This is a genomic window from Gordonia sp. NPDC058843 (assembly GCF_042743165.1).
Taxonomy (GTDB): domain Bacteria; phylum Actinomycetota; class Actinomycetes; order Mycobacteriales; family Mycobacteriaceae; genus Gordonia.
Genome location: NZ_JBHYNC010000002.1, coordinates 57077 through 273009 on the forward strand (window position 1 = coordinate 57077; position 215933 = coordinate 273009).

The window sequence follows — 215933 nt, forward strand, 5'->3', positions numbered from 1 at the left end:
AGCTGCTCGACGCGCTGCTCGCGGCCGGCCTGGACGCGCCCTACTCGTGTCGGGAGGGCGCCTGCAGCGCGTGTGTATGCGTCCTGAAATCGGGGGAGGTGACCATGGCGCACAACGAAATCCTGGCCGAAGAAGACGTGGCGGAGGGGTATGTCCTCGCGTGTCAGGCCGAGCCGGTCAGCGACGCCATCGAGATCGAATACTGAAACCGGCCGCCCGGGTTCTGAATCGGCTTCCCATTCGATGGGAGACGCACGTCACAAGTGGGCCTTCCGTTGCCAAGCTGAGCACACCGCGATGCAGCGACGGATGTCGCGAGAATCCGATCAGGAGGCCCAGTGAGTTCCACCACCGAAATCAACGACGAGGTAAGGGTCATCGATGTCGGAGCGCCGCCGGAGCGATTCGCGCGCGGCTGGCACTGCCTCGGGTTGGTGCGTGACTTCGCCGACGGCCAGCCTCACCAGGTCTCCGCGTTCGGTACCGAACTCGTCGTGTTCGCAGGCGAAGACGGCACGATCAATGTCCTCGATGCGTTCTGCCGGCATATGGGTGGAAACCTGGCGCAGGGCACCATCAAGGGCAACACCATCGCCTGCCCGTTCCACGACTGGCGGTGGCGCGGCGACGGCAAGTGTGCGGCCATCCCGTACGCCAAGCGAGTCCCGCCGATCGCCCGGACCCGGTCCTGGCACACCTCGGTGGTCAGCGGACAGCTGTTCGTCTGGCACGATCCACAGAACAGCAAGCCACCGGCCGAGCTCGCGATCCCCGAGATCCCGACCTTTGGCGATCCGGGGTGGACGGACTGGGTCTGGAACTCGATCGAGGTCACCGGGTCGCACTGTCGCGAGATCGTCGACAACGTCGTCGACATGGCGCACTTCTTCTACGTCCACTACGGAATGCCGACGTACTTCCGGAATGTGTTCGAGGGACACACGGCGACGCAGTCGATGCGGACACGGCCACGTCCGGATGCGGCGGGGGTCAGTCAGAGCACGAACTACAGCACCGAAAGCCAGTCGGACGCTACCTATTACGGGCCGTCCTACATGATCGACAAGCTGTGGAGCGGCGGCCGGGACCACGAGGATGGGCCGAACATCTACCTCATCAACTGTCACTACCCGATCTCGGCGACCTCGTTCCGGCTTCAGTACGGCGTCATCGTCGAGAAGCCCGCCGGACTCGCCGACGAGCAGGCGGAGCAGATCGCCCAGGCGGTGGCCAAGGGTGTCGCCATCGGCTTCGAGCAAGACGTGCACATCTGGAAGAACAAGTCGCGGATCGACAATCCGCTCCTCTGCGAGGAGGACGGTCCGGTCTACCAGCTCCGCCGCTGGTACGAGCAGTTCTATGTCGACGTCGACGACGTGGCCCCGGAGATGGTCAACCGCTTCGAGTACGAGATCGACACCGAGCGCGCGCTGCAGTCGTGGCAGGCAGAGGTGGACGACAATCTCGCAGCCGGGCGCAGCGCGTTCGCGCCGAACCTGACGTCCGCCTCCGCCGAGTCGACATCCTGACCGCCTGCGGTCGACAAGACACCCACCAGGAGAACACCATGAGCTACGAAGTCCTCGACAAGATCATCGACGGAGCTGACGAATTGCGTTCCGGCGCCGAGGAGTCGGAGAAACTCGGCCGCCTGTCCGACGATGTCGCCAAGGGTCTCAAGCGGTCCGGGATCATCCGGCTCCTGCAGCGCAAGAGATACGACGGGTACGAAGCCCATCCGAGAGAATTCGCCGAGACCGTGATGAAGACGGGAAGCATCTACGGCTCCGCCGGCTGGGTCGGCGGCATCGTCGGTGTGCACCCCTGGCAGCTGGCTTTCGCCGACCCGAAGGTCCAGGACGAGGTCCTCGGCGGCGATTCCGACACCTGGCAGGCGTCTCCGTACATGCCCGGTGGCGTCGCGATCCCGGTCGAGGGCGGGTACCGCATGACCGGCCGGTGGCAGTTCTCGTCGGGAACCGACCACTGTGACTGGATCTTCCTGGGCGCCATGGTTGGTGGTGACGACGGCAAGCCCCTGATGCCCCCGACCGGGTTGCACGTCATCCTGCCGCGGTCGGACTACGAGATCATCGACGACTCGTGGGACGTCGTCGGTCTGCGCGGCACCGGCAGCAAGGACATCGTGGTGACCGATGCCTTCATCCCGGACTACCGGGTGATGAAGTCGCAGGAAGTCATCGACGGCACCGCGGCCAAGGAATACGGCGTCACCGAGACCCTGTACAAGATGCCGTGGTCGACGATGTTCCCACTCGGTATCACCTCGGCGACCATCGGTATCTGCGAGGGCGTGCTCGCCGCCGGAGTCGACTACCAGCGCGAGCGAGTGAACGCAAACGGCACCAAGATCAAAGATGACCCCTACGTCCTGCACGCATTGGGTGAAGCCGCCGCGGAGATCGATGCGGCCCGGCAACAGCTGTTGAGCAACGTCGATCGGGTCTGGGACCTCGTCGATTCCGGGCGGAACGTCGACTTCGAGACCCGGGCAGCCGTGCGCCGCAACCAGGTTCGCTCGGCATGGCGTGCCGTGCGGGCCGCAGATGACGTGTTCGATCGTTCCGGCGGAAACGCTCTTCGGATGGACAATCCGCTACAGCGTTTCTGGCGCGACGCCCACGCTGGTCTGCACCATGCGATTCATGTGACGAGCACGACATATCACGCATCGGCGTTGTCGTCGCTCGGAGTCGAGGTCCCTGCCGGACCGCTTCGAGTTCTGATCTGAGCCGGACGAGTCGAGGACAGGACGTTATGACTGAGATCAAAGGCCTGGGGTACGTGCGGGTGTTGGCCACCGGTATCGATCGCTGGCGAGAATTGGGATACGACGTACTGGGTTTCGCGCCCGGCTCGGGTCCTGAGAAGGACGCGCTGCACTTCCGGATGGACGAGCGGCCGTCGCGGATCACCGTCGAGCACGCCGATGTCAACCGTGTCAGTGCGGTGGGTTGGGAGGTCCGTGACCATCTCTCCCTGCAGCGGTTGATGTCCACGCTCGACGCCGAGGGCATCGAGTACGCGCCGATGTCGCAGGACCTCTGTGACGCCCGCAAGATCGAAGCCGGCATCTCGTTGAAGGATCCGGGCGGCACGCCGCTGGAGATGTTCCACGGGCCTGCTCTCGATCACAGCCCGGTGATCACGAAATACGGTCAGAAATTTGTGACGGGCCAGCAGGGTCTGGGGCACGTGGTCATGCCGACCACGAACTTCGACGAGTCCTACCTCTTCTACACCGAGACGCTGGGTTTCCTTCCGCGCGGCGCTTTCCGGATGCCGTCGCCCCCCGGCGCCGGCCCGTTGCGCATTCGCTTCCTCGGCATCAATCAGCGCCATCACAGCCTGGCGATCATGCCGAGTCTCGAGGGCCGTGATCCCGGTCTGATCCACGTCATGGTGGAGGTGGACGAACTCGACGCCGTCGGGCGCGCGTACGACCAGGTGATGTCGCGCGACTTCCCGGTGTCCTCGACGCTCGGGCGGCACACCAACGACAAGATGGTGTCCTTCTACGTTCGCGTTCCGGGTGGTTGGGACATCGAGTACGGCACCGGCGGGAAGCTCGTCGACGAGAGTTACTACACCGCAGAAGAGATCACCGCAGACAGCTACTGGGGTCATGAGTGGATGTGGGCGCGCGAGGCGAAGACGGCGGCACGCAGAGCGGCCCAGGACGAGGAAGTGGCCCAAGAGGAGGAAGTGGCATCGTGACGATCAGGGACTTCGATCACGATGTGGTGGTCATCGGCGCGGGACTCTCCGGTCTCTACGCGGTGTACAAGCTCCGCGCACAGGGCCTGACCGTCCACGGGTTCGAGTCCGCCGAGGGCGTGGGCGGGACGTGGTATCACAATCGCTATCCGGGCGCGCGGTGTGACGTCGAGAGCATCGATTATTCGTACTCGTTCGACGACGATCTGCAGCAGGAGTGGACCTGGTCGGAACGATTCGCCACGCAGTCCGAGATCCTGGCGTACCTCGAACACGTCGCCGACCGGTTCGATCTGCGCAAGCACTACGACTTCCTCACCCGGGTCACCTCGACCGTGTACGACGAGGACTCCGCCCGGTGGACGATCTCCACCGACACCGGCCTGACCACGAGGGCGCGCTTCGTCGTCATGGCGACCGGGGTGCTCTCCGCGACCAACCGGCCCGACATCCCCGGACGAGACCTTTTCGAGGGCGAGAACTACCACACCGGCGAATGGCCGCACCACGAAGTCGTTTTCACCGGCAAACGTGTCGGTGTCATCGGCACCGGGTCGTCGGGTATCCAGTCGATCCCGGTGATCGCCGAGACGGCGAAGCGGGTGGTGGTCTTCCAGCGCAGCCCGAACTATTCGATCCCCGCCGGCAATCGGCCACTCACGGACGACATGATCGCCGACGTCAAGGCGAATTACGCCGAGCGCAGGCGGTTGTCCCGGGAGAGTGGCGGCGGCACCCCGAACGCCCCGTACCCGAAGGGCGCGATGGAGGTCGACGACGCCGAACGCAAACGCGTCTACGACGAGTGGTGGCATCGCGGCGGTTATCTGTTCGCCAAGGCGTTCCCGGACCAGACGATCAGCCGGGAGGCCAACGACACCGCCCGTGAGTACGTCGAGGCGAAGATCCGGGAGATCGTCAAGGACCCGGCGGTCGCCGACCTGCTCATCCCCACCGATCATCCCATCGGAACCAAACGGATCGTCACCGACAGCGGCTACTGCGAGACCTACAACCGCGACAACGTGACCCTGGTGAACCTGCGAGCCACCCCGATCGAGGAGATCACCTCCGGCGGGGTGCGTACGACCGAGCAGGAGTACCCGCTCGACATGCTCGTCTACGCCACCGGATTCGACGCGATGACCGGTTCTCTGTCCCGCATCGACATTCGCGGTCGGGCCGGTCGGACCATGGTCGAGGAGTGGTCGGCCGGACCGCGCACCTACCTCGGTCTCGCCGTCAACGGGTTCCCGAACATGTTCTTCGTGACCGGTGCCGGAAGCCCGAGCGTGCTGGCGAACATGGTGCTCGGCGCCGAGCAACACATCGACTGGATCGCAGCGTGTATCGCCCATGTCGACGGACACAACGCGGCGACGATCGAGGCGGAGAAGGAAGCCGTCGACAGTTGGGTCGCGGAGTGTAACGCCAAGGCTGCCGGGACGCTCTTCCCCACCGCGAACTCGTGGTACATGGGGGCGAACATCGAGGGCAAGCCGCGCGTGTTCATGCCCTACATCGGTGGATTCGGCAACTACGGGAAAATCTGCGCCGAAGTCGCGGAGGCCGGTTACAAGGGCTTCGCGATCTCGTGAATAGGAAGGGGCTGCAGCATGTCTGAACGCAGGACCGATCTACATCCCGATGTCGAGGCGATGCTGTCGGCGCTGGAGGCCGGGTTCCCGGACGTGACCGAACACGATCCCGCCGAACTGCGTGAGATCATCGTGTCCCGGCGGGCGCCGTTGTCACGACAACCCGACATGGCGATCGCCCGTGACGTCGCGATCGACGGACCCGATGGCGACCTTCTCGGAGTGCGAATCTACGTACCGCACGGTCGTTCCGACGATCGTCGAGATGATGCCCGGCCGGTCGTGGTGTTCGCGCATGGCGGTGGTTTCGTGTTCTGCGATCTCGACAGCCACGACGAGTTCTGCCGGGCTATGGCGGCCGAGGTCGACGCCGTCGTGGTGTCGGTCGATTACCGTCTGGCGCCGGAGAACCCGGCGCCGGCGGCGATGGAGGACATGTACCGGGCGATCTGCTGGACGGCCGAGAACATCGCCGGTTATGGAGGAGACCCTGCCCGGATCGCGGTCGCCGGCGACAGCGCCGGCGGCAACCTGGTCGCTACCGCGAGCATCGCTGCGCGCGACCGGGGCGGCCCGGCGATCGTCGCTCAGGTCCTGCTCTACCCGGTCATCGACGACGACCTCGACACCGAGTCGTATCGGCGCTACGGAGTCGGTTACTACAACAGCACGAAGGCGATGCGATGGTACTGGGATCAGTACGCGCCGAACGGGCGTGACAGCGCCCGGATCATTCCCACGCGCGCGGCGTCGCTCGCCGGGCTACCGGCGGCGGTGGTGGCGACGGCCGAACTCGATCCGCCGTGCTCGGCCGGAGAGGACTATGCGCACCGCCTGCGCGAGGCCGGTGTCCCGGTCATCGAGCACCGGTTCGACGGATTGTTCCACGGGTTCTTGACCTTTCCACAGTTGTCGCTGACACCTCCTGCGCGGGAGAAAGTCTGGCAGATGATGCGCGACGTCCTCGCGCAGACAGCGAACCAGCCCTCCCATTGAGTGGACCGGCACGGCCCGCCACCGCGGCGGACCGCCGAGCATAGGGCGAGATGTGAAGTCGAACACAGGAAGTGCGTAGAGGTGGTCATGACACAAGAAGTGGCGGGCCGGCGGTTGACGGGCAAGGTCGCTCTGGTCACCGGCAGCAGTCGCGGGATCGGCCGGGGGATCGCCCGCCGGTTGGCGTCGGAAGGTGCGACGGTGGTCGTCACAGCTCGGTCGTCCAAGCCGTCACCGTCGGTGCGCAACGGTGAGAACCACGTGCTCGCCGGGTCGCTGGCCGAGACCGTCCAGGCGATCGAGGAAGCGGGCGGCACCGCCATCGCGATCCCGGCCGACCTGGAGAACCCGGTGGACCGTGACGGCCTCGTCGATGCTGTGGCAGAGGCCGCCGGCGGCATCGACATCCTGGTGAACAATGCGGGGTTCGCCGACTACAGCAGCATCGAGAACATGAGCGAGGAGACCTTCGACCGCACCGTCGAGCACTATCTGAAGGTTCCTTTCCTGCTGTCACAGAAGGCGATACCGCACATGCGGAAGAGTGGCGCCGGCTGGATCGTCAACATCGGGTCGTCCACCGGCATGAGTCCGATCCGACCCTTCCGTGACTACAACAAGACCTCTGGCGACGTCATCTACGCGGCGACGAAGGCGGCGCAGCACCGGTTCACCCAGGGGCTCGCCGCAGAATTGCTCGACGACAACATCGCGGTCAATGCCGTCGGTCCGTCGACTGCCATCCGGACGCCCGGTGCGGCGGCACTGCTGCCCGACGGTTACGAGACCGAACCCGTCGAATACCTCGCGCAAACCGTGCTGGAGATGTGTACGGCACCCGCGGCGGAACGAACCGGACTGATCGCGTTCAGTCTCCACTACCCGTGGGCGACCGACACTGTTGTCCGCACCTTGGACGGGCGCGACGAGTTACCTCGCCGCGAGCCGCCGTCGTGGAGCAATCCCAACATCCGCCCCACCGGGCTCTAGGAGTGAGCACGACGATGGGTACTGCTGCACAACAACGTTTTTCGACCGGCACGGCGGTGGTCACCGGGGCGGCCGCGGGTATCGGCGAGGGACTCGCGCGCCGGCTGGCGTCGCTCGGGATGACGGTGGTCGTCGCCGACGTCGACGCCGATCGCGCTGCCGCGGTGGCCGCCGACATCTCCTCGGCCGGTGGGCGGGCCGAAGGGCGGGGCGTCGACGTCAGTCACCCCGACGAGGTCGAGGCGCTGGCCGAGTCGGTGTTCGACCGGCACGGCAGCGTCGAACTGCTCATCAACAACGCGGGGATCGAATCGGCCGGTCTGCTCTGGGAGATCGACGACGCACGCTGGCGCCGACTCATGCAGATCAACGTCGACGGGGTGTTCTACTGCCTCCGGTCCTTCGTCCCCCGGATGCTCGGGGCGGGATCGCCGGCGTGTATCGCCAACATGTCGTCGGTCGGTGGACTCAATGCGGTTGCGGTGCAGGGGCCCTACATCGTGAGCAAACACGCGGTGCTGGCGATGACCGAATGCCTGCACCAGGACCTGTCGATCGTGGGAGCCCCGATCCAAGTGAGCGCGATCATCCCGCACTCGGTCCGAAGTCAGATCTTCCTCGCGGCTCAGCGGGAGGCGCCGACCGACAACCCGACCGCCAACGCGGTCTTCGATGCCATGCAGCGCGACAACGTGGCCAAGGGCCTCGATCCGCTCGATGCCGCCGAGCACATGATCGAGCAGATCGCCGAGGGCGAGTTCTGGATTCACTCCGACGACGAGATGTGCGCGGCGGCGGCCCATCGTCGTGGCCGCCAGCTCCTGGACCTTCTCCCACCACCAGACCCACGAGACATGCTCACCCGCATGGGTGTGCCGCTCCCGGAAGGCAAATCATGACCGAGACCATCTCCGCAGGGGTTCAATCCGACGGAACATCCGACGGGGCCCGTGTCGATCCGGACGCTCTCCGCGAGATCCTCACCGAGTGCGACCCCGCGCCGCTGCTCATGTCACTCGTCCATCTCACCGGGGACACCGCACTTCTCGACGAGTTCGGAGCCAGGCTCGAATACTCCCGTCCCGGAACGCACTACGGCACCCCGACGCCGGGCGCCCTACCTGCCGGGCAGTATCCGCAGGACGTGGTCGACGACGTCCGGGCCCGGGCGCTGGAGATCCTCACCGGTTCCGATCTCGTTGCGCAGCTGGAAGTACCTGCGCCCGACCTCTTCAGCGCGATGGCCCGGGTGGCCACCTCGCAGGAGGTCGACGAGGAGTTCATCCCGCTGCTGCGCGAACAGGCCGGTTTCGTCACCGACGAGCGGTATGTGCCGGTGACCGCGACGCCGCCGACCGACTTCGAGGTGATCGTCGTCGGCGCCGGTATCACCGGTATCAACGCCGCGATCAAGTTGGGCCAGGCGGGCTTCTCGTACACGGTCTTCGAATCCAGAGACGAGATCGGCGGCACCTGGACCCGCAACACCTACCCGGGCGCGGCCGTCGACACGCCGAGCCACTACTACTCCTATTCGTTCGAACTGAACCCGAACTGGTCCCGGTACTACCCGACGGGCCCCGAATACCAGCAGTATCTGCTCGACGTGGTCGCCAAGCATGAGCTCCGCGAACATATTCGGCTGAAGACCTCGGTGCAGTCCATGACGTGGTCTGAGGAGGATCAGGTCTGGGAGGTCGTGACCCGCGACCGCGCCGGCGCCGTCGAGCATCACCGGGCCAAGGCCGTCATCTCGGCGCTGGGGATGCTGAACTCCGCCAACATCCCCGACGTGCCTGGCCTGGACACTTTCGACGGTCGCGTCGTCCACACCGCCGAGTGGGATGCCGACCTCGATGTCACCGGCAAGCGAGTCATCGTCCTGGGAACCGGTTGCACGTCGGTCCAGGTCGTGGCGAGCATCGTCGACAAGGTGTCGGCCCTCGACGTGATCGTCCGCACCCCGCACTGGATCGTTCCCGAGCGCACCGTCGTTCACGACGTTCCTGCCGGACAGCGCTGGGCGCTCGAACATCTCCCGTTCTACAACCAGTGGTTCCGCCTGCGTTCCTACTGGTTCGCCTCGGACAACCTCTACCGCTTGCCGCGTGTCGACCCCGAGTGGGCGGCCAGCCACTTCTCCGCGTCCGCCGAGAACGACATGGTCCTGAAGAACGCCCAGAAGTATTTGCGGGACAGCTTCCCGGACCGTCCCGACCTCATCGAGAAGTTGACGCCGGACTTCCGCCCCTACGCCAAGCGGATCGTCAAGGATCCCGGCTTCTATGCAGCACTGAAGCGGGACCATGTGTCGTTACACCGCGCCTCGTTCGAGCGGGTGACCCCCGAGGGTGTGCACACCACCACGGGCGAGTTCATCCCGGCCGATGTGATCATCTTGGCCACCGGTTTCACGCTCGACTTCACGACGAAGATCGACATCGTCGGACGGAACGGCGAGAAGCTCGCCGATGTCTGGAAGGGCGGCGAGGACCCGCGCGCGTACAAGGGCGTCCAGGTGTCCGGCTTCCCGAACCTCTTCGTGACCTCGGGTCCGAACTCGGCGCCCAATCACGGGGCCGGACACAACATCACGAGTGAGGAACAGGTCCACTACGTGGTGGAGTGCCTCCAGTATCTGCTGGAGCACGACTACGCATCGATGGATGTGCGGCAGGAAGTGCTCGAGGAGTACAACGCCGAGGTCGACAAGGCCCTCGACGAGACGGTCTGGGTGCACACCGGCGGGCCGGTCAACAGCTACTACCGCAACAGCAGCGGACGGGCCATCGTGCCGTGCCCGTGGCGCCTGGTCGACTACTGGACGATGATGCGTGAACCGGATGCCGAGGACATGACCTTCGTCTCCGGAACCGGCGCGCCCGCGGAGTCGGCCCGATGAGCGCACCCTCGACACACACCGTCGACCTCCTGGTCATCGGAGCCGGTACCGGTATGGCCGCCGCGCTTGCCGCGCACGAGCTGGGTCTGAGCACCCTGGTCGTCGAGAAGTCGGAGTACGTGGGTGGTTCGACCGCCCGCTCGGGCGGGGCGTTCTGGATCCCCGGCAACCCGGTGCTGACGAGCGCGCAGCCCGAGGACACGACCGAGGTGGCCGCGACCTATGTGGCCTCGGTCGTCGGAGACACCGCGCCACGCGAGCGCGGCACCGCCTTCCTCGATCACGGGTCGGCGGCGGTGGCCATGCTCTCGCGGACAACGCCCATGAAATTCATGTGGGCACCGGGTTATTCGGACTACCACCCGGAGTTGCCGGGTGGGTCGGCGGTCGGTCGGACCTGCGAATGCAAGCCGTTCGACGCGGCGCAGCTCGGGTCCGAACGACCGCGACTGCGTCCGGGTCTTATGGAAGCGCCGCTGCCCATGCCCGTCACCGGTGCCGACTACAAGTGGCTCAACCTGCTGACGAGGGTGCCGCGCAAGGCGGTGTGGCGGGTGGCCAAAGCGCTGTCGATCGGCGTCGGCGGACTCGCTCTGAGGAAGGAGTATGTGGCCGGCGGTCAAGCCCTGGCGGCGGGTCTGTTCGCCGGAGTCGTGCGTGCCGGGATTCCGGTGTGGACCGACTCGCCGATGGTCCGGCTGCTTTCCGACGGTGGCCGGGTGACGGGTGCGGTGGTGCGACGCAACGGTGTCGAGACCGTTGTGCGGGCCCGCAGAGGTGTTGTCCTCGCCGCCGGTGGATTCGACCACGACATGGAGATGCGCCACAAGTTCCAGTCCGAACAGCTGATCGACGGGGTCAGCTTAGGGGCCACGACGAACACCGGCGACGCCATCGAGATCGGCCAGGAGCTCGGAGCCGGCCTCGCGTCGATGGACCAGGCGTGGTGGTTTCCCGCGGTGGCGGCGGCCCCGGGTGGGTCGCCGTCGGTCCTGCTCGCCGAGAGGTCCCTGCCGGGTTCGTTCATCGTGGACGCCTCGGGCCGCCGGTTCATCAACGAAGCGGTGGACTACATGAGTTTCGGACAGCGCGTGCTCGAACGCGAGCGTGCCGGGGATCCGGTCGGCGAGATGTGGCTCGTGTTCGATCAGAAGTACCGGAACAGCTATGTCATGGCGGGCGGCTTGTTCCCCCGGCAACCGCTGCCCCAGAAGTGGTATGACGAGGGTATCGCGGTCGCCGCGGACGATCCGCGCGATCTGGCGGTGCGTATGGGGGTCGACGAGTCCCGCTTTGTGGACACGTTCGATTCGTTCAACACCGCCGCCCAGGTGGGTGTCGACCACGCGTTTGGCCGGGGTTCGAGTGCATACGATCGGTACTACGGCGACCCGACAGTCACACCGAACCCCAATTTGCGCGCCTTGCATCGTGATTCGCTCTACGCGGTCCGCGTCGTGTTGAGTGATCTGGGAACCTGTGGTGGGTTGCGTGCCGACGACCGCGCACGGGTTCTACGCGAGGACGGTTCGGTGATCGACGGTCTGTACGCGATCGGCAACTCGGCTGCCAACGCATTCGGCGCCACCTATCCCGGTGCGGGTGCGACGATCGGTCAGGGACTCGTCTACGGGTACATCGCCGCCCTCGCGGCCGCCGGGAGGCTGCCGGATCCGGCGAAAGCTGCTCACTGACAACTGAACACCGAGAAGGGCCCCGATGACCAGTCATCGGGGCCCGTCTCGTGTGCAGAGTGTCAGCGCGCGTTGAAGCCCGCGTCGACGGGGAAGGTTACACCGGTGATGTACTTGCCGGCGTCGCTGACCAGGAAGGCGATCGCGTTGGACACGTCGATCGGATCGATGAACGGTACCGGCATGATGTTGCGGACCGCGTCGAAGTCGGCGTTCGGATCGCTGTAGAACTGTTCGATGATCGGATTCTGGATCATCGGGGTGGCCACACCCGTGGGGTGGATGGTGTTGACCCGGATGTTCTGCGGGCCAAGCCAATTAGCGTAGTTGCGCATCAGGCCGACCACGCCGTGCTTGGCGGCGGTGTAGGCCGCGTTCACCCCACCCATGCCACCGGTGCCCTTGAGGCCCTGGCTGGAGCTGGTGATCACGATCGACCCGCCCTGGTTCTCGAGGAGGCTCGGCACAGCTGCCTCGACCGTGTTGTGGACGCCGTTGAGGTTGACGTCGATCACGTCGAGGAATGCCTCATGGGTGTTCACGTTGACGCCCAGCGGCATGATGCCCGCGTTCGCGAGCACGATGTCGACGCGCCGTCCGAGGGTCTCCTCGCCGCGTGCGAGTGCCGACGAGACCGCCTCCGGGTCACGGACGTCGCCTTGCGAGGCCACGATCTTGCCGCCGGCCGCCTCGACCTCCTTGATCGTGATGTCCAGATCGTCCGGTGTCGACATCGCGTACTCGACAGTGGAGATCTGCGAGCAGAGGTCGATCGCGATGATGTCGGCGCCCTCGCTCGCGAGTTTGATCGCGTGACTGCGGCCCTGTCCTCGTGCGGCGCCGGTGATGAAGGCTACTTTGCCATCGAGCGTTCCCATTGTTTCCTCTCGGTCCCGACCACGTGACTGCTCATTGTTGTTTCTGTTCCCCTGGCGGACAGGACTTTTGTCCCCGGGGACGGTCCTCCGCAGAGGAGGGCTCCGGGTAAAGCTACGAGGGCGCGAAGGTCGGGCCAAGACGGGTTCCTGACCAGTGGGACGGGCTTGAGAGTCGAGGGATCTCGGCGGCTCGCCTGTCCGTCCCGGCCAACGGGAATCAGGGCGCGGATGACGATCGCGGGAACTATGGTCGCCATCACAGCGGTGTCGACGAGGAGATGGATGTGATGGCATCAGTTCCGGATCAGGCGGTACGCACGAACACCGACGGCGGGGCGGGCCTGCCAGAGGTCGACGGGCAGCTCATGCGTCGGGTGCTCGGCCACTTCGCGACCGGTGTGGTCGCGGTGACCGGCGTGCACCCGGCAACCGGGGAGCCCACCGGTCTGGCCGCAAATTCGTTCACCTCCGTCTCGCTGCACCCGCCCCTGGTCGCGTTCTGCGTCGCGCAGACGAGCTCATCGTGGCCTCTCGTCCGAGCGTCGGGACGGTTCACCATCAACATCCTCGCGGAGTCGCAAGAGCACATCTGTCGTCAGTTGGCCGCGCGTGGAACCGAGAAGTTCCGCGGCCTGAGCTGGGACCCGTCACCCTCGGGCGCGCCGGTGCTGACCGGGACCCTGGCCTGGATCGAAGCGGAGATCGAGAACGAACACGAGGCGGGCGATCACACGATCGTGGTGGCCAGGGTTCGTCACCTGCACGCCTCCGACCAGGCGCCGCTGTTGTTCTTCCGGGGTCAGTACGGGCGCTTGTCCGCGGCACATGCGGGCTGAGGGAGAACAGGGGAACACCGTGACGATGACACCGTTGAACTGCAGGGGTTGCGACCGGGTCGTGCGCGTCGAGAAGTTCAGTGCGGCACACACATCGGTCGAATGGACCTTCGATTCCCGGGAGTGTCCCTTCATCGCTGCGCTGGCGGATTCCGACGTCTTCGGATCGCATTCGCGCCAGTGCGAGCAGCTGCGCCAGACGATAGATCAGGCTGTCGTCGACCACCGACTGACCGAGTCCGTGCTGGAACTGCCCACGGCAGAACAGCTTCCGCGGTTGCACTGAGGCCCGGCGTCGTCCTCGAATCGTCCGCGAGCGCTCCGCTCCCGGTGTGTGCCGGTGAACGGGAACCGTGTCGATCGTTTCGAGGTGACGGTGGCACGCTCGTGAGATGACGATCAACGGAGACACCCGCACCCCAGATACCCCGACCTCCGACGCCCAGAGCGCAGATTCCCGGGCCACACCCGAACTCCTCGAGCTGCCCACCGAGCACGGTATTCTGCGCTACCGCGAGGCCGGCGACGGCCCGCCTCTTGTCCTACTCCACGGATCGGGTCCCGGAGTCACCGGCTGGCGGAACTTCCGCGGGAACCTCCCCGCGCTCGCCGCGCAGTTCCGCACATTCGTGCTGGAGCTCCCGGGATTCGGGGTCAGCGACAGCTTCGGGACTCCCCATCCGATGATGTCCGCACAGACCGCGGTGACAGCCTTCCTCGACGGGCTAGGCCTCGACCGCGTGCGCATGATCGGCAACTCCATGGGCGGGTTCATCGCAACCGACTTCGCGTTGAATAATCCGGCTCGCGTCGAGCGACTGGTTACCGTCGGCGGTGCCGGGACGAATCTCTACGGCCCCCAACCGGGCGAAGGCATCATCCGGCTCAGCGAGTTCGTCGAGAACCCGACCCGCGAATCGTTGGTCTCCTGGCTCAATTCGATGGTCTACGACCGCTCGCTGATCACCGAGGAGATGATCGACGAGCGATGGGCGCAGGCGACGGACCCGGACACGCTGGCCAGTTCGCGCGCGATGTACGGCACGGCAGCCTTACAACGAATGTCCGATGCGATGCGGACCTCCGACGCGACACCCGGCTGGGCAAACCTGCGCAAGCTCCAGGTGCCGACCCTGATCACCTGGGGGCGCGACGATCGGGTCAGCCCCGTGGACATGTCGATCATCCCGATGCGGACCCTGCCCTTCGGCGAGGTTCACATCTTTCCCAACTGTGGCCACTGGGTCATGATCGAGCAGCAGAAGGCATGGGAGTCAGCGGTTCTCGCGTTCCTGACGCGCTGATGGCCTCCGGCACCGGACAGCGAGCGCCCCACGGGACCTCCCGTGGGGCGCTGCTCGTCTCGACGTTCTACCGCGCGGAATCCACCGAACCGGCCAGCTCAGCTGTTGGCACCACGGGTTCGTCGGCGGTGCAGAAACTGTGGCAGACACGTTCTCTCACGATGCATCGTGGGTTCTCGGGGTCGAAGAATGCATCCACCGACGCCCAGTGGATAGGGTGGTCCATGTATTCGCCGAGCAGCCCGTCGATGTCGGCGAACTCTTGCTCCCAGACGTGCGTCCACCGTGAGTCACCGCCCGCCTCTGCCACGTGGCTGAGCTGCCACGCCCGCATCGAGGTGACGAACCGCGGCATCCGCAGGAGCGTACGTTCGAACTCGTCGATCTCTTGGTCCGATGCCGTCTCGTCAACCCGCAGGAGCAGAGTGCGATAGACGATTCCGTCCTCGCTGTGCTGCCGCCGGCCCGAATCCCCGGCCAGGCGGGTGTTCGCACCGTGATATTCGACCGAGTTGACGCGAGCGACCGATGCTCCCGAAGTCGCCCACTCGACATCGGCGCGGCCCCGCCGCCACTCCTCCTCGGAATCGAACTGTAGGTGGACGACGAGGTCTCCGCCGTTGCGGACTCCGGCCAGCGTCGGCGACACAAGGGTCCTGCGCGCACCTGTCGCCGAGGCGGCCGCGGTCACACGGTCGACTATCGCGTCCAGTGCCCGTGGGTCGTCGGGGTCGGTCAGGTGGATCAGCCGGGTGATCTCATACATCGCAGAGTCCTTCCACGTCGCCTACATCGGCCGCCATGGAACGGGAGCGCTCGACGATCATCGGCGCCTTGTCGGTCCACCATTGTGCGGGAGCAGGGTCGTGCCGGGCGGCGACCATGGTCTGCCACCAATCGCGTGGTCCCTGTACCGACCAGGTCGCGGTCACGGTGTTGCTGGCGTCGTCGAGCCAGACCGGTGGGCTGACGACAATCCGATCCAAGGTCAATCCCCGGCGCGTGGCGGCAGGTGCGTATTCATCGAGGTAGGCGTCGACGAAGTCGCGTGCCGCACCGGGTTTGAGGACGACCTGATCGACAACGAAGATGGTTCGGTCGCTCATGGACGATCACGCTATCGGGCCGGTGACAACCTGCTGGTCTATTTCCCGGTAGCCGGGAGGTGAGCGGATCGGGCGAGCCGCGCTCCCGATGATCGGGAAAGCAAACGCCGTTTCACGGGCAGCCCGTTGATAGTCTCGGCTGGTGAGCGACGATCCCCATCCGAATCTGCCGGCGACGAGCTGGGCGGTGCTGGGCATGTTGTCGTTCGGCGAGGAATTGACCGGCAATGATCTCAAGAAGTGGGCGGACTGGAGTATCGGCTTCTTCTACTGGAGCCCGTCGGTGAGTCAGGTGTATGCCGAACTGAAGAAGCTCGAGGATCAGTCGCTGGTCGTGTCGCGCAAGGTGTCCGACGAAGGTGTCCGGGGACGGCGCGTCTACGGAATCACCAACACCGGTCTCGAGGCGCTGCGCAACTGGTCTCGTTCGGCCGACGTCGAGATCCCCGTGCTGAAACACGGGGTGATGTTACGTCTGTACATGGGTCATCTGCAGACGCCCGAGGAACTCAAACACGTTGTGCGTGCCCACATCGCCAATCTCCGCGAGACCGCGGACCGGGCTGCGCTGCACGCCGAACACTCCGAGGCCGAACCGGGCTGGGCCTTCTCCCAGATGAGCCTGCGGTGGGCGCAGCGTTATTATCAGTCCGAGATCGAGCTCGCGCAGGAGTTGTTGGCGGAGATCGATTCCGCCGCGGCGCGGTTCGACTCAGCCGCCGACCACGACGATCGGGGACTCCCGATCCCGAGGAATCCCGGCGCATGGCGCGACGTCCCGGCCGATTCGGGAACGAGCGACTCCGTACAACCCGGCTGACGGGTCGCGCCGCGGGGCGGCGGAGCGATCACCCCTCGGCGAGCACTCGTGCCGCGGTGGGCATCGACCGCATCAGGTTGCGGCGCTGCAGGGTAGGGGTGACCCGCGTTCCGTCGCACATGCTGCGCCAGATGGCGCCGGCGGTCAGGCGCACCGGGTTGATCATCGTCGAATCGAAGGTCAGATCGCGCAGGGGCCCACACACCGAGACTGCTGTGGTCGCCTCGCCGATCGGTCCGATCGGCGCGGCTATGCAACCGAAACCGCTGACGGATTCGTTGCGCTCGAAAGCGATTCCATGTTCGAGAATCAGATCGGCGCCGGGAATCCGGTGCCCGCTGTAGGCGAGCAAGGCTCGTCCCAGCGCGGAGCGGCGTGCGTCCCGGCGACCCCCGATCCGGGTGGGCACAAGGGGCGCCAACCGGCCGCCGATCTTGTCCAGGTAGACGACATCGTCACCGTCCAGGACGGCCAGGTGCACCACCATGCCGGTTGTCCGATACAGCTGCTGGAGGTGTTCGGTCGACGCGGCGTGCACACGGTCCTGGTGAACGGCCAACGATCCCAGTTCGACGAGCCGGATACCGAGGCTGTAGTTGCGGCCGTCTCGGCTCAGCCACCGCAGGGCGACGAGCCGCTCGAGCATCCGGTGCGCCGAGGATCGCGGCAGGCCGGTCCGGAGCACGATCTCGGCGAGGCTCAGTCGGTCCCGGCCGTCGAAGGCGTCGAGGACAAGCGACAACCGATCGAGAATTGCGCTCGGTGCTGACGGGGCGTCGTCGGCGATCTCGTTCGGAATGGACATGCCGTCGCTCCTGTTTCCGGGCTGCATCGCCCTGACGTGGCTATTTCTATTAGGAAGTGTGCCACAGAGCGCACCTAATGTGAAACGGCTCACGGAAATCGTGCGCAGATTCGGCCCCGGGTGCGGCCGGATTCACGCCCCGGCGACGACCACCAGCGGACATCTGGTGCCGGTGAAAATGCTCGCCGCGCACAGGTTGCAGTGGATGCACAGCGAGGTCGTGGTCAGATCCTCCTGGATGCGATTGATCAGGTCCGGCTCGCGCAACAGTGCGCGAGCCATGGCCACATACTCGAAGCCGTCGCGCATCGCGGTGGTCATGCCGCCGTGATCAGTGACCCCGCCGAGGAGCACGAGAGGCATGGTCAGCGCCTCGCGGAACTGCCGCGCGTGATCGCGGAAGTAGAGCGGTTCGTACGGGTACTGCTTGAAGACGAATCGGCCGAACATCTTCATTCCGAGTTTGACGATGCCCGACTGAGTCTCGGCCATTGCACGAACCGGCACGTCGCCACGGAAGAGATACATCGGGTCCAGCAGCGACGACCCGCCGGTCAATTCGATCGCGTCGAGATGTCCATCCGCCTCGAGCATCTGGGCGAACCGGAGTGATTCGTCGAGCCACAGCCCGCCCGGCACGCCGTCCGCCATGTTCATCTTGGCGATGACGGCGACCTCACCGGCGGCCGCCGCGCCGACCTCGGCGACGATCCGGCGGGCGAACCGGGCGCGATTGGACAGCGATCCACCCCAGGAATCCCTGCGACGGTTGATGTTCGGGCTGAGGAAGGAACTCGCGAGGTAGTTGTGGCCGAGATGGATCTCGATCGCGTCGAAGCCGACGTCCTTGGCCATGCGTGCGGCATCCCCGTGCGCTTTGATGACCCGGACGATGTCGTCCTCGGTGGCGGCACGGTCGAATCCCATTGCCAGCGGGTTCGGCCGGGCCGACGGGGCGATGGATGGCAGTCCGTTGGACCGCGAGTTGGCCACCGGTCCCGCGTGTCCGATCTGGGCCGACACCTTGGCGCCCGTCGCATGCACGGCGTCGGTGAGCCGTCGGAGGCCGGGGAGGGCGTCGGCCCGCCAGTAGATCTGATCGCGCTCGGTGCGCCCTTCCGGGGCGACGGCGAGGTAGGCGACGGTGGTCATCCCGACACCACCCTTGCCGACGGCCACATGGAAGTCGATGAGTTCCTCGGTCACCAACGCGTCGCGGGTGACGCCTTCAAAGGTTGCCGACTTGATGATGCGGTTGCGCATCGACACCGGACCCAGGCGGGCCGGGGCCAGTGGATTCGGCGTGGTCGTCGCGGGAACGGGGGATGCGATGTCGGGCATCGGGATCTCCTTGATTCGGTGGACTGGTCCTGAAAAGGCAGGGGGCTGTGCACACCTGGTGCAGGACCGGTTGTGTCGGGCGGTTCGGACCGTGTGATCTCGCGTGAGACCCGGCCTCAGGTGTCGGCGGGGATCTCCGGGATGCGGATGTCGATCCAGCCGAGCATCGCGTCGACCGCGTCCGCGGAGTCTCCGTCGGCACCGGAATCGGCCCATTCGGTGAGGGCGGCGAACGCGGCGGCCTGGTACGTCGACGCCAGTGCGCGGCAGATCGCGGGCGGCGCGTGCGGCACCCGCCGGCCGATGAAGGCGGCGAGTTCGTCGATCCAGGGGCGATAAGCGCGGGGTGCCATCGCGAAGAGCTCCGGCTCGTCGGCGATCAGCCGTAACCAGGCCGGATTGACGCGCTGCACGCGGGGATGATGCGACACCGAGCTGACGACGCCGGTGCGGATCGCATCGGCGAGCGAGTCGGCGGCCGAAGTCTTCTCGAGAGCGTCTCGCAGCCGGACGGTGGCCTGTGCGACGCCGGTCCAGGCGATGTCGGCCTTGGTAGGGAAGTGTCGCAGCAGCGTCCGCGCGCTCACTCCGGTGGCGTCGGCCAGGTCGGCCCAGCTCGTATCGGCGAAACCCTGGTCGCGCCACAACCGGAACGCGGCTTCCGCGACGGCTCCGGAATCGATCACCGACGGTCGACCGCGCCCGCGCCGGCCGACGGCGGGGGGCGGCGCGGGCGGATCGTCGAGAGGGGGCACGCACTGAGCAGACCATTTTTGTCCTAGTGTGTCAAATATAGGCGGTGCGCGGTGCCGTCGTCATCAAGACGGAGGAGCAAGCGATGGGAGAACGAGCGGTGAAGTGTTACGTGGTGACCGGCTCGGCGTCGGGAATGGGCCGTGCTGTCGCGAAAAAGCTTCGCGTACAGGGGCATAAGGTCATCGGCGTCGACCTCGTCGACGCTGAGGTCGTCGCGGACCTGTCCACCGCGGGCGGGCGGCGTACGGCGATTGCCGACGTCCTTGCGGCCGCAGGCGGACGGCTCGACGGTGCGGTTCTCGCCGCGGGTCTGGGGCCGACGCCGGGCGAGGAACGGCTCCGTCTGATTGCCGAGGTCAACTATCTCGGCGTCGTGGAACTGCTCGAAGGCTGGCGGTCCGCGCTGTCCGCCGCGGACGAGGCGAAGGTCGTCGTGTTCTCGAGCAATTCGACCACGACCGTCCCTGCGGTGCCCTCACGTACCCTCGCCGCGTTCGCCGAACGCGACATCGACAAGGTGTGTCGGTCGGTCCGGATCTTCGGCAGGCAACGAGCGCCCATCGTGTACGCGGGCTCCAAGCTGGCGGTCAGTCACTGGGTGCGTCGCGCGGCCGTGTCCCGGGAGTGGGCGGGTGCCGGCATCCGGTTGAATGCGCTGGCTCCCGGTGCGATCCTGACCCCTCTCCTCGAAAGGCAGCTGGGGACCCCGACCGAGGCCAAAGCCATCCGGAGCTTCCCGGTCCCGATCGGCGGATTCGGCGATGCCGACCATCTCGCTGACTGGGTCCTGTTCATGCTGTCCGACTCCGCCGAATTCCTCTGTGGGAGCGTGCTGTTCGTGGACGGCGGCTCGGACGCGTACTTCCGGGCCGAGGACTGGCCGCGATCGGTGCCGATCCGGCGCTTGATCGGTTACGTCCGGCGGTTCCGGGGATTCGTGCCGAACAGCTGACGCGGCGACCGTTCGGTCGCCTCACCAACCGCCCCGCTCCGTCCGGACCGGGGCGGTTCGGCGTGCAGACCAGCGTCGCGAGGCGCCGTGGTCCGAACTGCCCGACGAATGTCCCGGTCACCGGGAACCGCCGTCTCCGCACCCGTACGACCTGCGCTCATAATTCACTGCTTGCACCCGGAGGGTGACGCGAATCACGCGGGGGGAGCCGATGTGTGGGATGTCCTATCCGATGCGCGGGCCTCGCAGTTCTGTGAAGGAGTACCTGTTATGAAACTCGGTGGACTGACTCGCCATCGGCGAGCCGTGGCCGGCCTGAGCGCGCTCGCGGTCGTGAGCGTGGTCGGCCTGACGGCATGCGGCAGTGACGATTCCTCGAGCAGCAGCGCACCGTCGGCGGCGACGACGTCCCTGCCCGCCGACCCGGCCGACGGCACACCTGTCAAGATCGGCTTCATCTCCGCCGAAGGCGGTGCCGCTGTCTCACTGCCCGAGTATCGGCAGGGCGCGGAGGCGGCAGTCGAATACGTCAACGAGAACGGCGGCGGCCTGGCCGGGCACCCGGTCGAACTGATCGTCTGCAAGCAGCAGGAAGAGCCCACCTCGGCCACCAAGTGCGCCAACGAGCTGGTGGAGCAGGGTGTTTCAGCCGTACTCTCACCAGGAACGTCCATGGGCCAGGTGATCGTCCCGATCGTCACCGGAGCCAAGATCCCCTACGTGACGCTCAACGCCGTCTCCGCCGCCGAGCTCACCTCACCGGGTGTCTCGGCTCTCTCCGCCGGACTCCCCGGGACGCTCACCGCCACGGCGACGGGCGCGAAGAGTGAGAATCTGAAGAAGGTCACGATCTTCGCCAGCGACGGTGGCGGCATCGGCAACGTGATCCGCCAGATGGGTGATCCGATCTTTCAGGCGATGGGCATCGATCTGAACGTCGTGCCGATCCCGCTGGGCGTGCCGGACCCAACCCCGATGGTCTCGGCCGGACTGTCGGAGAAGCCCGACGGAATCAGCGTCGTGGCGGATGCGGCAACCTGCGCTGCCGTGCTCAAGTCGGTCCAGACCCAGAACCCCACGATCAAGAAGATCCTCAACCCGATCTGCCTGGACCCGAACGTCACCGATGTCGTCGGTGTCGACGCCGTGAAGGGCAACATCGGCATCACCGCGACCGACTACCTCTCCGACGATCCGGATTCGGTCCTCTACCGGAGCGTCTTCGAACAGTACGCACCCGATCTGTCGATCACCGGTGCCGGATCCTCGGGCTACCAGGTCGTTCTCGGCGTAGTCCGTGCTGCCGACGGTATCCAGGGCGAGGTGAACGCAGCCGCCATCGCGGATGCCCTGAAGGCGAGCAAGAACGTCGAGATGCCCGCGGGTGGCGGAGTCACCTTCACCTGCAACGGGTCCGCCTTCCCGCAGATGCCGACACTGTGCGCGAGCCAGACGCTCTACGGCACGATCAACGATCAGGGTGTCCCGGTCGACCTCAAGGCCGCCGGACAGAAGCCGGCCGCGTAAGCGTCTGGCGCAGAAGGAAACAACATGACTGACCATCTCTCCTATCTCGTTCTCGGCCTCGGCAACGGCGCGGTGTACGCGGCCATCGGGCTCGCACTCGTGATGACCTTCAAGAGCTCCGGCGTCGTGAACTTCGCGACCGGCGCGGTTGCCCTGTACACCGCGTACACCTACGTCCTGCTGAGGACGGGGGAGCTGATGGTCCCGATCCCGGGCCTCCCCAAGTCGATTCACCTCGGTGGACCACTTGGGGTGGTTCCGGCCATGGCGATCGCGCTCGTCATAGCCGCAGTTCTCGGGGTTCTCTGCTACGCCTTGATCTTCCGGCCGATGCGCAATGCCTCGGTGGTGGCCAAGGCGGTGGCCTCGATCGGTCTGATGATCGTCCTGCAGGCGGTCATCGCCCAGCGGGTCGGCACGCAGATCCCCCTGGTGGAACCGATTTTCCCGATGAAGACCATCCCCATCGGCGACAGCGTCGCGCCAACCGACCGTATGTGGCTCGCGGGTTGCGTCGTCGGTCTCGCGATCGTCACCACACTCGCCTTTCGGTACACCAGATTCGGTGTCGCGACCGAGGCGGCGGCCGAATCGGAGAAGGGTGCCTATCTGACCGGACTGTCGCCGGACAAGATCGCGTTCAGCAACTGGGCACTGTCCTCGGTGTTGGCCGGCCTCGGCGGCATCCTCATCGCCCCGCTGGTCTCGCTGAATCCAGTTGCATACACGATGTTCATCGTTCCCGCGCTCGCCGCGACGCTCGTCGGCAACTTCTCGTCCATCTGGCTCACCGTGATCGCCGGGATCGCGATCGGCGCCCTGCAGTCCGAGGCGACCAATCTGCAGAACACCTTCGACTGGCTTCCGAAAACCGGTCTCTCCGAGGCGATCCCGCTCATCCTAATCCTCGGCTTCCTGGTGGTGAAGGGGCGGCCGCTACCCGATCGCGGTGCGGTGGTGCGCCAGGCACTGGGCCGGGCGCCCCGTCCGGAGCGGATCGTCCTCCCCGCACTGGTGTCGATCGCGTTGGCCGTCATAGCCTTGATGCTGACCACCGGGAGCTATCGGGCGGCCGTGATCACCAGCATCATCTTCGCCGTCGTCGCGTTGTCCCAGGTGGTCGTGACCGGTTATGCCGGGCAGGTGTCGTTGGCCCAGCTGACCCTGGCCGGCGTGGGTGCCTACTCCCTGTCGGTTCTCAACACCCACCTCGGCATCCCGTTCCCGTTCGCGCCCATCATCGCGGCGGTCGTCGCCACCGTGCTCGGTGTCGTCGTCGGTCTGCCGGCCCTGCGCGTCCGCGGCCTACCGCTGACCGTCGTGACGCTCGCGCTCGCGGTGTTCCTGGAGGCGTTCTGGTTCCGGAACCCCTCGCTGAACGGCGGGGTCACCGGCGCGCCCATCGACACCCCGCGGTTCCTCGGGATCGACCTCGGGATCGGTGCCGGGGAGAACTACCCCCGCCTCGCGTTCGGCGTCCTGTGCCTGATCGTGCTCGTTCTCGTCGGGCTCGGTGTGGCCTGGCTGCGACGCAGCACGCTGGGGACCGACATGCTGGCCGTCCGCGCCAACGAGCGGTCGGCGGCGGCAACCGGTATCGATGTGTCGCGAACCAAGCTGGCCGCCTTCGGGATCGGCGCGTTCATCGCCGGCCTCGGCGGCTCCCTGCTCGGCTACCAGCAGACCCTCGCCACCGCCGAGTCGTTCACGGTGTTCCTGGGAATCAGTCTGTTCGCGGTCATGTACATCGCCGGCATCACCTCGATCACCGGCGGGATCCTGGCCGGCCTCATGGCACCGGGCGGTCTGCTGTACATCGTCCTCGACCGTGCGGCCGACATCGGCGAGTACTACACGCTGATCAGCGGAATCCTGCTGATCGTCTCGGTGATGGCCAACCCGGACGGTATCGCGAGCCGGCTGCCTCACATCCCCTGGCCGGCGCTGCCCGCGCTGCGGCGGCGGGCCGTCGACGAGGTGTCGGTTGCCGCCGGATCCGCGACCTCCGGAAGCTCGGCGCCGGCGATCGACCGCACCGATCCGGTTCTCGCCGTGGACGGTGTCGGCGTCCGCTATGGCGCGGTGGTCGCCGCCGAGGACGTGTCGTTCGAGGTCTATCCGGGAGAGATCGTCGGACTCATCGGACCGAACGGCGCCGGGAAGACCACGATCATCGATGCGGTGACCGGATTCGCGCCGTCCACCGGTGCGGTCACACTAGGGGGCCACGACATCAGCACGCTGCGCCCGCACGTCCGCAGCCGGCACGGGTTGGGTCGGAGTTTCCAGGACGTCGAGCTGTACGACGATCTCTCGGTGGCCGAGAACGTCACCGTCGGCGCGAGCCGGTCCCGTTCGGACGTGCCAGTGGAACGTCGGGTCACGCAGGTGTTGCAGATGGTCGGGCTCGACGAGATGGCCGACGCCGAGGTCGCCACCCTCTCCCAGGGCCGACGCCAGCTGGTCTCGGTGGCACGAGTTCTCGCGGCATCGCCGAAGGTAGCGCTGCTCGACGAACCGGCTGCCGGGCTGGACTCCTCGGAGAGCCAGTGGCTGGGCGAACGGCTGCGGATGGCCCGCGACGCCGGGACCTCGATCCTGATGGTCGACCACGACATGGACCTCGTCCTGTCGATCTGCGACCGCGTCGTGGTACTCGACCTCGGCAAGGTCATCGCCACCGGAACGCCCGAGCAGATCCGCACCGAGGATGCCGTCATCCGTGCCTATCTCGGGATGCCAGGTGGCGCGGTGGATGCCGAGCACGAAGCGATCCCGGAGTTGCACACCGCAACCCAGACCACAAGCACCCAGGAGGTCCTGTCGTGAGCGCGTTGCACTGCACGGGATTGACAACCGGATACACCAAGCAGCGTCCGTGTGTGCGGGACGTCGACCTGACGGTCGAGGCCGGCGAGATCCGGTGCCTGCTCGGTCCGAACGGCGCCGGAAAGACAACTCTGCTGCTGGCTCTGGCGGGAATGCTGCCGCGGTTCGGCGGTGACATCGAAGTCGACGGGACCTCTCTCGCCGGTGGACGTCCACGTGACGCGGTTCGTGCCGGGATGGTCCTCGTGCCGGACGACCGCGCGTTGTTCCGGCAGCTGTCGACCGTGCAGAACCTCCGACTCGCTGTGCGGGAGCGCAGTCGGCGAGCCGCGGCTGTGGACCAGGTCATCGAGTACTTTCCCTCGCTCGAGAAGCGGTTGAAGATCGACGCGGGGCGACTCTCTGGTGGCGAGCAGCAGATGCTCGCGATCGGCCGTGCCATCGTCCAGCGGCCGAAGGTCCTGCTCATCGACGAGCTCAGCATGGGGCTCGCGCCGGTGATCGTCGACGAGATCCTCGAGGTCCTCCGGCGCCTCGCCGCCGACACCGGGATGGCAGTCGTCCTCGTCGAGCAGCATGTGCACCTGGCTCTGAACGTCGCGGACACCGCGGCCGTGGTGGTGCACGGGAACGTGGTCATCGACGACTCGGCGTCGGCCCTGCAGGCCGAACCGGCGCGAATCGAGCGCGCATACATGGGAACCGAGGGCGCGGTGGCGGTCTGACAGTGGCGGCGACGGTCCCGCTGAATGGACTCACAGGCCTACTTCGCGCACAGACGTAGTGGAATCAGCATCGTCACGTCGACCCGGATCCGGTGCAACGGGATGTCGGAATATTAGAACGTGTTCTAGAATTGAGTGATGCGCTTGCGCGCCACTGCGGTGGTGAGCGTTCCCCAGGTGTACGAGAGTGAGGCGAAATGGCGGTTGACCAGGCGATTCGCGAGCAGATCGCTGCTGACCTGGCGCGGGCGGAGGCGTCGGCGACCGCGATCGACCGGCCCACCGACGCCCATCCCGACCTCGATGTGGTCGACGCGTATGAGATCCAGCTGATCAACATCCGCAAGCGACTCGACGCCGGGGCCAAGGTCGCCGGGCACAAGGTCGGCCTGGCCTCCGAGGCCATGCAGAAGATGATGGGCGTGGACGAACCGGACTACGGCCATCTGCTCGACGACATGCAGTACTTCGAACACACCCCGATCGACGCCAAGAAGCTCTGCTTTCCGCGCGTCGAAGTCGAGGTCGGCTTCATCCTGGGCGAGGACCTGCCGGGGGAGGGCTGCACCAATCAGGACGTCATCGACGCGGTGGCCTGGGTGGTGCCGTCGATCGAGCTGATCGACTCCCGGATCAAGGACTGGAAGATCACGCTCTGCGACACGATCGCCGACAATGCGTCGTCGTGCGGGTGGATCCTCGGACAGCAGCGCGTCCCGATCTCCGAGATCGACACCGGTGACATCGAGGCGACGCTGACGCGCAATGGAGAGATCGTCGCGAAGGGCAATTCGTCTGCGGTATTGGGCCATCCGCTGAACGCCGTGAGTTGGCTCGCGCGCAAGGTCGAGGCCTTCGGAGTGCGCCTGCGCAAGGGCGACGTGATCCTCCCGGGCACCGCGACGCGGGCCATCGACATCTCGTCGGGCGACCACTTCGTGGCGGAGTTCGCCGGCCTGGGCAGCGTCACGCTCGACTTCACCTAGACACGAAGTGTCGCTGAATCCCACCAGACACGAACAACTTTCATCGAGTAATAGGAGGAACCCGTGGCAGCCAAGCTGACCGCAGCGATCATCGGGTCGGGCAACATCGGCACCGACCTGATGTACAAGCTGGAGCGCTCCGAGGTGATCGAGCCGCGCTGGATGGTCGGCATCGATGCCGCCTCCGAGGGTATGAAGCGCGCGGCCGATCATGGCCTGATCACGATGAGCGGTGGCGCCGACGAGCTGCTGGCGTCGTCGGAGCGTCCGGATCTGATCTTCGAGGCGACCTCGGCCTATGTGCACCGCGAGTACGCGCCGAAGTACGAGGAGGCGGGCATCATCGCCGTCGACCTCACCCCGGCCGCTGTCGGCCCCGCCGTGGTGCCGCCGGCCAACCTCCGCGAGCACCTCGACGCCCCCAACACCAACATGATCACGTGCGGTGGGCAGGCGACCATCCCGATGGTGCACGCGGTGAGTTCGGTTGTGCCGGTGCCGTATGCCGAGATCGTGGCGTCGGTCGCCTCGGTGTCGGCCGGTCCTGGCACCCGCGCGAACATCGACGAGTTCACCGCGACGACCTCGGCGGGTGTCGAGACGATCGGGGGCGCGCAGCGCGGCAAGGCGATCATCATCCTGAATCCGGCCGACCCGCCGATGATCATGCGTGACACCATCTTCTGCGCCATCCCCGAGGATGCGGACATCGATGCGATCGCCGAGTCGATTCACCGACGGGAGAAAGAGATCCAGGCATACGTGCCGGGTTATCGACTGTTGCAGGACCCCCAGTTCGACCCGCCGAGCGTCCTCAACGGCGGTTTCGCGCGGGTCTCGATCTTCGTCGAGGTCGAAGGCGCGGGGGACTTCCTCCCGCCGTACGCCGGGAATCTGGACATCATGACCGCCGCCGCCACGAAGGTCGGCGAAGAGATCGCAAAGACGAAGTTGGGAGTCCCCGCATGAGCACCAATGTGGTTCTGACACCGCGCGACCCGAAGCTGATGGCGAACGCGCGCAAGTACTCCGACACCCTCGACATCCGCATCACGGACTCGTCGCTGCGCGACGGCAGCCACCACAAGCGCCACCAGTTCACCGAGGAGGAGGTGCGCGCGATCGTCGGCGCGCTCGACGACGCCGGCGTGCCGGTGATCGAGGTGACGCACGGTGATGGTCTCGGCGGGTCGTCGTTCAACTATGGCTTCTCGAAAACGCCTGAGCAGCAGTTGATCAAGGCCGCCGCGGAGACCGCGAAGCGAGCCAAGATCGCGTTCCTGATGTTGCCGGGGCTGGGCACCAAGGACGACATCCGCGCCGCGCAGGACAACGGCGGCCAGATCTGCCGCATCGCGACGCACTGCACCGAGGCCGATGTGTCGATCCAGCACTTCGGACTCGCGCGCGACCTCGGGCTCGAGACGGTCGGCTTCCTGATGATGAGCCACAGCCAGCCGCCGGAGGTCATCGCCAAGCAGGCCCGCATCATGGCCGACGCCGGGTGCCAGTGCGTGTACGTCGTCGACTCCGCAGGTGCTCTTGTCCTGGAGGACGTGACGGTGCGAGTGGAGGCCCTGGTGGCCGAGCTCGGCAACGACGCGCAGGTCGGGTTCCACGGTCACGAGAACCTTGACATCGCGGTTGCCAACTCGGTCAACGCGATTCGTGCCGGTGCACAGCAGATCGACGGGTCGATCCGTCGATTCGGTGCCGGCGCCGGGAACACGCCCACCGAGGCATTCGTCGGCGTGTGCGACAAGCTCGGCATCACCACCGGCGTCGACTTCATGAAGATCGCCGACGCTGCACAGGATGTCGTCCGTCCGGCGATGCCGTCGGAGTGCCTGGTCGACCGGTCGGCGATGATGATGGGCTACGCCGGTTGCTACAGCTCGTTCCTCAAGCACGCCGAGGGTCATGCCGAACGATACGGCGTCTCGGCCGCGGAGATCCTGCTCGAGGCGGGTAGTCGCAAACTGGTCGGCGGCCAGGAGGACCAGCTCATCGACATTGCGCTCGAGCTCAAGAAGAAGCAGGACGCGAATGCCGGGGTCTGAGCTCGCGCCGGCTCATTGTGATCGAGTGAAAGATATTCGGCCAGAACGACACTGACAGCCTCCCACTGTTCGGGATCCCAGCAGCAGATGTGGACCGTTCGATGAGTGAATAACGACCAACTCATCGAGGAGGTTCACATGACAGATCCCACACTCCGGCCGGTCTCGGCGTCTCACGTCGAGTGGTCGCTGGAAGCCGATGTCGTAGTCGCCGGACTCGGCGTCGCCGGCGCCACAGCAGCGATCGAGGCTGCTCGCGCCGGCGCCGAGGTCGTGGCGCTCGAACGACTCGGTGGTGGAGGGGGCGCCGCCGCCATGTCCGGAGGTTTCATATACCTCGGCGGCGGTACTGGCCTGCAGAAGTCGCTGGGATTCGAGGACTCGGTCGAGAACATGAAGGCGTTCATGAAAGCCGCACTCGGACCTGGCGTCGACGAGGCCAAAGTCGATGTCTACTGCGAGGAAAGTGTCGAGCACTACAACTGGCTCGTGGACGCGGGTGTGGTGTTCGACGAATCGTTCTGGGGTGAGCCCGGTTGGGAACCGCCCCACGGCGAGGGGTTGATGTACTCCGGCGGAGAGAACGCCGCGCCGTTCAACGCCACGATTCCGCCCGCACCCCGTGGCCATCTCCCACGACGTGCGGCAACTGCGGACAGCGAGCAGGCCGGCGGGTACATGTTGATGAAACCGCTTCTCGCGCTGGTCGAAGAACTCGGCGTGCAAACGCTCTACGACAATCGCGTCCAGTCGCTCGTGGTCGACGACGACGATCGCGTCGTCGGAGTGATCGCCAGGAACTACGGTGTGGATCAGGCGATCAAAGCCCGGCGGGGAGTGGTTCTCGCGACCGGGAGTTTCGCCTACGACAACACGATGCTGCGCGACCACGCGCCACATATCGAAGGTCGTCCCGCGGCCTCGATCGAGAGTCACGACGGTCGTGCAATCCTGTTGGGTCAAGCACTCGGCGCGGCGACCGCGCACATGGACGCGACCGAGGTGGCCATCTTCTGCGACCCGCAGCTGATGGCCCGCGGGATCCTCGTCAACGGGCAGGGTCAGCGTTTCGTCACCGAGGACACCTACCCCGGCCGGATCGGGCAGGCGACGCTGTTGAACCAAGGAGGCGAGGCCTTCGTGATCATCGACGAGGCGTCGTTCGAGGAGGCGCTGACCACGGATTCGACGAGTGCGATGATGCGCGCCACCCCGAAATGGGTGTGCGAAAGTGTCGGCGAACTCGAGTCCGAGATCGGCCTGCCGTCTGGGTCCTTGTCCGCGACGATAGATCTGTACAACACGCACGCCGCGAACGGAACCGATCCGTTGTTCGGCAAGAAGTTGCAGTGGTTGAAGCCCATCGGGACACCTGTTGCCGCATACGATCTACGCGGAATGATGGGCGGATTCACGCTCGGCGGGTTGAAGACATCGACCGACTCCGAGGTACTCCACGTGTCGGGGGCGCCGATACCGGGGTTGTACGCAGCCGGGCGTTGCACGGCTGGCGTGTGTGCCGGTGGTTACGCGAGTGGTGCCAGTCTCGGGGATGGGAGCTTCTTCGGACGGCGCGCCGGGGTGAGTGCAGCAGCGGGGTGAGGGTTGAGACTGGGTCGACATACGGATTAGCTGTCTCTCCCATTCACCTGGACGCTCCTCTCGGAGCGTCGGCGGCACAGCTAACGTGACACACATCACCAACGTGTATTCGCTGTAAGGATGAATTTTGAACCGATTCCCGCTGGCGTTCTTCTCGTTCGTCCACCTTGCGGACAACACCCCCGAGAACCATCGGAATTACAACCGGTGGCATTTGATGGACCACCGGCCGGAGAACCTTGCTCTCCCCGGGGTGGCTTGGGGAGAACGGTGGTCTCACAACCCTGATATCGACTGTATGGACGGTGCGACAGCGGCATTCGGCTCGGTTGACTACGTTGCCATGTACTGGTTCAACGATCCTGTCGAAGAGTCTGTCGCGGAATGGAACCGGCTCGGCGCCGATTCATTCGAATGGGGTCGCGGGCCGTTGATTCCAGGTGTTCAGCGGCCACTCCTGGGATTCTTTCGGCCGGTCAAGGGTTACGCGGCTGCATCGGCGCTTGTTTCGGCCGAGGTATTGCCGCTTCGACCGAATCGCGGTGTTCACCTCACCCTCACCCGATTCGACGATGCGCGAGGTGCTCCCGCACATGAACATCATGCTGCCGAGGATCGCGAACTGATACCTGAACTACTCGATCTCGCCGGGGTGGCAGGTGCCTGGACGTTCACCTTCAGCCACCATCAGAACGTAACCATGCGTCCTCGGATCAATTCCGATGACCCGGAGGGTTCGATGCGGATTCGACTTGTATACATCGATGGTGATCTCAGCTCGACAACCGAGCGAATACGTCAGTCGCACGACGATTTCAATGCCTCGAGGGGATTCGACCGAGGAGATTCGTGTGTGCAGACCCTGGCGTGTATGTCGCTGGGCTCCATTGTGCCCTTCGCCGATTGGTGACAAGACGGGTGGCGGTCCGACGCCCTGGCGGTCCGGGCCAGCGGCGCTGACGGACGAACGACTGTAGGTAAGTGGATAAGGAGAACGATGAACATCACGACAACCGACGGGTCGAATGCGGTGGATCCGACACGGTACGGACCATGGGCGGTCATCGCGGGTGGGTCTGAAGGAGTGGGCGCCTCGTTCGCTCATCAACTCGCCGACGCCGGGATCAATCTCGTGCTGATCGCACGCAAGCCCGGTCCGCTGGAGGAGACCGCCGCGGCGGTCCGGACGCGCGGAGTCGAGGTCCGAACTCTGTCTCTCGATCTGACCGATTCCGGAGCAATCGGTCAGATCTTCGCTGCGACCGAGGATCTGGACGTCGGACTGCTCATCTACAACGCCGGTGCGAACAGTTATGGAAGCGATTTCGTCGAAGGCGACCTCGGTCGTTTTCAAGACGTGATCGACCTCAACATCACCGCGCAGCTGACACTGGTCCACTTCTTCGGTGCAAAGATGCGTGCGCGGGGTAGTGGCGGTCTGTTGCTGGTCGGCTCGATGAGCGGCTACCTGGGCGGGAAGCATCTGTCGATCTACGGCGCCGTCAAGGCCTTCGGCCGGGTCTTCGCCGAGTCGCTCTGGTTGGAATTGCGAGACCACGACGTCGATGTGCTCGAACTCGTGCTCGGCGTCACCCGAACGCCTGCGATGGAGCGCGCCGGGATGAATCTCGGTGGAGCAATGAAAGTCAGCGAGCCCGACGACGTTGCGCGCGAAGGACTCGCTCACCTCGCGGACGGCCCGGTGTGGGTCGCCGGCGGGAACGCATCCCGTGCCGAGGAGATCAACGGTCCCGACCGTCGAGGGCTGATCCTCAAACAGCACGAGCGGATGCTGAAACTGTTCCCGCAGAGGTCGAAGAGCGATGCCGAATCCGTTCAGACCCAGGGCTGAGCGGTGCGAATCGGGATCACCAGCCCGATCGTCACCCGGGTGCCCGGAGTCGCCGGGGAATGGGAGGCGTCAGCGGGAATCGTCGAGCTCGCAGACATCGCCTCGGCGGCCGACCAGCTCGGGTTCGAGTATCTGACCTGCAGCGAGCATGTGGCTGTGCCGACCGAGGTGGCGGCCACCCGCGGCGGGACATATTGGGATCCGTTGGCCACCTTCGGTTTCATCGCTGCACGGACTCGTCGTATCAGGTTGTTGACGCAGGTGCTGGTGCTCGGCTATCACCATCCGCTCGAGATCGCGAAGCGGTACGGAACCCTCGATGCCGTCAGCGGTGGCAGGCTCACGCTCGGCGCCGGCGTGGGTTCTCTGCGTGAAGAGTTCGAGCTACTCGGAGCCGACTTCAACGGTCGCGGCGAAATCGCCGACGATGCGCTTCGTGCGCTTCGGGTCGCGATGTCCCAATCCGAACCGCGGTATGAAGGAACTCACTTCCGTTTCGGCGGAATGCTCGTCGAGCCCCATGCGGTACAGAGTGACGTTCCGATCTGGATCGGCGGCCGCACGATGAGGTCGTTACGTCGCGCGGTGGAGTTGGGCGACGGGTGGGTGCCGTTCGGTCTGAGTCGTGCGCGGCTGCGAGAGATGCTCGACTCGGTCGCGTTGCCGACGAATTTCGAGGTGGTCCTCTCGGCAGGCACGGTGGATCCGTCTGCCAGTCCGGACCAGGCTCGAGCCGAGGTGGCTGCGGCATCGGCCGCCGGTGCCACCGTTGTCGGAGTGACCGTCGCGGCCTCCTCGGCCGATCACTACATCGAGCAGTTGGCCGCACTGGCCGACTTGCATGATCTGCCCGGTCGTGGCGGGATCTCGACAACGAGGGAAGGAGATTCGCATGACGTCGCCTGAGGATCGAATGTCAGCGATGGAGGCCAGGCTGCGCCTCGTGGAGGACGAACGGGAGGTCGCTCGACTGGTGGCCTCGTACGGCCCGCTCGTCGACAGCGGCGATGCAGATGCCGTCGCCGCGCTGTGGACGCCCGACGGGGTCTACGACGTCGACGGGTTGTACATGCAGGGACGTGACGACATCGTCGCGATGGTGCGGTCCCGCACGCACCAGGGTTTCATCGCGGGTGGGTGCGCTCATTTCCAAGGGCCGGTCCACGTGACCGTGAACGCCGACGAGGCGACGGCGGCCGGTTATTCGCTGCTGATCCTCTCGCAGGACAGTGGTTTCCGAGTTCACCGTGCGACCGCACACCACTGGCGGTTCGTCCGTACCGGTGAGGGATGGAAGGCGAGTCGGCGGACAAGCCGTGCGCTCGACGGCAATTCAGTCGCCCACGACCTTCTCAACGCCGCGGTGCGCGGCGCCGACATCTGACACCGCCACGCGGCTTACCTCAGCTTCGGCTGATGTGTGCGAGGAAGTCGCGCGCGGCGCCGGCCCCTGGCTGCGGACCCGCCAGCCAGACCGCGCGCAGGGGCCGGGCGAGGTCGAGGTCGGCGATCGGGACGTGAGTCAGTCGGTGTCCGAGATCGTCGGCTACCGAGAGATCGCTGAGCACTGCCGGGCCGGCCCCGGCGATCACTGCTGCGCGCACTGACGCCGTCGTGGACATCTCCAAGACGGGTGGGGCGGTCTCACGTCCCGGTCCGAGGGCCCGGGTCAGGGCACGTTCGAGGAATTCCCGCGTCCCAGAGCCTTCTTCGCGTGTCACCAGTGAGGTCCCGGCGAGGTCGGTAGCAGTGACGGGTCGCCGGAGCCGCGCCCACGGATGACCCGGCGGCACGACGAGGACGAGTTCGTCGCGCGCCACGGTCCGGCTGCGGAGACCGGTCGACACGCGGGAACCCTCGACGAAACCGAGTTCGACCTCACCGGCGCGGACCATCTCGTAGACGTGGTCGGAGTTGGTGGCGGTGAACGCCACCTTGGGTGCGGGTTCGTGTTGGGCGGCGAACGAGACGAGCCATCGGGGCAGCAGATGTTCGGCAACGGTGAGACTGGCCGCCAGGCGCAGCTGATCACGTCGTTCGAGGCGTAACGCGGCCAACCCGGCGTCGAACTCGCCGGCCAGTGTCAACAGCCGATCGGCCCACTCGGCGACGAGTCGCCCGGACTGGGTGGGCACCGAACCGCGCGGAGTGCGCGTGAGCAGTGCGACGCCGAGCTGGGTCTCCATCGCTCGAATGCGCGCCGACACCGCCTGCTGCGTGACACCGAGCCGGGTCGCGGCGGCGTTGAGACTGCCGCTCCCGACCACCGCTTGCAGGGTCTCCAGCGACGCGAGGTCGGGCATCCGCGGACTCAGCACCATCGCTCGAGGGTACAAGCGCGAGTGGTAACCGGGCTACAAACACAGCTTGTACCCTCCCAACGATTCGGGTCCTACCGGCGTCGATGCTTTCGCGGGAACGTGGTGGACATGACCACGATGACCGCGACAGCCGGGTTCGCCACGACAGATCGCGGAACTGCTGCACCTGTCAAGAACGCGCAGCGTCGGAACTCCTATGTGCCGCCGAACTGGTTCGCCGCGGTGATGGGCACGGGGATCGTCGCGATCGCCGCGCACAGCCTGCCCTGGCAGCCGGTTGGTCTGGTGGTCGTGGCAACGGTCTTCTGGCTGTTGGCGTGTGCGGTGTTCGCCGTCGTGCTGGTCGCCACCGTGCGGCACTGGGTGCGCGACCCCGAGGTCGCACGCGGTCACCACGATCATCGGGTGGTCGCCCACTTCTACGGTGCGGTACCGATGGCGGTGATGACGGTCGGGACCAGCACGATGGTCGTCGGCGCGACGGTGATCGGCCGGGATCTGGCGCTGGGAATCGATGTCGTGTGCTGGATCGTCGGCACGGTCGGCGGGGTGATCACCGCGGTGGTCATCCCCTACCGGCACCTGATCATCGGCCGTCCGACTGTCGGTGACGCCTTCGGCGGTTGGCTGATGCCGGTCGTACCGCCGATGGTGTCGGCGTCGGCCGCGGCGGTGCTCACCTCACAGATGTCCGCGAGCTGGGCGTCGCACGTCGTGATGGGGATCGGTTGCGCGATGTTCGTCGTGGCCGCACTCGCCTCGCTGCCCATCCTGGCGGTGCTCGCGGCGCGGTTGCGGACCGGCGACGTCGGCGCCGCGCAGATGGTTCCCACCTGGTGGATCGTTCTCGGGCCGCTCGGGCAGTCGGTCACCGCCGCGTGCCTTCTCGCCCACGTCGCACCGCGTGTGGTCGCCGTGCCCATGGCGGGGACGCTTCATTCGTTCGCCGTCGGCTACGGGCTCACCGCCTGGGTGGCGGCCACTCTCTGGATCGTCGTGGCTGCTCGGCTCACCGCACGGACCCTGCGGTCGGGGATGCCGTTCGCGATGACCTGGTGGTCGTTCACCTTCCCGCTCGGCACCTACGTCACGGGTTCGAGTGCGCTGGCCCTCACCGTCGGCGGGACGGTCTTCGAGGTCGTGGCCGTCGCCGGATTCACGGTCCTCGTCGTGGCATGGAGCGTGGTGGCGGTACGGACGGTGCGCGGGGTCGTGTCAGGAGAACTCCTCCTGGCCCCCGGAGCGCCGGTGCGGTGAGTGGCCCCACCCGCAAACCCACCCCTTTTCCGTGAACCCACCGCATTCGAACCGGGTGGGAATACGGAAAGGGGGTGGGTTTGTCGGAAGGGTGGGGCTACGAAATCCCGGCGGGGTCGGGCTGCGGAGCCCTCGTGGCTCCGGTCGGTGCCGGCGCATCATCGTGCATCCGGTCCACGTCCTCGAGGCTCAGTCCGGTGGTCTCGACTCGGAAGGTCCATGTGACGAACGCGCCAAGCATCGACGTTCCGGCGAGAAGTAGCACGATGATCGCGGTTCCCCAGGCGTCCAGCAGGATGGGGAACAGGAAGGCGGTGAGGACTGCGCCGACCTTGGCGACCGAGGCGGCGAGGCCCGCGCCGGTCCCGCGCAGCGAGGTGGGGAAGACCTCGCCGGCCAGCAGGTAGGTCATGGAGTTCGGACCCAGGTTGGTCATGAGGTTGAACGACATGAAGCCGACGAACACGAGGATGACCTGCAGGGTGCCGTCGAGGAGAGTGGAGGCGGCGGCGATTCCCAATCCGGCTGCGCACCCGAGGAAACCGAAGATCTGCAGCCGGATTCGGCCGAACCTGTTGACCAGGAGGATGGCCAGGACGATGCCGATGAGCAGAAAGGCATCGATGAGAACTGCACCTTCAGCGCCCTGCAGGTCGTCGGCGACCACGCCGCTGACGGTCGAGTCGTTCGCAGCGGCGGTTCCGATCGTTGCGGCGATGATCGTCGGGGTGAAGATGCCGATCCCGTACGTTCCGAGGTCCTGCAGGAACCATGGGATAGAGGCCAGGATCGTCGAGCGTCGCCAGGGTCGGCGGAACAGGGCCCCGATGCCGGTGCTTGTGGCGGCATCAGAGGCAGATCCGTCGGGGTGTGTGAGGGTGACGGTGGTCGGATACTGCGGTTGACGAGCCAACAGACGTTTCAGCTCGTGCTCGGCCTCGTCGACTCGGCCCGCTCCGAGTAGCCAATGTGGGCTCTGCACTATGAAGAGCCGACCGACGGTCACCAGGACGGCCGGGACGACGGCCACCCCGAACATCCAGCGCCAGTCCGACAATTCGTCGCGGTTGCCGAGGACGATGACGCCTACCAGTGTTCCGACGAGAGCGCCGACGGCCTGAAAACCGAACGCCGCGAGTACGCCCCGACCGCGGAGACCGGTGGGCATGGTCTCGGAGATCATGGTGTGCGCGGTGGGATAGTCGCACCCCAGCGCGAGCCCCATGCCGACGAGACACACCACGAGCATGACGAAGTCCGGGCTGACGGTGACTCCTACCAGGAAGACGGTGAACAGGACCATCTCGGCGAGGAACATCTGCCGCCTGCCCCACCGATCGGACAGCCCGCCGAGGGCCGATGCGCCGATCATGATGCCGAGCAGTGGCGCGGCCGTCACGATGCCGGCTTCGGTGGAGCTGAGCCCGAACTCGTCGGTGATCAGTGGCAAGGCCACGCCCACCATGAAGACGATCATGCCCTCGAGGAATTTCCCGGCGGACGCGAGCAACCAGATCCGTTTCTGCATCGAGGTCATCGCACCTGCGGTGGCGGGCGTGCCGTCCCGCCAGGTGGGGACCTCGTCCAGGTAACTCTGGACGGTTCCGGGGAGCGCGGTCGGCTCGGTGGCGGACATTCGGTTCCTGTTCTGCGCCGACGATTTTCACTCGACACGACTGCGAATCGTGTCGGTGGAAGTCGGACGATACAGGGTGTCGCCGGCCGTCTCGTTGCGGTCGGGTGAACGTTTGTCGCCGTCGCTGATACGGACGGTAGGACTCATGCGACCGGGCACACGAGTCCTACCGTCTCGCACCTCACATGCCGGCGGGCGGATGTCCCAGGCAGATCAGGGCGCCCATCGGATCCTTGATCGCGGCGAGCGTTCCGTAGGGGGTGTCCTCACCGGCCATGAGGATCTCCGCACCGAGCGACTCGGCCTGCTGGACCGTGGCCGCGACATCGTCGACGGTGATGTAGATCTGCCAGAACGACGGGACTTCGGCGGGAAAGATCTTGACCGCGTCCATGATTCCCGCGTACGACTGGTCGCCGTAGAAGATCTGGCCGTAGTTGTCGGGTCCCACGGCGTCCGGGTCGCCACCGGTGCCGACCTGCTCGATGCGCGCGCCGAGCACGGTCCGGTAGAAGTCGAGGGACTTGGTGTAGTCCTTGCTCTGGCACTCGAACCAGTAGGGCGTGCCGTGCTCGCCGAACTCGGTGTACCCCTGATGAGTGTTCGGCTGCCAGAACCCGATGGCCGCGCCCGCGGTGTCGACGGCGACCATCATCGTGCCCTCGTCGCCGATCGCCATCGGCGGCACCATGATCGAGCCGCCCGCCGCCTCGACAGCCTTCGCCGTGGCGTCGGCGTCCTCGGTGTGGAGGTACACCGACCAGATGTTGGGGGGCCCGGCCTCTTCCATCGCGGGGCTGAGGCCGGCAACCCGTTTGCCGTTCTTGACGAAGTTGCGATAGCCCGCGAACTCTGCGTCGGGGGCCTCGGCCTCCCAACCGAAGATCGCGCCGTAGAACTCCTCGGCCCTCGCGGTGTCACTGCTCATCAGGTCGAACCAGATCGGTGCCCCGGAGGGGGCTGCATACTCTGCCATTGCTGGGTCCTCTTTCTTGCTCTGCGCGAACGTGAACTACTGCACGACTGTCATCGACACACTTCTGACTGAGAGGGTCGCGCAAACTCATCGGTCGCGGACCGCGTTGTCGGCGAGTCGACTCATATCCACCGGTATCCGGGCGTGGCACGCTGGTCGGATGACGACGCAACCGGTGACCGTCGAACGACTCCGCGGCCTCGCATGGCCGGCGCTGCTGGCGGGTGGTCTGCTGTTGGTGCTGTTCGCGCAAGTGCAGTGGGGCAGCACCGACGAGGGCGTGGAACCCTCGATCACCGGGTTGGGACGCGTCAAGATCCTGGGCGCCAGCGATGACGACGTCGCGTTCTTCTTCGAGGACAACACCGGCAGCCCCGGTCTGAGCGTGGTGGTGCTCGGTGCGGTGATCGCGCTCGTCGCCGCGATCGCCTGGTGGCGCCCGCGCCTCCGGCCATCCGCGATCGGCCTGATCGGTCTCGCATCGGTCGTCGTGTTGGTCGTGGGCGTCCGGACACTGAGCGACCCGGCCGCGCATCTGTTCTCCGACCGGGTATCCGAGGCGCTCGACGCAGAGCTGCCCGATATGCAGGCCGGCTACGGAGTGATCGGGACCGTCGTGGTCGCGATCCTCCTACTGGCCGTCGTCGGCTTCTGGGTGGTCAGCACGATGTGGCCGCGTGGCGGGGCAGGCCGAACCGAGCTCAACCGAACCGAGCTCAACCAAAACGACGAATCGTCTTGACGTATCCCATGTTCTTCAGCTTGGTGAAGCCGATCGGGACACCGTTGGGGCCGTAGGCGTTGAACACCCGACCGGCCCCCGCGTAGATGCCGACATGCCCGGCGTCGCGACCGAAGATGATGATGTCGCCCGGGGCGAGCGCTCGGAACGGAATCGCGTGTCCCACCTTCGCTTGCTGCTGGCTGGTCCGGGGAAGGTGGACTCCGGTCGTGTAGAAGGCCCACCGCACCAGACCGGAGCAGTCCCACGAGTGCGGGCCGACGCCGGCCCACCTGTACGGCTTACCGATCTGGGTCATCGCCGCGCCGAGTGCGTTGAGACCGACAGTGGTCGGCACCGGGAGATATATGGGCGCCGAGCCCGAAGAGTCCGACGATCCCGCGGCGGCGGCGCGGCCGGTGTCGATCAGCGGGGAGCCGGCGAGCGGAACGCCGACCGCCAGTGCGGCAGTGAGGGCGATGGTGCAGGTCACGCGGGTGGCACGCGTTGGTGATCCGGACATGACGACAGCTTGGCCGAGGTGGATCGGCGTGTCGCCGGTCGTTCTTGAGGTGTGACGAAGGTGTGACCGCTGTGAAGCCTGAGGCTTGTATTAACTAATGTGTTTTCGGTGGTGGTTAATCGCCGGCGCCTGCGTCACCAATAACCGTCAGGATCGGAGGCGGGGGATTCGGCGGGAATGATGCCCTCGATGACCCCGTGGTCGATACTCGCCGACAGCCGGGCGCAGGTCGGCATCATCGCCCCGGGGAGCAGGGGGCCGTTTCCCGTATCGCCGTTCCCGTCCTCGCCGCCGGCACGCATCTGCTCGAGGCCGAGGCAGCGGTCGCGCGCGTCGGCATTCCACTGCACGCTGGTGTGGAACGAGCTCGTCTTCTTCACGAGCACGCAGGCGTGGCAGGCCCGGCATTCGATCTCGCGCATCCCGCCCTGCAGATAGTGCTCGCGGTCGCGGCGGGTGGCCTCGTGCACCCGGGCGAGCCGGTCCGGGTCGTCGTGGAAGTCGGGCGCCTTCGCCCAACGGTCGGAACCCACCCGAACTCCTTCCACTCGAACCCCTGCCGCCCGGGTCACCGTCAGACCTCGGCCTTCTCCGAGGAGGCCGACGCCGTGGACTCCGTCGCCTTCTCGGCCTCCTGCCGGCGCAGGTTCTCCTGGATCTCCTCGTTCCAGCTCTCGAGGGCCTTGGAGGTGTCGATCTCGTACTCGAAGCGCCCGGTCATCTCGTCGGTGACCTCCGCCTTGTCGACGTAGAACTGGTCGTACCAGCGTCGGAGCTGGTAGACGGGGCCGTCTTCCTCGACGAGCAACGGATTGTCGATGCGGGTCTTGTTCTTCCAGATCTCGACGTCCTGGAGGAAGCCCACCTCGACGCCGGCACTGATCTTGGCGGCCATCTTCGACGCCTGCTCGGCGGTCAGGCCGTCGGGGACCTTCGCCATCACGCCGTACATCAAGACGAACGAGTTCTCGTCGATGGGGTAGTGACAGTTGGTGAGGATCGTCTCGACGGCGTAGTCGCCGTAGTACTGGATCATCGGATTCAGCATGTACGACGGCCCGTAATACGCCGCGATCGATTCGAGGCGGCTGTCGCCGTAGTTGGTGCCGAGGGTGACGTCGGGCCGGCCGTGCGAGTTCATGTACTGCGCGGCGATCTCACCCTCGAAGACGTTCTTGAAATAGTCCGGCAGGGCGAAATGGACGTAATAGAAGTGCGCCATGTCGACGACGTTGTCGATGATCTCCCGGCAGTTCGAGCCTTCGATCACGATGCGGTTCCAGGTCCAGGCGGTCCACTCCTCGGACCCGAACTCGTCGAGTTCGGGGATGATGCACTCGTCCGGGGGTGGGTTGCCCTCGGGGTCGTTGTAGACGAAGACCTGGCCGTTGCGGACCATCGACGGCCAGGAGCGGGTCTTGGCCAGCTTCGGGTTGCGCTTGGCGTACGGGACGCCGGCGCAGCGTCCGCTGCCCTTCCACAACCAGCCGTGGAACGGACACGCCACGTTGTCGCCGGACAGTTTGCCCTGCGAGAGGTCGCCCCCCATGTGCCGGCAGAAGGCGTCGAGAACGTTGACCTCGCCCTTGGTGTCGATCCAGGCCACCAGCTTGGTGCCGAAGATCGTGATGGAGTGGGGCTTGCCGTCGGAGAACTCCTCGAGCAGTCCGAGGCAGTGCCAGCCGCGCGCGAAGCGGGTGGGTGGCGCACCCGTGTCGATCTCCCGGATGCCCACGTCCGCTCCGTCGGAGGCGGCGGCTGCGCTCGGCGTGCCGGGGCTGCTCGGGGTCATCGTCTCGGGTCCTGAAGACATGTGCCCTCTCCTGTCTGTGGCTCGTGTCGCGTCGAAGAACTGCACTCAATACTAGAACACGTTTCAGATTTGTCAGCCCGATCGCCTTCTCCGAGGACGATCGGGCCTGTACATGGGCATAAAGTCCCGGTGCTCGACAGAAATGAGAACGTGTTCTAATCTCGAACTCGATGGTTACAGCGGCCGGCGTGTCCGGTCGAGGAGAGACGAGTAGGAGCAGGCGAGATGCCAGCACAACGGAGCGAAGCCGCCGAGCAGGTCCTGGAAAAGATCAACGTCCTGCTCCCGGAACTCGAGCAGCGTGCGCAGTCGACCGAGGATCTGCGCCGCATTCCCGAAGAGACCGTGTCCAGCCTCGAGACCGCCGGCTTCTTCAGGCTGTTGCAGCCCGAACAGTGGGGTGGCTACGAAGTCGACCCGGTCACCTTCTACGAAGCGGTACGCCGCATCGCGTCGGCATGTGGCTCGACCGGGTGGGTGTCCGGCATCATCGGCGTGCACAACTGGCACCTGGCCCTTTTCGACCAGCAGGCCCAGGAAGACGTGTGGGGTTCGGACACCAACGTCCGCATCTCGTCGTCGTACGCCCCGATGGGCATGGGTGAGGTCGTCGACGGTGGCTACAAGGTCAACGGTTCGTGGGCGTGGTCGTCGGGTTGCGAGACTGCTGACTGGGTCTTTGTCGGGGGTCCGGTCATCAAGAACGGCAAGCCGGTCGACTTCGTCAGCTTCCTGATCCCGCGGGAGGACTACACGATCAAGGACGTGTGGAACGTGGTCGGTCTGCGCGGCACCGGGTCCAACACCATCGAGGTCAAGGATGTGTTCGTGCCCCGCCACCGCATGCTCAGCATGCGCACGATGTCGATGGGCCAGAGCCCGGGCCTCGAGCGGAACACGGCGCCGGTCTACAAGATGCCCTGGGGCACCATCCATCCCAGCACCATCGCGACGCCGATCGTCGGCATGGCCTACGGCGCCTACCGCGCCCACGTCGAGCACCAGGGCAAGCGTGTGCGGGCCGCCTACGCGGGAGAGAAGGCCAAGGAGGATCCGTTCGCCAAGGTCCGGATCGCCGAGGCTGCCAGCGACATCGACGCCGCATGGCGTCAGCTGTCGGGCAACCTGCAGGCCGAGTACGACCTCATCCTCGCCGGCGAGGAGATCCCGATGGAATTGCGCCTGTCCGCCCGACGCGACCAGGTGCGCGCGAGTGGACGTGCGATCGCCGCGATCGACCGACTCTTCGAGAACTCGGGCGCACACGCCCTGGAGAACGGCACGCCGATTCAGCGCTTCTGGCGCGACGCACACGCCGGCCGGGTGCACGCCGCGAACGACCCCGAACGCGCCTACGTCGCATTCGGCAACGGTGAGTTCGGGATTCCCATCGGCGACACGATGGTGTGAGCAGGCCCTTCGAGACGCTCGCAAGCTCGCTCCTCAGGGGGCGGGGATGAGGCTCGCAAGCTCGCTCCTCAGGGGGCGGGGATGAGGCTCGCAAGCTCGCTTCTCAGGGGGCGGGGATGAGCGTCCTCTGCTCCCTGAGGAGCCCGGAGCTTGCGGAGGGCGTCACGAAGGGTCTGGCCAGCACCGCCGGCAAGAGCACACAAGAGGAGTCAGCAGATGAGTGACAGTCCGATCCGCTCGTTGGGATACATGAGGATCGAGGCCACCGACATCGACGCGTGGCGTACCTACGGCCTCAAGGTCCTCGGCATGATCGAGGGCTCCGGTCTCACCGAGGGCGCCCTGTATCTCCGGATGGACGACTTCCCGGCCCGGCTGGTCATCGTGCCGTCCGAGCACGACCGGCTTGCCTGTGCGGGGTGGGAGGTCGCTAACGCCGCTGAGCTCCAGGATGTTCGGGATCGCCTGTCTCGCGCGGGGGTGGTGTTCCGCGAGGGCAAGGACGAGGAGATCGCTGACCGCCGCGTCGCCGAGATGATCGTCTTCGACGACCCGGCGGACAACACCCTCGAGGTGTTCCACGGGGCCGCGTTGGAGCACCGGCGCGTGGTCAGCCCGTATGGGCACCGCTTCGTCACCGAGGAGCAGGGTCTGGGACACGTCGTGCTCACCTGCTCCGACGACAAGGCGGCGCTCGAATTCTATCGGGACGTACTCGGTTTCAAGCTCCGTGACTCGATGCGTCTGCCCCCGCAGGTGGTGGGCCGTGAAGAGGGCGACGAGGTGCCGTGGCTGCGGTTCCTCGGCTGCAACCCGCGCCACCACTCGCTGGCATTCCTGCCGATCCCCAACAGCACCGGGATCGTCCACCTGATGGTCGAGGTCGAGAGCGCCGATGACGTGGGACTGTGCCTGGATCGCGCGCTGCGTAAGAAGGTGCCGATGTCGGCGACGCTCGGTCGCCACGTCAACGACCTGATGCTCTCCTTCTACATGAAGACGCCCGGCGGATTCGACATCGAATTCGGTTGTGAGGGAAGAACGGTCTCCGACGACGAGTGGATCGCCCGGGAGAGCACGGCCGTGAGCCTCTGGGGGCATGACTTCAGCGTCGGGTTCAAGGGCTGAGATGGGCTCGGACGCCACGGCCCAGCAGTCCCACACGCGGTCGCCCTACGGGTCCGCGGATTTCGACTCCCGCCAGTTCCGGACCGCGATGGGCCAGTTCTGCACCGGCGTCACGGTCATCACGACGCTCGACGACGCGGGCAAACCGGTCGGCTTCGCATGCCAGTCGTTCGCGGCTCTGTCGCTCGACCCGCCACTGGTGTTGTTCTGCCCGATGAAGACTTCCCGGAGCTGGAAGGTCATCGAGAACGCGGGCAAGTTCTGCGTGAACGTGCTGTCGAACCGTCAGCAGGATGTCAGCGCGGCCTTCGGTGCGCCCGGCGACGACAAGTTCGCGAACATCACCTGGGACCCGTCGCCGGCCGGCCTTCCGGTGATCCGGCACGGTCTGACCTGGGTGGAATGTGACGTGGACAGCGTCACCGACGGCGGCGATCATCACATCGTCATCGGGCGTGCATTGACTCTCGGAGAAGTGCTGCAGGACAAGCCGTTGCTGTTCTACCGTGGCGGCTACCTGTCGACCGAGCACCCGCGGGTCACGCCCGCACAGGCCGAGCTGGACAATTTCCTGACATGGACGGGCGGGGACACCTGGCTATGAGCGTCGACAACAGCGCTTCGATCGCCGAGGCATCGAGCACCGGGCGAACACTCGTGACACAGCCTCTTCTCGACGCCATCGCGGAGTCCGAGAAGCTGGTCGCGTCAGCCGATTTCGTCGAGACTGAACAGGACCTGGCCGAAGGCTACGACTACCTGGCGGGCAGCATTGCCGCGATCGTCCAGCTGGTGCGCGCCCGGTCCATCTCGCACCCGAACTTCGTGACGTCCACCGGACCGTCGACGAAGATGGGCCTCGACAACCCGGACACGCTCTACTACCACGCCGACGTTGAGCCCTCCGGGACGTATCTGGTGCGCGGACGCCGCGGCACCACAGCGGATCTGAGCTTCCAGGTGCTGCGCGGGGACTACACGGCGTCGTCGGTGCCGGGGGGCGAGGACGCCTTCGACGATCGTCGACTGACGATCGCCGAGGACGGCTCGTACGAGCTGACCTTCGGCCCGCCCGTCCCGGACGCGCCGGACAACTACTTCCCGCTCGGCGAGGGCGCGTCGATGCTCGCGGTGCGCGAGGTCTACTCCGACTGGTCCGAACGCAAGGGGTCGATCACCATCGAACGGGTCGACACCGTCGGGACCGCCCCCGCCGAACCCGACCTGGCACGCGTGTCCCGCCGATATGCGACCGCGGGCAAGATGCTGACGGCCCGCATCAACACCTGGTTCAACTTCCCGAAGTGGTTCTATCTCGACGAACCGGTCAACACGTTCACCGGACCGCGGCAGACCCCAGGCGGGCTCAGTACGCAGTTCTCCTCCGTCGGTCATTTCCGGCTGGGTCCGGACGAGGCGATGGTCATCACCATCCCGCGGTCCGACGCCCCGTATCAGGGATTCCAGCTCGGCAGCATGTGGTACATCTCGCTCGACTACGTCAACCATCAGACCAGCCTGAACTCCGCTCAGGCGCAGGTGGATCCGGACGGCATGATCCGGATGGTGGTCTCGCATCGTGATCCGGGCGTCGCCAACTGGATCGAGACGACGGGCCGGTCGAAAGGCATCCTGCAATTCCGCTGGCAGCGCAGCGATTCGCCGATCGGCCCGGACCTGGGCCCGACCGCGCAGGTTGTCGCGTTCGACGACGTGCCTGCCCATCTACCGCACCACGACCACAACCGGATCGATGCCGACGGCTGGGCGGAACGGATCGCGACACGCCAGCGTGGCTTCGCCGAGAGGATGCTGGGATGAGTGCGCGCAGCGGTCTGCTGGCCGACAAGGTGGTCGTCGTCTCAGGCGTCGGCCCGGGACTGGGGCGCTCGATCTGTCTGCGCGCGGCCGCGGAGGGCGCGCGGGTCGTCCTCGCCGCCCGCACCGAGTCGCGTCTGAAAGAGGTCGCCGCCGAGATCGACGCGGCCGGCGGGACCAGTCTCGTCGTCCCGGCTGACATCACCGACGACGCGGCCGTCGACAACCTGGTGGCGACCACCGTCGCCGAGTTCGGGCGAGCCGATGTGCTGGTCAACAACGCCTTCGCGCTCCCGTCGATGAAGCCGCTGTCGCGCACCGACTTCGACCAGATCGCGAGCAGCATCGACGTCACCGTGCTGGGCACGCTGCGGGTCATCCGCTCGTTCACCGAGGCGCTGGCCGAGGCCGACGGGTCGATCGTGAACATCAACTCGATGGTCATCCGACACTCCGAACCGCGCTACGGCAGCTACAAGATCGCGAAGTCAGCGCTGCTGGCGATGTCGCAGTCACTGGCCTCCGAACTCGGTGACAAGGGAATTCGCGTCAACTCGGTTGCGCCGGGCTATATCTGGGATGACCAGCTGAAGTGGTACTTCGGGGAGGTCGCCAAGAAGTACGGGATCGCACCCGAGGACGTCTACGAGCAGACGGCGTCGAAGTCCGACCTCAAGCGCTTGCCGGAGCCGGACGAGATCGCCGACGCCGTCGTGTTCCTCGCGTCGCCGATGGCGCGGGCCATCACCGGGCACACCCTGGACGTGAATTGCGGTGAATACCATGACTAGCGCGGCACGCACCGACGTCGGCACGATCGAGGACCTGCATTCCTCGGCCACTCGCGCCACGGGTCTCGACGACTTCGGGGACACCGACTATCTGGAACCCCTGGGCATTCTGCTGGAGTCCTACCGTTCCGAGGCCGGGCTGACCGAGGTGGGCAGCAAGATGTTCCGCTTCTTCCTGAAGGGCGCGCTGATCGCCCGGCTGCTCAGCGAGGCGTCGTGGAAGGCGAACCCCGGGTACGCCGAGGTCGAGGTGACCCGCCCGGTCTTCGTGACCGGGCTGCCGCGTACGGGAACGACTGCGCTGCACCGGTTGCTGGCCGCCGATCCCGAGCATCAGGGCGTCGAGATGTGGCTCGCGGAGTTCCCTCAACCCCGGCCGCCGCGCGACACCTGGTCCGACAACCCGGTCTATCAGCAGATCCAGGCCGGCTTCGAGCAGCACCACGTCGAGAACCCCGAGTTCATGGGCTTGCACTACATGGACGCGGGTGAGGTCGAGGAATGCTGGCAGCTGCTGAGACAGAGCGTCATGTCGATCTCGTATGAGTCTCTGGCGCACGTCCCCACCTATTCGCAGTGGCTCGCCCGTCAGGATTGGACACCCGCGTATCTCCGGCACCGCAAGAACCTGCAGCTGATCGGCCTCAACGATCCAGGCAAGCGGTGGGTGCTCAAGAACCCCAGCCACCTGTTCGCACTCGACGCACTCATGGCGGCGTATCCGGATGCCCTGGTGATCCAGACGCACCGGCCGCCCAGCACTCTCATCGCTTCGATGTGCAGTCTGGCCGAGCACGCCACCCCGGGTTGGTCGACGACGTTCACCGGCGCGCAGGTCGGCCAGGACCAGCTCGAGCTGTGGTCGCGCGGTCTGCGGGAGTTCTCGGCGGCGCGGAAGCGCTACGACCCGGCCCAGTTCCTCGACATCGAGTTCACCGACCTCCGGTCCGACCCGATGGGCACCGTCGAACGCGTCTACGCCGCGCTCGACACCCCGATGTCGGAGGCGGCGCGGGCCGCGGTCACCGCGCTCGACGAGGAGAGCCAGTCGGGGGCGCGTAAACCCCAACACCGTTATCAGCTCGCGGATTACGGGCTCGACGAGGCGACGGTCGAGGCAGCCTTCGCCATCTGAGGTCCTCGGGATTTCCTGACAAGAATGCGACAATGACGCGCATTGTTGCTACCGATCGCCGGTCGGGGGCTCTACAGTGCATCGCATGGCAGAACCGGAGGACCGGCAGTCGACGGAGGGTCTGAACCGGCTTGTCGCGTTCGCGGACGCAGTGGTGGCGATCGCGCTGACACTGCTCGTGCTCCCGCTCGTCGACATCGCCAACGACCTGCGTGAGGACTCCTCGGTCGGGGATGTGCTGTCGGACAGGTCGGTCGAGCTCGTCAGCTTCTTCGTCAGTTTCGCCGTCATCTGGATTCTGTGGCGCCAGCACCATCAGACGATGGAGTACTTCCGCGCCTACGACCGCACGCTCGTCAACCTCCACTTCCTGTGGCTGCTGACGATCGTGGCGCTTCCGTTCGCGACGGCCCTCGTCGACGGCGCGCACGTGGAGCAGGCGAACATCCTCTACATCGGCGTGCTGGCGGTGTCCGTCGGTTCGCTCATCGCCATCGCATCGTGGGGCCGTCGGCACCGGGAACTGCTCACCGACGACGACGCCACCGACCGATGGGCCGCCTCGGCGAGTGGTCTGGGCACACTCGTGGTCCTCGCGCTCGCGCTGGCCGTCGCGATCGTGTTCCCGCGCAGCGGAAATCTTCCGCTGGTGCTGCTGGTGCTCACCGATCCGATCGAGCGGATGATCGCGCGACGCCGGGGTCGGCGCGGCTGATCGACGTCAGCGCAGGGAGCGGGCGAGTTCGGTCACCGCGGTGTGCGTCGCACCGAACATCTGCGAGGTGCCCTGGGCCCGCTTGAAGTACAGCTGGATGTCGTGTTCCCACGTGATGCCGATGCCGCCGTGCAGCTGGATCGCCTCGCCCGCGACGCGACGATAGACCTCGGAGCAGTACACGTGGGCTGCCAGTGCCAGGTCTGCGGCGTCGGGATCGTCTGCGGCGAAGGCAGCCACCGCAGCCCGGGCGATCGACCGTGCCGTCTCGACCGACACGTACATATCGGCCATCCGGTGTTTGAGTGCCTGAAACGACCCGATGATGCGCCCGAACTGCTTGCGCGACTTGGTGTACTCGACCGTGAGATCGAGGGCGCGCTGTGCGCCCCCGACCTGCTCGGCGGACAGCAGGGCCCAGCCGAGCGCACGCAGTCGGGGCGCGAGATCGTCCGGCGCCGGGATCGCTGTCGATGCGGCCTCGTCGAATCGCACCGACGCCAGCGCGCGGGTGGGGTCCAGCACGGGCATGGGCGACACCGACACACCGTCCGCATCGGCGGCCACCTCGTGCAGGGTGACGTGCGTGCCGGGGCCGGCGGCGAGCACCAGGAACGTGTCGGCCGACTCGCCGTCGACGACGTAGTGGGCGGTCCCGGAGAGAAGTCCGGCGTCGGCGCGCACGCCGGGAGTCTGCCAACCGCGTTCACCGGCCCAGCACACCGCCGCGGTCCGCTCGCCGGCGGCCAGTGCGGGCAACAGTCGCGACGACGCGTCGTCGTCGGCTGCGAGGAGAATGGTTCCGGTGGCCAGCGCGGAGCCGAGCGCCGGGACGGGACTCAGAGCGGCGCCGAGTTCTTCGAGCACCGCGGCCGATTCGACCCAGGATGCACCGGCGCCGCCGAAGTGTTCGGGGATCGGCAATGCGGCCACGCCGATCTCGGTGCACAGCGTCTGCCACAGACTCGAGTCGATCCGGCCGGTGGCGGACATCGCGGCGCGGATCGTCGTCGAATCCCCCCGGCGGCGGAGCAGGTCTCGCACGGCCTCGACGAGGGCCTCCCGTTCGTCGGCGCCGATCGCCGGGCTTTCGGTGCCGGTACTGACGGTCACAGCGTCTCCAGGATGCGTTGGCGGTGAACGGCGGGCGAGCCCCAGGCGTTGAGCAGGGCCCGGGTCTTGGTGATGTACAACGAGATGTCGTGCTCGGCGGTGTACCCGATCGCCCCCATCACCTGCAGCGAGCGTCGCGCCGACAGGTCGGCGGCCTCGGCGGCCGCGACCTTGGCCGCGGACACGTCGCGGGAGACGTCGGTGTCCTCCGGCACCTGGCCGTCGATCCCCAGGGCGGCCGCGTGGACCAGGGGGCGCGCCATCTCGAGGGCGATCGCCACGTCGGCCAGGTGATGTTTGACGGCCTGGAAGGACCCGATCGGCCGGCCGAACTGCTTGCGCGACTGCGCGTATTCCGAGGCGATGGACAGCATGGCCTGGCCCAGACCGAGTAACTGCGCGGCCGTGGCCAGCGCACCCGCGTCGGCGGCGTCGGCGGCGTCGACCCCGGTGGCCAGCACCTCACCCGCGGCGATCCGGGACAGTGTGCGGGTGCCGTCGACCGATGCCTCGGTCGTCTGCACGGTGGCGCGGGACAGCACCCCGTCGGAGACGAGATACACGTCGGCGGAGGCGGTGTCGGCGGCCAGGGGCTGAAGCGGCGCGATCGCGCACGTCGCCAGGCGCCCTTCGGCGAGGTCACTGAGGGGGCCCGACACGTCGGCGTCGTGCAGCAGGACCGGCAGCACGGCGACACTCTCGACGATCGGCCCCGGGGCGCAGTGGCGACCGAGCTGTTCGACGGCGACGACCATCTCCACGGCCCCGGCGCTGCTGCCGCCGTGTGATTCATCGATCAGGAGTCCGCTGATGCCGGCATCGGCGAGCTGTGAGTAGACCTTGGCGACGGCCGCGCGGTCGCCGGACGCCCAGGCGCGCGTGGCGGCCGGCATGTCGGCCTTGCCCAGCATCGCATCCACCGTCGAGGCGAGGTCGGTGTGAATGTCGGAGAGTCGAAAGTCCATGAGTATCACCGATCTCCACGGGGAAGGCCGAGCAGGCGTTCGGCGATGACGTTGCGCTGGATCTCGTTGGTGCCCGCGTAGATGGGTCCCGACAGCGAGAACAGGTAGCCGCCCGTCCACGCATCGTCGAGTTCGGCGGCCGGGCCCTGCAGGTCGAGTGCGGTCTCGTGGGCGGCGATGTCCCACTGCGACCAGAAGACCTTGTTGATCGACGACTCCATGCCGAGCGAGCCGCCGGCCGCGAGGCGACTCACGGTCTGGTAGGTCGACAGTTCGTAGGCGCGGGACCCGATCCACGCATCCGCCACGCGCGCATCGGTGTTCGCCGTCGACGGGACCGCGTCCCGATTCGAACGCCAGAGCTCGACGAGGCGGTCCGTGGTGGCCAGGAACCGGCCGGGTGCCCGCAGCGACAGCCCGCGCTCGTTGGCAGCGGTGCTCATCGCGACCCGCCACCCGTTGTCGACCTCGCCGATGACACCCGACTCGCCGGGGTTCGACGGGTCGTCGGGGACGAAGACGTTCTCGCAGAACAATTCCGCGAACCCGGCCTCGCCGTCCAGCTGCGCGATCGGCCGGACGGTCACACCCTCGCTGCGCAGGTCGAACATGAAGTAGGTCAGACCCTTGTGGCGCTGTGCCTCTTTGTCCGTGCGGAACAGGCCGAAGGCCCGGTCGGCGAAACTCGACCGTGAACTCCAGGTCTTCTGGCCGTTGAGGAGCCAGCCGCCATCGGTGCGGACGGCGGTCGACCGCAACGAGGCGAGGTCGCTGCCGGCCTCCGGTTCGCTCCAGGCCTGACCCCAGATGTCGTCTGCGTTGGCCATCCGCGGCAGGATACGTTGCAGCTGATCGGAATTCGCGTGCTCGAACAGTGTGGGTGCGAGCAAGAAGATGCCGTTCTGGCTCACGCGCCCGGGCGCGCCCGAACGGTAGTACTCCTCCTCGAAGATGACCCAGTGCAGCAGCGGGGCGTCGCGGCCGCCGTACTCCTCCGGCCAGCTGACGACCGACATCCGGTCGGCGGCCATCGTCTGCTCCCACTCGCGATGCGCCTCGAATCCCTCGGCGGTGTCCATCGACGGAAGCGGTTCGCGCGGAACGTGGTCGGCCAGCCACCCGCGCACCTCGGCGCGAAAGGCGTCGGCGGCGTCGTCGAAGAGCAGGTCCATGTCAGCTCCCCGATCCCGCGGCGGTGCCGGTGGAGGCCGACGCCTTCATCGACTTCGCGTCCATGCCGCCGAGCGAGTCGCCGCCCGCCTCGGAGTTGGCCGCGTGGGCGAAGTGGTGCCAGCCGAACACCGAGTCCATCGAGGTGCGTAGTCCCATCTGGTCCTCGCAGATGTTGACGGCCTTCTTGCTGAGGAACAGTCCCTGCATCGGCATGGCGACGGCCTTCTCGGCGATCTCGTTCACCTTGGCCTCGAGGCCGTCGCGGGGGACGACGTGGTTGACCATGCCCCAGTCGGCCGCCTGCGTTGCGGTGAAACGTTCGCCGGTGAAGAGGATCTCCTTCGCGCGGCGCGGTCCGAGCACGAAGGCGTGGGCGAAGTACTCGACGCCGGGAATCCCCATCCGGGCGACCGGGTCCGAGAAGAACGCATCGTCGGAGGCGACGATGAAATCGCAGATCCAGGCGAGCATGAGACCGCCGGCGATGCACGCGCCATGGACCTGTGCGATGAGAGGTTTGGGGATGTCGCGCCACCGGCGGCACATCCCCATGTAGACCTCCATCTCACGGGCGAGGCGCTGGTCGGCGCCGGTCTTGTCGGTGTGGTCCCAGTGCAGGACCGCCGCGTTCTCGTAGTAGGTGTCGAAATCGCGTTCCGGCGTCCCGATGTCGTGGCCTGCGGAGAAATGCTTGCCGTTCGCACGCAGCACGATCACCTTCACCGCGGCGTCGTCGACAGCCTTGCGGAACGCCGCGTCGAGGGAATAGGTCATCACCGAGTTCTGCGCGTTGCGGTAGTCCGGCCGATTCAGCGTCACGTAGGCCACCGCGCCCTCGGGTCCGCCGGTCTCGTAGGCGACCGGTGAGGTGTCCGGCCCCAGATCGTCGGGTCCGAGCGGAGGTGGGATGACAGCGTCACTCATGTTCCCGAGACTAACCTAGCAAGTGCTTGGTTGGTAGTCGGTGTGGCAGGGGTTGTGTTCCCCGGCTCAGGGGACGACGATGCTGCCGCTGCAACTCGTGGACGGGATGCTCCAGAGTGCGTTGCGGTTGACCGCCCCGAAGGTGACGTTGACGCGGCCCTTGCCGATCTGGTTGACGGGGATCACGAAGTAGTGAACACCCTGGTAGGGCGGGTTCACACGGACGTTGCTGACCTTCGAACCCCGCTTGCCGGTGGTGAGGTTGTGCCAGTCCAGACGTGCCGAGGACTGGTAACCGCCGGGGAAGTAGCTGGTGAAGTCGGTGGCGATGTAGGCGTTGCCGGCGTAGGTGCTCACGATGGTGCGTCTCGCCAGGAACGGGACGTCGACGACGTTGGGGCTCAGGCCCACGCAGTTCGACAGCGGGTATTCGCGCGTCACCGCGCTCGCGTCGCCGGTGGCGGCGACGCCGAGGCCTGCGGCCGAGGTCAGTGCGATGGCGGCGGCGGCCAACCGGGTGATCGTCTTCGTGCCGGGCATGTGTCGACTCCCTGGTTGGTGACGGTGATCGTGTGACGCGGTCATCGGCCAGTTTCTCGCAGAAAGCCCGTTTCGTGTGGGTTTCGGCGCGGCGCGTTCATTCGCTCGGCCGACACGCCGGTCACCGGAGGTGGCTGGAGATTTCGTCGGCGGCCTGTCGCGTGGCCTCGCCGAGCCGACGGAGTTCGTCCACCCCGAGGGTCCTGTTCGGGCAGACGACGATCGCCGCGACCACGCGCTGGGCGGCGTCGAAGACGGGTGCGCCGATGGTGACCACGGGGACACCTGTGCCGTCGGTCGCGCAGGCGTCGATCTCCTCGGGCAGGTAGTCGATGACGGACAGTTCGGTGAGCAGGTCGCCGACCCTCGCGCGCAGGGTGTCCGACATGGTGTCGAGGGAGCTGAGGGCCTCGATCATCGCCACGTGGTCGTCGGTCATCCGCTCGATCGAATAGCCGCGTTCGGCGACGACGTCGAGCACCATGCGGAGGCGGGTCCGGGTGGATTCGGCGGCCTGCGCGATCCAGGTCGATCGGGTCTCGTCCGGGTCGAACGCGATGAACTCCCGGCAGATCGGCGGACGCAACCGGATACGGCTGCCGTTGCGCAACCAGGGATGTTGCGCGGTCTCCGGAGCGAGGTGGGCCGGGAAGGCGTGCGACGCGAGGGTCACCGCGTCCGCGGAGGTCCGCCGGGCGACGAAGCACGGGAGATCGAACCGATCACACAGCTCGCGCGCCGCCGACGCGGCCCAGCGGACGAGGTGGTCCGCGCCGTCGGCGTTCCGGACGAGACCGACCAGGGCCGGACCGACGGCGAAGGTGCCCGCGGACGGGTCTCGGATCAGCCATCCGCAGTCGACGAGTTCGGAGACCACGGCGTGCGCGGTGGCGCGCGACATCGAGGTCTGGCGAACGATCTCGGCCAACGTCAGGGACGGCTGCCCGGCGCCCGCGAGGAGTTCGACGATGCGCACGACCCGTGCCGTCGGCGGCGATGCCGCGCGAACCGGTTGACGCGCGTCGGAGAGGTCACCTACGGTTTGTGTCACATTGTCAACATCTAGTGTCGAATATTCGACATGTCAAGGGGGTTGCTCGGGTGACCGTCACCATCGACGCCGGCGACGGCCGTCGCCACAATGAGGCCGGCGACGATCGTCGCCACAATCGCGGCTACGAGCTGTCGCACCTTGCGGCGCTCGAAGCCGAATCGGTGCACATCTTCCGTGAGGTTGCCGCGACCTTCGAGCGGCCGGGCCTGCTGTTCTCCGGCGGCAAGGACTCGGTGGTGATGTTCCACCTGGCCCGTAAGGCCTTCTGGCCGGCGCCGATTCCGTTCCCGCTCATGCACGTCGACACCGGGCACAACTTCGACGAGGTGATCGAGTATCGCGACCGAGTGGTCGCCGACACCGGGGTCCGTCTGATCGTGAGTTCGGTGCAGGACGACATCGATGCCGGGCGGGTCGTGGAGCAGACCGGACCGGGTGCCAGCCGCAACCGGCTGCAGACGACTGCGCTGTTGCGCGGTATCACCGAGAACCGTTTCGACGCCGTGTTCGGCGGGGCCCGTCGCGACGAGGAGAAGGCGCGCGCGAAGGAACGGGTGTTCAGCTTCCGCGACGAGTTCGGTGCGTGGAACCCGCGCGAGCAACGACCCGAACTGTGGCGGCTCTACAACGGCCGCCACGCCAAGGGCGAACACATCCGGGTCTTCCCGCTGTCGAACTGGACCGAACTCGACATCTGGCAGTACATCGCTGCCGAGGACATCGACCTGCCGCCGATCTACTATGCGCATCAGCGCGAGGTGATCCCGCGCGACGGCATGCTGCTTGCGAAAACCCGTTTCCTGCAGGAGCTTCCGGGTGAAGAGGTACGGACTGAGACCGTCCGGTTCCGGACCGTCGGCGACGCCACCTGTACCGGATGCGTGCTGTCGGGGGCGGACGACGTGCAGAAGGTGATCGAGGAGATCGAGGTGACCCGGGTGACCGAGCGCGGCGCCACGCGTGCCGACGACCGGATCTCCGAGTCGGGCATGGAAGACCGCAAGAAGGAAGGCTACTTCTGATGGGGGACCTCAACGTCGCCGGCGGTGCGACCGAGATGCTGCGTCTGGCGACCGCGGGCTCGGTCGACGACGGCAAGTCGACACTCATCGGCCGGCTCCTCTACGACTCGAAGGCGATCTTCACCGATCAGCTCGAGTCGATCGAGCGCACCAGCGCCGAACGCGGTGACGAGTACGCGAACCTCGCGTTGCTGACCGACGGGCTGCGCGCCGAACGTGAGCAGGGCATCACCATCGACGTCGCCTACCGGTATTTCGCCACGCCCAGGCGGAAGTTCATCATCGCCGACACGCCGGGTCACGTGCAGTACACGCGCAACATGGTGACCGGCGCATCGACGGCCGATCTGGCGATGATCCTCATCGACGCGCGCAAGGGGGTGCTGGAGCAGACGCGGCGGCACGCGTTCCTGTCATCGCTGCTCGGCATCCCGCATCTGACGGTCTGTGTGAACAAGATGGACCTCGTCGACTGGTCGCAGGAACGATTCGACGAGATCTGCGCCGACTTCGTCGATTTCGCGACCAAGCTCAACGTCGTCGACCTGACCTTCATCCCGGTGTCGGCACTGCGGGGCGACAACGTCGTCGAACAGTCCGCGGCGATGCCGTGGTACGAGGGGCGTCCGCTCCTGAATCATCTCGAGCACGTCTACATCGCATCCGACCGCAACCTGATCGACACCCGCCTGCCCGTGCAGTACGTGATCCGGCCGCAGCGCAGCGACGGCGCCGATCACCGCGCCTATGCCGGCACGGTCGCGGGCGGTGTGTTGACGCGCGGTGACGAGATCGTGGTCCTGCCCAGCGGTTTCAGTACCACCATCACCGAGATCTGGGCGCCGGGAGGGCAGCGGGTCGACGAGGCGTTCGCCTCGATGGCCGTGTCCGTCGAACTCGCCGATGAGATCGACATCGTGCGCGGTGACATGCTGGCACGACCCAACAACCGCCCGTATGTGGGCCGCGAACTGGACGCGATGGTGTGCTGGTTCGCCGACGACGCCGAACTTCGACCGGGGAACAGGTATCAGCTGCTCTGTGGCACCCGGTTGACCCGAGCGCAGGTGAACGGACTCAACTACCGGCTCGACGTCAACTCGCTGCACCGCGACGAGAAGGCGGAGGGGCTGGCGCTCAACGAGATCGGACGTGTCGCCCTGCACACCCAGGAGCCGGTGACCTTCGACTCCTACCGCCGCAACCGCGACACGGGCAGCTTCATCCTGATCGACGAGGCCACCAATCGCACCGTCGGCGCGGGGATGATCACCGCGCCGGTGAGCCACGACAGTCACGTCGTGTGGCAGGCCACGAAGGTCACCCGTGAGCACCGTCCGCATCGGGGTGCCACGATCTGGCTGACGGGTCTGTCGGGCTCGGGCAAGTCGTCGCTGGCGGTCGAGCTCGAGCGGCGCTTCGTCGCAGAGGGCCGCCCGGCGTACCTGATGGACGGTGACAACCTGCGGCACGGGCTGAACTCGGATCTGGGGTTCTCCGACGACGACCGGCGCGAGAACATCCGGCGGACCAGTGAGGTGGCGGCACTGTTCGCCGATTCGGGGTCGGTGGCGATCGTGTCGCTCATCAGTCCCTTCGCCGAGGAACGGCAGCGGGCCCGGGAGATCCACGCCGAGCGCGGACTGCCGTTCTTCGAGATCTTCGTCGACACCCCACTCGCGGAGTGCGAGCGACGCGATCCGAAGGGGTTGTACGACCGCGCACGCCGGGGCGAGATCAGTCAGTTCACCGGTATCGACTCGCCGTATGAGCGGCCGTCGAGTCCGGATCTGCTCATCACCCCCGACGACGGTCCGCCGTCCGAGGTCGCCGACCTGGTGCTGCGTAACCTGGGACTGTGAGCGTGCGGAGCGCCGTCTCCGCGCCATGCGGTACCCGACCGAGAGGAAACACCGTGACCGACGATCGTGTTCTGGCCGGCGAACTGGCCACCGCCGCAGGCGAACTCCTGCTCGACATCCGGCGTACCAGCGGATTGACCGGCAAAGAGCTCGGTCAGGAGGGGGACCGTCGGTCCGACGAGTTCATCCTCGGGCGTCTCGCAAAGGAGCGGCCGGACGATGCCGTGCTGTCGGAGGAGTCGGCCGACGACAGGTCGCGGCTGTCGGCGTCGCGCGTGTGGATCATCGATCCCGTCGACGGCACCCGCGAGTACGGGACGTACGAACCCGGTGGCGGCCGCACGGACTGGGCCGTGCACGTTGCGCTCTGGTCGGCCGACGAGGGGTTGATCGCGGGCGCCGTGGCGCTGCCTGCGCTCGGGGTGACTTACCTCGACGACGGTTCGGTCGTCGAACCTGTCGAGGGGCTGGCGTCCCGGCCGCGGACCGGTGTCCCGCGCGTCGTGGTGAGCAGTTCGCGACCACCGGCCTTTGCCGACGAGGTGGCGGCCGCGATGGCCGGTGAGGTGTTGCCGATGGGGTCTGCGGGTGCCAAGGCGATGGCGGTCGTGCGCGGCGAGGCCGACGCCTATGTCCACGCGGGCGGTCAGTACGAGTGGGATTCGGCCGCACCCGTGGCCGTCGCGACGGCGAAGGGCCTGTGGTGCGGGCGGATCGACGGGTCACCGCTCGTCTACAACAACGAGGACACCTACCTGCCCGACCTCGTCATCTGCCGGCCCGAGTTCACCGAGGTGATCCTCACGGTCACCACCGAGGGCGCCGGCGGCTGAGCCCTGCGCCCCACGAGCCGTCAGTTGTGGATGATCTCGTCCTTCATCGATCCGATGACCGACTGGACGGTGCTCTCGGGCTCCGCGTTGCACAGGAGGAGTACGAGCGTCGCCACCAGGACGGGATTCTTCGTCACGCCGTTGGCCTTGACGATCGCGGTCTGGGTCGGCTTGTCGCGGGTCGCGTACTCCCGGCAGGTGATGGTCGCGGAATCCGGGGGTGGCGGCACCTCGACGGTGGGAGTCGTCGTGCGCGGCGGCCGGGAGTAGGTCGTCGTCGAAGGATCGAGTGGGCCGTAGTCGCCGTCGGGTGCCGTGCTCGACGCGGTCGTCGGTGTCGTCGGTGTCGAGCTGAGGTCCGAGAGTGCCGCGACCGGGCGCCCATCGGTGCTGCAGCCGGCCAGTGCCACGGCGATGAGCATCGCCGTGGCTGCTGCACGGATACCCGGTCTTGTTGAGTGCGGCGTGATCACGAAATCCCCCGAATGGTCGTCCACATCGTCGGAGCGCATCGTATCCGAGAGCTGTCGGTGACAGCGGCCAGCTGTCCACAGGGCTCGGCCCCGCCCGCTCAGTGCGTGACGACGATCTTGATCACGACGATCGCGGTCGCCACCAGCGTGACCGCACCGGCGCTGAGGAGCGTTGTCCGGCTGGGTCGTTCGTTGTTGAGTCGATCGATGACGAAGACCGTGCCACCGATACGCAGCAGGATCACGATCTCCGCCACGAGCTGGGCGGTACGCGGTTCGATCCAACCGATCAGGCCGATCAGCAGGATCGCGCAGGGCAGGAGCGCCGAGGTCAGGATAGGCACCGAGTCGCGCAGATGACCGAGCACCGTCGATCTCGTGGGCTGCGTCGTTCCGTCGGAGACCCGGCGGGCGACGCCCTCGGCGAAGACGTGCGCGATGAACGTCGACGCCGCGGTGCCGGCGAGGATCGCGATACCGACGAAGTCGTCATGGACGTGCAGCGGGATGAGGACGGCAAGGATCAGGATGTTGCCGTAGATGTACGCGCTGATCCGCTGAGCGGCGTGCTTGCGGTCGAGCGGGTTGTCCCGGCTGAACAGCGGCCCGTGCAGCAGGGTCCACGGACGGTTGCTCATGGGTGCCGAAACTATCAGCGCGGGACCAGCTCGGCGACAACTGCGGCGATGGTGTCGTCCGGCCGGCTCAGACAGACGGTCGCGGCCACCGTCGCCACCTGCTTCGCGTTCGCGGTCACGTCCAGGTCGGTCAGCACCGCCGACCGCTCGGCGTCGTCGAGCTCGCGGAACTGCGCGCAGGTCATCGTCGACGCGGTGCCGGTGCCGGAACCGGAACCGCGCGACGGTGACGCCGCAGTCCGTGAGGTGGCCGGCGAGGTGGCGGTGGTCTCGGTACCCGTGGTCTCGGAGCCGGTCGCCTCGGTGGATATCTCGGTGCTGCTCGCCGACGTGGCGGACTCGGGTGCGGGTTCGGCGTCGCCGGAGGAGCACGCCCCTGCCGTGAGCACCACCAGCGCGGTCATCGCCAGGCCGGCGGCGAGCCGGGTCGGACGGGAACTGCGGGCGGGTATGGACATGCAGGGCTCCTCGTGGACTGTGTTGTGGGGGTGGCTCGATGGGCGGTCGGGGTGGTTCGTGGCTTCGACTCGGCTCCTCGCTTCGCTCGGTGCCGGCTCAACCAGCGGATGGGGTCGAGACCCGGCCGGGATGGGTGGGCGCTCAGCGCATGAGACCGGAAAGGACGCCCGAGATGGCCGCCCGGACATCCGCGGTCTCGATGCGCATGAGGTCGTCCTGGCTGAGTGCGTCGAAATCGCCTGTGGTGCTGAGTCGGAACTCGCGCTCCTCTTCCGCCGCCTCGATGATGTTGCGGATGAACCGGCCGTTGCCGGCGAGGTCGGTGGCGCGTCGTGTGGTGCCCCGGTGCTCGCGGACGTCGTGGTAGAGCGGGGCACACGCCTGCTCGATCTCGACCATCGCCTCGCTGGTCAACGACGAATCACGCTTGCGTGCAATGAATTCCGCGATACGCGCAAGCTCGTCGGGCGTGTAGGAGTCGAAGCGTACGCGTCGGGCGAAGCGTGACGCCAGGCCGTCGTTGGACGCGAGGAACCGGTCGATCTCGGAGTCGTAACCGGCGATGATGACGACCAGCCGGTCACGGTCGTCCTCCATCCGCGCCAGCAGGGTGTCGACGGCTTCACGGCCGAATGCGTCGCCACCGGACAACCCCTGCTGGATCAGGGTGTAGGCCTCGTCGATGAACAGGACGCCGTCCATGGCGGAGTCGATCAGTGCCGAGGTCTTGATCGCCGTGCTGCCGAGGTGTTCGCCGACCATGTCGCGACGAGTCGCCTCCACCACCTTGTCGGACTTGATGAACCCGAGGCCGCAGTAGATCTTGGCGACGATGCGCGCGACCGTGGTCTTGCCGGTGCCGGGCGGGCCGGTGAAGGCGAGATGCAGGCTGCGCGCCGACGTCGACAACCCGCGGTCGGCCCGGACCTTCGCCAGGGTCGCGGTGGACTGGAGCTTGGCCACCTGCTGCTTGACCGATTCGAGTCCGATCTGCTCGGTCAGCTCGCGCTGCGCCTCCGTCACCAGGGAACTCTGCTCGCCGGGGTCCCCGGACCCGGCCACCAGTGTCTCGGCCCGGTCGGGCACCGACTTCGGGTCCCAGCGGTCGGTGCGTTCGGCGATCTGCTCGGGCGTCGTGGCGGTCACGCGCAAGGAGGGCGACCGGATGGCCTCCGCGGCGGCCGCCAGCGACGGGTCACGCGCGTAGGCCTGCTCGAACATCGACTTGGCCTTCTCCTCGTGGCCCTGCTCGCGCAGCGCGAGGCCGTAGACGAACATCGCCTGCGTCGAACACGCCGCGATCGGGCCGTCGACCGCGTTCTGCAGGCGCCGCATGCCCTCGCCGAGCATGCCGAGATGCACGCACGACGTCCCGGCCATGAAGTCGGCGACGGCTTGCATGTAGGGATCGTTCCACCGGTCGGACCTGGTGAGCGAGGTCAGGACGTCGGGCCAGCGTTGGGTGGCGAAGTGCAGGAAAGCGCGCACGAAGTCCACGATCGGGACGCGGTGGGCCGGGGGCACCTCGTCGAGGACCTCTTCGGCGCCGGCGAAGTCCGCACCGCGGACCAGGCTGGCCGCGTAGGCCGCGGTCGCCTCGACGGCGTTCGACGCCGGGAAGTCGATCATCATGCCCGTGTACCAGCGCCCCGCGATCGTGCCGGGAGGGAGTCCGAGCCGGCGCTGCTCCGCCCCGATCGATCCGCGTGCGCGGTAGAGGCCCAGCAGGACCTCGTTGCTGTTGTCGCCGCAGGCGAGCCTGCCGATCCAGGCGTCGCCCAGGGACGGGTCCCATTCGGTCGCACGGGTGAAGGCCTTGGCGGCCTGGGCGGGATTGTCGACGGGTTCCTGGCCTTCGACGGGGATGTTCAGGGACAGGACACCGAGTTCGAAGAGCGCCCTCGCCTTGCGGACATCGGCCATCGCTTCCCCCTGTGTCGTCCCACCCCGGCACGGAGTCCCCGGTGATGATCTCCGTGGGTGCATCCCGTGCGGTCGCCGGAGACAGACTATCGCTAGACCGGTCGGAGATCGGGCGCAGATCTCCCAGGGTCCGGACCCGACGGTCAGGCCGTCGGTCCGCACGCTCACCGCCCCGGCGGCCGGAACCGCCCGCGCCCGCCTAGACTTGTCCGGGTGAGTGCCCAGGTGGATACCGTCTCAGCCGCTGCCCAGACCCCGGACCATCCGCAACCGTTCCGCGAACTCGGTCTCAAGGACGACGAGTACGCGCGTATCCGCGAGATACTGGGCCGCCGGCCCACCGACGCGGAACTCGCCATGTACTCGGTGATGTGGTCCGAGCACTGCAGCTACAAGTCGTCCAAGGTGCACCTGCGCTACTTCGGTGAGACCACCACCGACGAGATGCGCGCGAGCATGCTCGCCGGTATCGGCGAGAACGCCGGTGTCGTCGACATCGGTGACGGCTGGGCGGTGACCTTCAAGGTCGAGTCGCACAACCACCCCAGCTATGTCGAGCCCTACCAGGGCGCCGCCACCGGAGTCGGCGGGATCGTGCGGGACATCATGGCGATGGGTGCACGCCCGATCGCGGTGATGGACCAGCTGCGTTTCGGCCCGGCCGACGCCCCGGACACCCGACGTGTCGTCGACGGCGTGGTGCGCGGCGTGGGCGGCTACGGCAACTCCCTCGGCCTGCCGAACGTCGGCGGCGAGACCGTCTTCGACGCCAGCTACGCCGGCAACCCGCTCGTCAACGCGCTGTGCGCGGGCGTGCTGCGCACCGAGGACCTGCACCTGGCCTTCGCCTCGGGCGCGGGCAACAAGATCATCCTGTTCGGCGCGCGTACCGGCCTCGACGGCATCGGTGGCGTGTCGGTGCTGGCGTCGGAGACCTTCGACGATTCCGACGGTTCCGGCCCCAACCGGAAGAAGCTGCCGAGCGTGCAGGTGGGCGACCCGTTCACCGAGAAGGTGCTCATCGAGTGCTGTCTCGAGCTCTACCACGCGGGACTCGTCGTGGGCATCCAGGATCTCGGCGGAGCCGGTTTGTCGTGCGCAACCAGCGAACTCGCCGCGGCGGGCGACGGCGGCATGCACATCGACCTGGAGAAGGTGCCGATGCGCGCCGAGGGCATGACCCCGGCGGAGGTCCTCTCCAGCGAGTCACAGGAACGCATGTGCGCGGTCGTGACGCCGGAGAACGTCGAGAAGTTCCTCGAGGTCTGTCGCAAGTGGGACGTCCTCGCGACCGTCATCGGCGAGGTCACCGACGGCGATCAGCTGGTCATCACCTGGCACGGGGAGACCGTCGTCGACGTGCCGCCGCGCACCGTGGCCCACGACGGCCCGGTCTACGAGCGCCCGGTGGCGCGACCGGACTGGCAGGACACCGTCATCGCGTCGACCACCGAGCCGCTGCAGCGGCCGAGCACGCCCGACCAGCTGCGCGAGACGCTGCTGGCCATGCTCGCCTCGCCGGCGCTGTGCAGCCGCAAGTTCATCACCGACCAGTACGACCGGTACGTGCGCGGCAACACCGTCCTCGCCGAGCACGCGGACTCGGGGATGATCCGCATCGACGAGGAGTCCGGACGCGGAATCGCGCTGGCGACCGACGCGTCGGGCCGCTACACCTTCCTCGATCCCTACCGCGGCGCGCAGCTCGCGCTGGCCGAGGCCTACCGCAACGTCGCCGTCTCCGGTGCGACGCCCAAGGCCGTCACCAACTGCCTCAACTTCGGCTCCCCCGAAGACCCGGCGGTCATGTGGCAGTTCCAGCAGGCGGTCCGCGGACTCGCCGACGGCTGTGCGCAGCTCGGCATCCCGGTCACCGGCGGCAATGTGAGCTTCTACAACCAGACGGGGGCGACGCCGATCCTGCCGACCCCGGTGATCGGCGTCCTCGGTGTCATCGACGACGTGCATCGCCGTATCCCGACCGGCATCGGGACCGAGCCCGGCGAGACGCTCATCCTGCTGGGGGAGACCCTCGACGAGTTCGACGGGTCGATCTGGGCGCAGGTCAGCCACGATCATCTCGGTGGTGTTCCGCCGCAGGTCGATCTCGAGCGCGAACGCCTGCTCGCCGACATCCTGGCCGCATCGTCGCGCGACGGATTGATCTCTGCGGCACACGATCTCAGCGAGGGTGGACTCATCCAGACCGTCGTCGAGGCCGCCCTGGCCGGTGAGACCGGATGCCGGATCCTGCTGCCCGAGGACGCCGACCCGTTCGTCTGGCTGTTCTCCGAGTCCGCGGGCCGCGTACTGGTCGCCGTGCCGCGCACGGAGGAGTCACGGTTCACCGCGATGCTCGACGCCCGCACGATGCCGTGGACGCGGATCGGTGTGGTCGACCAGGGCAGCGATGCGGTCGAGGTCCAGGACTACTTCTCCGTGCCCCTCGCCGAACTCCGCGAGGTACACGAGGGCACGCTCCCGGCGCTGTTCGGCGACGCCGTCTAGTTGCACCCCGCAACGTTCGCGCCTGCGAGGATTCCTTTGTACGTCAATGGAATCAATATCGTTTGCAGACGTGTCGTGCCCGGTGACGGTCGGTTACGCTCCTTGAGTTCTCTGACAGAGTCGAAAGGGCGCAGATGAGCTACCCCCATGATCCGAACCAGCCGCCGAACTACGGCGCGGGTGGTTACGGACAGCAGCCGTACGGTGGATTCCCGGGCGGGAACCCGGCCGGCCCGGAGCCGGACAACAACCTCGTGTGGGCGATCCTGTCGACGGTGCTGTGCTGTCTGCCGCTCGGGATCGTGTCGATCGTGAAGTCGACGTCGGTCAGCAAGCTGTGGGCGGCCGGCGATTACGCCGGTGCGCAGAAGGCTGCCGACGAAGCCAAGAAGTGGGCGATGTGGAGTGCGATCTCGTCGGTCGTCATCTGGGTCTTGATTGTCATCGTCTATGTCATCTTCTTCGTCATCCTCCTCGGCGCCTCCGCGTCCACGTCCACGTACTGAGCGCTTCGAGAGAGCCGTCCTCGGACGGGTGTCGGCTCTCTCGTCGCATCGGTACATCGGGCCGGCGACCGTCGTCGCCGGTACCGGGTTGGTTTGTGCGGCAGTGTGGTTCGGCGACCCCACGACACCGGGCGGCGCCCTGCCGGTGTGTCCGACCAAGCTGATCTTCGGGGTGACGTGTCCGGGATGTGGGTCGCTGCGGGCGATCTACTCGCTCCTGCACGGTGATGTCCCGGCCGCCCTGCACTACAACGCCGTCGGGGTGCTCGCGATGGGGTTGCTGCTCTTCGCCTTCGGCGCCTACTGCGTGCGTTTGTGGACCGGTCGCCGGGTTCGCAGCTGGCAGCACCTCAGGCACTCGGGTGTCGTCGTGCTCGTGGTCGTCCTGGCCTGGTTCGTGGTCCGGAACATCCCGGTCGAACCGTTCTGGTCACTCCACGTCTGAGCGCCCGGTGGCGCCGCGGATCCAGCGGATCAGGCGCGAGCCGGAATCGCGCACGGGACCGTCGAGATCGAGCGTCGCCAGGGCCTCGGGATCATCGGTCGTGATCTGATCGACCCTCAACTCCAGCAGCCTTCTGATGTCCGGGACGACGCGTGGTCCGACCCGCGTCACCGTGTACCCGTCGACGAGACGACCGCGTTCGTGGAACGCGCCGATGAGATCGTGACCGCGACGATCGGCAGCCAGGATCAATCGATTCTCCAGGTACACCATCTCGGCATCCGGCGACGCCGCCACCGCTCGGTCGACGAAACCGTCGAAGTCCCCGGACCGGATCGCCGCCTCGGCGGCACCGTGATGGCAAGGGTCGTAACCGATCCGGATACCCGGCGCGGCAGAGGTCAGCGTCTCGACCGCAGCGGCGTCGCCGCACGACAGGATGTAGTGCCGTGCGTGGGGCGCAACGCTGCGGGCGAACATCGCCACGGCCGCGGGATCGAGGGCGGCATCGTCCTCTTTGAAGTCGAGCTGGAGCGAGGCGGTGGGCGCGATGTCGACGCCGTCGAAGAGCTCGGTCAGATCCTCGAGCAGGAGAACGCGGTCGTCGATGGGGTGGCCGCTGTTGTCCCGCAGGTACAGGCCGCGCAGATACGACGCCGGGAGTGCCGACACCGCACCGGTACCGGTGGTGGCGTCCTCGACCGTGCGGTCGTGCAGTACGGCGAAACCCCGGTCGGCGTGGATCACCAGGTCGATCTCGATGCTCGCGCCCAGACGCATGCCCTCGACGATGCGAGTCGAGGTGAACGCCGGGTCGTCGGCGCGACGCCGGCCGCGGTGCCATTTGAGCATCGTCCGATGCCCGCCGCGGTCGATGTGGATCGGGGCGGCAGCGGGGTTCTGGGGCGACGTGGCAGTCACCCTGCTGACCTTAGCGGTGCGCATCTCGTGGAATCGGCACGCCGAAGTTGGAACGTGTTCTAGTTTGGTTCGCATGACATTGCGCGTGGTCGAGTGGTCGACCGGAACCGTCGGACGACATGCCATCGCCGGGATCGATGCCCGGCCCGACCTCGAACTCGTGGGGGTGTGGGTGTCCGACCCGGCGAAGGTCGGCAAGGACGCCGGTGAGCTGGCCGGCCTGGATCGCGAGCTGGGTGTCGCCGCAACGAACGACCGCGATGCCCTGATCGCCCTGCGGCCGGACTGCATCGTGCACACGGCCATGACCGATGATCGCGTCATGGAGTCGATCGAGGACCTGATCTTCTTCGTGGAGAACGGGATCAACGTGGTGTCGAGCGGGCCGGTGGTCCTGCAGTTCCCGAAGGGCATCCTGCCCGACTCGCTACTGGAACGGATCTCCGAAGCCGGTAAGGCGGGCAACGCGAGTCTGCACGTCAACGGCATCGACCCGGGCTTCGCCAACGACGTGCTGCCGCTGGCCATGACGAGCCTGTCGCAGCGGATCGACGAGGTGCGCTGTCAGGAGATCGCCGACTACTCGACCTACTACCAGCCGGTCGTCATGCGGGACCTGTTCGGCTTCGGGCAACCCCTGGACACCACGCCGCTGATCTTCGCGCCGGGCATCCTGTCCATGGGGTGGGGGAGCGTCGTGCGACAGATCGCTGCCGGACTCGACCTCGTGCTCGACGAGCCGCTCGTCGAACGCGTCGAGCGGGTGGAGGCCGATCGCGACTACTCCACGGTGTCCGTCGAGATCCCGAAGGGGACGATGGCCGCGGTGCGGTTCGAGGTCGTGGGCCAGGTCGATGGCGTGGATCGCGTTGTGCTGGAGCACTACACCCGTACCCATCCCGATCAGTGCCCCGACTGGCCGTCCCCGAACCAGGGTGACGGCTGCTACCGCATCGCGATCTCCGGCGAACCCGAGATGTCCGTCGAGTTCGGGCATCACGGCGAGAACGGCGATCACAACGTGTCCGGCATGATCGTCACCGCGATGCGACTGGTCAATTCCGTTGCCGCAGTGGTCGATGCGAGGCCCGGACTTGTCACTGCACTCGATCTGCCGCTTGTGACGGGCCGGGGGCTCTTCGCGCAGAAGTAGCCCCTGCGGCCGATGGTGGTCAGTTCTCGGCGCTGCGGGTCAGTGGGTGGCGAGGAGCGTCGTGAGGTGTGCTTCGACGAGGGAGGGCCGGGGTTGGGATGGTCCGGGTCGTGGTGGTCGGATGTCGATGACGTGGCTGATGTTCAGCCATGAGTGGCGCGCGTCTTGGGGGTGTGGCGTCTCGGGGCGTTGCTGATCGTCGGACCGGGTTGGTGGTCCGTGGATCTCGTCGCGCACGGTGTTCAGATGTTCTGCGAATCGCTGGGGTATGTCGGGTCGGCGGTTGATCTGTTCGGGGTTGGGTGGCGCGCCGGGTTCGGCGTTGAGCTGCCAAGCGCAGCGGCCTTCGTCGGGTCCTGACTGTTCGATGTGGGTGGTGTACTGGCCGGGCTGGTCACTGACCATCCGGTTGTGGCGCGGGCAGGCGGGGGCGAGCTGGTCGATGTCGGTGAGACCACCTTTGGCCCAATCCTTGTGGGCGTGATGGATCTCGACGTGGGTGGCGGGTTGGTCGCAGCCGGGCGCGGAGCAGACCTCGCCGTCGGGGCGGGCGAAGGAGACGAGGCGTTGTGCGCGGGTGGCGAGACGTTTGCCGCGCCCGAAGTACAGCGGCACGGCCGTGTGGTTCTTGAAGATCGCCAACCACGGTTGAACATCGGCGGCCGTCGCGGCGAGGTCGATGAGGTCGGGGATGGGCATCAGGGTGCCGGTGGCGGTGGTCGCGAGCCCGGCTTCACGGACGAGGTCGCTCAGGTCGGCTTTGATGATCAGCTGCACGGGTAGCCCGCGGTGCGATCTCCCGAGCAGCCCGTCCTCGAAGACAGCCTTCAGTAGCGCGTTGAGCGCGTCGTGGTTGATCTGGGCGGGGGTGCGGTCGTCGCGTTCGGCCGCGGCGGCGAGAACGTCGGGGTCGGCGTCGTCGACTGAGCCGGTCGGCGAGTGCGGGTCGCCTGGGTTGTTCATGCCGGGCTTGGCCCAGACGGCGAGCAACATCGTGACGCGGGCGGCGAGTTCGGGCGTCAATGTGGCTGTCATCTTCGCGGTGCCGTCGGCGCGTTGCCGGTTGACCCACAGGTTGCGGCGCCTCTTCCGTTCGGAATCGTCGGTGAGGGTGCCGTCGGGATCGAGGTGGGCAAGCAACCGTGCGCCGAGTTGGGTGATGTCGGCAGGTGTGTGGTCGACGGCGATCTCGGCCATCTGCCGTTCCGCAGCGACTTTCACATCGTGGTCGACAGCGTTCGGGATGTGGTCGAGGACATCGATGACGGCCTGGACGTGTGCGGTGCCGACAGTCCCAGCGGCGAATGCTTCGGCCAGGGTGGGGTGTTCGGGTTCCAGACGGTCGCCGTTGAGGCAGGTGAGGGTGGCGGTGGCATTGAGGTGTTTGCGCCGCCGCGTCGGGTTGGTGATGCGGAGGCGGTGGTTCATGAACTGGGTGAGGGTGCGGTACCCGGTCTTGCGAGGAAGGTCGCGAGCCTCAGCTTCGGCGACTTGCCGGTCGCCGGCGAAAGTGGTTCGAGCGACGGCGCGCTCGGTTGCGGCGGCGACCTCGATCAATTCTTCGTCGGTGCACTGGGACAGATCGACGGTCTGCAGTTCGTCAAGGATCGCGTGCAGCTCGGCCATCAACTCGACGGCACGCGGTTGCGGCGCCACCGACTCGTCGTCGACATGTGTCGTGTCGGCCATGACGGTCACCCCCGAGAACCGTTGCTGCGAATGTACGTTCGAGTGTACACGAGTTCGGCTCGAGTGGCTGCGAGAATCCTTGTCCGACAATCTGTATGGTCCCTCTGGTGTAGAAGGGGAGCTTGTCGGTGGCAGCCGATATGATCTCACGCAACAACGAACATCGTCGTTGCAGTCAAGCGGGCGTCGTCACCACGACGGCAGCCCTCGTGCCTCGAGCTGCGCACGCAGTCGCTCCCGGCCGTGCAGCTACTCGGCGTCCGCGAGGCGGGTGAGAACCCTTGTGCTCCAGTCGCCATCGAGACCATGGCGACGGTAGTAACCGGACAGGACCTCGTCGTAGGCCTCCACGTGGGAGTCCGCGGACTCGGCGTCGTAGGTCTCGTGGTGGAGAACCGCCGCTTGGGGCAAGCGGGGTTTGACCCCTGCGGGTTCGGTCGGGTCGGGACGTCCGATCGCCAGCCCGAAGGTCGCGACCGCATGGTCGGGCAGGCCGAGTTCGTCGGCCACCTCCGAGGGATGATTGCGGACCGACCCGACGAACACCTTTCCGAAACCCAGTGATTCGGCGGCGACGACTGCGTTCTGGGCGGCGAGCGCGGTCTCGACGAACCCGACGATCGTGGACTCGAGGTAGTTGGCTGCGTCGAGGGCTACTGCTCGGCGCGCGGCGATCCGTCGTGCACGGCCGAGGTCGGCGACCCAGACGGGGAACAGTGGTGCGTCGACGATGCACCGCTGGTCGTTGGTCAGCGCCGACAGCCGGCGTTTGCGATCTGGGTCCCCGACCGCGATCACACTCCACGCCTGCAGGTTCGACGAAATTGGTGCCGACTGCGCCGCGGCGACGATGGCGTGCAACCGGCGGTCGTCGACGGGATCACCCGGCAGGAATCGGCGGACCGAACGGTGTGCCAGCTGGACGCCGAGGACGTCGCTGACGACGTCGAGAGTGGCTTCGGGGTCGGCGTAGCGTTCGGTGATCGTCCTGCCGAGGATGCTGATGTGAGGCGCATGGCGTGGCAACCCTCTCGCGCGGACTGGGCCGAAGTCGCCAGGGGACTCGCGGGGCCGGTCCGACAACGCCGCGACGGCGATCAGCCCTGGCGCGCCTTGAATCTGGGGTTGCCCTTGTTGATCACGTAGATGCGCCCCTTGCGCTTGACCACCTGCGAGCCGGGTTGGTTCTTCAACGAACGGATGGATGCACGAACCTTCAACGAAGCCTCCTTAATGGAAATTGTTTCCATTAAAGCAGGCTCGTCGCCGCGGGTCGACGGTCGGGTGTCAGACCTGCCAGGTGTGTACCGGCTCGCCCTCGTGCATCTGGGTCACGTAGTCGCGCAGCATGCCCTGCAACGCCTGCGGCCGGCTCTCGCCCGCGCGCTCTCGGGCCGCGACCGCCTGGCGCTGCCAGACCGACCCGGTCTGACGCGAGATGCAGCGGCCCTCGATCACCGACAGGTAGCGCTTGCGGGCCTTGTCGGAGACCCCGAACCTGCGCAGTCCGTCCTCGGCGAGCACGAGAAGCCGGCGGAGGACCAGTTCATCGGGTCGTACCCAGCCGACGTCGGGCCAGTACAGCTGCGACTCCATCCCGGTACGGGCGCCGGATTGCAGGTTCTCGGCGGCGGCGTTGAACGACATCCGCGACCACAGTGGCCGGTCGGATTCGACGAGGCCGCGGACGACCCCGTAGTAGAAGGCGGCGTTGGCCATCGTGTCGACGACGGTCGGGCCGGCGGGCAGCACGCGATTCTCCACGCGCAGGTGGGCCTGGCCCTCGTGGATGTCGTAGACCGGCCGATTCCAGCGATAGACGGTCCCGTTGTGGAGACGCAACTCGTCGAGTGTCGGGATGCGCCCGGCGTCGAGTTCGGCGAGCGGGTCGGTCTCGGTCGACACCGGAAGCAGGGCGGGGAAGTAGCGGGTGTTCTCTTCGAAGAGGTCGAAGATCGTGTTGATCCATCGCTCTCCGAACCACACTCGCGGTCGGACGCCCTGATTCTTCAATTCCAGCGGTCGGGTGTCGGTGGCCTGCTCGAAGACCGGGATTCGGCTCTCGTGCCACAAGGCGGTCTCGGCGAGGAACGGTGAGTTCCCGGCCAGGGCGACCTGCACCCCGGCGATGGCCTGCGCCGCGTTCCAGTGCGAGGCAAAGTCTTCCGGAGCCACTCGCAGGTGCAGCTGCAACGACGTGCAGGCGGCCTCGGGCAGGATCGAGTCGGTCGACGTCCGCAGGTGCTCGGTGTGGTGGGTGTCGGTCAGCGGAATCCCGGTGATGTCTATCTCGAGGTCCTCGCCCCGGGCGGCGAAGATCTGCTCGTTGAGCAGGTCGTACCGTGGGTTCGCCGAGATCCAGTGATGCGCAAAGTGTTCGGACTTCAGTGTCGGCAGCATGCCGATCATCACCAGGTGGCTCGACGTCTGCGCGGCCTTCTGTTCGGCCCGGTTGAGCGAGGTGCGCAGCGCCTGTTCGAGTGAAATCGTGTCGTCGATCGTGAACGGCCGCGGCGAGACGTTGATCTCGATGTTGAACTGTCCGAGTTCGGTCTGGTAGTCGGGATCGGCGATCGCCTCGAGTACGGCGGCGTTCGCCATCGCCGGGCGCATGTCCTCGTCGACGAGATTGAGTTCGACCTCCATGCCGAGGAGCGGCTTCGGCGGACGGCCCTGGTCGGTGAACAAACCGTCGGCGAGCATCCGGGCGATCGCCTCCGTCCCGCGACCCACCTGACGCCGGAAACGAACCCGGTCCTCCCCGGTGAACTGCTGCTTGGACACCTCGGCTCCCATGCGGTCAATACTGCCCGATCCATGCCGTTTCGAACCCTGTTGGAAGAATGGTCGGGTGCCACCACGCAGGAGAGTCGACCCAGCAGAGGTCCGAGCCGCGGTGCTGGCCGTCTCGGACTGGCTTCTCGACCCCACGGCGTCGCCTCCGGGGCGCGCCGCCCTCGCCGCCGCTGTCCGTCACTCGGCCCGGACGCTGGAACAGCTCGCCCCCGGCAACTCGGTCGAGGTCCGGGTGCCCCCGTTCGTTGCGGTCCAGTGCATCGAAGGACCCCGGCACACCCGCGGAACGCCGCCGAACGTCGTCGAGATGTCGCCACGGACCTGGCTGCTACTGGTCGCTGGGGTGCTCACCTACGGCAACGCGCTCGCCGCGGGCGACATCGACGCGTCCGGACACCGGGCGGGTCTGATCGCAGAACTGCTGCCGCTCGTCCCCATCACGTCACTGGGCGACCGGGAAACCGGAGTGTGATCCATCACTCGATGGGGTGTCGCGGAATTACCCGTCCGTCCACACCGCTGCAAGATTCGCATCGGGAGCCGAACGACCCGTAAACTCTCGAATGTCTCCCAGCCCACTCGACTGACCGATACGCAGCCCCAGGGGAGCTAGTCGATGCCTGATCATTCGATCGCCAACATGAACCTGCTCGCTCCCACGACGCCGGCGGGCGGATGCTCCGCACGCGGTGCGAGTGCGGTCAACCCGGCCCCGCTGGACGAACCCGAGAACGAACCGCGCGAGGAATGCGGTGTCTTCGGGGTCTGGGCGCCCGGTGAGGACGTCGCCAAACTGAGCTATTACGGGCTCTTCGCCCTCCAGCACCGCGGTCAGGAAGCCGCCGGAATAGCGGTGGGCGACGGCAGTCAGGTGGTCGTGTTCAAGGATCTCGGGCTGGTGAGCCAGGTCTTCGACGAGCAGACGCTCGGCGCGATGACCGGTCACGTGGCGATCGGCCACTGCCGGTACTCCACCACCGGTTCGACGACCTGGGAGAACTCGCAACCGATCTTCCGGACGACCGACGCCGGGACGGGCGTCGCACTCGGCCACAACGGCAATCTGGTGAACACCGCGGACCTCTCGGCCCGTGCCCGTGAGCAGGGGATCAAGAGCTCGGCGGCCACCTCGGACTCCGACGTGGTGGGCGCGCTGCTGGCCCATGGAGCGGCCGACAGCTCTATCGAGCAGGCTGCGATGGAGCTGCTACCGACCCTCAAGGGTGCGTTCTGTCTGACCTTCATGGACGAGCACACGCTCTACGCCGCACGTGACCCGCACGGCGTGCGCCCGCTGTCGCTCGGCCGCCTTGACCGCGGCTGGGTGGTCGCGTCGGAGACCGCCGCGCTCGACATCGTCGGTGCGTCGTTCGTCCGCGACATCGAACCGGGCGAACTTCTGGCCATCGACGCCGACGGGGTGCGCAGCTCACGTTTCGCCGAGCCGACCCCCAGCGGTTGCGTCTTCGAGTATGTCTATCTCGCCCGGCCCGATTCGGTGATCCATGGCCGTTCGGTCCACTCGACCCGCGTCGAGATCGGTCGCCGCCTCGCCAAGGAACATCCCGCCGAGGGTGACCTGGTGATCCCGGTGCCGGAGTCCGGCGTGCCGGCCGCCGTCGGTTTCGCCCAGGAATCGGGTATCGCCTACGGCCAGGGCCTGATGAAGAACGCCTACGTCGGCCGCACCTTCATCCAGCCGTCGCAGACGATCCGCCAGCTCGGCATCCGCCTGAAACTCAATCCGCTGCGGGAGGTCATCCGCGGCAAGCGGCTCGTCGTCGTCGACGACTCGATCGTGCGCGGCAACACCCAGCGCGCGCTGATCCGGATGCTGCGCGAGGCCGGAGCCGCCGAGGTGCACGTCCGCATCGCCTCGAGCCCGGTCCGATGGCCGTGCTTCTACGGCATCGACTTCGCCTCGCCTGCCGAACTCATCGCCAACGGCATGGAATCCGAGGCCGGCATGGTCGAGGGTGTCCGGCAGGCCATCGGCGCCGACTCCCTCGGATACATCAGCATCGACGAGATGATCAACTCGACCGGCCAGGCCGCCTCGGCCCTGTGCGCGGCATGCTTCGACGGGAACTATCCGATCGAATTGCCCAAGGAGACCTCGATGGGCAAGGCGGTTCTCGAACAGATGCTGGCCAGCGCTGCCGGTGACCGGTCGGTGGACCCGCTGACCAAGCCGAATGACAACGTCAGCGCGGTCATGCGGCCCTGATTCCGCGTCGTCGGCCCTCCGGTACCGTATGACCCGTCGGCGAACACGCCGGAAACAACGTTCGACCGAAGATCTTTTGGAACGGGAGTGCTGCGGTGATGACGGAGCGGGATGCTGCTGCCGACGAGACGGCCGGGAGCGCGACTCCGGCCTCGTATGCGGCGGCCGGGGTCGACATCGACGCCGGTGAGCGGGCTGTGGAACTCATTGCGCCCCATGCCAAGCGTGCGTCGCGTCCGGAAGTCCTCGGCGGGATCGGTGGCTTCTCCGGCCTGTTCGCGCTCAAGGGCAACTACCGGGAGCCGGTCCTCGCCGCCGCCAGCGACGGCGTCGGCACCAAACTCGCCGTGGCGCAGGCCATCGACAAGCACGACACGGTCGGCCGCGACCTCGTCGCCATGTGCGTCGACGACCTGGTCGTCTGCGGCGCCGAGCCCCTGTTCCTGCAGGACTACATCGCGGTGGGCAAGGTGATCCCCGAGACAGTGGCCCAGATCGTCGCAGGCATCGCCGACGGGTGCGTCGAAGCGGGTTGCGCGCTGCTCGGCGGCGAGACAGCCGAGCACCCCGGCCTGATGCAGGACAACCACTACGACCTGTCCGCCACCGCGGTGGGCGTCGTCGAGGCCGACAACGTGCTCACCCCGGATCGGGTCCGCGCCGGTGACGTCGTCATCGGGATGGGGTCGTCGGGACTGCACTCCAACGGCTACTCGCTGGCACGCAAGGTGCTGCTCGAGTGGGGCCACATGGACCTGTTCGGCCACGTCGAGGAGTTCGGGCGCACCCTGGGCGAAGAATTGCTGGAGCCGACCCGGATCTACGCCCGGGACTGCCTGGCTCTGATCGCCGAAGCCGATGTCCGCACCTTCGCGCACATCACCGGCGGCGGTCTCGCCGAGAACCTTGCTCGCGTGATCCCCAACGGACTCGTGGCCGAGCTCGAACGCAATACGTGGACGCCTGCGCCGATCTTCGCGCTGATCGGCCAGCGTGGCCGGGTCGAGCAGCTCGAGATGGAACGCACCTTCAACATGGGCGTCGGCATGGTCGCGGTCGTGGCGCCCGAGGACACCGATCGGGCGCAGGCCGTCCTCACCGCACGGCACGTCGACAACTGGGTCCTCGGCACGGTCAAGCGTGCGAGCGACCGGTCCGACACCGATTCGCGTGTCAGCCTGCTCGGCGAGCACCCGCGCTTTTAGTGCCGTGTCCCACCACTGACGCCGAGCTGCGGAGAACCTCCAAAACCCTCACTGTCGCAACGACAATCGTGCGTACCGCACATTCATGAGCAAGAACACCGACGCTCGCCGAAGGGGATCCCCTCGGCGAGCGTCGGTGTCTGATGACTCGGCGATCACCCCGTGACGAACACATGAGCACGCACCACCCATCGAGAAAATGGGTGGTGCGTACAGATCATGAGCCCGCGTCGCCGCGGGTCCGCTCACGCGGAGAATGTGTGGGGTGATCCCGGGCGTTGAGAATCAACGCCCGAGGAGTGTGCGCGTCAAGCGCGTCGCCACTCCTCTTCGTCCACCCAGTCGTCCACCGGATCAGGTCGATCTACAACCGGATCGCCCTGCCCGGAAAGCTCACGCTGCAAGCTTTCCAAATCGGTGTTCGGAGTGGAGTACTTCAGCTGACGTGCAACCTTCGTCTGCTTTGCCTTTGCCCGGCCGCGGCCCATATGGGACCCCCTCGCACAATGACGGGGCGGCCAAACACTTGGCGGCCCCGTTCTCTTGAAGTAATTCTGTCGTGCTGACCAGTCTAGCGCGCCTCTAACGTTTGTGTTGTCCACCCCGGGTTGCCGCGCCGACGCGTCTTTCCGACTTGTTCACCATCTTGGTCGCCTCGCGCCTGACCTTGGCGGGCAAATCGTCCCGGGCGAGCAGCGATCGGATCGCCTCGACGTCGCCGCCGGCGAGCAGATCGCGCGACCGCACCCCGTGATCAGGGCGGTGGACGACCGTGACCGAATCGCCCTCGGTCACGCTGCCGTTCTGGACAACACGCAGGTAGGTACCGAAATCCGCCTGGTCCAGAAAGCGCTTCATCCATCGCGGCTCACCCGCCCAGACCGCGAAGGTCTTGCAGGGGACGCGCGGGATCGTGACCTCGAGGACCAGCCCGTCGGTGCCCACTTCCCATCGTTCCCCGACGAACGCGTCGGTGACGGCCATCCCGTCGATCCGTAGGTTCTCGCCGAACCATCCGTAAGGAAGCTCACGTCCGAGTTCATCGGCCCATCGGCGCGCCTCGGCATCGGCATAGGCGTACACGGCCTGATCGACGCCGCCGTGGTGGCGCTTGTTGCCCACGTGGTCGTCGGCGAGGCCCAGTTCGCCGACGTCGAGGCGCCCGCTGCGGGCTCGCTTGTCGATGGCGGAGCGACCGATGCCCTCGAGGATCACGTCATCGCCGGCCGCGCACACGGCCAGCACCACACCCGTGCTCAACCGTCGCGTCCCGGAGCCACCGGACCGCTGCGGAGGCGTTCCACGGCCGCGCGTCCCGCCTGGACCCGGTCGTCGTCGCGGATCGAGTCCGGGTCGATCCGGGCACTCACGGCGGCTTCTCCCACGGACAACTCGACGTCGGCGCCGACGTTGCGTTTGACCAGAGCGAGTGCGATCGGCCCCCACTCGTGGTGGTCGACGACGGTGCCGAGCCGACCGACGGTGCGGCCGCCGGCCGTCACCGGGTCGCCGGGAACGGGGCGCTCGTCGACGCTGCCGTCCAGATGCAGCAGCACCAGGCGGCGTGGGGACTTGCCGAGGTTGTGTACGCGGGCGACGGTCTCCTGTCCGCGGTAACAACCCTTGTCGAGGTGGACCGCACCGAGCTCGTCCGGGCCGCCGATCCAATCGACCTCGTGCGGGATCGTGCGCTCGTCGGTGTCGGCACCCAGGCGGGGGCGACGGGCGGCCACCCGGAGGGCCTCGAAGGCCCAGCTGCCGGCCATCCGCGCGCCGGCGTCGGTCAGCGCGTCCCACCATCGGGTCAGCACGTATTCGGGCACGATCACGTCCACGACCGGCAGGTCCCGGTCCTCGCCGAGCGGGGGCATGCGGCGCCAGAAGCCGAGCGGTTCGTCCTCGTGATGTGACTCGGGGAGCCCGCCGGCCTGGTAGACGACGGTGTCGGGACCGATCTCCAGGAGATCGGCGATCGGTCCGTCGAGCGCTCCCGGCCCGATCAGCGTCACGACCTTCATGTCCGGCCGTGCGGCCGGTTCGGCCTTGGCCCAGAACACCATCCGGGAGAGGAAGGTGAGCAGCGGTTCGCCGCGGGTTCCTTCGGTGTCGATCCACGTGACACCGTCGATGTCGGTGAGGACGAAATGCTCCTCGACGCGACCGTTGGCGTCGAGAGAGAGGTTCTCCGCGCTCGACCGGTCGGGGAGGGTGGCGATGTGCTGGCTGGTGATCGTGTGCAGCCAGGTCAGGCGCTCGGCGCCGGCGATCTCGATCACCGAGCGGTCGGATCGGTCGACGATGATCACGCCGCTCTGGGCGGCTCGTTGTTCACCGAGGGGGTCGCCGTAGTGCCACGCGGTGTCGGCGGGGTGGAGGTCTCCGGGACCGGGTACCGCCCCGCCCTCGGAATGCCTGGTCAGGATGGGTGAACGGCTCACGCGTCGATTCTACGGGTCGATTCGGCACATGGCCGGGACGCATGGCAGCCTTCTATCCATGGCGGATTCGATTCTTGTCTCGCTCGACGGCGCACAGCACGATGCCGACGCTCCCTTCCTCCACGCCGACGACCTGGCGGCCGTCCGCGGCGACGGCATCTTCGAGACCCTGCTGGTCCGCTCCGGCCGGGCGCGGTGCGTACAGCTGCATCTCGAACGGCTGGCGCGTAGCGCGGCGGCGATGGACCTCGACGCACCCGATCTCGACGAGTGGCGTGCGGTGATCGAGGCCGCGACACAGGCGTGGACGAAGAAGCACGGTTCGGCCGGCGAGGCGCTGCTGCGGCTCGTCTACACACGCGGTCGTGAGCATGGTTCGACACCGAGCGCCTACGTCACCGTCGATGCGGTGCCCGACCGGGTGGCGGCGGCGCGCGCAGACGGGGTGCGGGTGGTCACGCTGGCGCGGGGTTTCTCGATCGACCTCGCGGCGTCGGCGCCCTGGCAGCTACTCGGCGCCAAGACCCTCAGCTACGCGACGAACATGGCTGCGCTGCGCCACGCGGCCGCCGAGGGCTACGACGACGTGATCTTCGTCAGCAGCGAGGGCGCCGTCCTCGAGGGGCCCCGGGCCACGGTCGTCGCCGTGTACGGCGACACCCTGGTGACCCCGCCCACCGAGATCGGGATTCTCGAATCGACAACCGTGCGTGCGGTGTTCGATGTCGCGGCGCGGGAGGGGTGGACCACCAAGACCGACGTCCTGCGCCCCGAGGACCTGGTGGCGGCCGATTCGGTGTGGCTGGTCAGCAGCGTGACGCTCGCGGCCCGGGTCACCCATCTCAACCGGTATGTGATGCCGGTTCCCGCCGACGCCGTGAAATTCACCGATCTGATCGATCGGGCCATCTCCGTGGACGACAATTGATCCCGGTCACTCGTACCTGATCTCACCGGTTGGGACACACGCCCCGAGCAGGTGAGTCCGAAGACACCGCTCCAAGCTGGTCGGCGGGACCTTTGGCGCTTGATCGGCCTGGTGACCAGGCGTAACGTCGCGCCTACGATCTACTACTACCGCTAGTAGTAGATCCCCGGCAGGTTTCGTCCGGCTCCCGCAGCCCGGGGGCAGGCAAGTCGATTCGAGGCGATATGGACGCTCTGGACGTCTCCAGATGGCAATTCGGGATCACGACCGTCTACCACTTCATCCTGGTGCCGCTGACCATCGGCCTCGCGCCGATGATCGCGGTGATGCAGACGGTGTGGCACGTCACCGGCAACGAGCAGTGGCTGCGGGCCACCAAGTTCTTCGGGAAACTCTTCCTGATCAACTTCGCGCTCGGCGTCGCGACCGGGATCGTCCAGGAGTTCCAGTTCGGCATGAACTGGAGCGAGTACAGCCGCTTCGTCGCCGATGTCTTCGGGGCGCCGCTGGCGCTGGAGGGACTCGTCGCCTTCTTCCTGGAGTCGACGTTCATCGGGCTCTGGATCTTCGGCTGGGACCGGTTGCCGCGACGGGTGCACCTGGCGTGTATCTGGTTGGCCGCCATCGGCGTCAACGCCTCGGCATACTTCATCATCGCCGCGAACTCGTGGATGCAGCACCCGGTCGGCGTCGCGTGGGACGAGGAACGTGGCCGGCCGGCGATGAACGACTTCGTCGCGGTGCTCACCAACAACACCACCCTTGCGGCCTTCCCGCACGTCATCGCCGGGGCCTTCCTCACCGCGGGCACCTTTGTCGCGGCCATCGGCATCTGGTGGATGGCCCGGAACTCCTGGCGCGCGAAGAAGATCCGCGAGGCCACCGAGACCGGCGACGTCGGCGTGATCCCGGACAGCACGTCACCGAGTCACGTCGACGCGAAGCCGGAGGATCTGGAGCGAGATGCCCGGGACCTGTGGCGCCCGGTCACCAGACTCGCGCTGTGGGTGACCATCGTCTCCGGTGTCGCCCTGTTCATCACCGGGGACATCCAGGCGCAGATCATGTTCAAGCAGCAGCCGATGAAGATGGCGTCTGCCGAGTCCCTCTGCGAGACCGAGACCGGCCCGGGATTCTCCGTCCTGTCGATCGGCCGCCAGAACAACTGCGAGAACATCGAACACGTCATCGAGATCCCGAAGATGTTGTCGTTTCTCGCGAACCACGACTTCGACTCGACCCTGCAGGGTGTCGAGGAACTGCAGGAGCAGTACACACAGGCCTTCGCGGGCCAGCCGAATGTGCCGGCGAATCAGAACTTCGCACCCAACCTCTTCGTGACCTATTGGGGCTTCCGGGCGATGATCACCTGGGCGCTCGGTTCGGTCGTCGTGGCCCTGGGTGGACTCTGGTTCACGCGGCGCAAGCGGGTGGTCGAATCCAGACGATTCGGTTTCATCGCCCTGCTGATGATCCCGACCCCGTTCCTGGCCAACAGTTCCGGCTGGATCTTCACCGAGATGGGACGCCAGCCGTGGATCGTCGCCCCCAACTGGGAGGACGATCTCGATCCGCTCCGGATCAGCATGCTGGTGCAGAACGGCGTCTCCAACCATTCCGCGAGCACCGTGCTGGTCACCCTCATCGGGTTCACCCTGCTCTACGGCGCCCTGGGGGTCGTGTGGTTCATGCTGCAGCGCCGCTATGTCATCGAGGGGCCGGCCGCACACGATTCGCGACCACCAGGCCACCTCGACGACGACGATTCCGAATCCGATGAGCCCAAACAGCTCTCGTTCGCGTACTAGAGGAGCGTGATCATGAGTCTCGAAGAAGTCTGGTTCCTGGTCATCGCGTTCCTGTTCGTCGGGTACTTCGTACTGGAGGGCTTCGATTTCGGTGTCGGCATGCTGATGCCGTTCCTCGGCGCCAGCCACACCGGCGGCGACGACAAGGTCGCCGCCGACGATCCCGAGGCCGACCCCGACAAGCGGCGCCGGGCGCTCCTCAACACCATCGGCCCGGTCTGGGACGGCAACGAGGTATGGCTCATCACCGCGGGTGCCGCGCTGTTCGCGGCGTTCGGCGGTTGGTACGCCACCATGTTCAGTGCGTTCTACCTACCGCTCTTCCTCATCCTCATCGGGCTCATCGTGCGGGTGTGCGCGATCGAGTGGCGGGGCAAGATCAACAATCCCCGTTGGCGCATGTGGTGCGACATCGGAATCGGGCTGGGGTCCTGGATCCCGGCGATCCTGTGGGGGGTGGCGTTTGCGAATGTCGTGCGCGGGTTGCCGATCGACGCCGACGCCCAGTACACCGGTGGATTCTTCAACCTCCTCAACCCGTACGCCCTGCTCGGCGGCGCCACCACTCTGCTTGCCTTCCTCACCCACGGCGCGGTGTTCCTGTCGCTGAAGACCTCTGGTGTGCTGCAGGAGGACTCGGCTCGCTATGCCGCCCGGCTCGCCTGGCCGACCATGTTCGTGGCTGCCGTGTTGCTGCTGTGGACCCAATTCGCCTTCGGCAATTCGTGGACGTGGATCCCGGTGCTGATCGCGGCCGTCGCCGCGGTGGGCATGGTCATCACCGCGCAGATGCGGCGTGAGGGTTATGCATTCATGTTCACGTTCATCGCGATCGCCGGCACGGTCGCCACCCTGTTCGCCGTGTTGTTCCCGAATGCGATTCCGTCCACCCTGAATCCGGAGTGGAACCTCACCATCGAGAACACGTCGTCGAGCGACTACACCCTCACGATCATGACGTGGGCGGCCGTGCTCATCACCCCGGTGGTGATGGGTTACCAGGCCTGGACCTACTGGGTGTTCCGCAAGCGACTGTCGGTCGCCCACATCCCGGACCCGGCCGGCCTTCCGTCGCTGCGCGTCCAGAGCAAGTGAGACGCGCGGCACGGCCTCCGCTGGACCCGCGATTGCTGCGGTACTCGCCGACGACCCGCCGCTACGTCGGGGTCACCGCGGCGTTCGCGGTGGCGGAGGTGGTCGCGATCATCGTGGTGGCGGCGATGGTGGCGTCGATCGTGTCCGAACTGATCGTGTCGCCGGCCGCGCGGTCGTTCGCCGCGCAGGGGGTCCACCTGACGGTGCTGGCCGCGGCCCTGGCGGCCCGGGCGGCGATGGCCTACGGGCACGACCGGTACGCACACCGTGCCGCCGAGCGGGCGATCGCCGAGTTGCGTGCCGAAGCCCTCGATGTCCTCACCGATCCCGCCCGCACCTCGCCGCGGTCGCTGACCGCGATCCGCGAACATGCGAGCACCGTGCTGCTCCGCGGGCTGGACGCGCTGGGTCCGTACCTGTCGGGTTATCTGCCGGCGCTGGTGGCCGCGGTGATCCTGACCCCGACCGTCACGGTTGTCATCGCATTCGCCGACTGGCCGTCGGCGCTGATCATCCTCGTCACCCTGCCGCTCATCCCGCTCTTCATGGTGCTCGTCGGACTGATGACGCGCGACCGCACCACGCGCAAGCTGGCGACGATGAGCCGGCTGAGTGCCCAGCTGCTCGACCTCATCGCCGGGTTGCCGACGCTGCGGGCCCTGAACCGGGCCGGCGCCCCGGCGACGCGCGTCGGCGAACTCGGCGAGGCGCATCGGCGCAGCACGATGAGTTCGCTGCGTGTCGCGTTCCTGTCGGGGGCCGTGCTGGAACTGCTCGCGACGCTCTGCGTCGCGCTGGTGGCCGTGAGCATCGGCCTGCGTCTGGTCTACGGCGAGATGTCGCTGTACGCAGGGGTTTTCGCGCTGATCCTGGCGCCGGAGGCGTACCTGCCGCTGCGCCGCGTCGGGATGCAGTTCCACAATTCGACCGACGGCCTGACCGCGGCCGAGCAGGTCTTCGGGCTCATCGGGCCGGGGTCTGGGGTATCGGGGCCTGACGCAACCGCCGCGGGACAGAGGGGCGTCACCGTTGCCGGGCAGCCGATCACGGTGCTCGACCTCGGGATCCACGGGCGCGACGGGTGGGCGCCGGAATGCCTTCGCGCGACGGTCGAGCCGGGTTCGCTGACCGTGTTCTCCGGTCCGAACGGGTCGGGTAAATCGACGGTGGTGGCGGCGATCATGGGCTTGCTCGCTCCCGACGAGGGGTCGGTGCTGATCGGGTCCACCCCGGTCACACAGGCCGACCCGGCGGCATTGCACGAACAGATCGCCTGGTTGCCGCAGCAGCCGGTCATCGTGCCGGGCACGGTCGCGGAGAACCTGGAGCTCTTCGGTGCCCTGGACCGTGACGCTGTCGAAGTCGCCTCCATGGCAAGCGGTTTCGCGGGCATCGTGGCCGAGTTGCCCGAACGGCTCGGCACGGTGTTGGGATCGGGCGGGGTCGGGCTCTCCGCCGGAGAGCGGCAACGCCTCGCGCTGACCCGCGTTCTCGCCTCGCCCGCACCGCTCCTGCTCCTCGACGAACCGACGGCCCATCTCGACGAAGCGTCCGAACGTGACGTGCTCACCGCGCTGCGCGATCGCGCCCGCGCCGGGGACACGGTCGTGGTGGTGGCGCACCGGGGCGTCGCACGCGACTTCGCCGATCAGCTGGTCGAGTTCCCGGCGGCCACCAACACGGCCGCGGAGGTCGACCATGCGCGATGACCCATTGATCCGGGCGCTCGGCTTCCTCGGGCTGCGGGGGCGTCCGACGATCGCCGCGCTCGCGCTCGGCGTCGGTGGATCGCTGTCGGCCCTCTTCCTCGCGGCGCTGTCGGCCTGGCTCATCACCCGCGCCTGGCAGATGCCGCCGGTGCTGTACCTGTCGGTCGCGATCACCGCGGTACGGGCACTGGGTATCTCGCGCGGTGTGTTCCGCTACCTCGAACGGTTGGCGACCCACGATCTGGCGCTGCAGTCCATGGCCACCGCCCGGCAGCGGGTGTACACGGCACTGGCGTCGGGCTCACCGGGATACTCGGTCACGCTGCGCCGGGGTGAACTGCTCAACCGAACCGGCGACGATGTCGACGAGATCGGCAACGCGCTCATCCGGGGTCTGATCCCGATCGGCATCGGTGCCACGACATCGGTGGCGGCGGTGGTGGTGATGGCTCTGGTGTCGGTGCCCGCAGCCGTGGTGCTCGCCCTCGCACTGGTCGTCAGCGGTGGTGTGGCGCCATGGCTGGCTGCTCGCGGCGGTGCCCGCGCGATCCGCGACGGCGCCCAGGCCGCGTCCGAGGCGACCGAGGCCGCCACGACAACCCTGTGGCACGCATCAGAACTCGTCGTCGCGCGTCGGCGCCACCGTGCACTCGCCGCGGCGGCCGAGGCCGACAGCCGGCACCTCGACGCCACCGACCGGGGTATCCGATGGCAGGCGTCGGCGGCTTCGGCAACTCCACTCGCGCTCGGCGCATCGTTGATCGCGGCGTGCGTGACAGCCATCGAATTGGCCTCGTCGACAACGGGTTCGCTCGCCGGAGTCAGTTCGGGAGAGGGGCTCACACCGATGATCCTCGGTGTGCTCGTCCTGCTCCCGCTGTCGGCGTTCGAGTCCACCGCACCGCTCACGGAGGCGGGGCTGCAGATCGAGCGCAGCCGCCAGAGCGCCGCCCGGGTGATGGCGCTCGTCGATGGTGCGAATCCCGACGGGGCGAATCCCGACGGGGCGCATTCCGACGTGACCGACGCCGAGATCCACCGATCCCCGGTTCACCTGACCGCCACGGATCTGCGCTGGGGGCATCCGGGCCGGGAGATCCTCGGTCCGGAAACGGGTGTGGATCTCGACCTGCGCCCGGGGTCGCGACTGATCGTCACCGGCCCGAGCGGTACGGGCAAGTCGACCCTGCTCCTCACGCTCGCGGGACTGCTGCCGCCGGTCGCCGGTGAGGTCGCCGGTACCGATGCGGGCGATGGTTCGGAGGTCGAGTTGCGTTCGGCGGCCTGTTACTTCGCGGAGGAGGCACACATCTTCTCGACGACGGTCCGGGAGAACCTGCGCGTCGCCCGCGGGGATGTCACCGACGCGGAGTTGGGAACCGCGCTCGCGGCCGTCGGGCTGGAGCGCTGGGCCGCAACACTTCCCGACGGCCTCGACACCGTCCTCGCCGGTGGTGCCGACGCGATCAGCGGCGGTCAACGACGGCGGTTGTTGCTCGCTCGTGCGTTGCTCCACCCGGCGCCGGTCGTCCTGCTCGACGAACCGACGGAGCATCTGGATGAAGCGGACGCCGACCAACTGCTGCGTCGTCTTCTAGGGGTCGAGCGGGATCTGTTCGGGCCCGATCGAACCGTCGTCGTCGTGACCCACCAGCCACCGGCCGACACCGGCGCTGCGCAGGTGCTCGAGTTGGCGGGCCGGCAGAGCAGCTCCGGGCGAGCGTAGGGACATCAATTGGTGCGCGGGTGGCGACTGCTCCCTGAGGTGCGAGCGACAGCGTGCCCCTGCTCCCTGAGGTGCGAGCGAAGCGAGCCACGAAGGGCTCAGAAACCTGTGTCACCAGGCCCTTCGTGGCTCGTCGCTAGCGCTCCTCGCACCTCAGGGAGCAGGTCGATGGTCGCTAGCGCTCCTCGCACCTCAGGGAGCAGGGGTGGGTCGCCTTCTTTCGGATCAGGGAGCAGAAGGGCGGGCGCGAAACAAGAACCGGGGCCGGACGCGCAACGTCGTCCGGCCCCGGCTCCCCCCTGTGAGAGGCTGGGAGGTCTAACCCGTGGACACCTCGTACCCAATCGGCAGCATCGTCGACTTGTGTTCGAGGAAGGACTCGAGGCCCTCGCGGCCGTTCTCGCGACCGATGCCGGAGTTCTTGTATCCACCGAACGGCGACTCGGGATCGATGGCGTACCAGTTGATCCCGAAGGTGCCGGTGCGGATCTTGGTGGAGATCTCGATACCGCGCTCGACATCGTTGGTCCACACCGTGCCGGCGAGTCCGTAGCTCGAGTCGTTGGCGATGGCGATGGCCTCGTCGACGTCGTCGTAGGCGATGACCGACAGCACGGGGCCGAAGATCTCCTCCTGTGCGATGGCCATGTCGTTGGTGACGCCGGTGAAGATGGTGGGGGTGAGGAAGTAACCGGAGTCGAGTCCGGCCGGTCGCTCGCTCTCGAGAACCGCGGTGGCACCGGCCTTCTTGCCGAGTTCGACGTACTCCTCGACCTTGTTCCGCTGGTTCTCGGTGATCAGCGGTCCGAGCTGGGCCTCCGGATCGGAGGGTAGCCCGACCTTCATCGCCTTGGCGGCCTCGACCATCGCGGCGACGATCTCGTCCTGCCGGCTGCGCGGCACCAGGATTCGGGTCTGGGCGACGCACGCCTGCCCGGTGTTGAACAGGCCGAGGAAGGTGAGCATGAAGGCGTTGGCGGCGAGGTCGACGTCGTCGAGGACGATGGCGGCCGACTTGCCGCCCAGTTCCAGCGAGCACCGCTTGAGGGTTTGCGCGCAGGCGGCGCCGATCGCCTTGCCGGCGGCGGTCGAGCCGGTGAAGGTGATCTTGTCCACGTCGGGGTGGGCGACGAGCGCCTGTCCGGTCTCGGTGCCGCCGGTGACCACCGAGATCGCTTCGGCGGGAACGCCGGCCTCGATGAACAGCTGGGCGATGTAGTTGCCGGTCATCGGGGTCTCGGGTGCGGGTTTGAGCACCACCGAGCAGCCTGCGGCGAGCGCGGCGCCCATCTTGTTGCAGGTGATGAACAGCGGGACGTTCCAGGCGCAGATGGCGCCGACGACGCCCACCGGTTCGCGGGTGATCCGGGTGGTGCCGAAGAGGCCGGTCCGGTACTCCTCCCACTGGTAGTCGCGGGCGGCGTTGGCGTAGGCGCGCAGCACGCCGGTGCCGGGGAGTTGCTGGAGGGTGCTGATCGCGCTCGGCGGTGCACCCATCTCGGCCGACACGAGCGCGGTGATCTCGTCACCGCGCTCGTCGATCAGATCGGCGACCTTCGCGATGATGTCGGCGCGCTGCGCGGGCGGTGTCGAACTCCAGACCCCGGAGTCGAAGGCGGCGCGCGCGGCGCGGACGGCGGTGTCCACGTCGGACGCATCGGCGAGCGGTACGGAACCGACACGTTCGCCCGTGGCGGGGGAGTGGACCTCGAGGGTCTCGGTGGAATGGGGATCGACCCACCGGCCGCCGATGAGCAACTGGGGTTGATCGCCCCCGCCGGCGAGGGCGGCGGGTTGGGACTCCACGGTCTCGGTCATTACGCGTGTGCTCCTCAGAGGACGGGGCCCTGCCCGGGCGTGAGCGGCGACAGCCGCCGACGGACAGGTGTGAACTACGGCACACGCAATACTAGAACACGTTCTAACTCTGATGCCAGGGTGGCCGTCAGAAACGGCCGAAGACCGCCCGCGCCTCCAGTCCCTGCATCACGTCGTCGAGGATCTCGATCTGGTCGGACGGCCGCTCCGACCCGAGAATCCGCTGCTGGTCATGGGGCTGGGCCACCGCCCGTGCCGCCCAGCGATGGATGGGTGAGAGGTCGGCGACCCGCGGGTCGGCGTCGATGATGGCGAGGGCGGCGATGATCGGCTCCGGGTCCTCGCCCGCGGCGGTGAGTCGCTGCCGCGTCAGGGTGTTCAGGCGTTCGTCGAGAGTGGCGAGACGCGCGAGGTCGGCGCGGCTCGGCTCCTGCTCGGAAAGGACGGTGATCCGAGCCTGGGGATACGGGTCGTCGGGCAGCCACTCCACGACCCGGAACCGGCGTCGGCCGATTGCCGACAGCGAAGCGCGGCCGTCCGGCCGCCGGCCGGTGATCTCGGCGTGGGCCATCGTGCCCACCTCGCTGCGCGTCTCGCCGCCACCGACCTCCGAGCCCCGCTCGATCAGCACCACCCCGAACCGGACCGTGGGCGGATCGGTGGACTCGTCGACATGGTCGTCCAGCATCTGGCGATAGCGCGGCTCGAAGATGCGCAGCGGCAGTTCCGCGCCCGGCACCAGTGCGGTGCCGAGCGGGAACATCGGCGCGACGAGTGTCTCGCCGGCCGTCGGTTCGGAAGTCAGGACCGGCTCATCTCAGGCCTTGGGCCTCGCGTCGAGCACGACCTCGAACTCGAGCAGGTCGGCACCCGAGGCGACCGGCTTGGCGCGCTCGCCGGAGTGCGCCTCCCGGGCCGGGCCCGACGTCCACGCCTGGAAATCCTCCTCGGACTCCCACTCGGTGACGACGAAGTAGCGGTCGTCACCCTTGACCGGGCGGAGCAGCTGGAATCCGAGGAATCCCTTGGACCCGTCCACCGAGTGGGCGCGATTGGCGAATCGCTTCTCCAGTTCGGGGCCTGCGCCCTCGGGGACGGAGATGGCATTGATCTTCACAACAGACATGCATCCACCATAGGCGCTGCGCACGGGCGTTCGTGGGGAACACCGACACGGGAGCGGACCCCGTGCCCGTCGTCGGCCTGACTGCGGTTCTGCGACTACAGTTCTGGCATGTTCGACGGTGAGGCTCCGCAGGAGACCGGTCTTCGCGACCACGGCGGCCCCGACGTCGCGGACGACGCGAACGGTCCGTCGACTCCGTCGGATCGCACGGCGCCGCCCATCGTGCTGCTGCACGGCCTGATGGGGCGCGGCCGCACCTGGCGGCGCCAGGTCCCGTGGCTGCGGCGATACGGCCGGGTGTTCACCTACGACGCCGCTTTTCACACCGGCGCCGACGCCGAAGATCCCTGCGGCGACGACGAACTCGCGACCGAACGGTTCGTCGCCGACCTCGCCGAGATCCTCACCTGGATCGACCGCGGACCCGCGATCCTCGTCGGGCACTCGATGGGGGCCCTGCACGCCTGGTGTGCGGCGGCGGACTACCCGGAACTGGTCGCGGCGCTGGTCGTGGAGGACATGGCCCCGGATTTCCGTGGTCGGACCACGACGAGCTGGACCCCGTGGTTCGAGTCCTGGCCGGACCGGTTCGCATCGGAGAACGAAGCCGTCGAGATGTTCGGCCCGGTCGCCGGACGCTACTTCTTCGAGGCCTTCGACGACGGGCTGTTACATGGACGGATTCCGTTGTGGGCCGCGATCGCCGAGGAATGGGGCCGACGCGACTTCTGGTCCCAGTGGCGTTCGGTCGGCGTGCCGGCGCTGTTGATCGAGGCCGAGCACGGGGTGACACCGCCCGGGCAGATGCGGACGATGTGCTCGGTCAACGACCATGCGCGGTATCTCCGCGTGCCCGGGACCGGCCACCTGGTCCACGACGACGCGCCGCACGTGTATCGCGGTGCAGTGGAGGCCTTTCTGTCCGGGCTCGACCTCTGAAGCTGCGGCACAACTGAATCGGGGCGCACACGACGGATCGTGTGCGCCCCGGGTGGAGTCGGGTGGATCAGGACGGATCGGCGGGCGCGATGGGCGCGCCGTTGAGCCGACGCCAGCAGTGCACCAGGAACAGCTGCGCGACCGGGGCCGCGACGATCAGGCCGACGTAGCAGACGAGAGCGCCGACCAGGTGGATCGCGTAGGTGACCAGCAGGGTCAGGATCGAGTCGCCGACCTTGGATTTGGTCAATTCGAACGAGGCCTTCATCGCGTCGACCGGCGACAATCCCTTGTCGATGGTCGCGACCACCGCGAACATCAGGAAGAACATTGCGATGATGCCCGGAATCACGCACAGCGCGGTGCCCACGCCGACGATGATGCCGACCAGGATTGCCGTTCCGATGACCGGTCCGAAGCGAATCGGGGTGAGGAACGACTTCGCCGTCACCGGCTCACCGTTGGCTACCCGGACTGCACCGGAGATGATGCTGGCCTGGATGTAGATGAGGCCGATGTAGAGCAACACGTACAGCAGGATCATCAGGATGAGCCCACCGGTGCCGAGAGTCGTCGTCTCGTAGGTGTAGCCACCGCCGAGATCGGTGGTCTCGGTCGAGCTGAAGAGTGCCGTGCCGAAGATCGCGAGAGCGAGGAACACCGCCAGCAACAGGAACACCGCGAGGCCCGGCAGGATCATCGCGCCGACGTTGTTCTTGAACTTGCCGAAGGCCCACGAGAACGCGGTGCCCACGTCGACCTTGCCCGAGTCGTAGGGCGCCCCCTGCGGATCCGGGGCTCCGGGGTAGGTCCCGGCATCGCCGTACTGCGGCCCACCCGGCGGCGGCGGAGGTGCCTGGCCGTACTGGGGTTGCGGTGGCGGTTGCTGGCCGTACGGCGGCTGCTGGGGAGGCTGCTGCCCGTACTGGGGCGGCGGCGGTGGCTGCTGCCCGTACTGCGGCGGCTGCTGGCCGGGGAAGCCGCCGGGTTGCTGCGGGTCCGGTGGCGGGACAGGGGGATACGGCGGCTGACTCATGGATCGGGACATTAGCAACGATCCGGCCGCAGCGGGAGACTATCTCTGAACGATCAAACGACTGGTCAATGATCGTGGCACGAATTATGGGTTCGCGGTGGCGGGTTCACGGACCCGGACCTGGACAGTCGTCTCAGGATCGTCGATTGCGCGCCGCCGAGACCGGGTTCATGCCTCGCCCGTCAGGCAGTACCGACCGCTCGGGGTGATCTCGACGAGTCCGTCGACGAGCAGGGAGTCCAGGGCGCGGTCGCGCTGGGCGGTGTCGGAGGTCCACACGACGTCGAGGGCGGCGCGGTCGACCGAATCGTTTGTGTTGCGAAGGACATCCAGGAGCAGCCCGCGTACCTGGCGGTCGGTACCGGCGAACTTCTGCACCCTGCGCGGTGGCCCGGCGTGCGCCGGCCGGCCGAGCCCGACCCAGGTGCAGTCGACGAGAGGGCAGTTGTCGCACTTGGGGTTTCGGGCCGTACAGACCAGCGCGCCGAGTTCCATCAGTGCCGCCGAGAAGCGCGGGGCCGATGCGGCGTAGGTGCCGTCGGCGGCGCGCGGGAGCAGCGCCTCGGCGTCGGCGAGATCCCGCCGAGACGGGTTCGCCGGCTGCTCGCGGCCGTGGACCGCGCGGACGATGACCCGCCGGACGTTGGTGTCGACGACCGGCACGGTCTGGCCGTAGGCGAAGCAGGCGACCGCGCGCGCGGTGTAGTCGCCGATCCCGGGCAGGGTCAGCATGGTCTCGACGTCGTCGGGGACGCGATCGCCGTGGTCGGCGGCCAGCACCTTGGCGCATTCGTGGAGTCGCAGAGCGCGTCGTGGGTACCCGAGCTTGCCCCAGGCCCGCAGGACCTCGCCCGCCGGTTCGGCCGCCATCGCCGACGGAACCGGCCAGCGCCGGACCCACTCCCGCCAGGGTTCGATCACCCGGGACACCGGCGTCTGCTGCAACATGATCTCGCTGATGAGGATCTGCCAGCCGGTGCAGGACGGATCACGCCACGGGAGATCTCGTTCATGGGTATCGAACCAACCGAGCAGGCGGCCCGGTGGCACACTAGTGGGCATGACCGCTAAGACACCACGTGAGGCGTGGCGCATCCTGCGCGACGGCAACAATCGATTTGTGACAGGCGAATCTCAGCATCCCAGCCAGGGTATCGAGGACCGTGCACGACTCGTCGGAGGTCAGCATCCACATGTGGTGCTCTTCGGTTGTGCCGACTCGCGACTCTCCGCCGAGATCATCTTCGACCAGGGACTCGGTGACATGTTCGTCGTCCGGACCGCCGGTCACGTGATCGATTCGGCGGTCCTGGGCTCGCTCGAGTACGCCGTCGAGGTGCTGCAGGTCCCGCTCATCGTGATCCTCGGACACGACAGCTGTGGTGCGGTGAAGGCGACGCTCGACGCACTCGACGACAACCAGATTCCCGGTGGCTACATCCGCGACGTCGTGGAGCGGGTGACCCCCAGCATCCTCGCCGGTCGCAGCGAGGGGCTGACGCGGGTCGACGAGTTCGAGGCCCGCCACGTGGTGGAGACCGGCCAGCTTCTCATGCAGCGCAGCCGCACCATCGCCGATCGGATCAGCACCGGCCGGCTGGCCATCGTCGGCCTGACCTATCAGCTCAACGAAGGCCAGGTCAACGTCCAGGGTGTGTACGGCGACATCGGTGAACGTCCGTCGCCCACTGCCGTGGCCGCTGAAATCGCCTGACTGCCGAATCTGGACGACCGCCGACCCTTCGAGACGGCCCAGCCGCGCGCTCCGGGGCCTCATCAGGGAGCGGTGGTGACGGCTAGGACCTGAAGGCGAACTCTAGACTTTGCCTGCTGGGGGCGGTTTTCGGGCTGCGACACGCCGCACGTGATCAGCCGGAAGTCAAGACCCGGCCGTTAGCGTGGTGGGCGTGATCGAACCCCAGGGCCCGCTGCCACCCGAGATCTACTGGCGACGCCGCGCCGTCGCCGTGGGTGGTGCTCTGGTCGTGGTCGGTCTGGTCGTCGCCCTGATCGTGTGGATGACGTCGGGGAGCGGGGATCCGCAGAACACCGCTGCCTCGGAGAGTGTGCCGGTGAGTTCGTCGGCGTCGTCGACCACGTCGGCGCCACCCGCCTCGGAACCGCAGGCCGGTGGCGCCTCGGGCGAACCCGATGCAGGTGGCGGAGCTGGTGGCGGCGGCGGTTCGGGTGCGCCCGGCGGGCCGCCCGCGGGTGCGTCCAGTCCTGTCGAATCGGCAAGTCCCGCAGGCGTTCCGGGCGGCGCCGGCGGACCGGCGCTGTGTCCGGATCAGGCGATCTCGGTCGTCCTGTACACCGACAAGCCCACCTACACGATCGGCCAGAATCCGGTGTTCACCATCGTGACCACCAACGCCGGGCTGTCCGAGTGCACCCGCGATGTGGGCAAGGCCGTGCAGAACGTCATCGTGCGCACGCTCGACGGCACGCGCACTCTGTGGTCGGCGCGTGACTGCTCGCCGCTGAACACCGTCAACAACGTGGTCCTCAAGCCCGCCCAGCAGGTCAAGGACACGATCACCTGGTCGGGTACCACGAGCAGCCCCGGCTGCGAGCGTCCGCGGACCCAGGTGCCCGCCGGTTCGTACTCGGCGATCGGCAAGATCGGTGAACGCGAGTCGTTCCCGATCACGTTCAACATGGTCGCCCCGGCTCAGCAACCCTGAGCGGCATCGCCCTAGAGCGGGTGACCGCGACTAGTCGTAGCGTTCGATGCTGGTCTCGGCCAGCCGCGACAGTCCCTCCCGGATGTGGCGGGCCCAGATGCTGCCGATGCCCTCGACCGCCTGCAGGTCGGCCGACGAACTCGCGAGCAGCGCCTGCAGGGTGCCGAAGCTGCGGACGAGCCGGTCGACGTGTGCGAATTGCAGCCGTGAGATCCGGGCGAGCAGACGATAACCGCGGGGGCTCATCGCGGTGTCCTGCGCCTCGATCGTCGTCGGGTACCCGAAGGCCCCGGCCAGCAGTGTCAGATCGAGAAGGTCTGCGTCGCTGAGGTTCTCGACGACCTCGAGCGCCTGGCGGACATCTTCGGCGGTTGCCGGCTCGGGGCTGGCGTAGTAGTCGCGGACGAGCAGCTCACGCATGGTGTCGTTGTCGCTGATCAATTCCTCGAGCTGCAGGCTGACCTGGCGGCCGTTGACGCCGAGTTCGAGGACGTACTCTTCGATCTCGACCGACACGCGGCGGACCATCTCCATCCGCTGGGCGGTCGACATGGCGTCGCGCAGCAGCACGTAATCCTCGATCTCCGCACGCGACAGCGCCGAGATCACCTCGTCGAGCCGGGCCTTGTACCGCTCGAGTGTGGCCAGCGCGACGTTCGCGCGGGACAGGATCGGGTCCGGGCTCTCGACGACCCGACGAGCTCCGTCGACGTAGACGCTGACGATGGACATCGACGCACTCACCGAGATCACCGGATGGCCGGTCTGGATGGCGGTCCGCTCGGCCGCACGGTGGCGGGTGCCCGACTCCTCGGTGGGAATCGAGGGATCGGGGACCAGCTGCACATTGGCGCGCACGATGCGCTTGCCGTCGGTGGAGAGCACCACGGCGCCGTCCATCTTGGCCAGCTCACGCAGTCTCGTGGGCGCGAACTCGACGTCGAGGTGGAATCCGCCGTCGCAGATCTTCTCCACGTCGGAGTCATGCCCCAGCACGATCAGCGCGCCGGTGCCGCCGCGCAGGATGCGCTCGAGGCCGTCGCGGAGCGGCGTGCCGGGTGCGACGCGCGCCACCGTCTCGCGCGTCAGCTCGGATCTCACCACTTCGGCGACCATGTCTCCCCTTCTCGGCGACCCGTCTGCCCCGGTGCGGATCGCAGCCACCGCCCCGGGTCAGACGCCCCGCGACATCGGTCATTGCATTGTGACTAGGGTACCGGGGTGTGAAGAGCAGCAGTTTTGTGGTGCCCGACGAGCTGGACGAGGTGGAACGCCACCCGAAGGCGGCGAAGGCGGGTGAACCGGTTCGGATGCACAACCCGACGTGCTTCGGCTGCGGCCCGGAGTCGCCACAGGGACTGCACCTGGTGGTCCACGCCGGCGAGGGATTCACCGTCGATGCGTCGATGGAGGTCGAGACTCGGATGGAGGGCGGCCCCGGCGTCATCCACGGCGGAATCCTGAGCACTGCATTCGACGAGGTGATGGGGACCATCCCCTTGCTGATCGGACCGTCCGGCGTGACGGTGCATCTCGAGATCGACTACATCAGACCGATTCCGGTCGGCGCGACACTGCGGTTCCACGGCAACCTGCTGGGTCGGCAGCGGCGGAAGATCTTCACCGAGGCGGTCGCCCACATCGGAGACCCGGAGAAGCCGGTGGCAAGCGCACACGCGATCTTCGTGACGATCGATGTGCGCAAGCATTTCGCCGAGCACGTCGAGAAGAGCGCGCGCGCCGAGGAATACAAGCGCCGGATGTATCCGTAGGGGAGCGGCCGGTCAGAAGGGTGCATCCACCGGGTCCGCAGCACGGAGTCCGACGGCGTCCCCGATGTTCCCGACACGCAGGACCCGAATGCCCTTCGGGAGTTCCTCGTCGGTGGCGGCGGGGATGATGGCCTCCCGGAACCCGAGTCGCTTCGCCTCGGCGAGCCGGCGCGCGACCGCCGAGACGCGGCGGACCTCGCCGCCGAGTCCGACCTCGCCGATGACGACCGTGGACTGCGGGATCGGTTGGTCCTTCACGGTCGAGTACACCGCCAGTGCGATGGCGAGATCGGCGGCGGGCTCGGTGACTCGCATGCCGCCCACGGTCGACAGGTAGACCTCGCTCTTCGCGATCTGTTTCAGCCCCCCGCGCGCCTGCAGGACCGCGAGGACCATCGAGACCCGGTTCATGTCCAGGCCGGACACCGCCCGGCGCGGGATGTTCATCTCGGTGCCGTTCGCCAGCGCCTGGACCTCGCCGACGAGCGCACGCTTGCCGTCCATCGTCACGAGGGTTGCGCTACCGCTCACATCCGAATCGCGTTGATGCAGAAAGATTCCCGATGGGTCCGGAACCTGGTGGATGCCGTCGTCGCGCTGTTCGAAGCAGCCGACCTCGTCGGCGGCGCCGAAGCGGTTCTTGACGCCGCGGACCATGCGCAGCGTCGAGTGGCGATCACCCTCGAAGGCCAGTACGACGTCGACGAGGTGCTCGAGTGACCGCGGCCCGGCGACTGCGCCCTCCTTGGTGACGTGACCGACCAGGATGACCGCGACCCCACGGTTCTTGGCCAGCGAGACCAGAGCTGTGGTGACGGCGCGGATCTGGGTCACGCCGCCGGTCACGCCATCGGCCCCGGACGCTACGAGGGTCTGCACGGAGTCGACGATCATGAGCGAGGGAGCAACCGAGTCGACGTGACCGAGGATGGTCGCGAGGTCGGTTTCCGCGGCGAGATAGACGTTCGGATGTACCGCGCCGGTGCGCTCGGCCCGCATGCGGACCTGTCCGGCCGACTCCTCGCCGGTGATGTAGAGCGCGGTGCGGTCTTGTGCCGCCCAGTGTTTGACGGCCTCGAGCAGCAGCGTGGACTTGCCGACGCCGGGTTCGCCCGCCAGCAGGATCACCGAACCGGGCACGACACCGCGGCCGAGGACCCGGTCGAGCTCGCCGATCCCGGTCGGTATCGCGGCCGACGACTCGGCGTCGACCTCGGTGATGCGCAGCGCGGGGCTCGACGGTGCCACCGCGGCGGTCGAGCGTGACGTCGGAGCTATTCCGGCGACCTCGCCGATCGTCCCCCACTCGCCGCACTCGGGGCAGCGGCCCACCCACTTGGGGACCTGATGGCCGCACCCGGTGCAGCGGAAGGACGACTTGGTTTTGGCCACCCGGTCAGCCTAGGTGGACAGACCGACAAGACGAGCGAGGCCCGGCGTTACGCCGGGCCTCGCTCGTCAGGAATTCGTGTGGGCGTCAGTGGCCGCCTTCGCCGTGGCCCTCGCCCTCGGCGCCGTGCTCACCGGAGCTCTCGCCGTGGTCGCCACCGTGGCCCTCTTCGCCGTGGTGCTGGTTGTAGAACGTCGGCTCGGCGTTGCGTGCCACGTCCTGCCGCTCGAGTTCCGCGCCGCCGTCGACCGGGGTGTCGACGGTGGTCTGGCCGGCATCGACCCAGCGGCCGTCGGCTTCGCGCTTCTCGAAGGCGAAGGTCAGCTCGGTGGTGAGGCCGGTCGCGACCGTGTCGCCGGTGTTGTCCAGTTCCACGCTCAGGCGCTTCTCGAACTCGGGGTTGGCACCGACCGGGGTGCCGCCGCGCAGTGCCCCGTTGGGCGGGATGATGCGGTCGTCGGCCTCGGCGCCCTCGATGAAGGTCACCTTGCCCTCTTCCGGCGTGATCTCCTTGAGGCGGTAGTAGACCAGGGGATCGGAGTTGGAGATCACGAACGCGAGCTCGAACGGTCCGCCGTCACCGAAGACCGTCGATGCGTCGTCTTCGGGATACAGGACCTGCACATCGCGGAGCTCGAGCTCGTCGAGGTTGACGTTCGCGCCGTTCACCGCCGGCAGCTGATTGGCGGTCTGCGAGATCTGACCCGCGCCGCACCCGGTGGTGCCCAGGGCGACGGCGAAGCCGATCGCGGCAACCGCGGTCACCATGCGAGATGGCCGAACCGCCGACCGCCGCGCGGAAAGTGAAAGCACTGACACCCGATCCTCCCAGGTCAAACGAAGCCGACATGCAGCGCGCGAAACCCTGCACTACGCAGCGTAGTGGGCGCGGTGCGGAAAAGTCCGCCCGGGTACCCGATTGGTTCCCCGGTCGTGACGCCGCGAGGCGCCGCCGGCTGCTCCACGACACGGCGTCCGGGGGCCGCCGGAGGGTCGCGGAGCGCGTGTCGCAGGGGGTGACGAAGCGTCCCCCGCGTCACGCCGATGACGACCTCCAGTGGGGTAGCCCACCCTCACCTCGTACCCCTCGCGACCTCGAAAGAGCCTGCCCTGAAACCTGTTCACCGCGTTGACCTGCACCGTTGGGTGGGTGCCTCGGAACGCCCGTGCTAGACTGGCTCTACTCGAAAGGGGCAAGGAACATTGAATTTCAAAGTTGGCGACACCGTCGTTTACCCCCATCACGGTGCAGCCCGGGTCGAAGACATCGTGACCCGGACCATCAAGGGTGAGCAGATCGAATACCTTGTTCTCAAGGTTGCCGACGGTGACATGACCGTTCAGATTCCCTCGACGAAGCTCGAGTACGTGGGCGTTCGAGATGTGGTCGGACGCGAAGGCCTTGACGAGGTATTCCAGGTTCTGCGGGCCCCGCACACCGAGGAGCCGACCAACTGGGCACGCCGGTTCAAGGCCAACCAGGAGAAGCTGATCTCGGGCGACATCATCAAGGTCGCCGAGATCGTCCGTGACCTCTGGCGTCGCGAGCAGGACCGTGGGTTGTCGGCAGGCGAGAAGCGCATGCTGACCCGAGCGCGTCGGGTGCTCGTCGACGAGCTGTCGCTCGCGCAGAACACCGACGACGCCAAGGCGGCGATCATGCTCGACGAGGTTCTCGCCACCGCTTCCTGACCACGACGACATTCCGCGTCAGGAATTCCTTGTGAACAGTGCGCTGGGTGACTCCGGCGCGGACGTCTGTGTCATCATCCCGGCCGCCGGGTCGGGAACCCGACTCGGCGAGCCGGTACCCAAGGCCTTCGTGGACCTGGGCGGCCGGACGATCATCGAGCGATGCGTCGACCACATCCCCGCTTCGCTGGGAGCGTCGGTAGTCGTCGTGGTGCCCGCCGATCTCATCGGCCGGGCACGTACGTTGCTGCCCGGCGTCACCGTCGTCGCCGGTGGCGCGCATCGCTCCGAATCGGTTCGTGCCGGAATCGCCGCGTCCGGCGACGCCGGCATACTGCTCGTGCATGACGCGGCGCGACCCCTCACACCGGCGCGAGTCTTCGGCGACGTGATCGACGCCGTTCGCTCCGGGCATCCGGCCGTCGTGCCCGCGATCCCCGTTGTCGACACCCTCAAGCAGGTGGAGGCCGTCGCGGGCGGCCTCGAGCGCGTCACGCGGACCGTCGACCGCGAGGAACTGCGCGCCGTGCAGACTCCCCAGGGCTTCACCCGCGACGCGCTCCTGCGTGCGCACGCCGACGACACCGGTCTCGCGACCGACGATGCCGGTCTCGCGGAGAGATGCGGAATCGATGTCCACCTCGTACCCGGAGACCCGCTTGCCATGAAGATCACCACGCCCTGGGACCTACGTATCGTGCGCGACGTGGTGGGCCGGTCATGAGGGTCGGGATCGGGACCGACGCGCATCGTGTCGACGCGTCCGCCCAGTGCTGGATGGTCGGCCTGCATTTCCCGGACGAACCCGGGTGCGAAGGACACTCCGACGGCGACGTCGGCGCCCATGCGCTGTGCGATGCGGTCCTGTCGGCGGCCGGTCTCGGCGACGTGGGCTCGGTGTTCGGCACCGGTCGTCCGGAGTGGGAGGGTGTCTCGGGCGTACAGATGCTCACGCACGTGCGGGAACTCGTCGAGGGGCAGGGCCTACGCGTGGCCAACGCGGCCGTTCAGGTCGTGGGCAACCGGCCCAAGATCGGACCGCGTCGCGCCGAGGCGCAGCAGGTGCTCTCCGACGCCCTCGGCGGCCCGGTCTCGGTGTCGGCGACGACCACCGACGGGCTCGGTATGACCGGACGCGGCGAGGGGATCGCCGCCGTGGCGACAGCCCTGCTGGAGCCCTCCGGTCAGCGCGCCGCCGCCGAGTGATCCGCGGCCCCGAGGAGCAACTCGCAGGCCCGGTCCACCGCCTCGGCAGGTGGGGTGAGCCTCTCGGCCAGGCGCGCGGCACCCGCCGCGACCGCGGGATCGGTGAGCGGCTCGAGATCGTCCGGGCCGAAACGGTTGAGACGATTGCCCGCTCCCGCCCCGGCTCTGCGTAGAGCGGCCGCCCACATCGGCTGGTCGGCACTCAGCCAGGCGATGACCGACGGGATCCCCGCGCGGGCCGCGGCCGCGGTGGTACCCGCGCCACCATGATGAACCGCACCGCGGCACTGCGGCAGCAGGACCTCGTGATCGACGGGGGTGCCGATGCGCAGCAGCCGGTCATGTTGTGGCAGTTCATGTTCGGTGTGTGCGATCACGCGGAGGCCGCGAGCGAGCAGCGTGGTCACGATGCTCCCGATCTGCTCACCGCCGATCTTCATGCTGCCGAAACCGACGTAGACGGGTGGCTCTCCGTCGGCGATCCAGTTCAGCGCAGACGTCGTCGCGTCGTTCCCGGCCGCCATCGCGCCACGGGTCGCGGTGTCGGGCAACAGGAATCCGACGAGCGGGCGCTGCGCGCCCCACTCCGCGGCGAGACCGGGGAAGAGGGCGGGGTCGTAGGCCTGGATCTCCGGCACCCCACGAGCCCGAAGTCGGCTCCCGAGTGGGCCTTTCGCCGCCGGGAGCCCCAGTTTGTCACGAAGCCGCCGATCGGCTCCACGCACGGTCAACCAGTACGTGCGGTCGGCGAGCAGCCACATGGCCCGGGAGACGGGCCGGGGGTAATGGCGGTAGCGGACGTCGAGGCTCCCGTTGGGACGCAGCGGACAGTAGTGCAACGGCACGAACGGGATTCCGCGACTCTGGGCGATGGCCTCGCCACGGTCCTGGGCGAGTGGAGCGGTGACCAGCAGATCCGAGGAATCGGCGAGTTCGGCCATCACCCGCTCGGACGTCGCACGTCCGTGTTCGGCGACCTCGCCGAGCGCGCGCAACCGTACGCGCGGATTCTTCGACTTCAGACGTTCCTTCACCAGCGGACTGGCCAACAGTTCGGCGGTGGACGGGGCCAGGACCTGCGTCGGCAGACCCGACGCCGCGGTCATGTCGACCAGGTCCTCCGGTACCGCCAGCCGTACCTCGTGACCGCGTCGCGAGAGTTCGGCCCCCGCCGCGATCGCCGGCTGGATGTCCCCCCGGCTGCCGTGGACGGCGAAGGCGATCTTCATGCGCCCCAGGGCTTTCCCGAGATGCCCCAGGCAGCGAGCTCGTCGGCGACGAGCGTCCGCAGCGACGCGGCGTCGGGGATACGGACCGGGTCGAGGGAACTGACGCTGAACATCACGTGGTCGTCGTTGATCGCGAGCCAACCGCTGATGCCGCCCTTGCGGTCCCGCAACCGGGCGGGGTCGCCGGTTGCGGTGATCGCCCGGATCGACAGGGCCCCGGGTGTTCCGGTGCCGAGGGTGGCGAACTCGTCGGGCGCCTGGCCGACGTTCGACGCCAGGCACAGCGGGGTGGTCACGTTGGCCGCGAGGCGCCGCGTGATCGAGCTGCTCAGCGCCTGCAGCACGACGGCTCGTTGCGCGACGGCGCCGGAGTTCGCGGCGAGTCTCCCGTAGGCGTCCTTGCATGCGGTGCGCACGGCGGTGAGATCGTCGTACCGCTTCGGGTCCACCTCGACGAAAGCCGTTGCGCCCGAACTGGCGTTCGCGCGCCGGTCGTCGAGCGTGCGGGACGAGACGGGCAGCGAGACCGGGACGACGTCGCCCGCCGACACGCGACCGCTCCGTTCGAGGACGCCGACCATCAGGGCGGCGAAGAGGCTGTTGTCGGTGCCGCCCCGGGACTTCGCCGCGGTGGTGTAGTCCGCCTGCGGGATCAGGATCGTGACATTCGGCGCGGTCTCGGCGCCGGAGACATCCGCGTCGGGAGCGGGTCGGCCGGTCACCCGCACCGGAGAGGGAGGCGGCGTGGACCGGCTCGCGCGCCAGATCCGCGCGGCGGTCCGGCTCGCGGTCCACAGCAGGTCGGCGGCGTCCCGGACGTCGGCGACCAGTCCGGGTTCGGCGCCCGGGACGTAGTCGACGCCATGGATGGCCTCGATGACCGCCACCGCTCCGGTCCCGCCGTCGGCGATGACGTGGGAGATGATCAGCGAGACCAGCACGGAATCGTCGGCCGCCGCACGGGCGACGACGAGCCGCCACGCGGGTCCTTTCACGAAGTCGAGCGGGGCGTCGGCCTGGGCGCGCCCCCATGCCTCTTCTCCGCCGGCCGGTACCCGATCGGGCTGCACCTCGACCGCGCCGGCTTCCGGGGTGTAACGCCAATATGCGCGGCCCGGCCCACGGTGACTCGCGACCAGCCTGCTCAGGCGTCCGTAGCGGAGCTTCTGGCCGAGGGCGGTGATGGCGTCGACGTCGACGGTGCCCGGGAACCGCCACAGGGTCTGATTCACGACCGGGAGACCGAGGACGACATCCATCCGGACAAAGAGGTCGTCGTCGGCGGTCAACCGATCGACGATGGGGTCGGGTGCCGACGGGTCGTCGTGGCGGACCAGCGATGCGAAGTTCATGTCTGCCTTGCCGTTGGTGGATGTACAGGCCGCGGGTGGGTGTACACGGGGTCGGATCCGGTGCCTGGTCATGCTAAGGTAAGCCAACCCTAGGCCAGGCGACGGGTGTCGACAGCGTCCCGGACGCCGCAGGCTTCATACCACACGTCGCGCTGCGCCACTCGACTCGTGATTGTTGAGGATCAGTTTGCGATTGCACGATTAGGTTGCCGAACTATCTATTCGGGTTCGATCCGGTTACTGTCGTGACCATCGTGAGACCCGCCGGGGTGCTGCCATGACCTCTGTCAGCCCCAAAAGCCCTGTCAGAAGATGACTTTCCCGCAGAACTCGGAGGACGCGACGACATGACGGGTATTTCCCGCCGGACATCTCATCGCCGTGGATCACTGCGCGCCTTGTCCATTGTCGGAGCCATGGCGGTCGCGCTCGGTGTCGTCACCTCGCTCGTCGCCGCCGGCCCGGCCGCAGCCGCGCCCGACCGCCCCGTCATCGAACGCCCCGTCATCGAACGCACAGTCGCCGACGGGCCGCACAAGTACATGGTCGACGTGTACTCCGCCGCGATGCAGAAGACGATAAAGGTGCAGGTCGTGACGCCGCGCACCGAATCCGGACCGCGCCCGACGCTCTACCTGCTCGGCGGGTTGCGCGAAGAGGATCCCAACAACAGCATCTGGACTCTCAAGACCGATGTGGCCGGTTTCTACGCCGACAAGAACGTCAACGTCGTCATGCCCATCGCGGGCGACGGAAGCTTCTACACCGACTGGCAGCGCGACGACCCGACCCTGGGGCGTTACAAGTGGGAGACATTTCTCACCCGCGAATTGCCGTCGCTCATCGACGAGCAGTTCGACGGCAACGGAGTCCGCGGGATCGCCGGTCTCTCGATGGGTGCCGGTGCGGCACTCGTGCTCGCGGTCCGGAATCCGGGCTTCTACGACGCGGTGGCCGCCTACAGCGGATGCTTCACCACCACCGGGCCGGCCGGCCAGGCCTATCCCCGCGGAATCGTGACGGCCTTCGGCGGCAACCCGGACAACATGTGGGGTCCGCCCACCGATCCGGCCTGGGCCGAGCACGACGTGCTCGCCAAGGCCGCGAACCTGCGCGGGTCCACGATCTACGTCTCCACCGGCACCGGGCGTCCGGGCCGGTACGACGCGCCCGGCTACCCGGGCAACGAGAACCCGGTCGATCGCCAGATCATCGGCGGTGCCATCGAGGTCGGCTCCCTGTGGTGTACGCAGCAGCTGGATTCCCGGCTCGATCAGCTGAACGTCCCGGCGACCATCCGTTACGTCGACCCGGGTACGCACTCGTGGCCGTACTGGGTGGATCAGCAGCGCGAGAGCTGGCCGACACTCCGGCGCGGGCTGGGCTTGTGAGCACCCGCGCGCAACGCACTCCCTGAACGCACCCGAACACCCGCGCCGAGGGCGCCCCGTAGACGACAGAAGGTAGGTGGACTGCAATGGAATACACCGAGCTGACCGACTATTCGATGCCCGGCGGTACCGTCACCGCCTGGGAGCCGCAGGTCGACGCCACCGAGTGGCAGACGGATTCCCGACAGCTGTCCTACATGCATCTCGAGCACGCCCGCCGCGCCGTGCGCGAGGGCTCGGAGTGGTTCAGCCAGTGGATCGGCACGGCCTTTCGGATCGAACGTCCGCTGGACCGGGAAGCGCTGTCCCGCACCATCGTCGCCTGGTATCGCCGGCACGAGGCCTTCCGGACCTCGGTGCGCGTCCACGAGCCGGATCATCCGCAGGGTGACCTGACCCGCATCACCATCGCGGCCGACGCGATCAGCGTGCGCGAGCGGGACTTCGGGTCGGAGCTGGCCGCCGGTGAGGTCTCCGACCTGGTCACCGATTACTTCAATCGCACCGTCACGCCGCTGAGCTGGCCGCACTGCATCGCCGTGACCGTGGAGCCGACCGGCGACGACAGCGGTTTCCTGCTGGTGTTCGCGGCCGACCACACCGTGATGGACGCGTACACGCAGGTGTTCGCCATCCGCGAGCTCACCGCGCTCTACGCCGCCGAGGTGACCGGCGAACCGCATGCGCTCAACGAGTTCGGCAGCTACCTCGACTTCAGCGACGCCGAGCGGAGACTCGGCGAACAGATCGACGCGAACAATGTCGCGGTCAGCCAGTGGCGCGACTTCTTCGACGACACCCCGACCGCCGTGCAGCCCGAACCGATCCCGCGTTTCCCGCGGTTCGACGTGCCGTCCGACTCGCCGCGCACCATCGTGTCGGAACGTCTTCCGGAGAACGGTTATCAGGCGACGCTGTCGCACTGGCTGCTCGATGCCGCGGAGACCAAGCAATTCGATGCCGTGTGCAAGGGTGCCGGATCGTCGATCACGGCCGGTGTCTACACCGCGCTGTCCATGACCTCCGCCGCGCTGGCGGGCAGTGCCGATCTGCGATTCATCGGCCCGGTGCACACCCGGAACGCCATCGAGTGGGGCGAAGCCGTCGGTTGGTTCGTCGGCATCATCCCCGTCGCGGTCCGGCCCGGCCGGCCGGCGAAGTTCACCGATGCCCTGACGGCCGTGGCGGCGACCTCCGCGCAGTACAAGAGCGTCGGGGCGGCTCCGTTCGCACCGGTGGCCGAGCTCATCGGCGGCGACGTGACGCCTCCCGGTTTCGTCGTGTCCTACATCGATCTCCGTCACGCCGAGGGCGCGGCCGAGTGGACACCGCGCCAGGCGCGGGTGCTGCGCAGCGCGACGCGTGACGCCGACGAGGTCTACTTCTGGATCAACCGGATCCCGACCGGGGTGAACGTGTCCGCGCGGTTCCCCGCCGACGAGAACGCCGCCGCCGTCGAGGTCTTCCTCTCCACCTTCCAGGCCATCCTGAAGAAGATCGTCGCCGACGGCGACTGCGAGTACACCTACCGTGCGGTCGAGTCCGTGTCTGCCGGCGTGCACACCGGAGGATCGACGGCCGTACTCGACAGCTGATGACCGGCGCTCTGCGGTCCGAGTTCGCCACGCCCCGGTTCGGCGCCCCCGGCTCGGTGGTCGTGCCGCTCCGCGAGCACCTGGTCGGTGGTCGGACCGTCGAGTGGGAACTGCGCGATGCCGAGCGCGTGGGTCGTGCCGCCCGCCGGTGGGGGAACGGGGTGTCGTTCCTGCAGGCCGACCACCTCGCGACGATGGCCGACAAGCGACGTCGCGGCGCGGTCCACACCGGATTCCTGCTCGCCGCCATGCGTTTCGACGCCCCCCTCGACGAAGGCGCGATGGGCTCGGCGCTGACCGAGTTCGTCCGTCGGCACGAGGAACTGCGCGCGCACTACCGTTCGGGGCCCGATGGTCCCGAACGCTGGGTGAGCCCACCGGAGGAGTTCGTGATCGACGTCGCCGACGCCGAGTCCGTCGTGGTGGACGACGCCGACGTCGGGGCGTGGATCGGGCGTCGAGCATCGGAAAGCGCTCGCGCGGAACTGGTTCCGGGCTCCTGGTGGGCGGCGACGGTCGACGACGCCGGTTTCACCTTCTTCGTCGCCACGGACCACGCGCACGGCGACGGGTACTCGTCGGTGCTCGCCCTGGCCGAGATCACCGCCCTGTACCGTGCGCACCGGAAGGGCGACGCGTCCGATCTGCCGGCGCCGGGCGCATTCGGGCCGGCGGTACTCGCCGAACGGTCCGCCGCGGCCGCGCTCGCCGCAGACGACGACCAGGTGTCCGTGTGGCGGGATGCGCTGGTGGACAACGACGGTCGGGCGCCGCTGTGTCCTCTCGAACTGGGACTGACCGACACCGCCCCGGTCCCGGCGGTCGCGGTGGAGCAGTGGCTGCTCGGCCCGGACGCGCTCGCACGCTGCGACGCCCGACTGGCGCGAACCGGTGGCGGGTTCGCCGGTCTCCTGTATGCCGCACTGGCCGTGCGGCACCGCGAGATCACCGGGGAATCGCGGTTCTTCGTCTCCACGGTGCTCGCCACCCGCGACGCCGACCATGCGTGGACCCAGGGCTGGATGTGCAACTTCGCGCCGATCGTCGTCGACGTCCCCGCCGGCGATGAGACGACTCTCGACGACGTGGTGCGCGCGGCGGGGGCCGGCGTGCGTGCCGCGCGTCGCGCGAGTTCGGCACCCGCGCACGGGGTGCTGGCACTCCTCGCCGCCGAGGGGATCTTCCGCGGCCTCGACGGCAGCCCCTACATGGTGTCCTACACGGACCTGGCCCGGCTGCCGATCGGCAACGACCCGGCCCTGGCGACGATGCAGACGTCGAGTGGCGTCGGCCCGACGCGCAACGCCAACCTCTGGTTCACGCGGACTCCCGCGGGGCTGGTCGTCCGATGTCATCTGCCCGACAATGAGGTGGCCCGAGCATCGGTCGCCGAACACCTCGCACGTGTCGGCGCCATCCTGAACGAGTACGCGAGCGAGAGGACCGAGCGGTGAAGCTCTCGAGTTCGGAGACCTGGGAGGTAGAACCGGGGGAGCTGGTGCGGTGGCTTCCCGTCCCCGGCGGGTGTGCGGCCCTGGCGAGTGCGCCGGTGTCGGAGAACGAGCGGTTCCACCTGGACTCCGTCTCGCAGGGCCAACCGGGCTGGATCGCGCTCACCCTCGACTTCCCCGAGCGGCTCGACCTCGACCGTCTGGGCGAGGTGGTGTCCACCGTCATCGCCCGCCACGATGTCCTGCGCAGCCACTACGTGGCCACCGACACCGGATACCAGCGTTTGCTGCACGGCGGCGTCGACGTCAAGGAGGACTCACGCGAGCCGGACGCCGGACTCCGGCCCGCAGAATTCGCCTCCGCGCTGTCCGCGCGGATCACCGCGACCTGCAACCCGTTCGAGCCGATGCCGCACTTCCTGGCCGCCGTCCGCAGATCATCGAGCACGACGGTGGTCTGCGGTTTCGACCACTGCTACGTCGACGCGCGCTCGATGGCGCTGCTGTCCTCCGAGATCTGCGAGCTCCTCGCCGGAGCGGCCCTGGCGCCGGCGGAGTCCGGGCTGGACGCGCTGCGACGGGTCGCCGGTGACGAGGCGGCGGTGACCCCCGACGACGCCCGGCTCGGTGAGTGGGGCCGGTTCCTCGCCGCGACCGACTGGCAGGTCCCGGAGTTCCCCGTCGACCTCGGCGTCACGCCGGGTACCGCCGCCGAGATGCACACGATGGTCGCGACCTTGTTGCCGGGCGACACGGCGCGGGCGTTCAGTTCGGTCGTCCACCAGCACGGTGGGCGGACGTATCCCGCGGTACTCACCTGTGCGGCGATGGCCGTCAGCTCGGTCGGCGGACCCGACGAGCTTGCGACCGTCGTGCCTGCCGGGACGGGCGCCGGACCCGGATGCGTCGGTTGGTCGGTGGGCAACGCGCCGTTGCGGATCGCCGCCGGCGACGATCTGTTCGCGGCCATGCATGTCAACACCGCCCGGCTCGCCGCCGCCCTGCCGCTGGCCGAGATCGGACTGACGCCGGTCTACGCGGCCTTCGGCCACCGGCTCCGGCAGCGCCGGAGCGACGTCTTCATGATGTCCTACGTCGACTACACCAGGCTTCCCGGGCCGCACCCGGGGGTACGGGCCGAACAGGTCTCCAGCGCCAAGCCCACCGACACCGCTCAGTGGTGGTTCTGGCGTGACGCCGACGGTATCCACGTCCGCGTGCGGTACCCCCGCACCGAGCGTGCGGTCGAGGTCCTGGCCGCCACCGTCGAGGAGATGCGGACGCTGGCCACCGCCGTCGTCGCACACGCGGCCGACCCGGTCACCGTGTCCGGCGAGCGTGCGTGAGGTGAGCGAGCCCGCGCTCGGCCGGTCGGTGGCCAGGTCGGGGTCCGGTAGGATTGCCGGTCGTGACCCTGCGCCTGTATGACACCGATTCCCGAGAGGTGCGCAACTTCGTGCCGCTGCACCCAGGCCAGGCGTCGGTGTACCTGTGCGGGGCCACGGTCCAGGGGGTACCCCACATCGGGCACGTCCGCAGCGGTATCGCGTTCGACATCCTGCGACGCTGGCTGACGCACCAGGGACTCGACGTGCTGTTCGTGCGCAACGTCACCGACATCGACGACAAGATCCTGCGGAAAGCCGCCGAGGCGGGTCGGCCGTGGTGGGAGTGGGCGACCACCCACGAGCGTGCCTTCGACGACGCCTATCGCGCGCTGGGCGTCCTACCGCCGTCGGCCGAGCCGCGGGCCACGGGTTTCATCACCCAGATGGTCGAGTACATGGAGCGACTGATCGACCGCGGCCACGCCTACGTCGCCGACGGCAACGTGTACTTCGACGTCCTGAGCCTGCCGGATTACGGATCGCTGTCCGGGCACCGGCTCGACGACGTGCACCAGGGTGAGAGCGCGGGGACCGGTAAGCGCGATGCCCGCGACTTCACCCTGTGGAAGGCGGCCAAGCCCGACGAGCCGTCGTGGCCGACGCCGTGGGGGCCCGGCCGTCCCGGCTGGCACCTCGAGTGCTCGGCGATGGCCACCGGACTTCTGGGCGCGGAATTCGACATCCACTGCGGCGGGATGGATCTCATCTTCCCGCATCACGAGAACGAGATCGCGCAGGCGCATGGTGCGGGAGATCCGTTCGCGCGCTACTGGTTACACAACGGCTGGGTCACCATGGGTGGCGAGAAGATGAGCAAGTCGCTCGGCAACGTGGTGTCGATCCCCGCGATGCTGCAGCGTGTCCGGGCCGTCGAGCTGCGGTATTACCTCGGCAGTGCGCACTACCGGTCCATGCTCGAGTACTCGCCGGGTGCGCTCACCGAGGCCGCTGCCGGTTACCGGCGCGTCGAGTCGTTCGTGGAGCGGGTCGGAGCACGTGCGGGCGAGGTGGTCGTCGGTGACGTCGATCCCGAGTTCGCCGCCGCCCTCGACGACGACCTCGGCGTACCGGCCGCACTCGCGGTCGTGCACAACGTGGTTCGGCACGGCAACACCGCGCTCGAGTCCGGCGACGGCGCCACTGCGCTGGCGTCGGCCTCCTCGGTGCGCGCGATGATGGGCATCCTGGGCGTCGACCCGCTCGACGAGCGATGGGTGGCCTCCGCCGACGAGTCGGCGGCCACCTCGGCGCTCGACGTGTTGGTGCGCGCGGAATTACAACGGCGGGCCGATGCGCGCGCCGCCAAGGACTGGGCGACCGCGGACGCGGTGCGGGACAGGCTGGCCGAGGCCGGTATCGAGGTCACCGACACTCCCGACGGTGCGCAATGGGCTCTGAAGGGTGAGGCGTGATGGCAGGAAATTCCAAGCGTAAGGGTGCGATTCGCAAGGACGGCACCAAGAAGGGGCAGACCGTCGGGTCGGGCGGCCAGCGCCGCCGCGGGCTCGAGGCTCGCGGTGCGACGCCGAAAGCTGTTGATCGGCCGTATCATCCGGCCCACAAGCGAGCAAAGGCGGCGACGAAGTCGGCGACCGGCCGTGGCGGGGTGCGGGCCAGGGACGAGGGTCCCGAGTACGTCCTCGGTCGCAACCCGGTCGTGGAATGCCTGCGCGCGGGCGTGCCGGCCACCGCGCTGTACATCGCCACCAACTCCGAGCCCGACGAGCGGGTTGCCGAGGCGGTCAAGATCGCGGGCGACGCGGCGATCTCCATTCTCGAGGTCGGCAAGCCCGAACTCGACCGCCTGTCCACCAATGGCATGCACCAGGGCATCGCGCTGCAGGTGCCGGAGTACCGGTACACGCACCCGGACGACCTGATGGCCGAGGCCAAGGCCAGTGGTACCCCGCCGCTGCTGGTCGCCCTCGACAACATCACCGATCCGCGCAACCTGGGTGCGGTGATCCGTTCGGTCGCGGCGTTCGGCGGACACGGTGTGGTGATCCCGGCACGACGCAGCGCGAGCGTGACGGCCGTCGCGTGGCGGACCAGCGCCGGTGCCGCGGCGCGCCTACCGGTCGCCCGTGCCACCAATCTGACACGCACGCTGAAGGATTGGGCCGACGAGGGTGCGCAACTGGTCGGTCTCGATGCCGACGGCGACGTCACGCTCGACGACTACGACGGCAGCGGCCCCACCGTGATCGTGGTGGGTTCGGAGGGCAAGGGTCTGTCCCGCCTCGTCCGCGAGAGCTGTGACTCGATCCTGTCGATCCCCATGGCCGGTGATGTCGAGAGCCTGAACGCCTCGGTCGCGGCCGGGGTGGTCCTCGCCGAGTTCGCCCGGCAGCGGCGCCGGTAGTAGCAGGCAGCGACTGCCTCGGTCAGCTCGGCGGCACGCCGACGTCGATCCCGGCAGCGGTGAGTGCATCGCGCACGGCGTGCGCGTGTCCGACCGCGCCCGGGGTGTCGCCGTGCAGGCAGACCGACCTGGCGTCCACGCCGATGACGGTGCCGTCGATCGCGCTGATCCGGCCCGTGGTGACGAGTTCGACCACCCGCCGCGCGATCTCGGTGGTGTCGGACAGCACCGCGCCGTCGGTTCCCCGCGGCACGAGGGTGCCCTCCGGGGTGTAGGCACGGTCCGCGAAGGCCTCGGTGATGGTGTCGAGACCGGCTCGTTCGGCCCGCGCCAGCACCTCCGAGCCCGGTAGCCCCATGACCGCCAGTCCGGCATCGACGTCACGGACCGCCGTGACCACCGCGTCGGCTTGCTGCTCGTGGCTGACGACGGTGTTGTACAGCGCGCCATGGGGTTTCACGTACGTGACGGCGCCACCCACCGATCGGGCGAGGGCGTCGAGCGCGCCGATCTGGTACACCAGGTCGGCGATCAGATCGGAAGTCGCCATCTCCATGAACCGGCGGCCGAAGCCGCTGCGGTCGGGGTAGGACACCTGGGCGCCGATCCGGACCCCGGCGGCGACCGCGTCCCGGCACGTGGCGAGCAGCTGCGCGGGGGTCCCGGCGTGGAAGCCGCACGCCACGTTGGCGCTGGTGACGATCCCGAGCATCGCCGCATCGTCGCCGACGCCCTCGCCGAGGTCGGCGTTCAGGTCGATGCGCGCCCCGCCGGAACTCATGTGCGCATTCTAGGGTGGCGTCACCCCGCCGGTGGTCTACGCGCGACCGCGGTAGACGGAGTTCCCGTTTCGTCTACGGTGGGGGTATGGCATTACTCGACAGTAAGGTGACCACCCGCAACGGCGTGGTCGAGGGCGCCCGGGGGAAACGGCTGCGCAAGGGGACCATCAGCTGGCGAGGCATCCCGTTCGCGGCGCCGCCGGTGGCCCACCGTCGGTTCCTCGCACCGGAGCCGGCCCACGACTGGCCCGGTGTCCGCGACTGCACCAAGGTGGCCAAGGCGGCCATCCAGGAGAAGCGGTTCACGGCCATCGCGCCCGGCAAGTTCGCGCCGATGGCCGAGGACTGCCTGACCCTGAACGTCTATTCGCCCGATGTCGCGTCGTCGACACCGCGGCCGGTGATGGTGTTCATCCACGGTGGCGCATTCATCCTCGGCACGGCCGCCACCCCGCTCTACGACGGCGCCTTCCTGGCCCGCTCCCAGGACGTCGTCGTGGTGACCATCCAGTACCGATTCGGTCCGTTCGGCTTCCTCGACCTCGGTCAGTTCGCCACCGAGGATCGACCCTTCGACTCCAACGTCGGCCTCCGTGACCAGATCGCGGCGCTGCAGTGGGTACAGGACAACATCGAGGCCTTCGGTGGCGACGCCGGGAACGTCACGATCTTCGGCGAGAGCGCCGGCGGGTCGTCGGTGCTGTCCCTCCTGTCGGCACCGTCGACGACCGGTCTCTACCACCATGCGATCGCGCAGAGCCCCGCGCCGGAACTGGTCGTCGAACAGGACGCCGCCAGGATCTACGCAGATGAGTTCGTCCGGTTGTTGCGTGACCCGCAGCGTCGGTCGACCTCGCTCGAGCGCGACGAGCCGCCTGTCGACACGGTGCACGCGCAGCGGCTGCTCACCTCGCCCAACCCGGCGTTGTTACTCGAGGCGGGCAACCGGTTGATGCGATTCGCCGCCAAGACCGCCGGGGGTGCGATCCCGTTCGCGCCCGTGATCGACGGCGATCTGCTGCCGCGTTCGCCGCTGGCCGCGGCCGCGGGCGGGCTCACGCAGCCGGTACCGCTCGTGATCGGCAGCAACCGTGACGAGGGCAAGCTGTTCGCCAAACTCTGGAACGTCCTGCCCGACGCCGAACGCACCTTGATGCGGGTGGAGGACGAGGAGGTCCGGCGCGAGATCGCCTCGCACTACGAGGACGGCGACCGCGACCGCATCCGGCTGGCCGGCGACTCGATCTTCTGGGCGCCGATGAGTGCCTTCGCCGACGGGCACAGCGCAGTGGCCCCGACCTACGTGTACCGCTACGACTATCAGACGAAGATCCTCGAGGCCACGGGCTTCGGGGCCACGCACGCCACGGAGCTGTTCAGCGTGTTCGGTGCCTACCGGGCGCCCATGGGCGCCGGGCTGGCTCTCGCGGACTGGCCCGGTTCCGGGCGGGTCACCCGGAACGTCCAGACGCGCTGGGGCGGATTCGCCCGCACCGGCGATCCCGGGCTCGGCTGGCCGGCGTACACCACCGGTGATCGCAAGGTGTTGGTGATCGACGACCCCGACCACGTCGAGGCCGACCCGGACACCCTCCGTCGCCAGGCGTGGTACCGGGTACATTCGCCGGCCTGACGCGACCGGCCACGGCTCGGGTCAGCCGAACTCCCACACCGACGGGGGGTCGGCGGCCAGGAACGACAGGACGAGCGGGTTGAACAGTTCGGGTGACTCCACCGGCAGGATGTGGGTGCCCGGGAGCACGGCCAGCCGGGCGTGCGGCAGCGTCCGGGTCAGCGCCAGTGCGTGTTCGAGGCGGACGAGGCCGCGGTCGGCGACCACCACGAGTGTGGGCACCTCGACCCCGGCGAACCCGGCGACCTCGTGTTCGGGCTCGGTGGTGAGCATCCGGATGGCTTTGTCGTAGACCGCGTCGAAGTGCTCGGGTCCGTCCGGTGACGTGGTGTCGTAGGAGATGCGCAGGTAGTCCATCGTGACCGGGTCGCGCCGCGTCACCTGGTCGATGAACTTGTCGGCCGTGCGGCCGGCACTGTTGAGATATCCGCCCACCAACACCAGCCGGCGGACGAGGTCCGGACGCTCGCGGGCGATGATCAGCGCGACCGCGGCGCCGTCGGCCCAGCCCACCAGATCGGCCGGTCGACGAACGACGGTGACGAGATAGACGATCGTCCGTTCGACGATCCTCCCGAGGCTGAAATCGCCGGGGAGGTCGGGACTGTGTCCGTGACCGGACCGTTCGGGCACGAACAGCTGCCGGCCTGCGTCGAGGAACGCGGGGATCTGCGTTCCCCAGGATGACGCCGAGGCGAACAGTCCGTGGAGCAGGACCGTCGGTGGACCGTGCGCCTCCCCGGCGGTGAAGTGCCATATCGTCGCGTCGGCGATGTCGACATAGACGCCGCCGTCGACGTGTTCGCCGGCGTGAACCTGTCGCATTGCGCTCCTTCGAGTTCGCCGGACGTGTCGACCTGCAGGACATCGTCGCAGAGTCTGGTGACGGTTCGGGGCATCGTTGGCGAATCGAAATGGCATCGATCACCGTCGACACGCACCGGCCGGCTGCCGGCACGAGGCGGCCCAGCAGGGCGGTTGCGCGAAAATATGTGCCGGATCGTCTCGTGCGATAGGTTTCCTACGGGGCGGTACTGGGTCGGGCAACGGGGGTCACTCGGAGGGTGACATATGCACGTGTCCTTGGGATCTCACGAGGGGGGATCTCACGCGGGGAGATCTCGCGCGCGATTGCGCATCGTGCGACGTCGCGCATCGGCAGTGTTGCTGACCGGCTTACTGCTGGCCGGTATCGCTTCGGTCGGATCGTGGACCACGCCGTCCGCCGGTGCGGCGCCGGGTGATCCGCCTGCGCCGCTGAGTCTTCGCGATCTCGGCTCGTCGTCGACCATCGCGTTCCCGGGCCAGCAGGGCGAGGTGAGTCTGTCGCTCGCCGTACCCCCGAATCTCACTCCCACCGAGTTGCGCGGCGTCGCGCAGTACCCCACTTTCGTCACCGGCGGCACCGTCGACGTGCTGCAGGAAGGTCGGCTCATCTCCCGGACGCCGATCAATCCGGCTGTGAACTCGCCGATCTCGCTGCCGCTGCGCGGAGTGCGGGTCGACCGCAACGCCGCCGACCTCGTCCTCCGGACGTATCTGCGCACCACCGGATCGTGCCTGTTCGACGCCGATTCGGGACTGCGCATCCAGAACGCGACGGCGACGTTCGGCGGCCGCGAAGCCGAGCCGAACAGCGTCGCCGAGTTCCTGCCGCCGATCCTGCGCAAACTCACGATCTTCGTCCCCGACGACGTCCGGCCCGCCGAAGGCGCTGCGGCGGTGTCGCTTGCGACCGCCGTGGTCGCGAACTACGGCGCGGCGACGGTGGAGATCGAGACGGACTCGTTGCCGCGTGGCGTAGCCGCGCCTGCTACGGAGATCGAACCGCTGGAGCGTCAGATCGTCATCAACTCGGATCTACCCGACGGACTCAGCCTCGGTCCGGGGGCGGGTTGGCCGGTGTTACGGATCGGCGGCAGCGAGGACGAACTCGCGGCGCAGGTCGAGTTCCTCACCTCCGACCTCTCGTCGATCGCCGTCAGCTCCGCGGCGGTCGCCGGACCGCCGTTCGCCGCACCGCAACTCGCGCCGGAGGTCACCACCCTCGCCGAACTGGGGGTGGGCGACGAACTCGTCTCCGCGACCGGATGGCCGACCATCTCGTTCGGGATCGACCAGACCCGCCTGGGACGTCCGTCCAAGAACATTCGAATGCAGTTGCAGGGCACCTACACCCCGATGGGCGGTCAGATCGCGGTGTCCATCGGCGACCGGGTCATCGCCTCCTGGCCCGCGGACGCGTCGGGCAGCTACAACTCGTGGGTCGACGTCCCCGCCGACCTGCTGACGCGCTACACCGAGGTCACCGTCACCTACAACCACGGCGACGTCGGTGAGGAATGCGGTTCGGGCGTACGCAGCTCGCTGAGCCTCGACTCGTCCGGCGAGGTGCGATCCGAGGTCGCCGATCCGCCGACTCCCTCGGGGTTCGCGTCCCTGCCGCAGGCCCTCATGCCGCGGAACTCACTGGCCTGGACCAGCGGTGACGTCGACGATGTCGCTCGCGCGGTGGCACTCATGTCCGGCCTGCAGCGACTGTCGGCGGTGCGCCTCGGCGTCGACGTCGTGCCGCTCGACGACGCGATGTCGTCGTCCGCGCCCGCCGTCGTCATCGCCGCCGACGGCCAGGGACTGCCGGATCTGTCGCTGCCGGTGACCGCCGACGGTGGCACCGTGTCCGTCCTCGATCCCGACGGTCGGCGCGCCGAGGTCCTCCTGTCTCCGACCGTGCGTTTCGGCTCCATCCAGGTGGCCCGCGACGGCAACCGAACGGTCCTGGTCGCGACCTCGACCCGCGACGCCGCCGACCTCGACGCCCTGCTCGACTGGCTGGCCGCCGATCCCGATCGCTGGCGGTCGCTGAACGGTGACGCCCTGCTGCAGGTCTCGGGCCAGGAGCCGGTGGTCGTGGTCGACGACGACGCACCGGATTCGGAGTCGTCGGAAGGCGGGACGTCATGGGTGGCGTTCGCGGTCGTGGGAGTCGGCATCGTGGTGGTCGCTGCCGTCGCCGCCACCCTCATCCTGCGTCGTCGCCGGCACGGAACCGCCGAAGGCTGAGCGGCGTGCCCGAGGCTTCCGCGACGACCACGGCACAGGCCCCTGACCCGGAGCCGGCCGCACCGACGAGCGCGGTCGGCACGCTCGTCGGCGTCGTCACACGCCGCAAGCCCGAGACGCCGCCGTCGATGTTCACCGATCATCCGGAGTGGCTGGTCGCAGCTCGGTGGCTGTTCCTGATCGGCTGCACGATCCTCGGGTTCTGGAACACCATCCGCGCGGTCATCGAAGAACTGGTGGCGCAGACGCTGATCCTGTACGTCCCGGTTCTCGTGGTCCTCGTGCTGATCGCGGTCATCGGTGTCTCGTGGCGCGACGTCGACGAGCTACCGATCTACGACCGGCAGACCGACGTCATCGTCGGCATGGTGGTGCTGATCTTGGCGCTGGCGATGAAGTACCTCGTCAATCCGCGGTATGCACGCGCATATCTGACGACCCACATCGATCTGCTCGCGCTGTGGCTGTTCGTGTTCGGGGCCGCGATCATGCTGTTCGGGTTGCGGCCGGTGACGCGTTATCGATGGGTGTGGCTGCTTTTCCTGCTCGTCTTCCCGCCGCCGGTGCGAGCGGCGGTTCTGCTGCTCGGCGGTACCTCGCTGGCAGCGGGTTTCATCCTGGTCCTGATGGCCGTCGCCGCGACCGCCATCGCGGTGGGCCACACGTGGCGGCGAAAACTCGTGGCGGCACTGCTGGCCGGCGCGATCGGTCTCGTCGCCCTGTTCACACTCAGTGCACTCGACGCGCCCCGCAATGTCGTGATCCCGTATCCGGCGCTGATCGCGGCGTTCGCGACATCGGTGTACATGCTGTTCGACTACCGACGGCGCGGCGGCCGAAAGTGGTCGCCGCCCGTGGCCGGTCAGATCCGCCCGCCCAAGGTCGCCTTCGTCGGCCGTCCCGGCCTGGTGGTGCTGCTTGTCGCGATCCTGTTGGCGCTCAATCCCACTCCGCCGGTGGGCAGCAACTACCAGAGCAACCGGTACCCACAGCTCGACATCGGTGAACCGCTGGTGGTGCCCGCGGGTTGGCGGCAGGAGTCCTTCGGTGTCTACGGCTGGGTGTCGCGGCTGTACGGACCGGGCGCCGTGCTCATCCGGCAGGTCATGCTCCAGACCCGGGGGAACCGCGCATACGACAAGTTCGCGCGCCCGAGGCGGGTGGTCGTCGACAGCGTCGACAGTCGGCGACCGCTGGTCCTCGACGTCTACCAGGACATCTTCCGGTACGACCTGTCCGACGAGCGGTCGAGCATGCCCGTCGAGGTCGACCTGTCCAACGGCGTGCGGGGACGCCTGTGGAGTGTCGTCGACGACGAGCGGTACCTCACGTACACGGTGTTGTCGTGGCGGTGGAACAACGGCAGCCGCACCCAGCAGATCATGCTGTGGGCGGTCGACAACCACGAGCCCGAGGCCTACTTCCCGGAGCCGCGCATCACGATCCTCGCGAACATGAACTCACTGCTGACGATCCTGTTGCGAGGCAACTCCGTACTGCTGGACACCGACCCACAGCTCAAGGATCGGGACCTGCTCGTCGGCCTCGCCGGCGGACTCATCCGGGCTCAGCTCGGTGCCGCAGAGGGGCCGGCGAGATGAGCATCGAGGAGGCGGACGCCGGCCGAGCCGGGGCCGATGCGGACGCGCCGGGAGTCGCGCGCAGCACGCGGCCGAGCAGACCGGTGCCCGACCTGCTCGCCGACCCGGAGTATCGCGCGCAGGCCCTCGAGGATGCCGTCAACCGACTGCGCAACGCCGACGAGGACATGTCGGCCTCGGTGGCGTTCAGCCGAATCCAGAAGATCATCGGATTCACCCTGCTCGGCATCATCGCCGTCGCGATGGCGATCGAACCGGTCGGCACCTGCGCGACCCTGGTGTCGATCGCGACCATCGGGTACGTGGTCACCCTCGCCGACCGCCTGGTGATCTTCCGGCGCGGACTGGTCAACGGAGCCATCCGCGTCTCCGACGAACAGGCCCGGTCCATCCCCGACGACGAGTTGCCTGCCTACACCGTGTTCGTCCCGGCCTACGGGGAGCCCGAAGTGGTGGGGCAACTGGTGGCCGCGATGGAGACGATCGAGTACCCGCGGGACAAACTACAGGTCCTGTTGCTTCTCGAGGAGGACGACGAGCCGACGATCGAGGCGGCGCGCGGGGTGGAGGACAACGGGATCGTCACCGTCGTCCTGACCCCGCCGGCCCAACCGCGGACCAAACCGAAGGCCTGCAACTACGGCATGCACTTCGCGACCGGCGACATCGTCACGATCTTCGACGCCGAGGACAAACCCGATCCGCTGCAGCTGCGTCGCGCGGTCCACGTGCTCAACAACTCCGGCGATGACTCGGTGGTCTGTGTCCAGGGCAAGCTGAGCTTCCACAACGTGCGCGACAACCTGCTGACCGAATGGTTCACCGCCGACTACGGCATCTGGTTCGGGTTCCTGCTGCCGGGCATGATGGTCAGCCGGGCGCCGATCCCGTTGGGCGGCACGTCGAATCATTTCCGGCGCGACGTCCTCGACACGATCGGCGCCTGGGATCCGTACAACGTGACCGAGGACGCCGACCTCGGTGTCCGCATCGCCGACCACGGTTACCGCACCCTCGTGCTGGACTCGGTCACGATGGAAGAGGCCAACGTCGATCCCATCAACTGGGTCCGTCAGCGCTCCCGTTGGTACAAGGGCTACATGCAGACGTGGCTCGTCCACATGCGTCACCCGGTCAAGTTGTGGCACATCCTCGGGCCCGTCGCATTCGTGCGTTTCACGCTGCTGATCGCCGGGACCCCGGTCATCGCCTGCCTGAACATGGTGTTCTGGCTGATCCTGGCGCTGTGGATCGGCGGACAGCCACCTGTCGTCGCCGAACTGTTCCCCGGGCCGATCTACTACCTGTCGCTCATCTCGCTGTTGCTGGGCAACGGCGCCGCGCTGTACATGAACCTCATCGCGATCCGCGAGGACGACCGCAGTGAACTGCTCGTCTCGGCGCTGCTGATCCCGCTGTACTGGCTGATGATGAGTGTTGCCGCCATCAAGGGCATGTGGCAGATCCTGGTCAATCCTTCGTACTGGGAGAAGACCTTTCACGGACTGTCCACGAGCAGTGCGCCGGAGTCGGCGAACGGTGCCGCGGAGGAAGCCGGGGAACCGAAGAGCGGGGGACCGACGTGACCCGCCGCGTCCCGCCCGGGGTGCTCATCTTCCTCGCGACGTGGATTCCGTACCTCGTGATCGGTGTCTATCTCGCCGCCGAGGTGCAGCTGTTCTTCGGTGACGCGCTGTCGCGCGTCCAGTCGGCACAGAGCGTCCTGTTCAGCCGGACACCGCATCTCGCGGCGATCGGCTTCGTCTTCACCCCGCTCACCGCCGTCGTCCAGCTACCTCTCACCGCGCTGACCCCGTGGATCCCCGAGATGACGACGCAGGCGCTCTCGGCGGTGATCATGTCCTCGGCCTTCATGGCGGGTTCGGTGGTCCAGGCGTCGGGGATCGCGCGTGACCAGGGCCTGCGACCACTGGTGGCAGGCACTTTCACGGTCTTCTATGCGATCAACCCGATGATCGTCCTGTACGCGGCAAACGGGATGAGCGAGGCGCCCTACCTCTTCTTTCTCGCGTGGGCCTCCCGTCGTCTGATCCGGTGGGTCTCCTCCGACGATGTCCACGAACTCGTCGTGGCCGGTATCGCACTCGGGTTGTCCTACCTCACCCGCTACGACGGCGGAGCCGCCGCACTCGCCGCGGCGTTGGTCGTCGGCTGGGTGACCTATTCGCGGCACGATCGCCGAAAACGGGTGTCGCGCACGCTGCTCGACATCACCCTGGTCGTGGCGCCGAGCGCACTGGCGTTCCTGGCCTGGGCTGCGGCCGGGTGGTTGATCACGGGGGACGCCTTCGCGCAGTTCACCTCCGAGTACGGTAACGCCTCGATCATCGCGCAGTCCGGTGGTAGTGGATCGTCGACGACCGGGGCCGCGGTCGAGTTCTCGCTGACCGAGATGTTCATCCTCGCCCCGTTGCTGCCGGTGCTGCTCCTCGGACTGATCGGCGTACGCGCCCGGCGCAACCGGCTCGCGCCGCTGTTGCCGGCGCTGCTGATCCTGGCGGTGCTCGCCTTCCAGGTCTTCGGCTACTCGCGCGGGTCGACGTTCGGCTTCCTGCGCTTCTACATGACCGTCATCCTGCTCGCCGCGGTCGTCGCGCTGTTGTCGGTCCCGCTGCGGCGGCAGGTCCCGATGCGGCGTCAGGGAGCGCACGCCGACCTCCTGCCGGCACGGCCTTATGCCTCGCGCTGGGGGTACAAGATCGCGGCGACGGTCGTGATCGTGGTGGTGGCCACCGCGATCCCGGTCACCGCCGTCGGCATGACGTCGCCGAAATACGCGCCCCAGGAGTTCGCCCTCGGATCGGTGGTCGATCCGCGCCCGGACTCTGTGGACCAGAAGTACCTCGACGAGCAGCGGATCGTGCGGTCCTTCTCGACCGAGCGGGTACTCGCCGAGTATCTCGACGGCATGGACCTGCCCGACGGTGCGGTCCTGTGTGACACCGTGTATGGCTTCGCGGTGGTGGTCCAGTCCACGCGTCCTCGCCAGTTCGTCATCCCGTCGGATCGCGACTTCGCACAATTGCTCAACGACCCGGTGGGCGGCGGCGTCCGCTACTTCCTCACCGTGCCACCGGAAGGCCGGGGACTCTCCGACGCGATCAACCAGCGCTACCCGACCATCTACGAGAACGGCGCCCAGATCGGCGTTCTCATGCTCGAGGCGCGCAACCAGGGCGCAGATCTGCCGAACTGGCGGTTGTATCGGCTCGTGTGAGGCGTCCTGGTTCCGCTGGACAGTCGGGCCCGGGTGTTGTCATGAAGTGTTCTCGCGCACCACATTCCAGGCCGGGTCATTCGGTCCGATGTCGTAGGTGCACTCGGTGCCGCGTGGGTCGGGGACGAAGGACCACAGCAACGCGCCGGCGACTCCGGCGGCGCGATGCCGCGCGATGATGGACTCGAATTGCCCGGCCCGGTCCGCCACGGACCGACACGAGCCGGCTCGGATGCCGATCTCGTTGACCACCAGGGGTTTACCGAGGTCGCGCGCCTGTTCCAGACGCGCACGCAGGTTGCTGCCCGCGGGGCCGGATTCGGGGTCGACGTCGGAGCGGTAGTCATGGAAGTCGAGCACGTCCACGCCGGTCGAACGCCCGACCTCGGCGTAACCGGGCCCCGCGAGCCCGCATTGGTCGCCGCCCACGAGTCCCGCGAAGATCGGCCGGTCGGAGTCGAAGGTCCGCAGATGCGCCCCCGCCCGATCGAAGAACGAACGCAGCACCACCGTGGCGTCGTCGGGACAGGAGCGTGCCCGCCAGTCGCACGAGGTGGCTCCGCACTCGCTCGCCTCGGGTTCCCCGACCAGTTCCCACCCGGCGATCGACGGCTCGTCGTGCCACCGGGTCACCGCGATCTCGACCCACTCCGCAAACGTCAGCCCGCCCACGATCTCCTCGCCCTGCCAGCCGTCGACATAGAAGTCGCGGTCCTTGAACCGCTCGTCCTCACAGTCGCCCGAACCCCCGGTGAGCACCGGCAACACCATCTGTTGGTGCCGGGCAGCGGCCTCGAAGACCCGGTCGATCGGGCCGAAGTCGAGAAGCCCGCTGCGCTTGTCGACGGCGAAGACCGAGTACAGGTTGAATCTGGTGAGTGCGCGGGGTGGGAGTTTGTCGAAGTACTCGTCGACGTCGACCTGAGCGCCACAGCCACGGTTGATCGACCAGTCGGTGCTGAGCTGATAGGCGTTGAAACCCGCGGGCCACCAGGGTTTCCCGTCGAGCAGTAAACCCGTGGGAGTTGCCGAGGCCCGATGCGACAGGGTCGACTCCGACGGCCCGGGGGCCGGGGTGCGGGCGCATCCGGCCACGCACGACAGCACCACGACGATCGCGGTGAGTATCACCCCGACCGCCCGCATTGGCGTGCGCCGGCGGACCACATGGTGCAGGCTACCCGTCACCTAAGGTGTCGGTATGTCGACGGGGTTAGACAACGCGGGTGCCGGGGCGGCCGCACGAGCCCGCGGGCGGTGGCGCACCGCAGCCGGCGTCCTGGCCGCCGCGGTGGTCCTGTCCGCCTGCGGGACCACCGATCCGGTCGAGCCCGGACCGAGTGCTTCGGGATCGGGCACAACGGGATCGGGCGCACCCGGATCGAGCGCGACGAGTCCGTCGCCGACCCCGTACTCGTCGGGGCCGTACTCGTCGAACCCGACGCAGAGCGTCCCGACGATCGTCTACCGCCCGCCCTACATCGAGCGAACCGAATGGACCGACACCGCTGTCGGGCCGAGTCTCTCGGTGTTCCCCACGACCTCCGGGCGCTACACCACCCAACCCGACGCGATGACCGCCGCGTGGGTGGAGGTCCTCGCGCTCGACCCCTCCGCCGACACTCCCGGGATGCGGGCCCAGTTCGATTGCCACTGGCGGTTCGCGCGCCTCGTCGAACCCGAGAAGCCCAGCTGGAACCTCGAACCCGGCCGTCCCGTCGTCGCCGAGGAGGACATGGTCGGCGCAGGCTGCAATCCCGGCTTCGCCGAGGAGTGACAGATGCTGAGGAGCGAGTTTGCGAGCGTTAATCTCTGTTCCCTGAGGAGCGAGCGAAGCGAGCCACGAAGGGTGTAGCAACGTGTCTCACCGAGCCCTTCGTGGCTCGTCGCTTGCGCTCCTCGCACCTCAGGGAGCAGGGGTTATGCGGTTCTTTCGGATTAGGGAGCAGGGGGGTCGCTCCGCGCGCCTCAGGGAGCAGGGGGTCGCTTCCCTCAGGTCAGAGAGCAGCGGTTGTGTTGTTCCTCGGCTCAGCGCGTGCGATGCACGCGGCGGTTCCCGACGATCCGGCACACGACGTAGATCGCGAACGAGATGATCGTGACGAAGACCGACACGGGCAGTTTGGGAGCGAGTGACATCAGCAGCCCACCGACCGCCGCGACCTCGGCGAACACGACCGACAGCACCAGCGCGCGGGCCGGGCTCGACGTGACGCGAGCGGCCGCGGCGCCGGGGGTGATCATCAGCGACATCACGAGCAGCGCGCCGATGATCTGCACGCCCTGCGCGGCCGCGAGGCCCATGATGATCGCGAACACCACGGACAGGGTTCGGATGGGTACGCCCTGTGCCTGCGCCACGCGGGGATCGGTGGAGGCGAACAGCAGTGGCCGGTAGATCACGGCCAGCACGACGACGACGATGCCTGTGGTGATGGCGATCGCGACGAGGCCGTTGATCCCGACGCTGACGACCTGCCCGGTCAGCAGCGCGAACCCGGTGCCGATTCGGCCGTACAGCGCCAGGAACAGCACGCCGATGCCGAGTCCGAACGCCATCACGACGCCGATTACCGAATCCCGCTCGCGCGCCTTGTTGCCGAGGAAGCCGAACACCGCGGCGGCGATCACCGCGCCGATGACACCGCCGAGGTTCACGCTGAACCCGATCAGCAGCGCGGCGGCCGCGCCGGTCACCGAGAGCTCGCTGGCGCCGTGTACTGCGAAGGACATCTGGCGGGCGACGATCAGCGGGCCCAGCAGGCCACCGAGGAGGCCGAGCAGCACCATCGCGAGTATCGCCTGCTGCATGAAGTCGTAACCCAGCAGGTCGACGGTGGTGGAGAAATCCCAGAGGTCGCTGAACGAGCGGTCGGCGGCGGAGTACGTGATGCTCACACCGGCCCGCCCGACCTCGCCCCGCCCGACACGACCCCGCCCGGCTCGGTGTCCGCGGCGCAGTGATGGGCGTCCTCGCCGCCGATCACGACGAGTCGGCCGTTGACGCGCAGGACCTCGACGTCGCTGCCGTACAGCTCGCTCAGCGTCTCCGTCGTCATCACCTCGTGCGGTTGGCCGATGCGGAAGCGGCCGTCGACCAGGTAGAGGACGCGGTCGACGTAGGAGAGGATCGGATTGATCTCGTGGGTCACGAAGACGACCGCGGTCCCGGCCTCCCGTCGCCGCCGATCGATGAGATCGACGACCACCTGCTGGTTGGTCGGATCCAGGCTGGCGAGCGGTTCGTCGCACAGCAACAGTTCGGGGTCGCTCACCACCGCCTGCGCGACACGCAGGCGCTGCTGTTCGCCACCGGAAAGGACGCCGAGCGGGGCGTCGGCGTACGGCAGGGCGTCCACCGAACCGAGCGCACGGTCGACGAGTTCGCGTCGCCGGGCCTGTCCGCGCAGACCCACACCCCAGCGGCCGCCATCGACCCCGAACCCGACGAGGTCCCGGCCGCGGATTGCCATCGGGTCCGCGTCGTCCTCGGCGTGCTGCTGCGGGATGTACCCGACCGCGTGGGTGGTGGCCACGCTCCCGCGGTCCAGGGCGTACTGGCGCAACAGGACCCGTAGGAACGATGTCTTGCCCGAACCGTTCGGCCCGAGGACCGCGACGAACTCGCCGGGCTCGATCGTCAGATTCAGGTCGTCCCAGAGAATCCGGTCACCGAACGCGAGTCGGGCGCCGGTGAACGTGACGACCGGATGCTTGCCCGTTCCCGCCCCGCCGTCACCTGTCCCGCAGTCACCTGTCCCGCCGTCACTTGTCCCGGTCAATTGGATCCGGCACCCAGGGCCGCGGTCAGGGCGTCGATCTGTGCGTCCTGCCACACGATGTAGTCGGTGACGCCGTCGGGCAGGGTCTCGGTGAACTTCACGACGGGGACATTCGCCGATTCGGCGACATCGAGCATCGCCTGGGTGACGGGGTCCACGGCCTGCGTGTTGTAGATCAGCACCTTCGCGCGGCGGTCGGCGAGGATGTCCTGCAGGGCGGCGCGGTCGGCCGCCGCGGGCGACTGGCCCTCCTCCACGGCCTGGGTGAAGCCGGCCGGGGCGATGTCGACGAGTCCGGCCTCGCTCAGCATGTAACCCGCGAGCGGCTCGGTCTGGGCGACCTCGGTGCCCGCGTGCTGCTCCCGGATCGTCGTGAGCTCGTCCCGCAGGCCGTCGATGCCCGTGGTGAAGGTCTCGGCGTTGGCGCGGTAGGTCTCGGCGTTGTCCGGGTCCTGCTCGGCCAGCGCGTCGGCGACCTTGTCGGCAACCTGGGCGACGACCGGCAGGTCGTAGAAGACATGCTCGTTCTGATCGTCGTGCGAGTGGTCGTGCGCCCCGTCGGCGTGGTCGCCGCCTGACCCGTGGTCATCGCCGTGGTCGGAGTGCTCGCCGCCGGCCTCCGACGAGTGGTCCTCGCTGCCGAGCAGCGCGAACGCGTCGACGGCCGTCGCATCGGAGTTCGACGCGGCCTCCTCCATGTAGGAGTCGTAATGGCCGCCGTTGAAGACGAGGATGTCGGCGTCGGCGATGGTCGCGGTGTCCGCGGCCGACGGTTCGAACTCGTGCGGGTCACCGTCGGCGTTGTTGTACAGCGCCGTGACCTGCGCCTTGTCCCCGGCGACGGCGGACGCGACCGAACCCCATACGTTGGTGGAGGCGACCACGGTCGGGGGACCGTCGCTCCCGCCCGAGTCGCTCGAGCAGGCGGACAGCACGAGGGCGGCGGCGGACAGTACGCCGGCCGTGGCCAGCAGGGATTTCCTCATCGACAACCTTTACGCAAATGACAATCGTTACCGACAGCAGTCTAGGCGATCGTGGCGGCGCCCGTGCAGGGTGTCCGCGCGCCGGGGGACGAGCCGTCGGGCACGGCCCTTCTCTATGGTGGAGAGCATGACCTCGAGCCCGTCGCCGCGGCGTGTCGCGCTGATCTCCGTGCACACCTCGCCGCTGGCACAGCCGGGCACCGGTGATGCCGGGGGGATGAACGTCTATGTCTGGCAGACCGCCACTCGGCTGGCCCGTCGGGGGGTCGAGGTCGAGATCTTCACCCGGGCGACGTCGTCGGCCGATGCGCCGTCGGTCGCCGCGGCGCCCGGCGTCACCGTGCGCAACGTGGTCGCCGGTCCGTTCGAGGGGCTCGACAAGCGTGATCTGCCCGCCCAGCTGTGCGCGTTCACGGCCGGGGTCCTGCGCGCCGAGGCCGCCCAGGCGCCCGGCCACTACGACCTGATCCACTCGCACTACTGGCTCTCGGGACAGGTGGGCTGGCTCGCGCGCGACCGCTGGGGCGTCCCGCTGGTGCACACCGCGCACACCCTCGCCGCCGTCAAGAACGCGTCCCTGGCCGCGGGCGACACCGCCGAGCCGCAACTTCGGGTGATCGGCGAGCAGCAGGTCGTCGGCGAGGCCGATCGTCTGGTCGCCAACACGCAGACCGAAGCGGCCGAACTGCTCTCGATGTACGACGCCGCCGCAGATCGTATCGACGTGGTGACCCCTGGTGCCGATCTGGATTGCTACACAACGGGTTCGGCCTCGGCAGCCCGCGCGGCACTCGGTCTCGATCCCGACGAGATGATCGTGACCTTCGTCGGTCGCATCCAGCCGCTCAAGGCCCCCGACCTCCTGGTCGCGGCGGCCGCGCCCCTGATCCGGGAGTCCGCCACGGCCGGGCGCAAGCTGCGGGTCCTCATCGTCGGCGGACCGTCGGGGTCGGGACTGCAACGACCCACCGCTCTGATGGATCAGGTCGCCGAACTCGGGATCGCCGACTCGGTGACCTTCCTGCCGCCCCAGCCGGCGGATCGCCTCGTCCAGGTCTACCGGGCATCGGATGTCGTTGCGGTTCCCAGTCATTCGGAGAGTTTCGGGCTCGTCGCGATCGAGGCGCAGGCGTGCGGGACGCCCGTCATCGCCGCGAACGTGGGCGGTCTCGGTGTGGCCGTCGACGACGGCCGGACCGGCGTCCTGGTCAACGGGCACGGTGTGGGGGACTGGACCAACGCGCTCGAGAAGCTCCTCGTGCAACCCGACCGGCTCGTCGAACTCGGACACAACGCCCGTTCCCACGCCGAGCAGTTCTCCTGGGAGCACACGGTGGATCAGCTCCTGGAGAGCTACGGCCGTGCCATGCGGTCGTTCGCCGCACGGCAGGGTCCCGATCAGCAGGACGCGTCCGTGACCGCTGCGGCCTCGGCCCGTGTCCGACGCCGCTGGCGCCGCCGGCGCAACCGCGTCACCGTCTGAAGTCATCGAAGAGAGGATGCCGTGAGTCGCACCGAGGTCGTCGACCTGCTCGAGAAGACGCTGGGCGAGAACGAGATCGCCTTCACACGCAAGAGCGGCGGCGGCGCCGATGTCGACCACGTCGTCGTCGAGTTGCCCGGCGAACGAAAACTCACGACCACTGTGCTGCTGACGGCGAGCGAGCACGGCGTCCGGGTGGAGGCCTTCGTGTGCCGGCGACCCGACGAGAACCACGCCGGCGTGTACAAACACCTGCTGAAGCGCAATCGCCGGTTGTACGGCGTCGCCTACACCATCGACAACACCGGTGACATCTACCTGGTGGGCCGGATCTCCGCCGAGGCGGTGAGCTCCGGCGAGGTGGATCGCATCCTCGGACAGGTCCTCGAGGCGGCGGACGGCGACTTCAACACGCTTCTCGAACTCGGCTTCCTCACCTCGATCCAGCGTGAGTGGGCGTGGCGGGTGTCGCGTGGTGAGTCCCTGCGCAACCTGCTCGCGTTCGAGCACCTCATCGACAAGGAGTCGTTGCCGGAGGCGGGGGCGCCGCTCGAGGGACGCTATGTGCCGGGCGAGTCGGTGGTCGACGGTGCTCTTCAGGCGACTGACGTCGAGGCTCATCAGGCGACTGACGTCGAGGCTCTTCAGGCGACTGACGTCGGGACCGAATCGGACGAATCGTAGACTCACTCTGGAGAGGTCCACGTCACATCGTGTCAACATGCGTTGATACGATGCTGGCGAGAAATTCCCCTATGGAGGTGTCATGAGCTTCACGAGTCCGTTCCCTGACGTCGAGATCCCCGATGTGAGCGTGTTCGAGTTCCTGTTCGGCGCGGTGTCCGACGAGGACCTGTCCCGCACCGCGCTGGTGGACCCGAAGTCGGGGGCGACGACCACCTACGCGCAGCTGATCTCGCAGATCGACGCGGCCGCGGGTGCGCTGGCCTCGCGGGGTATCGGTGTGGGCGACGTGGTGGGCATCCTGTCGCCCAACATCCCGGCGTTCGCGACGGTGTTCCACGGCATCCTGCGCGCCGGTGGAACCGCGACGACGATCAACGCCTTGTTCACCGGGCCCGAGATCGCCAAGCAGCTGCGGGATTCGGGCGCCAAGATGCTGGTGACGATCTCGCCGATGCTGGAGCAGGCCAAGGCCGCCGCCGACGAGGCCGGGCTGGCGGATGCGGATCTGATCGTCCTCGACGGGGAGGGCCAGGACGCCTCGGGGCACCCCAACGCCGCCGATCTGCTGGGGGCAGGATTGTCCGCGCCGGAGGTGTCGTTCGATCCGTCGACCCATGTCGCGGTGCTGCCGTACTCGTCGGGGACGACCGGCAATCCGAAGGGTGTCGCGCTGTCACACCGCAACCTGGTCGCGAACGTCGCCCAGATCCGCCCGCTCCAGGGCATGGGTGCCGACGACGTGGTCATCGCGGTGCTGCCCTTCTTCCACATCTACGGCATGACCGTGCTGCTCAACGCCGCGCTCTACAACCGCGCGTCGCTGGTCGTGATGCCTCGTTTCGACCTCGTGGAGTTCCTGGAGAACATCCAGAACCACAAGGTGACGATGGCCTACATCGCGCCGCCGGTGGCCGTGGCGCTGGCCAAGCACCCGATCATCGACAACTACGACCTGTCCTCGCTGCACACGATGATGTCGGGTGCCGCGCCGCTCGACGACGAGCTGGGCCAGGCCGTCGCCAAGCGCCTCGACCTGCACATGCTGCAGGGCTACGGCATGAGCGAGTTGTCGCCGGTGAGTCACATCATCCCGGCCGACACCCCGGGGCTGCTGGGCCAGCAGGATCCGCCGCTGTCCTCGACGGGCTGGGCGGTACCCAACTCGGAGAACAAGATCGTCGACCCGGCGTCGGGTGCGGAGATCGAGCTGCCGAGCGAAGGACTGTCCGAACCCGGCGAGCTGTGGGTCAAGGGCCCCAACGTGATGCTCGGGTACCTGAACAACGATCAGGCGACCGCCGACACCATCGACGCCGACGGCTACCTGCACACCGGTGACATGGCGCAGGTCGACCCGACCGGGTGCGTGTACATCGTCGACCGGCTCAAGGAGCTCATCAAGTACAAGGGCTACCAGGTGCCGCCCGCCGAGCTCGAGGCGCTGCTGCTGACCAACGACAGGATCGCCGACGCGGCCGTGATCGGCGTCATCGAGCCGGAATCGGGCGAGGAGATCCCGAAGGCGTTCGTGGTCCGCCAGACCGGTGCGGAGATCTCCGCCGACGAGGTGATCGAGTTCGTGGCGTCGAAGGTCGCCCCGCACAAGAAGGTCCGGGCCGTCGAGTTCATCGAGACGATCCCCAAGTCCGCCTCGGGGAAGATCCTGCGCAAGGACCTCCGAAAGTAGTTTCCGCCGGGGTGTCGAGAATGCGGTGCCGGCTCCGTCCCAGGGATACGAGCGACCGAGAACCGGCCGCACTCACCGTGAGGAGACATCATGAAGTACCTGCTGCTGAAGCACTATCGCGGCGCCCCGGCACCGGAGGTCGACGTTCCGATGGATCAGTGGACCCCCGACGAGGTCGACGCCCATATCCGCTACATGTCGGACTTCGCGTCGAAGCTGGAGGGGACCGGTGAGTTCGTCGACGCCCAGGCGCTCGCTCCGGAGGGCGCGTTCGTGCGTTCCGACGGAGCGGGCCGGCCGCCGGTCACCGACGGTCCGTTCCCCGAGACCAAGGATCTGATCGCGGGCTGGATGATCATCGACGTCGAGTCCTGGGACCGCGCCGTCGAACTCGCCGGGGAACTGTCGGCGGCCCCGGGCAAGGACGGCAAGCCCATCCACGAATGGCTGGAGGTGCGGCCCTTCCTCACCGCACCGCAGACCGTCACCGAGTGACCGAGCGCCCTTCGGTGGACGATTCTCGGTTGCGGACACTGGTTCCCGAGGTCATCGGGGTCCTCGTCCGGCGCGGAGCGGACTTCGCGTCGGCCGAGGATGCCGTCTCTGAGGCGCTCATCAAGGCGCTGCAGACCTGGCCCGACGACCCGCCTCGGGACGAGAAGGCGTGGCTCGTCGCGGTGGCCTGGCACAGATTCCTGGACTCCGCGCGGGCGGCGTCGTCCCGGCGGGAGCGCGAGATCGCGATGGAGGCTGCCGAGCCCCGAGAACGAGGTCCCCGCGATCCGGTGCCGTCGACGGATGACACCCTCGCCCTCTTCTTTCTCTGCGCGCATCCCCGGTTGTCGTCGAATGCCGCTGTCGCGCTCACGCTCCGCGCGGTGGGCGGCCTGACCACCCGGCAGATCGCCGAGGCGCACCTCGTGCCGGAGGCGACGATGGCGCAACGGATCAGCCGAGCGAAACGGACCATCGCGGGAACCCCTCTCGATCGGCCGGGCGACCTGACGACCGTGCTACGCGTCCTCTACCTGATCTTCAACGAGGGGTACGGCGGCGACCTCGATCTGGCCGCCGAGGCGATCCGCCTGACCCGCCAGTTGGCCTCGCTCACCGACGAACCCGAAGTGGCCGGTCTCCTCGCGTTGATGCTCATCCACCACGCCCGGCGGCCGTCGCGGACCGGACCGGGGGGCCGTCTCGTCCCGCTCGCGGCACAGGACCGGACGCGATGGGACACTGCGCTGATCGCGGAGGGAGTCGACATCCTGCAGGACGCGCTGGGCCGCGACCGGTTGGGCGAGTTCCAGGCCCAGGCCGCCATCGCCGCCCTCCACGCGGACGCCGCATCCTTCGACGAGACCGACTGGCTGCAGATCGTCGAATGGTACGACGAGCTGTTGCGGCTCACCGACAGTCCGGTGGTGCGGCTCAACCGCGCGGTCGCCGTGGGACACGCCGACGGTCCGGCGGCCGGACTCGCGGCGTTGGCTGCGGTGCCGGACGCGATCCCGCGTCGCGACGCGGTGTCGGCGCACCTGCACGAGCGTGCCGGCGACCTCGCCCTCGCGGCCGACCTGTACGCGCAGGCGTCGCATGCCGCCGCCAGCATCGCCGAGCGTGAGCACCTCGCGAGAGAGGCCGCGCGGGTTCGTCAGGGGATCTCGTGCGGCGGGATGTCGTCGTAGGCGGAGGCCGGGGCGGTTCCGCTGCGCTTGTTCCACCAGTAGGTGATCGCCCACAGGATGACGCCCAGCAACAGCAGCCAGCCGGCGACCACGTACTGCTCGGGATCGCGCCCGGTGACGGGTAGCGTCAGGTAGCCGCAGGTGAGGGCACCTATGACCGCGATCGGCGTGTACGTGCGGAAGTGCTTGTGTCCCACCTTGTCCTTGCGCAGTACCAGGACGGACACGTTGACGACGGTGAACACGGCCAGCAGCAACAGCGCGGTGGTACCGCCGAGGAGTCCGACGATGGAACCCTTGGGATCGGCGCTGACGTAGGCCAGCAGGCACAGCGCGACGACGGTGGTGAAGATGATCGCCGCGAACGGGGTCCGGCGACCGGGGTGGACGTAGGCCAGGAACTTCGGCAGCACACCCTGTTTGGCCATGCCGTAGAGCAGCCGGCTGGCCATCATCATGTTGATGAGGGCGGTGTTGGCGACGGCGAACATCGAGATCCACGGCAGCAGATCCGACATCGGGAAATCGGGGGCCGCCGTCTGCACGACGTCGACGAGCGGCGTCTCGCTCTCGGCGAGGACCCCGACCGGCACGATGGCCACCGCACAGATCGCGATGAGGATGTAGACCACGGCGGTGATCCCCAGCCCGCTCAGCATCACCTTCGGGAAGATCCGGACCGGGTCCTTGCATTCCTCGGCCATGTTGACCGAGTCCTCGAAACCGACGAGGGCGAAGAATGCCAGCGAGGTCGCCGCGGTCACGGCGATGAAGACGTTCTTGTCGTCGGGACTCTCGAACGCCACCACCGCGTCCCAGTGTTCGGCGTTGCCTCCGACGATGAACCAGTAACCGATGAACAGCACGAGCAACAGGCCCGTCAGCTCGACCATGGTGAGGACCACGTTGGTGCCGACGCCCTCGGCCACACCGCGGAAGTTGATGAACATGACCAGGAGCAGGAAGCCGATCGCGATGGCGAAGAGCGCCGGACTCGTCGCGTCGGGCGAATCGCCGCTGAACGCGGTCAGCATGTTCACCGCGAAGGCCCGGGATGCGGTGGTCGCCGAGGTGATTCCCGAACACATCACGGTGAACAGCACGATGAAGGTGATGAAGTGGACGCCGAATGCCTTGTGCACGTACAGCGCAGCGCCGGCGGCCTGCGGATACTTCGTCACCAGCTCCAGATAGGAGAACGCGGTCAGGGTCGCGACCGTGAAGGCGATCAGGAACGGGAGCCACGCCGCGCCGCCGACCTCACCGGCGACCTGCCCGGTGAGCGCATAGACGCCGGTGCCCAGGATGTCGCCGATGATGAACAGCAGCAACAGTTTCCAGCCCAAGACGCGTTTGAGCTCGGGCTGCTTCTCCGCATTCTGGCCGGTCGCACCGGCGTCTGTACTGGCTGACATGCGCTCACGCTAGACCTGCCCCGGTCCTTTCGCGCGGCGAATCGAGGGGATCGCTACCATTTCGTCGATCTGCGGGACGCACCGGGGGTCGGTCCGGGTTCTCACCGCCGGTGAGGAGAGGGTGCGCACTGTCTGTGGAAAACTATCGGCCATGAGCAACGGCACCTTGATCCTGATGCGTCACGGCGAGAGCGAATGGAATGCGTCCAACCAGTTCACCGGCTGGGTCGATGTGGCGCTGACCGACAAGGGCAAGGCCGAGGCCGAGCGTGGCGGCGAGCTGCTCGTCGAACACGATCTGCTGCCCGACGTCGTCTACACGTCACTGCTGCGTCGCGCGATCACGACCGCGCACATCGCCCTCGACCGGGCCGACCGGCTGTGGATTCCGGTGATCCGCGACTGGCGACTGAACGAACGCCACTACGGCGCGCTGCAGGGCCTCAACAAGGCCGAGACCAAGGAGAAGTACGGCGACGAACAGTTCATGCTGTGGCGTCGTAGCTACGACACCCCGCCGCCGGCGATCGAGCCCGACGCCGAGTACAGCCAGGTCGGCGATGCGCGCTACGCCGACCTCGCCGAGGTTCCGCTGACCGAGTGCCTCAAGGATGTCGTCGATCGCTTCATCCCGTACTACCTCGAGACGATCGTCGCCGATGTCCGCGCCGGCAAGACGGTGCTGCTGGCGGCGCACGGGAACTCGCTGCGTGCGCTCGTCAAGCACCTCGACGGCATCTCCGACGAGGACATCGCGGGCCTGAACATCCCCACCGGCAACCCGCTTCGCTACGACCTCGACGACGACCTGAAGCCGCTGAACCCCGGTGGTACCTACCTCGACCCGGAGGCCGCGGCCGCCGGCGCCGCCGCGGTCGCCGCCCAGGGTCAGAAGTGAGCAGCTAGTCCACCCGGAGATCCGGACGTGGCACGTTTCGCCATGGCGTCGACGGTGTGGCGCGCGCTACATTAGACGGCATGGCGGAGTCGGGCACCCTGCGAATCGAGCACTCACCTGCCCAGGAGCGGTATGAGGCGATCCTCGTCGCCGACCCCTCGTCCCCCGCGGAGGACGAGGTCGTCGGTTACGTCGACTATGTCTCCGAGCCCTATCAGGTGGTCGTCACGCACACCGTGATCCGGGAGCAGTTCAGCGGACACGGCTATGCGGGACAACTGGTCCGGGCGGTCCTCGAGGACATCCGGCGCGACGGTAAGCAGGTCGTGCCGGTCTGCTCCTACGTGCAACGTTTCATCGAGCGCCACCCCGAGTTCGCCGACATGGCGGTACCGGTTCCCCAGTGATTGACCCGGTCGTCCCGGTCTCCACCCTCGCAGGATCTCCGGCCAACTCCGTGTGAACAACTGCCGAACTCCTTCGTCAGATGTGCGTTCGGAGTTGGTCGAGCCGTAAGCTGCCCCTGTGACCGCCGCAATCTCAGCCGCGACGATCGCGTTCGTACTCGCGCTCTGCCTCGGTGTCGTGATCGGTCGACGCACCCGGGACCGTGACCGGTCCCGCGGATTCGCGTTCATCGATCGCTTTTCGCGTGGTTCCGCACCCGCCGCCGCACCCACCGTCGACGCCGCGCTCGGCCCCCGGGCCGTGCCGTCCTGGGCCGAGGTTCGCGACTCGGATGTGCAGGCGACAACCGACGACGGCCGGATGACGAAGGCCGGGTTGCTGAGCATGGTCGTGCGCAACACGATGACCGCCATCGCCGTCGTCGACGAGTTCCGCGACGTCGTGCTGTACAACCAGCGGGCCGTGGACCTCGGACTGGTGCGAGAGATGCTGCTGGCCGACCCCGTGTGGGAAGCGGTGAAAGAAGTCCTCGACACCGGGGTGGAACGCCGTTTCGAGTTCAGTCCGCCCACATCGAGCCTCGGCTTCGTCTCGACGGGCCGGACTCCCCGGCCCAGCGTCGAACACGTGCGGTGCCTCGCCAAGATCGTCGCGCAGGGCGACGAGCGTTATGTCGTCGCCTACGGCCACGACGACACCGAACACAAGCGGGTCGAGGCCACGCGGCGCGACTTCGTCGCCAATGTCTCGCACGAGCTGAAGACGCCCGTCGGCGCGATCGGCCTGCTCGCCGAGGCGTTGCTCGAGTCGTCCGACGACACCGAGTCGGTTCAGCACTTCGGTCGCCGGGTGGTCGGTGAGACCAAGCGCATGGGCAACCTGGTGAGCGAACTGCTCGCGCTGTCCCGGCTCCAGGACGGGGTGACCCCGGAGTTCACCTGCATCGACGTCGACTCGCTCATCGACGACGCCCTCAGCGCGGCGACCCTGGCCGCCGAGGCGGCGGCGATCGAACTGCGCGCCGACGACCCGATCGGGGTGATCATCCGCGGTGATCGTCCGCTGCTGTTGACCGCGCTGAACAACCTCATCTCCAACGCCATCTCGTACTCGGCGGCGGACACCGTCGTCTCCATCAGCCGGCGGGTCATCAAGATCGACGGGCGGCCGATGGTCGCCATCGCGGTGACCGACCGGGGGATCGGCATCGACGCGGAAGACCAGCAGCGGGTCTTCGAACGCTTCTTCCGGGTCGATCAGGCCCGGTCGCGCATGACCGGTGGCACCGGACTCGGTCTGGCCATCGTCAAGCACGTGGCCGCCAATCACGGCGGCACCATCAACCTGTGGAGCAAGCCGGGTACCGGCTCCACGTTCACACTGTGCATCCCGGAGGACCTGTCCGACGCCGGCTGGCCGGCCGCAGCCGATCAGGCGCTGTCGGACCCCGATTCCCCACCACGCGCACTCCCATCAGCGCCAGGTGACGACCCATCTGCCCGACACACCGAAGGACACACGAGTTGACCCACGTTCTGATCGTCGAGGACGAGGAATCGCTGGCGGACCCGCTGGCATTCCTGTTGCGCAAAGAGGGCTTCGAGGCCAGCGTCATCACCGATGGCGCACAAGCCTTGTCGACCTTCGATCGGGTCAGTCCCGACATCGTGCTCCTCGATCTCATGCTGCCCGGGATGTCCGGAACCGAGATCTGCAAGGCCCTGCGCACCCGGTCCAACGTGCCGGTGATCATGGTGACCGCGCGCGACAGCGAGATCGACAAGGTCGTCGGTCTCGAACTCGGCGCGGATGACTATGTGACCAAGCCGTATTCGGCGCGCGAGCTGATCGCCCGCATTCGCGCGGTGTTGCGGCGGGGCGGCGATCTGCCCGACGACGGTCTCGATATCGGAATCCTCGAGGCCGGACCGGTCCGGATGGATGTCGAACGACACACCGTGTCGGTGAACGGAGCGTCGATCACGTTGCCGCTCAAGGAATTCGACCTCCTCGAGTACCTGCTGCGCAACGCCGGCCGCGTACTGACCCGTGGTCAGCTGATCGACCGGGTGTGGGGTGTCGACTATGTCGGCGACACCAAGACGCTCGACGTGCACGTCAAACGGCTCCGCTCGAAGATCGAACCGGACCCGGCGAATCCCAAACACCTCATCACCGTTCGCGGCCTCGGGTACAAGCTCGAGGCCTAGGCGCGAGGGCCGGCAACCCCCGGCGTACTACTCCGGGGGTTGCAGCTCGTACTTGACGTCGGTCTCGCGGCGTCGGGTCGCGGCCTGCGTCGCAGGGTGGATCGCGATGAGTCCCAACCCGTTCCGGCGTCGGCAGGCAGCCGCGAGAGCTTCGTACGCGGCTTCGCCGAGCAGGGCGGTGAGCTCGGGTGCGTACGATTCCCACACCTGTTTGGCCCCGACGTGGGCATCGGGGGAGCCCGAGCAGTACCACTTCAGATCGTGGCCGCCCTCGCCCCAGCCGCGTCGGTCGAACTCGGTGATCGTCGTCTGCAGCACCTGGGTGCCGTCGGGACGTTCCACCCAGTCCTGCTCACGACGTATCGGCAGCTGCCAGCACACGTCGGGTTTGACGGTGAGCGGTTCGAGACCCTTGCGCAGCGCCATCGAGTGCAGCGCGCACCCGACGCCGCCGGCAAACCCCGGACGGTTGAGAAAGATGCACGCGCCCTTGTGGAGTCGGGTCTTGAGGGCGGGCTCGTCGTCGAGGTCGCTCTCCTCTAGATACCCCTTGGGCCCGACCGGGTCCTTGCCCGAACCCTTCTTGTAGAACTGCCAGTCCTCGGGCGTCAGCATCGCCACCCCACGTGCGAGGGTCTCGCGGTCGTCGTCGTCGGACAGATACGCCCCGTGGCTGCAGCAACCGTCGGTCTCCCGGCCCGGGAGGATGCCCTGGCACGCCGGCGTGCCGAACACGCAGGTCCAGTGAGAGAGCAGCCAGGTGAGGTCGGCCCTGATGACGTGCTCCGGATCGGCGGGATCGGCGAATTCGTACCATTCCCGCGGAAAGTCGAGTTCGACCTCCGGTGCGGGATCGATGCGGGGCGCGGACGGCGAGATGGCGGTCACCTGTACACGGTAGCCGGGATCGAGCCGGTGAGGCCGCTGCACTACCGTTGACCCGTGCGCTTAGGAGTCCTCGACGTGGGCAGCAACACAGTCCACCTCTTGGTGGTCGATGCCCATCGTGGCGGCCATCCCACCCCGATGAGTTCGACCAAGGCGGTCCTACGCCTGGCCGAACAGATAGACGCCGACGGTCGGATGAGCGATCGGGCCGTCGCGAAGCTGATCGAGTCGATCGACGAGTTCACCCACATCGCGCGGACGTCCGGCTGTGAGCAGATGATGGCCTTCGCGACCTCGGCCGTGCGCGACGCGGCGAACTCCGACGATCTGCTCGACGAGATCGAGCGGCGGACCGGGGTGCGTGTGCTGGTGTTGTCCGGGCGCGACGAGGCCCGCCTCACCTCGCTGGCGGTGCGACGCTGGCGTGGCTGGAGCGCCGGGCGAATCCTCGCCCTCGACATCGGCGGCGGCTCCCTCGAGATGTCCAACGGCGTCGACGAGGAACCCGACGTGGCCTTGTCGCTGCCGCTGGGTGCCGGTCGACTCACCCGCGAGTGGCTGCCCGACGACCCGCCGGACCGGCGGCGGGTCGGCGTGCTGCGGGATTGGCTGGACGCCGAACTACGCACACCCGCGACCCAACTGCTCGCGCCCGGTGCACCCGATCTGTGCGTCGGGACGTCGAAGACCTTCCGTAGCCTGGCCCGGCTGACCGGAGCCGCGCCGTCGAGTGCGGGGCCGCGGGTGCGCCGCGAACTGACGACGAACGGGCTGCGCCAGCTCATCTCCTTCATCTCCCGGATGACCAAGGCGGATCGCGCGGAACTCGAGGGCGTCAGTTCCGACCGGGCCGGCCAGCTCGTCGCCGGGGCCTTGGTCGCCGAGGCGGCAATGCGGGCGTTGCAAGTCGATACACTGGAAATCTGTCCGTGGGCACTTCGCGAGGGTGTGATCCTGCGCCGACTCGACGCGGAGCAGGCCGACTCACTGGAGCCGACCCGGACGCACGGCATTCACGAGGGCGTCGGCTGACCCAGAGCCCCGGACCCAAACGTTCGAGAACGAGGACGGAGAGCCACTTCATGTCGAAGGATTCGGAGCCCGAATCTCGACCCATCTCGGTGTCGGAACTTCTTGCCCGCTCACAGGGGTCGGCGGGGGACTCGCCGGCACGGGCCAATCGTGAGGGCCGGGGACGCCGGCGCGCCGGCCGCGACGGTTCGTTCTCGGTGTCCGCGCTGACCGGCGAGATCCCGAAGATCGCCGATGCCGATGCCGATGCCGATGCCGATGTCGATGCAGATGCGGATGCCGAGACGGCGTCGCCCGCCGAACCTGCCCCCCAGCGCGAGCCGGCGACCCGGCCCGAGCCTTCCCAGCCCGAACCATCTGCACCCCCAGCTCCCGCGAGCACCGCGCGTCCAGAGCAGGCCGCCCCGCCGGAGCGGGACACGACCCCCCGACCTCGACCGGACATCTCCGGCGGGCCGTTCCCGCGGTCGGGGAATCCGATAGCGCGTCGCCCGGCCGACGACCAGCCCGTCGTCGACCGTTCGCGTGCCGACCAGCAGCAGGGACGACCCGGCAATCGCACTGCCAGCGGGATGCCCGGCTACGGCCAGGGTCAGGTTGCGCCGATGTCGACCCGCGACTTCAGTTCCGAGGCGGTGGCGCGCCGACTCGGACAGAGTCCGCCGCGCGACTCCGCACCTGTCGACCAGGAGTCGGCGAACGCGGTCACCGGCATCATCCCGGTGGTCGGGGAGAACGGGCAGGACCTGTCGGTCGTCGACTCCGACGACGTGGTCACCTACGACCTGACGCAGGTCGACGCGGGCGACGACGGTCCCCGCGAGCGTGGCGACGGCGGGTTCTCCGAGGTCATGGACTTCGATGCCTACCGGAACTTCGCCGACGTGGAGGGCGACGACGACGGGTCGGGTGGCAGGGGCCGGTCGCCGGCCGCGACCGGTAGGAACGCGCCGTCGAAGAAGACGCGATCGACGGGCGTCGGCGGACTGGCGCGCAGGCTCTTCGGCGGCAAGGGCCGCGACCGGGCCGAAGACGAGCGCGACCACGACGAGCCGACGGCCGACTGGGCTTCCACCGCAGCAGCGGCCGCGACCGCAGGCGGGACGACGGCGGCGATCGCCGCGGCGGGCACAGACAACCGGCCCACCGACGACCACCTGAGCAACGACCACCTTCGCGATGACCACTTCGGCGACGACCGCGCGACGGACACCCACACGACCGACGACAACCCGACCGACGACAACCCGACCGAGGCCATCGAGCCGGTCGAGTCGCTGCCCCACGTGGGCGGGGTCGACCTGGTGAAGGAGGGCGACCCCGAGGGTCCCGCCGAACCCGGGGGTCCGGCCGAGCTCGATGCTCTGCACGACACGACGGACATCGACGAGACGCCCGACGACGGATTCGGCCCCACGACAACTGCGGACGATCGGGCCGGTCGGGACGAGACGCCTCCTGCGCCGAGCGCCGCGCCCGTCGAGGCCGACGCCGCCACCGGTGCGCCGAAGGCCACGGAGGACGACGAGCCGTCGCCGGTGAAGGCGTGGCTGGTGATTTTCGGGCAGGCGATTGCGGGTCTCGCCGTCGGTGTCGGCCTGTTCTGGGGCTTCACCGAACTGTGGCGGTGGAATCCGTACTTCGCACTGGTGCTCGCGGTCCTGGTCATCTTCGGCATCGTGACGCTCTCCCATGTGGTCCGGCGCACCAAGGACCTGCCGACGACCCTTCTCGCGCTCGGAGTGGGTCTATTGGTCACCATCGGGCCGCTGGTGTTGTTGGCCGCGTGACACGGTCCGAACCGATGAATCCGTCCCAGCCGGTCGAGATACCGATCGGATTGTCGACGGCCTCGGTCTATCCCCAGAACACCGAGGCGGCCTTCGCCTACGCCGCCGAACTGGGGTTCGATGGCGTGGAGCTCATGGTCTGGGGTGACTCGCTCAGCCAGGACATCCGGCGCGTCGAGTACCTGTCCGACCACTACCAGGTACCCGTGCTGTCCATCCACGCGCCGTGCCTGCTCATCACCCAACGCGTGTGGGGACGCGACCCGATCGTGAAGCTGGCCCGTGCGGTGGAGGCGGCCGAGGATCTCGGTGCGGCCACCGTCGTCGTGCATCCGCCGTTCCGGTGGCAGCGTGGTTACGTCGCGGCCTTCGACGATCTGGTGGACCAGCTCGAGGAGGACAGCGGCGTCGCGATCGCCGTGGAGAACATGTTCCCGATGCGCGCCGACCGGCTGTTCGGGGCGGGCGATCCGTCGGTGCGACGCCTCGCCAAGCGGGGCGGCGGGCCCGGTCTCGCGGCGTCGGCGTTCGGCAAGTCGATCGATCCGACCGACGACGGCTACGCGCACTACACGCTCGATCTCTCGCACACCGCGACCGCCGGTGTCGATGCCCTCGCTCTTCTCGACCGGATGGGTTCGCGGCTGAATCACCTGCACCTCGCCGACGGCAACGGTGCGGCCACCGACGAGCACCTCATCCCCGGCGACGGCGGCCAGCCGTGCGCGGAAGTGTGCCGACGCATCGCATCCAGCGACTTCGCCGGGGCGGTTGTGCTGGAGGTCACCACGGGCAGTGCCCGCACCAAACCCGAACGCAGCGCTCTGCTGGGGCGTTCGCTAGATTTTGCGCGGCGGCATCTCAAACGGGAGCTGCACCCCGAGCCCACCGGCCAGTTGAGCAGCTGACCTCGGGGGACGGGTCTCCTCGACGAAGGCGGACGATGACCAGCAAGATCACCGAGGTGCAGCAGTTGACCGAGGTGGGCCGGGACGGTCCCGACTCGATCACCCTGCGGGCGCACATCGACGACACGTTCACCATCGGCCCGAAGGTGCACGGCGGAACCCTGCAGATGGTGGTCGCCAAGGCAGCGCGGACGGCGCTCACCGCGCTGACACCGGACGGCGACCGGCTCGCCGAGTCGGCCGCGGCGATGATCCCGGTGGCGATCTCCAGCGACTACCTCACCGCCCCCGACGCGGCGGACGTCGATCTGGAGATCTCCGTTCGCAAACGCGGGCGCACCGTCACGGTTCTCACCGTCGACGCCGTTCAGGTCGGCCGCACCGTCGTGTCGTCGTCGGTCACGATGGCCCGGCCCGACAGCGGCCGCCCGCACCATTCCGGACCCACTGTCCTCGACGCCGTACCCGTGGAACCGTCGTCGACCGGAATCCCGCTCGACGGCTCGCCGATCGCCGAGGTCAATCACCTCGGCGCCGCGATCGATCTGGTCCTGGACTCCGAGACGTTCCCGGTCGTGCGCGGGGAGACCGGGGAACCGCTCGTCCGGGGATGGATCCGGCCCAAGGGCGTCGAACCCGACGCGTACTTCGCCGTCCTGGTGGGCGACATCTCACCGCCCGTCGTGATGAACCTGGCACTGTTCGGGTGGGCCCCCACGGTGCAGCTGACCACCTACGTCCGCCGGCACCCCGCTCCCGGCTGGCTGCGTTTCGCGGCGACGAGTTCCGAGGTCGGCCCCGGGATGTTCGAAGAGGACCACCTCGTGGTGGACTCGACCGGGACCGTCGTCGCACAGTCCCGCCAGCTGGCTCTCATCCCCTCAGGAAGGTAGACATCCGTGTCCGAACGCATCGCCATCATCGGCGGAGGCAAGATCGGTGAGGCTCTGCTCGCCGGTTTGATCGGTGCAGGCACCCCGACCAAGGACCTCGTCGTCGCCGAGCGGGTGGAGAGTCGCGCCGCCGAGATCGCCGATGAGTACGGCGTGCTGGTCACCGACGTCAAGAGCGCAGCCGAGTCGGCTCAGTATGTGTTCCTGGCGATCAAGCCCGACGACGTCGACTCGATCCTGCGGATTCTGGCCTCGGCGGAGGACAACGCGGAGTCCGAGCGTGTGACTGTGACGCTGGTGGCCGGAATCCCCCTGTCGCGCTATGAGAGCGCTTTGCAGGCCGGTTCGCCGGTCATCCGGGTCATGCCCAACACCCCGATGCTCGTCAACGAGGCGATGTCCGCGGTCTCGGCAGGTCGGTACGTCGGCGAAGAGCAGTTGCAGGCCGTCGTCAAGATCCTGCAGACGGTGGGCCGCGTTGCGGTCGTGCCGGAGAAGCAGATGGATGCGGTCACCGCGGTGTCCGGCTCGGGCCCGGCCTATGTGTTCCTCCTCGCCGAGGCCATGATCGACGCCGGCGTCGGGCTCGGACTCACCCGTGCCCAGGCGTCGGAGATGGCGGTCCAGACCATCCGCGGCGCGGGCATCCTGCTCAGTGACTCCGGGTTGTCGGCGGTCGATCTGCGCGCGGCGGTCACCTCACCGGGCGGTACCACCGCCGAAGCCATCCGTGAATTCGAGGCCAACGGCCTGCGGCACGCGGTGTACCAGGCGACTCGCGCCTGCGCGGCCGCCAGCGCACGGGGCGGACGTCGAGTCGAAGTCGAGGGTTTGGCACAGGGACACGCCGTCACCGACACCCCATGAATTGTGGTCGATGTGCCCACAAACCCCAGCATGTTGGGGTCGAGTCACAGGAATCTCAGAAATACTGGTCTCTCACGTCGCTTTTTTCACATCTGCCACGCTAAGCTCCTTTAAGCACGTGCGTGTCTGATGTCCGCAGGAGGGGAAGCCTGCGGCCGCGACGCGTGCACCGGAGGTATGAGTGATTCATGGCACCTGCAGATACTCCTGGTGACAGGACGGGCGCAGTGAGCAATGCGGCTTCGGCTTCGCAGTTCCTCACCGTCGCCGAGGTTGCATCGTTGATGCGCGTTTCGAAGATGACCGTCTACCGTCTCGTCCACAACGGCGAACTGCCCGCGGTCCGGGTCGGTCGCTCGTTCCGTGTGCACGCGAAAGCGGTTCACGATTATCTGGAGACGTCGTACTTCGACGCCGGCTGATCCAGCGCCCGCTGGGCGCCTGAACAGCAGTTTCATCTGAAGGACCTCCGGGACCGGCCCAGTGCCGGCCACGGAGGTCTTTCTGCTTCGGCGGGGCCGGCCGGGCGTCTGGAAGTCGCGGCAAGCGACCTGGAACGGGACTTTCGAGCACCGCGATTTCCCGATCCGGCGTGCCGCCCGGTAGGCTCGGTGGTCGCGTACCTGGATGCGCCGGTGAGCCCTCCGTGACACACCGCCGCTCGCGCCTCGCTCCCGGCTGAAGTGCAGACCAGGGCCGAACAAGTACATCAGTGTCAATCGTGAGGAAGCGCCCCGATGGGTTCAGTGATCAAGAAGCGCCGCAAGCGCATGTCGAAGAAGAAGCACCGCAAGTTGCTGCGCAGGACCCGGGTGCAGCGTCGTAAACTCGGCAAATAGGCCTTTCTTCGTCATCAGGACCCGCTTCGGCGGGTCCTTTTGTCGTTGTGGTGCCTCGCCTCGGGCTCCTCGGTGGGCCGAATCGCCCGACGGGCGATAGCCTCGGGACATGGCCGAATCCACCTCCGCCCCGCCCAGGGTGGTCCTGGTCACCGGGGCGTCGACATTTCTCGGTGGCTACCTGGTGGCGCGCCTCGCGGCCAATCCGGACATCGAGAAGGTGCTCGCCGTCGACTCGCGGGTGCCACGTAAGGACCTCCTGCGTCGAATGGGGCGTGCGGAGTTCCTGCGGGTCGACATCCGGCGCCCGACCATCGCCAAGGCGCTCGCCGCCTACAACGTCGACACGGTCGTCCATGCGGCGACGTCGATAGCCGACACCGCGCCGCACTCGGCGGCGATCAAGGAGTTCAACCTCGTCGGGGCGATGCAGGTGTGCGCGGCCTGTCAGCGCACCCCGTCGGTCAAGCGGCTCGTGCTGAGATCCACCGCGATGGTCTACGGCGCGAGCAGTCGCGACCCCTCGCACTTCTCCGAGGAGACGCGCGCTCCTCGCGAACCGAAGCGCGGATACGGTCGAGATCTACTCGACGTCGAGGGTTATGTTCGCGGACTCGGCCGCCGGCGTCAGGACATCGACATCACGATCGTCCGTCCCCAGGCGATGCTGGGCCCCCGCATCACGACTCGGATGAGTTCGTATCTGTCGCTACCGGTCGTGCCGACGGTGATCGGATTCCAGCCGCGTCTGCAGTTCCTGCACGAGGAGGACGCGCTGGCGGCGATGGAGCATGTCACCCTCGCCGGGAAGGTGGGCACATTCAACATCTCCGGTGAGGGCGTGGTGACGCTCACGCAGGCGATCCGACGTGTCGGACATGTCGAACTGCCTGTTCCGAGCAGTCTGCTGGCCCCGGTCGCAGGTGTGTTCCAAGACCTGCGGTCGGCGAAGTTGAGGTCGTCGCAGACGGAGTTCCTCACCTACGGCCGGGTGCTCGACACCACGCGGATGCGGACGGAGCTCGGCTTCGTCCCGCGGTACACGACGCTCGAGACGTTGGACGACTTCATCGTGCGCAGCGGTGTGACGCCGGTGCTCGGGTCCGATTCGTGGCGGTCGTTCGAGCGGCGGGTCGTAGCGGCGGCCCACCAGTTGCAGTGAAATTTCGGGTCACGATGGTGATGAAGTCGTCGTGAGCATGCGCAACGTGAGTGCAACCTCTAGACTTGGACGTCAGACCCACATCGCGCCCGGCGCGCCCACGCCGCGAATCGTCCGAGGCGGCGGCTCGCGCGTCGGATACGCAGATCCGGTCCCCGGCCCGGACCGATCACCAACGCAGGACACCACTAGGGGTGAGCACTTTGGCAGGTAGCGGAGCGACCGATGCACGTACCGCGAAAGTCATTCAGCTCTACACATCGTCGTCGGGTCCCGACGCCCGTGGCGTCCGGGAGTCCGGTCGCCGCCGCCATCCGAGTCAGCAGGTCGGTCGTGAGCGGTCGAAAACCACTGCGGGGCAACGGGGATCGTCGGTGATGGCGCATCCCAACACCGATGGGTTCGGGCGGGCGCCGGCGCAGGTGACCCCGATCAGCGACGAGATCACGCTTCCTGACGAGGCGCTGGGTGTCGAACACCGCGGTCCGTCGAAGTCGAGCCCGTTGTTCAGCCTGGGCGGCCTGCGTGGTGCGGTCGCCGACACGCTGACCTCGACCGCCGGGTTCATCCGGGAACGGATGGCGGGGGAGTACGAGGTCGACGAGTTCGGTTTCGACCCCCATTTCACCGAGTCGGTGTGGTTCCCGGCCGTCCGGCAGGTCTACGAGAAGTGGTTCCGGGTCGAGGTCACGGGTATCGAGAACCTGCCCCGCGAGGGCGGGGCACTGCTGGTCGCCAACCACGCGGGCACCATCCCGGTCGATGCCGTCATCACCTCGCTGGCCGTGCGCGACAACCATCCGGAAGGTCGGTACCTGCGCGTGCTGGCCGCCGACATGGCCTTCGACACGCCGGGCATCAGCGAAGTGGCGCGGCGGATCGGTGCGACGCTGGCGTGCAACTCCGACGCCGACCGGCTCCTGCGTGCCGGCGAGCTGACCGCGGTGTGGCCCGAGGGCTACAAGGGGATCGGCAAGCTCTACAAAGACCGCTACAAGCTCCAGCGGTTCGGCCGGGGCGGGTTCGTGACGACCGCGTTGCGCAACGCCGCTCCGATCATCCCGGTGTCGATCGTCGGTTCCGAGGAGATCTACCCGATGCTCGCCGACCTCAAGCCGCTGGCCAAGATCCTCGGGCTGCCGTACTTCCCGGTCACGCCGCTGTTCCCGTGGCTCGGGCCGCTGGGCATGGTGCCGCTGCCGTCGAAGTGGCACATCCACTTCGGGCGGCCGATCGAGACCGGTTCCTACGACGAAGCGTCGGCCGACGACCCGATGGTGGTCTTCGACCTCACCGACCACGTGCGCGAGGAGATCCAGCAGACCCTCTTCCGGATGCTCAGCCGGCGCGGGAGCGTCTACTTCGGCTGAGCCGGCGCGGTGCCGGGCGACACGGCACGCGTTCGGTGCCCCTGCGGGTCCGTCAGCTGATACCCATGGAGCATGCGTGCAGTCGTGTGCCGTGACGGCGAGCTGACGGTCGAGGAGATCCCCACCCCCGAGCCCGGTAAGGGTCAGGTGTTGCTGCGGGTGCTTCGGGCCGGGATCTGCGGCTCCGATCTACATGCGCGCGTCCACTGCGACGCCACGGCGCAGGTGTCCGCGGAGGTCGGCTACGACGCGTTCATGCGGTCCGGGCAGTCGGTGGTCATGGGTCACGAGTTCGCCGGCGAGGTGGTCTCCTACGGGCCCGGATGCCGCAAACGATGGGCGCCCGGCACCCCCGTCGTGTCCGTGCCGATGATCCGGCACGGCTCGGAGGCGCATCTGACCGGACTGTCGGAGTCCGCGCCCGGTGGGTACGCCCAGTTCGTGCTGGTGTCGGAGGACATGACCTTCGAGATCCCGGACGGTCTGTCGGCCGAACACGCCGCGCTGACCGAACCGATGGCCGTCGCCCACCACGCCGTCCGACGTGGGGAGGTGGGCCGCCGCGACGTCGCGGTCGTGATCGGGTGCGGGCCGATCGGACTCGCGGTGGTCACCATGCTCAAGGCGGACGGGGTCCGGACGGTCATCGCGAGCGACCCGTCACCCGGGCGTCGTGTGCTCGCGCATCGGGTGGGTGCCGACATCGTCGTCGACCCGACGGTCACCTCGCCCTTCGATCGGTGCGCCGAGGCCGGCAAGTACATCACCCGGGCCCAGGATCTGCTGGGTGCGGCTTTCGACGCCATGCGCACCCTTCGCCGCATCCCGCTGGCACCGTGGTCCTCGGTGTTCCGGATGGCCGATCGGCTGGGTGCGACACCGAAGGGCCCGGTCGTCTTCGAGTGTGTGGGCACGCCGGGGATGATCGAGCACATCGTGACCGAGGCGCCGTTCCGGTCACGCGTCGTCGTGGTCGGGGTGTGCATGGAGCCCGACACCTTCCGGCCGGCGATGGCGTTGAACAAGGAGCAGGAGTTGCGGTTCGTGTTCGCCTACGACCCCGCCGAGTTCTACGACACGCTGCACATGATGGCGGACGGCAAGGTCGACGTCTCATCGCTGATCACCGCGACGGTCGGCCTCGACGGCGTCGGCGCGGCGTTCGACGCCCTCGGCGGTGCCGAACACCACGCCAAGGTGCTCATCGACCCGATGAGTGACGTAGCTGCGCTCTAGACGGAGCCTGCGACGGACGAACTCGAAGGGCAGGGGTCAGTCGCAGGTCCCGTGGCATCGACGTGAGGCGTTCGGTGGTCCGGAGGCGGTAACCGGGAATGGGTGCCAGATCGTAGCGACGGAGGATCGAGGCGAGGACGAGCACCGCCTCATGGATCGCGAACTGAACGTGATCATCTGGAACCTGATGTTGTCTTCGTCGATGCTCGGCCTGCCGTCGTCACTCGGGGTGAGAATGAGGGACAGCAGGGAGTTGATGCGCGCGGATTCTGAGCAGCCAGTGCCGTTGACTGTGCGTCCAATCCCGTTGACTGTGCGTCCTGTTTCGTTGAGTGGGCACGCCCCTCCGCTGGTTGAGCAGGTGACGAGCGCAGCGAGGAGCCGTGTCGAAACCACCTGGCGGCCCGAAGAACTCCGCCTCGCCCACTCGACCCTGCACCACCCCCGCGACTCCCAGACTTCATTTCGTCGGCGCGACTTCGATCGAGGTCGCGTCGACGAAATGAAGTCTGCCAGTACCTGCCCCGGCCAATTGGCCGTGAATCAGTGAATCCGGATGCGCTACAACGTGTCTACGACGGTGCGATCGGTTGTGGATGATCATCGGGTTTTGTCGGTGGTGGGGTTTAGGTTGGTTGGTAACAGATTCCGCCGCGGTGGGGGCGGGTCGTGTCACCTGTCGGGGGGTGTGGGGTGAGGGTGTGGACCGATCTGCCGGACGAGTTCGTTGCTGGGGTCGATCCTGCCCTGGTGGGTGAGACCGACATGGTGTTGTTGATGGCCGGGTTGGACGCGACCCGGCGCGGTACCTCGTATCTGGTGTGGCATCAGTATCAGACGATCGCGGTGATGGCCGACCGCCTGGTCACCACCAACGCCTCCGGGTTTGTGATGGACGGTCACGCCGACTGCGCCGCCCGCATCGCCCGCCAGGCCGGGGTGTCACGCCGCCACGCCGAGATCCTCATTGATGAGGCCATCGCGCTGCGGGACCGGCTGCCCGAGGTTGCTGACACCCTGCGTGACGGGATGGTGGCGCAGTGGCAGATCCGGGTGATCATCTCCCGTACCGAGTTGATCCCCGCCGACGACCCGATCACCCCTGTCCTGGACGCTGAGATCGCCGCAACCCTGCGCCGCCGCACGGGTGTGTGGGATCGGGCCCGGTTGCGGGACATGGTCGACCGGTTGGTGTTCCGGCATGATCCGGACGCGGTCCGGCAACGCCGCCGCGACGCTATGGATCAACGCGGGGTGTGGACCCACACGCTGCCCGACGGCACCGCCGAACTCACCGCGGTGATGACGGCAGAGAATGTGCGGATCGCGGCCAAGGCCGTGGGCATTCTGGCCGATGCGGTGTGTCAGCGTGATGGGCGAACGCGAGGGCAACGCCGCTCCGATGCGATGTTCGCCCTGCTCACCCGCACCAGCTTCGACTGCCACTGCGACAGCCCCGAGGAATGCACCGCACAGATCCCCGATCTGCAGGGTGTGCTCGACGCGGTGCGCGCTGAGGTCGTGATCCATGTGGTCACCGACGCCGCGACCCTCGCCGGAGCACCCGGGGTGGGGTTCCTTGATGAGCACGGCATCATCTCCGATGAGCATGTGCGTGATCTCGCCGCCCGCCCGGATGCCACCGTCACCCCGGTCACCCCGGCCCGCACCGCACCGACCTACGTGGCCACCAGCAACAATGATGCTGAACGACGGACCTCCCAGCGCCCGGCACCAGCCGAGGACTCCCGTGCCGACGCCGGAAACTTCTCCGCCACAACGCACGCTGACGTTGAGTCCGGCGACACCACCGCATCGGTGGCAGTGGTGTATCCCGCAACGCACCCCGGTAACGGGTATCGGCCCACCACCGCGTGTGCCGCTTTCGTGCGGGTGCGGGATGGGTATTGCACCGAACCCGGTTGTACCCGTTCGGCGTTCGCCTGCGATCTCGACCACGTCACCGAGTACGACCACGTCCACCCCACCCAGGGTGGGGCGACGTCGAGTGAGAACCTCAACGCGAAATGCCGCGGCGGGCACCTGCTGAAAACGTTCGGTGACTGGGTTGATGTGCAGTACCGCGACTCCGATGGTCGGCTGGTCACCGAATACCTCACCCCCGAGGGCGTCACCCTGCCCGGCGACGCTGAAACGCTGGAAGACACCTTCCCCAACCTGCGGCGCATCCGTTTCGAACAAGCCGCCCAAGCCCCGCCTACACCCCATGTGATCACCCCGGGCGACAACCCCGAACGCTCCCGCAGCCGACTCGACGCCAAACTGGCCCGCCGGCGAAACGAACGTGCCCGCAACAAGAAGCAGCGCGAGGCCGAACGGAACGCCGACCGGCTGGACCCGCCACCCTTCTGACCGAGGGGGTACGGCGACCGTCAGCGTCGAAGGTCCAGCGCTGCCCGGATGATCGACTCGGTGTCGATGCCATGGAGGCGGTAGACATCGTCGAGCGAACCCACCTGGCCGAACCTGCTGACACCCAGGGCCGCGCCGCGGACCGCGTTGACGCCGGTCAGGAACGCGAGGGTGTGCGGGTGGCCGTCGAGGACGGTGACCATCGGTGCCGCACGGTCGGCGGGGAAGACCTGATCGAGAATCCAGGACGGCGCATCGGAGAGTCCGCGCCGGGCTTGCATGGCCTCGAAGAGCAGCCCCGGACTGGTGACGCACACGACGTCGGCGCTCACGCCCTGTTCGGCGAGCCGGTCTGCCGCGGCGAGGGTCTCGGTGATCACCGCGCCCATCCCGACGAGGGTGATCTGTGGGGAAGTCGTGCGACGCAACAGGTATGCGCCGGCGACCGCATGCCGGCGGCGTCGTTCCCGGGCGGCGGGATCTGCCGGGACGTCGGCGAGTCGCTGGTCGACCGGCCGCGTCGACAGACGCAGGTACGACGACGTGCCGTCCGGCCGTCCGAGCCGGCCGATGCAGGACAACAGGATCCACTCCACGTCGAGCGCGAAGGCGGGTTCGTAGCTCACGCACCCGGGTTGTTCGAGGCCGATCGACGGTGTCGTGATCGACTGGTGCGCACCGCCTTCGGCGGCGAGCGTGACGCCGGAAGGGGTGCCGACCAGGATGGACTGCCCACCCGCGTAGATGCCGTACGACCACGGTTCCAGGGTCCGTTCGACGAACGGGTCGTAGAGCACGCCGATCGGGAAGAGCGGCTGACCCCACCTGCTCCACGTCGCACCGAGTTCGCCGATCAGGCCGGCCAGATTGGTCTCGGCGATCCCGAGTTCCATGTGCTGACCGGTCGGACGCTCTCGCCAGTGCATGATCGTCTCGGCGTCGTCGTCGAACCAGTTGCGCCGTTCGTCCGGCGACCACACGCCCACCTTGTTGAGCCAACCCGCGAGGTTCGTCGTGGAACTCACGTCGGGACTGACGGTGACCACGCGCGCCGACGCGTCGGGCGCCTCCCGTGACAGCGCGAGCAATGCCCGGCCCAGTGCGGCCTGCGTCGTCGACGTCCCCGTCGGGGTCTTGCCGATGTCGGTTGGCACCGCCGGGGGAGGGGTGGGTTCGACGGGGTCGCGACGCAGGTTGCGCGCCACCGCTTCGCACCGTGCGGCAGCCTCGGTGCCGTCGGCGAAGCGCGCCCACGGATCGTCGACCTCCATTCCGAGTGACGCGGCCAGCTCGCCGTACTGCTCGACCGTCAGCAGGGACGAGTGGTTCTGCGGGTGACCTTCGGTCGGGAGCCCGTGGCCCTTGATGGTGTAGGCGAGGATGACGGTGGGGCGGGTGTCGTCGATCTGCTCGTACGCCGCGCGCAAGGCGTCGAGGTCGTGCCCGCCGAGGTTGCGGATCGCGGCGAGCAGGGTGGTGTCGTCGACATCGCTGATCACCTGGGCGACCGCTTCCGCATCGGAACCGTTGCCCGGTAGCCGCTTTCGAAGTTCGTCGGCGTCGCAGCGGAGGAGGCGCTGATACTCGGGATTGGGCATGTCGAGGATGCGGGAGCGCAACGCCGACCCGCCCTCGCGCTCGAACAGGGCCTCGAGGAGCCGGCCGAACCTGACCGCGATCACCTGCCAACCGGCGGCGGCGAACATCGCCTCCAACCGGCCGGCCGCGATATTGGGAACGACGCGGTCGAGCGATTGCCGATTGAGGTCGACGACCCACACCAGCTCGCCGAGTTCGGCGACCGACGGGTCGAGGATCGCCTCCCAGACCGCCCCCTCGTCGAGCTCGGCATCGCCCACGAGCGAATACTGGCGTCCCAGCACCGTCTCCGACCGGCGGTCGGCACGGACCGCCTCGCTGCCGGGGGCACCACCACCCAGTCTCGTGTCGACGTACCGGCGGGCCATCGCGCCCCAGATCGGTGCGGTGGCGCCGATGCCGACCGATCCCGTCGAATAGTCAACGGGGTCAGGGTCTTTGGTTCGACTGGGATAGGACTGCAGACCGCCGAATGCGCGTAGCGTGGTCAGATACGATTCGTCCAGCAGTCCGAGCAGGTAATTGATGCCGTGAAGTACCGGTGCCGCATGGGGTTTCACCGAGACGCGGTCGCCGGGTCGGAGCTGTTCGAACCACAATGACGTCATGATCGACACCATCGAGGCACACGACGCCTGATGTCCGCCGACCTTCATCCCGGTTGCATTGGGCCGAATGAGATTGGCGTGGTGGATCATCGACGTCGACAACCAGAGCACGCGTGCCTCGATCTCCGGCAGTGCGTCGGAAGCCGTGTCGACGTCGCCGGTGGGGCTCGAGAGCGTCATGGTGTCCTCCGGCGATGGTCAGCGCTGCCGGAGGAACCGGGCGGCGGCTGCGGCTCCGCCCCCCGCGGCGCCGAGCACGATCGCGGTGCCTGCCCCGTACTTGGCGGCCTTGCGCGCGGTGCGGAAGTCGTACATCTCCCAGCCGCGGACCTTGGCGACGTCACGAAGGTCGGTGTCGGGGTTGATGGCGACCGCGCGACCGACCAGCGACAGCATCGGCACGTCGTTGTGCGAGTCCGAGTACGCCGTGCAGCGCTTGAGGTTGAGCCCCTCCCGAATCGCGAGAGCGCGCACGGCATGGGCCTTACCGGGGCCGTGCAGGATGTCTCCGACGAGCCGGCCGGTGAAGACCCCGTCGACGCTCTCGGCGACGGTGCCCAGCGCGCCGGTGAGTCCCAGGCGGTCGGCGATGGTCTGCGCGAGCTCGACGGGTGTCGCGGTCACCAGCCACACCTGCTGTCCTGCGTCGAGGTGGCGCTGGGCAAGCGCCCGGGTGCCGGGCCAGATCTTGTCGGCGATGTAGTCGTCGAAGATCTCCTCACCGAGTTCGACGAGCTCGGAGGTCGGCTTGCCCGCGATGAACGACAGCGCCTTCTCCCGGCCCTCCGCGACGTCGCGGGCGTTCTCCTTGCCGGTGATCCGGAACTTGGCCTGGGTCCAGGCGAAATCCATGATGTCGCTGTAGGTGAAGTACTTCCGCGCGGCCAGTCCGCGGGCGAAGTGCACGATCGACGCGCCCTGGACCAAGGTGTTGTCGACGTCGAAGAAGGCTGCGGCGGTGAGGTCGCGTCGGGGTTCGCCCGGGATGTCGGCCGTCTCGCGCGACCGCAGCGAGTCGACGGCGGCCTTGGCACTCGCCTCACCGGCGAGGGTCTGGCGCAGCTCGTGCGCGGTCTGGCGGAAGCGACCGGTGGCCGCGGTCGCCCGCTGGGAGATCCAGGTGGTTACCCGGTTGGTCTCGTCGTCGGCGAGCTCGTGGAGTTCGGCGTCCTCGTCGAAATCGTCGGTGAACTCGACGCTTGCGGCGTGCGCCTCCCAGTCGTCACCGGTCGGGCCGTCACCCTGCATCGGATTGGGCGGGAGTGTGGCGTCGTCGGGCGTCTCGTCGTCCTGCCGGTCTTCCGGGCCCGGGATCTCGCCCACTGCCCACCTCCCACGCGTAGCGCCAGCACTGCTTGCCGGGTACAGCCTAGCGGCCGCCACCCGGGATCCGATTCCCCTCACACGGTGTCGGATCGCACACCGCGCGAGGCGGCGTCACCCGGGTGATCGCCCGATGGGGACGCTGGGAGGATGGTCGCCATGACGGTGGAACTGTTGACCCGCGCGGGGTGCCAGGCCTGTGCTGCGGCCCGCGCCGACCTGACGCGGATCTGCGCCGAGCTGGGTGTCGAATTCACCGAGGTCGACGTCGATCGGGCGGCCGACGAGGGACGTCCGGACGTCCGCGCTGAGTTCGGCGACCGACTTCCCGTGGTCCTCCTCGACGGCGACGAACACAGCTACTGGGAGGTCGACGAACCGCGGCTGCGGGCCGATCTCGCTCCGCGGCGCTGACCGGCTCGCGCTGTCGAAGCGACGCCTAACACAGCACGACCGGCCCCGAGGGGTCCTGTGAACAGATTCACAGGCAAGTTATATCCTCGGTTGGTTGGGACGAGTCGGGTCTCGGTGTCTGGTGGACGCCGACGGATGTGCGGGAGTGAGTGTGGGCGCGGAGCGTGCGAAGTCGGCTGACGCCGACCCTCCTGCGTCTGCCGTGGCACCCGTAACCGCCACACCCACCACCGACACACCCGCCGACATCCCCGGTCCCACGGTGGCCCGGCTGGCCACCTACCTCCACGTGCTGCGCTCGTTCAGCCGCCGGGGCATCCTGCTGGCATCCAGCGGCGAACTCGCGACGGCGGCCGGGGTCAACCCCGCGATCCTGCGCAAGGACCTCTCGTACGTCGGCGCCAACGGTGTCCGCGGGGTCGGATACGACGTCGGGCGCCTGACCGCCCGGATCTCGATGACCCTGCACACCGACAGCATCCACACCGTCGCACTCGCGGGCGCCGGCTCGCTCGGCCGCGCACTGCTGTCGCACGCCGGGTTCGGTCGCGGGTTCCGGGTCGTCGCGATGTTCGACGCCGATCCCGCCCTGACCGGCACGGTCCTGGAATCCGGCGGTCCGCAGGTCGCACCGCTGACCGATATCGCGACCGTCTGCGCACGAGCCGTCCCGACGGTCGAGATCGCGGTGATCGCCACGGCCGACGACGACGCCCGGCGAGCGTTCGACGCCTTCGTCGCCGCGGGTGTCCGGCAGGTGCTCAACGTCACGCCTGTGTCGCTTCCGGCGGAGTCGGATGTTGTCGTCAGACAAGTTGATCTAGCCTTGGAACTACAGGTGTTGGCTTTCCAGGCCTCTCGCGGCTCGCGCGACGACGTCAAGGAGCCGCGCGGAACGAAGCCGGCTCGTGGGCACCAGGGAAACGCAATGGGTGAAGAAACGGTGACAGCGTGAGTGTTCTGTTGTTCGGGGTATCGCACCGCAGTGCTCCGGTCGAGGTGCTCGAGCGGTTGTCGGTCTCCGACCACGACCGCCCCAAACTCATCGACGAGCTGCTCTCCTCGCGGGCGATCTCCGAGGCCATGCTCGTCTCCACCTGCAACCGGGTGGAGATCTACGCCGTCGTCGACGCCTTCCACCCGGCGCTCGAGGCGGTCGGCACGGTCCTCGGTGACCACTCCGGCATGACCGTCAACGAGATGACCCGCCACGCCTACGTCCGTTACTCCGAGGCCGCCGTCGAACATCTCTTCACCGTCGCGGCCGGTCTCGACTCGCTGGTCGTCGGAGAGCAGCAGATCCTCGGCCAGATCCGCAACGCCTACCTCAGCGCCGACGCCAACGACTCCGCCGGACGTGTCCTGCACGAGCTGGCCCAGCAGGCGCTGCGCGTCGGCAAGCGCGTGCACACCGAGACCGGGATCGACCGGGCGGGTGCCTCGGTGGTCTCCGTCGCGCTGCACCGCGCCAAGACGCTGCTCACCGATCCCGCGACCGGTGCGCACCGGTTGCGCCGCGCGGTCGTCGTCGGTGCCGGCGCCATGGGCGGTCTGGCCACTGCGCAGCTGGCCCGCGAAGGCGTGACCGAGATGGTCGTCGTGAACCGCACCGTCGACAAGGCGGACCATCTCGCAGGCAACATCGCCGCCAATCACGGCATCAGCGTCCGCGGCGTCGGGCTCGACGACCTCCCCGAGGCGATGGCCACCGCCGACGTCGTCGTCACGTGTACGGGCGCGATCGGCGCGGTCGTCGGCGTGGGGTCGGTGCACTCGGCACTCGCCGCCCGCGATGCGAACCTGGCGCCCCTCGTCATCTGCGACCTCGGGCTCCCGCGCAACGTGGACCCCGCCGCGGCCCGGCTGCCCGGCGTGCACATCGTCGACATCGAGGGGCTGCGCGGCGACTCCGAGACCCAGGCCGCCGAGAACGACACCCTCGCGGCCCGGTCGATCGTCGCCGCCGAGCTCGCCGACTACCTCACTCATCAGCGTCAGGCCGAGGTCACCCCGACCGTCGCGGCCCTGCGTCAGCGCGCGGCCGACGTCGTCGAGGCCGAGATCCTGCGGCTCGAGACCCGCCTCCCCGACCTCGAGGGCGCCCAGCGCGACGAGGTCGCCAAGACGGTCCGCCGCGTCGTCGACAAGCTGCTGCACGCACCGACCGTGCGGGTCAAGCAACTGGCGTCGACCCCGAACGGGGACCACTACGCCGAGGCGCTACGCGAGCTGTTCGAACTCAAACCCGGTGCAGCCGAGGCAGTTTCGGCTCCCGATCATCTCGGTGGCCTGCCTTCGGGCGACGCGGCCGGCGAGCTGGGTGACCGATGAGCGAAACTCCCACCGCGCCGATCCGGATCGGTACGCGGGGCTCCCTGCTGGCCCGGACCCAGTCGCAGACCATCGCCGATGCGCTGACCGCCGCCGGGCATCCCGCCGAGCTGGTCATCATCAAGACCGCCGGTGACGCCTCGGCGGCGCCCGTGGCCGAGATCGGTGTCGGCGTGTTCACCACCGCCATCCGCGTCGCGCTGCGGAACGACGAGGTCGACGTCGCGGTCCACTCCTACAAAGACCTCCCGACTGCCCCCGAGGACGACCTCACGATCGCGGCTGTCCCGACGCGCGTCGATCCCCGGGACGCCCTGGTCGCGCGCGACGGACTCGTGCTCGGCGAACTCCCGCCCGGCTCGGTCATCGGCACCTCCGCCCCGCGGCGGGCGGCGCAGCTTAGAGCATTGGGTCTCGGTTTGGAAATCCGCCCCCTACGAGGCAACCTAGATTCTCGGTTGGGCAAAGTCGCCAGCGGCGAACTCGACGCAGTCGTGGTCGCCCGCGCCGGACTCGTGCGGATCGGACGGACCGAAGTGGTTTCCGAGGCGCTCGAACCGGTGGTCATGCTGCCGGCTCCGGCGCAGGGAGCACTGGCTGTGGAGTGCCGCTCAGACGATGCCGAACTGGTGAGAATTCTCGCCGAGTTGGACGACCAGTCCACCCGCGCGGCCATTGATGCCGAACGGGCGGTACTCGCGGCTCTCGAAGCCGGATGTACCGCGCCGGTCGGTGCGATTGCCGAGGTGGTCGAGTCGATCGATGAGGACGGGCGCATCTTCGCCGAACTGTCGCTCCGTGCGGCGGTGGCGGCCGAGGACGGGTCGGACGTGATCCGCGCTTCGGTGGTGGGCCCGGTCGATCGTGCCGTTCAGCTGGGCAAGGATCTCGCCGCCGAACTGCTGGAGCTGGGAGCGGGCGAACTCGTCAACTCTCCCTAGCAGAGAACGAACTGCAGCCCTCCACGAGGGCAGGAGAGTGCGAACCATGAGCCGTACGAAGAAGGCAAATCCCGGACGGATCCTGTTCGTCGGGTCGGGTCCAGGCGACCCAGACCTGCTCACCGTGCGGGCACGCACCGTGATCACCAACGCGACCACGGCCTACATCGACCCCGATGTGCCCGCGCCGGTGGTGTCGCTGATCGGTAGTGCGCATCGCGACGAACCCGCCGACGACACTCGCCGATCCACCAAGAAGGCCGAGAAACCGGCCGACGACGCCGCGGCCACGCCCGGTGCGCCGGCCGACGAGCCGCAGGCCGTCGGTGACGAGGCCGGCAGGGCCGATGCCGGACAGGTCGACGAGGAGTCGGTGGTCCGCCCGGCGCTCGGCGATCCGGCCGAGGTCGCCAAGACGCTCGTCGCCGCGGCCCGCAACGGCGACGATGTCGTGCGTGTGGTCGCCGGAGACCCGCTGACGACCGACTCGGTCCTCGCCGAGGTCAACGCCGTCGCCCGCACGTCGGTCACCTTCGAGGTGCTGCCGGGTCTACCGGCCGCCTCGGTGGTCCCGAGCTACGCGGGCATGCCTCTCGGCTCCACCCATACCGAGGCCGATGTGCGCGGCGAGGTCGACTGGGCGGCGCTGGCCGCCGCTCCGGGCCCGCTGGTGCTGCACGCGACATCGGGCCATCTGGCCGAGACCGCGAGCGCGCTCACCGAGCACGGCATGGCGCCCCAGACCCCGGCCGCCATCACCATCAACGGCACCACCTGTGCGCAGCGGACCATCGAGGCCACGCTCGCGACGCTCAACGAGCAGGGCAACGCCCTCACCGGGCCGCTGATCGTCACGGTCGGCAAGGTCGTCGGCGCCCGCGGCAAGCTGTCGTGGTGGGAGTCGCGCGCCCTGTACGGCTGGACCGTTCTGGTTCCGCGCACCAAGGACCAGGCCGGCGACATGAGCGAGCGGCTCGTCAGCCACGGCGCGATGCCCAAGGAGGTGCCGACCATCGCGGTCGAGCCGCCGCGGAGTCCCGCGCAGATGGAACGCGCCGTCAAGGGCCTCGTCGACGGGCGCTACCAATGGGTGGTCTTCACCTCCACCAACGCGGTCCGCGCGGTGTGGGAGAAGTTCGCCGAGTTCGGGCTCGACGCCCGCGCGTTCTCCGGCGTCAAGATCGCCTGCGTCGGTGAGGCCACCGCCGAGAAGGTTCGGTCCTTCGGGATCAACCCCGAACTCGTGCCGTCAGGTGAGCAGAGCTCGCTGGGGCTGCTCGAGGAATTCCCGCCCTACGACGACGTCTTCGACCCGGTGAACCGAATCCTGCTGCCGCGTGCGGACATCGCCACCGAAACGCTGTCCGAGGGTCTGCGCGACCGCGGCTGGGAGATCGACGACGTCACCGCCTACCGCACCGTGCGCGCGGCACCGCCGCCCGCCGAGACCCGCGAGATGATCAAGACCGGCGGTTTCGACGCGGTCTGCTTCACCTCCAGCTCGACGGTGCGCAACCTCGTGGGCATCGCCGGGAAGCCGCACGCGCGCACGATCGTCGCGTGCATCGGCCCCAAGACCGCCGAGACCGCAACGGAATTCGGGCTGCGGGTGGACGTGCAGCCGGAGAACGCATCGGTGCTCGAGCTCGTCGACGCACTTGCCGAGCACGCCGCCCGGCTGCGGGCAGAGGGTGCACTTCCGCCCCCGCGCAAGAAGTCTCGCCGCTCGCGTTCGTGAGCTCGAAGGAGACCCCGATGCCACCTGTGATCCGGCCCCGGCGCCTGCGTACCACCCCGGCGATGCGCCGGCTGGTCGCCGAGACCTCGCTGGAGCCGCGACATCTGGTGTTGCCGATGTTCGTCGCGGACGGCATCGACGAGCCGGTGGCGATCTCGTCGATGCCCGGGGTCGTGCAGCACACGATGGATTCGCTGCGCGGTGCCGCGGCCGAGGCGGTCGCGGCCGGTGTCGGCGGGCTGATGCTGTTCGGTGTGCCGCGTACGGAGGACAAGGACGCGACCGGGTCGGGCGCCGACGCCGATGACGGAATTCTCAACCGGGCCCTGCGCACCCTCGCCGACGACCTCGGGGACACCACGGTCCTGATGGCCGACACGTGCCTCGACGAGTTCACCGATCACGGGCACTGTGGCGTCGTCGACGACCGGGGGCGCGTCGACAACGACGAGACCCTCGACCGCTACGTGTCGATGTCGCTGGCGCAGGCGCGAGCGGGTGCGCATCTCCTCGGGCCGAGCGGGATGATGGACGGCCAGGTCGCCACGATCCGCGCAGCCCTCGACGCGCAGGGTTTCACCGACACCGGCATCCTGGCCTACGCCGCGAAGTACGCCTCGGCGTTCTACGGTCCGTTCCGGGAAGCGGTCGGCTCGTCATTGCAGGGAGACCGGCGCACGTATCAGCAGGACGCGGCCAACCGGGTCGAGGCGCTGCGCGAGGTCCGCCTGGACCTCGAGGAGGGTGCCGACATCGTGATGGTGAAACCGGCGATGAGCTACCTCGACATCGTGCGCGACGTCGCCGAGTTGAGTGACGTCCCGGTCGCGGCCTACCAGATCAGCGGCGAGTACTCGATGATCACCGCCGCCGCCGAACGCGGTTGGATCGACCGGGACGCCGCGATCCTGGAATCGCTGACCTCCATCCGACGGGCCGGTGCGTCGATCATCCTGACCTACTGGGCGGCCGAGGTGGCCCGACGCCTGTCGTGACGCCCTCGCGCGGCGGGTGACCCGCGCACGGCGCACGTGGTGATCCCGCGGTTCACTAGGCTGGTCCCATGTCCGCACCGTACGACCCCGCGCCCGCGTCCGACCCCGGCGCGCCGTCGCGACCGAAGATCCCCGACTCCGTCTCCATCGCCGTCGAGTTGTGGGTGGTGGTGATCGTCGGACAGATCGTGGCGTTGTTCGCGCAGACGGGCACCTTCGTCGACATGATCCGCGATCAGGTGCGCGCGACCCCGCAGGAGGGTGTCCCGCCCGAACAGGTGGACTTCATGACCTCGTCGGGCTTTGTAGTGGGCGTACTGGTCGCGACCTCGCTGTTCTTGACCGCGATCACCGCGCTGTTCGTCTGGTTCACCCGGAAGGGCTACAACTGGGCGCGTGTCGTGTTGTCGGCGATGGGCGTCTACGTCGTGGTCAGTCTGTTGTTCTCGCTGTTCGGTGACACGTCGCCGGCGTGGGCGATGATCCCGCAGGTGATCAGTGGCGTCGCGGCGCTCGGTGCGACCGTGCTGCTGATGCGTGGCGATTCCGAGAAGTACTGCCGCGCCATGGCGCAGGCGCGCAAACCACAGCCGGTCCACCCGCCGATGCAGCCGTACCCCTACGGCCAGAGCCCGTACGGACAGAACCCGTATGGACAGAACCCCTACGGCCAGAACCCGTATGGCCAGAATCCTTACGGCCAGAACCCCTATGACCATCGCCCGTACGGTGAGAATAGGCCGTATGGTGACAGCGACCCATGGGCCGAGCGCGTCACCCCGCACTCCGAGGGGCCCGAGAACCCGGGCTCCGAGAATCAGAACGAAGGACCGAAGAACCAGTGACAAGTCCCGATCCGGCGCTGCGTCCGAAACTCGTCGTCTGGGCCTACCGATGCTGGTTGACCTCGGGAGCGCTGCTGATCGCTCTCGGCGCGCTGGTGGTCGTCGTGTCTGCGGTCGGCGACTCCGGGACGGTGACATCCGGGGTGCTGGGCGCGATGGTCGCCGTCGTGGGCGTCGCCTACATCCTGCTCGGCAGCAAGGCATTCACCGGGGACGCGAGGTGGCGCTCGTCGCTGGCTGCGCTGACCCTGGTCGTCGTGGCCATGCTGCTGTTCCTCAGCCTCGGGATGAACTTCTTCGCGTTCCCGTTGCTCGCGGGGATCGTCGGCCTCTTCGGGTCGTTGCTCGCCTACCGGCCGCCCGCCGAGGCCTGGTTCACCGGCAAGGCCCCGGAGCCTCCGGCACGCTCGCGTGAGAAGAACCCGTGACCGACGACCCGGACGGCCGCGAGCCCGCAGAACCCGAGACTGCAGAACCCGACACTGCAGAACCTGAGGCCGCCGAAGACGACGCCATGGAACAACCCGAACCCGTCGAACCCGCGGGGGAGGTCCTGTTCGCGGAATCCGGCGGCAGCTGGTGGGTGGTCCTCATCGGTCCGATCCTGGTCGGGTCGGTCCTGGCGATGGAGGTCGCCGGGCCCGGTCAGGTGCACTGGCCGGTGCTGGCGATCTTCTTCGTGCTCCTGCTCGGCTTCTCCCTGGTGCAGGTGTCCGCCGCCCGCCGTCACGTCAGCGTCGAACTCACCGAGACCACCCTGCGGCAGGGTGCGGTCACGACCCCGCTCGCCGACATCGCGAAGATCTTCCCGCCCAATCACGGCCACACCCCGGAGGACTGGGAGAGTGCCTCCGCGCTCGGCGAGCTGCACGGCGTCCCTCGACGCCGCAGCGGCATCGGCGTGGAGCTGACATCGGGAAGGCTCGCGCAAGCATGGGCCCGGGACGTCGAGAGGCTGCGGAGCGAGCTCACACAGGCGCATGAGGCGGTCCGTTTGGGGCTGCCCCCGCGGGGGACCCCGGATGCCGGACGGAAACCGGGGGATCAGGGCGTGACGGGAGATCAGGGCGTGACGGAGTGACGCCCGTCCCGGCTGTCGCGGTAGGCGCGGCGGCGTAGGTCGCCGAGCCAGGACGGCGCGAACTCGACGCCGCTCGGACGGTGCAGGATCGGATCGAAGTCGACGTCGAGCCCGGTGAGAACGTGGTCGAGTTCGATCCGGACCACGGGTACGAACCGTCTGGCACCTGCCTCCAGGACGATCACGATCGGTTCGTTGCGGCGTAGTCGAGCCGCCAGGTCCTCGATCGACAGCCCAGCGGAATCCGATGGTTCGAGGATGCGGGCACGAATCCAGTACAGGTCGCCGTCCCACCGGTAGGGCGTCAGGCTCGACACCGCGGTGGCCCAGTGCGTCGTCGGGAGAGGCACGGGCAGGCGGCCGGCCAGCGGAGCCGGTCCGGCGAGCAGGAGATCCCAGGCGCCGGCGGCGTCGGTCGACGGCGAGACGCCGCCGTTGCCGACCGTGCCCTGACCGGTCGACGGGAAACGGATCGCCAGCCCGACGATGTCGGGGAGCGAACCCGGGGTACCGATTCCCTTCGACACCCGCACCGACACGGGGCCACTGCGGAAGGGCAGTGGGTGGTCGGCGGACAGCGCGGCGCGGCCTCCACACAGCAGGCCGTCGGGGTGGAACACCCGGGCGTGCCGGAGGGCGCTGAGCCAGCGGAACGGCATGGAGACGAGGTCGGGAAGTGCGCTCATGGATACTCCGGTTGTCGAGTGGACGCACGCGCGCCCGACCGCAGCGAGGTCTCCACCGCGGAGTCGGCGGCAGTATGCCCCCGTCGCCGATGGTCAAACTCCGGCACCGAGAACGACGAGCGGCCACCGTCTTGTCGACGGTGGCCGCCCTGGTCTCGGTGGCCGGGAGTCAGCCGTTTTGCAGCATGGGCGCGCGCAGCAGTTCCTCCGGGACACCGAATGCGTCGACGAGTGAGCGTGCGTGTGGGCGCAGTTCCTGACAGAGCTCGTTCACGCCGCGGCGGATCGCCTTGGCACGCTCCACCGAGATGTGACGGTGCATCATGAACCAGGAGAGGTCGTCCTCCAGTGCCGAGTAGACGTACAGGTCGCACACCTTGCCCAGAAGGTCTGCTGCGGACCGCGAATCGCAGTTCTCGATCGCCTCGACGAAGGCTTCGAGCACGACGCGCTCGATGTGGGCGTGTCCCACCTTCAACAGGTGGTCCTGCGCGTTGTTGAACACCTCGAAGGCGTTGTTGTCGTCGTCGAGGGCGCGGCGGAGACGTTGCGCACACGTGCGGACGAGGTGATCCTCGCGGTTGCGGAACAACCGGATCTGCGTGCTGCGGTCGGTGAGTGCCGACTTCTCGGTGTCTTCGTCGGAACCGTCGAGCAGGGTCTGCACGACCTGCCGGACCGCAGTCTTCTCGGCCACCACGTCGCGAGCCATCCCGGCGATGAACCGCACCCAGCCGCCGGCCGAGAGTCCTTGCACGTCTTCGGAGTACGCCGACAGCAGCTCCTTGGCGATGAGCTGCGTCATGATCGTGTTGTCGCCCTCGAAGGTGGTGAACACGTCGATGTCGCCACGCATGATCGACAACTGGTTCTCGTCGAGATAACCTGCGCCGCCACAGGCTTCGCGACTGACATTGATTGCGTGCGACGCGTGCCAGGTGGCGTAGGCCTTGAGGCCGGCGGCCTGACCCTCGAGCTGGCGCTGACGTCCGGCATCGGAGTCGTCGGGGGCTACGGACTGCACCTCGTGCAACTCGTCGACGATCTCGTTCTGCGCGAAGCCGATCGCGTACGACTTGGCGATGAGGGGCAACAGCTTTCGCTGGTGTCCGAGGTAATCCATCACGGTGATCTCGTCGGTGCCCTCGGGCGCCTCGAACTGCTTGCGGATCAGTCCGTAGCGGGTGGACAGCGCCAGCGCCTTACGGCCGGCGGCGCCAGCGGTCGCCGCGACACTCACCCGACCACGGATCAACGTGCCGAGCATGGTGAAGAAGCGACGGTTGGTGTTCTCGATCGGCGAGCTGTAGCTGCCGTCCTCGGCCACGTCGGCGTACCGGTTGAGCAGGTTCTCCGCGGGGATGCGGACGTTGTCGAACATGATCCGGCCGTTGTCGACGCCGGCGAGTCCGCCCTTGTATCCGCAGTCGCTGGTGGTGACACCGGGCAGGTCGTTGCCGTCCTCGTCGCGGATCGGCACCACGAAACAGTGCACGCCACGGCCTTCGGCCTCTTCGTCGGGTGCGCCGGTCACGAGCTGTGCGAACACCGCGGCGTAGTGGGCGTGCGCGGCGGCGCCGCCGATGTAGTCCTTGCGGGACGACGGGGTCGGGGAGTTGATCACGAACTCGCGGGCATCGCGGTCGTAGGTCGCCGTGGTCTCGATGGCCTGGACGTTCGAGCCGTGCCCGGTCTCGGTCATCGCGAAGCAACCGAGGACGCTCAGGTCGATGATCCCGGGCACGTACTTGTCGTGATGCCGTGCGGTGCCGAGGTTCTCGACGGCGCCGCCGAAGAGGCCCCACTGCACACCCGCCTTCACCATGAGGGACAGGTCGGCATAGCCGAGCATCTCGATGGCGGTGATCGACGCGCCGATGTCACCGCTGCCGCCGTGGTCTTCGGCGAAACCGGCGGCTGCGAAACCCTGGGAGGCCAGATCGCGCATCACCTCGAGGGTGTGGGCGCGGGCCTCGTCGAGTGTCCGAGCCGGATCGGGCAGCAGGTCGGCGCGATTCGAGTTCGCCCGCACCGTCTCCCTCGTCGTCCGCCAGCGACCGTCGAGGACGAACCGCAGATTGTCGACCAGCAGGGCCCGCTCGTCCGCGGACAGTTCGTCGTCGGCGGAGACAGAGGCCGGCGTCACCGGGTCGTCGACGGTCGGTTCGGTGGCGATGGGAGTCGGACTCGTCGTCGAAGGAGTCTTCTCGGTGGGAGTCTTCTCGGTGGGAGCAGTGGGGGTTGCCATGGCTCCACCGTACGTAGTGACCTGGCGTCGGACCCAGCTTTTGTGGCGGTCGCTACTGATGAGTAATGCGCACCGATCCGCTGCGCAGGTCGGCACCGAACCCCCTCCTCGGGACCGGCCCGCAGGCCGCGTCGACTCGGTGTGGTGATACTTGACCCATGTCAGTCGCGGACACCGATCCGGCCGCGTTCCGCACGCGCGTCGTCGCCGAGTCGATCAGGCTGTTCAGTGAGCACGGTTACGAGTCGACGACGGTCGACCAGCTCGCGGCCGCCGCGGGCATGTCACGTCGGACGTTTTTCCGGCAGTTCGGGTCGAAGGAGGACGTGATCTTCGCCGATCACGAGTCGCTGCTCGCGCAGGTTGGCGATCGGCTCGCCGACTCCGACGACGACCCCTGGCTGGCAGTCTGTGGCGCGGCCGAACTGGTCTTCGCTCATTTCGTCCGCGACCGGGACCTCGCGGTGCGCCGGGCTCAGGTGGTGCAGGAGGTACCGGCGCTGCGCGATCGCGAACTGGTGACGACGTATCGGTACCAGGGCGCCTTCGAGGAGTTCCTGCGCGCACGGCTGCCCGATGAGTCTCCGGTTCACGTGGTCGCCTATGTCGCGGCGGTCACGGGTACCCACAACTTCCTGCTCAGGCAGATGATCCGCGGCGACGACCGGGCGACACCGGAACGGCTGCGTGTGGAGCTGTCCCGAGTTGCGATGGCACTCGGTGCCGGGCGCGGCCCGGGTGGGTCGCCGGCGGCGCAGAAATCGGACAGACGGGTCACTGTCGTCACCTATCCGACGGGGACGTCACCGGCGGAAGTCGCACGTCGGGTGGCCGAAGAGCTGGGCGAGGGCTGAGTCTCGCGAACAGCCGCGGGACATTCGTCGCCGATTCCAGGACAATCGGCGGGGTAAGGGTTCGCGTGGATTGACATGGCACTGAGTGCCGTGTTGCACTGGTCGTCAACATCTGCCGGTACATGCGTGCCGGGAACGAACAGGCACCTCAGGTGCCGTGAGGAGTTGTCATGGGTTACGGAAATCCCGACTTCAACGTCTTCGAGCTCCCGGAAGAGCACATCGCGCTGCGTGAGGCGATCCGTGCGCTGTCGGAGAAGGAGATCGAGCCCCACGCCGCCGACGTCGACGAGAACTCCCGATTCCCGCAGGAGGCCCTCGACGCCCTCGTCGCGTCGGGTTTCAATGCCATCCACGTGCCCGAGGAGTTCGGCGGCCAGGGTGGCGACTCCATCGCCGCCTGCATCGTCATCGAGGAGGTCGCCCGTGTCGACGCCTCGTCGTCGCTGATCCCGGCCGTCAACAAGCTCGGCACCATGGGCCTCATCCTCAACGGCTCCGACGAGCTCAAGCAGCAAGTGCTCCCGTCCATCGCCTCCGGTGAGGCCATGGCGTCGTACGCACTGTCCGAGCGTGAAGCCGGCTCCGAAGCGGCGGGCATGAAGACCCGTGCGCGCAAGGACGGCAACAACTGGGTGCTCAACGGCTCCAAGTGCTGGATCACCAACGGCGGCAAGTCGACCTGGTACACCGTCATGGCCGTGACCGACCCGGAGAAGAAGGCCAACGGCATCTCCGCGTTCATGGTGCACAAGGACGACCCCGGCTTCACCGTCGGCCCGCTGGAGAAGAAGCTCGGCATCAAGGGCTCGCCGACCGCGGAACTGTACTTCGAGGACTGCACCATCCCGCTCGACCGCATCATCGGCGACGAGGGCACCGGCTTCAAGACCGCGCTGCAGACCCTCGACCACACCCGCCCGACCATCGGCGCGCAGGCCGTCGGCATCGCGCAGGGCGCACTCGACCAGGCGATCGCATATGTCAAGGACCGCAAGCAGTTCGGGAAGCCGATCAGCTCGTTCCAGGGCGTCGAGTTCATGATCGCCGACATGGCGATGAAGGTCGAGGCCGCTCGCCTCATGGTCTACACCTCGGCCGCCCGCGCCGAGCGCGGCGAGAAGAACCTGGGCTTCATCTCCTCGGCGTCGAAGTGCTTCGCCTCCGACGTCGCGATGGAGGTCACCACCGACGCCGTCCAGCTCTTCGGCGGCGCCGGCTACACCCGCGACTTCCCCGTCGAGCGGATGATGCGTGATGCCAAGATCACCCAGATCTACGAGGGCACCAACCAGATCCAGCGCGTCGTCATGAGCCGCGCGCTGCTGCGCTGATCGCCCACCCCGCTGGTTGAGCCGCGTCGAAACCAACGACATTCGCCCCGCCGGTTTCGACCGGCGGGGCGAATGTCGTTTCGTACCGCCCGCTCCCGTCGACTGTGCGCCGGATTCCGTTGACCGTGCATCGTTTCGCGTTGACTGTGCGTCCGACTTCGTCGGCTGTAGAGCTTTCGGGTCGGCGGCCTGCGGTCGACCGTGCCCGTGCTCGGGTGGGCACATGAAACCAAGATGGCCTCCGCTGCGTCCGAGTGAGTATGACGACATTCGAGACCGGTCCCGTTTCCCTGACCACGCGCAACGAGGTGGTGCTCCGGGAAGGGACGTCGGATCAGTTCGACGCCGGGTTCCGGCATCTGCGAGGCAGCAACTTCATCGAGCGGTCGACCTTGCTCACCGCCCGCCAGCGCATTCTCGGAGTCGCTGCGAGTGCGCAAGGCGAGCCCGTCGTGGCGGGGATGGCGGCGTCGATACTTCTCGGATCGGCGTGGTACGACGACGACTTCACCATCGAACTCGTCCGACCGGCGAACGGATCAGGACGGCCCGCCAAGGGAACCATTACTCACCGATTCGACATCGACCCGTCGGATTGGTGCGTTGTCGACGGCGTGCGGGTCACGACACCCCTCCGGACGGCCTTTGACATCGGTCGCATGCAGCCGGCCTGGCTTGCGCTCGGTTATCTCGACTCCCTGGCCAGGGCCACCGATCTGGACAACCTGGCCGTCGCCCGCTACGCCGATGCTCAACGGAGACGACGCCATGTCCGTCAGATCCGTGAGCTCGCTTCTCTGATCGACGACCGAGCCGAGTCTCCACCCGAGAGCTGGGTGCGGCTCCTCATGTTCCGGTCGGAGCTTCCCACACCGGATCTGCAGATCGTCGTGACCGATCGAAGCGGAAACCCCTTCGCGCGAATCGATCTGGGATACGAAGCATTGAAGATAGGCGTCGAGTACGACGGCGAGGACTTCCACTCGTCACCGGAGCAGAGTGCTCGGGATGAAGCGCGGGACGCTTCACTGCGTGAGCAGGGGTGGATCATGATCCGGGTCGACCGGCGTCGCCTTCGTGACGAGCCGTTCGGGATCATCGTCGAGATCATCAAAGCGATGAAGGCACGAGGTGCGTACTGATCACTGTGTCGTCGATCTGCGACGCACAGTCGACGGGATCGGACGCACGGTCGACGGGATAAGACGCACGGTCGACGTCAGGCGTACGCCGACCGGAACTCGATGCGGGCGTTCTGTTTCCGGGCCGCGTCGCGGAAGTTCTTCATCGCGCGTTCCATGTGGAAGCCGTTGGTCACGATGATGGCCCCGTTCGCACCCATGGCCTTGAGCATGCCGACGGTGTAGTGCGCGTTCTGTACGGTCGACGTCGACCGTCCCTCGTTGACCATCTGCCACATGGGGATTCCGCGTCGGATCAGGCCGAGGTTCATGAACTGGGCTTCGGTGACGGGCAGCCAGTGGGTGTCGCCGCCGGAGACGATCATGCGGTTGAACGGGTGTTTCTTGCCGAGGTTCGCCGCGACGTCGAGCCTGCGCTTCAGAACGTCGGGGGTCTGGCCGAGAACGCCGAACTTGGCACCCAGTACGACGATGTAGCGAGTCGGCGGGCTCTGCCAGAGGAAGTTGCTGTTCGGGGTACCGAGCTCTGAGCTGCCGAGGTCGACGCTACCGAAATCGGTACTGATTGCGGCATTTTCGACGTGGGGGGCCGGTCCTGACGGCGCGACGGTGATGGCCACCGCCGCCGCCGTGGCGACTGCGGCCGCGGCCATGACGGACCGAGAGGTTCTACGACGCATGGTGACCGATACTAGAGATCAGTACGGTCGTGCAGGTTTCAGATTGATAACACCTGCATCACTAGTCACATACGTAACAATCGTTGACCGCCGTCGAACGATGGAACAGCCCGGAAGAAGGTCAGGTCAGAGCGATGTACTTCACCGACAGGTACTCGTCGATGCCCTCGCTGCCGCCCTCACGTCCGATCCCGGATTGCTTGATGCCGCCGAACGGCGCGGCGGCATCGGAGATCACACCCCGGTTGACCCCGACCATCCCCGAATCCAGGCGCTCCGCGACGCGCATGCAGCGCTCGAGGTCGCGACTGTAGAAGTAGGACGCCAGGCCGTATTCGGTCGAGTTCGCGGCCGCGATGCCCGCGGACTCGTCGTCGAAGGTGCTGATCACCGCGACTGGGCCGAAGATCTCCTCGCGTGTGACCGGCGCGTACGGATCGACGTTGTCGAGAACTGTTGCCGGATAGAAGAAGCCGCGACCACCCGGCCGTTCACCACCCAGCCGCACGCGGGCGCCGTCGCCGACGGCCTGTTCGACCGCCTCTGTGACCTTGTCCCGCTGGTCCGCGTTCACCAACGGTCCCAGGGTCACCCCGTCGGAGTAGCCCGGCCCCATCCGGACCTCCGACATCTTCGCCACGAGCTTCTCGGTGAATTCCTCGGCGACACCGGCCTGAACCAGGAACCGGTTGGCCGCGGTGCATGCCTCGCCGCCGTTGCGCATCTTCGCGGCGAACGCACCTTCGACGGCCGCGTCGACATCGGCGTCGTCGAAGACCAGGAAAGGAGCGTTGCCGCCGAGTTCCATCGACGTGCGTTGCACCCGTTCGGCGGCCTGGCCGAGCAGGCTGCGGCCCACCGGTGTCGAACCGGTGAAGCTGATCTTGCGGATCCGGTCGTCGGTGATCAGCGCCGAGGACACCTCACCGCTCGACGTGGTGGGCAGGACCGACAGCACGCCCGGCGGCAGGCCCGCGTCGGCAAAGGCGTCGGCGAGGGCGAGCATCGTCAACGGTGTCTCGCGGGCCGGTTTGACGATGATCACGTTGCCCGCGGCGAGCGCGGGACCGATCTTGCGCGTCCCCATCGCGAGCGGGAAGTTCCACGGGGTGATGGCCAGGCACGGCCCGACGGGTTGATGGGCCACCAGGATTCGTCCGTTTCCGGCCGGTGCCGGACTGAACCGGCCCCCGATGCGCACGGCTTCCTCGGCGAACCAGCGTAGGAACTCCAGGCCGTAGGTGGTCTCGGCGCGACTGTCGGGTAGGGCACGGCCGAGTTCGAGCGTCATCAGCATCGCGATGTCGTCGGCGCGGTCGGTGAGTAGTTCGAAGGTCCGGCGGAGGATCTCCCCGCGCTCGCGCGGTGCGGTGGCCGCCCAGTCCGCGGACGCGGCGACCGCGGCCTCCAGCGCGGCATGGGCGTCGGTGACGCCGGCATCGGCGACCGAGACGAGCGATCGCTCGGTGGCCGGATCGAAGACGTCGAAGCTGTTCCCCGACGCCGCGGGGACGGACTTCCCGTCGATCCAGAGCCCGGTCGGCACCGCGTCGAGCACGACCTGCGGGTCGAGAAGGTTCGTGTCGCCGGTGTCGTCGCCACTCATCGGAAGTCACATCCTCACTCGTCGGTTTGCTATCCGAACCCTACTCCCGACCTCGGGATCGACCCGCTGAGCAGCGATGTTGCCGAGTGGTCGAGATGCGGTGACGATGGCGTCGTGGCGAAACGAAGGCTGTTGGCGACCGTGACCGGAATCGTCGCGGCGGGTGTTCTTCTCGCCGGGTGCGCACAGTCGGCGCCAAACGACGCACAGTCGACGGAAACGCCTGCCCAGTCGACGCAAAACAACGCCCAGTCGACGGAAACGCCTGCCCGGTCGACGAAGTACGTCAACCTCGGCGACAGTTTCAGCGCAGGCACCGGCGTCAGCCCGCTGGAAGCGGACTCACCGATCTACTGCCAGCGGTCGTCGAAGAACTACGCGCACGTCGTCGCCGAGGACGAGGACTTCGACCTCACGGACGTCAGCTGCGCGGGCGCCGACACCGAGGACCTCCGCGCGGCGCAGCACCAGGGTGTGCCGCCGCAGCTCGACGCGCTCGACGACGACACCGACGTCGTGACGCTCATGATCGGGGGCAACGACAAACAGACCTACGGTCGCGCGATACGGCTCTGCCGCGAGGTGGCCGACGCCGACCGCACCGGCTCGCCGTGCACCGATCGCTACGGCCGATCACTGATCGACCCGGTCGCCGCCGACATCTACCCGGCCGTCCGTCAGGCGTTGCGCGACGTCCAGGACCGGGCGCCGAACGCCCGCGTCCTGCTTGCCGGGTATCCGTGGCTGCTCCCGCCGACCATCGGTTGCTACCCCGAGATGCGGCTGGCCGAGGGCGACGTGCCGATGATCCGTGAGCTCCAGACGGCGCTGAACACCTACGGCCGCCGCGCGGCGGAGGACGAGGGAGTCGAGTTCGTCGACATGTCACAGGTGTCCGAAGGGCATGACGCGTGTGCCGGCGACCAGCGCTGGATCGAGCCGATGACCACCCCGGGCCCCGGTGCGGTGCACCCCAACGAACAGGGCCAGGCGGCGATCGCCGAGCAGGTCCGCAAGGCGCTCGCGGGGTAGTCCCGGCCCGCGCGACGGCGGGGTCGACCCCCTCTGACCAGCGAGGATTTGGGTCACCCGGTGCCGTTTGGAACACTGTAGGCCGTGACCCCCTCCGCTGCTGCCACGCCCGCTCCCGGAACGGCCGCCTCCGCCGCGCTGTTCACCCGCGCGACGCAGGCCATCCCGGGCGGCGTCAACTCTCCGGTGCGCGCGTTCTCCGCGGTCGGCGGGACCCCGCGCTTCATCGCCTCCGCGGCCGGATGCCGGCTCACCGACGCCGACGGCAACGACTATGTGGACCTCGTCAGCTCCTGGGGTCCGATGATCCTGGGACATGCCCACCCGGCCGTCGTCGAGGCGGTCCGTGAGGCGGCCACCGGCGGCCTGTCCTTCGGTGCGCCCACCGAGGCCGAGATCGAACTCGCCGAGGAGATCATCGGCCGCGTCGACCCCGTCGAGCGAGTCCGGTTGGTGAATTCGGGCACCGAGGCAACCATGTCGGCGATCCGGCTCGCCCGCGGTTTCACGGGCCGGTCCAAGATCATCAAGTTCGCAGGCTGCTACCACGGTCACGTCGACGCGCTTCTGGCCGCCGCCGGTTCCGGCGTCGCCACGCTGGGGCTGCCGACGAGTCCCGGCGTCACCGGCGCGTCGGCGCACGACACCGTCGTGCTGCCCTACAACGACCTCACGGCCGTCGCCGACGCCTTCGCCGAGTTCGGCGACGACATCGCTGCCGTCATCACCGAGGCCGCCGCGGGCAACATGGGTGCCGTTGCACCGGTCGACGGCTTCAACGCGGGCTTGCGCGACCTCACCCGACGCCATGGGGCGCTGCTCATCATGGACGAGGTCATGACCGGTTTCCGTGTGAGCCCGAGCGGCTGGTACGGCCTCGAGGGTGTGGCCGGCGACCTCTACACCTTCGGCAAGGTGATGAGCGGGGGACTGCCTGCCGCGGCGTTCGGCGGCCGCGCAGATGTCATGGAACGGCTTGCACCGACCGGGCCGGTCTACCAGGCCGGCACGTTGTCGGGGAATCCCGTCGCCGTCGCCGCCGGCCTCGCGACCCTGCGCAACGCCGACGTCGAGGTCTACCGGACACTCGACGCCAACGCCGACCGACTCGCGACCCTGCTGCACGAGTCCCTCTCCGCGGCAGGGGTGGCCCACCGCGTGCAGAAGGCGGGCAGCCTCCTGAGTGTGTTCTTCACTACCGACCCGGACATCCCGATCCTCGACTACGCCGGCGTCTCCGCCACGCAGACCTGGCGGTTTGCGCCGTTCTTCCACGCTCTGCTCGAGCGTGGCGTCTATGCACCGCCCAGCGCCTTCGAAGCCTGGTTTGTGTCCGCGGCGCTCGACGAGGATGCTTTCTCGCAGATCGCCGATGCGCTGCCCGCGGCAGCGCAGGCGGCCGCGACCGCAGCCACACCGGGGGACAACGCCTGATGCACACGATCGTCCACATGATGCGCCACGGAGAGGTCGACAACCCCGACGGCATCCTCTACGGCCGTCTACCCGGCTTCCGTCTCTCCGGCGACGGCCAGGCGCAGGCGCGCAAGGTCGCCGACGCCCTCGCCGACCACGACATCAAGGCCGTGTTCGCCTCGCCGCTGCAGCGCGCGCAGGAGACGGCGACACCCATCGCTGCCGCGCACGGGGTCCCGATCCTCACCAACGACGATCTCATCGAGGCCGACAACGTCTTCGAGGGTCTCAAGGTCTCGGTCGGCGACGGCGCGCTGAGCAAGCCGCGGCACTGGCCCAAATTGCGCGACCCGTTCACACCTTCCTGGGGGGAGCCCTACATCCAGCTCGCGCACCGCATGCTGGCAGCGGCCAACAAGGCGCGCGACGCCGCTCGCGGTCACGAAGCCGTCTGCGTCAGCCACCAGCTCCCCGTGTACACGCTGCGCCGGTTCCTCGAAGGTCAGCGACTCTGGCACGACCCGCGCCGCCGGCAGTGCTCGCTGGCGTCGCTGACCAGCCTCATCTACGACGACGACGCCCTCGTCGACATCATCTACTCCGAACCGGCCGGGGCCTCGGACCCACTGGCCACCGGTGCGTGAGCGGGTAACAACAGTTTTCCGATCGAAGGTCTGACGTAGTGCGCAAGTTCCTCCTGCCGGCGATGCTGTCGGCCCTGGTCATGCTGGTCGCCGGGTGCAGTACCGGCGACGATGCGGTCGCGCAGGGGAACACCTTCCAGTTCGTCTCGCCGGGCGGGCAGACCGTCATCACCTATGCGCCCGACGAGCGCAAGCCGATCGCCGACGTCACCGGCGAGGACCTCGTCACCGAGCAGCCACTCTCCCTGTCCGACGACCGATTCGCGGACAAGGTCGTCGTCGTCAATGTGTGGGGATCGTGGTGTGGACCCTGCCGCGGTGAGGCCGACGACCTCGAGCGCGTCTACGAACGCAACCGCGCCGACGGTGTGGAGTTCCTCGGCATCAACCTGCGCGACGACCGCGAGTCGGCGAAGGACTTCGTGATCGACCGCAAGGTCGGCTTCCCGTCGATCTACGACTTCCCGGGCATGTCGCTCGCCGCGCTGACCACGCCCACCTCGGTGGTGCCGACGACGATCGTGCTCGATCGCGAGCACCGTCCGGCGGCGGTGTTCCTCAAGGCGGTCCCCGACAACGAGCTCGACGAGGTCGTCAAGCGCGTCGCGGCCGAGCCGGCGGGGCAGGTGTGATGGATCCGTCCACCCTGGAACCGACCACCCTGGTGCTCGCCTCGTCGATCGGCGACACGTTCGCCGACACCGTCTCCAGCGGACCACTCCTCCTCGCCTTCGCGGCGTGCCTGCTCGCCGGACTCGTGTCCTTCGCCTCTCCCTGCGTCGTCCCCTTGGTCCCGGGCTACCTGTCCTATCTCGCGGGTCTCGTCGGGGCGGAGGCGCCCGCGGTGAAGGTGGGCGAGAGCGCCAAGAGCGGCCGCTCACGGGTCGCGCTCGCCGCCGGTCTGTTCGTGCTCGGCTTCACCGTCGTCTTCGTCGCGGCCACCGCGACCGTCCTCGGTGTGACCAGCACGTTCATCATGAATCGTGAACTGCTGCAACGCATCGGCGGCGTCGTCACCATCGCGATGGGCCTGGTGTTCATCGGACTCATCCCGGCGCTGCAGCGCGAGGTCCGCTTCGAGCCGCGGCGGGTCTCGAACCTCGTCGGCGCGCCGTTGCTCGGCGCGGTGTTCGCGCTCGGCTGGACGCCGTGCCTCGGGCCGACGCTGGCCGCGGTGATCGCCACGGTCAGCGGGACAGAGGGTTCGACGGCGGCCAAGGGCGTGACGCTCATCGTCGCCTACTGCCTGGGCCTGGGCCTGCCCTTCGTGGTTCTGGCGTTCTCCTCGGCGTGGGCCCTGCGCAGTCTCGGTTGGCTGCGCCGCAATGCGCGCACGATCCAGGTCATCGGCGGCGTCCTGCTGATCGGGGTCGGCATCGCCCTGCTGACCGGCTGGTGGGACCAGTTCATCGTGTGGGTCCAGGTCCGTTTCGTCACCGACACCCAACTACCGATCTGAGTGCTGGCCTCATGACCGATCTGACCGACCGCCCGCAGGTGGACACCCCCGAGCCCACCCCGAAACCCCATTGGGCCCGTCGCCGGGTGCTGTGGCCGGTGCGCAACCTGTGGCGTTCGCTGACGTCGATGCGGACCGCGCTGATCCTGCTGTTCCTGCTCGCCCTCGCCGCGATCCCGGGTGCGCTGCTCCCACAACGCGAGCTCAACGAGCAGAAGACCCTGGAGTACATCGCCGACCGCGGTCAGCTCGGCGTCTGGATGGACCGGCTGCAACTGTTCGACGTCTTCTCCAGCGCCTGGTTCACCGCGATCTATGTGCTGCTGTTCATCTCCCTCGTCGGCTGCCTGACGCCGCGGATGGTCGAACACTTCCACAGCCTGCGGGCCAAGCCCGTCGCCGCACCGCGCAACCTGTCCCGGCTGCCGCGGCACGTCAGTCACACCGTCGACGGCGACCCCGAGGCGGTTGCCGAACGCATCAACGGCCGGCTGCGCGGCTGGCGGCGCGAGGTCGTGGTCCGTGAGCCGAGCAAGGCCTACCCGGACGGATGCGTCGAGGTCTCCGCGGAGAAGGGTTACCTCCGCGAGTTCGGCAACCTGGTGTTCCACTTCGCGCTGCTGGCCCTGCTGGTGTCGATCGCGCTGGGCAAGATGTACGGCTACGAGGGCACCCGCAGTCTCGTCGCCGACGGCGAACAGGGGTTGTGCAACACCTCGACCGCTGTCTACGACTCCTTCCGCGCCGGCAATCTGGTCGACGGCACGGACCTGTCGCCCTTCTGCTTCCGGGTGGACGATTTCTCGGCGACCTTCCTGCCCAGCGGTCAGCCCGACATGTACGACGCAACCATCCGGTACGCCGCGGGCAGTGACGGCAGTGTCGGCAACCTCGGCGATCCCGCCGGCTGGGACACCACCTCGGTGCGGGTCAACGAACCGCTGCGCGTCGCGGGCGATCGGGTCTACGTGCTCGGCAACGGTTTCGCGCCGACCTTCACGGTGACCTTCCCCAACGGGGAGAAGCGCACGCAGACCACCCCGTTCGTGCCGGATGAGCTGCAGACGATGCTCTCGTCGGGTGCCGCACGGTTCGACACCCCGGCGGGCCTCTATCCCGATGCCGACGACCGACGCAAGAACCAGATCGCCCTCGAGGGCCTGTTCGCGCCGACCGCCTCCTTCCACGGCTCGCTGCTGACGTCGGCGTCGCCGGAACCCGGCGATCCCTTCGTCGCGATCCGTATCTTCAAGGGCGACACCGGTCTCGACACGGGCAAGCCGCAGAACGTCTACTCGCTCGACCAGGAGCTCATCGAGCAGGGCCGCCTCCAGCGCCAGGCCCAGGTGAACCTCGGGGTGGGCCAGAGTCACACCCTCGCCGACGGCACGACCGTGACCTTCGACGGTTACGAACGCTGGGTGTCGGTGCAGGTCTCGCACGACCCTGCCCAGATCTGGGTGCTGGTGAGCGCGATCGTGATGCTCGGTGGTCTGCTGGTGTCGCTGCTGATCCGTCGCCGCCGCATCTGGGCCCGGCTGGTCCCGGTGTCGGCCGCGAGTAGCGGAGCCGACGGCGACGACCGGGCCACCGATGATCACGACAGTGGGCAACGACGTACTGTAGTAGAGATTGCCGGGCTGGCGCGCACCGATCAGGCGGGCTGGGGTGAGGGCTTCGACGAGCAGGCGGCCGATCTGGTGGCCGACGGCGCCGACGGATCCACCTCGCGGCGAACGACCCGGCGGCTCTAGCAGCCGGCGAAAGGAAGCACATGAACTCCGAAGCTCCAGCGATGCCGATCGACGAGACGCTCGCGCGATACTCGGACCTGCTGTACGGCACCGCCATGACGGTCTATGTCGTCGCGGTCATCCTGTTCCTGGGCGCGCTCGCCGCGGTGCGGGGTCGTCGCCTCGAGCAGAAGCAGCTGGTGAACGCGGGTGCGGACGGGGCCGAGGCACGGTTGCCCGGACGTGTCGACGAGTCCTCGCGCCGGACGCTGGGCGAAAAGCTCGGCAACATGGCGCTACCGGTCGTGATCGTCGGACTCGCCGCCCACATCGGTTCGATCGTGCTCCGCGGTATCGCGACCGACCGCGCGCCCTGGGGCAACATGTACGAGTTCATCTCGATGACGTGTGCCGCCGGCGTGCTCGCCGGACTGATCATCCTGCGCAAGCGCGAACACCGCCCGTTGCTCTCGTTCGTGCTGCTGCCCGTCATCTTGTTGATGTTCATCGCCGGGCGCTGGCTCTACACCCAGGCTGCGCCGGTCGTGCCGGCCCTGAAGTCCTACTGGCTGGCCGTGCACGTGTCGATCATCTCGGTGTCCTCGGGCATCCTCCTGGTGTCGGGTGTCGCAAGCATCCTCTACCTGGTCAAGATGCGCTGGGCGGCGGCGTCTCCCGACGACTCCGCGGCGGCCGCGAACCGTCCGGGCCTCAGCGGAGCGATCCGGCGGGTCGTCGAACACCTGCCGTCGGCCGAACACCTCGATCGCCTGGCCTACAAGTGTGTCGTGATCGGCTTCCCGCTCTTCGGTCTCGGCGTCATCTGTGGTGCCATCTGGGCCGAGGCGGCCTGGGGCCGGTTCTGGGGCTGGGACCCCAAGGAGACGGTGTCGTTCATCGCGTGGGTGATCTACGCGGCCTACCTCCACGCCCGCGCGACGGCGGGCTGGCGCAGCAATGCCGCGGCGTGGATCAACGTCGCCGGATTCGTGGCGATGCTGTTCAACCTGTTCATCATCAACCTGGTCGTCTCGGGCCTGCACTCCTACGCGGGGCTGTAGGGCTCGGCCCGGGCGGGCACCGTCAGTCGGTTGCTTCGCTCGGTGAGTTCTCTTCGGCCTTCTTGGCGAGCGCCTGCGCCTTGACCAGTTTCAGCAGATCGATGAGGGCGTCGATGGTGTCCGGGCACAGCGAACCCATGTCGATCCCGGAGAGATGGCTTCCGGTGACCTGGAGCATCTCGACGTAATTCTGTTGCTGCCGAACACGTTCGAGGTCTTCGTCCGGATTGGACAGGAAGTACGTGACGCTGACGTCGAAGGCGCGGGCGATGGCCTCGACCGTCCGGAACGACGGGGTGCGGGCCTTGCCGGTGCGCAACTGGGAGATGTACGCGTCGGACAGCGAGTAGCCGAGACGATTTGCCTTCTCGGCGATCTTCTTGCCGGTATATCGGACGCCGTTCTCGTCGCGGCTGTGTTCGAAGAGGTAACCGATCTTCTCGGCGAAGCTCAGGTCGTCATCGGTTGACGTCCCTCGCGGAGATCGTCCCGCGTTCAACGGCGCCTTCTCTCGGATCAGCCATCGTGGAGTCGATGGTGAAGTGGACGATACCCTACCCCTGGGTATGTTCCGCAGAGACGTTCTGAACCCGGTCTCAGCTTTTCTGTCCGGCGTCACGCCTCAGATGTCGTCACCGTCGGTGCCGTTGGTGCCGCGGGTGCGATTGTCCAGGTCGCGGAGAAAGTCGGGGTCGTCGTCGGGTCCGACCGGACCGCGGGGACGGGGGCGACGAGGACCGGACGAGGGGGTGTCACCGGACTCGTCGGCGTGCGGTCCGAAGGCACGCCACATGAGGAAACCGATGGCGAGCAGACCCAGAACGGCGAACAGATAGATCATGACAACCTCCCGACGACCAGCGTACGTGAGATGTATGAGCGGCCAGGCCAAACGCCTGCTCGACCCACACATCTCGACCGAACGTATGAGTCCGGCACGCAGGGTGGAGCCGTCGGGAGAACGGGGTGGACCGCCGCGGTCAGTGGGTCCGGCGGTTGAGCAGCGCGACGACGTCCTCCTCGCGGAAGCGTCGATGGCCGCCCGGGGTGCGGATCGAACCGAGGATGCCGGAGCTCGCCCAGCGGGCCACCGTCTTGGGATTCACGTTGAACATCGCGGCGACCTGGCCGGGGGTCAGCGTGTGCTGGCTGGCGAGTCCCGGGGTGATGTAGGTCGTGGGCGGTGCTGTTTCGATGCTGGTCATGGTTCCCCCTGTGCGTGTTGGAGTGCTCGGTCGGTGCGCCGAGGTGGCGAAGCGGCTCTGCACGTGGTGGACGAGTTCTTCATGAATACACGCAAATCGCCCAGGTACTCGAACCGTCAGCAGCAGGTAAAGAGCGTGCAAAGGCCCGCGACCTGCAGGAGCGAGCGGACCGCCCAGTAGGCTGAGGTGGTGAGTGAACCGCACGACCCCACCCCCGGCAAGAAGGCCACGCCCGACGAGGCCGCCCGCCCGACGACCTCCCCGGACACCGCTCCGCAGGGGAGTGGACGTCCGATGACCCTGGCGGTGGCCCTGTTCGCCTACACGTTCGCGCGGTTGCTGCTCGTCGCCGCGGTCGTGGTGATCATCATGGTCGGCGGCAACCTCGTCGACGTCGAGGTGCCCTTCCTCGTGGCTGCGGTGTTCGGCGTCTTGATCGCCCTCCCGCTCGGCATGGTCCTGTTCAAGACCCTCCGTCTGAAGGTGAACAGCGAGATCGCGGCACTCGAGGCCGGTCGCCGTTCCAAGCACGACGATCTGCAGGCCCGGCTCCGCGGCGAGAAGTGAGTTCAGAGTTCGTGGGCACCGACCTGTGAAGCCGACGCGACTGGTCGACCGTCGCGCGGACCGCGCCTGGACCCAGAACGCGGTCCGCCTCATCGAGGCCGACGGCCGACGCAGCGCCGACACCCACCTGCTCCGCGTCGCGTTGCCCTCGTGGTCGCGCTGGGCCGAACCCGACGGGACCCGACCCGGCGGGGACACCGGTCGCGAGGTCGGCGTGGACCTCTACGTCAAGGACGAGTCGACCCATCCCACGGGTTCGCTGAAGCATCGCCTGGCACGCTCGCTGTTCCTCTACGCCCTGTGCAACGGGTGGGTCGTCGAGGGCACCCCGGTGATCGAGGCGTCGTCGGGGTCGACGGCGGTGAGCGAGGCCTATTTCGCCGAGCTCATCGGCGTCCCGTTCATCGCGGTGATGGCGAGGAGCACCTCGCCGGCGAAGACGGCCCTCATCGAACGCCACGGCGGGCGGTGCCATTTCGTCGATCATCCCGGCGAGGTCTACGCCGAGGCGCTGCGCCTCGAGTCCGAACTCGGTGGCCATTTCATCGATCAGTTCACGATGGCCGAACGTGCGACCGACTGGCGCGGCAACAACAACATCGCCGAGTCGATCTTCGCCCAGCTGGCCGAGGAAGAGCACCCGATTCCCACGTGGATCGTCGTGGGCGCCGGTACGGGCGGTACGTCGGCGACCCTGGGGCGATACGTGCGCTACCGACGTCACGACACCTGGCTGGCGGTCGTCGACCCGGAGAACTCGGTGTTCCTGCCGGCCTACGAGTCCGCCGACGGCACGCTCACCGCCGACGTCGGCTCGCGCATCGAGGGCATCGGCCGGCCGCGAGTCGAGCCGTCGTTCATCTCGCAGGTGATCGACCGGATGATCGGCGTGCCCGACGAGGCGTCCATCGCCACCGCCCGCCGCGTGAGCGATCTCCTCGGGCGGCGCGTCGGTGGTTCGACCGGCACCAACATGTGGGGGGCCTTCTCGCTCGTCGCCGAGATGGTCGCCGCGCGGACTCCCGGCAGCATCGTCACATTGCTCTGCGACTCGGGGGATCGGTACGCGACCACCTATTTCGACGACGATTGGCTGGCCGCCGGTTCGTTCGACCTCGGCCCGGCCGCGACGGTGCTGGACGAGTTCTTCGCCACCGGTCGCTGGACCGCCTGAGACCCGGGCCGGACACCGCGGGTGGGTTACGATCCCGGAGTGTCGAAGCAACCCGGGCGCACGCCCGGCACCGGAAGTGCCCTGGTGGAGGCCGTCGACCTGGTGCGCGAGTACCAGATGGGCGAGGAACGGGTTCGCGCCCTCGACGGGCTGACCCTCTCGATCGACGGCGGGCAGTTCGTGTCGGTGGTCGGACCGTCGGGAGCCGGGAAGAGCACCCTGCTGCACGTGCTAGGCGCGCTCGACACCCCGACGTCGGGGCGGATCAGCATCGACGGCGTCGATCTCGGCGCGCTCGACGACACCGCCGCCTCGGAGTTCCGGCGCCATCGCGTCGGGTTCATCTTCCAGTTCTTCAATCTCGTGCCGACGATGTCGGCATGGGAGAACGTCGCATTGCCCCGGCTGCTGGACAACCAGTCGCTGCGCAAGGCGAAACCCCGTGCCGTCGAACTGCTTCGGCGGGTCGGCCTCGGAGACCGGGTCGATCATCGACCCTCGGAGCTGTCCGGCGGCCAGATGCAGCGCGTCGCGATCGCCCGCTCGCTCATCATGGACCCGACGATCCTGCTCGCCGACGAGCCGACGGGCAACCTGGACTCCAAGACCGGTGAATCGGTCCTCGAAGTGCTCTCGGAGGTCGCGCACGACACCTCCGACCGGCTCGTGGTCATGGTGACCCACGATCCGAAGGCGGCTGCGGTCGCCGACACCACGATCACGGTTCGCGACGGGAAGATCGCCTAGTGCCGACCCGCGGTCGACACTCCGCCCTCCTCGCAGGTCTCACCCGCATCCGGCTGCTCAACCTGCGCGAGATCCGCACCCATCGTCTGCGTCTGATCACCTCGCTCGCGGTGGTGATCGTGTCGTCGGCATTGCTGATCGCGGTACTCGGGACCTACGGGTCGGCGTCGGAGTCGGTGCGCGACTTCAACAACGCGGTGTCCGGTGTCGCCGACATCGAGGTCGCGGGCATCACCGACACCGGCGTCGACGAATCCCTGGCCGGCGAGATCCGTCGCGACGTCGACGCGGCATCGGCCGTCGTCCCGATGATCCGCGGGTCGGTCGTCATCGACGGTTCGGCGGTGCCGCTCCTCGGTTCCGATCAGCGCGTCACCCAACTCTCGGGCAGCCTCCGGGCTGCGGTGCAGCAGGAGCAGACGGGTAGCGGTGAGCCGGGGACAGTCGACCTCGAGCGATTGCGCACCGGCGTCTTCGTCGGTCCGGGTCTCGGACTCGAACGCGGAGACCGATTGACGGCCAACGGGATCGAGGTGGAGGTCCTCGAGGTGGTCGACACCGAGCAGGCCGCCGACCTCAACAACGGCCGCTTCGTCTTCGCCTATGTCGATCTCGCGCAGCGGCTCGTCGGGCTCGAGGGCCGCCTGGATTCCATCCTCGTCGTCACCGAACCCGGTGCCGACGTGTCCGCGGTCCAATCGCAGGTGAAGGACATCGTCGACCGCCGCGCGGTGGTGGTCGACCCCGACTTCCGCGCCAAGCAGGCCGAGGTCGCTAGTTCGGTGACCCGCGATGCAACCCTGCTGGTCTCGCTCGTGTCGCTCGTGATCGCCGCCTTCCTGGTCTTCAACACGATGAACATGGCCGTGGCGTCCCGGCGCAAGTCGCTCGCGATGATCCGGGCGCTGGGCGCCAAGCGATCCCACCTCGTCGGTGACATGCTCGGCGAGGCCGCGCTGATGGGTCTCGTCGGTGGCGCGCTCGGCATCCCGCTCGGGATCCTGGCGGGGCGCGCGGTGATCGGCAGTCTGCCCGAACCGCCGGCCGACTCCGTCGGCACCGTCATCAACTACCACCTGCCGGGTTATGCGCCCGCGGCGGCCGTGATCGCCTGTGTGGTGGCATGTGTCGCGGCGACGACCCTCGCCGCGCGGGCGGTGTTCGCGGTATCCCCGGTGGAGGCGATGGCGCCGGTCGAGGTGTCGGACTCCTCGACGCGTCGCGGCCCCGCGGTGATGATCGCCGCGGTGCTCGGGGTCGCCGGCCTGATCGCGTCGTGGGTCGTCGTGTCGACCGTGCCGGGCCGGCCGGCCATCGTCGCCGGGGTCCTCTACCTCGTCGGTGCGCTGCTCCTGTGCTTCGCACTGTCGAAACCCCTGGCGTGGGCGGTGGTTCGGGTCGCGCGCTGGTTCGGCGGTCCCGGCCGGCTGGCCTCGGTGAACACCGAGCGGGCGCCGCGGCGCGCGTGGGCGACGCTGATGACCGTCGCGGTGGCCATCGCGGTCGGGATGGGGACGTCCGGCGCGCTGGACAATCTGGTCTCGTCGATGTCGAAATCCCTCGACGGGCTGGGCGATCCGGACTTCTATGTGTCGTCGACATCGGCCGCGAGCCTGCCCCTGGGGCCGATCCTGCCGGGCTCGGTGGCCGATCGCGTCGCCGCGGTGCCCGGCGTCGCCGAGGTGGTCGGCGGTCAGTGGGCCGCGGTGAACATCGGCGAGAGCAAGGCGAACGTGCAAGGTCTGGAGCCTGGTTCGCGGGCCCCGTTCATGCGCAAGGCCTCGCCGGAAGCGGTGGCGAGCGTGCTGGCCGGTGACGGCATCCTGATGTCGAATGTCCTCGCCCGCGCGCTCGACGTGGACACGGGGGACACGGTGGAACTCGCGACCCCCAACGGGCCGCGGCAGACGGTCGTGCGTGACACGGTCGACTACGTCTCCCTGGATTCCGGGGTGGCGGCCGTGTCGCAGGACTTGTTGGGGGACTGGTTCAATCGCGACGGTGACACGTATCTGCAGGTGATCACGGCGCCCGACGCCGATGCGGATCAGGTTCGTCGGGACCTCGAGGCGCTGGTCGAAGGTGTCCCGACGACGGGCAACAAGCCGATCTGGGTCTACAGCGGCGCAGAGGCCCTCGCGGCCACGCAGGCGACCGTCGAGCAGGCGGGCGCGTTCGCGGTCGCCATCCAGTGGATCGTCGCCGGTGCGGCTGCGATCGCACTCCTCAACACGCTGCTGCTGTCGGTCCTCGAACGACGACGCGAGTTGGGCGTCCTGCGGGCGATGGGCGCCTCGCGCAGGTTCGTCTCGCGCACGGTGCTCGCCGAGGCGGGCGCGGTCGCCCTGGTCGGATCGGTGCTCGGCGTCGTCCTCGGTGCCGCGATGCACCTACTCAGCAACCAGATCCTGACCATCACGACGTCCCTGACCGTCCTCTACTCACCGCGACCGTCGGCCCTGCTCTTCGTGACGATCGCGGTGGTGCTCTGTCTGGTCGGCGCGTTCGTACCCGCGGTCCGTGCCGGTCGCATGAACATCAGCGAGTCGATCCAGAACGAGTAGTCCGCTCCGGTCCCGGTACGCGAAGAAGCGGATGGCACACGCCGCTCGTCAACAATTCTTGACATCGGGCGGATGTCAACATAACCTGACATCCATGCACGACGACCACAGCACCGACACCGCACCCGACGCATCGAGCGCCGAGCTGGCCGGAGACGCCGCGAGCGGCGATCCGGCGAGGGGTCTGGCCGCGGTACGCGCCCTGCGCACCCTCGCCGACCGACTCGAGGACGTGCAGGTGGCCAACGCCCGTGCCAACGGGTGGAGCTGGCAGGCGATCGCAGAAGTGCTGCAGATCAGCCGACAGGCCGTGCATCAGAAGCACTCACAACGTGAGGCCCGCGCGAGCGGGCCGGAAGGAGACACAGATGTTCGAGCGAATCAGTCGCGATGACAAGATGCTGCTGGCTTTCGCCACGCAGGAGGCCGGCGACCTGGGTCACCGGCAACTCGGTAACGATCACCTGATCCTGGGCATGCTCTGCAATGCCCGCAGCCCGTTGTTCGCGCTGCTCGCCGACCAGGGCCTGACGTTGTCGTCGGCCCGGGAGGCGGTACGGAAGTACCACGACGAGCATGCGGATCGATCCGACACCGCGGCGACCACCGACGACGAGTCGTTTCGCGAACGCTATGAGGAGGACCGAGACGCGTTGCGCAGCATAGGGATCGATCTCGACAAGGTTCGCGAGGCGGTGCGCGGTCGCTTCGGTGAGGACCTGTCCGAGGGCTGGGGTGAGCGCGCCGAGCGCGGCTCCCGGGGTCGCGGTCACGGACGGCGCGGGGACGAACGACGCGGGGACGGGCGACGCGGCCACGGTCACCGGCACGGACACGGTCGTGGACCCCGACCCGACTGTGGCCCAAAGGGTTTCGGGCCAGCGGGCTTCGGTCCAGAAGGTTTCGGTCCAGCGGGTTTCGGCCCGGGCGGACCGTTCGCCGGCGAGGGGCCGTGGGAGCCGGGGCGCGGCCGGCGCGGACCGCGGGGTCGGGGTTCTCGGCCGCGCTTCGCCTCCGACACCCGGGACGCCTTCGGCCGGGCGATGGAGATCGCGCGTGAACGAGGTGACCGACGCCTCCGCGCCGAGTACCTCCTGTTGGGAATCATCGACAGCGCCGACGACGCGTCCCAGGCGTTGATCGGGTCTGCCACCACGGCCGACGAACTCCGCGCCGCCGTCGTGGCGAGCCTGCCCGACGTCGAGGCCCAGGTCTGATCCTTGGTCTGATCCCGTCGGCCGGTCTCAGGTGAGGGCGAGCGTGACCGCCGTGACGACCGACCAGGCGAGCATCGCCTTTCCGGTCGTGCCGATCGACGGGATCAGTCCGGGGCCGGCCGCGCCGGTCCGGACCGGCGTGTAGGCCTGCCACAGGAGCGGAAACGTCACCAGACCGAGCAGCGCCCACGGGGTCGCGAACGCCAGGACCACGCTCATCGCGAGCGGGGTCAGGAGCAGCACTGCGAACAGGGTGCGGGTCCGGGCGTCCCCGAGACGTACGGCGAGGGTGATCTTGCCGGATTCGGTGTCGCTGGGGATGTCTCGCAGGTTGTTGACGACCAGCACGCTACTCGAGATCGCGCCGATGCCGACCGCGCAGGCGAGCCCGACCCAGTCGACGCGGCCCGCGGACACGAACTGGGTACCGAGGACGGCGACGAGCCCGAAGAAGGTGAACACCGCGACCTCGCCCCAGCCGGCGTACCCATAGGGTCGTTTGCCGCCGGTGTAGAACCAGGCGCCGGCGATGCAGATGGCACCGACGATCACGAGCCACCACGCGGTCGCGATCGCGAGCACGAGCCCGCACAGCGCGCCGACCCCGAAGCACAGGAACGCGGCGGCCTTGACCGACTTCGGCGTCGCGGCCCCCGATCCGACCAGTCGCATCGGGCCGACGCGGTCGTCGTCGGTTCCGCGCACACCGTCGGAGTAGTCGTTGGCGAAGTTCACACCGACGATGAAGGCGACGGCCACCGCGAGCGCGAGAACGGACTTCCACCACGTGACGTCGCCGGAGTGCAACGCCGCACCGACACCGGCCACGACCGGCGCTATCGCGTTGGGGAGCGTGCGCGGACGAGCGCCCTGAATCCACTGCGTAGGGGTAGCCACGGAGTTCATGGTGTCACGACGACGCACGGGTGCCGCGGCTGCCTCGCATGGTGCGCCCGCGGCCAGATGTCGCACAACGTTGCGCCCAGCGCAACGACACACTACATCTGCGGGGTCGTCGGGCCCGGGAACCGGTTGCGGCGCAACTGCGTCTGAGTTCCATGCGACTTCCGGCGGAGTTTCGGGCCCTGGCCCTCGACCATGACGGCGTCATCACCGCTGCCGACGCCCGGATGCACGGCATCGACCGATCGACGGTGTTGCGTCGGGTTCGGGCCGGCGAGTGGATATCGGTGCATCCTCGCATCTATCGGCTCGCCGACCACCCCGAGACCGACCGCACGCGGGTACGGATCGCGACGTTGGCCGTCGGCGCGTACGGGGTTCTGTCGGGGCTCGCTGCGGCATGGTGGCACGGGATGGTCGATGCTCTGCCTGCCACACCGACGGTCACCGCGTTGCGCGGCCGCCACGGTGATCCGGTGACGGGAGTCCGGATTCTCAACCGTGCGCTCGCCGACGCCGACGTGCTGACCCGGGACGGGTTGCCGGTCACCGGGGTCGCGTTGTCGGCTCTGGAAGGTGCGGTAGAGGGCGGCGTCGAGGTCATCGACTCCGCGCTGCTGCAGCGGCGCACCACGGTCGAGCGTCTCGTGGAGGCCTACGACCGGCGGCGTCGATGCCTCGGTGCGGCTGAAATGGGTCCGATGGTCGAGCTGCTGGAATCGGGTGCGCGATCGGCCGCGGAACGGCTTGCTGTCACGATGCTCCGGACCGCGGGTATCGACGGGTGGGTGGCGAACCATCCCAGTTGCGGGTATGTGATCGACTTCGCTTTCCTCGATCGCATGGTGGCAGTGGAGATCGACGGACTCGCCTTCCACCGCGACGCGAAGACGTTTCAGCGTGACCGCACCCGACGCAATGCGCTCATCGCGGCGGGTTGGACGGTCCTGAACTTCACCTGGGGTGACCTTCGCGACCGGCCCGAGTACGTGGTCACAACGGTCCGGCACGCAGCCCGTGGGTAGATGTCGCACATCGTTGCGCCAGGCGCGACGACACACTACATCTGCGAACCGAACCGGGTGCGCAACGCGCGTCGGTCGTACTTGCCGGGTCCGCGGAGGGGGAGCGCGTCGAGTTCGACGACCTGCCGGGGTGCCGCGTAGCGATCGAGCCGGTCGGTGACCGATCCGCGAATCCGGTTGGTGTCGAGCCGCTCTCCGGGGCGGACCACCACGAATGCGGTCACCGCCTCGCCCAGCCGGTCGTCGGGGAGGCCGACGACGACGCACTCGGCGACCGCGGGATCGTCGGCGATCACGGCCTCGACGACCTGCGGTACTACGGTCAGGCCGCCGGTCGAGATGGCCTCGTCCGCGCGGCCGACGATGCTGAGCAGCCCCGCGTCGTCGACGATCCCGAGGTCGTCGGTGCGGAACCAGCCCGGCTCGGCAAACGCACGGTGGCCGGGAAGATTGCGATATCCGTGGGCGAGGACCGGACCGCCGAGCAGGACGCGGCCCACGCCGTCGGGGGCCGGATCGGCGATCCGGACCGCAACGCCGTCCAGAGGCCGCCCGTCGTAGACGCAGCCCCCGGCCGTCTCGCTCATCCCATACGTCGCGACAACCGGCAAGCCCTCGGCGACAGCTCTGTCCCACAACGGCTTCGGGGTCGCCGCGCCGCCGACGAGGATCGCGTCGAGGTCACGAGAGGCGGCCGTCGCGCCGGGATCGTCGAGGATCTTGACGAGTTCGGTGGGAACCAGCGAGGTGTATCGCCGCGGACCCTCGAAGTCGTGTAGAGCACGGGCGTACACGCCGGGATCGAACCCGGCGCGCATGTCCAGGATCACCGGCGTCTGCCCCGCGGTCAGCGCGCGGAGGAGGACCTGCAGGCCGGCGATGTGATGTGGCGCCAGTGCCAGCAACCAGTTGCCGGGCCCGCCCAGGTGGTCCGCCGTGGCCCGCGACGACGCGGCGAGGGTCTCGGGGGAGTGCTGCGCACCTTTGGGGGTTCCCGTCGAACCCGAGGTCGACACGACGAGGGACACGCGCTCGTCGATCGGGGCGCCCACGTCCAGCGCCGCACCGAGTTCGGATGTGGCGCGGGCATCGTCGGGTACGGGCAGGAAGGCCGCGGAGCCGTCGAGGATGGCCTCGAGGTCGTCGACGCGGTCGAGGACCGCGGGTGTCGACGGCAGCAGCAGGGGTCGCAGGGTCCTCAGGACGGGTCTCCATCGGTCGGGTCGGCGTCGAAGGGCCAGCCGCGTGACTCGAGGTGCGCGCGCACCCGTGTGATGTCGTCCTCGTGCGGCAGTTCGTGTGTGTAGTGGGTGATCTTGACCGCGGCGTCGATCTTGGAGATCGGTCCGGGCGGACGAGGGGACTCGCGGACCAGCTCCGCGGACACCTGCGTCACCTCGTCGTCGGTCAGTTGGCGCCGTAGCAGCGCCACGAGCGGTATGTAGTCGTTGTGCGGGACGCCGTCGGGGTAGCCGGCGCGCAACCACTCCACGACCTTCTGCAGAAGCGTCGGGCGGTCCACGGGGTGTCTCCGATCAGAAGCGGGGACGGTCACTTGTAGCCGAACGGGAAGATCTTGACACCGGTGTAGTAGAAGATCGTCTGCCGGGTGATCCAGAGGATGCCGACGACGATCACCAGGACGACGATGCCGAAGATCGCATACGCCAGGGGCTTCAGCGCAGGATGTGGGCCGGACGCGGTTCCGTCGGCGTCGGCGGAACCGTTTCCCAGGGATTGCAGACGCAATCCGACGGCGAACAGCGCGGGCAGGCCGGCGCCCAGCACCAGTCCGACAAGCAGAACCTTACCGATGGCCTCGAATGTCTCCACTTCTCAGGAACTCCTCTCCGGGTCGTGTTGGACGATGATCTCGGCCGGGATGACCGGGGGAAGGGGAAGGGTCGTGTCGTCCGTCTCGGTCGCGACCACCTCTTCCCACTCTTCTCCCGCGCGGGCATCGCCCTCCCATGCGTCGTTGACGTTCTCGTGGTCGACCTTGTTCTCCTGCGCGCGCCAGTACATGTAACCCGATGCGACGACGAGGATCGCGAAGATGATGAGAGCGCCGGTGACGTCGCCGAAGAGATGCGCGACGAAGTAACAGCCGGCACCGACGGCGCCCGCCGCGGGCAGGGTGGTCACCCAGGCGACGGCCATCCGGCCGGCGACCGACCAGCGAACCTGGGCGCCCTTGCGGCCGACACCCGAACCCAGGATCGAACCCGTGGCGACCTGCGTGGTCGACAGCGCCATACCCGCCGCACTCGAGGTGAGGATGATGGCGGCCGACGACGCCTCGGCCGCCATGCCCTGCGGCGAGGTGATCTCCACGAGCCCCTTGCCGAGCGTCCGGATGATCCGCCAGCCACCCAGGTAGGTGCCGATCGCGATGGCCGCCGCGCAGCTGAAGACCACCCAGAAGGGGAGTCCGTGGCTGACGCTGGACGCCTCGAGGTTCCCGGTCGCGATGAGTGCCATCGCGATCACACCCATCGTCTTCTGGGCGTCGCCGGTGCCGTGGGCGAGCGAGACCAGCGATGCGGTGGCGACCTGTCCGTAGCGGAATCCGGCTTCTTTCTCCCGGTCGGCGATCCGGCGGGTGATCGCGAAGACCAGCCAGGTTCCGCAGGCAGCCACCAGGCACGCGATGACGGGCGCGAAGAGAGCCGGGATCAGGATCTTGGAGGTGATCCCGGACCAGTTGATGCCGCCGACACCGATCGCCGCCAGGCCAGAGCCGATCAGCCCGCCGAACAGGGCGTGGGACGAACTCGAGGGCAGCCCGAACAGCCACGTGAAGAGATTCCACAGGATGCCGCCGATCAGGCCGGCGAAGATGATGAGCAGTGCCGTCGTGGCCGACAGTCCGGCAACCAGTTCGCCGGCGTCGGGCCCCGACGTCTGCTGGATCTCGAGGACGTCCTTGGTGATGGTCGCCGCGACCTCCACGGACAGGAAGGCGCCGACGAGGTTCAGCACGGCTGACAGCCCGACCGCGACCTTCGGCTTGAGGGCGCCGGTCGCGATCGACGTAGCCATCGCGTTGCCGGTGTCGTGGAAGCCGTTGGTGAAGTCGAAGCCGAGGGCTGTGATCACCAACAGCACCAGGATCAGCATCTCGCCGCTCATGGTGAAGATTGTGAGACCTACTGCCCTCGATTTCCTAAAAACCCGGCACACATCCGGTGAACGGGACCCTGGCCACCGGGGACCTATCGAACGTTCAACAGACCCTCGGAAACCGGGCGTCCCTGTGGAAGAATCCGACGGCATGACATCGATGAAGCTGGGCATGCCGATCAACTACGCGGGCGACTTCCGCGAGACCATCAACAATCTCGCGGACTTCGAAGCCGCGGGGGTGGAGCGCATCGCGGTTCCGGAGGCCTACAGTTTCGACGCCGTCTCCCAGCTCGGGTACATCGCGGCCAAGACCGAGACGATGGAACTGCAGACCGCGATCCTCCCGATGTACTCGCGCACACCCACCAACCTGGCGATGACCGCGGCCGGTCTCGACTACATCAGCGGCGGTCGCGCGGTGCTCGGCATCGGGGCGTCGGGCCCGCAGGTCATCGAGGGGTTCCACGGCGTCAAGTACAACTACCCGCTCGGCCGCGCGCGCGAGCATGCCGAGATCTGCCGGATGGTCTGGCGCCGGGAGAAGCTGAACTACCAGGGCAAGCACTACACGCTCCCGCTCGACGAGGAGCACGGCGGCTCGGGTCTGGGCAAGTCGCTGAAGATCATCAATCACCCGGTGCGCGACAACATCCCGCTGCTCCTCGCCGCCATCGGCCCGAAGAACATCGAACTGGCCGCCGAGATGTTCGACGAGCTGCAGCCGATCCTGTTCCACCCGGAGCAGATCGATGCGGCCTTCGGCGAGTCGCTCGCGGCGGGCAAGGCCAAGCGTGACCCGGCGCTGGGGGATCTCGGCATCGTCGTGCAGGCCACCGCGCGTATCTCCGACGACGCCGAGCAGATCGACAACGCCAAGCAGCTCGTGCGCCACCACGCCGCGCTCTACATCGGCGGGATGGGCGCCCGCGGCAAGAACTTCTACAACCAGCTCGCGATCCGCTACGGCTACGTCGACGAGGCGAAGCTGATCCAGGACCTCTACCTCGACGGCAAGAAGATGGAGGCCGCGGCCGCCGTGCCCGAAGACCTCGTCACGTCGATGTCGCTCATCGGTTCCAAGTCGGAGGTGGCCGAGCGGGTTGCGGCGTTCCGCGAAGCCGGCGTCACCTGCATCCTGGCCTCGCCCACCGCGCCGACGCACGCCGAGCGCGTCGTCGAGGTCGAGCACCTGCGCGACGTCTTCGGAGGCTGATCTCGCTCCGGAGTGGTTGTTGATCACGGCGGCCTGTTTTCACAGGCCGCCGTTTTCGTTTCTCGACACCATTCGCCGTCAGGGTGCAATTCCGAGACATTTCATTACACTTCGACGACGTGAATGATTTGAACTCAATCGGCGATGTTCTTTTTCGCGCTAATGAAATCCGATGTGGCTTCCTGGCTGAACGATGGTCCCGAGTTGTAAGCGCACTTCCGGTCCCATAGGCTCTCCGTATCCCGTTTGGTGCACTTCGGTTTCGGCAGCGTGACCGTCGTGGACAGATGCGGGGTCGTAGTGACGAGGTCTCGCCCGGCTATGCACGGCACGTTCCAGAGTCGACGCCGGATCTGCGGACGAAGTAAATGGTCAGAGGACGGCACATGGTGAGTGGTGAGACAGGGCGTTGACTCCGATCGCGCCAGTGCTTCCGCATCGTGGCACACGTATGTCTTTTTTCCGGGGACCGGGGGGATCAGACGGTCGGCCCGGGCCGTGATCCCGGGTCTCCCCGGCCGGACGCGTGGATGCCGGGACCTCGAATGAGCAACTCGTCCGACCACGAGATGCCGGTTGCGGACGCGCCCACGCGTTTCGCCCTCAGCGCGGCCCAGCGATCGCTGTGGTTCACCCAGCAGGCAGCCCTCGACGTGCCGATCAACGTCGCCCAGTACGTCGAGATCGACGGTCCCATCGACGCCGAGCTCTTCGTACGCGCGACGAGCGCGGTAGTGCAGCGCGCGCAGTTCACCCAGCTCCGGTTCACCGAGACCGAGGACGGGCTGGTCGGCGTGTACGACCCCGGTCTGCACTACTGGGCGGACATCATCGACCTCCGCGACCGGCCGGACCCGCGCGCCGCCGCCGAGGAGATGATGGCGCAGGACTATTCGCGTCCCCTCGATCCCCGTGTGGATCGCACCGCGCGTGGATGCCTCTTCCGACTGTCCGACGAGAAGTCCCTGATCTACAACCGGGGCCATCACCTGCTCTCGGACGGGATGGGCGGCAAGGACCGGATGGTCGAGGCCCTCGCCGCGTATCACGCGGCGGTGACCGGCGAACCGGCTCCGCCGAGCAAGCCGGTCGACCTGGACCTCCCGGCCCGGGCCGATGCCGAGTACCGCGAGTCCAGGCGCTTCGGCACCGACCGCGCGTACTGGCGGGAGAACATGGCGGGCGTGGGGATCGCCGCGACCCTGGCACACCGTCCGGGGCGCCCCGCGGCGGTGGCCCGACGGGTCGCCTCCCCGGTCCCCCCGGACACCATGACGAGACTGCGGGAGGCAGCGCACCGGGGTTCGACGATCCTGCCCACCGTGCTCATCGCGGCCTTCGCCGCCTACCTCGGCCGGGCCGCCGCACACGGCGACGAGGTCATCTTCCAGTTCCCGGTCGCCGCGCGGACGACCGCGGCGTTGCGCGCGACCCCTCTTCCGGTGGCCAACATCGTGCCGCTGCGGACCGGGGTCACCGGAGCGGGCACCGTCGCCGAAGCACTACGGACCACCCAGGCCGCGCTCATGGGTGCGTTGCGGCATCAGCGGTACCGCGGTGAGGACATCTGGGCCGACGTCGCCGGTGACGACTCCACCGGGGCGACACCGCGGACGGCGGCTCAGGAACGTTCCGGTCCGATGCTCAACCTGATGCTGTTCGACCGCGAATTCCCCTGCGGCGAGGCGCGAGCCACGTTCCACATCCTGACCGTCGGACCGGCCGACGATCTGACGATCAACATCTACCCGGTACCCGGCGTGGACCAGGATTCCTCGCTGATGATCGGTGTCGAGGCGAATCCCAACCGATACGACGACGCGGAGGTGGCCGAACACCACGGTCAGTTCCTGTCGATGCTCGACACGTTCGCCGACGCGTTCCTCCGGGCGCCGGACACCCGGGTGGATGACCTGCCGTTGCGATTCGCCGACCCCCGCGCCGGCTCGTCCCGGGGGTCGTCGGGCCGCGAGGTCCCCGCGCCGGCCGGGGGCGCCGTCTGGGCGGCTCTCACCGACGTCGCCACCCGGCGGCGGCACGAGCCCGCCGTCGAGTTCCCCGGAATGTCGTCACCCGCGCTGCTCACCTTCGAGCAGCTGCACGCGCGGGCCCGCGAACTCGGTGCGCGGTTGCGCACGCTCGGTGCGCGACCCGGGTCCGTGGTCGCCATCATGGTCGGATCCGACGCGGACCGGCTCCTCGCCTGGTGGGCCGTCGCCGCTTCGGGGGCGGCCGCACTCCTGCTCGATCACGAGGCACCGCAACAGGTTCCGGCCGATATCCGGCAGGTGTCCGGCTCGGCGCTCGTGATCGGTGACGATGACGCCGAACTGCCCGCCGGCTTCGCTACGGGCGACCTGCACACGCTCGCCGGACTCGCCGACATCGCACCGTCGGCGGACATCGCCGCGCCTCGTCCGGAGGCCACCGCTTGTCTCGTCGTCGGCTCCGACGGTGTCGTCGCGATCCCGCAGCGGGCTGTCGCGGCACTCATCGTCGACGGTGTGTTCGCCCACGCCGCGTCGGACCCCGGGTACGGGCGACTCGAGTGCACGGCGCCGAAGGCTTCCTGGGCGGCGCATCTCGAGATCGTCGCGTGCGCCGCTCATGGGCTGCGGCTCATCGGCCCGGGCACCGGCCTCGCCACACATGGGATCGTGTCGTCCGGGCAACTCCTCGACAGCACGGCGCCCGGCAGTGCGACGACCGTGCTGGTCGTCGATTCCGGCACTGTGCCCGCACCGACCGTCCGCCACGCCTTCGGCCGTGACGTGCGGACCGGCTACAGCCCGCGGGGCGTGCCGGGACCCTACACCGCATCGGATCGCGTCCGCCCGGACCAGGCGGTGAACCGACCGCTGCCGAGCGGACGGCCGCGCCCCGGAGTCGACATCGCGATCCTGGATCACCGTCTGCGTCCGCTGCCCGCCGGGATCACCGGTGACGTCTATGTCGCGGGAACCGCTGCACCGCAGTACTTCGCCGGCGATCCCGCCCGCACCGCGACGACGATCGTCGCCTGTCCGTGGCAGCCCGGCCGACGGATGGTGGCCACGGGGGACCGAGGCCATCGCGAGCCGGGAACGGGTGCCCTGATCGTCGATCACCGTTTCGGTGAGGTCGTGGAGATCGGCGGCGTCCGAGTCGATCTCGCACTACTGGAGCGCGCCGCCACGGAGGTCGCCTGTGTCGCGGCGGCGGCCGCGGCAGTGCTAGGTGACGGTGACGGTGTCGGGATCGCACTCGGCCTCGCGCCGGCCGGTCCCGGTTCGGCAGAGACGCCGGGGAGTCCCGACCCGCAGCGGGTTCGGGCCGCGGTGCGACGCCGGGTGAACGCCGAGCTGCCCGCAGTGCTGTGGTTGCGCCGGGTGGCGATCCTGGAGTCGGTACCGCTCGACCGGTTCGGCGACGTGGACCGTTCCGTCGTCGCCGCGCTGATCGCCGTTGCCCCGGAATCACGAGCCCCGCAGCGCCGTGCGTCGACGCCGATCGAACGCGCCGTCGCCGACGCGGTGACGAGTGTGCTCGGTGTGCCCGAACCGTCGATGGACGACGAGCTCGTCCAGCTCGGCGCCACGTCGCTGGGGTTCATGCAGCTGGCGACGTACCTCGGCGACGCGCTGCGGGTCGTCGTCAGCGTGCGCGACCTCGGTGATGTCACGACCCTCGCCGAACTCGCCGCCGTCCTCGAGGCATCCGCGCCGCGTCGGACCGGATCGGGGGATGCATCGGGGGCCGCCGGTGTCGATCACTACCGCCCGACCCGCGCGCAGCAGGAGATCTGGCTGCTCAACCGTGCCGACAAGCACGCGATCGTCTACCACCTCCCGGTGCGTCTTGTTCTCGCCGAGGGCATCTCGGCCGATGTGGTCCGCGCCGCGCTCATCGATGTCGCGGCCCGGCACGAGGCGCTGCGGACGGTGTACCCCGACAGCGGCGGTGAACCGATCGCGTTCGTCCGCGGAGTCGACGAGGCGCGGGCCGCCGCGCCGATCACCGCGGCCACACTCGACATCCCGGGAGTCGACCTCGCGGTCACGGCGCCCTTCGACCTGACGTTCGACGTGCCGTGGCGCGCAGTCGTCGACGAGACCCGTGGACGGACCGAGCTCGTCCTCGTCGCCCACCACATCGCGATCGACGAGTGGTCCCTCCACATCGTCGTCGATGACTTCGCGCACGCGCTGCGCGCCCGGATCGACGGTGCGGAACCGGAGTGGGCCGAGGACGCGGTGGCGTTCAGTGCCGCTCTGGGCGCGCGGCCGAACGTGACCGATCCGGCGGCCGAGGTCCACTGGGCGAAGGTGATGCGGGAGGCCCCGACCCGCCTCGCGTTGCCCGAACCGGCGCGGACGCTGCCGGCGGGGCTCACCTCCGGTCCGGCGACCATCCTCGGTCGCACCATCGGCTCCGACGACCGGGACCGGGCCGCCGCCCGCGCGCGGGATGCCGGGACGACCCTCAACACGTTGCTGTGCGTGGCATTCTCGGCCACGTTGGCCGAGTATGCCGATACCGACGACATCGTGATGTCGGTGCCGGTGTCGGGGCGGTTCACCTCCGAGGAACTCCGTCCGGTGGGCATGTTCGTCGAGACGGTGCCGGTGCGGACCACCGGCGTGCGTCGTAGCGGCATCGCCGAGGCGCTCGCCCGCGTCGGCGCGGACCTCACGTCGGCGATCACCCATGCCGACGCGGGGCCGACCGGGCTCGCCGATGTCATCTTCGCCTACCACGCCTCCCGACCCGACCTGCCCGGAACCGAGCTCTTCGCCGATGTGCAGACGCTCCCGACCGGGCAGGCGCGGAGCGCACTGGAACTCACCGTCTTCGAGGAACCGGATGGACTCGCGGTCGCGCTGACCATCGCCGAACGGCGGGTCGACACGGAGGCCGCCGCACACCTGCTTGATCGTTTCGTGCAGACGGTCGTCGCGCTCGGTGTCGCACCGACCGATACGGTCATCGCCCGATGTGCCCCGGCCCCCGTCGATCGGACACGACCCGACCGGATTCGACGGACCACACCGGTCGACCCGGTCGACGCGCTGCGGCGCCGAGCGGACGCCCGACCCGACGCGGTCGCCGTGATCGCCGGTGCGGAGACGCTGACCTACCGCGATCTGGTCGACAGGGCACAGACCGTCGCAACCACGTTGCGCGAGAACGGCGTGCGGCCGGGAGACCGAGTGGCCCTCGTTCTACCGCGGAGCGCCGACACCGTGATCGCGATCGTCGCGGTGTTGATGGCCGACGCGGTGTACGTGCCGATCGAACCCGACGACCCGGCGTCGCGAACCGAGCTGATCGTGGCCGCCACTGCGCCCACCGCGTTCATCGAGTCCGGGATCACCGTGCGCCCCGTCCTGGGAGATGCTCGGGCGCAACCGGTCCCGGGCGGTGCGTATGTCATCCACACCTCTGGCTCCACCGGTGTCCCGAAGGCCGTGATGGTGACCCGCGCGAACCTGGCGGCGATGCTCGGCGCGGCCTCGGACGCGATCGCGGCGACCGAACACGACGTGTGGAGCTGGGTCCACTCCTACGCGTTCGACTTCTCGGTCTGGGAAATCCTGGGCCCGTTGGCTTCCGGTGGCACCATCGTCGTGCTGGACCGCGCCACGGTCCTCGACCCACGGTTGCTGGCCTCGGCGATCGACCGGCACCGGATCACCGTCTGCTCACAGACCCCGACGGCGTTCGGCAACCTCATCGACCCGGCGGTGTCCGCCACCGTCCCGGACACCCGGCCGACGACGCTGCGCACTGTCGTCTTCGGCGGGGAACCGTTGTCGCCGCCCCTGCTACGGAACTGGGCTGCCGCCCACCCGGAGGTGCGGCTGGTCAACATGTACGGCATCACCGAGACGACCGTGCACCTCACGGCCACCGAGGTCGACGTCGACGACGACCGCAGCGACATCGGCGTCCCGCTCGACGGTGTCGCGATGGCGATTCTCGGTCGGGATCTCCGTCCGGTCCCGGTCGGCGCCGTCGGCGAACTGTATGTGAGCGGCGATCAGGTCACCCCGGGCTATCACAACGCAGCGGGACCGACCGCGTCGCGGTTCGTCGCGGACCCCGGCGGTACCGGACGCCGGATGTACCGCACCGGGGACCGCGTGCGCGAGATCGCCGACGGCCGCATGGTCTATCTCGACCGCACCGACGACCAGGTCCAATTACGCGGCCACCGCATCGAACTCGGGGAGATCGTGGCCGCGCTCCGCGGCGTGCCCGGGGTCGGCGACGCGCGTGTGCTGGTCGATCCGGGTAAGCGCACGGGCGACGAACGGCTTCTCGGGTTCGTCACGGAGGACGGCCTCGCCGACTTCGACGTGTTGGACGCACTGACCGAGGAGCAGATCCTCGAGTCGTGTGCGAACACCCTTCCGACCCACATGGTCCCGGCGCGACTCGCGATCGTCGACGGCTGGCCGATGACCCCGACCGCCAAGCTCGACCGCCGCCGACTCGCCGGCATGCTGCCGCAGGCGCCGACGACGTCGACCCGGGCACTGACGCCGGCCGAGCAGATCATCGCAGGCGCAATGCGCACCGTCATCGGGACGGACGCCGACCTTGCCGCCGACGCCAACTTCTTCGCGGCCGGCGGGACCTCGCTGTCGGCGGCGCGGCTCGCCGCCACCCTCGCGGGCGCGGGCGACCACGTCTCCGTTGCCGATGTCTTCGAGCATCCGACGGTGGCCGCGCTCGCCGCGCACCTCGAGTCCACCGCGAACACCGTCCGCCGGATCACCGGCGTCGAGGGTGTCCGCTCCGGTCTGGCCGGGGTCGCGACTTCCGCGGCGGGGCCGGCCGATCTGCCGCTCACGCCCGAGCAGATGGACCTGTGGCTCCGGTGGCGCACCGAACCGGAGTTCACCGGTTATCTGATGCCGCTTGCGCTTCCGATCGACGCGCGCCCCGACGATCTCCGCCGTGCCCTCGTCGAAGTGGTGACGCGGCACGACGCGTTGTGCACCGTGTTCCCGGTGGGAGCCGACGGTCCGGTGCAGCGCCGCCGCCGCGACACGGACGTGGTGGCTGTACTGGAATCAGAACTGGCGGTGACGATCCCGCTTCCCGATCCCGGGTCGGTCGCCGCGGCGCTGGGTGCCCTGCACGCGCCGATCGACCTTGCCGCCGAGTTGCCGTGGCGGGTGCGGATCTGCGAGATGGACGGCCAGACCTGGCTTCTCGTCGTCGCACACCACATCGCGGTCGACGGTGAGTCGTTCCCCATCCTGTTCGCGGAGCTGCAGTCGGCACTGGCCGGGACGCTCGGGGCGCCCGGTGATGTCGATTACCGCGACTACTCGGTGTGGCGGGCGGGGTCACTGGCCGCGCGGCGAACCGAGCTCGTCGCGCACTGGGGGTCGGCGTTCGAGAGTCCCGTCGAACCGCTGCGTCTGCCGGAACTGGACCCGGGGGCCTCGCATTCGGCCCCGCCGAGCACAACCGCCCCGGGTTACGCGGAGGTGCGCCGCGCGCACCGGACCCTCGGCCGCGTCGAGACCGCGGATCTCGACGACCTCGCCGTGGCGAGGCAGACCACGCCCTTCATCGTCGTGCACACCGCGCTCGCGGCGGTCTTGGCGAGGCAGGCCGGCGCCGACGTCGTCACGATCGGCACCGCCCTGTCCGGACGCATCGATCCGCGGCTTCTCGACGTACCCGGACTGTTCGCCCGTGCCGTCCCCCTGCACACCCCGATTGATCTCGACCTCCGGTTCGCCGACCTTCTGGCCAGGGTCACCGCGGTCGATCTCGGTGCGTTCGCGCACGCGGATCTCCCACTCACCGAGATCACCGAGATCGCTGATCCCGAACGGCTCAAGGCGGGCACGCCGCTCTTCGAGGTCTCCTTCGGTGCCGTCCCGGACGAGCTCGCGGCGGCGGTAGGCGCCGGGAGCGGAGCGAGCGAGCCGGATGCGCAGAGCGGAGCGAGCGAGCCGGATGCGCGGAGCGGAGCGAGCGGGCCGGATGCGGGCATCCCGTTCGCGGGGGTTCCGCTCTTCGGTGTCGACGTGTCGATGTACCGCCTCGACGGCGCGCTCCATCTGACCATGGCGTGCACCGGTGCGGTGGCGACCGCGGCTCGGCTGGACGCGTTGTGCGACCTCGTCGTCGAGACGGTTCGACGCGGGGTGCGTGAGCCGCTCCGTCCGGTGGCGGCGTTGCTCGCCCTCGACCCGTCGGTTCTGCCGCTCACGACCACCGCTGCGCCGAGCGCGATCCGGGGATCCGAGACCCTCGACGAGCTGCTGATCGGCGGTCTCGCTGGCGACGAGGACACGATCGCGATCATCGACCGCCGCCATCCCGTGCCGGGGCCGGGTACCGAGCTCACCGGCGCCGACCTCGACCGGTTCGCGACTCTCGCGGCACGCGCGCTCATCGATGCGGGGATCGGTCCGGGTGACGCGGTGGTCGCGCTGCTGCCGCGGTCGGCCTTCGGTGTCATCGCGACCGTCGCAGTGGCTCGTGCGGGAGCGGCTTTCGTCAATGTCGATCCCGCGGACCCGGTCGGGCGCCGGCGGATGATCATCGAGCGGTGCCGACCGCGCGCGGTCCTCACCCTCTCGGCGACCGTCGACTCCGTGACCGACGGCGTCGCGGTGGTCGCACTCGACGAGTTGTTCGCGCTCCAAGCAGATTCTGGCGCGATGACATCGGACCCGGCGCCGTTCCGCACTGCCGAGCGGGTACGGCCGCTGTCGGTGGACGACGTCGCCTACATCACCTTCACGTCGGGGACCACCGGGGTGCCCAAGGGGGTCCAGGTGACCCATCGGGGCCTGTCCGGGTGGGCGCGCGACACCGTGACCCGGCTCGGTCTCGACGCGTCGGACAAGGTGTTGCACACGTACGCAACCGGATTCGACGCACACCTGATGGGCATCGTGCCGCCTCGGGTCGCCGGCGCGACCATCGTCGTGTGCCCGCCCGACGTCATCGCCGCCGACGAACTCGCCGAGTTCGTGGATGGCGAGCGGGTGAGCGTCCTCCTGTCCACCCCGTCGGTGCTCGCGACCCTGCGTCCCGATGAACTCCCCGGCGTGCGGCATGTGGCCGTGGGTGGTGAACCGCTCGGCGCCGGACTGGTCCGCGACTGGACGGTCGAGCACACGCTGAGCAACGAGTACGGCCCGACCGAGGCCACCGTGGCGGTGAGCAGCGCGCGGTATGGGAGCGGAGCGAGCGGGCCGATACACACCGGCGCCGGGAGCGGAGCCAGCGGGCCGATACATACCGGCGCCGGGAGCGGAGCGAGCGGGCCGATACATACCGGCGCCGGGAGCGGAGCGAGCGGGCCGATACATATCGGGCGGCCGCTTCTCGGTGTCGGCATGTATGTGCTCGATCGTGCGCTCCGGCCGGTTCCCGATCACACCATCGGTGAGCTGTACCTCGCCGGGAACTGCCTGGCGCGTGGGTATCTCGATGACCCGGCGGCCACGGCGCGCGGGTTCGTCGCCGATCCCCGCGGGGACGGCGGGCGGATGTACCGGACCGGCGACCTCGTCCACCGTCGTCCCGACGGCACCTTCGTGATCCACGGCCGTACCGACGATCAGGTGAAGATCCGCGGCGTGCGTCTGGAGCCGGGCGAGGTCGACGCGGCGTTGTCGGGGCTGCCCGGTGTCGCGAATTCGGTGACCGCGACGCGGACCACTCCGGCAGGCGAGAAGATCCTGGTGTCGTGGGTGGTCGCCGAGGACGGTGCTCGGGTCGCCGACCTCCCTCGGCAGCTGTCACACCTGTTGCCGCGCAGCATGATCCCGAGCGCATTCGTGTCGGTGTCGGCGCTGCCGATCGGGCGGAACGGGAAGATCGACGTCGTCGCGTTGCCCGATCCGGACTTCTCCGGCACCGCAACGGGTCCGGAGGTTCGCGCCGGCCGGTCGCCGTCGGGGCCCACCGAGGAACTGGTGTCCGCGGTGTGGGCGGAGGTCCTCGGACGTGCGGTCGAGTCGGTGTACGCCGATTCCGACTTCTTCACCGAGGGCGGCACCTCGCTGTCGGCCACGCAGGTGACGTCGAGACTGGCCTCGGCGACCGGCGCGGACATCGGGGTCCGGGAGATCTTCGAGGCACGTACCGTGGCGGGGGTCGCTCGACGCGTCGACGCGCTGCTCGGCGGGCCGCCGAATGACACCGCCGGGAGCGGAGCGAGCGGGCCGAATGACACCGCCGGGAGCGAGGCGACGCCCGCGCGACTTGCGGTGCCCGAGGTCCTGCCGCTCGCCTATCCGCAGCGGCGCATGTGGATTCACCACCACTTCGATCCGCGGTCGACGGCGTACCACGTTCCCGTCGTGCTCCGGATACGCGGGCGGGTCGACCTCGCCCGCCTGCGCAAGGCCGTCGACGAGGTGGTCGGGGCTCATGCCGTCCTCCGGACCGTCTATCCCGACTCGCCGTCGGGACCACGGCAGCGCCGGATCGAGCATCGGAGTCCGGTTCTGCGGCATCGCCTCGTCGACGCCGAGGCGGGTTCCGACGGCCTCCGGCAGCAGATCGACGACTTCCTGCGCCGACCCTTCGACCTGGAGTCCGAGACCGGGTTCCGGGCCGCGGTCTTCGAGCTCGACTCGGCCGGTGACCCCGAGCTGGACCCGGAGACACATCTGGCCGCGGTGCTGCATCACATCGCCATCGACGGCTGGTCGATCCGCGTCCTGCTCGCGGACCTGCTCCACGCCTACGACGGCCAACGGCTGTCGGTACCCGCCGACGAGGCGTTCACCTACGCCGACTTCACCCAGTGGCAGATCGCCCGCCTGGGGGATCCGTCCGATCCGCACAGCAGATATGCACGGGAACTGCGGTTCTGGGCAGCGACACTCGCCGATGCCCCCGGCCCCCTCCGGCTGCCGGGCCGCGCCGACGCGGATGGCGACGCGGCCCGAGGCGGCGCCACCGGTCGGCTGTCGACCTCGATCGTCGGGACGGATTCGCTGCACCAGACCGCGAAGGCGTTGTCGGCGAGCGTCTTCCAGGTGGCCCACGCCGCGCTCGCGACGGTACTCGGGCAGTGGACCGGGGAATGGGACCTGCTCATCGGCGTACCGGTGCACGGCCGGCACGCGCCGGAGTGGGAGTCCGTCGTCGGCATGTTCGTCAACACCGTCGCGCTGCGGACACATCTGGACCCGAGACTGCCGATCCGCGACGCCGTCGAGCGCGCGCGCGAGGCCGCCCTTGCCGCACAACCCCACAGCGAGGTCCCCTACGAGGACGTCGCCCGCACGGTTCGTCCCGACGGTCGCGAGGCCGGGGACCCGCTGATCTCGGTGCTGCTGGTGAACCAGGATGTCGTGCCCCAGTCGTCGGGCGAGATCGTGCTCGCGGGACCGGCGACGAGTGGCCCGGCGTCGGAGCCCGGACCGGATCCGGTGGTGGCCACGCTGATCCCGGAGTTCACGGCCACGGTCGATGCCAAGTTCGACGTCGAAGTCGTTCTCGCCGAACGGGACGACGAACTGCACATCACCGTCGTGCACTCCGCCGCCGTCCCGGCCGGAGTAGCGCACGCCCTCCTCGAGGACTTCCGCAGGCTCGTGGTCGCCGCGGCAGCCGATGCGGAAGAGCCGTTCCCCGGTGTGGTCGGCCCGGGTGCCGATCTGGCTGTGGCCGAACGCGCGTCGGACACCCCTGCGTCGGAAACCCCTGCGTCGGAAATCCCAGGGTTCACCGAACCGGTGCCCGCGCCGTCGGATGCGTTCTCGCACGCAGCATCCCCGGCCCGGCTCGTCGCGACGATCACCGACGTGATGTCGGAGGTGCTCGAACTGACGCCGGGATCGGTCGGGGTAGACGACGACTTCTTCACCCTGGGCGGGACCTCGCTGTCGGCCACGCGGGTGACCTCCGCGCTCGGGCGCCGACTGGGCGTCCGCGTTCCCACCCGTGTGCTCTTCGAGAACCCCACCCCGGTCGCGCTCGCGCAGGCGGTGTCCGAACTCCCCGACGAGGCGTCACACCCCGAATCCGGCGGAGCCACCGATGTCGCGTTGCGACCGGTGGATTCCGTCGCGGTCGAGGCGGACCTCGACGACCTACCGCTCGCCCCGACGCAGCGCCGGATGTGGGTGGGCGCGCAGATACTCGGAGCGGTACCGATCTATGCCGTTCCCGTGGTGGTGCCCGTGTCGCCGGGAACCGACGAACCCGCGGTGATCACCGCGGTGGGGGCCCTCGTCGACCGCCATCCGGCGCTGCGGACGCGGTACCTCGCCACCCCGGATGGACCCCGGCAGCGGGTACTCGACGGCTGGCGGCCGCCTCTGCAGCGGGTGAGCGCGTCCGAGCTCACCACCCCCGCCGGAATCGGGATGCTCGGCGCACCTTTCGATCTCACCGGTGAGCCGCCCGTCCGGGTGTGGCTGGTCGCCGGCGACGACGGGCTGACGCCGGCGGCGGTCGTGCTGATCGCGCACCACATCACGATGGACGGGGAGTCGGCCGCGATCGTGCAGCGCGACCTCGGAACACTCATCGCCGGTGTCGAACTCGGCCCGGCGCCGGCCGGTTTCGCGACGGTCGCCCGGCAGCTGGTGGTCGACGAGGAGCGATCGCGGGCTGAATTGCTGGACTTCTGGAAACGTGCTCTCGAGGGTCACAGCGGCGAGCTCGACCTCACGCAGCGCCGGCCCGCAGTTCGGGACCTGCGGACCTCGACCACCGAGTATCCCCTGGGCGACGCTGTCGGGCAGGCGGTGTCGTCGGCGGCGCGTCGGGCGCGCGCGAGCGAGTTCCACATCCTGCACGCGGCCGTGGTGCTGGCCTTCGCGGTGCAGTCGGGGTCGGATGACATAGCCCTCGCCACGCCCGCCTCGATGCGTCGTGACGCCGGTTCCGCGGGCACGGTGGGCATGCTCATCTCCACCGTGGTCTTGCGCACCCGGATCGTCCCCGACATGACCGTCGGCGAGCTGATCGCAACCGTCCGCGACGACGACCTCGCGGCCCTCGATCACGCTGCCATCGCCTTCGACGATGTCGTCGCACTGGTCGATCCGCCGCGGGTCCCTGGGCGGCATCCGCTGGTGCAGGTGGCGTTCTCGCTCGCAGACCCCACCACCGCGCCGGAGCCGACGACACCGGCGGTCGATTCGGCGGACGCCGACCCGCTCCACACGTGGACGCTGCCGCGCAGCGAGTTCGACATCCACGTCGAGGCCGTGCCCGATGCCGCCGGCTGGCGGTTGCGCGTGCACCACGGTCGGGAGCTGTTCGACGAGAGCGCGATTCGCGCCCTCGGCGAGCGCCTGGTCGCGGCGGTCGCCGCGGTGGTGGGGGAGCCGTCGCGCCGCCTCGCCGCGATCGAACCGCTCACCGGCGCCGAACATCGCTTCGTCACCGACCGGGCGTGGGCGTCGACGACGTCGGACACCGAACCGCTGCTCGCCGAGCTCTTCACCGAGGCCGTCGCGACATTCGGCGACCGCCCCGGCATCGCCGACGAGAGCAGGTCGCTCACCTACCGTGAGCTCGATGCGTGGGTGTCGGTGACCGCGCGGGCCCTCCGTGCGCGCGGGCTCGGAGCCGGCGATCCGGTGGCCGTCGTGATACCGCGATCGATCGAGTCGGTCGTCGCGATCTGGGCGGTCAGCCGCATCGGCGGGGTGTGCGTACCGGTCGACGTCACCTACCCGGCCGCCCGGATCGACCACGTGGTCGCCGGCGCCGGTGCGAGCGTGATCACGCCTGCCGACATCCCCGCACAACCGACGGAACCTGTTGTGACCGAGCCGGTCACATCGGTGTCGCGCGACGCGCTGGCCTACATCATCACCACGTCGGGCACCACCGGGACCCCGAACATCGTCGGGGTGACGCATCGCGGGATCCACCGGGTGGCCTCCCTCGGGGATGTCGAACCGACCGACCGGATCGCGATGGCCATCAGTCCCGGCTTCGATGCGACGTTCCACGACATGCTGTTGCCGCTCGCCGCAGGTGCGACGCTCGTGGTGGTTCCCGCCGAGATCGCCGGCGGGGACGACCTCACCCGGTTCCTCGACGAGACGGGTGTCAGCGTCTTCACGGCGACGCCCTCGGTCGTCCGCACCCTGCGTCCGGCGGCGATCGGCGCGCTGCGTCTGGTGTACATCGGGGGCGAGGCCCTGTCGGCCGATCTCGCCTCGACGTGGTCGGAGTACGCGCAGGTCCTCAACATCTACGGTCCCACCGAGACGACGGTGACCGTGGCCACCAGTGCGTACCGGCGCGGCGACCCGATCCGGCTGGGGCATCCACGTCCCGGCATCGGCGCCGAGGTGCTCGACGCCCAGCTGCGGCACGTGCCGCCGGGCGTCGTCGGCGAGTTGTACATCGGTGGCACCGGGGTCGCCCGTGGATATCTCGGCGATCCGGTACTCACCGCCGCGACGTTCGTCGCCGGGGCCGACGGCGGCCGTCGCTATCGCACCGGAGACCTCGTGCGGTGGGATCGCGACACCGGCGAACTGGTCTACGTCGGCCGGGCTGACCGCCAGGTCAAGATCCGCGGTCAGCGGGTGGAACCCGCCGAGATCGACGCAGTGATCATGCGGGCGGGGGCCGATCGCTCGGTGACGGTGCTACGGCAGGGTCCTGTCGGCCCCGCCCTGGTGTCCTACGTCGTGTCGCCGTCGGTGCCGTCCGCCGAACTCCAGGCCGCGTGCCGGTCGTCGTTGCCGCGGCACATGGTGCCGAGCCGTATCCTCGCGCTCGCCGAACTGCCACTCAGCGGCGCGGGCAAGATCGACGCGCGGCGACTGCCCGAGCCGACCTGGTCGTCGTCCGTGCGTGAACCCGGAACCGACACCGAGGCTGCGGTTCTCGATGCCTTCCGAACCGTCCTGGGCCATCCCGCGACCGGCGATCATGCGGTCGAGGACGGGATCGGGATGCACGTCGGGATGGACGACGACTTCTTCGCCGCCGGTGGGCATTCGCTCGCCCTGCTGCAGCTTCGCGACGAACTCGCGCGCCGGACCGGACGGATCCTCGACGCGTCGGACCTCTTCGGTCATCGCACGCCGGCCGAGATCGCCCGTCTGCTCGACGATCCTGCGGGGGCCGACGCTCCGGCGCAACGTGTCGTCTCACTGTCGCCGGACGAATCGGCCCGGCGTCCTGCGGTCTGGTGTGTGCACACCGCGGCCGGAATCGCCGAACCGTTCCGGGCGCTGGGGGACACACTGCGGTCGGCGTCGGTGTTTGGACTTCAACTGCCCGAACTCGTTCTCGCCGGCCGGGAACTCCCGCCGACACTCGAAGGGATCGCGGCGCTGCATGTGGAGGCCATCCGGGCATCTCAGCCGCAGGGGCCCTACCGGCTTGTCGGATGGTCGGTCGGCGGTGTCATCGCTCATGAGATCGCCCGCATGCTCGTCGATCTCGGAGAGGACGTGGCACTGCTGGTGCTTCTCGACCCCCGAACGCCGGCCGAGCTCGCGACCGTGGGCGACGAGGAGCTGGCCGTCGCCGATCACCCGTTGCAGGCGGTTGCCGAGCAGCACGATCCCGAGGCGGTGCGACGTTTTGAGGACCGGACCAGGCAGCTGGCCGCTGCAGCGCGCTCCTACGACCTACAGCCGGTCGCGGTGGGCAAGGTCGTCTACGTCGCGGCGCACGACAACCCGAATCCGGAGGCCTGGTCGCGCGCGGTCGATCCCGACGGCCGGGACATCGTCGACGTGATGCACGCCGGCGCTACACATGCGCAACTGGGGAATTCGGACGTGATGGCGCGGGTGGCCCGCAGAATCGAGGAGGAATGGTGACCGGAACCGACCAGGCGGCGACGCCGCAGATGTCGATCCTGTTCGTGTGTACGGGGAACATCTGCCGTTCGCCGATCGGCGAACGCGTGCTGGCCGGCCTCGCCGAGCGTGCGGGTGTCCCCGTGACGTCGACGAGCGCTGGTGTCGGAGCGCTCAACGGTCAACCGATCCATCCGCACGCCTCGGCCGTGTTGACCGAAAACGGATACAACGCAGTGGGATTCGAGTCTCGTTATCTGCGACCGCCGATGCTCGCCGAATCCGACCTCGTGCTGTGCATGAGTCGCGAACACCGTGCTGCGGCGCAGCAGATGGCGCCGGCCCGCTGGAAGCGGGTCTTCACACTGACCGAATTCGCCGCGCTCTGTGACCTCGGACCCCTGCCGGACATCATCGCCGGGCGCGGGCGGCTCGACCCCAACTCCGAACTGCTCGACATCGTGGACCCGATGGGCCGGCCGCGTGAGGATTTCGATCGCGTGTTCGCCGAGGTCGAGCCCAAGGTGGAGGCGGTGGTCGCGTGGCTGGGGTCGCCGGAAGCGGGCCGAGTGTCCCCGGCGCCAGGAGCAGCGGGGGAGGGCCGATGATCCGGCGTCTGGCGGGCAACCGCGTCGTACAGCTCGTCGCCGTGTTGCTGGTGCTCGCCGCGGCGGCCACGCTCTGGCTGGCGTATTCGGCTTCGCAGGTACGCGACGACCTGGAATCGGTGCGCGCTGATGCCAGTCGCGCCCGGACGCTGATGCTCGACGGTGATCAGGCCGGGGCCCGGCAGGCGGCCGAGGCGGCGACGGCGCGCGCGCAGGACGCCGAGGACCGGACCTCGGGCTTCGTGTGGTCGGCGGCGGCGGCGGTGCCCGTCGTCGGGTCGCCGCTGAAGTCGGTGCAGCAGATGAGCGACGCCGTCGCAGCCCTCTCGGCCGACGTGCTGGTCCCGGCCGCCGACCTCGCCACGGTGCTCGACCCCAATCGGTTGCGTACCGGCAACACCGTGAACCTCGCATTGCTGCGAGATGCGCAACCCGCGCTGAAGTCGGTCGCCGAGAAGTCGGCCGAGGTGTCCGAGCAGGTGTCGGCGATCGAACCCAGCTGGCTCGGCGTGGTGGCCGATGCCCGCGATCAGCTCGCCGAGCAGGTCGACGCCGCCGATTCGACGGTGCAGGCCACGAGCATCGCCGCCGAACTCGTCCCGTCGATGCTGGGTGCAGACGGTCCCCGCAACTACTTCATGGCGTTCCAGACGCCGTCCGAGGCGCGCGGAACCGGCGGTCTCGTCGGCGGTTTCGCGGTTCTGAACGCGACCGCGGGCCGGGTGACGATCCCCGAGCTCGGCGCCAACTCGGAGTTCCGCGACCCGGCGACCCCGCAGATCGATCTGGGGCCCGAGTACGACGCGATCTACTCGTACTACCGTCCCTACACCGACTTCCGTAACGGCAACCTCAGTGCGCACTTCCCGGACGCCGCGCAGATCTGGCTCGCGAACTGGCGCGCCCAGACCGGCCGGCAGCTCGACGGCGCGATCGCGCTCGACCCGATCGCGCTGAAGTACGTCCTCGAGGTCGTCGGGCCGGTGTCGGTGGGGCGCGAGAAGATCACCGCCGACAACGTCGTCCCGATCACCCTGTCGACGGCCTACCAGCGGTTCGCCGCCGACAACGCCGCGCGAAAAGACTACCTGCAGTCCATCTCTCAAGCCGTTGTGAACAAACTGATCACTTCCGGCGGGAGCACTCGGCAGCTACTCGAAGCGCTCGGCCGCGGCGTGCACGAGCGGCGGATCATGATCTACAGCAACGATGCCGACACTCAGCAGATCCTGGAGTCGACCAAGCTGGGGCACCAGATCTCCGACACCTCCTCGCCGTATTTGCAGGTGGCCGTCGGCAACGCGTCGGGGACGAAGCTGGACTACTACCTCCGCCGCGAGATCAGCTACACCTCAGGCGGATGTGACGGTGACACAAGGGAATCGACGATCACGGTGAAACTCACCAACACGCTCGACACCGCCGACACCACGGACTACGTCGCCGGCAATCTCGGCACCGAACTGTCGGTGAAGAAGGGCACCAACCTCGCCAATGTCGAGTTCCTCGCGACGAAGGGTGCGGTCCTGAAGGAGATGACCCTGGGCGAGGGCGGCGCCTTCTACGTCGAGCAGTCGCTGCACGGCCGCCCGTATTACTCGACCCGCGTCGGCATCGCCCCGGGCCAGACCGCCACCATCGTCCTCACGATCGACGAGCCCACGTCGGCGAAGGGCGCCGCCGAGGTCCCGATCCAACCGCTCGTCGACGACCCCACCGTGAAGGTCGACGTCCCCGCGTGCGGTCCGGAGCAGTAGGCGCAGGCGATCAGTAGTAGTACGGGTAGTCGTCCCAGCGCGGGTCGCGCTTCTCGAGGAAGGCATCGCGGCCCTCGACGGCCTCGTCGGTCATGTAGGCCAGGCGGGTCGCCTCGCCGGCGAACACCTGCTGGCCCATGAGGCCGTCGTCGGTGAGGTTGAACGCAAACTTCAGCATGCGTTGGGCAGTGGGGGATTTGCTGTTGATGCGTCGCGCCCATTCGACGGCCGTGGTCTCCAGGTCGGCGTGTGGGGCGACGCGGTTGACCGCGCCCATGCGATGCATGGTCTCGGCGTCGTAGGCCTCTCCGAGGAAGAAGATCTCGCGCGCGAACTTCTGCCCGACCTGCTTGGCGAGGTAGGCGCTTCCGTAGCCGGCGTCGAAGGAACCGACATCGGCGTCGGTCTGCTTGAACCGGGCGTGTTCGGCCGACGCGAGCGTCAGGTCGCATACGACGTGCAGGGAATGTCCGCCGCCGGCCGCCCAGCCGTTGACGACGGCGATGACGACCTTGGGCATCGTGCGGATGAGGCGCTGGACCTCGAGGATGTGCAACCGGCCGCCCTCGGCCTTCACCCGGGCCGCGTCGACGGTGTCGGCGCCGGCCGCCGCGACATCGTCGTCGTGGGAGGTGGCGTACTGATAGCCGGAACGGCCGCGGATGCGCTGATCTCCGCCGCTGCAGAACGCCCACCCGCCGTCCTTGGGGCTCGGGCCGTTGCCGGTGAGCAGGATCGTGCCGACGTCGGGTGACCGTCGTGCGTGGTCGAGGACTCGATACAGCTCGTCGACCGTGTGCGGGCGGAAGGCGTTGCGGACCTCGGGCCTGTCGAACGCGACGCGCACGATTCCGTGCTCACGTCCCTCGCCGACATGACGGTGATAAGTGATGTCGGTCAGGTCGGCGAAGCCGGGCACCACCGCCCACGAGGCCGGGTCGAACGGCTGGTCGGCAGGTCCCTGGGTGTCTGGCGTCGCAGTCATGGAGCCAGCCTAACGACGCCGCGGCCGAGGAATCACCGCACCCGACGCCGCGCGGATGGGTCGGAGAAGGTCACGAAGTAGACACGAGTCCGACGCGAATTGCATGCAAGTATTGGATGACGGCCGTCTTCGGCTCGAACATCACCGAACTCTCAGTTTCCGATGCTTAGCTGTCGGTATGGCTGTATGGGGGTGGATTCTGATCATCGGGGGCGTGTGGGTTGTCGTGTCCGCGGCGGTCGCGGTGATCGTCGGGAGGGCGGTCCGGATCCGAGACGAGAAGGAACGCGGGCCGCGCGGGGTGCCTGATTACGTGCCCGAGTCCACGCGACGGCTCGCCCGCGGCGGGGTCTGCGTCGACCTGGCCGAACATCGACGCGGCGCCGGCGGCCGGCACAAGGACACCGGCTAGGCCGCGGCGGCGCTGCCTCTTATACGGTTGATCGGTGAGTGAAGCGAACGATCGCGCCGTCGACACCGTCGAAGAGGATCCGCACGAAGGTGGTTTCCGGGCGCATACGGCCGCGACCACCGACCGGGGCGGGCCCCGCTACGGGGAGTTCAGCGAGCAGGTCCGTCTCCTCATGGACAACGCCCGGTACGCCTGCCCCGACGAGGCGCTGGTCGACGAACTCATCGACCAGCTGGCGGCCGTCAACGAACGGCTCGCCGCAGTCCGGATCGACGAATGGCACTCGCCGGCCGGCACCCGCATCGATCTACCGGCACGCGGCAACATCACGCTGCCGCCGTATGTGGTGACGGGAGTGGACGACGACGGGGTCGTCGCCGAGCTGACGTTCCGGGATTTCCATCTCGGAGGCAACAATGCCGCGCACGGCGGACACGTCGCGGTGGCTTTCGACGATGTGGGCGGCTTCGCGTCGGCGGTCGCCATCCAGCACGTCAGCCGGACCGCGTACCTGACGGTGCAGTACCGGTCGATCACGCCGCTGAACACACCACTGCGCATCCACGCCTGGGCGGATCGCATCGAGGGCCGCAAGGTCTTCATCAAGGGCACCCTGCACGACGGCGATCGCCTGTGCGCCGAGATGGACGCTCTGTTCATCAAGCTCAACCCCGGTCAGGCCTGACGCAGGCCAGGCCTGACCACGGCAGTTCACAGCCGGACAGGCAGGCGCCTGCTCACCTCCAGGGGTGAATCCGTGCGCGACAACCGCATCACGATGGTCGGTGCCTCGTCGGCGTCGAGAGGCCACGTCTCGACCATCTCGCGGCGCAAGGCGGCCAGCTCGTCGCCGTGATTGCTCGACAGCGCGCGGGCGGTCTCGTCGTCGCCGGCGTACAAGAACGTCGGCGTCATCGGATGAACCGCGAAGCCGAGCCGCTCGGCGGCCACCCAGAGCTGCTCGGCGACGATCCCGCCGCGCAGATAGTCCACTGGTGCCGTCCCGCGCTGCACCAGCACCAGGATCGCCGACGACGACGCGACCCGGGAACCGGCGTCGGCACCCAACGCGGCGCCACCACCCCATTTGTCGAGCAACGCCATCACGTCGGCCCGGCGCAGCACGTCGAGCATGCCCGACATCGCCGGCGGTAGATCGAGCGAGGCGACGTCGATGCCCTCGACGGCCGCCGGATCGGTGGTCAGCTCCTCGAACATCTCGCGGTGCAGCTCGGGGGTGAGGAACCGGGCGCGATCCGACCGGGAGATGATCGAGGCATAGCGGTCGATGTCCCGGCGATCGGTGAGGGCCAGCAGCCGGGTCCGGTCGCTCGTGCCCGCGTCATGCAGGCGAACCAGGTCGGTGTCCGACGGCGCTGACCCGTCGCCGACGCCGCGCCGGGTCCCACGGGTGAGCAGCGCATCCAGTTCCGCCTCTGCCTCTGCCGACCGCGAACCGGTCTCCAGGCCCTTCAGTCGGGCCCGGCCGGCGAGGGTCCCGGAGTCGTCGACGATCTCGATGTCGTCGAACACCCCGCGCGCGCTCGCCGCGACCCGCGCGTTGTGGAGAGCCGCGCCGACCGCCACCGCCGACGCCCGGTGCTCGACGTCGAGGGTCGAGGTGCGGGTGCGATCCAGGGTGATGGTGACGGAATCGTCGTCGGAGGTGATCTGCCAGGGCTGCTGGTTGCCCGCGGACGGCGCGCGACTCGCGGCGTGCACGACGAGCTCGAGGTCGGACATCTCCCCGACCGATGGTTGTACCTGCGTGGAAGGCGGTTGGGTCGCGGCCGACGCCTGGGGAGCAGGGTCGGAAGCGGCCGTTGCGATCGGATCCTCGAGACCGTCCAGCCACGCGTCACGATCGAAACGGACGCGTCCCGAGGACAGGGACTTGCCCTGCACCAGTCGTCGGACCGCCGCGGCCACGGTTGCCCCGCCGAGCAGGACATCGCCGCCGAGCTGCGGCCAGGCGGTGACCGTGTGCCCGAGTTCGATGGCCGAGGCCGCCATCGGTGCGGTCACCTTCGTCGGTTCGAGGACCCGGACGGCCAGCGGGGTCAATGCCGCACGGTCGAGTCCGACGAGATCTTCGACCCGCAGATCGCCCGCCAGACCGTGGAAAAGCGGCCGATCCGGTTCGAGGTCGAATCGCTCGACATCCAGGGTTCCGCCGTCGCTGGTTTCCATCAAGACTGGAATTCCACGCGATCGACACTTCTGGCGAACAAGCACCTTCACATCGAAGGAATCGCATTCTTCGACGACCAGATCGAGACCGTCGAGGAATTCATCGATGTTCTCGGTTGTTATTCCGTCCGAGTGTATGACGGTGGTGAGATATGGATCGATCTCGGCAATTCGTCGAGCGGCGATCACGGCCTTGTTGTCGTGAATATCCATGAGCGTCGCCGGAATTCGATTCATATTGGTCAGTTCGAGTTCGTCGAAATCGGCGAGACGCAATTCGCCGGCGAGACCCTCGAGCGCGATGGTGAGTGATATCGCATGTCCCACACTCAAACCGACGACACCGATCCGGAGGTCGCCGGCGGCCGCCTGCTCTGCCGCGGTCAGCTTGTGTCGGTTGCGGTCGAGCCGGAGGCGGCGGAATGTCCGCGGACCGGGGATCTTGACGAGGGCGTTACGCCAGGGGAAGTGCGCGTAGCGAGGGGTCTCGTCCCGCAGTGACTGCTCCGCGGGCGGCTTGAGTTCGTCGAGTGCGCGGGTGGTGCCGTCCGTGATGTCGGACACAATCACGGAGGGTTCCGCAGTCAGCTCGGCGGGTAGTTCGTCCGAAGAGTAGAGGGTGGCGGCGGCAACCGGCGGCGTGTGCATACGCCCATGGTGTCGCACGGGATTGCGCGACGCCAACCGTCAATGAGGCGGTTCGGTTAAAAGAAGTGTGCTTGTGGGAGCGCATAAATGCAGCCCTGTGGCAGCATTACACGCGGGGTCGGGGGAGATCTCGTCTCTAAATTTCCTAATTCCTGGAAGGCAATACTGCGATGAATAAGATGACAGCCACCAATGATCTGGTTCGCACCGGCATGCTGCGATCGGTCGCGCCCGAAACCGGTACCGAGTACTCGGTGATCGTGGCGAGCCCGCGATCCGAACCCGACCTCTGGCGCGAGTACCTCACCGGCGCGGACTCCTCCTACCACCGCCACGGGTGCGCCGCGGCACTCGAGTACGACGAGGTCGCCGGCGGTGAGGGCACGGCGATGTTCTTCGCAGTGCTCGACACCGACGGCAAGGTCGTCGGCGGACTGCGGGTCCAGCCCCGGTTCGACGCGGCCGCCCAGTCGCATGCGCTGGTCGAATGGGCAGGCCAGCCCGGTCAGGTGCAGCTCGTCAACGCTATCGAAGAACGACTGCACGGCGGCATCGTCGAGGTCAAGACGGCCTGGGTGGACGAGCGTTCGCCGATCGCGGGGTCGGTCGCCGGTCAGTTGTCGAGGCTCGGGCTGGTCATCATGGAACTGTCCGGGGTCGACGCCATGATGGCCACTGCGGCCGACCACGTCCTGCGGCGCTGGCAGTCCGGCGGCGGACGCGTCGACGAGTCCGTGCCGGCGACCCCGTTCCCGGACGACCGTTACCGCACCCGGCTCATGTGGTGGGATCGCGCTCGGTTGAGCGGTCTCACCAGCCCGGAGACGTGGCGTCGGATGCGGCGGGAAGCCGACGCACTCCAGGCGGACACGACTCAGCGCCCGCTGGTTCGGCTGTCGATGTCGACGAAGTCGGCCGGCCGCCGATAGAAGACCTCGTACAGGCTCGCCGACGGCGGTGAGACCGTCCGCTCGGCATCGGCGGCATGCGCACTCGGTGCGCCGTCGTTCCAGATCACCGCGTCGATGGACTTGATCACCGTGGTGTCCCGGCCGTTCTCCTTGGCCTGGTACACGCAGGCGTCGGCCTGACCGAGGAGGTTGCCGATCACGTCATCGGTGGAGTATGCGGTCTCGAACGGACCGGACGTCAGGTGGTCGCCGGCGACGCGCAGCGGCGCGCAGACGCCGCCGACGCTGATGGTCACCGGTGCGGCGGCAGCCACCGCCGCCCGCAATCGCTCGGCACTGAGCCAGAGCTCGTCCGCGTCGTGGACGACGTGGAACATGAGGAACTCCTCGCCGCCGTAGCGGCACACCTCCGAACCGACGGGGGCGTGCTCACGGATCGCGGCCGACGCCGCCAGCAACACGCCGTCGCCGGCGAGGTGACCGTACTGGTCGTTGATCTTCTTGAAGTGGTCGACGTCGAGCAGCAGGATGCCGATCCACCCGGTGGACGAGCGTGCCGCCGAGAGCAGTTGCGAGGCGCGAATGAGGAATCCGCGGCGGTTGAGCAGGCCGGTCAGCGGATCGATGCCGACGAGGCGGGTCTGCTGGTCCAGCACGGCTTCCATCGACTTACGCAACGCGACGACGAGGAAGACCGGCACCACGATCAACCCGAGCATCGCGCCGAAGCTGATCAGGTAGGCGGGCAGTGACGGCGTGGTCACCGCCAGGACAAATGCGGCGCACACGGTTGCCAGCGCCAGGTGGGACAGGATGAGCCGGGTGGTCGCCGAGATCGCGCCGATCGCCGGGATGACCGCGACGATGGCGAGGACGAGCGTCGAGGACCGCGGCGAGGCGAGGATCATCGACGTGCCGCAGATGCCGACGATGCCCAGCCCGCCGAGGAAGGCGAATTCGAGGTCGGTCAACCGGGCGCGGATCGCCGTCACCGCGAAGACGACCGCGATGAACGACCAGATGGTCAGCAGGATCGGCATTCCGCCCGGATAGAGGGTGTCGGGAGCGAGCACGCTGATGACCGGTAGCGGGATGACTCCACCGGTGCTGATCAGTGTCGCCATCGACCGGGCGTCGTAGCGACGGAGCACCCTCCTGATCAACGCCATCAACCACGACCGCTTTCCGTCGGCGGCTGTGGGGGCAGCCGCTTGTTCGCCGAGATTCGCATTAATGCCACTGCGACTGCATTGGCGGAAACCGCGTAATCCTACGAGTCCTACGCATAGGCAATGAAAGCACCTTACCAGCAGTTTTGCCGTTTCTCTCGAATTCGTTAGCAGAGCTGCCGAGAATAGTCGCGAATCGATGCTCGTGCCCATCCGGACTTTCTCGAACATCCGACAAGAAAGCAATGTGTCAACCCTCGTCGATCCGGGTCGGGAGAAATTCGCCGGGGTTTCGGCGCCGCAACCGGGCCGCCAATTGTGAGAACGGTCATACCGGTCGGACCGGCGCGTGCGCCGAGCCGACTCGTCGTCCTTCCCGGGAGCGGGCCGGCTTAGTAGTATCTCCGCGATAGAGAACTGCGGCGCCCCGGCGCCGCCTGGGGGGATCGGACTCAGCGAATGACGTCGTGTTGACGTTCGGAACCTCGGTGATCGCGGTGTCGGTCGACCCGTACCACCGAGCCGTGGTCGCTTACGGCTACGAGGCGTCGGTCTCGGCCGCCGAGCGGTTCATCGAGCAAGTGTTGATGCCCATCAGTCCGCGGGCGCGGTTCCACCGTCGATCGGACTTCTACTGGCTCATCCACCTCCCGTGGACCGGCCCCGGCGACGACGAACTCGGACGCAACGCGCTGATCGAGGCGGCCCGCACCAAGCTCGGGGCGCACACCGTGAGCGACGGGGATCGCAGCTGGTTCCTCGATGTCTGCATGGGCGTCGCCGTCGGCGACGAGCATCTCCGAGCGGCTTCCGAGGACGAGCTGGTCAACCACGCCGACGCGGCCTTGTGCATCGCCCTCAACCGGCGCGCCGCCGTTGCATTCGCTTCGCCCTCCATGGTGCGTCACATCCGGGCCGAGGTCGACCTCGCCGGCTGGCTCACCAGGTCGGTCGAGCGGGACTTCTCCGTCTTCTACCAGCCGATCGTCTCGGTGCCCGACCGGCAGGTCGTCGGGTACGAGTCACTGCTGCGGTGGCACACCGAGTCCGGGGTGCTGGCTCCGGACGCGTTTCTCTCTGTGGCCGAGGGCATCTCGCTGCTGGCGCCCATCGGACGCCATGCCATCGGGGAAGCCATTCGCGATCTGTCGGGGGAGATCAGCCGGAACGTCGGAGCGAGTACGTTCGTCTCGCTCAACCTGTCCGGACAGCAACTGTGGGATGAGGGACTCGTCTCCTACGTACAGGGGCTCATCGACGGACACGGTGTGGACCCGTCGCGAGTGTGGGTCGAGGTGCGTGAGGATCAGGCGATCCGGGTCGACACGTCCGCCTCGCGGGCGATCGACGCCTTTCACGACCTCGGCTGCACGATCTGCATCGACGACCTCGGGGCCGGCTTCTCGGCGCTCCGCTACGTCCGTGACCTCCCGGTGGACGTCCTGAAGGTCGACCGGACCCTGATCACGCAGCTGGCCGACAGCTCCCCGGACCGCGCCGTCGTGCGCGCGATCGGGGAGATGGCGGCCGCCACCGGGGTGAAGATGGTGGCCGAGGGGATCGAATCCGAAGAGGTGCTCCCGATCCTCGAGGACTTCGGGTTCGACTATGCCCAGGGCTTCCTGTTCGGTCGTCCGGCGCCGCTCGTCGACCTGTTCTGACGGGATCGATGGTCTCGCGGCGCGGGGTGTGATGCCTTGTGGGCGAGCGAATCCCACTGTTCCCGGAGGCGAGCACACCCCTGCTCGCGGAGGTGCGAGCGAATCCCACTGCTCCGGAGGCGAGCACACCCCCTTCTCTCTGAGGTGAGCGAATCCCACTGCTCCCGGAGGCGAGCACACCCCTGCTCCCTGAGGTGCGAGCGAAGCGAGCCACGAAGGGCTTGGTGAGGTACCTCGCGGAGCCCTTCGTGGGGCGTGGCGGAGGCGCCGCGCACCGCGGGGGGCAGAGAGAGGGGGGGGGT

189 protein-coding genes (1 of these 189 cut by a window edge) are annotated in these 215933 nt (G+C 68.0%); 124 read left to right on the top strand and 65 right to left on the bottom strand.

Annotated elements, in window-relative coordinates; all coding sequences use genetic code 11:
• From ACFW3F_RS02025 to ACFW3F_RS02070, 10 genes are all read left to right on the top strand, one after another.
• On the top strand, nucleotides 1-206 hold the final stretch of the coding sequence (locus ACFW3F_RS02025) for a 2Fe-2S iron-sulfur cluster-binding protein (RefSeq protein ID WP_388053810.1). Its footprint begins 892 nt before the window's first position; 206 of the gene's 1098 nt are visible here — the last part of the coding sequence; its start codon lies beyond the left edge, outside the window; its stop codon occupies nucleotides 204-206.
• Between the two features lie 132 nt (nucleotides 207-338).
• Nucleotides 339-1529, top strand: coding sequence for a Rieske 2Fe-2S domain-containing protein (locus ACFW3F_RS02030; RefSeq protein WP_388053812.1), 1191 nt, complete (start codon nucleotides 339-341; stop codon nucleotides 1527-1529).
• Nucleotides 1530-1567: 38 nt separating this feature from the next.
• The gene (locus ACFW3F_RS02035; RefSeq protein ID WP_388053814.1) at nucleotides 1568-2752 is read left to right on the top strand and encodes an acyl-CoA dehydrogenase family protein; all 1185 of its coding nucleotides are present in this window, start codon (nucleotides 1568-1570) and stop codon (nucleotides 2750-2752) included.
• Nucleotides 2753-2778: 26 nt separating this feature from the next.
• Entirely contained in the window at nucleotides 2779-3738 is a 960-nt protein-coding gene (locus ACFW3F_RS02040) for a VOC family protein (protein WP_388053816.1), read from the top strand.
• The gene (locus ACFW3F_RS02045; protein WP_388053818.1) at nucleotides 3735-5336 is read left to right on the top strand and encodes a flavin-containing monooxygenase; all 1602 of its coding nucleotides are present in this window, start codon (nucleotides 3735-3737) and stop codon (nucleotides 5334-5336) included. The genes ACFW3F_RS02040 and ACFW3F_RS02045 overlap by 4 nt, the downstream gene beginning before the upstream one ends.
• Nucleotides 5337-5354: 18 nt before the next feature.
• Nucleotides 5355-6332, top strand: coding sequence for an alpha/beta hydrolase (locus ACFW3F_RS02050; RefSeq protein WP_388053820.1), 978 nt, complete (start codon nucleotides 5355-5357; stop codon nucleotides 6330-6332).
• 87 nt (nucleotides 6333-6419) lie between these two features.
• Entirely contained in the window at nucleotides 6420-7322 is a 903-nt protein-coding gene (locus ACFW3F_RS02055) for an SDR family NAD(P)-dependent oxidoreductase (RefSeq protein WP_388053822.1), read from the top strand.
• A 14-nt stretch (nucleotides 7323-7336) separates the two neighbouring features.
• Nucleotides 7337-8221: an SDR family NAD(P)-dependent oxidoreductase gene (locus ACFW3F_RS02060; protein WP_388053823.1), complete on the top strand. Its 885-nt coding sequence runs from the start codon at nucleotides 7337-7339 to the stop codon at nucleotides 8219-8221.
• Nucleotides 8218-10224: a flavin-containing monooxygenase gene (locus ACFW3F_RS02065; RefSeq protein WP_388053825.1), complete on the top strand. Its 2007-nt coding sequence runs from the start codon at nucleotides 8218-8220 to the stop codon at nucleotides 10222-10224. Before ACFW3F_RS02060 ends, ACFW3F_RS02065 begins: the two co-directional genes overlap by 4 nt.
• Complete coding sequence (locus ACFW3F_RS02070) at nucleotides 10221-11918, top strand: 3-ketosteroid-delta-1-dehydrogenase (RefSeq protein WP_388053827.1); 1698 nt, start codon at nucleotides 10221-10223, stop codon at nucleotides 11916-11918. The genes ACFW3F_RS02065 and ACFW3F_RS02070 overlap by 4 nt, the downstream gene beginning before the upstream one ends.
• Nucleotides 11919-11980: 62 nt before the next feature.
• Here the strand turns inward: ACFW3F_RS02070 and ACFW3F_RS02075 are convergent, their stop codons facing one another.
• Complete coding sequence (locus tag ACFW3F_RS02075) at nucleotides 11981-12796, bottom strand: mycofactocin-coupled SDR family oxidoreductase (RefSeq protein WP_388053829.1); 816 nt, start codon at nucleotides 12794-12796, stop codon at nucleotides 11981-11983.
• 287 nt (nucleotides 12797-13083) lie between these two features.
• Between ACFW3F_RS02075 and ACFW3F_RS02080 the strand changes: the two genes are divergently transcribed.
• The 3 genes from ACFW3F_RS02080 (at nucleotide 13084) to ACFW3F_RS02090 (ending at nucleotide 14936) form a co-directional block, all read left to right on the top strand.
• On the top strand, nucleotides 13084-13632 hold the full coding sequence (locus ACFW3F_RS02080) for a flavin reductase family protein (protein ID WP_388053831.1): 549 nt from the start codon (nucleotides 13084-13086) through the stop codon (nucleotides 13630-13632).
• Nucleotides 13633-13657: 25 nt separating this feature from the next.
• On the top strand, nucleotides 13658-13918 hold the full coding sequence (locus ACFW3F_RS02085; RefSeq protein WP_388053833.1) for a hypothetical protein: 261 nt from the start codon (nucleotides 13658-13660) through the stop codon (nucleotides 13916-13918).
• Nucleotides 13919-14024: 106 nt separating this feature from the next.
• The gene (locus tag ACFW3F_RS02090; protein WP_388053835.1) at nucleotides 14025-14936 is read left to right on the top strand and encodes an alpha/beta fold hydrolase; all 912 of its coding nucleotides are present in this window, start codon (nucleotides 14025-14027) and stop codon (nucleotides 14934-14936) included.
• 67 nt (nucleotides 14937-15003) lie between these two features.
• On the opposite strand, the gene ACFW3F_RS02095 is transcribed toward ACFW3F_RS02090, so the two are convergent.
• Together ACFW3F_RS02095 and ACFW3F_RS02100 are read right to left on the bottom strand one after the other, a co-directional pair.
• Nucleotides 15004-15702 carry a Dabb family protein gene (locus ACFW3F_RS02095; RefSeq protein ID WP_388053837.1) on the bottom strand — a complete coding sequence of 233 codons (699 nt, stop codon included), beginning with the start codon at nucleotides 15700-15702 and terminating at the stop codon, nucleotides 15004-15006.
• Nucleotides 15695-16042: a hypothetical protein gene (locus ACFW3F_RS02100; RefSeq protein ID WP_354560692.1), complete on the bottom strand. Its 348-nt coding sequence runs from the start codon at nucleotides 16040-16042 to the stop codon at nucleotides 15695-15697. Before ACFW3F_RS02100 ends, ACFW3F_RS02095 begins: the two co-directional genes overlap by 8 nt.
• Nucleotides 16043-16238: 196 nt before the next feature.
• Between ACFW3F_RS02100 and ACFW3F_RS02105 the strand changes: the two genes are divergently transcribed.
• The gene (locus ACFW3F_RS02105; RefSeq protein ID WP_388054151.1) at nucleotides 16239-16862 is read left to right on the top strand and encodes a PadR family transcriptional regulator; all 624 of its coding nucleotides are present in this window, start codon (nucleotides 16239-16241) and stop codon (nucleotides 16860-16862) included.
• A 28-nt stretch (nucleotides 16863-16890) separates the two neighbouring features.
• Here ACFW3F_RS02105 and ACFW3F_RS02110 read toward each other — a convergent pair whose 3' ends face one another.
• The 3 genes from ACFW3F_RS02110 to ACFW3F_RS02120 all read right to left on the bottom strand — a co-directional run bounded on the left by ACFW3F_RS02110 (nucleotide 16891) and on the right by ACFW3F_RS02120 (nucleotide 19694).
• A complete protein-coding gene (locus ACFW3F_RS02110) occupies nucleotides 16891-17667 on the bottom strand; it encodes an IclR family transcriptional regulator (RefSeq protein ID WP_388053839.1) in 777 nt (258 codons plus the stop codon).
• 132 nt (nucleotides 17668-17799) lie between these two features.
• Nucleotides 17800-19008 carry an NADH:flavin oxidoreductase gene (locus ACFW3F_RS02115; RefSeq protein WP_388053841.1) on the bottom strand — a complete coding sequence of 403 codons (1209 nt, stop codon included), beginning with the start codon at nucleotides 19006-19008 and terminating at the stop codon, nucleotides 17800-17802.
• Nucleotides 19009-19124: 116 nt separating this feature from the next.
• The gene (locus ACFW3F_RS02120) at nucleotides 19125-19694 is read right to left on the bottom strand and encodes a TetR/AcrR family transcriptional regulator (RefSeq protein WP_388053843.1); all 570 of its coding nucleotides are present in this window, start codon (nucleotides 19692-19694) and stop codon (nucleotides 19125-19127) included.
• 152 nt (nucleotides 19695-19846) lie between these two features.
• Here ACFW3F_RS02120 and ACFW3F_RS02125 point away from each other — a divergent pair, with 152 nt between their 5' ends.
• The 12 genes from ACFW3F_RS02125 to ACFW3F_RS02180 all read left to right on the top strand — a co-directional run bounded on the left by ACFW3F_RS02125 (nucleotide 19847) and on the right by ACFW3F_RS02180 (nucleotide 33681).
• A complete protein-coding gene (locus ACFW3F_RS02125; protein WP_388053845.1) occupies nucleotides 19847-20716 on the top strand; it encodes an SDR family oxidoreductase in 870 nt (289 codons plus the stop codon).
• A gap of 270 nt (nucleotides 20717-20986) precedes the next feature.
• Complete coding sequence (locus ACFW3F_RS02130) at nucleotides 20987-22243, top strand: ABC transporter substrate-binding protein (RefSeq protein ID WP_388053847.1); 1257 nt, start codon at nucleotides 20987-20989, stop codon at nucleotides 22241-22243.
• Nucleotides 22244-22267: 24 nt separating this feature from the next.
• On the top strand, nucleotides 22268-25072 hold the full coding sequence (locus tag ACFW3F_RS02135) for an ATP-binding cassette domain-containing protein (RefSeq protein ID WP_388053849.1): 2805 nt from the start codon (nucleotides 22268-22270) through the stop codon (nucleotides 25070-25072).
• The gene (locus tag ACFW3F_RS02140; protein WP_354560679.1) at nucleotides 25069-25797 is read left to right on the top strand and encodes an ABC transporter ATP-binding protein; all 729 of its coding nucleotides are present in this window, start codon (nucleotides 25069-25071) and stop codon (nucleotides 25795-25797) included. The genes ACFW3F_RS02135 and ACFW3F_RS02140 overlap by 4 nt, the downstream gene beginning before the upstream one ends.
• A 197-nt stretch (nucleotides 25798-25994) precedes the next feature.
• Nucleotides 25995-26783, top strand: a complete 789-nt coding sequence (locus ACFW3F_RS02145; RefSeq protein WP_388053851.1) for a 2-keto-4-pentenoate hydratase — start codon at nucleotides 25995-25997, stop codon at nucleotides 26781-26783.
• Between the two features lie 63 nt (nucleotides 26784-26846).
• Nucleotides 26847-27752 carry an acetaldehyde dehydrogenase (acetylating) gene (locus ACFW3F_RS02150; protein WP_388053853.1) on the top strand — a complete coding sequence of 302 codons (906 nt, stop codon included), beginning with the start codon at nucleotides 26847-26849 and terminating at the stop codon, nucleotides 27750-27752.
• Nucleotides 27749-28843, top strand: coding sequence for a 4-hydroxy-2-oxovalerate aldolase (gene dmpG, locus ACFW3F_RS02155; protein ID WP_388053855.1), 1095 nt, complete (start codon nucleotides 27749-27751; stop codon nucleotides 28841-28843). Before ACFW3F_RS02150 ends, dmpG begins: the two co-directional genes overlap by 4 nt.
• A 138-nt stretch (nucleotides 28844-28981) precedes the next feature.
• Complete coding sequence (locus tag ACFW3F_RS02160) at nucleotides 28982-30445, top strand: FAD-dependent oxidoreductase (RefSeq protein WP_388053857.1); 1464 nt, start codon at nucleotides 28982-28984, stop codon at nucleotides 30443-30445.
• Nucleotides 30446-30572: 127 nt separating this feature from the next.
• Entirely contained in the window at nucleotides 30573-31355 is a 783-nt protein-coding gene (locus tag ACFW3F_RS02165; protein WP_388053859.1) for a hypothetical protein, read from the top strand.
• Between the two features lie 87 nt (nucleotides 31356-31442).
• A complete protein-coding gene (locus tag ACFW3F_RS02170) occupies nucleotides 31443-32297 on the top strand; it encodes an SDR family NAD(P)-dependent oxidoreductase (RefSeq protein WP_388053861.1) in 855 nt (284 codons plus the stop codon).
• A gap of 3 nt (nucleotides 32298-32300) precedes the next feature.
• A complete protein-coding gene (locus tag ACFW3F_RS02175; protein ID WP_388053863.1) occupies nucleotides 32301-33203 on the top strand; it encodes an LLM class F420-dependent oxidoreductase in 903 nt (300 codons plus the stop codon).
• Complete coding sequence (locus ACFW3F_RS02180; protein ID WP_388053865.1) at nucleotides 33190-33681, top strand: nuclear transport factor 2 family protein; 492 nt, start codon at nucleotides 33190-33192, stop codon at nucleotides 33679-33681. Before ACFW3F_RS02175 ends, ACFW3F_RS02180 begins: the two co-directional genes overlap by 14 nt.
• Nucleotides 33682-33700: 19 nt before the next feature.
• Here the strand turns inward: ACFW3F_RS02180 and ACFW3F_RS02185 are convergent, their stop codons facing one another.
• Nucleotides 33701-34618 carry a LysR family transcriptional regulator gene (locus ACFW3F_RS02185; protein WP_388053867.1) on the bottom strand — a complete coding sequence of 306 codons (918 nt, stop codon included), beginning with the start codon at nucleotides 34616-34618 and terminating at the stop codon, nucleotides 33701-33703.
• 99 nt (nucleotides 34619-34717) lie between these two features.
• On the opposite strand from ACFW3F_RS02185, the gene ACFW3F_RS02190 reads away from it, so the two are divergent.
• Entirely contained in the window at nucleotides 34718-35875 is a 1158-nt protein-coding gene (locus ACFW3F_RS02190) for a TDT family transporter (protein ID WP_388053869.1), read from the top strand.
• A gap of 97 nt (nucleotides 35876-35972) precedes the next feature.
• Here ACFW3F_RS02190 and ACFW3F_RS02195 read toward each other — a convergent pair whose 3' ends face one another.
• Nucleotides 35973-37511: an MFS transporter gene (locus ACFW3F_RS02195; RefSeq protein ID WP_388053871.1), complete on the bottom strand. Its 1539-nt coding sequence runs from the start codon at nucleotides 37509-37511 to the stop codon at nucleotides 35973-35975.
• A 181-nt stretch (nucleotides 37512-37692) separates the two neighbouring features.
• Nucleotides 37693-38487: a VOC family protein gene (locus ACFW3F_RS02200; RefSeq protein ID WP_388053873.1), complete on the bottom strand. Its 795-nt coding sequence runs from the start codon at nucleotides 38485-38487 to the stop codon at nucleotides 37693-37695.
• A gap of 160 nt (nucleotides 38488-38647) precedes the next feature.
• On the opposite strand from ACFW3F_RS02200, the gene ACFW3F_RS02205 reads away from it, so the two are divergent.
• Nucleotides 38648-39229, top strand: a complete 582-nt coding sequence (locus ACFW3F_RS02205) for a hypothetical protein (protein WP_388053875.1) — start codon at nucleotides 38648-38650, stop codon at nucleotides 39227-39229.
• On the opposite strand, the gene ACFW3F_RS02210 is transcribed toward ACFW3F_RS02205, so the two are convergent.
• From ACFW3F_RS02210 to ACFW3F_RS02220, 3 genes are all read right to left on the bottom strand, one after another.
• Nucleotides 39204-39731, bottom strand: a complete 528-nt coding sequence (locus ACFW3F_RS02210) for a C40 family peptidase (RefSeq protein ID WP_388053877.1) — start codon at nucleotides 39729-39731, stop codon at nucleotides 39204-39206. The genes ACFW3F_RS02205 and ACFW3F_RS02210 overlap by 26 nt on opposite strands.
• Before the next feature lie 134 nt (nucleotides 39732-39865).
• Nucleotides 39866-40264 (bottom strand): hypothetical protein, encoded by a 399-nt coding sequence (locus tag ACFW3F_RS02215; RefSeq protein WP_388053879.1) that lies wholly within the window; start codon nucleotides 40262-40264, stop codon nucleotides 39866-39868.
• A gap of 41 nt (nucleotides 40265-40305) precedes the next feature.
• Nucleotides 40306-41544 (bottom strand): Rieske 2Fe-2S domain-containing protein, encoded by a 1239-nt coding sequence (locus ACFW3F_RS02220; RefSeq protein ID WP_388053881.1) that lies wholly within the window; start codon nucleotides 41542-41544, stop codon nucleotides 40306-40308.
• Nucleotides 41545-41769: 225 nt separating this feature from the next.
• Between ACFW3F_RS02220 and hsaA the strand changes: the two genes are divergently transcribed.
• From hsaA to ACFW3F_RS02255, 7 genes are all read left to right on the top strand, one after another.
• Complete coding sequence (gene hsaA, locus ACFW3F_RS02225) at nucleotides 41770-42954, top strand: 3-hydroxy-9,10-secoandrosta-1,3,5(10)-triene-9,17-dione monooxygenase oxygenase subunit (RefSeq protein WP_388053883.1); 1185 nt, start codon at nucleotides 41770-41772, stop codon at nucleotides 42952-42954.
• Between the two features lie 216 nt (nucleotides 42955-43170).
• Nucleotides 43171-44082: an iron-dependent extradiol dioxygenase HsaC gene (gene hsaC, locus ACFW3F_RS02230; protein ID WP_388053886.1), complete on the top strand. Its 912-nt coding sequence runs from the start codon at nucleotides 43171-43173 to the stop codon at nucleotides 44080-44082.
• 1 nt (nucleotide 44083) lies between these two features.
• Nucleotides 44084-44686, top strand: coding sequence for a 3-hydroxy-9,10-secoandrosta-1,3,5(10)-triene-9,17-dione monooxygenase reductase subunit (gene hsaB, locus ACFW3F_RS02235; RefSeq protein WP_388053888.1), 603 nt, complete (start codon nucleotides 44084-44086; stop codon nucleotides 44684-44686).
• On the top strand, nucleotides 44683-45903 hold the full coding sequence (locus tag ACFW3F_RS02240; RefSeq protein WP_388053890.1) for a hypothetical protein: 1221 nt from the start codon (nucleotides 44683-44685) through the stop codon (nucleotides 45901-45903). The genes hsaB and ACFW3F_RS02240 overlap by 4 nt, the downstream gene beginning before the upstream one ends.
• Nucleotides 45900-46691: an SDR family oxidoreductase gene (locus ACFW3F_RS02245; protein ID WP_388053892.1), complete on the top strand. Its 792-nt coding sequence runs from the start codon at nucleotides 45900-45902 to the stop codon at nucleotides 46689-46691. The genes ACFW3F_RS02240 and ACFW3F_RS02245 overlap by 4 nt, the downstream gene beginning before the upstream one ends.
• Nucleotides 46684-47826 carry a sulfotransferase family protein gene (locus tag ACFW3F_RS02250; RefSeq protein WP_388053894.1) on the top strand — a complete coding sequence of 381 codons (1143 nt, stop codon included), beginning with the start codon at nucleotides 46684-46686 and terminating at the stop codon, nucleotides 47824-47826. Before ACFW3F_RS02245 ends, ACFW3F_RS02250 begins: the two co-directional genes overlap by 8 nt.
• Before the next feature lie 85 nt (nucleotides 47827-47911).
• Complete coding sequence (locus tag ACFW3F_RS02255; RefSeq protein ID WP_388053896.1) at nucleotides 47912-48541, top strand: TMEM175 family protein; 630 nt, start codon at nucleotides 47912-47914, stop codon at nucleotides 48539-48541.
• 6 nt (nucleotides 48542-48547) lie between these two features.
• Here ACFW3F_RS02255 and ACFW3F_RS02260 read toward each other — a convergent pair whose 3' ends face one another.
• From ACFW3F_RS02260 to ACFW3F_RS02285, 6 genes are all read right to left on the bottom strand, one after another.
• Nucleotides 48548-49654, bottom strand: coding sequence for an acyl-CoA dehydrogenase family protein (locus tag ACFW3F_RS02260; RefSeq protein WP_388053898.1), 1107 nt, complete (start codon nucleotides 49652-49654; stop codon nucleotides 48548-48550).
• Nucleotides 49651-50619, bottom strand: coding sequence for an acyl-CoA dehydrogenase family protein (locus tag ACFW3F_RS02265; RefSeq protein ID WP_388053900.1), 969 nt, complete (start codon nucleotides 50617-50619; stop codon nucleotides 49651-49653). Before ACFW3F_RS02265 ends, ACFW3F_RS02260 begins: the two co-directional genes overlap by 4 nt.
• Before the next feature lie 5 nt (nucleotides 50620-50624).
• The gene (locus ACFW3F_RS02270; protein WP_388053902.1) at nucleotides 50625-51791 is read right to left on the bottom strand and encodes an acyl-CoA dehydrogenase family protein; all 1167 of its coding nucleotides are present in this window, start codon (nucleotides 51789-51791) and stop codon (nucleotides 50625-50627) included.
• 1 nt (nucleotide 51792) lies between these two features.
• The gene (locus ACFW3F_RS02275; protein WP_388053904.1) at nucleotides 51793-52716 is read right to left on the bottom strand and encodes an enoyl-CoA hydratase; all 924 of its coding nucleotides are present in this window, start codon (nucleotides 52714-52716) and stop codon (nucleotides 51793-51795) included.
• A gap of 66 nt (nucleotides 52717-52782) precedes the next feature.
• Entirely contained in the window at nucleotides 52783-53256 is a 474-nt protein-coding gene (locus ACFW3F_RS02280; RefSeq protein WP_388053906.1) for a hypothetical protein, read from the bottom strand.
• A 121-nt stretch (nucleotides 53257-53377) separates the two neighbouring features.
• Nucleotides 53378-54307, bottom strand: a complete 930-nt coding sequence (locus tag ACFW3F_RS02285; RefSeq protein WP_388053908.1) for an IclR family transcriptional regulator — start codon at nucleotides 54305-54307, stop codon at nucleotides 53378-53380.
• Nucleotides 54308-54357: 50 nt separating this feature from the next.
• On the opposite strand from ACFW3F_RS02285, the gene cysD reads away from it, so the two are divergent.
• The 3 genes from cysD to ACFW3F_RS02300 are packed head-to-tail and all read left to right on the top strand — an operon-like array spanning nucleotide 54358 to nucleotide 58027.
• The gene (gene cysD, locus ACFW3F_RS02290) at nucleotides 54358-55332 is read left to right on the top strand and encodes a sulfate adenylyltransferase subunit CysD (protein WP_388053910.1); all 975 of its coding nucleotides are present in this window, start codon (nucleotides 54358-54360) and stop codon (nucleotides 55330-55332) included.
• Nucleotides 55332-57194 (top strand): adenylyl-sulfate kinase, encoded by a 1863-nt coding sequence (cysC, locus tag ACFW3F_RS02295; RefSeq protein WP_388053912.1) that lies wholly within the window; start codon nucleotides 55332-55334, stop codon nucleotides 57192-57194. Before cysD ends, cysC begins: the two co-directional genes overlap by 1 nt.
• Before the next feature lie 53 nt (nucleotides 57195-57247).
• Nucleotides 57248-58027: a 3'(2'),5'-bisphosphate nucleotidase CysQ gene (locus ACFW3F_RS02300; protein WP_388053914.1), complete on the top strand. Its 780-nt coding sequence runs from the start codon at nucleotides 57248-57250 to the stop codon at nucleotides 58025-58027.
• Nucleotides 58028-58047: 20 nt separating this feature from the next.
• On the opposite strand, the gene ACFW3F_RS02305 is transcribed toward ACFW3F_RS02300, so the two are convergent.
• From ACFW3F_RS02305 to eccA, 4 genes are all read right to left on the bottom strand, one after another.
• Nucleotides 58048-58539 (bottom strand): hypothetical protein, encoded by a 492-nt coding sequence (locus ACFW3F_RS02305; protein WP_388053916.1) that lies wholly within the window; start codon nucleotides 58537-58539, stop codon nucleotides 58048-58050.
• A gap of 59 nt (nucleotides 58540-58598) precedes the next feature.
• Nucleotides 58599-59138 (bottom strand): hypothetical protein, encoded by a 540-nt coding sequence (locus ACFW3F_RS02310; protein ID WP_388053918.1) that lies wholly within the window; start codon nucleotides 59136-59138, stop codon nucleotides 58599-58601.
• A gap of 14 nt (nucleotides 59139-59152) precedes the next feature.
• On the bottom strand, nucleotides 59153-59596 hold the full coding sequence (locus ACFW3F_RS02315; RefSeq protein WP_388053920.1) for a hypothetical protein: 444 nt from the start codon (nucleotides 59594-59596) through the stop codon (nucleotides 59153-59155).
• 142 nt (nucleotides 59597-59738) lie between these two features.
• Nucleotides 59739-61520 (bottom strand): type VII secretion AAA-ATPase EccA, encoded by a 1782-nt coding sequence (eccA, locus tag ACFW3F_RS02320; protein ID WP_388053922.1) that lies wholly within the window; start codon nucleotides 61518-61520, stop codon nucleotides 59739-59741.
• 213 nt (nucleotides 61521-61733) lie between these two features.
• On the opposite strand from eccA, the gene purL reads away from it, so the two are divergent.
• From purL to ACFW3F_RS02335, 3 genes are all read left to right on the top strand, one after another.
• On the top strand, nucleotides 61734-64028 hold the full coding sequence (gene purL, locus ACFW3F_RS02325; RefSeq protein ID WP_388053924.1) for a phosphoribosylformylglycinamidine synthase subunit PurL: 2295 nt from the start codon (nucleotides 61734-61736) through the stop codon (nucleotides 64026-64028).
• Between the two features lie 134 nt (nucleotides 64029-64162).
• Entirely contained in the window at nucleotides 64163-64534 is a 372-nt protein-coding gene (locus ACFW3F_RS02330) for a CD225/dispanin family protein (RefSeq protein ID WP_388053926.1), read from the top strand.
• Nucleotides 64535-64562: 28 nt separating this feature from the next.
• The gene (locus ACFW3F_RS02335) at nucleotides 64563-64979 is read left to right on the top strand and encodes a DUF2752 domain-containing protein (protein WP_388053928.1); all 417 of its coding nucleotides are present in this window, start codon (nucleotides 64563-64565) and stop codon (nucleotides 64977-64979) included.
• On the opposite strand, the gene ACFW3F_RS02340 is transcribed toward ACFW3F_RS02335, so the two are convergent.
• Nucleotides 64965-65924 carry a glycerophosphodiester phosphodiesterase gene (locus ACFW3F_RS02340; RefSeq protein WP_388053930.1) on the bottom strand — a complete coding sequence of 320 codons (960 nt, stop codon included), beginning with the start codon at nucleotides 65922-65924 and terminating at the stop codon, nucleotides 64965-64967. The genes ACFW3F_RS02335 and ACFW3F_RS02340 overlap by 15 nt on opposite strands.
• A 49-nt stretch (nucleotides 65925-65973) precedes the next feature.
• Between ACFW3F_RS02340 and ACFW3F_RS02345 the strand changes: the two genes are divergently transcribed.
• Nucleotides 65974-67053, top strand: a complete 1080-nt coding sequence (locus tag ACFW3F_RS02345) for a diacylglycerol kinase (RefSeq protein ID WP_388053932.1) — start codon at nucleotides 65974-65976, stop codon at nucleotides 67051-67053.
• Between the two features lie 39 nt (nucleotides 67054-67092).
• Here ACFW3F_RS02345 and ACFW3F_RS02350 read toward each other — a convergent pair whose 3' ends face one another.
• From ACFW3F_RS02350 to ACFW3F_RS02365, 4 genes are all read right to left on the bottom strand, one after another.
• Nucleotides 67093-68742, bottom strand: coding sequence for a DUF222 domain-containing protein (locus tag ACFW3F_RS02350; protein WP_388053934.1), 1650 nt, complete (start codon nucleotides 68740-68742; stop codon nucleotides 67093-67095).
• Nucleotides 68743-68991: 249 nt separating this feature from the next.
• Nucleotides 68992-69768 carry an NADPH-dependent oxidoreductase gene (locus ACFW3F_RS02355; protein WP_388053936.1) on the bottom strand — a complete coding sequence of 259 codons (777 nt, stop codon included), beginning with the start codon at nucleotides 69766-69768 and terminating at the stop codon, nucleotides 68992-68994.
• A 71-nt stretch (nucleotides 69769-69839) separates the two neighbouring features.
• Complete coding sequence (ykgO, locus tag ACFW3F_RS02360) at nucleotides 69840-69962, bottom strand: type B 50S ribosomal protein L36 (RefSeq protein ID WP_033205406.1); 123 nt, start codon at nucleotides 69960-69962, stop codon at nucleotides 69840-69842.
• A 67-nt stretch (nucleotides 69963-70029) separates the two neighbouring features.
• Nucleotides 70030-71538, bottom strand: coding sequence for a glutamate--cysteine ligase (locus ACFW3F_RS02365; protein WP_388053938.1), 1509 nt, complete (start codon nucleotides 71536-71538; stop codon nucleotides 70030-70032).
• A gap of 55 nt (nucleotides 71539-71593) precedes the next feature.
• Here ACFW3F_RS02365 and ACFW3F_RS02370 point away from each other — a divergent pair, with 55 nt between their 5' ends.
• The 3 genes from ACFW3F_RS02370 (at nucleotide 71594) to purM (ending at nucleotide 74970) form a co-directional block, all read left to right on the top strand.
• On the top strand, nucleotides 71594-72010 hold the full coding sequence (locus tag ACFW3F_RS02370; RefSeq protein WP_388053940.1) for a sterol carrier family protein: 417 nt from the start codon (nucleotides 71594-71596) through the stop codon (nucleotides 72008-72010).
• Nucleotides 72011-72154: 144 nt separating this feature from the next.
• Entirely contained in the window at nucleotides 72155-73765 is a 1611-nt protein-coding gene (purF, locus tag ACFW3F_RS02375; protein WP_388053942.1) for an amidophosphoribosyltransferase, read from the top strand.
• Nucleotides 73766-73863: 98 nt separating this feature from the next.
• Nucleotides 73864-74970, top strand: a complete 1107-nt coding sequence (gene purM / locus ACFW3F_RS02380) for a phosphoribosylformylglycinamidine cyclo-ligase (protein ID WP_388053944.1) — start codon at nucleotides 73864-73866, stop codon at nucleotides 74968-74970.
• Between the two features lie 308 nt (nucleotides 74971-75278).
• On the opposite strand, the gene ACFW3F_RS02385 is transcribed toward purM, so the two are convergent.
• From ACFW3F_RS02385 to ACFW3F_RS02395, 3 genes are all read right to left on the bottom strand, one after another.
• Complete coding sequence (locus ACFW3F_RS02385) at nucleotides 75279-75458, bottom strand: DUF3073 domain-containing protein (RefSeq protein ID WP_004020923.1); 180 nt, start codon at nucleotides 75456-75458, stop codon at nucleotides 75279-75281.
• Between the two features lie 94 nt (nucleotides 75459-75552).
• The gene (locus ACFW3F_RS02390) at nucleotides 75553-76230 is read right to left on the bottom strand and encodes an MOSC domain-containing protein (protein WP_388053946.1); all 678 of its coding nucleotides are present in this window, start codon (nucleotides 76228-76230) and stop codon (nucleotides 75553-75555) included.
• Nucleotides 76227-77408, bottom strand: coding sequence for a YgfZ/GcvT domain-containing protein (locus ACFW3F_RS02395; protein WP_388053948.1), 1182 nt, complete (start codon nucleotides 77406-77408; stop codon nucleotides 76227-76229). Before ACFW3F_RS02395 ends, ACFW3F_RS02390 begins: the two co-directional genes overlap by 4 nt.
• A 58-nt stretch (nucleotides 77409-77466) precedes the next feature.
• On the opposite strand from ACFW3F_RS02395, the gene ACFW3F_RS02400 reads away from it, so the two are divergent.
• The 5 genes from ACFW3F_RS02400 to cydC all read left to right on the top strand — a co-directional run bounded on the left by ACFW3F_RS02400 (nucleotide 77467) and on the right by cydC (nucleotide 84674).
• Nucleotides 77467-78336 carry an aminodeoxychorismate lyase gene (locus ACFW3F_RS02400; RefSeq protein WP_388053950.1) on the top strand — a complete coding sequence of 290 codons (870 nt, stop codon included), beginning with the start codon at nucleotides 77467-77469 and terminating at the stop codon, nucleotides 78334-78336.
• Nucleotides 78337-78560: 224 nt separating this feature from the next.
• The gene (locus tag ACFW3F_RS02405; RefSeq protein ID WP_388053952.1) at nucleotides 78561-80144 is read left to right on the top strand and encodes a cytochrome ubiquinol oxidase subunit I; all 1584 of its coding nucleotides are present in this window, start codon (nucleotides 78561-78563) and stop codon (nucleotides 80142-80144) included.
• A 12-nt stretch (nucleotides 80145-80156) separates the two neighbouring features.
• The gene (gene cydB, locus ACFW3F_RS02410) at nucleotides 80157-81239 is read left to right on the top strand and encodes a cytochrome d ubiquinol oxidase subunit II (protein WP_388053954.1); all 1083 of its coding nucleotides are present in this window, start codon (nucleotides 80157-80159) and stop codon (nucleotides 81237-81239) included.
• Nucleotides 81236-82948 (top strand): thiol reductant ABC exporter subunit CydD, encoded by a 1713-nt coding sequence (gene cydD / locus ACFW3F_RS02415; RefSeq protein WP_388053956.1) that lies wholly within the window; start codon nucleotides 81236-81238, stop codon nucleotides 82946-82948. Before cydB ends, cydD begins: the two co-directional genes overlap by 4 nt.
• Nucleotides 82938-84674, top strand: coding sequence for a thiol reductant ABC exporter subunit CydC (gene cydC, locus ACFW3F_RS02420; RefSeq protein ID WP_388053958.1), 1737 nt, complete (start codon nucleotides 82938-82940; stop codon nucleotides 84672-84674). Before cydD ends, cydC begins: the two co-directional genes overlap by 11 nt.
• Before the next feature lie 318 nt (nucleotides 84675-84992).
• On the opposite strand, the gene ACFW3F_RS02425 is transcribed toward cydC, so the two are convergent.
• The 3 genes from ACFW3F_RS02425 to ACFW3F_RS02435 all read right to left on the bottom strand — a co-directional run bounded on the left by ACFW3F_RS02425 (nucleotide 84993) and on the right by ACFW3F_RS02435 (nucleotide 87618).
• Entirely contained in the window at nucleotides 84993-86492 is a 1500-nt protein-coding gene (locus ACFW3F_RS02425) for an aldehyde dehydrogenase (protein ID WP_388053960.1), read from the bottom strand.
• A gap of 127 nt (nucleotides 86493-86619) precedes the next feature.
• Complete coding sequence (locus ACFW3F_RS02430) at nucleotides 86620-87255, bottom strand: LON peptidase substrate-binding domain-containing protein (RefSeq protein ID WP_388053962.1); 636 nt, start codon at nucleotides 87253-87255, stop codon at nucleotides 86620-86622.
• A 54-nt stretch (nucleotides 87256-87309) separates the two neighbouring features.
• Nucleotides 87310-87618, bottom strand: coding sequence for an antibiotic biosynthesis monooxygenase family protein (locus tag ACFW3F_RS02435; RefSeq protein WP_388053963.1), 309 nt, complete (start codon nucleotides 87616-87618; stop codon nucleotides 87310-87312).
• A gap of 108 nt (nucleotides 87619-87726) precedes the next feature.
• Here ACFW3F_RS02435 and ACFW3F_RS02440 point away from each other — a divergent pair, with 108 nt between their 5' ends.
• Nucleotides 87727-88557, top strand: coding sequence for an alpha/beta fold hydrolase (locus ACFW3F_RS02440; protein WP_388053965.1), 831 nt, complete (start codon nucleotides 87727-87729; stop codon nucleotides 88555-88557).
• Nucleotides 88558-88624: 67 nt separating this feature from the next.
• Here the strand turns inward: ACFW3F_RS02440 and ACFW3F_RS02445 are convergent, their stop codons facing one another.
• Both ACFW3F_RS02445 and ACFW3F_RS02450 read right to left on the bottom strand, forming a co-directional pair.
• Complete coding sequence (locus tag ACFW3F_RS02445; protein WP_388053967.1) at nucleotides 88625-89593, bottom strand: hypothetical protein; 969 nt, start codon at nucleotides 89591-89593, stop codon at nucleotides 88625-88627.
• A 168-nt stretch (nucleotides 89594-89761) separates the two neighbouring features.
• Entirely contained in the window at nucleotides 89762-90655 is an 894-nt protein-coding gene (locus tag ACFW3F_RS02450) for an A/G-specific adenine glycosylase (RefSeq protein WP_388053969.1), read from the bottom strand.
• Here ACFW3F_RS02450 and ACFW3F_RS02455 point away from each other — a divergent pair.
• Together ACFW3F_RS02455 and ACFW3F_RS02460 are read left to right on the top strand one after the other, a co-directional pair.
• A complete protein-coding gene (locus tag ACFW3F_RS02455; RefSeq protein WP_388053971.1) occupies nucleotides 90654-91307 on the top strand; it encodes a carbonic anhydrase in 654 nt (217 codons plus the stop codon). The genes ACFW3F_RS02450 and ACFW3F_RS02455 overlap by 2 nt on opposite strands.
• A 193-nt stretch (nucleotides 91308-91500) precedes the next feature.
• Entirely contained in the window at nucleotides 91501-92277 is a 777-nt protein-coding gene (locus ACFW3F_RS02460; protein ID WP_388053973.1) for a hypothetical protein, read from the top strand.
• Nucleotides 92278-92307: 30 nt separating this feature from the next.
• Here the strand turns inward: ACFW3F_RS02460 and disA are convergent, their stop codons facing one another.
• Entirely contained in the window at nucleotides 92308-93393 is a 1086-nt protein-coding gene (gene disA / locus ACFW3F_RS02465; protein ID WP_010842083.1) for a DNA integrity scanning diadenylate cyclase DisA, read from the bottom strand.
• Nucleotides 93394-93518: 125 nt separating this feature from the next.
• Here disA and ACFW3F_RS02470 point away from each other — a divergent pair, with 125 nt between their 5' ends.
• Complete coding sequence (locus tag ACFW3F_RS02470; protein ID WP_388054153.1) at nucleotides 93519-94049, top strand: PaaI family thioesterase; 531 nt, start codon at nucleotides 93519-93521, stop codon at nucleotides 94047-94049.
• Between the two features lie 12 nt (nucleotides 94050-94061).
• On the opposite strand, the gene radA is transcribed toward ACFW3F_RS02470, so the two are convergent.
• Together radA and ACFW3F_RS02480 are read right to left on the bottom strand one after the other, a co-directional pair.
• Nucleotides 94062-95441, bottom strand: a complete 1380-nt coding sequence (gene radA, locus ACFW3F_RS02475; protein ID WP_388053975.1) for a DNA repair protein RadA — start codon at nucleotides 95439-95441, stop codon at nucleotides 94062-94064.
• Between the two features lie 85 nt (nucleotides 95442-95526).
• Nucleotides 95527-96207 (bottom strand): hypothetical protein, encoded by a 681-nt coding sequence (locus tag ACFW3F_RS02480; protein WP_388053977.1) that lies wholly within the window; start codon nucleotides 96205-96207, stop codon nucleotides 95527-95529.
• Between the two features lie 435 nt (nucleotides 96208-96642).
• Here ACFW3F_RS02480 and ACFW3F_RS02485 point away from each other — a divergent pair, with 435 nt between their 5' ends.
• From ACFW3F_RS02485 to ispF, 3 genes are read left to right on the top strand one after another with little or no spacing between them, the layout of a single operon-like run.
• Nucleotides 96643-97131, top strand: a complete 489-nt coding sequence (locus ACFW3F_RS02485) for a CarD family transcriptional regulator (RefSeq protein WP_388053979.1) — start codon at nucleotides 96643-96645, stop codon at nucleotides 97129-97131.
• Nucleotides 97132-97162: 31 nt separating this feature from the next.
• Complete coding sequence (gene ispD / locus ACFW3F_RS02490; protein WP_388053981.1) at nucleotides 97163-97855, top strand: 2-C-methyl-D-erythritol 4-phosphate cytidylyltransferase; 693 nt, start codon at nucleotides 97163-97165, stop codon at nucleotides 97853-97855.
• Complete coding sequence (gene ispF / locus ACFW3F_RS02495) at nucleotides 97852-98337, top strand: 2-C-methyl-D-erythritol 2,4-cyclodiphosphate synthase (protein WP_388053983.1); 486 nt, start codon at nucleotides 97852-97854, stop codon at nucleotides 98335-98337. Before ispD ends, ispF begins: the two co-directional genes overlap by 4 nt.
• Here ispF and ACFW3F_RS02500 read toward each other — a convergent pair.
• Nucleotides 98316-99566: a nucleotide disphospho-sugar-binding domain-containing protein gene (locus ACFW3F_RS02500; RefSeq protein WP_388053985.1), complete on the bottom strand. Its 1251-nt coding sequence runs from the start codon at nucleotides 99564-99566 to the stop codon at nucleotides 98316-98318. The genes ispF and ACFW3F_RS02500 overlap by 22 nt on opposite strands.
• On the bottom strand, nucleotides 99563-100918 hold the full coding sequence (locus ACFW3F_RS02505) for a hypothetical protein (RefSeq protein WP_388053987.1): 1356 nt from the start codon (nucleotides 100916-100918) through the stop codon (nucleotides 99563-99565). Before ACFW3F_RS02505 ends, ACFW3F_RS02500 begins: the two co-directional genes overlap by 4 nt.
• Before the next feature lie 416 nt (nucleotides 100919-101334).
• Here ACFW3F_RS02505 and ACFW3F_RS02510 point away from each other — a divergent pair, with 416 nt between their 5' ends.
• From ACFW3F_RS02510 to rlmB, 6 genes are all read left to right on the top strand, one after another.
• Nucleotides 101335-102309, top strand: a complete 975-nt coding sequence (locus ACFW3F_RS02510) for an alpha/beta hydrolase (RefSeq protein ID WP_388053989.1) — start codon at nucleotides 101335-101337, stop codon at nucleotides 102307-102309.
• 86 nt (nucleotides 102310-102395) lie between these two features.
• Nucleotides 102396-103904: a condensation domain-containing protein gene (locus ACFW3F_RS02515; protein ID WP_388053991.1), complete on the top strand. Its 1509-nt coding sequence runs from the start codon at nucleotides 102396-102398 to the stop codon at nucleotides 103902-103904.
• Complete coding sequence (locus ACFW3F_RS02520) at nucleotides 103904-105358, top strand: condensation domain-containing protein (RefSeq protein WP_388053993.1); 1455 nt, start codon at nucleotides 103904-103906, stop codon at nucleotides 105356-105358. The genes ACFW3F_RS02515 and ACFW3F_RS02520 overlap by 1 nt, the downstream gene beginning before the upstream one ends.
• Complete coding sequence (locus tag ACFW3F_RS02525) at nucleotides 105355-106701, top strand: condensation protein (RefSeq protein ID WP_388053995.1); 1347 nt, start codon at nucleotides 105355-105357, stop codon at nucleotides 106699-106701. The genes ACFW3F_RS02520 and ACFW3F_RS02525 overlap by 4 nt, the downstream gene beginning before the upstream one ends.
• 62 nt (nucleotides 106702-106763) lie before the next feature.
• Nucleotides 106764-108155 (top strand): cysteine--tRNA ligase, encoded by a 1392-nt coding sequence (cysS, locus tag ACFW3F_RS02530; protein WP_388053997.1) that lies wholly within the window; start codon nucleotides 106764-106766, stop codon nucleotides 108153-108155.
• Nucleotides 108155-109105 carry a 23S rRNA (guanosine(2251)-2'-O)-methyltransferase RlmB gene (gene rlmB, locus ACFW3F_RS02535; RefSeq protein ID WP_388053999.1) on the top strand — a complete coding sequence of 317 codons (951 nt, stop codon included), beginning with the start codon at nucleotides 108155-108157 and terminating at the stop codon, nucleotides 109103-109105. Before cysS ends, rlmB begins: the two co-directional genes overlap by 1 nt.
• A 22-nt stretch (nucleotides 109106-109127) precedes the next feature.
• On the opposite strand, the gene ACFW3F_RS02540 is transcribed toward rlmB, so the two are convergent.
• Nucleotides 109128-109886, bottom strand: a complete 759-nt coding sequence (locus tag ACFW3F_RS02540) for a LamB/YcsF family protein (RefSeq protein ID WP_388054001.1) — start codon at nucleotides 109884-109886, stop codon at nucleotides 109128-109130.
• 86 nt (nucleotides 109887-109972) lie between these two features.
• Here ACFW3F_RS02540 and ACFW3F_RS02545 point away from each other — a divergent pair, with 86 nt between their 5' ends.
• Nucleotides 109973-111520 (top strand): carboxylesterase/lipase family protein, encoded by a 1548-nt coding sequence (locus ACFW3F_RS02545; RefSeq protein ID WP_388054003.1) that lies wholly within the window; start codon nucleotides 109973-109975, stop codon nucleotides 111518-111520.
• Between the two features lie 21 nt (nucleotides 111521-111541).
• On the opposite strand, the gene ACFW3F_RS02550 is transcribed toward ACFW3F_RS02545, so the two are convergent.
• Complete coding sequence (locus ACFW3F_RS02550) at nucleotides 111542-112345, bottom strand: alpha/beta fold hydrolase (protein ID WP_388054005.1); 804 nt, start codon at nucleotides 112343-112345, stop codon at nucleotides 111542-111544.
• Between the two features lie 246 nt (nucleotides 112346-112591).
• Here ACFW3F_RS02550 and ACFW3F_RS02555 point away from each other — a divergent pair, with 246 nt between their 5' ends.
• The 4 genes from ACFW3F_RS02555 (at nucleotide 112592) to ACFW3F_RS02570 (ending at nucleotide 119422) form a co-directional block, all read left to right on the top strand.
• A complete protein-coding gene (locus tag ACFW3F_RS02555; protein ID WP_388054006.1) occupies nucleotides 112592-114583 on the top strand; it encodes a hypothetical protein in 1992 nt (663 codons plus the stop codon).
• 128 nt (nucleotides 114584-114711) lie between these two features.
• Nucleotides 114712-116184 (top strand): hypothetical protein, encoded by a 1473-nt coding sequence (locus ACFW3F_RS02560; protein ID WP_388054155.1) that lies wholly within the window; start codon nucleotides 114712-114714, stop codon nucleotides 116182-116184.
• Complete coding sequence (locus ACFW3F_RS02565; protein ID WP_388054008.1) at nucleotides 116181-117770, top strand: glycosyltransferase; 1590 nt, start codon at nucleotides 116181-116183, stop codon at nucleotides 117768-117770. The genes ACFW3F_RS02560 and ACFW3F_RS02565 overlap by 4 nt, the downstream gene beginning before the upstream one ends.
• Nucleotides 117767-119422, top strand: a complete 1656-nt coding sequence (locus ACFW3F_RS02570; protein WP_388054010.1) for an ABC transporter — start codon at nucleotides 117767-117769, stop codon at nucleotides 119420-119422. The genes ACFW3F_RS02565 and ACFW3F_RS02570 overlap by 4 nt, the downstream gene beginning before the upstream one ends.
• 39 nt (nucleotides 119423-119461) lie before the next feature.
• Here ACFW3F_RS02570 and ACFW3F_RS02575 read toward each other — a convergent pair whose 3' ends face one another.
• The gene (locus ACFW3F_RS02575) at nucleotides 119462-120568 is read right to left on the bottom strand and encodes a beta-mannosidase (RefSeq protein WP_388054157.1); all 1107 of its coding nucleotides are present in this window, start codon (nucleotides 120566-120568) and stop codon (nucleotides 119462-119464) included.
• A gap of 55 nt (nucleotides 120569-120623) precedes the next feature.
• Between ACFW3F_RS02575 and ACFW3F_RS02580 the strand changes: the two genes are divergently transcribed.
• Entirely contained in the window at nucleotides 120624-121199 is a 576-nt protein-coding gene (locus tag ACFW3F_RS02580; protein ID WP_388054012.1) for a DUF2599 domain-containing protein, read from the top strand.
• 251 nt (nucleotides 121200-121450) lie between these two features.
• Here ACFW3F_RS02580 and ACFW3F_RS02585 read toward each other — a convergent pair whose 3' ends face one another.
• Genes ACFW3F_RS02585 through ACFW3F_RS02595 form a run of 3 tightly spaced genes read right to left on the bottom strand, consistent with a single transcriptional unit; the run spans nucleotide 121451 to nucleotide 124190 of the window.
• The gene (locus tag ACFW3F_RS02585; RefSeq protein ID WP_388054014.1) at nucleotides 121451-122320 is read right to left on the bottom strand and encodes a metal ABC transporter permease; all 870 of its coding nucleotides are present in this window, start codon (nucleotides 122318-122320) and stop codon (nucleotides 121451-121453) included.
• The gene (locus ACFW3F_RS02590) at nucleotides 122317-123204 is read right to left on the bottom strand and encodes a metal ABC transporter ATP-binding protein (protein WP_388054016.1); all 888 of its coding nucleotides are present in this window, start codon (nucleotides 123202-123204) and stop codon (nucleotides 122317-122319) included. The genes ACFW3F_RS02585 and ACFW3F_RS02590 overlap by 4 nt, the downstream gene beginning before the upstream one ends.
• Nucleotides 123201-124190 (bottom strand): metal ABC transporter solute-binding protein, Zn/Mn family, encoded by a 990-nt coding sequence (locus ACFW3F_RS02595; protein ID WP_388054018.1) that lies wholly within the window; start codon nucleotides 124188-124190, stop codon nucleotides 123201-123203. The genes ACFW3F_RS02590 and ACFW3F_RS02595 overlap by 4 nt, the downstream gene beginning before the upstream one ends.
• A 127-nt stretch (nucleotides 124191-124317) precedes the next feature.
• On the opposite strand from ACFW3F_RS02595, the gene mshA reads away from it, so the two are divergent.
• From mshA to ACFW3F_RS02620, 5 genes are all read left to right on the top strand, one after another.
• Complete coding sequence (mshA, locus tag ACFW3F_RS02600) at nucleotides 124318-125673, top strand: D-inositol-3-phosphate glycosyltransferase (RefSeq protein WP_388054020.1); 1356 nt, start codon at nucleotides 124318-124320, stop codon at nucleotides 125671-125673.
• Between the two features lie 21 nt (nucleotides 125674-125694).
• On the top strand, nucleotides 125695-126357 hold the full coding sequence (locus ACFW3F_RS02605; protein WP_388054022.1) for a YbjN domain-containing protein: 663 nt from the start codon (nucleotides 125695-125697) through the stop codon (nucleotides 126355-126357).
• Nucleotides 126358-126439: 82 nt separating this feature from the next.
• On the top strand, nucleotides 126440-128047 hold the full coding sequence (locus tag ACFW3F_RS02610; protein WP_388054023.1) for an AMP-binding protein: 1608 nt from the start codon (nucleotides 126440-126442) through the stop codon (nucleotides 128045-128047).
• Nucleotides 128048-128134: 87 nt separating this feature from the next.
• On the top strand, nucleotides 128135-128542 hold the full coding sequence (locus ACFW3F_RS02615; protein WP_388054159.1) for a YciI family protein: 408 nt from the start codon (nucleotides 128135-128137) through the stop codon (nucleotides 128540-128542).
• A 14-nt stretch (nucleotides 128543-128556) separates the two neighbouring features.
• Nucleotides 128557-129732, top strand: coding sequence for an RNA polymerase sigma factor (locus ACFW3F_RS02620; protein WP_388054161.1), 1176 nt, complete (start codon nucleotides 128557-128559; stop codon nucleotides 129730-129732).
• On the opposite strand, the gene ACFW3F_RS02625 is transcribed toward ACFW3F_RS02620, so the two are convergent.
• Complete coding sequence (locus ACFW3F_RS02625) at nucleotides 129699-131147, bottom strand: APC family permease (protein ID WP_388054025.1); 1449 nt, start codon at nucleotides 131145-131147, stop codon at nucleotides 129699-129701. The genes ACFW3F_RS02620 and ACFW3F_RS02625 overlap by 34 nt on opposite strands.
• A 151-nt stretch (nucleotides 131148-131298) precedes the next feature.
• Between ACFW3F_RS02625 and ACFW3F_RS02630 the strand changes: the two genes are divergently transcribed.
• The 4 genes from ACFW3F_RS02630 to ACFW3F_RS02645 all read left to right on the top strand — a co-directional run bounded on the left by ACFW3F_RS02630 (nucleotide 131299) and on the right by ACFW3F_RS02645 (nucleotide 134663).
• Nucleotides 131299-132045, top strand: coding sequence for a phosphoglyceromutase (locus ACFW3F_RS02630; RefSeq protein WP_388054027.1), 747 nt, complete (start codon nucleotides 131299-131301; stop codon nucleotides 132043-132045).
• Nucleotides 132046-132125: 80 nt separating this feature from the next.
• Complete coding sequence (locus ACFW3F_RS02635) at nucleotides 132126-132452, top strand: GNAT family N-acetyltransferase (protein ID WP_388054029.1); 327 nt, start codon at nucleotides 132126-132128, stop codon at nucleotides 132450-132452.
• Between the two features lie 118 nt (nucleotides 132453-132570).
• On the top strand, nucleotides 132571-133980 hold the full coding sequence (locus ACFW3F_RS02640; RefSeq protein WP_388054031.1) for a sensor histidine kinase: 1410 nt from the start codon (nucleotides 132571-132573) through the stop codon (nucleotides 133978-133980).
• A complete protein-coding gene (locus ACFW3F_RS02645; RefSeq protein ID WP_388054033.1) occupies nucleotides 133977-134663 on the top strand; it encodes a response regulator in 687 nt (228 codons plus the stop codon). The genes ACFW3F_RS02640 and ACFW3F_RS02645 overlap by 4 nt, the downstream gene beginning before the upstream one ends.
• Nucleotides 134664-134690: 27 nt before the next feature.
• On the opposite strand, the gene ACFW3F_RS02650 is transcribed toward ACFW3F_RS02645, so the two are convergent.
• A complete protein-coding gene (locus tag ACFW3F_RS02650; protein WP_388054035.1) occupies nucleotides 134691-135551 on the bottom strand; it encodes a hypothetical protein in 861 nt (286 codons plus the stop codon).
• Between the two features lie 54 nt (nucleotides 135552-135605).
• Here ACFW3F_RS02650 and ACFW3F_RS02655 point away from each other — a divergent pair, with 54 nt between their 5' ends.
• From ACFW3F_RS02655 to ACFW3F_RS02710, 12 genes are all read left to right on the top strand, one after another.
• Nucleotides 135606-136583: a hypothetical protein gene (locus ACFW3F_RS02655; protein WP_388054037.1), complete on the top strand. Its 978-nt coding sequence runs from the start codon at nucleotides 135606-135608 to the stop codon at nucleotides 136581-136583.
• A gap of 50 nt (nucleotides 136584-136633) precedes the next feature.
• A complete protein-coding gene (locus ACFW3F_RS02660; protein ID WP_388054039.1) occupies nucleotides 136634-138373 on the top strand; it encodes a hypothetical protein in 1740 nt (579 codons plus the stop codon).
• A gap of 14 nt (nucleotides 138374-138387) precedes the next feature.
• Nucleotides 138388-139281: a sugar phosphate isomerase/epimerase family protein gene (locus ACFW3F_RS02665; RefSeq protein WP_388054041.1), complete on the top strand. Its 894-nt coding sequence runs from the start codon at nucleotides 138388-138390 to the stop codon at nucleotides 139279-139281.
• A gap of 35 nt (nucleotides 139282-139316) precedes the next feature.
• Nucleotides 139317-140174, top strand: a complete 858-nt coding sequence (locus ACFW3F_RS02670; RefSeq protein ID WP_388054043.1) for a thioesterase family protein — start codon at nucleotides 139317-139319, stop codon at nucleotides 140172-140174.
• 6 nt (nucleotides 140175-140180) lie between these two features.
• Nucleotides 140181-141041 carry a pyrroline-5-carboxylate reductase gene (gene proC, locus ACFW3F_RS02675; protein ID WP_388054045.1) on the top strand — a complete coding sequence of 287 codons (861 nt, stop codon included), beginning with the start codon at nucleotides 140181-140183 and terminating at the stop codon, nucleotides 141039-141041.
• 188 nt (nucleotides 141042-141229) lie between these two features.
• On the top strand, nucleotides 141230-141463 hold the full coding sequence (locus ACFW3F_RS02680; RefSeq protein ID WP_004019963.1) for a helix-turn-helix domain-containing protein: 234 nt from the start codon (nucleotides 141230-141232) through the stop codon (nucleotides 141461-141463).
• A 315-nt stretch (nucleotides 141464-141778) separates the two neighbouring features.
• Nucleotides 141779-141880 carry a 30S ribosomal protein bS22 gene (locus tag ACFW3F_RS02685; protein ID WP_003402602.1) on the top strand — a complete coding sequence of 34 codons (102 nt, stop codon included), beginning with the start codon at nucleotides 141779-141781 and terminating at the stop codon, nucleotides 141878-141880.
• A 109-nt stretch (nucleotides 141881-141989) separates the two neighbouring features.
• Complete coding sequence (locus ACFW3F_RS02690) at nucleotides 141990-143042, top strand: NAD-dependent epimerase/dehydratase family protein (protein ID WP_388054047.1); 1053 nt, start codon at nucleotides 141990-141992, stop codon at nucleotides 143040-143042.
• A 194-nt stretch (nucleotides 143043-143236) separates the two neighbouring features.
• Nucleotides 143237-144412, top strand: coding sequence for a lysophospholipid acyltransferase family protein (locus ACFW3F_RS02695; RefSeq protein ID WP_388054049.1), 1176 nt, complete (start codon nucleotides 143237-143239; stop codon nucleotides 144410-144412).
• A 72-nt stretch (nucleotides 144413-144484) separates the two neighbouring features.
• Nucleotides 144485-145648 carry a zinc-binding dehydrogenase gene (locus ACFW3F_RS02700; protein WP_388054051.1) on the top strand — a complete coding sequence of 388 codons (1164 nt, stop codon included), beginning with the start codon at nucleotides 144485-144487 and terminating at the stop codon, nucleotides 145646-145648.
• 151 nt (nucleotides 145649-145799) lie between these two features.
• A complete protein-coding gene (locus ACFW3F_RS02705) occupies nucleotides 145800-146198 on the top strand; it encodes a hypothetical protein (RefSeq protein ID WP_388054053.1) in 399 nt (132 codons plus the stop codon).
• Between the two features lie 149 nt (nucleotides 146199-146347).
• Nucleotides 146348-148021 carry a DUF222 domain-containing protein gene (locus ACFW3F_RS02710; protein WP_388054163.1) on the top strand — a complete coding sequence of 558 codons (1674 nt, stop codon included), beginning with the start codon at nucleotides 146348-146350 and terminating at the stop codon, nucleotides 148019-148021.
• 20 nt (nucleotides 148022-148041) lie between these two features.
• On the opposite strand, the gene ACFW3F_RS02715 is transcribed toward ACFW3F_RS02710, so the two are convergent.
• Together ACFW3F_RS02715 and ACFW3F_RS02720 are read right to left on the bottom strand one after the other, a co-directional pair.
• Complete coding sequence (locus ACFW3F_RS02715; protein ID WP_388054055.1) at nucleotides 148042-150408, bottom strand: pyruvate dehydrogenase; 2367 nt, start codon at nucleotides 150406-150408, stop codon at nucleotides 148042-148044.
• Between the two features lie 18 nt (nucleotides 150409-150426).
• On the bottom strand, nucleotides 150427-151551 hold the full coding sequence (locus ACFW3F_RS02720) for an HAD family hydrolase (protein WP_388054057.1): 1125 nt from the start codon (nucleotides 151549-151551) through the stop codon (nucleotides 150427-150429).
• Nucleotides 151552-151710: 159 nt separating this feature from the next.
• Here ACFW3F_RS02720 and ACFW3F_RS02725 point away from each other — a divergent pair, with 159 nt between their 5' ends.
• The 9 genes from ACFW3F_RS02725 to ACFW3F_RS02765 all read left to right on the top strand — a co-directional run bounded on the left by ACFW3F_RS02725 (nucleotide 151711) and on the right by ACFW3F_RS02765 (nucleotide 159896).
• Entirely contained in the window at nucleotides 151711-151965 is a 255-nt protein-coding gene (locus ACFW3F_RS02725) for a glutaredoxin family protein (RefSeq protein WP_388054059.1), read from the top strand.
• Between the two features lie 151 nt (nucleotides 151966-152116).
• Complete coding sequence (locus tag ACFW3F_RS02730; RefSeq protein ID WP_388054165.1) at nucleotides 152117-152920, top strand: redox-sensing transcriptional repressor Rex; 804 nt, start codon at nucleotides 152117-152119, stop codon at nucleotides 152918-152920.
• Nucleotides 152917-154296 (top strand): glutamyl-tRNA reductase, encoded by a 1380-nt coding sequence (locus ACFW3F_RS02735; protein ID WP_388054061.1) that lies wholly within the window; start codon nucleotides 152917-152919, stop codon nucleotides 154294-154296. Before ACFW3F_RS02730 ends, ACFW3F_RS02735 begins: the two co-directional genes overlap by 4 nt.
• Complete coding sequence (gene hemC, locus ACFW3F_RS02740) at nucleotides 154293-155237, top strand: hydroxymethylbilane synthase (RefSeq protein ID WP_388054063.1); 945 nt, start codon at nucleotides 154293-154295, stop codon at nucleotides 155235-155237. The genes ACFW3F_RS02735 and hemC overlap by 4 nt, the downstream gene beginning before the upstream one ends.
• Nucleotides 155238-155283: 46 nt before the next feature.
• The gene (locus ACFW3F_RS02745; RefSeq protein WP_388054065.1) at nucleotides 155284-156975 is read left to right on the top strand and encodes a uroporphyrinogen-III synthase; all 1692 of its coding nucleotides are present in this window, start codon (nucleotides 155284-155286) and stop codon (nucleotides 156973-156975) included.
• Between the two features lie 17 nt (nucleotides 156976-156992).
• On the top strand, nucleotides 156993-157970 hold the full coding sequence (hemB, locus tag ACFW3F_RS02750; protein ID WP_388054067.1) for a porphobilinogen synthase: 978 nt from the start codon (nucleotides 156993-156995) through the stop codon (nucleotides 157968-157970).
• A 68-nt stretch (nucleotides 157971-158038) separates the two neighbouring features.
• Complete coding sequence (locus tag ACFW3F_RS02755; RefSeq protein ID WP_388054069.1) at nucleotides 158039-158815, top strand: hypothetical protein; 777 nt, start codon at nucleotides 158039-158041, stop codon at nucleotides 158813-158815.
• Nucleotides 158812-159243 (top strand): hypothetical protein, encoded by a 432-nt coding sequence (locus ACFW3F_RS02760; RefSeq protein WP_388054071.1) that lies wholly within the window; start codon nucleotides 158812-158814, stop codon nucleotides 159241-159243. Before ACFW3F_RS02755 ends, ACFW3F_RS02760 begins: the two co-directional genes overlap by 4 nt.
• Nucleotides 159240-159896 (top strand): DUF3093 domain-containing protein, encoded by a 657-nt coding sequence (locus ACFW3F_RS02765; RefSeq protein WP_388054073.1) that lies wholly within the window; start codon nucleotides 159240-159242, stop codon nucleotides 159894-159896. The genes ACFW3F_RS02760 and ACFW3F_RS02765 overlap by 4 nt, the downstream gene beginning before the upstream one ends.
• On the opposite strand, the gene ACFW3F_RS02770 is transcribed toward ACFW3F_RS02765, so the two are convergent.
• Entirely contained in the window at nucleotides 159878-160582 is a 705-nt protein-coding gene (locus ACFW3F_RS02770) for a hypothetical protein (protein WP_388054075.1), read from the bottom strand. The two genes, ACFW3F_RS02765 and ACFW3F_RS02770, sit on opposite strands and share 19 nt — an antisense overlap.
• Before the next feature lie 169 nt (nucleotides 160583-160751).
• Nucleotides 160752-162830, bottom strand: a complete 2079-nt coding sequence (locus ACFW3F_RS02775) for an acyl-CoA dehydrogenase (RefSeq protein WP_388054077.1) — start codon at nucleotides 162828-162830, stop codon at nucleotides 160752-160754.
• 158 nt (nucleotides 162831-162988) lie between these two features.
• On the opposite strand from ACFW3F_RS02775, the gene ACFW3F_RS02780 reads away from it, so the two are divergent.
• The 3 genes from ACFW3F_RS02780 to ACFW3F_RS02790 all read left to right on the top strand — a co-directional run bounded on the left by ACFW3F_RS02780 (nucleotide 162989) and on the right by ACFW3F_RS02790 (nucleotide 166160).
• Nucleotides 162989-163684: a TetR family transcriptional regulator gene (locus ACFW3F_RS02780; RefSeq protein ID WP_388054079.1), complete on the top strand. Its 696-nt coding sequence runs from the start codon at nucleotides 162989-162991 to the stop codon at nucleotides 163682-163684.
• Nucleotides 163685-163854: 170 nt separating this feature from the next.
• Complete coding sequence (locus ACFW3F_RS02785) at nucleotides 163855-165018, top strand: acyl-CoA dehydrogenase (protein WP_388054081.1); 1164 nt, start codon at nucleotides 163855-163857, stop codon at nucleotides 165016-165018.
• Nucleotides 165019-165278: 260 nt separating this feature from the next.
• Nucleotides 165279-166160, top strand: coding sequence for an endonuclease domain-containing protein (locus tag ACFW3F_RS02790; protein ID WP_388054083.1), 882 nt, complete (start codon nucleotides 165279-165281; stop codon nucleotides 166158-166160).
• A 77-nt stretch (nucleotides 166161-166237) separates the two neighbouring features.
• Here ACFW3F_RS02790 and ACFW3F_RS02795 read toward each other — a convergent pair whose 3' ends face one another.
• A complete protein-coding gene (locus ACFW3F_RS02795) occupies nucleotides 166238-166840 on the bottom strand; it encodes a YdcF family protein (RefSeq protein WP_388054085.1) in 603 nt (200 codons plus the stop codon).
• A 121-nt stretch (nucleotides 166841-166961) separates the two neighbouring features.
• Entirely contained in the window at nucleotides 166962-168446 is a 1485-nt protein-coding gene (locus tag ACFW3F_RS02800) for an NAD-dependent succinate-semialdehyde dehydrogenase (protein WP_388054087.1), read from the bottom strand.
• A gap of 114 nt (nucleotides 168447-168560) precedes the next feature.
• On the opposite strand from ACFW3F_RS02800, the gene ACFW3F_RS02805 reads away from it, so the two are divergent.
• The 7 genes from ACFW3F_RS02805 to ccsB all read left to right on the top strand — a co-directional run bounded on the left by ACFW3F_RS02805 (nucleotide 168561) and on the right by ccsB (nucleotide 175791).
• Nucleotides 168561-169478 carry an SGNH/GDSL hydrolase family protein gene (locus ACFW3F_RS02805; protein WP_388054089.1) on the top strand — a complete coding sequence of 306 codons (918 nt, stop codon included), beginning with the start codon at nucleotides 168561-168563 and terminating at the stop codon, nucleotides 169476-169478.
• An 84-nt stretch (nucleotides 169479-169562) separates the two neighbouring features.
• A complete protein-coding gene (gene hemL, locus ACFW3F_RS02810; RefSeq protein ID WP_388054091.1) occupies nucleotides 169563-170912 on the top strand; it encodes a glutamate-1-semialdehyde 2,1-aminomutase in 1350 nt (449 codons plus the stop codon).
• Nucleotides 170912-171538 (top strand): histidine phosphatase family protein, encoded by a 627-nt coding sequence (locus ACFW3F_RS02815; protein WP_388054093.1) that lies wholly within the window; start codon nucleotides 170912-170914, stop codon nucleotides 171536-171538. The genes hemL and ACFW3F_RS02815 overlap by 1 nt, the downstream gene beginning before the upstream one ends.
• Before the next feature lie 38 nt (nucleotides 171539-171576).
• Nucleotides 171577-172170: a TlpA family protein disulfide reductase gene (locus ACFW3F_RS02820; RefSeq protein WP_388054095.1), complete on the top strand. Its 594-nt coding sequence runs from the start codon at nucleotides 171577-171579 to the stop codon at nucleotides 172168-172170.
• Nucleotides 172170-172997 (top strand): cytochrome c biogenesis CcdA family protein, encoded by an 828-nt coding sequence (locus ACFW3F_RS02825; RefSeq protein WP_388054097.1) that lies wholly within the window; start codon nucleotides 172170-172172, stop codon nucleotides 172995-172997. The genes ACFW3F_RS02820 and ACFW3F_RS02825 overlap by 1 nt, the downstream gene beginning before the upstream one ends.
• A gap of 11 nt (nucleotides 172998-173008) precedes the next feature.
• Nucleotides 173009-174751, top strand: a complete 1743-nt coding sequence (locus ACFW3F_RS02830; RefSeq protein ID WP_388054099.1) for a cytochrome c biogenesis protein ResB — start codon at nucleotides 173009-173011, stop codon at nucleotides 174749-174751.
• 20 nt (nucleotides 174752-174771) lie between these two features.
• Nucleotides 174772-175791 (top strand): c-type cytochrome biogenesis protein CcsB, encoded by a 1020-nt coding sequence (gene ccsB, locus ACFW3F_RS02835; RefSeq protein ID WP_388054101.1) that lies wholly within the window; start codon nucleotides 174772-174774, stop codon nucleotides 175789-175791.
• Nucleotides 175792-175813: 22 nt separating this feature from the next.
• Here the strand turns inward: ccsB and ACFW3F_RS02840 are convergent, their stop codons facing one another.
• The 3 genes from ACFW3F_RS02840 to ACFW3F_RS02850 form a co-directional block, all read right to left on the bottom strand.
• Nucleotides 175814-176290 (bottom strand): helix-turn-helix domain-containing protein, encoded by a 477-nt coding sequence (locus tag ACFW3F_RS02840; RefSeq protein ID WP_388054103.1) that lies wholly within the window; start codon nucleotides 176288-176290, stop codon nucleotides 175814-175816.
• Nucleotides 176291-176413: 123 nt separating this feature from the next.
• On the bottom strand, nucleotides 176414-176632 hold the full coding sequence (locus ACFW3F_RS02845; protein WP_388054105.1) for a hypothetical protein: 219 nt from the start codon (nucleotides 176630-176632) through the stop codon (nucleotides 176414-176416).
• Nucleotides 176633-176771: 139 nt separating this feature from the next.
• On the bottom strand, nucleotides 176772-176996 hold the full coding sequence (locus ACFW3F_RS02850) for a BldC family transcriptional regulator (protein ID WP_388054107.1): 225 nt from the start codon (nucleotides 176994-176996) through the stop codon (nucleotides 176772-176774).
• A gap of 189 nt (nucleotides 176997-177185) precedes the next feature.
• Here ACFW3F_RS02850 and ACFW3F_RS02855 point away from each other — a divergent pair, with 189 nt between their 5' ends.
• The 6 genes from ACFW3F_RS02855 to ACFW3F_RS02880 all read left to right on the top strand — a co-directional run bounded on the left by ACFW3F_RS02855 (nucleotide 177186) and on the right by ACFW3F_RS02880 (nucleotide 183265).
• Complete coding sequence (locus ACFW3F_RS02855; RefSeq protein WP_388054109.1) at nucleotides 177186-177563, top strand: DUF4229 domain-containing protein; 378 nt, start codon at nucleotides 177186-177188, stop codon at nucleotides 177561-177563.
• 25 nt (nucleotides 177564-177588) lie between these two features.
• Nucleotides 177589-178737, top strand: coding sequence for a PLP-dependent cysteine synthase family protein (locus ACFW3F_RS02860; RefSeq protein WP_388054111.1), 1149 nt, complete (start codon nucleotides 177589-177591; stop codon nucleotides 178735-178737).
• A 117-nt stretch (nucleotides 178738-178854) separates the two neighbouring features.
• The gene (locus ACFW3F_RS02865) at nucleotides 178855-179484 is read left to right on the top strand and encodes an ABC transporter ATP-binding protein (RefSeq protein WP_388054167.1); all 630 of its coding nucleotides are present in this window, start codon (nucleotides 178855-178857) and stop codon (nucleotides 179482-179484) included.
• Entirely contained in the window at nucleotides 179484-182048 is a 2565-nt protein-coding gene (locus tag ACFW3F_RS02870; protein ID WP_388054113.1) for an FtsX-like permease family protein, read from the top strand. The genes ACFW3F_RS02865 and ACFW3F_RS02870 overlap by 1 nt, the downstream gene beginning before the upstream one ends.
• Before the next feature lie 94 nt (nucleotides 182049-182142).
• Nucleotides 182143-182442 carry a hypothetical protein gene (locus ACFW3F_RS02875; RefSeq protein ID WP_064569601.1) on the top strand — a complete coding sequence of 100 codons (300 nt, stop codon included), beginning with the start codon at nucleotides 182143-182145 and terminating at the stop codon, nucleotides 182440-182442.
• Nucleotides 182417-183265, top strand: coding sequence for a Clp protease N-terminal domain-containing protein (locus tag ACFW3F_RS02880; protein ID WP_388054115.1), 849 nt, complete (start codon nucleotides 182417-182419; stop codon nucleotides 183263-183265). Before ACFW3F_RS02875 ends, ACFW3F_RS02880 begins: the two co-directional genes overlap by 26 nt.
• Before the next feature lie 27 nt (nucleotides 183266-183292).
• On the opposite strand, the gene ACFW3F_RS02885 is transcribed toward ACFW3F_RS02880, so the two are convergent.
• Nucleotides 183293-184162 carry a 1,4-dihydroxy-2-naphthoate polyprenyltransferase gene (locus ACFW3F_RS02885; RefSeq protein ID WP_388054117.1) on the bottom strand — a complete coding sequence of 290 codons (870 nt, stop codon included), beginning with the start codon at nucleotides 184160-184162 and terminating at the stop codon, nucleotides 183293-183295.
• 161 nt (nucleotides 184163-184323) lie between these two features.
• Here ACFW3F_RS02885 and ACFW3F_RS02890 point away from each other — a divergent pair, with 161 nt between their 5' ends.
• A complete protein-coding gene (locus ACFW3F_RS02890) occupies nucleotides 184324-185193 on the top strand; it encodes a DUF559 domain-containing protein (protein ID WP_388054119.1) in 870 nt (289 codons plus the stop codon).
• Between the two features lie 35 nt (nucleotides 185194-185228).
• On the opposite strand, the gene menE is transcribed toward ACFW3F_RS02890, so the two are convergent.
• From menE to ACFW3F_RS02910, 4 genes are read right to left on the bottom strand one after another with little or no spacing between them, the layout of a single operon-like run.
• Nucleotides 185229-186395: an o-succinylbenzoate--CoA ligase gene (menE, locus tag ACFW3F_RS02895; protein WP_388054169.1), complete on the bottom strand. Its 1167-nt coding sequence runs from the start codon at nucleotides 186393-186395 to the stop codon at nucleotides 185229-185231.
• The gene (locus ACFW3F_RS02900) at nucleotides 186392-186715 is read right to left on the bottom strand and encodes a DUF3349 domain-containing protein (protein WP_388054121.1); all 324 of its coding nucleotides are present in this window, start codon (nucleotides 186713-186715) and stop codon (nucleotides 186392-186394) included. Before ACFW3F_RS02900 ends, menE begins: the two co-directional genes overlap by 4 nt.
• A gap of 29 nt (nucleotides 186716-186744) precedes the next feature.
• Nucleotides 186745-187026, bottom strand: a complete 282-nt coding sequence (locus ACFW3F_RS02905; protein WP_388054123.1) for a hypothetical protein — start codon at nucleotides 187024-187026, stop codon at nucleotides 186745-186747.
• 3 nt (nucleotides 187027-187029) lie between these two features.
• Nucleotides 187030-188325, bottom strand: coding sequence for an anion permease (locus ACFW3F_RS02910; RefSeq protein ID WP_388054125.1), 1296 nt, complete (start codon nucleotides 188323-188325; stop codon nucleotides 187030-187032).
• Between the two features lie 142 nt (nucleotides 188326-188467).
• Between ACFW3F_RS02910 and ACFW3F_RS02915 the strand changes: the two genes are divergently transcribed.
• The 4 genes from ACFW3F_RS02915 (at nucleotide 188468) to ACFW3F_RS02930 (ending at nucleotide 207655) form a co-directional block, all read left to right on the top strand.
• On the top strand, nucleotides 188468-189532 hold the full coding sequence (locus ACFW3F_RS02915) for an LLM class F420-dependent oxidoreductase (RefSeq protein WP_388054127.1): 1065 nt from the start codon (nucleotides 188468-188470) through the stop codon (nucleotides 189530-189532).
• Nucleotides 189533-190077: 545 nt separating this feature from the next.
• A complete protein-coding gene (locus ACFW3F_RS02920) occupies nucleotides 190078-205311 on the top strand; it encodes an amino acid adenylation domain-containing protein (protein WP_388054129.1) in 15234 nt (5077 codons plus the stop codon).
• Entirely contained in the window at nucleotides 205305-205898 is a 594-nt protein-coding gene (locus tag ACFW3F_RS02925) for a low molecular weight protein-tyrosine-phosphatase (RefSeq protein ID WP_388054131.1), read from the top strand. Before ACFW3F_RS02920 ends, ACFW3F_RS02925 begins: the two co-directional genes overlap by 7 nt.
• Nucleotides 205895-207655: a DUF4012 domain-containing protein gene (locus ACFW3F_RS02930; protein WP_388054133.1), complete on the top strand. Its 1761-nt coding sequence runs from the start codon at nucleotides 205895-205897 to the stop codon at nucleotides 207653-207655. Before ACFW3F_RS02925 ends, ACFW3F_RS02930 begins: the two co-directional genes overlap by 4 nt.
• 10 nt (nucleotides 207656-207665) lie before the next feature.
• Here ACFW3F_RS02930 and ACFW3F_RS02935 read toward each other — a convergent pair whose 3' ends face one another.
• Nucleotides 207666-208640 (bottom strand): 1,4-dihydroxy-2-naphthoyl-CoA synthase, encoded by a 975-nt coding sequence (locus ACFW3F_RS02935; RefSeq protein WP_388054135.1) that lies wholly within the window; start codon nucleotides 208638-208640, stop codon nucleotides 207666-207668.
• 178 nt (nucleotides 208641-208818) lie between these two features.
• Between ACFW3F_RS02935 and ACFW3F_RS02940 the strand changes: the two genes are divergently transcribed.
• Nucleotides 208819-209052: a hypothetical protein gene (locus ACFW3F_RS02940; protein WP_388054138.1), complete on the top strand. Its 234-nt coding sequence runs from the start codon at nucleotides 208819-208821 to the stop codon at nucleotides 209050-209052.
• Between the two features lie 34 nt (nucleotides 209053-209086).
• Nucleotides 209087-209737: a PaaI family thioesterase gene (locus ACFW3F_RS02945; protein WP_388054141.1), complete on the top strand. Its 651-nt coding sequence runs from the start codon at nucleotides 209087-209089 to the stop codon at nucleotides 209735-209737.
• A 26-nt stretch (nucleotides 209738-209763) separates the two neighbouring features.
• On the opposite strand, the gene ACFW3F_RS02950 is transcribed toward ACFW3F_RS02945, so the two are convergent.
• Nucleotides 209764-211890, bottom strand: a complete 2127-nt coding sequence (locus ACFW3F_RS02950; RefSeq protein ID WP_388054143.1) for an Rv1355c family protein — start codon at nucleotides 211888-211890, stop codon at nucleotides 209764-209766.
• A 170-nt stretch (nucleotides 211891-212060) separates the two neighbouring features.
• Here ACFW3F_RS02950 and ACFW3F_RS02955 point away from each other — a divergent pair, with 170 nt between their 5' ends.
• Entirely contained in the window at nucleotides 212061-212819 is a 759-nt protein-coding gene (locus tag ACFW3F_RS02955; RefSeq protein WP_388054145.1) for a hypothetical protein, read from the top strand.
• On the opposite strand, the gene ACFW3F_RS02960 is transcribed toward ACFW3F_RS02955, so the two are convergent.
• Nucleotides 212765-213970: a diguanylate cyclase gene (locus ACFW3F_RS02960; protein WP_388054147.1), complete on the bottom strand. Its 1206-nt coding sequence runs from the start codon at nucleotides 213968-213970 to the stop codon at nucleotides 212765-212767. The two genes, ACFW3F_RS02955 and ACFW3F_RS02960, sit on opposite strands and share 55 nt — an antisense overlap.
• Nucleotides 213971-214437: 467 nt before the next feature.
• Between ACFW3F_RS02960 and ACFW3F_RS02965 the strand changes: the two genes are divergently transcribed.
• Entirely contained in the window at nucleotides 214438-215631 is a 1194-nt protein-coding gene (locus ACFW3F_RS02965) for an EAL domain-containing protein (RefSeq protein ID WP_388054149.1), read from the top strand.
• The last annotated feature ends 302 nt before the right edge of the window (nucleotides 215632-215933 follow it).

Excerpts from the sequence above, each read along its gene's own strand:
- ACFW3F_RS02035 (WP_388053814.1), top strand. The coding sequence starts at position 1,568 with ATGAGCTACGAAGTCCTCGACAAGATCATCGACGGAGCTGACGAATTG.
- ACFW3F_RS02040 (WP_388053816.1), top strand. The coding sequence starts at position 2,779 with ATGACTGAGATCAAAGGCCTGGGGTACGTGCGGGTGTTGGCCACCGGT.
- ACFW3F_RS02050 (WP_388053820.1), top strand. The coding sequence starts at position 5,355 with ATGTCTGAACGCAGGACCGATCTACATCCCGATGTCGAGGCGATGCTG.
- ACFW3F_RS02055 (WP_388053822.1), top strand. The coding sequence starts at position 6,420 with ATGACACAAGAAGTGGCGGGCCGGCGGTTGACGGGCAAGGTCGCTCTG.
- ACFW3F_RS02060 (WP_388053823.1), top strand. The coding sequence starts at position 7,337 with ATGGGTACTGCTGCACAACAACGTTTTTCGACCGGCACGGCGGTGGTC.
- ACFW3F_RS02065 (WP_388053825.1), top strand. The coding sequence starts at position 8,218 with ATGACCGAGACCATCTCCGCAGGGGTTCAATCCGACGGAACATCCGAC.
- ACFW3F_RS02070 (WP_388053827.1), top strand. The coding sequence starts at position 10,221 with ATGAGCGCACCCTCGACACACACCGTCGACCTCCTGGTCATCGGAGCC.
- ACFW3F_RS02075 (WP_388053829.1), bottom strand. The coding sequence starts at position 12,796 with ATGGGAACGCTCGATGGCAAAGTAGCCTTCATCACCGGCGCCGCACGA.
- ACFW3F_RS02080 (WP_388053831.1), top strand. The coding sequence starts at position 13,084 with ATGGCATCAGTTCCGGATCAGGCGGTACGCACGAACACCGACGGCGGG.
- ACFW3F_RS02085 (WP_388053833.1), top strand. The coding sequence starts at position 13,658 with ATGACACCGTTGAACTGCAGGGGTTGCGACCGGGTCGTGCGCGTCGAG.
- ACFW3F_RS02090 (WP_388053835.1), top strand. The coding sequence starts at position 14,025 with ATGACGATCAACGGAGACACCCGCACCCCAGATACCCCGACCTCCGAC.
- ACFW3F_RS02095 (WP_388053837.1), bottom strand. The coding sequence starts at position 15,702 with ATGTATGAGATCACCCGGCTGATCCACCTGACCGACCCCGACGACCCA.
- ACFW3F_RS02100 (WP_354560692.1), bottom strand. The coding sequence starts at position 16,042 with ATGAGCGACCGAACCATCTTCGTTGTCGATCAGGTCGTCCTCAAACCC.
- ACFW3F_RS02105 (WP_388054151.1), top strand. The coding sequence starts at position 16,239 with ATGTTGTCGTTCGGCGAGGAATTGACCGGCAATGATCTCAAGAAGTGG.
- ACFW3F_RS02110 (WP_388053839.1), bottom strand. The coding sequence starts at position 17,667 with ATGTCCATTCCGAACGAGATCGCCGACGACGCCCCGTCAGCACCGAGC.
- ACFW3F_RS02115 (WP_388053841.1), bottom strand. The coding sequence starts at position 19,008 with ATGCCCGACATCGCATCCCCCGTTCCCGCGACGACCACGCCGAATCCA.
- ACFW3F_RS02125 (WP_388053845.1), top strand. The coding sequence starts at position 19,847 with ATGGGAGAACGAGCGGTGAAGTGTTACGTGGTGACCGGCTCGGCGTCG.
- ACFW3F_RS02130 (WP_388053847.1), top strand. The coding sequence starts at position 20,987 with ATGAAACTCGGTGGACTGACTCGCCATCGGCGAGCCGTGGCCGGCCTG.
- ACFW3F_RS02135 (WP_388053849.1), top strand. The coding sequence starts at position 22,268 with ATGACTGACCATCTCTCCTATCTCGTTCTCGGCCTCGGCAACGGCGCG.
- ACFW3F_RS02145 (WP_388053851.1), top strand. The coding sequence starts at position 25,995 with ATGGCGGTTGACCAGGCGATTCGCGAGCAGATCGCTGCTGACCTGGCG.
- dmpG (WP_388053855.1), top strand. The coding sequence starts at position 27,749 with ATGAGCACCAATGTGGTTCTGACACCGCGCGACCCGAAGCTGATGGCG.
- ACFW3F_RS02160 (WP_388053857.1), top strand. The coding sequence starts at position 28,982 with ATGACAGATCCCACACTCCGGCCGGTCTCGGCGTCTCACGTCGAGTGG.
- ACFW3F_RS02170 (WP_388053861.1), top strand. The coding sequence starts at position 31,443 with ATGAACATCACGACAACCGACGGGTCGAATGCGGTGGATCCGACACGG.
- ACFW3F_RS02180 (WP_388053865.1), top strand. The coding sequence starts at position 33,190 with ATGACGTCGCCTGAGGATCGAATGTCAGCGATGGAGGCCAGGCTGCGC.
- ACFW3F_RS02185 (WP_388053867.1), bottom strand. The coding sequence starts at position 34,618 with ATGGTGCTGAGTCCGCGGATGCCCGACCTCGCGTCGCTGGAGACCCTG.
- ACFW3F_RS02195 (WP_388053871.1), bottom strand. The coding sequence starts at position 37,511 with ATGTCCGCCACCGAGCCGACCGCGCTCCCCGGAACCGTCCAGAGTTAC.
- ACFW3F_RS02200 (WP_388053873.1), bottom strand. The coding sequence starts at position 38,487 with ATGGCAGAGTATGCAGCCCCCTCCGGGGCACCGATCTGGTTCGACCTG.
- ACFW3F_RS02205 (WP_388053875.1), top strand. The coding sequence starts at position 38,648 with ATGACGACGCAACCGGTGACCGTCGAACGACTCCGCGGCCTCGCATGG.
- ACFW3F_RS02210 (WP_388053877.1), bottom strand. The coding sequence starts at position 39,731 with ATGTCCGGATCACCAACGCGTGCCACCCGCGTGACCTGCACCATCGCC.
- ACFW3F_RS02220 (WP_388053881.1), bottom strand. The coding sequence starts at position 41,544 with ATGTCTTCAGGACCCGAGACGATGACCCCGAGCAGCCCCGGCACGCCG.
- hsaA (WP_388053883.1), top strand. The coding sequence starts at position 41,770 with ATGCCAGCACAACGGAGCGAAGCCGCCGAGCAGGTCCTGGAAAAGATC.
- hsaC (WP_388053886.1), top strand. The coding sequence starts at position 43,171 with ATGAGTGACAGTCCGATCCGCTCGTTGGGATACATGAGGATCGAGGCC.
- hsaB (WP_388053888.1), top strand. The coding sequence starts at position 44,084 with ATGGGCTCGGACGCCACGGCCCAGCAGTCCCACACGCGGTCGCCCTAC.
- ACFW3F_RS02240 (WP_388053890.1), top strand. The coding sequence starts at position 44,683 with ATGAGCGTCGACAACAGCGCTTCGATCGCCGAGGCATCGAGCACCGGG.
- ACFW3F_RS02245 (WP_388053892.1), top strand. The coding sequence starts at position 45,900 with ATGAGTGCGCGCAGCGGTCTGCTGGCCGACAAGGTGGTCGTCGTCTCA.
- ACFW3F_RS02250 (WP_388053894.1), top strand. The coding sequence starts at position 46,684 with ATGACTAGCGCGGCACGCACCGACGTCGGCACGATCGAGGACCTGCAT.
- ACFW3F_RS02255 (WP_388053896.1), top strand. The coding sequence starts at position 47,912 with ATGGCAGAACCGGAGGACCGGCAGTCGACGGAGGGTCTGAACCGGCTT.
- ACFW3F_RS02265 (WP_388053900.1), bottom strand. The coding sequence starts at position 50,619 with ATGGACTTTCGACTCTCCGACATTCACACCGACCTCGCCTCGACGGTG.
- ACFW3F_RS02270 (WP_388053902.1), bottom strand. The coding sequence starts at position 51,791 with ATGGACCTGCTCTTCGACGACGCCGCCGACGCCTTTCGCGCCGAGGTG.
- ACFW3F_RS02275 (WP_388053904.1), bottom strand. The coding sequence starts at position 52,716 with ATGAGTGACGCTGTCATCCCACCTCCGCTCGGACCCGACGATCTGGGG.
- ACFW3F_RS02280 (WP_388053906.1), bottom strand. The coding sequence starts at position 53,256 with ATGCCCGGCACGAAGACGATCACCCGGTTGGCCGCCGCCGCCATCGCA.
- cysC (WP_388053912.1), top strand. The coding sequence starts at position 55,332 with ATGGGGGACCTCAACGTCGCCGGCGGTGCGACCGAGATGCTGCGTCTG.
- ACFW3F_RS02305 (WP_388053916.1), bottom strand. The coding sequence starts at position 58,539 with ATGCGCTCCGACGATGTGGACGACCATTCGGGGGATTTCGTGATCACG.
- ACFW3F_RS02310 (WP_388053918.1), bottom strand. The coding sequence starts at position 59,138 with ATGAGCAACCGTCCGTGGACCCTGCTGCACGGGCCGCTGTTCAGCCGG.
- ACFW3F_RS02315 (WP_388053920.1), bottom strand. The coding sequence starts at position 59,596 with ATGTCCATACCCGCCCGCAGTTCCCGTCCGACCCGGCTCGCCGCCGGC.
- eccA (WP_388053922.1), bottom strand. The coding sequence starts at position 61,520 with ATGGCCGATGTCCGCAAGGCGAGGGCGCTCTTCGAACTCGGTGTCCTG.
- ACFW3F_RS02330 (WP_388053926.1), top strand. The coding sequence starts at position 64,163 with ATGAGCTACCCCCATGATCCGAACCAGCCGCCGAACTACGGCGCGGGT.
- ACFW3F_RS02340 (WP_388053930.1), bottom strand. The coding sequence starts at position 65,924 with ATGCGCACCGCTAAGGTCAGCAGGGTGACTGCCACGTCGCCCCAGAAC.
- ACFW3F_RS02345 (WP_388053932.1), top strand. The coding sequence starts at position 65,974 with ATGACATTGCGCGTGGTCGAGTGGTCGACCGGAACCGTCGGACGACAT.
- ACFW3F_RS02350 (WP_388053934.1), bottom strand. The coding sequence starts at position 68,742 with ATGGCCGACACGACACATGTCGACGACGAGTCGGTGGCGCCGCAACCG.
- ACFW3F_RS02365 (WP_388053938.1), bottom strand. The coding sequence starts at position 71,538 with ATGGGAGCCGAGGTGTCCAAGCAGCAGTTCACCGGGGAGGACCGGGTT.
- purF (WP_388053942.1), top strand. The coding sequence starts at position 72,155 with ATGCCTGATCATTCGATCGCCAACATGAACCTGCTCGCTCCCACGACG.
- purM (WP_388053944.1), top strand. The coding sequence starts at position 73,864 with ATGACGGAGCGGGATGCTGCTGCCGACGAGACGGCCGGGAGCGCGACT.
- ACFW3F_RS02385 (WP_004020923.1), bottom strand. The coding sequence starts at position 75,458 with ATGGGCCGCGGCCGGGCAAAGGCAAAGCAGACGAAGGTTGCACGTCAG.
- ACFW3F_RS02400 (WP_388053950.1), top strand. The coding sequence starts at position 77,467 with ATGGCGGATTCGATTCTTGTCTCGCTCGACGGCGCACAGCACGATGCC.
- ACFW3F_RS02405 (WP_388053952.1), top strand. The coding sequence starts at position 78,561 with ATGGACGCTCTGGACGTCTCCAGATGGCAATTCGGGATCACGACCGTC.
- cydB (WP_388053954.1), top strand. The coding sequence starts at position 80,157 with ATGAGTCTCGAAGAAGTCTGGTTCCTGGTCATCGCGTTCCTGTTCGTC.
- cydC (WP_388053958.1), top strand. The coding sequence starts at position 82,938 with ATGCGCGATGACCCATTGATCCGGGCGCTCGGCTTCCTCGGGCTGCGG.
- ACFW3F_RS02425 (WP_388053960.1), bottom strand. The coding sequence starts at position 86,492 with ATGACCGAGACCGTGGAGTCCCAACCCGCCGCCCTCGCCGGCGGGGGC.
- ACFW3F_RS02430 (WP_388053962.1), bottom strand. The coding sequence starts at position 87,255 with ATGTTCCCGCTCGGCACCGCACTGGTGCCGGGCGCGGAACTGCCGCTG.
- ACFW3F_RS02435 (WP_388053963.1), bottom strand. The coding sequence starts at position 87,618 with ATGTCTGTTGTGAAGATCAATGCCATCTCCGTCCCCGAGGGCGCAGGC.
- ACFW3F_RS02440 (WP_388053965.1), top strand. The coding sequence starts at position 87,727 with ATGTTCGACGGTGAGGCTCCGCAGGAGACCGGTCTTCGCGACCACGGC.
- ACFW3F_RS02445 (WP_388053967.1), bottom strand. The coding sequence starts at position 89,593 with ATGAGTCAGCCGCCGTATCCCCCTGTCCCGCCACCGGACCCGCAGCAA.
- ACFW3F_RS02455 (WP_388053971.1), top strand. The coding sequence starts at position 90,654 with ATGACCGCTAAGACACCACGTGAGGCGTGGCGCATCCTGCGCGACGGC.
- ACFW3F_RS02450 (WP_388053969.1), bottom strand. The coding sequence starts at position 90,655 with ATGCCCACTAGTGTGCCACCGGGCCGCCTGCTCGGTTGGTTCGATACC.
- disA (WP_010842083.1), bottom strand. The coding sequence starts at position 93,393 with ATGGTCGCCGAAGTGGTGAGATCCGAGCTGACGCGCGAGACGGTGGCG.
- ACFW3F_RS02480 (WP_388053977.1), bottom strand. The coding sequence starts at position 96,207 with ATGGTGACCGCGGTTGCCGCGATCGGCTTCGCCGTCGCCCTGGGCACC.
- ispF (WP_388053983.1), top strand. The coding sequence starts at position 97,852 with ATGAGGGTCGGGATCGGGACCGACGCGCATCGTGTCGACGCGTCCGCC.
- ACFW3F_RS02500 (WP_388053985.1), bottom strand. The coding sequence starts at position 99,566 with ATGAAGATCGCCTTCGCCGTCCACGGCAGCCGGGGGGACATCCAGCCG.
- ACFW3F_RS02505 (WP_388053987.1), bottom strand. The coding sequence starts at position 100,918 with ATGAACTTCGCATCGCTGGTCCGCCACGACGACCCGTCGGCACCCGAC.
- ACFW3F_RS02510 (WP_388053989.1), top strand. The coding sequence starts at position 101,335 with ATGGCGGTCGCGCTCGGTGTCGTCACCTCGCTCGTCGCCGCCGGCCCG.
- ACFW3F_RS02515 (WP_388053991.1), top strand. The coding sequence starts at position 102,396 with ATGGAATACACCGAGCTGACCGACTATTCGATGCCCGGCGGTACCGTC.
- ACFW3F_RS02520 (WP_388053993.1), top strand. The coding sequence starts at position 103,904 with ATGACCGGCGCTCTGCGGTCCGAGTTCGCCACGCCCCGGTTCGGCGCC.
- rlmB (WP_388053999.1), top strand. The coding sequence starts at position 108,155 with ATGGCAGGAAATTCCAAGCGTAAGGGTGCGATTCGCAAGGACGGCACC.
- ACFW3F_RS02540 (WP_388054001.1), bottom strand. The coding sequence starts at position 109,886 with ATGAGTTCCGGCGGGGCGCGCATCGACCTGAACGCCGACCTCGGCGAG.
- ACFW3F_RS02545 (WP_388054003.1), top strand. The coding sequence starts at position 109,973 with ATGGCATTACTCGACAGTAAGGTGACCACCCGCAACGGCGTGGTCGAG.
- ACFW3F_RS02550 (WP_388054005.1), bottom strand. The coding sequence starts at position 112,345 with ATGCGACAGGTTCACGCCGGCGAACACGTCGACGGCGGCGTCTATGTC.
- ACFW3F_RS02555 (WP_388054006.1), top strand. The coding sequence starts at position 112,592 with ATGCACGTGTCCTTGGGATCTCACGAGGGGGGATCTCACGCGGGGAGA.
- ACFW3F_RS02560 (WP_388054155.1), top strand. The coding sequence starts at position 114,712 with ATGTTCACCGATCATCCGGAGTGGCTGGTCGCAGCTCGGTGGCTGTTC.
- ACFW3F_RS02565 (WP_388054008.1), top strand. The coding sequence starts at position 116,181 with ATGAGCATCGAGGAGGCGGACGCCGGCCGAGCCGGGGCCGATGCGGAC.
- ACFW3F_RS02575 (WP_388054157.1), bottom strand. The coding sequence starts at position 120,568 with ATGCGGGCGGTCGGGGTGATACTCACCGCGATCGTCGTGGTGCTGTCG.
- ACFW3F_RS02580 (WP_388054012.1), top strand. The coding sequence starts at position 120,624 with ATGTCGACGGGGTTAGACAACGCGGGTGCCGGGGCGGCCGCACGAGCC.
- ACFW3F_RS02595 (WP_388054018.1), bottom strand. The coding sequence starts at position 124,190 with ATGAGGAAATCCCTGCTGGCCACGGCCGGCGTACTGTCCGCCGCCGCC.
- mshA (WP_388054020.1), top strand. The coding sequence starts at position 124,318 with ATGACCTCGAGCCCGTCGCCGCGGCGTGTCGCGCTGATCTCCGTGCAC.
- ACFW3F_RS02610 (WP_388054023.1), top strand. The coding sequence starts at position 126,440 with ATGAGCTTCACGAGTCCGTTCCCTGACGTCGAGATCCCCGATGTGAGC.
- ACFW3F_RS02625 (WP_388054025.1), bottom strand. The coding sequence starts at position 131,147 with ATGTCAGCCAGTACAGACGCCGGTGCGACCGGCCAGAATGCGGAGAAG.
- ACFW3F_RS02630 (WP_388054027.1), top strand. The coding sequence starts at position 131,299 with ATGAGCAACGGCACCTTGATCCTGATGCGTCACGGCGAGAGCGAATGG.
- ACFW3F_RS02635 (WP_388054029.1), top strand. The coding sequence starts at position 132,126 with ATGGCGGAGTCGGGCACCCTGCGAATCGAGCACTCACCTGCCCAGGAG.
- ACFW3F_RS02660 (WP_388054039.1), top strand. The coding sequence starts at position 136,634 with ATGTCGAAGGATTCGGAGCCCGAATCTCGACCCATCTCGGTGTCGGAA.
- ACFW3F_RS02665 (WP_388054041.1), top strand. The coding sequence starts at position 138,388 with ATGAATCCGTCCCAGCCGGTCGAGATACCGATCGGATTGTCGACGGCC.
- ACFW3F_RS02670 (WP_388054043.1), top strand. The coding sequence starts at position 139,317 with ATGACCAGCAAGATCACCGAGGTGCAGCAGTTGACCGAGGTGGGCCGG.
- ACFW3F_RS02680 (WP_004019963.1), top strand. The coding sequence starts at position 141,230 with ATGGCACCTGCAGATACTCCTGGTGACAGGACGGGCGCAGTGAGCAAT.
- ACFW3F_RS02685 (WP_003402602.1), top strand. The coding sequence starts at position 141,779 with ATGGGTTCAGTGATCAAGAAGCGCCGCAAGCGCATGTCGAAGAAGAAG.
- ACFW3F_RS02690 (WP_388054047.1), top strand. The coding sequence starts at position 141,990 with ATGGCCGAATCCACCTCCGCCCCGCCCAGGGTGGTCCTGGTCACCGGG.
- ACFW3F_RS02700 (WP_388054051.1), top strand. The coding sequence starts at position 144,485 with ATGCGTGCAGTCGTGTGCCGTGACGGCGAGCTGACGGTCGAGGAGATC.
- ACFW3F_RS02705 (WP_388054053.1), top strand. The coding sequence starts at position 145,800 with ATGGATCGCGAACTGAACGTGATCATCTGGAACCTGATGTTGTCTTCG.
- ACFW3F_RS02715 (WP_388054055.1), bottom strand. The coding sequence starts at position 150,408 with ATGACGCTCTCGAGCCCCACCGGCGACGTCGACACGGCTTCCGACGCA.
- ACFW3F_RS02725 (WP_388054059.1), top strand. The coding sequence starts at position 151,711 with ATGACGGTGGAACTGTTGACCCGCGCGGGGTGCCAGGCCTGTGCTGCG.
- hemC (WP_388054063.1), top strand. The coding sequence starts at position 154,293 with ATGAGCGAAACTCCCACCGCGCCGATCCGGATCGGTACGCGGGGCTCC.
- ACFW3F_RS02745 (WP_388054065.1), top strand. The coding sequence starts at position 155,284 with ATGAGCCGTACGAAGAAGGCAAATCCCGGACGGATCCTGTTCGTCGGG.
- hemB (WP_388054067.1), top strand. The coding sequence starts at position 156,993 with ATGCCACCTGTGATCCGGCCCCGGCGCCTGCGTACCACCCCGGCGATG.
- ACFW3F_RS02755 (WP_388054069.1), top strand. The coding sequence starts at position 158,039 with ATGTCCGCACCGTACGACCCCGCGCCCGCGTCCGACCCCGGCGCGCCG.
- ACFW3F_RS02770 (WP_388054075.1), bottom strand. The coding sequence starts at position 160,582 with ATGAGCGCACTTCCCGACCTCGTCTCCATGCCGTTCCGCTGGCTCAGC.
- ACFW3F_RS02775 (WP_388054077.1), bottom strand. The coding sequence starts at position 162,830 with ATGGCAACCCCCACTGCTCCCACCGAGAAGACTCCCACCGAGAAGACT.
- ACFW3F_RS02780 (WP_388054079.1), top strand. The coding sequence starts at position 162,989 with ATGTCAGTCGCGGACACCGATCCGGCCGCGTTCCGCACGCGCGTCGTC.
- ACFW3F_RS02785 (WP_388054081.1), top strand. The coding sequence starts at position 163,855 with ATGGGTTACGGAAATCCCGACTTCAACGTCTTCGAGCTCCCGGAAGAG.
- ACFW3F_RS02790 (WP_388054083.1), top strand. The coding sequence starts at position 165,279 with ATGACGACATTCGAGACCGGTCCCGTTTCCCTGACCACGCGCAACGAG.
- ACFW3F_RS02795 (WP_388054085.1), bottom strand. The coding sequence starts at position 166,840 with ATGCGTCGTAGAACCTCTCGGTCCGTCATGGCCGCGGCCGCAGTCGCC.
- ACFW3F_RS02800 (WP_388054087.1), bottom strand. The coding sequence starts at position 168,446 with ATGAGTGGCGACGACACCGGCGACACGAACCTTCTCGACCCGCAGGTC.
- ACFW3F_RS02815 (WP_388054093.1), top strand. The coding sequence starts at position 170,912 with ATGCACACGATCGTCCACATGATGCGCCACGGAGAGGTCGACAACCCC.
- ACFW3F_RS02825 (WP_388054097.1), top strand. The coding sequence starts at position 172,170 with ATGGATCCGTCCACCCTGGAACCGACCACCCTGGTGCTCGCCTCGTCG.
- ACFW3F_RS02830 (WP_388054099.1), top strand. The coding sequence starts at position 173,009 with ATGACCGATCTGACCGACCGCCCGCAGGTGGACACCCCCGAGCCCACC.
- ccsB (WP_388054101.1), top strand. The coding sequence starts at position 174,772 with ATGAACTCCGAAGCTCCAGCGATGCCGATCGACGAGACGCTCGCGCGA.
- ACFW3F_RS02845 (WP_388054105.1), bottom strand. The coding sequence starts at position 176,632 with ATGATCTATCTGTTCGCCGTTCTGGGTCTGCTCGCCATCGGTTTCCTC.
- ACFW3F_RS02850 (WP_388054107.1), bottom strand. The coding sequence starts at position 176,996 with ATGACCAGCATCGAAACAGCACCGCCCACGACCTACATCACCCCGGGA.
- ACFW3F_RS02865 (WP_388054167.1), top strand. The coding sequence starts at position 178,855 with ATGGGCGAGGAACGGGTTCGCGCCCTCGACGGGCTGACCCTCTCGATC.
- ACFW3F_RS02875 (WP_064569601.1), top strand. The coding sequence starts at position 182,143 with ATGCACGACGACCACAGCACCGACACCGCACCCGACGCATCGAGCGCC.
- ACFW3F_RS02880 (WP_388054115.1), top strand. The coding sequence starts at position 182,417 with ATGTTCGAGCGAATCAGTCGCGATGACAAGATGCTGCTGGCTTTCGCC.
- ACFW3F_RS02890 (WP_388054119.1), top strand. The coding sequence starts at position 184,324 with ATGCGACTTCCGGCGGAGTTTCGGGCCCTGGCCCTCGACCATGACGGC.
- ACFW3F_RS02910 (WP_388054125.1), bottom strand. The coding sequence starts at position 188,325 with ATGAGCGGCGAGATGCTGATCCTGGTGCTGTTGGTGATCACAGCCCTC.
- ACFW3F_RS02915 (WP_388054127.1), top strand. The coding sequence starts at position 188,468 with ATGACATCGATGAAGCTGGGCATGCCGATCAACTACGCGGGCGACTTC.
- ACFW3F_RS02920 (WP_388054129.1), top strand. The coding sequence starts at position 190,078 with ATGAGCAACTCGTCCGACCACGAGATGCCGGTTGCGGACGCGCCCACG.
- ACFW3F_RS02925 (WP_388054131.1), top strand. The coding sequence starts at position 205,305 with ATGGTGACCGGAACCGACCAGGCGGCGACGCCGCAGATGTCGATCCTG.
- ACFW3F_RS02930 (WP_388054133.1), top strand. The coding sequence starts at position 205,895 with ATGATCCGGCGTCTGGCGGGCAACCGCGTCGTACAGCTCGTCGCCGTG.
- ACFW3F_RS02935 (WP_388054135.1), bottom strand. The coding sequence starts at position 208,640 with ATGACTGCGACGCCAGACACCCAGGGACCTGCCGACCAGCCGTTCGAC.
- ACFW3F_RS02940 (WP_388054138.1), top strand. The coding sequence starts at position 208,819 with ATGGCTGTATGGGGGTGGATTCTGATCATCGGGGGCGTGTGGGTTGTC.
- ACFW3F_RS02950 (WP_388054143.1), bottom strand. The coding sequence starts at position 211,890 with ATGCACACGCCGCCGGTTGCCGCCGCCACCCTCTACTCTTCGGACGAA.
- ACFW3F_RS02955 (WP_388054145.1), top strand. The coding sequence starts at position 212,061 with ATGAATAAGATGACAGCCACCAATGATCTGGTTCGCACCGGCATGCTG.
- ACFW3F_RS02960 (WP_388054147.1), bottom strand. The coding sequence starts at position 213,970 with ATGGCGTTGATCAGGAGGGTGCTCCGTCGCTACGACGCCCGGTCGATG.